Annotated in this window: 196 protein-coding genes, 5 tRNA genes, 2 pseudogenes and 2 riboswitches (2 of these 205 cut by a window edge); of the genes and pseudogenes, 119 read left to right on the forward strand and 84 right to left on the reverse strand. The window is 73.3% G+C overall.

Annotation, left to right across the window (positions count from 1 at the left end):
- The 9 genes from C593_RS0105595 to C593_RS0105635 form a co-directional block, all read left to right on the forward strand.
- A protein-coding gene (locus C593_RS0105595; protein WP_018846314.1) for a LysR family transcriptional regulator crosses the window boundary here: on the forward strand, positions 1-806 show its 3' portion. The gene continues 157 nt to the left of window position 1, outside the view; 806 of the gene's 963 nt are visible here — the last part of the coding sequence; its start codon lies off the left edge, out of view; the stop codon is at positions 804-806.
- A gap of 300 nt (positions 807-1,106) precedes the next feature.
- Positions 1,107-2,480: an MFS transporter gene (locus C593_RS28915; RefSeq protein WP_018846315.1), complete on the forward strand. Its 1,374-nt coding sequence runs from the start codon at positions 1,107-1,109 to the stop codon at positions 2,478-2,480.
- A gap of 195 nt (positions 2,481-2,675) precedes the next feature.
- Positions 2,676-3,833, forward strand: coding sequence for a uroporphyrinogen-III synthase (locus C593_RS0105605; protein WP_018846316.1), 1,158 nt, complete (start codon positions 2,676-2,678; stop codon positions 3,831-3,833).
- A 212-nt stretch (positions 3,834-4,045) separates the two neighbouring features.
- The gene (locus C593_RS28920) at positions 4,046-4,738 is read left to right on the forward strand and encodes a CGNR zinc finger domain-containing protein (protein WP_018846317.1); all 693 of its coding nucleotides are present in this window, start codon (positions 4,046-4,048) and stop codon (positions 4,736-4,738) included.
- Between the two features lie 100 nt (positions 4,739-4,838).
- The gene (locus tag C593_RS0105615) at positions 4,839-5,426 is read left to right on the forward strand and encodes a sigma-70 family RNA polymerase sigma factor (protein ID WP_026277386.1); all 588 of its coding nucleotides are present in this window, start codon (positions 4,839-4,841) and stop codon (positions 5,424-5,426) included.
- Complete coding sequence (locus C593_RS0105620) at positions 5,423-6,259, forward strand: zf-HC2 domain-containing protein (RefSeq protein WP_018846319.1); 837 nt, start codon at positions 5,423-5,425, stop codon at positions 6,257-6,259. The genes C593_RS0105615 and C593_RS0105620 overlap by 4 nt, the downstream gene beginning before the upstream one ends.
- A gap of 214 nt (positions 6,260-6,473) precedes the next feature.
- A complete protein-coding gene (locus tag C593_RS0105625; RefSeq protein WP_078521213.1) occupies positions 6,474-8,927 on the forward strand; it encodes a UvrD-helicase domain-containing protein in 2,454 nt (817 codons plus the stop codon).
- A 546-nt stretch (positions 8,928-9,473) separates the two neighbouring features.
- A complete protein-coding gene (locus C593_RS0105630) occupies positions 9,474-10,907 on the forward strand; it encodes an NAD-dependent malic enzyme (protein WP_018846321.1) in 1,434 nt (477 codons plus the stop codon).
- Positions 10,908-11,231: 324 nt separating this feature from the next.
- Positions 11,232-11,513 carry an HU family DNA-binding protein gene (locus C593_RS0105635; RefSeq protein ID WP_004571953.1) on the forward strand — a complete coding sequence of 94 codons (282 nt, stop codon included), beginning with the start codon at positions 11,232-11,234 and terminating at the stop codon, positions 11,511-11,513.
- 191 nt (positions 11,514-11,704) lie between these two features.
- Here the strand turns inward: C593_RS0105635 and murA are convergent, their stop codons facing one another.
- Positions 11,705-13,045 carry a UDP-N-acetylglucosamine 1-carboxyvinyltransferase gene (gene murA, locus C593_RS0105640; RefSeq protein WP_018846322.1) on the reverse strand — a complete coding sequence of 447 codons (1,341 nt, stop codon included), beginning with the start codon at positions 13,043-13,045 and terminating at the stop codon, positions 11,705-11,707.
- Between the two features lie 291 nt (positions 13,046-13,336).
- On the opposite strand from murA, the gene C593_RS0105645 reads away from it, so the two are divergent.
- The 9 genes from C593_RS0105645 (at position 13,337) to C593_RS0105685 (ending at position 25,206) form a co-directional block, all read left to right on the forward strand.
- Positions 13,337-13,897, forward strand: coding sequence for a YqgE/AlgH family protein (locus C593_RS0105645; RefSeq protein ID WP_018846323.1), 561 nt, complete (start codon positions 13,337-13,339; stop codon positions 13,895-13,897).
- 73 nt (positions 13,898-13,970) lie between these two features.
- Positions 13,971-14,255: a DUF3039 domain-containing protein gene (locus C593_RS0105650; RefSeq protein WP_018846324.1), complete on the forward strand. Its 285-nt coding sequence runs from the start codon at positions 13,971-13,973 to the stop codon at positions 14,253-14,255.
- A gap of 420 nt (positions 14,256-14,675) precedes the next feature.
- Positions 14,676-15,974, forward strand: coding sequence for an extracellular solute-binding protein (locus C593_RS0105655; RefSeq protein WP_018846325.1), 1,299 nt, complete (start codon positions 14,676-14,678; stop codon positions 15,972-15,974).
- Positions 15,975-15,978: 4 nt separating this feature from the next.
- Entirely contained in the window at positions 15,979-16,959 is a 981-nt protein-coding gene (locus tag C593_RS0105660) for a carbohydrate ABC transporter permease (RefSeq protein ID WP_018846326.1), read from the forward strand.
- Positions 16,956-17,855: an ABC transporter permease subunit gene (locus C593_RS0105665; protein ID WP_018846327.1), complete on the forward strand. Its 900-nt coding sequence runs from the start codon at positions 16,956-16,958 to the stop codon at positions 17,853-17,855. The genes C593_RS0105660 and C593_RS0105665 overlap by 4 nt, the downstream gene beginning before the upstream one ends.
- A 9-nt stretch (positions 17,856-17,864) precedes the next feature.
- A complete protein-coding gene (locus C593_RS0105670) occupies positions 17,865-19,550 on the forward strand; it encodes a beta-N-acetylhexosaminidase (RefSeq protein WP_018846328.1) in 1,686 nt (561 codons plus the stop codon).
- Positions 19,551-19,844: 294 nt separating this feature from the next.
- Positions 19,845-20,741: an FAD binding domain-containing protein gene (locus C593_RS0105675; RefSeq protein ID WP_026277388.1), complete on the forward strand. Its 897-nt coding sequence runs from the start codon at positions 19,845-19,847 to the stop codon at positions 20,739-20,741.
- Positions 20,738-22,885 carry a 2Fe-2S iron-sulfur cluster-binding protein gene (locus tag C593_RS28925; RefSeq protein ID WP_018846330.1) on the forward strand — a complete coding sequence of 716 codons (2,148 nt, stop codon included), beginning with the start codon at positions 20,738-20,740 and terminating at the stop codon, positions 22,883-22,885. The genes C593_RS0105675 and C593_RS28925 overlap by 4 nt, the downstream gene beginning before the upstream one ends.
- Positions 22,882-25,206, forward strand: coding sequence for a molybdopterin cofactor-binding domain-containing protein (locus C593_RS0105685; RefSeq protein WP_018846331.1), 2,325 nt, complete (start codon positions 22,882-22,884; stop codon positions 25,204-25,206). Before C593_RS28925 ends, C593_RS0105685 begins: the two co-directional genes overlap by 4 nt.
- A gap of 10 nt (positions 25,207-25,216) precedes the next feature.
- Here C593_RS0105685 and C593_RS0105690 read toward each other — a convergent pair whose 3' ends face one another.
- Genes C593_RS0105690 through C593_RS0105700 form a run of 3 tightly spaced genes read right to left on the reverse strand, consistent with a single transcriptional unit; the run spans position 25,217 to position 28,483 of the window.
- Positions 25,217-25,729, reverse strand: coding sequence for a hypothetical protein (locus tag C593_RS0105690; RefSeq protein ID WP_018846332.1), 513 nt, complete (start codon positions 25,727-25,729; stop codon positions 25,217-25,219).
- Between the two features lie 45 nt (positions 25,730-25,774).
- Positions 25,775-28,051: a hypothetical protein gene (locus tag C593_RS0105695; protein ID WP_018846333.1), complete on the reverse strand. Its 2,277-nt coding sequence runs from the start codon at positions 28,049-28,051 to the stop codon at positions 25,775-25,777.
- Positions 28,052-28,063: 12 nt separating this feature from the next.
- Positions 28,064-28,483 carry a hypothetical protein gene (locus tag C593_RS0105700; RefSeq protein ID WP_018846334.1) on the reverse strand — a complete coding sequence of 140 codons (420 nt, stop codon included), beginning with the start codon at positions 28,481-28,483 and terminating at the stop codon, positions 28,064-28,066.
- Between the two features lie 274 nt (positions 28,484-28,757).
- Between C593_RS0105700 and C593_RS0105705 the strand changes: the two genes are divergently transcribed.
- The 4 genes from C593_RS0105705 (at position 28,758) to C593_RS0105720 (ending at position 34,288) form a co-directional block, all read left to right on the forward strand.
- Positions 28,758-30,260 (forward strand): MFS transporter, encoded by a 1,503-nt coding sequence (locus C593_RS0105705; protein ID WP_018846335.1) that lies wholly within the window; start codon positions 28,758-28,760, stop codon positions 30,258-30,260.
- 134 nt (positions 30,261-30,394) lie between these two features.
- Positions 30,395-32,179 carry a DEAD/DEAH box helicase gene (locus tag C593_RS0105710; RefSeq protein ID WP_026277389.1) on the forward strand — a complete coding sequence of 595 codons (1,785 nt, stop codon included), beginning with the start codon at positions 30,395-30,397 and terminating at the stop codon, positions 32,177-32,179.
- 475 nt (positions 32,180-32,654) lie between these two features.
- Positions 32,655-33,296, forward strand: coding sequence for a helix-turn-helix domain-containing protein (locus C593_RS0105715; RefSeq protein WP_018846337.1), 642 nt, complete (start codon positions 32,655-32,657; stop codon positions 33,294-33,296).
- A gap of 203 nt (positions 33,297-33,499) precedes the next feature.
- Positions 33,500-34,288 (forward strand): S16 family serine protease, encoded by a 789-nt coding sequence (locus tag C593_RS0105720; protein WP_018846338.1) that lies wholly within the window; start codon positions 33,500-33,502, stop codon positions 34,286-34,288.
- Here C593_RS0105720 and C593_RS28930 read toward each other — a convergent pair.
- From C593_RS28930 to C593_RS0105740, 4 genes are all read right to left on the reverse strand, one after another.
- Positions 34,196-35,662, reverse strand: a complete 1,467-nt coding sequence (locus C593_RS28930) for an MFS transporter (RefSeq protein ID WP_018846339.1) — start codon at positions 35,660-35,662, stop codon at positions 34,196-34,198. The genes C593_RS0105720 and C593_RS28930 overlap by 93 nt on opposite strands.
- Positions 35,659-36,051 carry a hypothetical protein gene (locus tag C593_RS28935; RefSeq protein WP_018846340.1) on the reverse strand — a complete coding sequence of 131 codons (393 nt, stop codon included), beginning with the start codon at positions 36,049-36,051 and terminating at the stop codon, positions 35,659-35,661. Before C593_RS28935 ends, C593_RS28930 begins: the two co-directional genes overlap by 4 nt.
- Positions 36,052-36,208: 157 nt before the next feature.
- Positions 36,209-36,835, reverse strand: a complete 627-nt coding sequence (locus C593_RS0105735; protein WP_018846341.1) for a winged helix-turn-helix domain-containing protein — start codon at positions 36,833-36,835, stop codon at positions 36,209-36,211.
- An 81-nt stretch (positions 36,836-36,916) separates the two neighbouring features.
- Positions 36,917-37,396 (reverse strand): Lrp/AsnC family transcriptional regulator, encoded by a 480-nt coding sequence (locus tag C593_RS0105740; RefSeq protein WP_018846342.1) that lies wholly within the window; start codon positions 37,394-37,396, stop codon positions 36,917-36,919.
- A 145-nt stretch (positions 37,397-37,541) separates the two neighbouring features.
- On the opposite strand from C593_RS0105740, the gene hppD reads away from it, so the two are divergent.
- Positions 37,542-38,687 carry a 4-hydroxyphenylpyruvate dioxygenase gene (gene hppD, locus C593_RS0105745; RefSeq protein WP_018846343.1) on the forward strand — a complete coding sequence of 382 codons (1,146 nt, stop codon included), beginning with the start codon at positions 37,542-37,544 and terminating at the stop codon, positions 38,685-38,687.
- A gap of 79 nt (positions 38,688-38,766) precedes the next feature.
- On the opposite strand, the gene C593_RS0105750 is transcribed toward hppD, so the two are convergent.
- On the reverse strand, positions 38,767-40,221 hold the full coding sequence (locus C593_RS0105750) for a tetratricopeptide repeat protein (RefSeq protein ID WP_018846344.1): 1,455 nt from the start codon (positions 40,219-40,221) through the stop codon (positions 38,767-38,769).
- A gap of 108 nt (positions 40,222-40,329) precedes the next feature.
- Between C593_RS0105750 and C593_RS0105755 the strand changes: the two genes are divergently transcribed.
- Positions 40,330-41,697 carry an FAD-linked oxidase C-terminal domain-containing protein gene (locus tag C593_RS0105755; RefSeq protein WP_018846345.1) on the forward strand — a complete coding sequence of 456 codons (1,368 nt, stop codon included), beginning with the start codon at positions 40,330-40,332 and terminating at the stop codon, positions 41,695-41,697.
- Between the two features lie 105 nt (positions 41,698-41,802).
- Here C593_RS0105755 and C593_RS0105760 read toward each other — a convergent pair whose 3' ends face one another.
- Positions 41,803-42,282: an SsgA family sporulation/cell division regulator gene (locus C593_RS0105760; protein ID WP_018846346.1), complete on the reverse strand. Its 480-nt coding sequence runs from the start codon at positions 42,280-42,282 to the stop codon at positions 41,803-41,805.
- 226 nt (positions 42,283-42,508) lie between these two features.
- On the opposite strand from C593_RS0105760, the gene C593_RS0105765 reads away from it, so the two are divergent.
- Both C593_RS0105765 and C593_RS0105770 read left to right on the forward strand, forming a co-directional pair.
- Positions 42,509-43,978 carry an RDD family protein gene (locus tag C593_RS0105765; protein ID WP_026277390.1) on the forward strand — a complete coding sequence of 490 codons (1,470 nt, stop codon included), beginning with the start codon at positions 42,509-42,511 and terminating at the stop codon, positions 43,976-43,978.
- Between the two features lie 86 nt (positions 43,979-44,064).
- The gene (locus C593_RS0105770) at positions 44,065-44,844 is read left to right on the forward strand and encodes an RDD family protein (RefSeq protein WP_018846348.1); all 780 of its coding nucleotides are present in this window, start codon (positions 44,065-44,067) and stop codon (positions 44,842-44,844) included.
- On the opposite strand, the gene C593_RS0105775 is transcribed toward C593_RS0105770, so the two are convergent.
- Entirely contained in the window at positions 44,833-45,150 is a 318-nt protein-coding gene (locus tag C593_RS0105775) for a hypothetical protein (RefSeq protein ID WP_018846349.1), read from the reverse strand. The genes C593_RS0105770 and C593_RS0105775 overlap by 12 nt on opposite strands.
- Before the next feature lie 413 nt (positions 45,151-45,563).
- Between C593_RS0105775 and C593_RS0105780 the strand changes: the two genes are divergently transcribed.
- Both C593_RS0105780 and C593_RS0105785 read left to right on the forward strand, forming a co-directional pair.
- Positions 45,564-47,972 (forward strand): immune inhibitor A domain-containing protein, encoded by a 2,409-nt coding sequence (locus C593_RS0105780; protein ID WP_018846350.1) that lies wholly within the window; start codon positions 45,564-45,566, stop codon positions 47,970-47,972.
- A gap of 121 nt (positions 47,973-48,093) precedes the next feature.
- Positions 48,094-48,426 carry a hypothetical protein gene (locus C593_RS0105785; RefSeq protein ID WP_018846351.1) on the forward strand — a complete coding sequence of 111 codons (333 nt, stop codon included), beginning with the start codon at positions 48,094-48,096 and terminating at the stop codon, positions 48,424-48,426.
- Positions 48,427-48,591: 165 nt separating this feature from the next.
- On the opposite strand, the gene C593_RS0105790 is transcribed toward C593_RS0105785, so the two are convergent.
- Positions 48,592-49,179, reverse strand: a complete 588-nt coding sequence (locus C593_RS0105790; protein WP_018846352.1) for an isochorismatase family protein — start codon at positions 49,177-49,179, stop codon at positions 48,592-48,594.
- A gap of 244 nt (positions 49,180-49,423) precedes the next feature.
- Positions 49,424-50,752 (reverse strand): nicotinate phosphoribosyltransferase, encoded by a 1,329-nt coding sequence (locus C593_RS0105795; RefSeq protein WP_026277391.1) that lies wholly within the window; start codon positions 50,750-50,752, stop codon positions 49,424-49,426.
- Positions 50,753-50,960: 208 nt separating this feature from the next.
- Here C593_RS0105795 and clpS point away from each other — a divergent pair, with 208 nt between their 5' ends.
- The 10 genes from clpS to C593_RS0105840 all read left to right on the forward strand — a co-directional run bounded on the left by clpS (position 50,961) and on the right by C593_RS0105840 (position 59,345).
- Positions 50,961-51,272: an ATP-dependent Clp protease adapter ClpS gene (gene clpS / locus C593_RS0105800; RefSeq protein ID WP_026277392.1), complete on the forward strand. Its 312-nt coding sequence runs from the start codon at positions 50,961-50,963 to the stop codon at positions 51,270-51,272.
- Entirely contained in the window at positions 51,272-51,865 is a 594-nt protein-coding gene (locus tag C593_RS0105805) for a DUF2017 domain-containing protein (RefSeq protein WP_018846355.1), read from the forward strand. The genes clpS and C593_RS0105805 overlap by 1 nt, the downstream gene beginning before the upstream one ends.
- Before the next feature lie 329 nt (positions 51,866-52,194).
- Positions 52,195-53,634, forward strand: coding sequence for an amino acid permease (locus tag C593_RS0105810; protein WP_026277393.1), 1,440 nt, complete (start codon positions 52,195-52,197; stop codon positions 53,632-53,634).
- Between the two features lie 89 nt (positions 53,635-53,723).
- Entirely contained in the window at positions 53,724-54,152 is a 429-nt protein-coding gene (locus tag C593_RS0105815) for a M67 family metallopeptidase (protein ID WP_018846357.1), read from the forward strand.
- Positions 54,153-54,232: 80 nt separating this feature from the next.
- Positions 54,233-54,345: riboswitch (cobalamin riboswitch) on the forward strand.
- A gap of 40 nt (positions 54,346-54,385) precedes the next feature.
- Complete coding sequence (locus C593_RS0105820) at positions 54,386-55,375, forward strand: ABC transporter substrate-binding protein (RefSeq protein WP_018846358.1); 990 nt, start codon at positions 54,386-54,388, stop codon at positions 55,373-55,375.
- A gap of 595 nt (positions 55,376-55,970) precedes the next feature.
- Entirely contained in the window at positions 55,971-56,993 is a 1,023-nt protein-coding gene (locus C593_RS0105825) for an iron ABC transporter permease (protein ID WP_026277394.1), read from the forward strand.
- Positions 56,990-57,847: an ABC transporter ATP-binding protein gene (locus C593_RS0105830; protein ID WP_018846360.1), complete on the forward strand. Its 858-nt coding sequence runs from the start codon at positions 56,990-56,992 to the stop codon at positions 57,845-57,847. The genes C593_RS0105825 and C593_RS0105830 overlap by 4 nt, the downstream gene beginning before the upstream one ends.
- A 44-nt stretch (positions 57,848-57,891) precedes the next feature.
- Entirely contained in the window at positions 57,892-58,026 is a 135-nt protein-coding gene (locus C593_RS31330) for a putative leader peptide (RefSeq protein WP_359154990.1), read from the forward strand.
- A 90-nt stretch (positions 58,027-58,116) separates the two neighbouring features.
- Entirely contained in the window at positions 58,117-58,395 is a 279-nt protein-coding gene (locus C593_RS0105835) for a MoaD/ThiS family protein (RefSeq protein ID WP_018846361.1), read from the forward strand.
- A complete protein-coding gene (locus C593_RS0105840) occupies positions 58,395-59,345 on the forward strand; it encodes a cysteine synthase (protein WP_018846362.1) in 951 nt (316 codons plus the stop codon). Before C593_RS0105835 ends, C593_RS0105840 begins: the two co-directional genes overlap by 1 nt.
- A 101-nt stretch (positions 59,346-59,446) precedes the next feature.
- Here C593_RS0105840 and C593_RS0105845 read toward each other — a convergent pair whose 3' ends face one another.
- A complete protein-coding gene (locus C593_RS0105845) occupies positions 59,447-59,971 on the reverse strand; it encodes a type II toxin-antitoxin system PemK/MazF family toxin (protein WP_026277395.1) in 525 nt (174 codons plus the stop codon).
- 162 nt (positions 59,972-60,133) lie between these two features.
- Here C593_RS0105845 and C593_RS0105850 point away from each other — a divergent pair, with 162 nt between their 5' ends.
- The 3 genes from C593_RS0105850 (at position 60,134) to C593_RS0105860 (ending at position 62,976) form a co-directional block, all read left to right on the forward strand.
- Positions 60,134-60,886 carry an MBL fold metallo-hydrolase gene (locus C593_RS0105850; protein WP_018846364.1) on the forward strand — a complete coding sequence of 251 codons (753 nt, stop codon included), beginning with the start codon at positions 60,134-60,136 and terminating at the stop codon, positions 60,884-60,886.
- 88 nt (positions 60,887-60,974) lie between these two features.
- Complete coding sequence (locus C593_RS0105855) at positions 60,975-62,546, forward strand: APC family permease (RefSeq protein WP_018846365.1); 1,572 nt, start codon at positions 60,975-60,977, stop codon at positions 62,544-62,546.
- Position 62,547: 1 nt separating this feature from the next.
- A complete protein-coding gene (locus C593_RS0105860; protein ID WP_018846366.1) occupies positions 62,548-62,976 on the forward strand; it encodes a universal stress protein in 429 nt (142 codons plus the stop codon).
- A 183-nt stretch (positions 62,977-63,159) separates the two neighbouring features.
- Here C593_RS0105860 and C593_RS0105865 read toward each other — a convergent pair whose 3' ends face one another.
- Both C593_RS0105865 and C593_RS0105870 read right to left on the reverse strand, forming a co-directional pair.
- The gene (locus C593_RS0105865; protein ID WP_018846367.1) at positions 63,160-64,428 is read right to left on the reverse strand and encodes a PTS transporter subunit EIIC; all 1,269 of its coding nucleotides are present in this window, start codon (positions 64,426-64,428) and stop codon (positions 63,160-63,162) included.
- Positions 64,429-64,702: 274 nt separating this feature from the next.
- Positions 64,703-65,962, reverse strand: coding sequence for a PTS transporter subunit EIIC (locus C593_RS0105870; protein WP_018846368.1), 1,260 nt, complete (start codon positions 65,960-65,962; stop codon positions 64,703-64,705).
- Between the two features lie 165 nt (positions 65,963-66,127).
- On the opposite strand from C593_RS0105870, the gene C593_RS0105875 reads away from it, so the two are divergent.
- The 4 genes from C593_RS0105875 to rdgB all read left to right on the forward strand — a co-directional run bounded on the left by C593_RS0105875 (position 66,128) and on the right by rdgB (position 68,447).
- Positions 66,128-66,433 (forward strand): PTS glucose/sucrose transporter subunit IIB, encoded by a 306-nt coding sequence (locus C593_RS0105875; RefSeq protein WP_078521216.1) that lies wholly within the window; start codon positions 66,128-66,130, stop codon positions 66,431-66,433.
- 141 nt (positions 66,434-66,574) lie between these two features.
- The gene (gene rph / locus C593_RS0105880; protein WP_018846370.1) at positions 66,575-67,315 is read left to right on the forward strand and encodes a ribonuclease PH; all 741 of its coding nucleotides are present in this window, start codon (positions 66,575-66,577) and stop codon (positions 67,313-67,315) included.
- Between the two features lie 134 nt (positions 67,316-67,449).
- Positions 67,450-67,833 carry a hypothetical protein gene (locus tag C593_RS0105885; RefSeq protein ID WP_018846371.1) on the forward strand — a complete coding sequence of 128 codons (384 nt, stop codon included), beginning with the start codon at positions 67,450-67,452 and terminating at the stop codon, positions 67,831-67,833.
- An 11-nt stretch (positions 67,834-67,844) separates the two neighbouring features.
- Complete coding sequence (gene rdgB / locus C593_RS0105890) at positions 67,845-68,447, forward strand: RdgB/HAM1 family non-canonical purine NTP pyrophosphatase (protein ID WP_018846372.1); 603 nt, start codon at positions 67,845-67,847, stop codon at positions 68,445-68,447.
- A gap of 72 nt (positions 68,448-68,519) precedes the next feature.
- Here the strand turns inward: rdgB and C593_RS0105895 are convergent.
- The 3 genes from C593_RS0105895 to bcp form a co-directional block, all read right to left on the reverse strand.
- Positions 68,520-68,604 (reverse strand) — tRNA-Leu (locus C593_RS0105895).
- Between the two features lie 47 nt (positions 68,605-68,651).
- Positions 68,652-70,148, reverse strand: a complete 1,497-nt coding sequence (proP, locus tag C593_RS0105900) for a glycine betaine/L-proline transporter ProP (RefSeq protein ID WP_018846373.1) — start codon at positions 70,146-70,148, stop codon at positions 68,652-68,654.
- 114 nt (positions 70,149-70,262) lie between these two features.
- Positions 70,263-70,730, reverse strand: coding sequence for a thioredoxin-dependent thiol peroxidase (gene bcp, locus C593_RS0105905; RefSeq protein ID WP_018846374.1), 468 nt, complete (start codon positions 70,728-70,730; stop codon positions 70,263-70,265).
- Positions 70,731-70,863: 133 nt separating this feature from the next.
- Here bcp and C593_RS0105910 point away from each other — a divergent pair, with 133 nt between their 5' ends.
- The 3 genes from C593_RS0105910 (at position 70,864) to C593_RS0105920 (ending at position 72,160) form a co-directional block, all read left to right on the forward strand.
- Positions 70,864-71,184, forward strand: a complete 321-nt coding sequence (locus C593_RS0105910) for a DUF3618 domain-containing protein (RefSeq protein ID WP_018846375.1) — start codon at positions 70,864-70,866, stop codon at positions 71,182-71,184.
- A gap of 52 nt (positions 71,185-71,236) precedes the next feature.
- Positions 71,237-71,605, forward strand: a complete 369-nt coding sequence (locus tag C593_RS0105915) for a GroES family chaperonin (protein ID WP_018846376.1) — start codon at positions 71,237-71,239, stop codon at positions 71,603-71,605.
- Positions 71,606-71,739: 134 nt separating this feature from the next.
- A riboswitch (guanidine-III (ykkC-III) riboswitch) is annotated at positions 71,740-71,804 on the forward strand.
- 35 nt (positions 71,805-71,839) lie between these two features.
- Complete coding sequence (locus tag C593_RS0105920; protein WP_018846377.1) at positions 71,840-72,160, forward strand: DMT family transporter; 321 nt, start codon at positions 71,840-71,842, stop codon at positions 72,158-72,160.
- Positions 72,161-72,170: 10 nt separating this feature from the next.
- Here C593_RS0105920 and C593_RS0105925 read toward each other — a convergent pair whose 3' ends face one another.
- On the reverse strand, positions 72,171-74,486 hold the full coding sequence (locus tag C593_RS0105925; RefSeq protein WP_018846378.1) for a transglycosylase domain-containing protein: 2,316 nt from the start codon (positions 74,484-74,486) through the stop codon (positions 72,171-72,173).
- 208 nt (positions 74,487-74,694) lie between these two features.
- Here C593_RS0105925 and C593_RS0105930 point away from each other — a divergent pair, with 208 nt between their 5' ends.
- From C593_RS0105930 to C593_RS0105945, 4 genes are read left to right on the forward strand one after another with little or no spacing between them, the layout of a single operon-like run.
- Positions 74,695-75,495 (forward strand): ABC-2 family transporter protein, encoded by an 801-nt coding sequence (locus C593_RS0105930; RefSeq protein WP_026277396.1) that lies wholly within the window; start codon positions 74,695-74,697, stop codon positions 75,493-75,495.
- Complete coding sequence (locus tag C593_RS0105935) at positions 75,488-76,357, forward strand: ABC-2 family transporter protein (RefSeq protein ID WP_018846380.1); 870 nt, start codon at positions 75,488-75,490, stop codon at positions 76,355-76,357. Before C593_RS0105930 ends, C593_RS0105935 begins: the two co-directional genes overlap by 8 nt.
- Positions 76,358-76,396: 39 nt before the next feature.
- Positions 76,397-77,380, forward strand: a complete 984-nt coding sequence (locus C593_RS0105940) for an ATP-binding cassette domain-containing protein (protein WP_018846381.1) — start codon at positions 76,397-76,399, stop codon at positions 77,378-77,380.
- A 10-nt stretch (positions 77,381-77,390) separates the two neighbouring features.
- Complete coding sequence (locus tag C593_RS0105945) at positions 77,391-78,125, forward strand: DUF1707 domain-containing protein (protein ID WP_018846382.1); 735 nt, start codon at positions 77,391-77,393, stop codon at positions 78,123-78,125.
- 303 nt (positions 78,126-78,428) lie between these two features.
- Here the strand turns inward: C593_RS0105945 and C593_RS0105950 are convergent, their stop codons facing one another.
- Positions 78,429-79,670 carry an SGNH/GDSL hydrolase family protein gene (locus tag C593_RS0105950; RefSeq protein WP_020610236.1) on the reverse strand — a complete coding sequence of 414 codons (1,242 nt, stop codon included), beginning with the start codon at positions 79,668-79,670 and terminating at the stop codon, positions 78,429-78,431.
- Between the two features lie 101 nt (positions 79,671-79,771).
- Between C593_RS0105950 and C593_RS0105955 the strand changes: the two genes are divergently transcribed.
- From C593_RS0105955 to C593_RS0105965, 3 genes are all read left to right on the forward strand, one after another.
- Positions 79,772-81,358, forward strand: coding sequence for a DUF445 domain-containing protein (locus C593_RS0105955; protein WP_486591079.1), 1,587 nt, complete (start codon positions 79,772-79,774; stop codon positions 81,356-81,358).
- 161 nt (positions 81,359-81,519) lie between these two features.
- Positions 81,520-82,698: a LuxR C-terminal-related transcriptional regulator gene (locus C593_RS28940; RefSeq protein ID WP_018846385.1), complete on the forward strand. Its 1,179-nt coding sequence runs from the start codon at positions 81,520-81,522 to the stop codon at positions 82,696-82,698.
- A gap of 319 nt (positions 82,699-83,017) precedes the next feature.
- Positions 83,018-83,509 (forward strand): GNAT family N-acetyltransferase, encoded by a 492-nt coding sequence (locus C593_RS0105965; protein WP_018846386.1) that lies wholly within the window; start codon positions 83,018-83,020, stop codon positions 83,507-83,509.
- A 25-nt stretch (positions 83,510-83,534) separates the two neighbouring features.
- Here C593_RS0105965 and C593_RS0105970 read toward each other — a convergent pair whose 3' ends face one another.
- Positions 83,535-83,744, reverse strand: coding sequence for a DUF397 domain-containing protein (locus tag C593_RS0105970; RefSeq protein ID WP_018846387.1), 210 nt, complete (start codon positions 83,742-83,744; stop codon positions 83,535-83,537).
- Complete coding sequence (locus C593_RS0105975) at positions 83,741-84,589, reverse strand: Scr1 family TA system antitoxin-like transcriptional regulator (protein ID WP_018846388.1); 849 nt, start codon at positions 84,587-84,589, stop codon at positions 83,741-83,743. The genes C593_RS0105970 and C593_RS0105975 overlap by 4 nt, the downstream gene beginning before the upstream one ends.
- Positions 84,590-84,783: 194 nt before the next feature.
- On the opposite strand from C593_RS0105975, the gene C593_RS0105980 reads away from it, so the two are divergent.
- The gene (locus C593_RS0105980; protein ID WP_037744989.1) at positions 84,784-85,413 is read left to right on the forward strand and encodes an ATP-binding protein; all 630 of its coding nucleotides are present in this window, start codon (positions 84,784-84,786) and stop codon (positions 85,411-85,413) included.
- Positions 85,414-85,453: 40 nt separating this feature from the next.
- Here the strand turns inward: C593_RS0105980 and C593_RS0105985 are convergent, their stop codons facing one another.
- From C593_RS0105985 to C593_RS33600, 4 genes are all read right to left on the reverse strand, one after another.
- Positions 85,454-88,600 (reverse strand): DEAD/DEAH box helicase, encoded by a 3,147-nt coding sequence (locus C593_RS0105985; protein ID WP_018846390.1) that lies wholly within the window; start codon positions 88,598-88,600, stop codon positions 85,454-85,456.
- A 173-nt stretch (positions 88,601-88,773) separates the two neighbouring features.
- On the reverse strand, positions 88,774-89,778 hold the full coding sequence (locus C593_RS0105990) for an SEC-C domain-containing protein (protein WP_018846391.1): 1,005 nt from the start codon (positions 89,776-89,778) through the stop codon (positions 88,774-88,776).
- A 170-nt stretch (positions 89,779-89,948) separates the two neighbouring features.
- Positions 89,949-90,680, reverse strand: coding sequence for a hypothetical protein (locus C593_RS30900; RefSeq protein ID WP_051093626.1), 732 nt, complete (start codon positions 90,678-90,680; stop codon positions 89,949-89,951).
- Positions 90,677-91,195 (reverse strand): SigE family RNA polymerase sigma factor, encoded by a 519-nt coding sequence (locus tag C593_RS33600; RefSeq protein ID WP_051093635.1) that lies wholly within the window; start codon positions 91,193-91,195, stop codon positions 90,677-90,679. The genes C593_RS30900 and C593_RS33600 overlap by 4 nt, the downstream gene beginning before the upstream one ends.
- A gap of 538 nt (positions 91,196-91,733) precedes the next feature.
- Between C593_RS33600 and C593_RS0106005 the strand changes: the two genes are divergently transcribed.
- The 3 genes from C593_RS0106005 to C593_RS0106015 all read left to right on the forward strand — a co-directional run bounded on the left by C593_RS0106005 (position 91,734) and on the right by C593_RS0106015 (position 94,308).
- Complete coding sequence (locus tag C593_RS0106005; RefSeq protein WP_018846393.1) at positions 91,734-92,051, forward strand: DUF6412 domain-containing protein; 318 nt, start codon at positions 91,734-91,736, stop codon at positions 92,049-92,051.
- A gap of 505 nt (positions 92,052-92,556) precedes the next feature.
- A complete protein-coding gene (locus C593_RS0106010; protein ID WP_018846394.1) occupies positions 92,557-93,297 on the forward strand; it encodes a YidC/Oxa1 family membrane protein insertase in 741 nt (246 codons plus the stop codon).
- Between the two features lie 150 nt (positions 93,298-93,447).
- The gene (locus C593_RS0106015) at positions 93,448-94,308 is read left to right on the forward strand and encodes a fumarylacetoacetate hydrolase family protein (protein ID WP_018846395.1); all 861 of its coding nucleotides are present in this window, start codon (positions 93,448-93,450) and stop codon (positions 94,306-94,308) included.
- A gap of 256 nt (positions 94,309-94,564) precedes the next feature.
- Here the strand turns inward: C593_RS0106015 and C593_RS0106020 are convergent, their stop codons facing one another.
- Positions 94,565-95,134, reverse strand: coding sequence for a heme-degrading domain-containing protein (locus C593_RS0106020; protein ID WP_018846396.1), 570 nt, complete (start codon positions 95,132-95,134; stop codon positions 94,565-94,567).
- Entirely contained in the window at positions 95,131-96,219 is a 1,089-nt protein-coding gene (locus C593_RS0106025; RefSeq protein WP_026277399.1) for a Gfo/Idh/MocA family oxidoreductase, read from the reverse strand. The genes C593_RS0106020 and C593_RS0106025 overlap by 4 nt, the downstream gene beginning before the upstream one ends.
- A 56-nt stretch (positions 96,220-96,275) precedes the next feature.
- Between C593_RS0106025 and C593_RS0106030 the strand changes: the two genes are divergently transcribed.
- The 5 genes from C593_RS0106030 (at position 96,276) to C593_RS0106050 (ending at position 101,387) form a co-directional block, all read left to right on the forward strand.
- Positions 96,276-97,535: an ROK family transcriptional regulator gene (locus C593_RS0106030; RefSeq protein WP_018846398.1), complete on the forward strand. Its 1,260-nt coding sequence runs from the start codon at positions 96,276-96,278 to the stop codon at positions 97,533-97,535.
- 510 nt (positions 97,536-98,045) lie between these two features.
- Positions 98,046-98,945, forward strand: a complete 900-nt coding sequence (locus tag C593_RS0106035; protein WP_018846399.1) for a hypothetical protein — start codon at positions 98,046-98,048, stop codon at positions 98,943-98,945.
- 137 nt (positions 98,946-99,082) lie between these two features.
- Entirely contained in the window at positions 99,083-99,862 is a 780-nt protein-coding gene (locus C593_RS0106040) for an HAD-IIA family hydrolase (RefSeq protein ID WP_018846400.1), read from the forward strand.
- A 147-nt stretch (positions 99,863-100,009) separates the two neighbouring features.
- Complete coding sequence (locus C593_RS0106045; RefSeq protein WP_026277400.1) at positions 100,010-100,627, forward strand: hypothetical protein; 618 nt, start codon at positions 100,010-100,012, stop codon at positions 100,625-100,627.
- Positions 100,628-100,718: 91 nt separating this feature from the next.
- On the forward strand, positions 100,719-101,387 hold the full coding sequence (locus C593_RS0106050) for a class F sortase (RefSeq protein ID WP_018846402.1): 669 nt from the start codon (positions 100,719-100,721) through the stop codon (positions 101,385-101,387).
- A gap of 81 nt (positions 101,388-101,468) precedes the next feature.
- Here the strand turns inward: C593_RS0106050 and C593_RS0106055 are convergent.
- Positions 101,469-101,542 (reverse strand) — tRNA-Lys (locus tag C593_RS0106055).
- A gap of 201 nt (positions 101,543-101,743) precedes the next feature.
- On the opposite strand from C593_RS0106055, the gene C593_RS0106060 reads away from it, so the two are divergent.
- From C593_RS0106060 to C593_RS0106070, 3 genes are all read left to right on the forward strand, one after another.
- Positions 101,744-103,033: a peptidoglycan-binding protein gene (locus C593_RS0106060; RefSeq protein ID WP_018846403.1), complete on the forward strand. Its 1,290-nt coding sequence runs from the start codon at positions 101,744-101,746 to the stop codon at positions 103,031-103,033.
- 201 nt (positions 103,034-103,234) lie between these two features.
- Positions 103,235-104,464 (forward strand): SPFH domain-containing protein, encoded by a 1,230-nt coding sequence (locus C593_RS0106065; protein WP_018846404.1) that lies wholly within the window; start codon positions 103,235-103,237, stop codon positions 104,462-104,464.
- A 117-nt stretch (positions 104,465-104,581) separates the two neighbouring features.
- Complete coding sequence (locus tag C593_RS0106070; RefSeq protein ID WP_026277402.1) at positions 104,582-105,169, forward strand: lytic polysaccharide monooxygenase; 588 nt, start codon at positions 104,582-104,584, stop codon at positions 105,167-105,169.
- 218 nt (positions 105,170-105,387) lie between these two features.
- On the opposite strand, the gene C593_RS0106075 is transcribed toward C593_RS0106070, so the two are convergent.
- From C593_RS0106075 to ehuB, 6 genes are all read right to left on the reverse strand, one after another.
- Positions 105,388-105,461 (reverse strand) — tRNA-Lys (locus tag C593_RS0106075).
- 107 nt (positions 105,462-105,568) lie between these two features.
- Complete coding sequence (locus tag C593_RS0106080) at positions 105,569-106,327, reverse strand: IclR family transcriptional regulator domain-containing protein (RefSeq protein WP_018846406.1); 759 nt, start codon at positions 106,325-106,327, stop codon at positions 105,569-105,571.
- 165 nt (positions 106,328-106,492) lie between these two features.
- Positions 106,493-107,272 carry an amino acid ABC transporter ATP-binding protein gene (locus C593_RS0106085; protein ID WP_018846407.1) on the reverse strand — a complete coding sequence of 260 codons (780 nt, stop codon included), beginning with the start codon at positions 107,270-107,272 and terminating at the stop codon, positions 106,493-106,495.
- The gene (gene ehuD / locus C593_RS0106090; protein ID WP_018846408.1) at positions 107,262-107,912 is read right to left on the reverse strand and encodes an ectoine/hydroxyectoine ABC transporter permease subunit EhuD; all 651 of its coding nucleotides are present in this window, start codon (positions 107,910-107,912) and stop codon (positions 107,262-107,264) included. The genes C593_RS0106085 and ehuD overlap by 11 nt, the downstream gene beginning before the upstream one ends.
- The gene (gene ehuC / locus C593_RS0106095; protein ID WP_018846409.1) at positions 107,909-108,649 is read right to left on the reverse strand and encodes an ectoine/hydroxyectoine ABC transporter permease subunit EhuC; all 741 of its coding nucleotides are present in this window, start codon (positions 108,647-108,649) and stop codon (positions 107,909-107,911) included. Before ehuC ends, ehuD begins: the two co-directional genes overlap by 4 nt.
- The gene (gene ehuB, locus C593_RS0106100; protein ID WP_018846410.1) at positions 108,646-109,503 is read right to left on the reverse strand and encodes an ectoine/hydroxyectoine ABC transporter substrate-binding protein EhuB; all 858 of its coding nucleotides are present in this window, start codon (positions 109,501-109,503) and stop codon (positions 108,646-108,648) included. Before ehuB ends, ehuC begins: the two co-directional genes overlap by 4 nt.
- 69 nt (positions 109,504-109,572) lie before the next feature.
- Here ehuB and C593_RS0106105 point away from each other — a divergent pair, with 69 nt between their 5' ends.
- Positions 109,573-110,067: a DUF3830 family protein gene (locus tag C593_RS0106105; RefSeq protein ID WP_018846411.1), complete on the forward strand. Its 495-nt coding sequence runs from the start codon at positions 109,573-109,575 to the stop codon at positions 110,065-110,067.
- Between the two features lie 38 nt (positions 110,068-110,105).
- Here C593_RS0106105 and C593_RS0106110 read toward each other — a convergent pair whose 3' ends face one another.
- Together C593_RS0106110 and C593_RS0106115 are read right to left on the reverse strand one after the other, a co-directional pair.
- Positions 110,106-111,515 (reverse strand): amidase, encoded by a 1,410-nt coding sequence (locus C593_RS0106110; RefSeq protein ID WP_018846412.1) that lies wholly within the window; start codon positions 111,513-111,515, stop codon positions 110,106-110,108.
- Positions 111,496-112,458 carry a D-2-hydroxyacid dehydrogenase gene (locus C593_RS0106115; protein ID WP_018846413.1) on the reverse strand — a complete coding sequence of 321 codons (963 nt, stop codon included), beginning with the start codon at positions 112,456-112,458 and terminating at the stop codon, positions 111,496-111,498. Before C593_RS0106115 ends, C593_RS0106110 begins: the two co-directional genes overlap by 20 nt.
- 164 nt (positions 112,459-112,622) lie before the next feature.
- On the opposite strand from C593_RS0106115, the gene C593_RS0106120 reads away from it, so the two are divergent.
- From C593_RS0106120 to C593_RS0106135, 4 genes are all read left to right on the forward strand, one after another.
- The gene (locus tag C593_RS0106120) at positions 112,623-113,399 is read left to right on the forward strand and encodes an aspartate racemase/maleate isomerase family protein (RefSeq protein ID WP_037744998.1); all 777 of its coding nucleotides are present in this window, start codon (positions 112,623-112,625) and stop codon (positions 113,397-113,399) included.
- A complete protein-coding gene (locus tag C593_RS0106125) occupies positions 113,396-114,115 on the forward strand; it encodes an aspartate racemase/maleate isomerase family protein (protein WP_018846415.1) in 720 nt (239 codons plus the stop codon). The genes C593_RS0106120 and C593_RS0106125 overlap by 4 nt, the downstream gene beginning before the upstream one ends.
- Before the next feature lie 211 nt (positions 114,116-114,326).
- A complete protein-coding gene (locus C593_RS0106130; protein ID WP_051093636.1) occupies positions 114,327-115,463 on the forward strand; it encodes an LLM class flavin-dependent oxidoreductase in 1,137 nt (378 codons plus the stop codon).
- Positions 115,464-115,717: 254 nt separating this feature from the next.
- Positions 115,718-117,418 (forward strand): glycosyl hydrolase family 18 protein, encoded by a 1,701-nt coding sequence (locus tag C593_RS0106135; protein ID WP_486591080.1) that lies wholly within the window; start codon positions 115,718-115,720, stop codon positions 117,416-117,418.
- Positions 117,419-117,567: 149 nt separating this feature from the next.
- Here C593_RS0106135 and C593_RS0106140 read toward each other — a convergent pair whose 3' ends face one another.
- Positions 117,568-119,391 carry an EAL domain-containing protein gene (locus tag C593_RS0106140; protein ID WP_018846418.1) on the reverse strand — a complete coding sequence of 608 codons (1,824 nt, stop codon included), beginning with the start codon at positions 119,389-119,391 and terminating at the stop codon, positions 117,568-117,570.
- A 389-nt stretch (positions 119,392-119,780) separates the two neighbouring features.
- On the opposite strand from C593_RS0106140, the gene C593_RS0106145 reads away from it, so the two are divergent.
- Positions 119,781-121,076: a M6 family metalloprotease domain-containing protein gene (locus C593_RS0106145; protein WP_026277404.1), complete on the forward strand. Its 1,296-nt coding sequence runs from the start codon at positions 119,781-119,783 to the stop codon at positions 121,074-121,076.
- A 104-nt stretch (positions 121,077-121,180) separates the two neighbouring features.
- On the opposite strand, the gene C593_RS0106150 is transcribed toward C593_RS0106145, so the two are convergent.
- The 7 genes from C593_RS0106150 to C593_RS0106180 all read right to left on the reverse strand — a co-directional run bounded on the left by C593_RS0106150 (position 121,181) and on the right by C593_RS0106180 (position 127,675).
- Positions 121,181-121,254 (reverse strand) — tRNA-Lys (locus tag C593_RS0106150).
- Positions 121,245-121,874 carry a bifunctional DNA primase/polymerase gene (locus tag C593_RS31340; RefSeq protein WP_026277405.1) on the reverse strand — a complete coding sequence of 210 codons (630 nt, stop codon included), beginning with the start codon at positions 121,872-121,874 and terminating at the stop codon, positions 121,245-121,247. Before C593_RS31340 ends, C593_RS0106150 begins: the two co-directional genes overlap by 10 nt.
- A 199-nt stretch (positions 121,875-122,073) precedes the next feature.
- Complete coding sequence (locus C593_RS0106160) at positions 122,074-122,424, reverse strand: hypothetical protein (RefSeq protein ID WP_018846420.1); 351 nt, start codon at positions 122,422-122,424, stop codon at positions 122,074-122,076.
- Positions 122,425-122,555: 131 nt separating this feature from the next.
- Positions 122,556-123,932 (reverse strand): AAA domain-containing protein, encoded by a 1,377-nt coding sequence (locus tag C593_RS0106165; RefSeq protein ID WP_018846421.1) that lies wholly within the window; start codon positions 123,930-123,932, stop codon positions 122,556-122,558.
- Positions 123,933-123,946: 14 nt separating this feature from the next.
- Positions 123,947-125,536: a hypothetical protein gene (locus tag C593_RS0106170; protein ID WP_018846422.1), complete on the reverse strand. Its 1,590-nt coding sequence runs from the start codon at positions 125,534-125,536 to the stop codon at positions 123,947-123,949.
- Entirely contained in the window at positions 125,527-126,711 is a 1,185-nt protein-coding gene (locus C593_RS0106175; RefSeq protein ID WP_018846423.1) for a hypothetical protein, read from the reverse strand. The genes C593_RS0106170 and C593_RS0106175 overlap by 10 nt, the downstream gene beginning before the upstream one ends.
- Positions 126,641-127,675 carry a phosphatase PAP2 family protein gene (locus C593_RS0106180; RefSeq protein ID WP_018846424.1) on the reverse strand — a complete coding sequence of 345 codons (1,035 nt, stop codon included), beginning with the start codon at positions 127,673-127,675 and terminating at the stop codon, positions 126,641-126,643. The genes C593_RS0106175 and C593_RS0106180 overlap by 71 nt, the downstream gene beginning before the upstream one ends.
- A 185-nt stretch (positions 127,676-127,860) precedes the next feature.
- Between C593_RS0106180 and C593_RS0106185 the strand changes: the two genes are divergently transcribed.
- Positions 127,861-128,457 carry a histidine phosphatase family protein gene (locus C593_RS0106185; RefSeq protein WP_018846425.1) on the forward strand — a complete coding sequence of 199 codons (597 nt, stop codon included), beginning with the start codon at positions 127,861-127,863 and terminating at the stop codon, positions 128,455-128,457.
- Between the two features lie 68 nt (positions 128,458-128,525).
- On the opposite strand, the gene C593_RS0106190 is transcribed toward C593_RS0106185, so the two are convergent.
- The gene (locus tag C593_RS0106190) at positions 128,526-129,935 is read right to left on the reverse strand and encodes an NsdA family TPR-like regulatory protein (protein WP_018846426.1); all 1,410 of its coding nucleotides are present in this window, start codon (positions 129,933-129,935) and stop codon (positions 128,526-128,528) included.
- 307 nt (positions 129,936-130,242) lie between these two features.
- On the opposite strand from C593_RS0106190, the gene C593_RS0106195 reads away from it, so the two are divergent.
- Both C593_RS0106195 and C593_RS0106200 read left to right on the forward strand, forming a co-directional pair.
- Positions 130,243-130,641 (forward strand): hypothetical protein, encoded by a 399-nt coding sequence (locus C593_RS0106195; RefSeq protein WP_026277407.1) that lies wholly within the window; start codon positions 130,243-130,245, stop codon positions 130,639-130,641.
- Positions 130,642-130,740: 99 nt separating this feature from the next.
- On the forward strand, positions 130,741-131,598 hold the full coding sequence (locus C593_RS0106200) for a fused MFS/spermidine synthase (RefSeq protein ID WP_018846428.1): 858 nt from the start codon (positions 130,741-130,743) through the stop codon (positions 131,596-131,598).
- Between the two features lie 24 nt (positions 131,599-131,622).
- On the opposite strand, the gene C593_RS0106205 is transcribed toward C593_RS0106200, so the two are convergent.
- Positions 131,623-132,147 (reverse strand): hypothetical protein, encoded by a 525-nt coding sequence (locus tag C593_RS0106205; RefSeq protein ID WP_026277408.1) that lies wholly within the window; start codon positions 132,145-132,147, stop codon positions 131,623-131,625.
- A gap of 119 nt (positions 132,148-132,266) precedes the next feature.
- On the opposite strand from C593_RS0106205, the gene C593_RS0106210 reads away from it, so the two are divergent.
- Together C593_RS0106210 and C593_RS0106215 are read left to right on the forward strand one after the other, a co-directional pair.
- Positions 132,267-133,004, forward strand: coding sequence for a response regulator transcription factor (locus C593_RS0106210; protein ID WP_018846431.1), 738 nt, complete (start codon positions 132,267-132,269; stop codon positions 133,002-133,004).
- Positions 133,001-134,413 carry a sensor histidine kinase gene (locus C593_RS0106215; protein WP_026277409.1) on the forward strand — a complete coding sequence of 471 codons (1,413 nt, stop codon included), beginning with the start codon at positions 133,001-133,003 and terminating at the stop codon, positions 134,411-134,413. The genes C593_RS0106210 and C593_RS0106215 overlap by 4 nt, the downstream gene beginning before the upstream one ends.
- A 459-nt stretch (positions 134,414-134,872) precedes the next feature.
- Here the strand turns inward: C593_RS0106215 and C593_RS0106220 are convergent.
- The 4 genes from C593_RS0106220 to C593_RS0106235 form a co-directional block, all read right to left on the reverse strand.
- Positions 134,873-134,945 (reverse strand) — tRNA-His (locus C593_RS0106220).
- Positions 134,946-135,066: 121 nt separating this feature from the next.
- Positions 135,067-135,675, reverse strand: coding sequence for an oligoribonuclease (gene orn, locus C593_RS0106225; RefSeq protein ID WP_026277410.1), 609 nt, complete (start codon positions 135,673-135,675; stop codon positions 135,067-135,069).
- A 106-nt stretch (positions 135,676-135,781) separates the two neighbouring features.
- A complete protein-coding gene (locus tag C593_RS0106230; protein ID WP_018846434.1) occupies positions 135,782-136,969 on the reverse strand; it encodes a helix-turn-helix domain-containing protein in 1,188 nt (395 codons plus the stop codon).
- 384 nt (positions 136,970-137,353) lie between these two features.
- Positions 137,354-137,623 (reverse strand): hypothetical protein, encoded by a 270-nt coding sequence (locus tag C593_RS0106235; protein ID WP_018846435.1) that lies wholly within the window; start codon positions 137,621-137,623, stop codon positions 137,354-137,356.
- A 324-nt stretch (positions 137,624-137,947) separates the two neighbouring features.
- On the opposite strand from C593_RS0106235, the gene C593_RS0106240 reads away from it, so the two are divergent.
- Together C593_RS0106240 and C593_RS0106245 are read left to right on the forward strand one after the other, a co-directional pair.
- Positions 137,948-138,469 (forward strand): universal stress protein, encoded by a 522-nt coding sequence (locus C593_RS0106240; RefSeq protein ID WP_018846436.1) that lies wholly within the window; start codon positions 137,948-137,950, stop codon positions 138,467-138,469.
- A gap of 190 nt (positions 138,470-138,659) precedes the next feature.
- The gene (locus C593_RS0106245) at positions 138,660-139,232 is read left to right on the forward strand and encodes a GPR1/FUN34/YaaH family transporter (RefSeq protein WP_018846437.1); all 573 of its coding nucleotides are present in this window, start codon (positions 138,660-138,662) and stop codon (positions 139,230-139,232) included.
- A gap of 195 nt (positions 139,233-139,427) precedes the next feature.
- Here C593_RS0106245 and glmS read toward each other — a convergent pair whose 3' ends face one another.
- The 3 genes from glmS to C593_RS0106260 form a co-directional block, all read right to left on the reverse strand.
- On the reverse strand, positions 139,428-141,245 hold the full coding sequence (glmS, locus tag C593_RS0106250; protein ID WP_018846438.1) for a glutamine--fructose-6-phosphate transaminase (isomerizing): 1,818 nt from the start codon (positions 141,243-141,245) through the stop codon (positions 139,428-139,430).
- A gap of 86 nt (positions 141,246-141,331) precedes the next feature.
- Complete coding sequence (locus tag C593_RS0106255; RefSeq protein ID WP_018846439.1) at positions 141,332-141,610, reverse strand: hypothetical protein; 279 nt, start codon at positions 141,608-141,610, stop codon at positions 141,332-141,334.
- A 66-nt stretch (positions 141,611-141,676) separates the two neighbouring features.
- A complete protein-coding gene (locus C593_RS0106260; RefSeq protein WP_018846440.1) occupies positions 141,677-142,600 on the reverse strand; it encodes a DUF4429 domain-containing protein in 924 nt (307 codons plus the stop codon).
- Positions 142,601-142,900: 300 nt separating this feature from the next.
- On the opposite strand from C593_RS0106260, the gene C593_RS0106265 reads away from it, so the two are divergent.
- Positions 142,901-144,568, forward strand: coding sequence for a family 20 glycosylhydrolase (locus C593_RS0106265; protein WP_018846441.1), 1,668 nt, complete (start codon positions 142,901-142,903; stop codon positions 144,566-144,568).
- A gap of 81 nt (positions 144,569-144,649) precedes the next feature.
- Here the strand turns inward: C593_RS0106265 and C593_RS0106270 are convergent, their stop codons facing one another.
- The 10 genes from C593_RS0106270 to C593_RS0106315 all read right to left on the reverse strand — a co-directional run bounded on the left by C593_RS0106270 (position 144,650) and on the right by C593_RS0106315 (position 158,013).
- The gene (locus C593_RS0106270; protein WP_018846442.1) at positions 144,650-146,467 is read right to left on the reverse strand and encodes an IucA/IucC family protein; all 1,818 of its coding nucleotides are present in this window, start codon (positions 146,465-146,467) and stop codon (positions 144,650-144,652) included.
- Positions 146,464-147,051, reverse strand: a complete 588-nt coding sequence (locus tag C593_RS0106275) for a GNAT family N-acetyltransferase (protein ID WP_018846443.1) — start codon at positions 147,049-147,051, stop codon at positions 146,464-146,466. The genes C593_RS0106270 and C593_RS0106275 overlap by 4 nt, the downstream gene beginning before the upstream one ends.
- On the reverse strand, positions 147,048-148,352 hold the full coding sequence (locus C593_RS0106280; protein ID WP_018846444.1) for a lysine N(6)-hydroxylase/L-ornithine N(5)-oxygenase family protein: 1,305 nt from the start codon (positions 148,350-148,352) through the stop codon (positions 147,048-147,050). The genes C593_RS0106275 and C593_RS0106280 overlap by 4 nt, the downstream gene beginning before the upstream one ends.
- Positions 148,336-149,778: a pyridoxal phosphate-dependent decarboxylase family protein gene (locus C593_RS0106285; RefSeq protein WP_018846445.1), complete on the reverse strand. Its 1,443-nt coding sequence runs from the start codon at positions 149,776-149,778 to the stop codon at positions 148,336-148,338. Before C593_RS0106285 ends, C593_RS0106280 begins: the two co-directional genes overlap by 17 nt.
- A gap of 260 nt (positions 149,779-150,038) precedes the next feature.
- Entirely contained in the window at positions 150,039-150,875 is an 837-nt protein-coding gene (locus C593_RS0106290) for a siderophore-interacting protein (protein ID WP_018846446.1), read from the reverse strand.
- A gap of 89 nt (positions 150,876-150,964) precedes the next feature.
- Positions 150,965-152,002, reverse strand: coding sequence for an ABC transporter substrate-binding protein (locus tag C593_RS0106295; protein WP_018846447.1), 1,038 nt, complete (start codon positions 152,000-152,002; stop codon positions 150,965-150,967).
- Positions 152,003-152,252: 250 nt separating this feature from the next.
- Positions 152,253-153,413: an acyl-CoA dehydrogenase family protein gene (locus C593_RS0106300; protein ID WP_018846448.1), complete on the reverse strand. Its 1,161-nt coding sequence runs from the start codon at positions 153,411-153,413 to the stop codon at positions 152,253-152,255.
- Between the two features lie 7 nt (positions 153,414-153,420).
- Entirely contained in the window at positions 153,421-154,350 is a 930-nt protein-coding gene (locus C593_RS0106305) for a hydroxymethylglutaryl-CoA lyase (RefSeq protein ID WP_051093637.1), read from the reverse strand.
- Between the two features lie 26 nt (positions 154,351-154,376).
- Positions 154,377-156,377, reverse strand: coding sequence for an acetyl-CoA carboxylase biotin carboxylase subunit (locus tag C593_RS0106310; protein ID WP_051093638.1), 2,001 nt, complete (start codon positions 156,375-156,377; stop codon positions 154,377-154,379).
- Between the two features lie 19 nt (positions 156,378-156,396).
- The gene (locus C593_RS0106315) at positions 156,397-158,013 is read right to left on the reverse strand and encodes a carboxyl transferase domain-containing protein (RefSeq protein ID WP_026277412.1); all 1,617 of its coding nucleotides are present in this window, start codon (positions 158,011-158,013) and stop codon (positions 156,397-156,399) included.
- 88 nt (positions 158,014-158,101) lie between these two features.
- On the opposite strand from C593_RS0106315, the gene C593_RS0106320 reads away from it, so the two are divergent.
- From C593_RS0106320 to C593_RS0106340, 5 genes are all read left to right on the forward strand, one after another.
- A complete protein-coding gene (locus C593_RS0106320; protein WP_018846452.1) occupies positions 158,102-158,695 on the forward strand; it encodes an SACE_7040 family transcriptional regulator in 594 nt (197 codons plus the stop codon).
- A 105-nt stretch (positions 158,696-158,800) separates the two neighbouring features.
- On the forward strand, positions 158,801-159,589 hold the full coding sequence (locus C593_RS0106325) for a phosphatase (RefSeq protein WP_018846453.1): 789 nt from the start codon (positions 158,801-158,803) through the stop codon (positions 159,587-159,589).
- 838 nt (positions 159,590-160,427) lie between these two features.
- On the forward strand, positions 160,428-161,105 hold the full coding sequence (locus C593_RS0106330; protein WP_037744896.1) for a response regulator: 678 nt from the start codon (positions 160,428-160,430) through the stop codon (positions 161,103-161,105).
- Positions 161,102-162,280, forward strand: coding sequence for a histidine kinase (locus C593_RS0106335; RefSeq protein ID WP_018846455.1), 1,179 nt, complete (start codon positions 161,102-161,104; stop codon positions 162,278-162,280). The genes C593_RS0106330 and C593_RS0106335 overlap by 4 nt, the downstream gene beginning before the upstream one ends.
- Before the next feature lie 172 nt (positions 162,281-162,452).
- The gene (locus C593_RS0106340) at positions 162,453-162,794 is read left to right on the forward strand and encodes a helix-turn-helix domain-containing protein (RefSeq protein ID WP_018846456.1); all 342 of its coding nucleotides are present in this window, start codon (positions 162,453-162,455) and stop codon (positions 162,792-162,794) included.
- Between the two features lie 172 nt (positions 162,795-162,966).
- Here C593_RS0106340 and tesB read toward each other — a convergent pair whose 3' ends face one another.
- On the reverse strand, positions 162,967-163,839 hold the full coding sequence (gene tesB / locus C593_RS0106345; protein WP_018846457.1) for an acyl-CoA thioesterase II: 873 nt from the start codon (positions 163,837-163,839) through the stop codon (positions 162,967-162,969).
- Positions 163,840-163,884: 45 nt separating this feature from the next.
- Positions 163,885-165,042 (reverse strand): acyl-CoA dehydrogenase family protein, encoded by a 1,158-nt coding sequence (locus C593_RS0106350; protein WP_018846458.1) that lies wholly within the window; start codon positions 165,040-165,042, stop codon positions 163,885-163,887.
- Between the two features lie 396 nt (positions 165,043-165,438).
- On the opposite strand from C593_RS0106350, the gene C593_RS31345 reads away from it, so the two are divergent.
- From C593_RS31345 to C593_RS30905, 5 genes are all read left to right on the forward strand, one after another.
- Positions 165,439-165,795 carry an AAA family ATPase gene (locus C593_RS31345; RefSeq protein ID WP_486591081.1) on the forward strand — a complete coding sequence of 119 codons (357 nt, stop codon included), beginning with the start codon at positions 165,439-165,441 and terminating at the stop codon, positions 165,793-165,795.
- A gap of 164 nt (positions 165,796-165,959) precedes the next feature.
- Positions 165,960-166,385 carry a hypothetical protein gene (locus C593_RS0106355; RefSeq protein WP_018846459.1) on the forward strand — a complete coding sequence of 142 codons (426 nt, stop codon included), beginning with the start codon at positions 165,960-165,962 and terminating at the stop codon, positions 166,383-166,385.
- Positions 166,386-166,404: 19 nt separating this feature from the next.
- Positions 166,405-168,750 (forward strand): hypothetical protein, encoded by a 2,346-nt coding sequence (locus C593_RS0106360; RefSeq protein WP_018846460.1) that lies wholly within the window; start codon positions 166,405-166,407, stop codon positions 168,748-168,750.
- A gap of 23 nt (positions 168,751-168,773) precedes the next feature.
- Complete coding sequence (locus tag C593_RS28955) at positions 168,774-169,451, forward strand: hypothetical protein (RefSeq protein WP_018846461.1); 678 nt, start codon at positions 168,774-168,776, stop codon at positions 169,449-169,451.
- A 196-nt stretch (positions 169,452-169,647) separates the two neighbouring features.
- Positions 169,648-170,115 (forward strand): hypothetical protein, encoded by a 468-nt coding sequence (locus tag C593_RS30905; RefSeq protein WP_158686801.1) that lies wholly within the window; start codon positions 169,648-169,650, stop codon positions 170,113-170,115.
- Between the two features lie 86 nt (positions 170,116-170,201).
- Here the strand turns inward: C593_RS30905 and C593_RS28965 are convergent, their stop codons facing one another.
- Both C593_RS28965 and C593_RS0106380 read right to left on the reverse strand, forming a co-directional pair.
- The gene (locus tag C593_RS28965; RefSeq protein ID WP_037744899.1) at positions 170,202-170,432 is read right to left on the reverse strand and encodes a DUF397 domain-containing protein; all 231 of its coding nucleotides are present in this window, start codon (positions 170,430-170,432) and stop codon (positions 170,202-170,204) included.
- Entirely contained in the window at positions 170,425-171,219 is a 795-nt protein-coding gene (locus C593_RS0106380) for a Scr1 family TA system antitoxin-like transcriptional regulator (RefSeq protein WP_018846464.1), read from the reverse strand. Before C593_RS0106380 ends, C593_RS28965 begins: the two co-directional genes overlap by 8 nt.
- Before the next feature lie 221 nt (positions 171,220-171,440).
- Here C593_RS0106380 and C593_RS0106385 point away from each other — a divergent pair, with 221 nt between their 5' ends.
- Complete coding sequence (locus C593_RS0106385; protein ID WP_026277415.1) at positions 171,441-171,767, forward strand: hypothetical protein; 327 nt, start codon at positions 171,441-171,443, stop codon at positions 171,765-171,767.
- The gene (locus tag C593_RS0106390; RefSeq protein WP_018846466.1) at positions 171,764-172,057 is read left to right on the forward strand and encodes a hypothetical protein; all 294 of its coding nucleotides are present in this window, start codon (positions 171,764-171,766) and stop codon (positions 172,055-172,057) included. Before C593_RS0106385 ends, C593_RS0106390 begins: the two co-directional genes overlap by 4 nt.
- Before the next feature lie 22 nt (positions 172,058-172,079).
- Here C593_RS0106390 and C593_RS0106395 read toward each other — a convergent pair whose 3' ends face one another.
- The gene (locus C593_RS0106395) at positions 172,080-173,624 is read right to left on the reverse strand and encodes a PucR family transcriptional regulator (RefSeq protein ID WP_018846467.1); all 1,545 of its coding nucleotides are present in this window, start codon (positions 173,622-173,624) and stop codon (positions 172,080-172,082) included.
- 182 nt (positions 173,625-173,806) lie between these two features.
- On the opposite strand from C593_RS0106395, the gene C593_RS0106400 reads away from it, so the two are divergent.
- The 3 genes from C593_RS0106400 to C593_RS0106410 all read left to right on the forward strand — a co-directional run bounded on the left by C593_RS0106400 (position 173,807) and on the right by C593_RS0106410 (position 178,270).
- Positions 173,807-175,387, forward strand: a complete 1,581-nt coding sequence (locus C593_RS0106400) for a sodium:solute symporter family protein (protein WP_018846468.1) — start codon at positions 173,807-173,809, stop codon at positions 175,385-175,387.
- 190 nt (positions 175,388-175,577) lie between these two features.
- The gene (speB, locus tag C593_RS0106405; RefSeq protein ID WP_018846469.1) at positions 175,578-176,591 is read left to right on the forward strand and encodes an agmatinase; all 1,014 of its coding nucleotides are present in this window, start codon (positions 175,578-175,580) and stop codon (positions 176,589-176,591) included.
- Complete coding sequence (locus C593_RS0106410) at positions 176,588-178,270, forward strand: thiamine pyrophosphate-binding protein (protein WP_018846470.1); 1,683 nt, start codon at positions 176,588-176,590, stop codon at positions 178,268-178,270. The genes speB and C593_RS0106410 overlap by 4 nt, the downstream gene beginning before the upstream one ends.
- Positions 178,271-178,426: 156 nt before the next feature.
- Here the strand turns inward: C593_RS0106410 and C593_RS33605 are convergent.
- Positions 178,427-178,609 (reverse strand): annotated as a pseudogene (locus C593_RS33605) (DUF4259 domain-containing protein); the annotation flags it as partial.
- A 108-nt stretch (positions 178,610-178,717) separates the two neighbouring features.
- Here C593_RS33605 and C593_RS0106415 point away from each other — a divergent pair.
- The gene (locus C593_RS0106415; RefSeq protein ID WP_018846471.1) at positions 178,718-179,704 is read left to right on the forward strand and encodes an aminoglycoside phosphotransferase family protein; all 987 of its coding nucleotides are present in this window, start codon (positions 178,718-178,720) and stop codon (positions 179,702-179,704) included.
- Between the two features lie 251 nt (positions 179,705-179,955).
- Here C593_RS0106415 and C593_RS0106420 read toward each other — a convergent pair whose 3' ends face one another.
- Positions 179,956-180,978: a hypothetical protein gene (locus tag C593_RS0106420; RefSeq protein ID WP_018846472.1), complete on the reverse strand. Its 1,023-nt coding sequence runs from the start codon at positions 180,976-180,978 to the stop codon at positions 179,956-179,958.
- 533 nt (positions 180,979-181,511) lie between these two features.
- Here C593_RS0106420 and C593_RS0106425 point away from each other — a divergent pair.
- The 4 genes from C593_RS0106425 (at position 181,512) to C593_RS0106440 (ending at position 188,683) form a co-directional block, all read left to right on the forward strand.
- Entirely contained in the window at positions 181,512-185,357 is a 3,846-nt protein-coding gene (locus tag C593_RS0106425; RefSeq protein ID WP_026277416.1) for an ABC transporter ATP-binding protein, read from the forward strand.
- 182 nt (positions 185,358-185,539) lie between these two features.
- The gene (locus C593_RS0106430; protein WP_018846474.1) at positions 185,540-186,406 is read left to right on the forward strand and encodes an RNA polymerase sigma factor SigF; all 867 of its coding nucleotides are present in this window, start codon (positions 185,540-185,542) and stop codon (positions 186,404-186,406) included.
- A 298-nt stretch (positions 186,407-186,704) separates the two neighbouring features.
- Positions 186,705-187,118 (forward strand): hypothetical protein, encoded by a 414-nt coding sequence (locus tag C593_RS0106435; RefSeq protein WP_018846475.1) that lies wholly within the window; start codon positions 186,705-186,707, stop codon positions 187,116-187,118.
- A gap of 137 nt (positions 187,119-187,255) precedes the next feature.
- Positions 187,256-188,683 carry a S28 family serine protease gene (locus tag C593_RS0106440; RefSeq protein ID WP_018846476.1) on the forward strand — a complete coding sequence of 476 codons (1,428 nt, stop codon included), beginning with the start codon at positions 187,256-187,258 and terminating at the stop codon, positions 188,681-188,683.
- A 190-nt stretch (positions 188,684-188,873) separates the two neighbouring features.
- Here the strand turns inward: C593_RS0106440 and C593_RS0106445 are convergent, their stop codons facing one another.
- The 3 genes from C593_RS0106445 to C593_RS0106455 all read right to left on the reverse strand — a co-directional run bounded on the left by C593_RS0106445 (position 188,874) and on the right by C593_RS0106455 (position 192,733).
- On the reverse strand, positions 188,874-190,700 hold the full coding sequence (locus C593_RS0106445; protein ID WP_018846477.1) for a glycoside hydrolase family 3 protein: 1,827 nt from the start codon (positions 190,698-190,700) through the stop codon (positions 188,874-188,876).
- Between the two features lie 214 nt (positions 190,701-190,914).
- Positions 190,915-191,577 (reverse strand): response regulator transcription factor, encoded by a 663-nt coding sequence (locus tag C593_RS0106450; protein ID WP_018846478.1) that lies wholly within the window; start codon positions 191,575-191,577, stop codon positions 190,915-190,917.
- Complete coding sequence (locus C593_RS0106455) at positions 191,552-192,733, reverse strand: histidine kinase (RefSeq protein ID WP_018846479.1); 1,182 nt, start codon at positions 192,731-192,733, stop codon at positions 191,552-191,554. Before C593_RS0106455 ends, C593_RS0106450 begins: the two co-directional genes overlap by 26 nt.
- A 175-nt stretch (positions 192,734-192,908) precedes the next feature.
- Between C593_RS0106455 and C593_RS0106460 the strand changes: the two genes are divergently transcribed.
- A complete protein-coding gene (locus tag C593_RS0106460; protein WP_018846480.1) occupies positions 192,909-195,179 on the forward strand; it encodes an MMPL family transporter in 2,271 nt (756 codons plus the stop codon).
- A 154-nt stretch (positions 195,180-195,333) separates the two neighbouring features.
- Here C593_RS0106460 and C593_RS0106465 read toward each other — a convergent pair whose 3' ends face one another.
- Positions 195,334-196,245, reverse strand: a complete 912-nt coding sequence (locus tag C593_RS0106465) for a LysR family transcriptional regulator (protein ID WP_018846481.1) — start codon at positions 196,243-196,245, stop codon at positions 195,334-195,336.
- A gap of 227 nt (positions 196,246-196,472) precedes the next feature.
- Here C593_RS0106465 and C593_RS28970 point away from each other — a divergent pair, with 227 nt between their 5' ends.
- Complete coding sequence (locus C593_RS28970; RefSeq protein WP_051093639.1) at positions 196,473-197,363, forward strand: EamA family transporter; 891 nt, start codon at positions 196,473-196,475, stop codon at positions 197,361-197,363.
- Positions 197,364-197,376: 13 nt separating this feature from the next.
- Here C593_RS28970 and C593_RS0106475 read toward each other — a convergent pair whose 3' ends face one another.
- Positions 197,377-198,156, reverse strand: a complete 780-nt coding sequence (locus tag C593_RS0106475; protein WP_018846483.1) for a sugar phosphate isomerase/epimerase family protein — start codon at positions 198,154-198,156, stop codon at positions 197,377-197,379.
- A gap of 312 nt (positions 198,157-198,468) precedes the next feature.
- Positions 198,469-199,551 (reverse strand): LacI family DNA-binding transcriptional regulator, encoded by a 1,083-nt coding sequence (locus C593_RS0106480; protein ID WP_018846484.1) that lies wholly within the window; start codon positions 199,549-199,551, stop codon positions 198,469-198,471.
- 105 nt (positions 199,552-199,656) lie between these two features.
- On the opposite strand from C593_RS0106480, the gene C593_RS33610 reads away from it, so the two are divergent.
- The 5 genes from C593_RS33610 (at position 199,657) to C593_RS0106505 (ending at position 203,741) form a co-directional block, all read left to right on the forward strand.
- Positions 199,657-199,860: a hypothetical protein gene (locus tag C593_RS33610; protein ID WP_078521222.1), complete on the forward strand. Its 204-nt coding sequence runs from the start codon at positions 199,657-199,659 to the stop codon at positions 199,858-199,860.
- A 152-nt stretch (positions 199,861-200,012) separates the two neighbouring features.
- A complete protein-coding gene (locus tag C593_RS0106490; RefSeq protein ID WP_018846486.1) occupies positions 200,013-201,335 on the forward strand; it encodes a phytase in 1,323 nt (440 codons plus the stop codon).
- Positions 201,336-201,510: 175 nt separating this feature from the next.
- Positions 201,511-202,200 (forward strand): hypothetical protein, encoded by a 690-nt coding sequence (locus tag C593_RS0106495; RefSeq protein WP_018846487.1) that lies wholly within the window; start codon positions 201,511-201,513, stop codon positions 202,198-202,200.
- A 159-nt stretch (positions 202,201-202,359) separates the two neighbouring features.
- Positions 202,360-202,926: a SigE family RNA polymerase sigma factor gene (locus tag C593_RS0106500; RefSeq protein ID WP_018846488.1), complete on the forward strand. Its 567-nt coding sequence runs from the start codon at positions 202,360-202,362 to the stop codon at positions 202,924-202,926.
- Complete coding sequence (locus tag C593_RS0106505; protein ID WP_026277418.1) at positions 202,923-203,741, forward strand: hypothetical protein; 819 nt, start codon at positions 202,923-202,925, stop codon at positions 203,739-203,741. Before C593_RS0106500 ends, C593_RS0106505 begins: the two co-directional genes overlap by 4 nt.
- An 82-nt stretch (positions 203,742-203,823) precedes the next feature.
- Here the strand turns inward: C593_RS0106505 and C593_RS0106510 are convergent, their stop codons facing one another.
- Positions 203,824-204,075 (reverse strand): DUF5133 domain-containing protein, encoded by a 252-nt coding sequence (locus C593_RS0106510; protein WP_018846489.1) that lies wholly within the window; start codon positions 204,073-204,075, stop codon positions 203,824-203,826.
- A gap of 207 nt (positions 204,076-204,282) precedes the next feature.
- Between C593_RS0106510 and recD2 the strand changes: the two genes are divergently transcribed.
- Positions 204,283-206,532, forward strand: a complete 2,250-nt coding sequence (gene recD2, locus C593_RS0106515) for an SF1B family DNA helicase RecD2 (RefSeq protein ID WP_018846490.1) — start codon at positions 204,283-204,285, stop codon at positions 206,530-206,532.
- Positions 206,533-206,798: 266 nt separating this feature from the next.
- Positions 206,799-208,088, forward strand: a complete 1,290-nt coding sequence (locus C593_RS0106520) for a citrate synthase (protein ID WP_018846491.1) — start codon at positions 206,799-206,801, stop codon at positions 208,086-208,088.
- 364 nt (positions 208,089-208,452) lie between these two features.
- Here C593_RS0106520 and C593_RS0106525 read toward each other — a convergent pair whose 3' ends face one another.
- The 4 genes from C593_RS0106525 to C593_RS0106540 all read right to left on the reverse strand — a co-directional run bounded on the left by C593_RS0106525 (position 208,453) and on the right by C593_RS0106540 (position 212,747).
- A complete protein-coding gene (locus tag C593_RS0106525) occupies positions 208,453-210,690 on the reverse strand; it encodes a heavy metal translocating P-type ATPase (protein ID WP_018846492.1) in 2,238 nt (745 codons plus the stop codon).
- 97 nt (positions 210,691-210,787) lie between these two features.
- The gene (locus tag C593_RS0106530; protein WP_018846493.1) at positions 210,788-211,105 is read right to left on the reverse strand and encodes a heavy-metal-associated domain-containing protein; all 318 of its coding nucleotides are present in this window, start codon (positions 211,103-211,105) and stop codon (positions 210,788-210,790) included.
- Between the two features lie 316 nt (positions 211,106-211,421).
- A complete protein-coding gene (locus tag C593_RS0106535; RefSeq protein ID WP_018846494.1) occupies positions 211,422-211,619 on the reverse strand; it encodes a helix-turn-helix transcriptional regulator in 198 nt (65 codons plus the stop codon).
- A gap of 216 nt (positions 211,620-211,835) precedes the next feature.
- Entirely contained in the window at positions 211,836-212,747 is a 912-nt protein-coding gene (locus C593_RS0106540; RefSeq protein WP_018846495.1) for a sugar phosphate isomerase/epimerase family protein, read from the reverse strand.
- A gap of 156 nt (positions 212,748-212,903) precedes the next feature.
- Here C593_RS0106540 and iolC point away from each other — a divergent pair, with 156 nt between their 5' ends.
- From iolC to mmsA, 5 genes and pseudogenes are all read left to right on the forward strand, one after another.
- Positions 212,904-214,025, forward strand: a complete 1,122-nt coding sequence (iolC, locus tag C593_RS0106545) for a 5-dehydro-2-deoxygluconokinase (RefSeq protein WP_018846496.1) — start codon at positions 212,904-212,906, stop codon at positions 214,023-214,025.
- Between the two features lie 47 nt (positions 214,026-214,072).
- Positions 214,073-214,384 (forward strand): annotated as a pseudogene (locus C593_RS0106550) (Cgl0159 family (beta/alpha)8-fold protein); the annotation flags it as partial.
- A gap of 17 nt (positions 214,385-214,401) precedes the next feature.
- Positions 214,402-215,274: a 5-deoxy-glucuronate isomerase gene (gene iolB / locus C593_RS0106555; protein WP_018846498.1), complete on the forward strand. Its 873-nt coding sequence runs from the start codon at positions 214,402-214,404 to the stop codon at positions 215,272-215,274.
- A 25-nt stretch (positions 215,275-215,299) separates the two neighbouring features.
- On the forward strand, positions 215,300-217,234 hold the full coding sequence (gene iolD / locus C593_RS0106560) for a 3D-(3,5/4)-trihydroxycyclohexane-1,2-dione acylhydrolase (decyclizing) (RefSeq protein WP_018846499.1): 1,935 nt from the start codon (positions 215,300-215,302) through the stop codon (positions 217,232-217,234).
- A 31-nt stretch (positions 217,235-217,265) separates the two neighbouring features.
- On the forward strand, positions 217,266-218,768 hold the full coding sequence (gene mmsA / locus C593_RS0106565) for a CoA-acylating methylmalonate-semialdehyde dehydrogenase (protein WP_018846500.1): 1,503 nt from the start codon (positions 217,266-217,268) through the stop codon (positions 218,766-218,768).
- 92 nt (positions 218,769-218,860) lie between these two features.
- On the opposite strand, the gene C593_RS0106570 is transcribed toward mmsA, so the two are convergent.
- A complete protein-coding gene (locus tag C593_RS0106570) occupies positions 218,861-220,051 on the reverse strand; it encodes a S8 family peptidase (RefSeq protein ID WP_020610242.1) in 1,191 nt (396 codons plus the stop codon).
- 345 nt (positions 220,052-220,396) lie between these two features.
- Between C593_RS0106570 and C593_RS33615 the strand changes: the two genes are divergently transcribed.
- The 4 genes from C593_RS33615 to C593_RS0106590 form a co-directional block, all read left to right on the forward strand.
- Positions 220,397-223,633, forward strand: coding sequence for an alpha/beta fold hydrolase (locus C593_RS33615; RefSeq protein WP_018846502.1), 3,237 nt, complete (start codon positions 220,397-220,399; stop codon positions 223,631-223,633).
- Positions 223,630-224,565 carry an ABC transporter permease gene (locus C593_RS0106580; RefSeq protein ID WP_018846503.1) on the forward strand — a complete coding sequence of 312 codons (936 nt, stop codon included), beginning with the start codon at positions 223,630-223,632 and terminating at the stop codon, positions 224,563-224,565. Before C593_RS33615 ends, C593_RS0106580 begins: the two co-directional genes overlap by 4 nt.
- Before the next feature lie 146 nt (positions 224,566-224,711).
- A complete protein-coding gene (locus C593_RS0106585) occupies positions 224,712-226,358 on the forward strand; it encodes a YfbK domain-containing protein (protein WP_051093628.1) in 1,647 nt (548 codons plus the stop codon).
- Between the two features lie 207 nt (positions 226,359-226,565).
- On the forward strand, positions 226,566-226,934 hold the 5' portion of the coding sequence (locus C593_RS0106590) for an anthrone oxygenase family protein (protein ID WP_018846505.1). Its footprint extends 105 nt past the window's final position; 369 of the gene's 474 nt are visible here — the first part of the coding sequence; its start codon is at positions 226,566-226,568; the stop codon falls past the right edge of the window.

A 226,934-nucleotide genomic window follows, 5' to 3' on the forward strand; every position in this document is an offset into this window, starting at 1 on the left:
TACGGACCACCCGTCAGGTCGCCCTGACCCCGGACGGCGACCGCCTGCTCCCGTACGCGCGGCGGGTGCTGGCCGCCCAGGACGATCTCCTCGCCGCGGCCGACGGGAGCGCCCGGCCCCTGCTCGTCGACCTCAACTCGCCCGGCCTGATCTCCGGCCGGGTCCTGGACCGGGCGCGCGAACTGGCCCCCGACTGCGAGCTGATGGCCCGCTACGAGAGCGGGCTGTCCGGCGCGGCGGCGGAGATCCTCGCCGGGCGGATCGACGTCTCCTTCGGCCGGATCGCCGGGCTCGCCCCCGAGGTGCGCGCCCTGCTCGGCCATCAGCCCGTCCGGCTGGAGCCGATGGCGGTGCTGCTGCCCGAGGACCATCCCCTCGCCGCGCGGGAGACCGTGCCGCTGGGCGCGCTCGCGGGCGAGCGGGTCTACGCCGGGGCGGGCAATCCGCGCACCCGGGAGTGGACCGAGTACGCGGTGCTGCTCTTCGCGGGCCGCGGTATCGAGCTGTCGCCGCCCTCGCCGATGGCGGTCGGCGCCGAGGAGTTCCGGCGGATCATGGCCCGGAGCCGGCATCCGGTGCTGGCCGTCGTGGACTTCCCGCCAATGCCGGGGGCCGTGCTGCGCCCGCTGAGCGACCCGGTGCCGCTGTCGCCGGTGTCCCTGGTCTGGCGGAAGGGGCTGCGCCACCCGGCGCTGGACGCGCTGCGGGCCGCCGCGGGTGAGCTGGCGGCGGCGGAGGGCTGGCTCGCGGAGCCGCCGGGCGCGTGGCTGCCGGACACCGACCGGGCGGTGATGGCGGGCACATGACGGGCGGGGCCCGCCGGGCGCGGGGGCGGGTGCGTAGTCCTGGCCCGGGGGGGTGCGCGCGGGTGCGTGGCCCTGGCACGGGTGCGCCGGCCGGGCGGGGCCTCACCAGCGGGCCACCGCCGGCCACCGCCGCCGCCCCGCCGCCGCCGGGTCTTCACCGCCGTGCCCTCACGGCCGGGCCCCGCCGCCCGTGAGAGCAACGTTCCGCACCGGTCACCTGTGGCCACCGGGGCCGAAACGCGCCGTGCCTAGCGTCCCTCCCACGACAGGACACACAGGTGCAGCAGGTGGAGGCGCGCGATGGCAGGCCGTTGGATCGAGCACTGGGACCCCGAGGACGAGGCGTTCTGGGAGGCGAAGGGGGAGCGGATCGCCCGCCGCAACCTCGCCTTCTCCGTACTGAGCGAGCACATCGGCTTCTCGATCTGGAGCCTCTGGTCCGTGATGGTCCTGTTCATGGGGCCCGAGTACGGCATCGACCCCGCCGGGAAGTTCTTCCTCATCGCCACCGCCACCCTGGTCGGCGCGGTGATCCGGGTGCCGTACACCTTCGCCGTCGCCCGCTTCGGCGGCCGGAACTGGACCGTCTTCAGCGCCCTGCTGCTCCTGCTGCCCACCGTGGCGGCCTGGACCGTGATGGAACCCGGCACCTCCTACGCCACGTTCCTGCTGGTCGCCGCGCTCACCGGGGTCGGCGGCGGCAACTTCGCCTCCTCCATGACCAACATCAACGCCTTCTTCCCGCTGCGGAAGAAGGGCTGGGCCCTCGGCCTCAACGCGGGCGGCGGCAACATCGGCGTCCCCGTCATCCAGCTCGTCGCCCTGCTGGTCATCGGCACGGCGGGGGCCGCGCACCCCCGGCTGGTGCTGGGCGTGTACCTGCCGCTGATCGTCGTCGCCGCGCTCTGCTCGGCGCTGTGGATGGACAACCTCGCCCCCGTCCGCAACGACACCGGTGCCGCCAAGGAGGCCATCCGGGACGGGCACACGTGGATCATGGCGCTGCTCTACATCGGCACCTTCGGCTCGTTCATCGGCTACAGCTTCGCCTTCGGCCTCGTCCTCCAGACCCAGTTCGGCCGGACACCGCTCCAGGCCGCCTCGCTCACCTTCGTCGGCCCGCTGCTCGGCTCCCTGATCCGGCCCGTCGGCGGGCTGCTCGCCGACCGCTTCGGCGGCGCCCGGATCACCCTCGGGAACTTCCTCGCGATGGCCGCCGCCACCGGTGTGGTGATCGCCGCCTCGCTGGCCCAGTCGCTGCCCGTCTTCCTCGTCGGCTTCATCGCCCTGTTCGTGCTGACCGGCCTCGGCAACGGCTCGACGTACAAGATGATCCCCGGCATCTTCCAGAACAAGGCGCTGGCACGGGGGATGACGGGGGAGGCGGCCGCCGCGTACGGGCGCCGGCTCTCCGGGGCCGCGATGGGGTTCATCGGGGCGATCGGCGCGGTCGGGGGCCTCGCCATCAACCTCGCGTTCCGGCAGTCGTTCCTCACCGCGGGCACCGGGACGGCCGCCTTTGTCTCCTTCCTCGTCTTCTACGCCCTCTGCTCCGCGGTGACCTGGGCGGTATACCTTCGGCGGCCGGCCGCCGAAGGCGCCGGAGCCCCGGCGGGGACCGAGGACGAGCCGCTCGGCGCGCCGGAGGCGGAGCCCGCCTACGCCCGGGTCTGACCGGGACGCGCACGGGCGCAGCCGGCGGGCAGCCCGCCCGCCCCGCCGCGTAACAACCAGGAAATACCGCCGATCCGGGCCCGTCACGCACCTTTGACAGGCTCGGCGGCCAGTTCAGCGCACCACGGGGCCGGCCGGCCCGCCGACGGACCGGCCGGCCCCGAGGGCGATCCGGGTGGAGTACCTCCAGTGGGGATGACCGAGATGCACGACCACGGCCAACCGCACGGCCCGCTCGCGGGCTTCACCGTCGGCGTCACCGCCGCCCGGCGGGCCGACGAGCTCGGCGCGCTGCTCAGGCGGCGCGGCGCGGCGGTGCTGCACGCGCCCGCGCTGCGCATCGTGCCGCTCGCGGACGACACCGAACTCCTCGCCGCCACCAAGGCGATCATCGACCGGGTGCCGGACGTCGTCGTCGCGACCACCGCGATCGGCTTCCGCGGCTGGGTGGAGGCGGCGGACGGCTGGGGGGTGGGCGAGGACCTGCTGGACCGGCTGCGGGAGGTCCGACTCCTCGCCCGGGGGCCCAAGGTGAAGGGCGCGATCCGGGCCGCGGGCCTGACCGAGGAGTGGTCGCCGGCCTCCGAGTCGATGGCCGAGGTCCTGGACCGGCTGCTGGAGGAAGGCGTGGCCGGGCGGCGGATCGCCCTCCAGCTGCACGGCGAACCGCTGCCCGGCTTCGTGGAGTCCCTGCGCGCCGGGGGCGCGGAGGTCGTCCTCGTCCCCGTCTACCGCTGGATGCCGCCGGAGGACATCAGCCCGCTGGACCGGCTGCTGGACCAGGTGCTCGGACGGGCCCTGGACGCGGTGACCTTCACCAGTGCCCCGGCCGCCGCGTCCCTGCTCTCCCGGGCCGAGTCGCAGGGGAAACTGGCGGAACTGGTGCGCGTGTTCGACCACCAGGTGCTCGCCGCGTGCGTGGGGCCGGTCACCGCGCTGCCGCTCCAGGCCGCGGGAGTGAACACGGTCCAGCCGGAACGCTTCCGCCTCGGCCCGCTCGTCCAGCTGCTCGGCGCGGAACTGCCCGCCCGGGCGCGGGCGCTGCCGGTCGCGGGCCGGCGGGTGGAGATCCGCGGTCACGCGGTCCTGGTCGACGAGGAGCTGCGGCCGGTGCCCCCGGCCGGGATGGCGCTGCTGCGCGCCCTCTCCGAGCGTCCCGGCTGGGTCGTCTCCCGGGCCGAGCTGCTGCGGGCGCTGCCCGGTTCCGGCCGCGACGAGCACGCCGTCGAGACCGCGATGGCCCGGCTGCGGACGGCGCTGGGCGCGCCCAAGCTCGTCCAGACGGTGGTCAAGCGCGGCTACCGGCTGGCCCTGGACCCCGCGGCGGACGCCAAGTACGACGCGAGCGCCTGAGCAGCCGTCAGGCCGGCGCGGACGCTTCACGCGGTGGTCTCACGCGGTGGTCTCACGCGGTGGTCACGCGGGCCGGCCCGGCCCGCGTGTACATGGCCGTGCATGGCCGTGCATGGCCGTACATGGCCGTACGAGGGGTTCCGGGGGTGGCGCGGGGCGGGCACCCTGGAGGGGAGACCCGGCGGCGACCCGACTCAGGCGGTGACAGGAACATGACGGCCGGTACCGGTGAGCGCGGTGAGGGCGGCACCCCGCCCGCGAAGTCCGGCGCACGGTGGCGGTTCGACTCCGGACGCGTCTGCCTGGACCTCCTCGCCACCGCGCCGAACCCGCCCCCGCCGCCTCCCTCCGCGGCCGCCCCGGGTGCCCCGCACGCCCCTGAACCCCTCGCCGAACCCAGTGCGTTGGCGCTCTGGCTGCTCGGCGCCGGGCTGGTGCCCCCCGGCACCCGGCTGCCCGCCCTCGCGCCGGACTGGACCGGCGCCTTCGTCGAACTGCGCAGCTCCGTGGACCAGTTGGTGACCGCCGCTCTCGAAGGTCGCTGTGTGGCGAGCGCCCTGGAGACCGTCAACGCCCTCGCCCAGGGCCCGCCGCCCCGCATCCGCGCCGTGCCCGACGGACACGGCACCCTCGTCCGGGCGTTGAGCGCCGAGCCCACCCGGGAGACCCTGCTCGCCGCCGTCGCGCGGGACGCCGTGGAACTGCTCACCGACCCCGACTGCCGGGCCCGGCTGCGCCGTTGTGCCGGGGAGGGGTGCGCACGGGTGTACCTGGACACCTCGCGCGGGCGGCGGCGCCGCTGGTGCTCCAGCGAGGTGTGCGGCAACCGCGAGCGGGTGGCCCGCCACCGGCGCCGCACGACCGCCCTTCCGGCGGCCGGCGCCCCCTCCCGTAAAAGATCTTGAACTTTCCCGTGCTCGCGTTGAGTGATCCCCCGGCCGGACCCGTAGATGAGGGCAACAAGCAGTCAGCCGTCCAGATCAGGGTCTCGACCGGGAGGTTCAGGTGCGCAAGGATGCCGCCGTGGCCGATGACCGTCCGCAACGGGCCCGCCATCGCGCGGAACAGCCACGCGTCGACACCTCCGTCCCCGACGAGGAGTTGATGCGTGCGCTCTACCGCGAACACGCCGGACCGTTGCTCGCCTACGTACTCCGTCTCGTCGCCGGCGACCGCCAGCGCGCGGAGGACGTCGTGCAGGAGACGCTCATCCGTGCCTGGAAGAACGCCGGCCGGCTCAATCAGGCCACCGGCTCTGTCCGACCCTGGCTGGTGACGGTCGCCCGGCGCATCGTCATCGACGGCCACCGCAGCCGGCAGGCCCGGCCGCAGGAGGTCGACCCGTCGCCGCTCGAGGTCATGCCCGCGGAGGACGAGATCGACAAGGCGTTGTGGCTGATGACGCTCTCGGATGCGCTCGACGATTTGACGCCCGCACACCGGGAAGTACTGGTCGAGACGTATTTCAAGGGGCGTACGGTCAATGAGGCGGCCGAAACGCTCGGCATACCCAGCGGGACCGTGCGGTCCCGCGTGTTCTACGCACTGCGTTCCATGAAGCTCGCACTGGAGGAGAGGGGGGTATCGGCATGAACGGGTACGAGCGGTACGAATCCTATGAACAGGAGTCCGTGCACGACGCGGTCGGTGCGTATGTGCTCGGCGTGCTCGACGAGTCGGACGCCTCCGCCTTCGAGGCGCATCTGGCGGGCTGCGACATCTGCGCCCACCGCCTGGACGAGTTCTCCGGCATGGAGCCGATGCTGGCGATGCTGGCCGACGCCCCCGCCCCGGCGCCGCCGCAGAACCTCTACGGCCTCCCGGGCGCGGCCGACTTCCCGCCCCCGCGTCCCGCGCCCGTGGTGCCCACCTCACCGAGCCCCCGGGTACTCGGCGGCCTGCTGAACGAGGTGGCGGCCAAGCGAGCCGCCAAGCGCCGCCGCGGGATGTACGTGATCGCCGCCGCGGCGGCCCTGATCATCGCCGGTCCCGCCGTCGCGGTCGTCGCCACCTCGGACGACGGGGGCGGCACCACCCGGGCCGCCGACGCGCACCCGACCAGCCCGGCCGAGGACGCCTTCTTCCACCACATGGACGAGAAGGTGCAGGCCACCGACGCGACGACGAAGGTCAGCGCGGTCGTCGGCCTGGAGAAGAAGGGCTGGGGCACCCACACGGTCCTGGAACTGAAGAACGTCCGGGGCCCGCTGAAGTGCAGTCTGGTCGCCGTCTCCAAGACGGGCGAGGAGGAGGTCGTCACCTCCTGGGCGGTCCCCAAGTGGGGGTACGGCATCCCCGACAGCCCCGAGAAGTCGGCGAAGAACCCGCTGTACGTGCACGGCGGCTCCGCCATGAACCGCGAGGACATCGACCGCTTCGAGGTCCGCACCTTCGACGGGCAGCGACTGGTGGAGGTCGACGCGTAGCCACCCCGGACCCGGGACCGGCCGCGTGCGCGGGCCGGGACACACCGCTGTCCCGGCCCGTCGTGGTCTCCCGGCCCGGGCCCCCGCGCGTGTCGCGGCTTCCCGGCCCGGGGCCCCGGGCAGGTGTCGCGGCTTCCCGGCCCGGTACAGGTGCAATGTCCACCCCCGTCGCGTACGGTTGACGGCTGCCCAGTGCACGTCAGAAGGGGGCCCGGTGGCCGCGCAGGATGCCGCTGATTCCGTTGTCGACCAGGAGACCGCTCCGCCGGTCCCGTCCGCCGCCGATTCGGTGCGCGACCGGGAGATCGCCGGGGAACAGGTCCACCTGGACCGGGTCTACCGGCGGCTGGAGGAGAAGATCCACGAGGCGGAGTTCCTGATGAACGACGCCGCCCGGCGGGGACAGGTCGGCACCCCCGGCGCGCTCGCCGAGCGGGACGCGCAGGTCTTCCGCGCGGGCATCCACCTCAACCGCCTCAACAACGAGTTCGAGGACTTCCTCTTCGGCCGGATCGACCTGCTCGACGGCAAGGACGGCGTCAAGGGCCCGGACGGCGCCTACACCTCCGTCGAACCCGCCGACGACGCCCTGCGCCCGGACGGCACCGCCGACATCGGGGAGACCCTGCACATCGGCCGGATCGGCGTCCTGGACTCCGACTACGCCCCGCTGGTCATCGACTGGCGCGCCCCGGCCGCCGCGCCCTTCTACCGGTCCACCCCGGTCGACCCCGGCCGGGTGGTGCGCCGGCGCGTGATCCGCTCCCGCGGGCGCAAGGTCCTCGGCGTCGAGGACGACCTGATGCGCCCGGAGCTGACCGCGTACCTCGGCGGAGAGCCGCTGCCCGTGATCGGCGACGGCGCCCTGATGGCCGCCCTCGGGCAGGCCCGCAGCCATTCCATGCGGGACATCGTCGCCTCCATCCAGGCTGAGCAGGACCTGGTCATCCGGGCCCCCGCCGCCTCCGTGACCCTGGTGGAGGGCGGGCCGGGCACCGGCAAGACCGCCGTGGCCCTGCACCGGGCCGCCTACCTCCTCTACAAGGACCGGCGGCGCTACGCGGGCGGCATCCTGATCGTCTCCCCGACCCCGCTGCTGGTCGCCTACACCGAGGGCGTGCTGCCCTCCCTGGGCGAGGAGGGCCAGGTCGCGATCCGGGCCCTCGGCTCCCTGGTGGACGGCGCGGAGGCCACCGCGTACGACGAACCGGCCGTGGCCCGGATCAAGGGCTCGTCCCGGATGGTCAAGGTGCTGCGCAAGGCCGCGCGCGGGGCCCTGGAGCTGCCCGGCGCCGCGCCGGGGGAGGCGGACGGGCCGGGGGAGGCGGACGGGCAGCTCGCCTTCGGCGAGGAGGGCACCGGGCCGGCCGGGAGCCTCGAACGGCTGCGGGTGGTCGCCTTCGGTCGCCGCCTGGAGCTGGAGGCGGAGGAACTGCGGCGCATCCGGAACACCGCCCTCGGCGGCACCACCCCGGTCAACCTGCTCCGCCCCCGCGCCCGCCGACTGCTGCTGGACGCCCTGTACGCCAAGTCCGGGGCGGCCGGCCGGCACACCGATCCCGAGCTGGCGGCCGAACTGCGGTCCTCCTTCGACGAGGACGTCACCTCCGAGGACGCCTTCACCGGCTTCCTGGACGCCTGGTGGCCGGAACTCACCCCGCGCGGGGTGCTGGCGGCCATGGCGGACGAGCGCCGGCTCGGCCGCTGGGCCCGCCGTGTCCTCAACCCCGGCGAGGTGCGCAGACTCGCCCGCTCCCTGCGCCGCGACGCCCTCTCCGTGCACGACGTGGCCCTGCTGGACGAGCTGGCCACCCTGCTGGGCACCCCGGCCCGCCCGCGCCGCCGCAAGCGGGACCTGGACCCGCTGGACCAGCTCACCGGGCTGGAGGAGCTGATGCCCCAGCGCGAGGAGTCCCAGCGCGAGCGCGCCGAACGGCTGGCGGCGGAGCGCACCGAGTACGCGCACGTCATCGTCGACGAGGCCCAGGACCTCACCCCCATGCAGTGGCGGATGGTCGGCCGCCGGGGTCGCCACGCCACCTGGACGGTCGTCGGCGACCCGGCCCAGTCGTCCTGGTCCGCGCCGGACGAGGCCGCCGAGGCCCGGGAGGAGGCGCTGGGCACCCGTCCCCGCCGCCGCTTCGAGCTGACGGTCAACTACCGCAACCCGGCCGAGGTCGCCGAGCTGGCGGCCAAGGTCCTCGCCCTCGCCATGCCCGGGATGGAGTCCCCGAAGGCGGTCCGTTCCACCGGGCTGCGGCCGCGGTTCGCCGTGGTGCCGGAGGGAGCCGGGGACGGGCGGGGCGGCGGGGACGGGCGGGGCGGCGCCGTGGGCCTCGGGGGCACCGTCCGGGCCGAGGCGGAGCGGCTGCTGGCCGAGGTGGACGGCACGGTGGGCGTGGTCGTCGCGATGAGGCGCCGGGAACAGGCCGCGCGCTGGCTGTCCGGGCTGGGGGAGCGGGTCGTCGCGCTCGGCTCGCTGGAGGCCAAGGGACTGGAGTACGACGCGACCGTGGTCGTCTCCCCGGCCGAGATCGCCGACGAGTCGCCGGCCGGCCTGCGGGTGCTGTACGTGGCGCTCACCCGGGCCACCCAGCAGCTCACCGTGGTCGCGGACCGCCGCGACCAGCCGGACCGGGAGGGCGTGCCGGACCTGCTGAGGGACTGAACGGCCCGCCGCCCTTCTCCGGCCCCGCCGGGAGCCCGCCTTCCGGGCCCCTCGGGAGCGCGCCATCCGGGCCGTTGCGGCGGCCCCCGGAGCGGGCGCGGCCCTCTCCCGCGGCGGCCTCCGGAGCGGGCGCGGCCCTCGTCGGAGCCCCTGCGGGTCCTACCGGCGAGCCCGCGCGGGTCCCCTCCGGCGAGTCAACCCACCGGAGGGGAATCACTTCTGCGGGTGGTGCGTTAGCCTGGGTGTGGCACCGGCCCGATCCAAGCCCCCGGGCCCAACCTTCGTCGCTTCGAGCGACCACTTGCCGCGAGGCGAGCATGGCGGGTCGGTGCCATTCGACGTTCCGGACAGAGGTCCGGGTCACCCCGGTGACCCGGACCTCTTCTGTTTCCCGGCAACTTCTCGTATGGTGGAAAACAGTTTCCGAAAACTCTATGACCGCATTACCTGCTACTCGCAGGTAGGTGTCACCATCGGAGGGCGCCGCCCGGCTCTGATCCCGGCGCCGCGTAGCAACGAAGCTAGGGAAAGCAGAGGAACCCGGTCATGGCAACGGCGCCCAGCGTCTCGTACTCGATGACGGTCCGGCTGGAGGTGCCCGCGAGCGGAACCGCGGTCTCCCAGCTCACCACCGCCGTGGAATCCTCCGGCGGGTCCGTGACCGGCCTCGACGTGACCGCCTCCGGTCACGAGAAGCTGCGCATCGACGTCACCATCGCGGCCTCCTCCACCTCGCACGCGGACGAGATCGTGGAGGGCCTGCGCGGCATCGAGGGCGTCGTCCTCGGCAAGGTCTCCGACCGTACGTTCCTGATGCACCTCGGCGGCAAGATCGAGATGGCGTCCAAGCACCCCATCCGCAACCGCGACGACCTCTCCATGGTCTACACCCCCGGTGTGGCGCGGGTCTGCATGGCCATCGCCGAGAACCCCGAGGACGCCCGCCGCCTCACCATCAAGCGCAACTCCGTCGCGGTGGTGACGGACGGCTCGGCCGTCCTCGGCCTCGGCAACATCGGCCCCAAGGCGGCCCTGCCCGTGATGGAGGGCAAGGCGGCCCTGTTCAAGCGCTTCGCCGGCATCGACGCCTGGCCGATCTGCCTGGACACCCAGGACACCGACGCCATCGTGGAGATCGTCAAGGCCATCGCCCCCGGCTTCGCGGGCATCAACCTGGAGGACATCTCCGCGCCCCGCTGCTTCGAGATCGAGGCCCGGCTGCGTGAGGCGCTGGACATCCCCGTCTTCCACGACGACCAGCACGGCACCGCCATCGTGGTGCTCGCCGCGCTCACCAACGCCCTGCGGGTGGTGGGCAAGTCGGTCTCCGACGTGCGCGTGGTGATGTCCGGCGCGGGAGCGGCCGGCACCGCGATCCTCAAGCTGCTGCTCGCCGCGGGCGTCAAGCACGCGGTCGTCGCCGACATCCACGGCGTGGTGCACGCGGAGCGCGAGGACCTGCGCGACGCGGCCCCCGACTCGCCGCTGCGCTGGATCGCGGACAACACCAACCCCGAGGGGGTCACCGGTACCCTCAAGCAGGCGGTGGCCGGCGCGGACGTGTTCATCGGCGTCTCCGCCCCCAACCTCCTCGGCGCGGACGACGTGGCCGCGATGGCCGACGGCGCCATCGTGTTCGCGCTCGCGAACCCGGACCCGGAGGTCGATCCGGCAATCGCGCGCCAGACGGCGGCAGTTGTGGCCACCGGCCGCTCCGACTTCCCCAACCAGATCAACAACGTGCTGGTGTTCCCGGGTGTGTTCCGCGGTCTGCTGGACGCGCAGTCCCGCACCGTCAACACCACGATGATGCTCGCCGCGGCGGCGGCCCTGGCGAACGTCGTCACCGACGACGAGCTGAACCCGAACTACATCATTCCGTCCGTCTTCAACGACAAGGTGGCGGGCGCGGTCGCGGGCGCCGTCCGGGAGGCCGCGAAGGCCGCCGGGACGGCTGTGACGGCCCCCACGTCCGTCTGACATACGGCGCGTCGCGGTTCATGGCACCCCAAAACCCCCTCTAGGGTGGCGGTTCATGAACCCCCGACCGCTCCAAGGAGTCCCGGCACAGTCGACGCAACGTCATCACGACGGGACTGTGGCGCTTTTCGTGTGACTCAGGAGAGTGCCGGATTGGCGTTCCCGCCGGTGGTGGGGGCAGGATGCCTATTCGGGCGCGAGGGTCTGACAGCGGACCCGGGTCCGGGGACTGTCCGAGGGCCCTGGCAGCATCGGCTTAGCTGTGCCAGTGCGGCCCTGCCGCGTGGCACGCCTCAACAGCAAGAAGAACACGGGAGTAACAACATGAACCGCAGTGAGCTGGTGGCCGCGCTGGCCGACCGCGCCGAGGTGACCCGCAAGGACGCCGACGCCGTTCTGGCCGCTCTCGCCGAGACCGTTGGCGAGGTCGTCGCCAAGGGCGACGAGAAGGTCACCATCCCCGGCTTCCTGACCTTCGAGCGCACCCACCGTGCCGCTCGCACCGCGCGCAACCCGCAGACCGGCGACCCGATCCAGATCCCGGCCGGCTACAGCGTGAAGGTCTCCGCGGGCTCCAAGCTCAAGGAAGCCGCCAAGGGCAAGTAAGGCCGCCAGGCCGACGAGCGAGGGCGGGCACCGGGTTCATCCGGTGCCCGCCCTCGCGTGCGTCCCCGGGCCGCCGAGGCCCCCCGGTCGGCCCGTCCCGCCGAAGAGGCCCCGGCGGGCCCGGGGACGCGCCGAGGCCCCCGCAGGAAGTCTGCGGGGGCCTCGGCGGGGGCTTCCGGGGCGCGGGCGGGTCAGACGACCGCGCCGCCCGGGAGCTCCACCTTCGCGCCGAGCTTCTCCAGCTTCTCCATGAAGTTCTCGTAGCCGCGGTTGATCAGGTCGATGCCGTGCACCCGGGAGGTGCCCTGCGCCGCCAGGGCCGCGATCAGGTACGAGAAGCCGCCGCGCAGGTCGGGGATGACCAGGTCCGCGCCCTGGAGCTTGGTCGGGCCGGAAACGACCGCCGAGTGCAGGAAGTTGCGCTGCCCGAAGCGGCAGTCGGAGCCGCCCAGGCACTCCCGGTAGAGCTGGATGTGCGCACCCATCTGGTTGAGCGCCGAGGTGAAGCCGAGCCGGGACTCGTACACCGTCTCGTGCACGATCGACAGACCGGTCGCCTGGGTGAGCGCCACCACCAGGGGCTGCTGCCAGTCCGTCTGGAAGCCGGGGTGGACGTCCGTCTCCAGCGCGATGGACTCCAGGCGCCCGCCCGGGTGCCAGAAGCGGATGCCCTCGTCGTCGATCTCGAAGGCGCCGCCGACCTTCCGGTAGGTGTTGAGGAAGGTCATCATCGAGCGCTGCTGCGCTCCGCGGACGTAGATGTCGCCCTCGGTGGCCAGCGCTGCGGACGCCCAGGAGGCGGCCTCCAGACGGTCCGGGAGGGCCCGGTGGGTGTAGCCGCCGAGCTTGTCGACACCGGTGATCCGGATGGTCCGGTCGGTGTCCATGGAGATGATCGCGCCCATCTTCTGCAGCACGCAGATGAGGTCCTCGATCTCCGGCTCGACCGCCGCGTTGGTCAGCTCGGTGACGCCCTCCGCCAGCACGGCCGTCAGCAGCACCTGCTCGGTGGAGCCGACGGACGGGTACGGCAGGCGGATCTTGGTGCCGCGCAGGCGCTGCGGGGCCTCCAGGTACTGGCCGTCCGCGCGCTTCTCGATCGTCGCGCCGAACTGCCGCAGCACGTCGAAGTGGAAGTCGATCGGCCGGCCGCCGATGTCGCAGCCGCCGAGGCCCGGGATGAACGCGTGGCCGAGCCGGTGCAGCAGCGGGCCGCAGAACAGGATCGGGATGCGCGAGGAGCCGGCGTGGGCGTCGATGTCGGCGACGTTGGCGCTCTCGACGTGCGTCGGGTCGAGGACCAGCTCGCCCGGCTCCTCGCCGGGGCGCACGGTTACGCCGTGGAGCTGGAGCAGCCCCCGGACGACCCGCACGTCGCGGATGTCGGGCACATTGCGCAGCCGGCTCGGGCCGCTGCCGAGCAGTGCGGCGACCATCGCCTTGGGCACGAGGTTCTTCGCGCCGCGGACGCGGATCTCGCCCTCGAGCGGGGTGCCGCCGTGGACAAGGAGTACATCGTCTGTGCCGGTCATGAATCTCGCGTTCCGGAGGGGTCCCCACCCAGTGGTGCGGAGGGGAGGTCGGACGGGTGGCCAGAGAAAAGGGTAAGGGGCGAAAGGCCCTGCCCTGTATGGGCGAGGGGCCCCCGGGGACGTAATGAATTCGGCACAACACGTACCGTCGGCGGTCTCTCGCGCACGGTCACCGGCGCCCGCCGCCCCCGTGGTGCCGGTGGCGCGCGCCGGGCACGCCGCGACCTGCGGGCGGGCGCGCATCGTCGCTACTGCCCCCGCGGACGGCGAATATGCGGGATCATGTCTCGCATGACCGAGGTGTCCTCGCTCACAGGGCGGCTGCTCGTCGCCACTCCCGCCCTCGCGGACCCGAACTTCGACCGCGCGGTCGTCCTGCTGCTCGACCACGACGACGAGGGGTCCCTCGGCGTCGTCCTCAACCGGCCCACCCCGGTCGGCGTGGTGGACATCCTGGAGGCGTGGGCCGCCCTCGCGGGGGAGCCCGGGGTGGTCTTCCAGGGCGGCCCGGTCTCCCTGGACTCCGCGCTCGGCGTCGCGGTGATCCCCGGGGACGAGGGGCCGCTCGGGTGGCGGCGCGTCCACGGCGCGATCGGCCTGGTGGACCTGGAGGCCCCGCCGGAGCTGCTGGGCTCCGCCCTCGGCTCGCTGCGGATCTTCGCCGGGTACGCGGGCTGGGGGCCCGGCCAGCTGGAGACCGAGCTGGAGGACGGGGCCTGGTACGTGGTCGACTCCGAGCCCGGGGACGTCTCCTCGCCCCGCCCGGAGGGCCTGTGGCGGGCGGTGCTGCGGCGGCAGCGGAGCGAGCTGGCGATGTTCGCGACGTATCCGGACGACCCCAGTCTGAACTGAGTCCGCCGACCCGGGGGCCCCGCTCCCGGAGGGCGCTCCCGTACGGCTCCCCGCGTGGGTACCCTTGGAGCCCATGAGCACTCTTGAGCCCGAGCGCGGGACAGGCACCGGGACCCTCGTAGAACCGACGCCGCAGACGTCGCACGGCGACGGCGACCACGAGCGCTTCGCCCATTACGTCCAGAAGGACAAGATCATGGCGAGTGCCCTCGACGGCACTCCCGTCGTCGCCCTGTGCGGGAAGGTCTGGGTGCCGGGGCGCGACCCGAAGAAGTACCCGGTCTGTCCGATGTGCAAGGAGATCTACGACTCGATGGGCTCCGGCGGGGGCAAGGGCAAGGACGGCGACAAGAAGTAGTCCCCGCACCGCCACCCGGCCGGCTCGGCTCCACGGCCCCCGGAGCGCGCTTCACGGCGCGCCCCGGGGGCCGTTCGTGTGCCCGGCGCCCGTAGGAGGTGTCCGGCGGATCTTGGCCGGGGCCACGACGCCTGGCACGGCACCTCGCCGCGTTGCCAAAATGCCTGAATAGCTCCGCTATGAAGGCATCCCGGCGCCTTGCGATGCACCGCACCAGACGCCGCGTCCTGACCGGCCCTGATCCGCCGGACACCTCCTGGCGGCGCTCCTGCCGGCGCGCGTTGCACGGGCTGCTCCCGCCGGTCACAGAGTGGTTGAGACCTCTTGTCCGGCCGGGCGGCCCGCTCTAGCCTCCTGCGTGTTGTGCAGTACGAAACGCTCGTTGCGCATGTTGCAACGTTTCTTCGTAGGGGTCCACGCATGAAGCTCATCGCCAAACTCGCCGCCCCCGTCGCGGCACTCGCCCTGGCCGGCCTCACGGCCTGCGCCCCCCAGACGTCCGACAACAGCGCCGGGCGGGACGACACGAGCGGCACCCTGCGCGTCTGGCTCTTCCAGGAGGTCAACAACAAGCCCAAGGAGAAGGTCGTCGACGAGGCGGTGGCCGCCTTCGAGAAGGCCAACGACGGCGCCCGCGTGCAGATCGAGTACATACCCGTCGAGACTCGCGCCCAGCGCATCAAGGCCGCGTTCAACGACCCGCGGAGCGCCCCGGACCTCATCGAGTACGGCAACACCGACACCGCCGGCTACGTCAAGGACGGCGGACTCGCCGACGTCACCGCCGAGTTCGACGCCTGGGACCAGGCCCGCGACACCGACCCCACCGCCCGGCAGTCCGTCACCGTCGACGGCAAGGTCTACGGCGCCCCCTTCTTCGTCGGCGTACGCGCCCTCTACTACCGCACCGACGTCTTCGGCGAACTGGGCATCGAGCCGCCGCGCACCCAGGACGAACTGGTCGCCACCGCCAAGAAGATCCGCAAGGCCAAGCCGGAGCTGTACGGCCTCGCCGTCGGCGGCGCCTACACCTACGGCGCGCTGCCGTTCATCTGGGCGAAGGGCGGCGAACTCGCCGAGGAGAAGGGCGGGAAGCACACCGCCGCCATCGACAGCCCCGCCGCCCGCGCGGGCATCGAGACCTACACCTCCCTCTTCGGCGACGACAACTGCCCCGCCGCCAAGTGCGCCTCCATGGGCGGCAACGCGACCGTCACCGCCTTCGCCTCCGGCAAGGCGGCCATGGCCATCGGCGGCGACTTCAGCCACCAGGCCGTCGAGGCGGGCTCCGTGAAGGGCAAGTACGCCGTCGTCCCGCTGCCCGGCGCGAAGGAAGGCGAGATCGCCCCCGCCTTCGCCGGCGGCAACAACCTCGGCGTGCTGCGCAGCACCGGCCACCGGACTCTCGCCGTCGACCTGCTGAAGCGGCTGGCCGGCAAGGAGACCCAGGGCAAGCTGTTCGACGCGATGGGCTTCCTGCCCACCTACACGGACGTCCGCGAGCAGGCCGCGAAGAAGCGGCCGTTCGTCGGGCCGTTCATCGAGACCCTGGGCGCGGGGGCCAGGTTCGTGCCCGCCTCGCCCGCCTGGGGCCGCATCGACGCCTCCCTCGTGCTGCCCACGATGTTCCAGGAGATCGTCAGCGGCAAGAAGGACGTGGCGGCGGCGGCCGGCGACGCGGCCGACAAGATGGACGCCGCCTTCGCCGAAGCGGGCTGAGCCCATGGCGCACGACACCACGGCCGCCGCCGCGGCCCCCGCGGCGGCGGTCACCAAGAGCCCGCTCCGCGGCCCCGCGCGGCGGCGCGCCCCGGCCGGGCGGCGGTCCGGCCGGGGGCGCTGGACCCCCTGGCTCTATCTCGCCCCCGCCCTGGTGGTCCTCGCCGGACTGCTGGTCTACCCGATCTACCAGCTCGGCCTGATCTCCTTCCTGGAGTACACCCAGGCCCAGGTCAGCGGCGGCGAACCGACCACCTTCCAGGGGCTGGGCAACTACCGCACCCTCTTCGCCGACAGCCAGTTCTGGCAGGTGCTGCTGGCGACCGTGGTCTTCGCGGCCGCCTGCGTCGTCGCCACCCTCGCGGTCGGCTGCTCGCTCGCCGTCCTGCTCACCCGCGTCCGCGCCCTGCCCCGGCTGGCCCTGATGCTGGCCGCGCTCGGCGCCTGGGCGACCCCGGCGATCACCGGTTCCACGGTGTGGGTGTTCCTCTTCGACCCCGATTTCGGACCGGTCAACAAGGTCCTGGGGCTGGGCGACTTCTCCTGGACGTACGGGCGAATGAGCGCCTTCGCCCTCGTCCTCTTCGAAGTCGTCTGGTGTTCCTTCCCGTTCGTCATGGTGACCGTCTACGCGGGCATCAAGGCGATTCCCGGGGAAGTGCTGGAGGCGGCCTCGCTGGACGGGGCCTCGCAGTGGCGCATCTGGCGTTCCGTCACCGCGCCGATGCTCCGGCCCATTCTCGTGGTGGTGACGATCCAGTCCATCATCTGGGACTTCAAGGTCTTCACCCAGATCTACGTCATGACGAACGGCGGCGGAATCGCCGGACAGAACCTGGTCCTCAACGTGTACGCGTACCAGAAGGCGTTCGCCTCCTCGCAGTACAGCCTCGGTTCGGCCATCGGCGTGGTGATGCTGCTGATTCTGCTCGCGGTGACCCTGGTGTACCTGCGGCTGCTGCGACGCCAGGGAGAAGAGATATGAGCACCGCCCCCGAGCCGCCCGCCCCCGCGCGCCCGGCTCCCGCCGCCGCGGGCCTCGCCCGCCGGCTGCGCGTCCGCCGCCCCTGGCGGCTCGCCGCCGAGGCCGCCGCCCTGCTGACCGCCCTGGTCGTGGCCTTCCCGCTGTACTGGATGGTCCTCTCCGCCTTCAAGCCGGCCGGGGAGATCCAGTCCGCCGAGCCCCGGCCGTGGACCCTCGCGCCCACCCTCGACTCCTTCCGCCGGGTCTTCCAGCAGGAGGAATTCGGGCGCTATTTCCTCAACAGCACGGTGGTCGCGGTGAGTGTGGTCCTCGCCTCCGCCCTGATCGCCTTTCTCGCGGCCACGGCGGTCACCCGGTTCCGGTTCCGCTTCCGCACCACCCTGCTCATCATGTTCCTCGTCGCGCAGATGGTCCCGATCGAGGCGCTGACCATTCCGCTGTTCTTCCTCATGCGCGACGCGGGCCAGCTCAACACCCTCGGTTCGCTGATCCTTCCGCACATCGCCTTCTCACTGCCGTTCGCGATCTGGATGCTCCGCGGATTCGTGAAAGCGGTCCCCGAGGCACTGGAGGAGGCCGCGTACATCGACGGCGCGAGCCGCACCCGGTTCCTGTGGCAGATCCTCTTCCCGCTGGTGTTCCCGGGACTCGTGGCGACGAGTGTGTTCTCGTTCATCTCCACCTGGAACGACTTCCTGTTCGCCAAGTCGTTCATCATCAGCGACACCTCCCAGTCGACGCTGCCGATGGCCCTGCTCGTCTTCTTCAAGCCGGACGAGAACGACTGGGGAGGCATCATGGCGGGCTCCACCGTGATGACCGTGCCCGTGCTCGTCTTCTTCGTACTCGTACAGCGCCGCCTGGTCTCCGGCCTCGGCGGCGCGGTGAAGGACTGAGGACCCCTTATGCCCGAACCCATTCCCGGCCCCCTTCCCGCCCCCGCCCCCGTCACCACCACCGGCGCGTCCCCCGACGCCGGTCTCGTGCCCGCGCCCGTGCGCCTCGGGGCCGCCGGCGCGGGCACGTTCACGCCCGACGAGCGCACCACCCTGCACACCGGACCCGGCACCGAGCGGACCGGACACTGGCTGCGCGCCTCCGTCGGCCCGGCCCTGGGGCTGCCGCTCGCCCCCGGACCGGCCGGCGCGCCCAACGCGCTCACCCTCCTCACCGACGACCGCCTCGCCCCCGAGGCGTACCGGCTCGGCATCCGCGCCGACGGCGTCGAGATCCGCGGCGGCGGGCCCGCCGGCGTCTTCTGGGGCGCCCAGACCCTGCGCCAACTCCTGGGCCCGGCGGCCTTCCGGCGCGCCCGGATCGACCCCGGGGCCGTCAGCGGTCTCGCGGAGCGGACCGTCGAGGACGCGCCGCGCTTCGGCTGGCGCGGGCTGATGCTGGACGTGGCCCGCCACTTCATGCCGAAGGAGGACGTGCTCCGCCAACTCGACCTGATGGCCGCGCACAAGCTCAACGTCCTCCATCTCCACCTCACCGACGACCAGGGCTGGCGCGTCGAGATCACCCGCTACCCGAGGCTGACCGAGGTCGGCTCCTGGCGCCCGCGCACCAAGCACGGGCACCGCCTGTCCGACCTGTGGAGCGACACCCCGCACGGGGGCTTCTACACCCGCGACGACCTTCGCGAGATCGTCGCCTACGCCGCCGGCCGGCACATCACCGTCGTCCCCGAGATCGACATCCCCGGCCACTCGCAGGCCGCCATCGCCGCCTACCCCGAACTCGGCAACACGGACGTGGTGGACACCACGGCGCTCGGCGTCTGGGACGACTGGGGCGTCAGCCGGAACGTCCTCGCCCCGACCGAGGGCACCCTGCGCTTCTACGAGGGCGTGCTGGAGGAGCTGCTGGAGCTCTTCCCCTCGCAGTTCGTGCACATCGGCGGCGACGAGTGCCCCAAGGACCAGTGGCGCGCCTCGGCCGCCGCGCAGGCCCGGATGAAGGAACTCGGCCTCCCCGACGAGGACGCCCTGCAGGCGTGGTTCATCCGGCACTTCGACCGCTGGCTCGCCGACCGCGGCCGCCGGCTCATCGGCTGGGACGAGATCCTGGAGGGCGGCCTCGCCCCCGGCGCGGCCGTCTCCTCCTGGCGCGGCTACCGGGGCGGGATCGCGGCCGCCGAGGCGGGTCACGACGTGGTCATGTGCCCGGAGCAGCACGTGTACCTGGACTACCGGCAGGCGTCCGGCGAGGACGAGCCGATGCCGATCGCGTACGTCCGCACCCTGGAGGACGTCTACCGCTTCGAACCCGTTCCACCGGGGCTGCCGGCACAGGCGGCGGCCCATGTGCTGGGCACCCAGGCGAACGTGTGGACCGAGGTGATGCCGGACCGCTCGCGCGTGGACTACCAGGTCTTCCCGCGGCTGGCCGCGTTCGCGGAGGTCGCCTGGTCACCCCTCCCGCCGCCCGCAGAACGGGACTTCGGGGCCTTCGAGGAGCGGATGAACGCCCATTACGCGAGGCTGGACGCGCTCGGTGTCGGCTACCGGCCGCCGGGCGGCCCGCACCCGTGGCAGCGCCGCCCGGGCGTCAAGGGGCGGCCGCTGGAAGGGCTGCCGCCGGAGGGCTGACGGGCGGGCCCGCCCCGCCCGGTGGGCCCCCGCCCGGTCGGCCGGACCCTTCCCGGCCCGCCAAACCCTTCCCGGTGGTCCGGGGCGCCCGGACCCCTTCCCGGTGAACCGCCGTCCCCGCGTGCGATATTCAGCCAACAGCCGTCAATCGGACTTTTGTCGCAGAGGGCCCCTTCGCGGACCCTCTCGGCGGGCGGCCCGGAAGATGTGCCAGAGTTGCCACGTCCGGCCTGTGAGCACGTACGGTACGGCAACACAGGCGGGATGGCCTGGACACCGGGAAGGGGCGACTGGGTGACCACGCACGCACCGCGGACGACACAGTCGGTGACGCTGCCGGACTCGCTCGACGAGGCCGTGGCGGCGCTCACCGCCATGCCCGCCGCCGTGCCCGTCGCCGGAGGAACCGACCTGATGGCGGCCGTCAACCGGGGCCGGCTGCGCCCCGCCGGGCTCGTCGGCCTCGGCCGGATCAGCGAGATCCGCGGCTGGCGCTACCAGGACGGCCACGCCCTGCTGGGCGCCGGGCTCACCCACGCGAGGATGGGCCGCCCGGACTTCGCTGCCCTCATCCCGGCGCTCGCCGCCTCCGCGCGCGCCGCCGGTCCGCCGCAGATCCGCAACGCCGGCACCCTCGGCGGCAACATCGCCTCCGCCGCGCCCACCGGGGACACCCTGCCCGTGCTGGCCGCGCTGGAGGCCGACCTCGTCGTCGCCGGGCCGGGCGGCGCCCGCCGCGAGATCCCGGTCTCCCACCTGCTCGCGGGCCGCGAGATGCTGGGCCCCGCCGAGCTGATCGGATACGTCCGCGTCCCGCTGCTGCACGCGCCGCAGGTGTTTCTCAAGGCCACCGGGCGCACCGGCCCCGGCCGGGCCACCGCCTCGGTCGCCGTGGTGCTCGACCCGGCCCGGCGCGGGGTGCGCTGCGCGGTCGGGGCGATCGCGCCGATGCCGCTGCGGCCGCTGGAGGCGGAACGCTGGATCGCCTCGCTGATCGACTGGGACGGGGAACGCGGGCTCGCGGGCGAGGCGCTCGCGGCCTTCGGCGAGTACGTCGCCGCCGCCTGCGTCCCGGACCCGGAACCGGCGGCTCCGGGCGAGCAGCAGCAGGTGCTGCCGCCAGCCGTGCTGCACCTGCGGCGCACGGTCGCCGCGCTGGCCCGACGGGCACTGGGGAGGGCGCTGTCATGAGCAACGAGGACCACCGGCACGGCCCCCGGACCGGCGACCGGCCGGACGGGGACCGCGACGACCGCGCGGAGCGCGACGAGTACGCGGAGCGGGCCCGGCCCGGCGGGTACTCCGGGCACGACGAGTACGGCAACCGGGCCGAGTACGCCGAGGGCGCGGAGTACGGCGAGGGCGCGGAGTACGCCGAGGGCGCGGACTACGGTCAGGGCGGCGACGGGCTGCGGCTCCCCGACGGCTTCGTGCGCGACTCCGCCGGGCAGGGCCACGGGTACCGCGCCCCGGGCGGGTACGGCACGCACGGCTACGCGGGTAGCGGCCCGGCCGGCGAGGGTTACGGCCCGGAGTACGGGCAGCCGTACGGCCAGGGCCACTACCCCGGCGTGCCCGGCGCGTACGAGTCCGGCGGCCAGGACACCCAGGGCGCGGGCCAGAGCTTCGAGCCCGACTACGACGGCTGGCAGCCCACCGCGCCCGGCTCGGACTACGACGGCGAGTCGACGGCCTTCGTCCAGCTGCCGCCCGAGGGCCTGCCGGACGGCGCCCCACTGGAGGCTCCCGGACACGGCTACACCCCGCCGATGATCCTGCCGCTGAAGCCGCTCTCCCCGGCGGCGGACACCGCCCCGGGGTCGCCGGGCGGCTGGGCGGGGGGTCCCGAAACGGCTGCGCCCGGAGCCGGGCCGGCTGCCGGCGCTGACGACGGCGCGTCCGGTGGGCGGCCCGAGGCCGTGCGCCGGCCCGAGCCGGGGGAGACCCGCCCGGACCCGGCGGCCGACCCGCACGCGACCGGGCAGTGGACCTTCCCGCAGGAGACGCCCCCCACCGTCGCGCACGAGATGACCGGCCAGTGGTCCATCCCGATCGCGGAGGGGGACCTCCCGGAGGAGTCGGGCGAGTTCGCGCGCACGGACCGGGCGCGCACGGACCCGGCCCCGGGCGACCCGTCCGCCACCCTGCCCGGCGGCGCGCCCGCACCCTGGGCGACCCTCCCGGGCGGTGCGGCGGCCCCCTGGGCGGACCAGCTCCCCGCGCAGCCGGCCGACCCGGCCGGGGACGCCCCCGAGACCGCCGACGGCCCGGCCGGGAGCGCCTACGTCGCCCCGGACGCCGTCGCCCACGTCGCCCCGGACGCCGTCGCCCACGTCGCCCCGCACGCCGTCGCCCACGCCGGGGACCCGGCCGAGCCCGCGCCCGAGCCCCCCGCCGAGGACCCGGGCCCCGTCATCGAGGCGGACCTCGCCCGGGGCGCGGCCGAACCTCCGGCGCCGTCGCCCGCGCCGGAGGCGTCCGCCGGCGACCCGGGGGACCCCACCGCGGTCCGCCCGGCCGACGGCGACGGCGACGCCGCGGGCCCGCCCGCCCCGGCGCCGGCCGACCCGGAAACGCCGGCCGACCCGGAAACGCGGTCCGACCTCGCCCCGGCGACCGCGCCCGTGCACGATTCCGCCCCCGAATCCGCCCCCGAATCCGCCCCCGAATCCGCGTACGATTCCGCCCCCGAGCCCGTCGCGGCCCCCGGCGACGAGCACCCCGCCACCTCCTACGTGCTGCGGGTCAACGGCACCGACCGCCCCGTCAGCGACGCCTGGATAGGCGAGTCCCTGCTCTACGTGCTGCGCGAACGCCTCGGCCTCGCGGGCGCCAAGGACGGCTGCTCGCAGGGCGAGTGCGGTGCCTGCAACGTCCAGGTGGACGGCCGTCTCGTCGCCTCCTGCCTGGTCCCCGCCGCGACCACCGCCGGGTCCGAGGTCCGGACCGTCGAAGGCCTCGCGGACGGCGGTGAGCCCTCCGACGTCCAGCGGGCGCTCGCCGCCTGCGGGGCCGTCCAGTGCGGCTTCTGCATCCCCGGCATGGCCATGACCGTCCACGACCTGCTGGAGGGCAACCACGCCCCCACCGAGCTGGAGACCCGGCAGGCACTCTGCGGCAATCTCTGCCGCTGCTCCGGCTACCAGGGCGTGCTCGCCGCCGTCCGCGAGGTCGTCGCCGAACGCGCGGCCGGCACGGCGGGCGAGGCCGACGACTCCCCGGCGGACCCGTCCGCCGACCCGCAGGCGCGCATCCCGCACCAGGCACCCCCGGGCGCCGGGGGCGTGCAGGCCCACCCGCACGACGTCCACCCGCACGACGGAGGCATGGCGTGAGCAACGACGCGGCCACCACCACCCCGGCCTCCCTCGTCACCGACGGCGGCGGCCCCACCCCGGAACAGCCCGTCCACGGCCTGGGCGCCTCCCTCCCGGCGGCCGACGCCCGCGCCAAGACCGAGGGCGTCTTCCCCTACGCGGCCGACCTGTGGGCCGAGGGCCTGCTCTGGGCCGCCCTGCTGCGCTCGCCCCACCCGCACGCCCGCATCGTCTCCGTGGACACCTCCGCCGCCCGCGAGATGCCGGGCGTGCGCGCGGTGATCACCCACGAGGACGTGCCCGGCGACTCCGCGTACGGCCGCCGGATCGCGGACCGGCCCGTCTTCGCCTCCGAGGTGGTCCGCCACCACGGCGAGGCGATCGCCGCCGTGGCCGCCGACCACCCGGACACCGCCCGCCTCGCCGCCGCCGCCATCGCGGTCGAGTACGAGGTCCTGGAGCCGGTCACCGACCCGGAGAAGGCGTTCGAGGCGGAGCCGCTGCACCCCGACGGCAACCTCGTCCGCCATATCCCGCTGCGCTACGGCGATCCGGACGCCACCGGCGAGGTCGTCGTCGAGGGCCTGTACCGGATCGGCCGCCAGGACCCGGCGCCCATCGGTGCCGAGGCCGGGCTCGCGGTGCCGCGCCCGGACGGCGGCGTCGAGCTGTACCTCGCCTCCACCGACCCGCACGCCGACCGCGCCCTGGCCGCCGCCTGCTTCGGGCTGGAGCAGGAACGCGTCAAGGTCGTCGTCACGGGCGTCCCCGGTGCGACCGGCGACCGCGAGGACCCCGGCTTCCCGCTCGCCCTCGGGCTGCTCGCACTGCGCACGGGCTGCCCGGTCAAGCTGACCGCCACTCGCGAGGAGTCCTTCCTCGGCCACCCGCACCGGCACCCCACGCTCCTCCGCTACCGCCACCACGCGGACGCCGAGGGTCACTTGGTGAAGGTCGAGGCCCAACTCCTGCTGGACGCGGGCGCGTACGCCGACACCTCCTCCGAATCCCTGGCCGCCGCCGTCGCGTTCGCCTGCGGCCCCTACGTCGTGCCGCACGCGTTCATCGAGGGCTGGGCCGTGCGGACCAACAACCCGCCGTCCGGCCATGTGCGAGGCGAGGGCGCCATGCAGGTCTGCGCCGCGTACGAGGCGCAGATGGACAAGCTGGCGGCCCGGCTCGGCGTCGACCCGGCGGAGCTGCGGCTGCGCAATGCCCTCGCCACGGGCGACATCCTGCCCACCGGCCAGACCGTCACCTGCCCGGCCCCGGTCGCCGAACTCCTCCAGGCGGTACGGGAGTTTCCGCTCCCCTCGCTGCCCAAGGACACCCCCGAGGACGACTGGCTGCTGCCCGGCGGCCCGGAGGGCGCGGGCGAACCGGGCGCGGTGCGCCGGGGCGTCGGCTACGCGCTCGGCATGGTCCACATGCTCGGCGCGGAGGGCGCGGACGAGGTCTCCACGGCGACGGTCCGGGTGCAGGACGGGGTCGCCACGGTCATCTGCGCCGCGGTCGAGACCGGTTCGGGCTTCTCCACCCTCGCCCGCCAGATCGTCCAGGAGATCCTGGGCATCGAGGACGTGCGGGTGGCCGCGGTCGACACCGACCAGCCCCCGGCCGGCCCGGCGGCGCACGGCCGCCACACCTGGGTCTCCGGCGGCGCGGTCGAACGCGCGGCGAAGATGGTCCGCACCCAGCTCCTCCAGCCGCTGGCCCACCAGTTCGGCATGTCCACCGAACTGCTCCAGATCACGGACGGCAAGATCACCTCGTACGACGGGGTGCTCTCCACGACGGTCACCGAGGCGATGGAGGGCAAGGAGCTCTGGGCCACCGCCCAGTGCCGCCCCCACCCCACCGAGCCCCTGGACGGTGCCGGGCAGGGCGACGCCTTCGTGGGCCTCGCCTTCTGCGCGATCCGCGCCGTGGTGGACGTGGACATCGAACTCGGCTCCGTCCGGGTCGTGGAGATGGCCGTCGCCCAGGACGTCGGCCAGGTCCTCAACCCGGCCCAGCTCGCGATCCGTATCGAGGCGGGCGTCACCCAGGGCATCGGCGCGGCCCTCACGGAGAACCTCCGCACCGCCCGCGGCCTGGTCCGCCACCCGGACCTGACCGGCTACGCCCTCCCGACCGCCCTGGACGCCCCGGACATCCGCATCGTCAAGCTCGTCGAGGAACGCGACGTGGTCGCCCCCTTCGGCGCGAAGCCCGCCAGTGCGGTCCCGGTCGTCACCGCCCCGGCCGCCGTCGCCTCCGCCGTCCGCGCCGCCACCGGCCGCCCGGTCAACCGCCTCCCGATCCGCCCCCAGGCGGCGGTGGGGGCGGCGAACTCCTGAGGGGTGCGCGTCAGGCAGGGCAGTCCAGCTTGGCGCGCACGGCGTCGACGTACTGCCGGAGGAGCTTGAGCAGGAGGTCGCGGGGTTTCGCGTTCTCGGGTGCGCTCAGCGTCGTGAGCGTCAGGTCGATGTACGTGCGACTGTCGACGGCGGAACCGGATGGAGTGCAGACGAAGTAGGAAGACCCTCCGCCGTGCCAGATGATCCCCTTCTCACCCACGCTGGCCGGCCGGGCGGACTCCCGGGAAGACCAGTCGATTTCCTGTGCCGAATCACGTTTGTAGGCGGTCAAGAAGAATCCGGGCACTCCGTCGATGTCGAGCGAGCACGAAATGGACCCGTGCTCCATGAGCCGGGAGAATCGGCTCGAGTAGGTGACCGCCTTGCTTCCTCCCTGAAGCAGCGGCTTCACGTCCTCGCTGCTGAACATGTCCCAGCAGATGCGGTCCGGCAGTTCGGGGACTGCCTTCGTGCCTTCGCTCGTACAGCCGCCCATAGCGATGATCAGGCAGGTTGTGGCCACAGCGGCGGCAGGTTTCCTCGAACGCGGATGCATGGAAGGCCGTTCCTAAGGGTTCGTCGTATCGACCGCGTCGCGGCCGAGGGAGTGGGCGACCGCGGTCTTCAGTGAGGCAGATCCCTTGAGCTGACTGATCTCGCTGTCCGAGAGCCCCGCAGCCCTCCCCGCGCGATCGACCGCGTTCATGGCGTTCTCCTTGGCCGTGGCTTCAGCCTCGAAGTAGGCTTCGGCGGACTCACGCGCGCCCTTCGCGGTCATGTCCTGCTTCGCCCCCTCCACCGCGGACGCCGACACGTCCTCCTTGATCCACATGATCACGTCGCCCGCCACCGGCAGCATCTCCACGTACTTGCCGCCGACCAGGTCGATGATGCGGTTGGTCCACTTGGCGTTGTCCTCGACGCCCTTGTTGAACTCGTCCGCCTCATGGGCCTTGGTGTCGTGGATGGCCTGTGCCCGGGCCTCGGTCATCATGCCCGCGATCTCGCCGCCCGGGTGGACCGCCTGGCTCACGCCCTCGGCCCGGTCCGGGAAGCGGTCCGGGTTGTGCAGGACCTCCGAGACCAGCGCCGTCGTGAACGCCTGCTGGGCGTTGGTGATCGCGCCGTAGGCCCCCGGGTCCTGGCCGACCGCCCCGAGGAAGAACGCCATCTGCGCCTTGTCGAAGTCGGCGGCGACACCGAACGGCCGGATCTGCCCGTTGCCGTTCTCCGCCGTCGCCTGCAGGTCGGGCATGTACTCCGCGGCCATGTTCCCGAACCGTCCGACCAGACCGTGCAGCGTGCCCGTCTCCTCGCCGGCCTGCCCCGCGGCCACGAGTCCGGGGTCCTCGCCGATCTTCGCGACGATCTTCTCCATCACACCTGCCATGTCCGCACTGTGCGGTACCGAGGGCGCGTCCTCGGCCCCCGGAACGCGGCCCGTGACGGCCGCCTCCAGGGCACGGCCCAGGGCCTCCTGGCCGGTTGCCTCACCGCCCGGGCCGGTGTCGTACCAGTCGTCCTGGGGCTTCTTGTCGAGCATGTACTCGACGACGGCCTGCGCGTCCTTCCCCTTCACCACCCCGTCCGCGAGCGTGACCACGCCGTCCTTGTCGGTGTCCTCGCGAAGCGGCTCGTTGAAGAACGCCGCCGACGCCTCGGGATGACGGTTCATCGCCTCCATGAGCCCGGTCAGCGGGTTGAAGCCTCTGTTGCCGGACTCGTCCAGGTTGATGGACACACGCGGGTCGAGGGGAATGTTGTGGTTCCACACAGACGGGTTCTGCCTGTCCATGGCGACCATGTCCCGCCCGACCGAGAGCAGGAAGTCCTTGTCGTAGGTGCCCTCACGGAGGAGTGCCCCGAGGGCCTGGTACCCGTACACCTGGGGGCCCGCCAGGTAGTGCGACGTGTCCATCTCCTTGCGGCCCGCCCGCAGGAGCTGGTTGGTCCAGGCCGCGTCGAGATGGTTCGGCGTCGAGGGCTGCGTGGCCAGGCCCAGGATCGCGCCCATGTCGCCCTGGATGTTGCGGACCATGCCCGCCCGGTCGGCCCCCGCCGGGCCCAGCGAGGTCGAGTCCAAGGACATCCGCGTGTAAGCCTCCAACGTGCCCTCCGCGCCGAGCCGCCGGTAGAAGTCGGCCGAGAACTCACGGTCGTTCCGGTTGTCGTCGAGAAGGTCCTCGAGTTCCCGTAGCGCGGCCACGTTCCGCGCGGTGCCGCCTTCCCCGGTGACCTTCTTCATCAGCTCGGCCGCGCGGGAAGCCTGTTCGCCGTCGAGGGTCCGGTGCTTGGGCTTGGTGAAGTCGTGCGCGTCCGGGACGTTCGCCGCCAGGGCGCGCTTGAGCGAGGCATCGGCGTCGGAGCAGTCCTCGACGAGCCGGTCCACTCGCCGCTGCCATGCCGCGACGGCGGCCTCCGCCTTGGCGCGCTCCGCCGGTGTGGTCGGGTCCTCCGGATCGTGGCGTGCCGTTTCACTCAGCAGTACGTGGTGGACCCGGCCCTTCGCGTCCAGGCGCACTCCGGCCGCGGGGGCCTCCTCGTCCCGGATCCGGACGAGGGCGTTGCGGGCCTCGGCGAAGGACGTGTGGGCGTCGGCCAGCAGCAGACCGATGCCCTTGGCCTGCGCGGCGGCGTCGCCGAACTCCTTGGCCGTCTTGGTGATGAACGGCTTGGTGACGGCCGCGTTGACGCCCTGCCAGCGCGCCCGGTCGGACTTGGCCTTCATGCCGAGGCGGGCCTCGTCCGCCAGCTTCTCCAGCCGGGTGGCCATCTCGGCCCAGTCGTCCGCCGCCGTCTTCAGCTTGGCGACGGGCGCGTTGACGACGTCCTCGAAGGTCAGCATTCCGGGGCCGTCCTACTTGATGTACTGGCTGAGCTTCGACACGGCGGTCAGTTCACCCTCGATGTCCGCGTCGTTCCGGGCGTGCGTCTTCTTCGAGTAGTCGAGGTGGTTGGAGATCTGCGCGCAGGCGTCGAGCAGCGTCCGGAGCTGGGTGTTCCAACGGTCGTGCACGATCGTCAGCTGTGCCCCGCTGGTGAAGTTCCCGTTGGTGAGGGCGGTCGCGGCGGAGAACGTCGCCGGGCGGGCGTGGTCCCCGGCACGGCTCAGCTGTCCGTGCAGCAGGTGGGCGTCGTGGCCGACCGCTCCGAGATCGTCCTGGTTGACGGTCAGCCCCGGGCCGTCCTGCCCGCCGTTCGCCGTGCTGTTGATGCGCGTCTGCAACGATCCGGAGGTCCGCGCCCGCGCGGCCCCCCACTCCTCGTCCCACGTCATGATGTGTCTCCCCGTTCCCCGTAGCCCGCTGCGCCGGTGCCGCGTGCCGGCGCACGCACATGGCCGAGGGCGCCGGCGGGGATTGTAGCGGGGTTTCGCATGCGGGAACGGCTCGCAGGCGGAACCACCGTGCCTATCCGGCCACCTCCTCGCGTCGCGCGATCCGCGGCGGCGGAAACGGTGAACAGGGCGTGGGTGGCCTACGACCAAGGGACGAGGCCGGACCCGACCCGCGACAGGGTCCAACTCGGCTCATGCCCCTTACGCTGAGGGCATGGCCACCCCCGAACCGCGTGACACCCATGTCGCGCCGCCCCCGCCGCCCCCCGCCCCCGTCACCGCCGGGGGCGGTGGCGGGCGTGAGGGGGTGCTGCGGGCGCCCTACCGGGCGCTCAGCGTCGGGATCGTCTCGGTCGTCTTCCTCATCGCCTTCGAGGCCACGGCTGTCGGCACCGCCATGCCGGTGGCCGCCCGTGAGCTGCACGGCATCCCCCTCTACGCGTTCGCCTTCTCCGCCTACTTCACGACCAGCCTCTTCGGCATGGTCGTCTCCGGGCAGTGGGCCGACCGGCGGGGCCCGCTCGGGCCGCTCGCCCTCGGGATGACCGCGTGGGCCGCGGGCCTCGCGCTCTCCGGGACGGCGTCCGCGATGTGGGTCTTCGTCCTCGGGCGGGCCGTGCAGGGGCTCGGCGGCGGGCTGGTCATCGTCGCCCTGTACGTCGTCGTCAGCCGCGCCTACCCCTCGCACCTCCAGCCCGCGATCATGGCCGCGTTCGCCGCGAGCTGGGTGATCCCGTCGGTGGTCGGCCCGCTGGTGGCCGGCACGGTCGCCGAGCAACTCGGCTGGCGCTGGGTGTTCCTCGGTATCCCGGCCCTGGTCGTGGTGCCCCTCGCGCTCGCCCTGCCCGCGATCCGGCAGCGTGCCTCCGGGCCCGCCGGCCCGGGGGCGCAGGTGGCGGGGTTCGACCGGCGGCGCATCCGGCTCGCTCTCGGGATCTCGCTGGGCGCGGGACTGCTCCAGTACGCCGGGCAGGACCTGCGCTGGCTCTCCCTGCTGCCGGCCGCGGCGGGGGCCGCGCTCCTCGTGCCGTCGGTGCTCGGCGTGCTGCCGAAGGGCACCTACCGGGCGGCGCGCGGACTGCCGTCCGTCGTCCTGCTGCGCGGGGTGGCGGCCGGGTCGTTCATCGCCGCGGAGTCGTTCGTCCCGCTGATGCTGGTCACGCAGCGGGGGCTGTCGCCGACGCTGGCCGGGCTCTCCCTCGCGGCGGGCGGCGCGACCTGGGCGCTCGGCTCGTTCGCCCAGTCCCGGCCGCGCGCCGAGCCTCACCGTGAACGGCTGGCCGTCCTGGGCATGCTGCTGGTCGCCGCCGCGATCGCCACCGCGCCGACCGTCCTGATCGAGGCGGTCCCGGTGTGGATCGTCGCCGTCGCCTGGACCTACGGCTGCTTCGGCATGGGCCTGGTCATCGGCTCGACGAGCGTGCTGCTGCTGAAGCTCTCGGCCCCCGAGGAGGCGGGCGCCAACTCGGCGGCCCTCCAGATCTCCGACGCCCTCTCCAACGTCCTCCTCCTCGCGGCGGGCGGCGCCGCCTTCGCCGCCCTCGGCGGCGCGGCCCTCGGCGCCTCGGCCCACGGCCCCGCGACCACGGCCGCCACCGCCTCCCACCCGGCCGCCTTCGCCGCGGTCTTCCTCCCGATGGCGGCGGTCGCCCTGGCGGGGGCGTGGGTGGCGACCCGACTGCGGGTACCCGCGGCACCGGTGGGCACTGTGAGCTGAGTCGCACCCGTCGCGGTCACGGCGTCGCGGCTCCCGGAACGCGCCCCGCCCACCGGTAGGGTGGCCCGGTTGTCGTACAGCGCCCCGTCCCGACGTACCGCGTCCCGTCCAGCCGAGACAGTCCCCCGGAGACCGTGACTACTACCGCCTCCCACCACCTCTCACCCGCCTTCCCCGGCAGGGCCCCCTGGGGTACCGCCAACAAGCTGCGTGCCTGGCAGCAGGGGGCCATGGACCGGTACGTCCAGGAGCAGCCGCGCGACTTCCTCGCGGTCGCCACGCCCGGCGCCGGCAAGACGACCTTCGCGCTGACGCTCGCCTCGTGGCTGCTGCACCACCACGTGGTGCAGCAGATCACCGTGGTGGCGCCGACCGAGCATCTGAAGAAGCAGTGGGCCTCGGCGGCCGCCCGCATAGGGATCAAGCTGGACCCGGAGTACAGCGCGGGCCCGCTGAGCAAGGAGTACCAGGGCGTCGCGGTCACCTACGCGGGTGTCGGTGTGCGCCCCATGCTGCACCGCAACCGCTGCGAGCAGCGCAAGACCCTGGTCATCCTGGACGAGATCCACCACGCAGGTGACTCCAAGTCCTGGGGCGAGGCGTGCCTGGAGGCGTTCGAGCCGGCGACCAGGCGGCTCGCGCTGACCGGTACGCCCTTCCGGTCGGACACCAACCCGATCCCCTTCGTCACCTACGAGGAGGGCCCCGACGGCATCCGCCGCTCCTCCGCCGACTACACCTACGGATACGGCAACGCCCTCGGCGACGGCGTCGTCCGGCCGGTGATGTTCCTCAGCTACAGCGGCAACATGCGCTGGCGCACCAAGGCCGGTGACGAGGTCGCGGCCCGGCTCGGCGAGCCGATGACCAAGGACGCGGTCTCCCAGGCGTGGCGCACCGCCCTCGACCCGCGCGGCGACTGGATGCCGAACGTGCTGCGCGCCGCCGACCAGCGGCTCACCGAGGTCCGCAAGGCGATCCCCGACGCGGGTGGCCTCGTCATCGCCTCCGACCAGGACTCGGCCCGCGCGTACGCCAAGCTCATCCGCGAGATCACCGGCACGAAGGCCACGGTCGTACTCTCCGACGAGGCGGCCGCGTCGAAGAGGATCGAGGAGTTCAGCGCGAACGAGGACCGCTGGATGGTCGCCGTCCGCATGGTGTCCGAGGGCGTCGACGTGCCCCGCCTCGCGGTCGGGGTGTACGCGACGACCATCTCGACGCCCCTGTTCTTCGCCCAGGCCGTGGGCCGCTTCGTGCGCTCGCGCAGGCGCGGCGAGACGGCGTCGGTCTTCCTGCCGACCATCCCCAACCTCCTCGGCTTCGCCTCCGAGATGGAGGTCGAGCGCGACCACGCCCTCGACAAGCCGAAGAAGGACTCCGACGAGGACCCGTACGCCGAGTCCGAGAAGGAGATGGCCGAGGCCGAGAGGCAGCAGGACGAGGACACCGGCGAGCAGGACATGCTGCCCTTCGAGGCGCTGGAGTCCGACGCGGTCTTCGACCGGGTCCTGTACGACGGCGCCGAGTTCGGCATGCAGGCGCACCCGGGCAGCGAGGAGGAGCAGGACTACCTCGGCATCCCGGGGCTGCTGGAGCCGGACCAGGTGCAGTTGCTCCTCCAGAAGCGGCAGGCACGCCAGATCGCGCACAGCCGCAAGAAGCCGGACGCGGAGGCCGACCTCCTGGAACTGCCCGCCGAGCGGCGGCCGGTGGTCTCCCACAAGGAGCTGCTGGAGCTGCGCAAGCAGCTCAACACCATGGTCGGCGCGTACGTCCACCAGAGCGGCAAGCCGCACGGGGTGATCCACACCGAGCTGCGGCGGGTGTGCGGCGGACCGCCGAGCGCGGAGGCGACGGCCGGCCAGATCCGGGAAAGGATCAAGAAGGTGCAGGAGTGGGCGACCCGTATGCGGTGAATTCCCGGCAGGCGGGAATTGCCGCGGCGGGCGGTTTCGCACCGTAATGCGCACGGGGGGCGGGGAGTTCCGCGACGGAATTCCCCGCCCGGTGACGCCGGCCGGCACCCCGCGTGTCCCCTCCCGGACCGGCCGACGGGACGCTGAGACCCGGGCACGGGCACGGAATCAGCCCCGGAGTTTCCCGAGTGCGCGGAGTTCTTGGTCGCGTATTCGCGTGGGGCGACAGAATTCCCGAAGCGGGATCAATCCCGCGCCCGCAGAAGAAGATCGCCCGGATTCTGGACGAGGTCTTCCGCTGAGCGGTGCCGCTCGCTAATGTCCCCGCAATACACACGCCCCGTGGCAGCGCCGCCGCGGAGCGCAGTCGGTGTGCCATGGCCTGCCGGCGGCCTCTGGGTGCGTCGCCGAATGGGACCGGTGCCGTCACCTCCGTCGGGGGACCGCCGTCACTCACTCCTAAGGAGGGGGCGTCGTGACCGCGGAAACCTCTCAGACGCTCGACCGGGGACTGCGTGTCCTCAAGCTGCTCGCCGATACGGACCACGGGCTGACCGTCACCGAGCTCTCCAACAAGCTCGGCGTCAACCGGACCGTCGTCTACCGCCTGCTCGCCACGCTGGAGCAGCACGCGCTGGTCCGGCGCGACCTGGGCGGCCGGGCCCGCGTCGGCCTCGGCGTGCTCCGCCTCGGCCGCCAGGTGCACCCGCTGGTGCGCGAGGCCGCCATGCCGGCGCTGCGCTCCCTCGCGGAGGACATAGGGGCCACGGCCCACCTCACCCTGGTGGACGGCGCGGAGGCCCTCGCGGTCGCCGTCGTCGAGCCGACCTGGACGGACTACCACGTCGCCTACCGCGCGGGGTTCCGCCACCCGCTGGACCGGGGCGCGGCGGGCAAGGCGATCCTGGCCGCCCGGCAGAGCGTCAACGCCGAGGCGGGCTACACCCTCACCCACGGCGAGCTGGAGGCCGGCGCGTGCGGCGCGGCCGCGGCACTGGTCGGCGTCACGGGGATAGAGGGGAGCGTGGGCGTGGTCATGCTGGCGGACGCGGTTCCCGAGCGGGTCGGCCCGCGGGTGGTCGACGCGGCCCGTGAGGTGGCGGACGCCCTCCGCTGACGCCGGGCCCGCGGCCCGCCCGCCGGAAGGAGACGTCCGCCCGCCGGAAGGGAGACGTCCGCACGCCGGAGAGGAGAGGCCCGTCCGCCGAGGAGGAGATGCCCGACCGCCGGTCGGGGAGCCGTCCGGGCGCCGGGGGACAGGGGGCCGGGGGACAGGGGCGCCCGGTCCGCCGGGGGCGTGCGGCCGGATAGATTGTGGGTGTGTTCTCCAGCCTCTCGCGCCCCCGCGCCCTCGCCCTCTGCGCCCTCCCCGTCGCCGGGCTGATCGCCGTCGCCGGGTTCGCGCCGCTGCCCTTCGTCGTGGCGCAGCCGGGCATGACCGCGAACGTCCTCGGGAAGGACCAGGGCCGCGAGATCATCACGATCAAGGGCGCGCCGACCCGCCCCACCGACGGTGCCCTGCGGATGACGACCATCGTGGCGACCGGGCCCTCCGCCGACGTCGGTCTCGGTGACGTGGTCGACGCCTGGTTCCGCACCGACCGCGCGGTGCTGCCGAGGGACGCCGTCTACCCGGCGGGCAAGTCCGTCCGTGAGGTCGAGCGCACCAACGCCCGGGACATGGCCGACTCCCAGGACGACGCCACGACCGCCGCCCTCTCCTACCTCGACGAGGACCCGGCGAAGGTCGACGTCTCCCTCCACCTCGCCGACGTCGGCGGCCCCAGCGCCGGCCTGCTGTTCTCCCTCGGCATCGTCGACAAGCTCGACGGCGACGGCGCGGGCGGCAGCCTCACCGGCGGACGCAGTGTCGCGGGCACCGGCACCATCACGGCGGACGGCGCGGTCGGCCCGGTCGGCGGCGTCTCCCTGAAGACCCAGGCGGCCAAGCGGGACGGCGCCACGGTCTTCCTGGTGCCGAAGGCCGAGTGCGGCGACGCGCAGGCCGAGCTGCCCTCAGGGATGCGCCTCATCCCGGTCACCACGCTCAGCGGCGCGGTCGACTCGCTGCGGGCCCTGGAGCGCGGCGGCGAGGTCCCCGCCTGCTGAGCCCGCTGAGCCCGCGGGTCCTGCTGAGCCCGCCGTGCCCGCCGTGCCCGCCGAGCCCGCGAGGCCCGGTGCCCGGTCCGGCGCGGGTTCCGGTGCCGGACCCGGCGCCGGGGGCGAGTCCAGCTCCCGCCAGCACGGGAACACCGCCGGGGAGAGCGTCGCCAGGAAGTACAGCGCGCCGAAGACAAGCAGGGCCGTCGCCAGTCCCGCCGACTCGATGATCCGCCCGGCCGCGAGCCCGCCGAGCGGGGTGGTCATCAGCACCACCGCCGTCGAGAGGCTCATGACCCGGCTGCGCAGCTCCTCGGGGACGCGTTCGTACATCACCGTCGTCAGGATCGGGTTGAGCATCCCCGCGCCCAGCCCGCCGAGGGCCATGACGGCACCCAGCGGTACCGGGCCGTCCACCAGGGCCGCGACGGTGAACCGGGGCGCCCCGCACAGCAGGAAGGCGACCGTGAAGAGCACCCGCCGGGGGACCCGGTGGCCGACCGCCGCGTAGAGGAGGGCGCCGAGCAGCGCGCAGCCGCCGAAGAGGGCGACCAGGATGCCCAACTCCCGCGCGCCGCCCAGCTCCTCCCGTGCGTGTACCGGCAGCAGCACCGAACTCCAGCCCTGATCCAGGCCGTTGGTGAGCATCACCGTCAGCATGATCGCCAGCAGCAGCCGGTTGCGCAGGACGTACGCGTATCCCTCGCGCAGCTCGGCGCGGTACGCCCGGAACGAGACGGGGGCCTCGGCCCGCCGGGGTTCGGCCGTGGCGACACCCCGCAGCCCGTACACGACGAGCAGCGCCGAGCCGCAGAAGGTCAGCGCGTCGATCACCAGCACCGCCTCCGCGCCGATCACGGCGATGAGCACCCCGGCGAGTGCCGCACCCGCCATCCGCGCCCCGCGCGAGACCGCGTCGAAGAGGCTGGCGGCCCGGGAGAGGCTGGTCCCGGCCCGGGCGGCGAGGTCGGGGACGAGGACGTGCCGGGCGGTCTCGCCGGGGGCGTGGAACAGCCCGGTGACGGCCATCAGTGCGCACAGCATCCAGAAGCGCAGGGCGCCGGACCAGTGCAGCAGCGGGATCGCCGCGAGGGCGGCCGCGCACACCAGGTCACTGAGGACGCTGACCCGGCGGCGGCCGATCCGGTCGATCACCGGCCCGCCGGTGACGGCCGAGACCACCACCGGCAGCGTGGCGCAGAAGGCCACCAGCCCGGCCCTGCCGGGGCTGCCGGTGGTCTCCAAGGTGAACCACGGGACGCCGATCAGGGTGAGTGAATTGCCGCTGATGGACACGGCGTTGGCCGCCAGCACGGCGGCGAACGGCCCCCGCCGCCCGGCCGGGGTCCGCACCCGCGCGGTCTTTGCCGCCCGCCCGCTCATATCGGACGCTCGTCGCGGTGGACCGGCCCGGCGCCCGCGCGGTTCCGGGACGGCGAGTGAGCCGAAGGGGTGCGCGGGTGCCGCAGGGGAGGCCGCCCGCAGGACCCGGGGAACGCGCGCGGGTGCCGCGACGGAGGCCGCCCGCAGGACCCGGGGAGCGGGGGGCCGGGCACGGCCGGCCGTAAGCACTCCCCGAGGGCGGCCCGGAGGCGGACCGAGCCCTCGGAAAGGGGCAGCAGGCGCAGGCCCGTTGCGACCAGGGCCCGGCCCAGCCGGGTGCGCCACGGCTCCGGCGGGACGGCCCGTGCCCGGTCCGCCTCGGCGCGCAGTTCGTCGGCGCGGGCTCGGTGGAGCAGCAGATGGACGTCGGCGGAGTGCGGGGTGTGCATGGCGGTCGTCACCTCGTGTCACTCGGTTCGGATGGCGGGATGCGCGGGGCGGAGCGGCGGAAGGGGGAGGGGCGGCCGAAGGCATGGCGGTGCCGTGACCGCGGCGCGTACCCACGCCCGGCCCCGGCCCCGTTCCAGGGGCTCGGCGCGCTGTCGCTCAGTCCAGGGCGCGCGGCAGCAGATGGGTGTGCAGCCGCACCTGGGCCGCCCCGGCCGTGCCTTCGGGCGGCGCCGCCTCGCGGTAGCTCTCGATCAGGTCGTGGATACGCTCGTTCAGTTCCAGGGCCTGGGCGGAGGTCAGCCGCAGCGTGAAGTCGCTGAGGTCGGCGCTCCGGCGCCACTCCTCCGGCCACTCGCGCTGGACCGCGAGCCAGCTCGCGACCTCCTGGGTGTGCATGGTCGCGTGCTCGTGGAGGTAGAGGTCGGCGGCGCCGCGCACCGTCGGGTCCGGGTCGGAGTTCAGGGACTCGTCGAAGAGCATCCCCTGCTCGGCCGCCCGCCACCAGCGTTCCCGCCCCTTGCCGCGCTCCGGGGCGTCCTCCACGAAGCCGTGCGCGGCGAGCTGCCGCAGGTGGTAGCTGGTCGCGCCGCTCGACTCGCCCAGTTTCCCGGCCAGTTGGGACGCGGTGGCCGGGCCGTCCAGCCGCAGGGTGGCGAGCAGCCGCATCCGCAGCGGGTGGGCGAGCCCCCGCAGCGAACGCGGGTCGAGCGTCCGCAGGACGCGCTCCTGCTCCTGGGCGGCCCGGTGCTCCCGGGGCCCTGGCTCGTCGTTCTCCTCGTTCATGGGACGACCATAGACATGCAAAGAAGGCTTTGCAACGGTTTTTTGCAACGAGTTCTTTGCATGCCTGGGGATGTGGACCGCTCAGCCCCGCCGGGAGTCCTCCGCCGCCTGCTCCACCAACGGGATGATCCGCAGCGGCACCGGGTTCTCCATCACGATCGCGGTCGACGCGCGCACGATCCCCTCGAAGCCCACCACCCGGTCGATGACCCGCTGGAGGTCCGCGTTGGAGCGGGCGACCAGCCGGCACAGCATGTCCCCGTGCCCGGTGGTCGTGTGCAGTTCCAGCACCTCGGGGACGGTCGCGAGGTGCGCCCGCACGTCCGCGCCCTGCCCCTGCTTGATCTCCAGCGTCGCGAACGCGGTCACCGGATAGCCCAGCGCGGCCGGGTCGACATCCGGACCGAAGCCCCGGATCACCCCGCCCGACTGGAGGCGGTCCATCCGCGCCTGGACCGTCCCGCGCGCCACCCCCAGCCGCCGCGACGCCTCCAGTACCCCGATCCGGGGCTCCCGCGCGAGCAGCACGATCAGCCGGCCGTCCAGGTGATCGATCGCCATGCCGTCTCCTCCGTGTCCGACGCACCCCCGATCGGGGTGGTCATCCTGTACACAACGCCCGCCTGAAGAGGGAATCCGCTGAGCACATTGCCCAGTCGTCACGAGAACTATTGCGCACCTTGTGGAGCGGAGGGAGCCTGCTGCCATGACTGAGACCACGCATCACACCCCCGACACCGCGCGCGAGGCCGACCCGTTCCCGGTCAAGGGAATGGACGCGGTCGTCTTCGCCGTGGGCAACGCCAAGCAGGCCGCGCACTACTACTCGACGGCCTTCGGCATGAAGCTGGTCGCGTACTCCGGACCGGAGAACGGCAGCCGCGAGACCGCGAGCTACGTCCTCACCAACGGCGCGGCCCGCTTCGTCCTCACCTCGGTGATCAAGCCCTCCACCGAGTGGGGCCACTTCCTCGCGGACCATGTCGCCGCCCACGGCGACGGCGTCGTCGACCTCGCCATCGAGGTCCCCGACGCCCGCGCCGCCTACACCTACGCCGTCGAGAACGGTGCCACCGGCATCACCGAGCCGCACGAGGTCAAGGACGACCACGGGGTTGTCGTCCTCGCCGCGATCGCGACCTACGGCAAGACCCGGCACACCCTCGTCGAGCGCAAGGGCTACGACGGCCCCTACCTGCCGGGCTTCGTGCCCGCGTCCCCGATCGTCGAGCCGCCGGCCAAGCGCACCTTCCAGGCGATCGACCACTGCGTGGGCAACGTCGAACTGGGCCGGATGAACGAGTGGGTGGCGTTCTACAACAAGGTCATGGGCTTCACCAACATGAAGGAGTTCGTGGGCGACGACATCGCCACCGAGTACTCCGCCCTCATGTCCAAGGTGGTCGCCGACGGCACGCTCAAGGTCAAGTTCCCGATCAACGAGCCGGCCATCGCCAAGAAGAAGTCGCAGATCGACGAGTACCTGGAGTTCTACGGCGGAGCGGGTGTCCAGCACATCGCGCTCGCCACGAACGACATCGTCGCCACCGTCCGCTCGATGCGGGCGGCGGGTGTGCAGTTCCTCGACACCCCGGACTCGTACTACGACACCCTCGGCGAGTGGGCCGGCGAGACCCGGGTGCCGGTCGAGACCCTGCGCGAGCTGAAGATCCTGGTCGACCGCGACGAGGACGGCTATCTGCTGCAGATCTTCACCAAGCCGGTCCAGGACCGTCCGACGGTCTTCTTCGAGATGATCGAGCGCCACGGCTCGATGGGCTTCGGCAAGGGCAACTTCAAGGCCCTCTTCGAGGCGATCGAGCGCGAGCAGGCCAAGCGCGGCAACCTCTGACAGCCCCGCACAGGGGGACGGCCGCTGCGGACCGGCCTGCCGGTCCGCAGCGGCCGTCCCCTCTCCCGGGACAGACCCGTCAGGTCTCCTCCGGCCCTTCCGGTGCATCCGGCTCCTCCGGTGCATCCGGCTCCTCCAGCGGTGTCGGCCCGTCCCCCCACAGGTCCGCCGGACCGCCCGGCGCGGGTTCGCCGATGCGCTTCAGGGCCGCCCGGGCCGCGGGTGCCAGCAGCGGGGAGAACTCCGGGCTGGTGCGCAGCGCCTCCTCCACATGGCGCCGGGCCGACCCCTCCTCGCCCGCCACCCGCTCGATCTCGCCCCGGTGGTACGAGTGCAGCGCGCTGCGCAGCCCCTGACCGGTGGCGCGCTTCGCGAACGGCAGCGCGTCGTCCGCCCGGCCCGCCCGGTACAGGGCCCAGCCCATCGCGTCCGCCATGTGCACACTCCGGTGCCCGCGCCGCCATTCGCCCTGCAGGAGGCGTACCGCCACCGCCGGGTCGCCGTGGTCGGCCTCGTAGCGGGCCAGCACCAGAGCGGTGTGCACCCCGTCCGCCCGGGCCTCGTCCGCCAGCTCCCGCATCCGCGCGTACCGGTCGGCCGCCTCCCCGTCCAGACCGAGGGACTGGTCCAACTCGCCAGCCTCCAGGGCGTATCCGGGCAGCGGCGCCTTCTCCAGGACCTCCGCGTACGCGCGCCGCGCCTCGTCCGTCCGGCCCACCGCGGCGAGCGCCCGGGCCCGGCCGGCGAGGGAGCGGTGGTCTTCCGGCTCCGACTTCAGCGCCGCGTCGTAGTGGCCGATCGCCTCCGCGTACTCGCCGCGCTCCCACGCGAGTTCGCCCTGCCGGTGCCGGGCCGCCACCTTCTCCGCGCCGGTCGTGGAGTGCTCCGCCGCGTCGTACGCCAGGGCCGCCGCGTCCTCCCGCCAGCCCTTGTCCCGGTAGAGCTGGGCCTCGCGGCCCTTCACCTGCGGCCCGGAGGCCAGCTCCTGGAGGGTGTCCATCGCCCGGCTCGCGCCCGCGTGATCGCCGAGTCCGCCGAGCGCGTCGACGAGCACCGGGTACACGGCCCACTCCTTCGGCCGGAGCTTTCGCGCCTGCTCGGCCCGGTCCCGGCCCGCCCGGTAGTCGTGCCGGGCGTTCGCCAGCGCCCCGAGGGAGACCAGCGCGGCCGTGTTCCCCCGTTCGGCCGGACGCAGGGCCAGGGAACGGCCGAGCGCCCGCTCCGCCTTCGGGAACAGCCCGGTGTCACCGGCCCGGACACCGCGCTCCACATAGGCCGCCCCCAGCTCGGCCCAGGCCCGGGCGTCCTCCGGGCGGTCCCGGACCCGGTCCTCGTGGTGCGCGATCAGTGCCGCCAGATCCGCCGGCGCGGCCGGCGCCCCGGCCCCCGCGGCGGCCAGCGCCCGCGCGGCCGGGCCCCCGGGCCGGGCGTCGTCCCCCTCCCCCCAGCCGGGCGCGAGCAGGACCACCCCGGTGACCAGGGTCGCGCCGACCAGCGTGCCGACGGCAACGTTCTTGAGGGTTGTGCGTCTCATGGCGCTCACTGTGCGTCAGGGGGCAGCCCGTACGGAGAACACACCCGGCGGCACCCGGTGGAACGCAGACGGGTTCACACCGATGGCCCCCGGTGCGAGGCTGGGATCATGGACGATCTCCTGGAGCGGCTGCGCGCCGGTCTGCCGGCCGAGGCCCTCATCACCGACCCCGACGTGACCGTCTCCTACGGCAACGACATGGCGAGCTTCTGCGAGGCCGGCACCCCGGCCGTCGTGGTGCTGCCGCGCACCGTCGAACAGGTCCAGCACGTGATGCGGACCGCGACCGAACTGCGCGTCCCCGTCGTTCCGCAGGGCGCCCGCACGGGCCTGTCGGGCGCGGCGAACGCCTCCGACGGCTGCATCGTGCTCTCGCTGACCCGGATGGACCGGATCCTGGAGATCAGCCCGGTCGACCGGATCGCCGTCGTCGAGCCGGGGGTCGTCAACGCGGTGCTGTCACGCGCGGTGGAGGAGCACGGCCTGTACTACCCGCCCGACCCGTCGAGCTGGGAGACATGCACGATCGGCGGCAACATCGGCACCGCCTCCGGCGGCCTGTGCTGCGTGAAGTACGGGGTGACGGCCGAGTACGTGCTCGGGCTCACCGTCGTCCTCGCCGACGGGCGGCTGCTGACCACCGGCCGGCGCACCGCCAAGGGCGTCGCCGGCTACGACCTCACCCGGCTGTTCGTCGGCTCCGAGGGCAGCCTCGGGATCGTCGTCGAGGCCGTCCTCGCGCTGAAGCCCAAGCCGCCGGTCCAGCTCGTGCTGGCCGCCGAGTTCCCCTCCGCGGCCAGGGCCTGCGACGCCGTCTGCGCGATCATGGAGCAGGGGCACACGCCCTCGCTGCTGGAGATCATGGACCGCACCACCGTCCGCGCGGTCAACAAGCTCGGTGCGATGGGCCTCCCGGAGACCACCGAGGCACTGCTGCTCTGCGCCTTCGACACCCCGGACCCGGCCGCCGACCTGGCACTCGTCGCCGGTCTGTGCGAGGCCGCGGGGGCGAGCGAGGTCGTCCCGGCGGACTCCCCGGCCGAGTCCGAACTCCTGCTCACGGCCCGCCGGATGTCCCTGCCCGCCCTGGAGGCCGTCAAGACGGCGACCATGATCGACGACGTGTGCGTGCCGCGCTCACGGCTCGGCGAGATGATCGAGCGGACCGCCCGGATCGCCGAGAAGTACGACCTCGTCATCGGCGTCTGCGCCCACGCGGGCGACGGCAACACTCACCCCGTCGTCTGCTTCGACCACCTCGACGAGGACGAGTCGAGCCGCGCCCGCGCCTCCTTCGACGAGATCATGGCCCTCGGTCTGGAGCTGGGCGGCACGATCACCGGCGAACACGGCGTGGGCGTACTGAAGAAGGAGTGGCTCGCGCGCGAACTGGGCCCGGTCGGGCTGGAGTTGCAGCAGGGCATCCGGCGGACCTTCGACCCGTTGGGCATCCTCAACCCGGGCAAGCTCTTCTGACACCCGGGCAAGCTCTTCTGACACCCGCGCGGGCCGTCGTGGCGCCCGGGCCCCCGTCCGTGCCGTCGGCCCCGGCCCCGGCCCCGGCACCGCCCCCCGCCCGGCTCATGCCTCGCCGTCCGGGGAGTCCTCCGACCGCGCGGGGCCCCGGCGCGGCCGCTCGTCCGCCCCCGCCGGGGCCAGCAGTTCGGCCAGGGCGTCGTCGATGCCCAGCAGCTCCGCCTCCGTGCCCGGGGGGACGATCCGCAGGGTCCGTTCCAGCCACGCCGACACCGCGGTCGACGGCGCCTCCACCAGGGCGTCCCCGTCGGGTGAACTCAGCGCCATCAGGATGACGCCGCGGCCCGCCGACTTCGTCGGCCACACCCGCACGTCCCCGCCCCCGCACGGCCGGAAGACGCCCTCCACCAGCAGCTCCCGCGCGAAGGTCCAGTGCACCGGGTGCTCGGAGCCGATGTGGAAGGCGATGTGGACGGCGAAGGGGTCGGCCGCGCGGTAGGTCAGGCGGGCCGGCACGGGGATGCAGCGCTCGGGGGAGAGCACGAGGTTCAGCTCCAGCTCGCGTTCCACCACGGTGTTCTTCATCGTCGTCGTTCCTCTCGTCCGCTCTGGTGCGTGCCCGTACGCCACGGGCCTCACCGGAAGAGAGGGACTTGCCACGCAACTCTTACGCGACTTTCGGAGACAACTTTCCGTGCTCGCGAAGTGACCGGAAAGTGGCCGTTGTCGAAGGACCGGCCCGGCCGCGCTCAAGGGTCTGATAGATGTGGACCCTTGTATTGAGGACTCGAGAAGATACGGGACCACGGTGATGAGCGCCCCAACCCCGGCCACCGGTGACACCAGCCCTGCCCCTGGCTATTACCCGGACCCTTCCATCCCCGGGTACGTCCGGTACTGGAACGGCGCCTCCTGGGTGCCCGGCACCAGCCGGCCCGCGCCCGCCTCCGGCGAGGACATGCCCACGCCGCCCGCGTCGACGGCCGCCGCCCCGGGTGCCTCGCGCGCGCCCGCCCCCCGGCCCCCGGCCGCCGTCGAGGAGACCGGCCCGGTCTTCCTGGACGAGGAGCCCGGCGTCGAGCCGTCCCGTCCCGAGCCCGCGTCCGCGTGGGGGGCCGACGCCGCCCGGCAGTCCGGCTTCGGCGGCGACCTGGACAACCGCGTCTCCTGGGGCAGCCCGGCAGACCCGGCGGGGAGCGCGCCCGATCCGCGCCGCCCCGCCGACGCGCCCGCGCAGGCCGCGTCCGCCGACCCGGCCGGTCCCGCCCCCGTCGACCCGAGCGGCGGCAGGCTGCCCGGGATGCGCTCCGTGGGGCCCGACGCGCGGGCCGAGCCCCGGCCGCGCCCGGCCGCCGACGCAGACCCCGCCCCCGGCGCCGAGCCGCCCGCCGACGGCACGGTCACCATCCGCGCGGTCCGCCCCGGCGCGGAGCCCAGGGCCGAGCACACCGTCACCATCCGGCCCCAGCGCCCCGGCCCGGCGGCCACCACCGCCCCCGCCTCCCAGGCCCAGACCCCGCCGCCCGCCCCCGCGCACCCGGAGCCCGTGCCCCGGCAGCCCGCGGCCGCACAAGCCGCCCAGGCACCGGCGACCCCGGCCGCGCCGACCCCTGCCCCCGCCCCCGCGCAGACCCCCGCCCCCGTCACCGACGGCTCCGGCGGCGGAGCCGCGTCCTGGGCGCAGCAGGTCCACCAACTGGCCCAGTCCGGGCCCGCGTCCGCCGGCGCCGACCAGCCCGTCCTGCCGTGGAAGCCCCCGGTCGACGACCCCTTCCTCCGCGCCGCGCAGGCCCAGGCGAACGCCCGCCCCGCCTCCCTCGGCAAGCGGCTCGCCGCCCGGCTGATCGACACCGTGCTGCTCGGCGCGCTGGTGGGCGCCGTCGCCGTGCCCGTCGGCACCAGCGCCTGGGAGCACATCGACGGCAAGATCCAGGCGGCCCGGCTGTCCGGGGAGACCGTGACCGTCTGGCTCGTCGACGGCACCACCGCCGTGCACCTCGGCATCGTCCTCGGTGCCCTCCTGCTGCTCGGAGTGCTGTACGAGGCGCTGCCGACCGCCAAGTGGGGCCGCACGGCGGGCAAGAAGCTCTGCGGGGTGCGGGTGCTCGACATCGAGACCCATGAACCGCCCTCCTTCGGGGGCGCCCTGCGCCGCTGGCTCCTCTACGGCGTGCTCGGTCTGCTCGTCGTGGGGCTCGCGAACGTGCTGTGGTGCGTCTTCGACCGGCCGTGGCGGCAGTGCTGGCACGACAAGGCGGCGCACACCTTCGTCAGCGGCTGACTGCCCGTCACGCGCGTGTCGCCAGGGGTTCCCCCGAACGCGCGCGAGCCCTTGCGGGGCCCGGGGCACCGGGGTGCACTGCCCCCATGAGCAACGACCAGCCGCCGCCCGGCCCGCCGCCCGATGACGACCCGTTCCGCAAGAGGCCCGAGGAGCCCGGCCCGCCCGGGGGATCCGGCGGCGGCCAGTCCCCGCCGCCCGGCTCCGGCTCCCCCTACGGCGGCCCCGGCGGCACACCTCCGCCCGGCAGTGGAGACCCCTATGGCAGCGGCGGCGGCTCCCCGTACGGTCCGCCCGGCGGCGGGGGCGGGCCGGGCGGACCGTACGGCGGTCAGCCCCCGCCCTACGGCTCCGACCCTTACGGCGGCGCCTACGGGGGATCGGACCCGCTCGCCGGGATGCCCCCGCTCGCGCCGTTCGGCAAGCGCTTCGTGGCCCGTCTGATCGACATCCTGATCATCGCGATCCCGCTGGCGTTGCTCTCCCTCCTGTTCGGGGGCTGGGAGTGGTCGTCGAACGGCGACGACTGGGACGAGTTCACCGAGCAGGTCAACACGGGCCGGCAGTGGCTGTGGACGCTCGTCTCGGTGGTCGCGTACGTCGGCTACGACACCCTCATGACCAAGACGGACGGGCGGACCGTCGGCAAGCGGCTGATGAAGCTGCGCGTCGCCATGCTCAACGACGGCCGCACACCGGACACCAGCGCGGCGCTGTTGCGTGCCGCTGTGCTCTGGGTGCCCGCGCTGGTGTGCTGCTACTGCGTCTGGTGGATCGTCATCCTGATCACCGTGGCGGCCGACAAGCCGTACAAGCAGGGGCTGCACGACAAGGCGGGCAAGACCGTCGTCGTGTCAGCCGCGTAGCGAGTGCTCGCCGACCCGGGCCCCGGCGCGCGGGGCGGGCACGCGGGTGGTCGGGCCGTCGGCCGAGGGGGCGGCGGCCCGCGACCCGGGGGCGGGGGCCCGGCCGGTGGGCCGGGCGCCGCCCGCCCGGGCAGGGCGGCGCAGCGGAATCCGCAGGGCGACCACGAGTCCCAGTGCCAGGGCGGCGACGCACACGGAGACGACGGCGGCGCCGCTCTCCGCACGGGTCAGCAGAAGCAGGGCGACGGTCGTGAAGACGACGGTCGCCGAACCATAGGCGTACTGTGCGGCAGTCGGACGCGGCATCGCGGTTTCCGTCCTCGGGACAGGGGCGGGCTGGGCAACTGGACCTGGTCGCACGGTCCAGCACCCTACGGTCCTGGATGCCCGGGGGGAACGCCGGGTAAGCGTGACCTGACCCACGGTGCCGGTGCACGGGGGGCGCACGGATTCACCGCGCCCCCCGGCGGACCCGGCCGGTGCGCCTCCGGGTCACGGCCGGGGACCCGGAGCCGGCCCCGGAGCGGGGCGATGCCGGACTCGTCCGGATACCGGATCTCCCCTTCTGCATAGTGCAGTTGGCCTGTTCAAGTCAAGGTCTGTCTTTTCTTCCGCGACTCCGGTCGAATGTCGTCACTTGAGACGCGTACACCGCGCCCGCGGACGACCCCACCATCCGGTCCGCGCCTGCGACGGGACGCGGGGGAGGACACCATCAAGTGACCAGCAAGCGACGGACGTTCAGAGCGTCCGCGGTCGTCGTGGCTCTTGCGGCGACGACCGCGACGGCCTCGGCGGTCACCTTCGCCCAGGCCGACGACCGCCCGGCGGGACCGGCGGCGATCGAGCGCCACGACCCGGCCCCCCACAAGGGCCATGTCGAGCACGACCTCGACGGACCCTTCAGCAAGCAGCAGGAGATGCAGCGCCAGGCAGCCCTGGAGCAGGTCATATCCGGCGAGGCCACGGTCCAGAAGCGCGGCGGATCCAAGGTCGTCAAACTCCACGACAAGAAGTACGTGGAGCTGGGCCGGGAGAAGACCGACAAGATCTTCACCATCCTGGTCGAGTTCGGCGACAAGGTCGACAACACGACGATGCACGACCCGGACGGCGACGGCCCCGAGCCGCCCGTCAAGAAGTACGGCGGCGACCCGGGTCCGCTGCACAACCAGATCGCCAAGCCCGACCGCACGGTCGACAACTCGACGGCCTGGCAGGCGGACTACAACCGCAAGCACTTCCAGGACCTCTACTTCGGCACCGGCAAGGACAAGAACGGGAAGAAGAAGGAGTCCGTCAAGACCTACTTCGAGAAGACCTCGTCGGGCCGCTACTCGGTCGAGGGCGAGGTCTCCGACTGGGTCAAGGTCGACTACAACGAGGCCCGTTACGGCTCCAACTACTGCGGCCAGTCCAACTGCGCCAACGTGTGGGACGCGGTCCGCGACGGCGTCACGGCGTGGACGGCGGACCAGAAGGCCCAGGGCCGCACCGACGCCCAGATCAAGGCGCAGCTGGCCCAGTACGACAAGTGGGACCGCTACGACTTCGACAACGACGGCGAGTTCAACGAGCCCGACGGCTACATCGACCACTTCCAGATCGTCCACGCGGGCGAGGACGAGTCGGCCGGCGGCGGCGCCCAGGGCGAGGACGCCCTGTGGGCCCACCGCTGGTACGCCTACGGCACGGACGCCGGCAAGACCGGTCCGGCGAACAACCGGGCGGGCGGCACGCAGATCGGCGACTCGGGCATCTGGGTCGGCGACTACACCATGCAGCCGGAGAACGGCGGACTCGGCGTCTTCGCCCACGAGTACGGCCACGACCTCGGTCTGCCGGACCACTACGACACCCAGGGCGGCGAGAACTCGACCGGCTTCTGGACCCTGATGTCGTCCGGTTCCTGGCTCGGCCGCGGCAAGGACTCGATCGGCGACCTGCCCGGCGACATGACCGCCTGGGACAAGCTCCAGCTCGGCTGGCTCAACTACGAGACGGCCAAGGCGGGCAAGAAGTCCACGCACACCCTGGGCGTCGCCGCGTACAACACCAAGCGGCCGCAGGCGCTGATCGTCGAGCTGCCCAAGCGCGCCGTCACCACCACCGTCGTGAAGCCCACCGAGGGCTCCAAGCAGTGGTGGAGCGACACGGGTGACGACCTCAAGAACACCCTGACCCGCTCGGTCGACCTGACCGGCAAGTCCGCCGCCTCCCTGGAGCTGGACGGCTGGTGGGACATCGAGGCCGAGTACGACTACCTCTACACCGAGGTCTCGACGGACGGCGGCGCCACCTGGACGGCCGTGGACGGCACCGCGGACGGTAAGGCCATCCCGCGCGACGCCGGTGACAAGCCGGGCCTGACCGGCCCCAGCGAGGAGCACCGCAAGCTGGTCTACCCGCTCGACGCGTACGCGGGCAAGAAGATCGACCTGCGCTTCCGCTACCAGACGGACGGCGGTGTGGCCGGCAAGGGCTTCACGGCCGACGCGATCACCGTCAAGGCCGACGGCCAGGCGCTGTTCAGCGACAACGCCGAGGGCGACGACGCCGGCTGGACGTCCAACGGCTTCTCCCGCATCGGCGAGTCCTTCACCCAGGACTACGAGCAGTACTACATCGCGGAGAACCGCCAGTACGTCAGCTACGACACCACGCTGAAGACGGGCCCGTACAACTTCGGTTTCGCGGCGCCCAAGGACGGCTGGGTCGAGCACTACGCGTACCAGAAGGGCCTGTTGATCTGGAAGTGGGACACCTCGCAGAAGGACAACAACACCAGCGTCCACCCGGGCGAGGGTCTGCTCCTTCCGATCGACGCCCACCCGGCGCAGCTGAAGTGGGCCGACGGCTCCCTGATGCGCAACCGCATCCAGTCGTACGACTCCACCTTCAGCCTCTACCGGACCGACGCGCTGACCCTCCACAAGGCCGGCGTGAAGGTGAGGATCCCGTCGCAGAGGGGCGTCTCGGTCTTCGACGACCGCAGGGGCACCTACTGGACGGCGGACAACCCGACCGCCGGCGTCAAGGTAACTGACACCAACACCCGCATCTCGATCGTCAAGCAGCCGAAGCACGGCCAGACGATCAAGATCAAGGTCGGCCCTTCGGGTAAGTAGTCGGTAAAGCAGCAGGTCAAACCATGATCGGCCGTCGCCCTCTAGCGGGCGGCGGCCGATCGTGTTTAGGTGCGGGGGACGAAGTTCTTATTGACAGTGACTCTCGGGGGAGTGGTTCCGCATGCCCGGCGGAGGTTTCGCCAAGCTGCCAGGAGGCAGCGTCGTCGTCGCGCTCAGCCTGCCGAATCCGGTGGGGGACGGGACGACGGTCCGGTTCCTGGTCCATGCCGCCAACCGGGCGCGCGCCCTGACCAGGCTGCGCAACCTGGGGCTGCGGGCGGTCTATCTGCGGGGCAACGCGGAGCCGCCGACCCCCGACGAGATCACCGCCGTGCTGCACCACCCCGACGGCCTGCTGTGGCGGTGCGACCAGGTCCGCTCCGGCCGGCCGCCGTCCCAGGAGCTGTGGCACCCGATACGGGCCCTGCTCAGACCGGTCGCCCAGCGCGGCTGAGGCGCGGGCGCCCGGGCGCGGGTCCGCCGCGGGCCCATGGGCGCGCGACGGACCGGTTCGGCCCGCGGGAGACCGGTACAGCGCGCCGCATCGCTTCGGCGCACCGGACCGATCGGCGCACCGGATCGATTCAGCGTGCCGGACCGATCGGCGCACCGGATCGTTTCAGCGCACCACCGGCTCGCCGCTGAGCTTCACGCCCGCCGCGCGCAGCTCGTCCAGCGCGGCGTCCGTGGTCGCGCGGGCCACGCCCGCCGTGAGATCCAGCAGCACCCGGGTGGTGAAGCCCTCCCGGGCCGCGTCCAGGGCCGTGGCGCGCACACAGTGGTCGGTCGCGATGCCGACCACGTCGACCTCGGTGACCTCCCGGTCGCGCAGCCATTCCGCGAGGGTGGCGCCGTTCTCGTCGGAGCCCTCGAAGCCGCTGTAGGCGGCCGAGTACGCGCCCTTGTCGAAGACGGCGGCGACGGCGCCGGAGGCCACCGCGGGGGCGAAGTTCGGGTGGAAGCCGACGCCCTCGGTGCCGGCGACGCAGTGGCGGGGCCAGGAGTCGACGTAGTCCGGGTGGGCGGAGAAGTGGTCGCCCGGGTCGATGTGGTGGTCGCGGGTGGCGACGACGTGCCGGTAGCCGGCCTGGGCCTGGCCGATCAGCTCGGTGACGGCGGCCGCCACATCGGCGCCCCCGTCGACCGCGAGGCTGCCACCCTCGCAGAAGTCGTTCTGGACGTCCACGACGATCAGCGCGCGGTGCATGGCGGGTGTCCTTCGGTGGTTGTGGTGGTGGCGGAGGGGGAACGGGGTTCGCGGCACTACCGAGCGTAGCCACTCCGGCGGCCGTGCGGGAGGGGGTGCGCGGGCCGGTGCCCGCTCCCGCCGGGCCGGATGCTCCCTGCCTGCCCTGAGCCGGCCGGGCGTACTCGGCCGGACGGCCCGGTGACGTACGCGGCCGGACGAGCCGGTGGGGTGTACCCGGGGGATGGCCCGGGGGCGTACTCGGTCAGACGTACTCGGTCGGCAGGACGGGCTCGCCCCGGGAGAGCTGCGTCGCCGAGAGCGGGAGCGTGGCGCGGGCCGCGATGTGGCGCTCGCGCGCCGCGTCCAGCGGCTCCCGGGCGACGACCTCGCCGCCCTTGACCAGCGGGACCAGCAGCTGCCGCCCGGCCAGCTCGCGCGGGACCTCGCCGGTGCCGATGACCTCAGCCTCCGCGACGCCCTGGCCGTCGAGCCGGCGGGCGGCCCACTTGCGGCCCCCGATCGAGGTCTTCCCGCCCAGGGACTTCTTCGCCACCGGCTCCAGCGGCGCGGCCGGGTCGGCGGACCGGGCGCGGGCCACCAGCTTGTAGACCATCGAGCAGGTCGGGTGGCCGCTGCCGGTCACCAGCTGGGTGCCCACGCCATAGGAGTCGACGGGCGCGGCGGCCAGCGAGGCGATGGCGTACTCGTCCAGGTCGGAGGTGACCACGATCTTGGTGTTCACCGCGCCCAGCTCGTCGAGCTGGCGGCGCACCCGGTGGGCGACCAGGAGCAGGTCCCCGGAGTCGATCCGGACGGCTCCCAGCTCGGGCCCGGCGATCTCGACGGCCGCGCGCACGGCCTCGGCCACGTCGTAGGTGTCGACCAGCAGGGTGGTCCCGCGGCCCAGGGAGTCGACCTGGGCGCGGAAGGCGTCCCGCTCGCTGTCGTGCAGCAGGGTGAAGGCGTGGGCGCTGGTGCCGACGGTGGGAATGGCGTAGCGGAAACCGGCCGCCAGGTCGGAGGTGGAGTCGAAGCCGCCCACGTAGGCGGCGCGGGAGGCGGCGACCGCGGCCAGCTCGTGGGTCCGCCGGGCGCCCATCTCGATCAGGCGCCGTCCGCCGGCCGCCGCCGACATCCGGGAGGCCGCGGCGGCGATCGCCGAGTCGTGGTTGAGGATGGAGAGGATCACCGTCTCCAGGAGGACGCACTCGGCGAAGGAGCCCTCGACGCGCAGGATCGGGGAGCCGGGGAAGTAGACCTCGCCCTCCGGGTAGCCGTGGACGTCGCCGCGGAAGCGGTAGCCGGCCAGCCAGGTCAGGGTCGGTTCGTCGACGATGCGGTGCCCGCGCAGGAAGTCGAGGACGGGCTGGTCGAAGCGGAAGTTCTCGATCGCGTCCAGGACCCGGCCGGTACCGGCGACCACGCCGTAGCGCCGGCCCCCGGGCAGCCGCCGGGTGAAGACCTCGAAGACCGAGCGCCGCTCCGCCGTGCCGGCCCCCAGCGCCGCCTGGAGCATCGTGAACTCGTACTGGTCGGTGAAGAGCGCGGTCGACGGGACGTCCACCGGCAGCCCAAGGTCCGCAACATTCACGACGATCAACCTCGCGTTTTCGTGTCCGGCCGCCCGTCCCAGGGGCAGGACGAACGGGGTCCGCCTCCGTCCGGTGCGGCCATGGCCAGAAGCGTACACCCCATTTCGTCAATCTGACGAGATCCTCTCGGGGTCGCTCCTCCGCGAGCTGTCGGCGGCCGGGGAGGGCCCGGGGTCGTTTGTGCGACGGGGGGTCTCAGGTGGCAGCATGGGTGGAGTGACCGTGCCACTGGAGATCGAGCGGACCGAGTCGGCCGAGGAGATCGCTGCCGTCCCCGAACCGGACGTGCCCTGGGTGACCCTCGTGCACAACGACCCGGTGAACCTGATGAGCTACGTCACCTATGTGTTCCAGGCGTACTTCGGCTACCCCAAGGACAAGGCCCACAAGTTGATGATGGACGTCCATCACAAGGGGCGCGCGGTCGTCTCCAGCGGCACCCGCGAGGAGATGGAGCGCGACGTGCAGGCCATGCACGGCTACGGGCTGTGGGCCACCCTCTCCCAGGACCGGAACTGATGAGCTCTCACTTCGAGCCGCTGAAGGGCGGCGGCGCCGCCGTGGTGCTGGACGAGGTGGAGATCTCCATCCTGCGCTCCCTCGCGGTCCAGCTGCTGGAGCTGATCGGCCCCGGCGACGAGCCGGCCCGGGGTGAGGACCCGCTCGCCGCCCTGTTCGCCGAGGGCCCCAGCGAGCCCCCCGCCGACCCGGCCCTCGCCCGCCTCTTCCCGGAGGCGTACACCGGTCCCGACGCGGACGCGGCGGACGAGGAACTGCGGGCCCGCTCCGCCGAGTTCCGCCGCTTCACCGAGACCGACCTGCGCACCCGCAAGCGCGAGGACGCCCTCGCGGTGGTCCGCACTCTCGACTCCCTCACCCCCGCCGGCGACGGCGGGGCCGTGCTGGAGCTGGGCGGCGAGGACTGCCTGCACTGGCTGGGCGCCCTCAACGACCTGCGTCTGACGATCGGCACCCGGCTGGAGGTCGGCGACGAGGACGAGAACGACGCCCTCTACCGGCTGCCCGACTCCGATCCCCGCAAGCCCATGGTGATGGCCTACCTCTGGCTCGGAGCGCTCCAGGAGAGCCTGGTGGAGACCTTGATGCCGTGACCGCGTGCGCGGTCACACAGGGTGAGGGCGTGTTCGCTCAGCGGACGCTCAGATCCGGACAAAGATCCCCCCAAGCGCGCGAGGCCCTTTCGGCGCGTACGTCCCGTACGTCCTGATCCTTCTGTGTCCTGCGCCACCTTTCCCCCGGTGGATCGCCGGTGCGGGCGTGATAGATCTTCACCTCCGCTCGGGAACGCCACCCATGTCTCCCGAGGGCGCTTGAGCCGGCAGACCGCCGGTGGCACTCCATCCACATCCGGGGGGATCAGGACCTGGTCCGCGGCCGCTACGCAGCGGAGCGGATCAGCATGGAGAAAGGGCGCACCACCATGACCTCGGTGCAGGTCGACAAGAACGCCGGCGGCGAGGCCGGGAGCAACACCTCGTCCGAGGGCTACGAGCGGGGACTCGGCAGCCGTCAGGTCCAGATGATCGCCATCGGCGGCGCCATCGGCGTGGGCCTGTTCATGGGCGCCGGGGCGAACATCGCCAAGGCCGGACCCAGCATCATCCTGATGTACGCGCTCGCGGGCGTCGTCATCTTCTTCATCATGCGGGCGCTCGGCGAGCTGCTCCTCTACCGCCCGGTCTCCGGCTCCTTCGCCGAGTACGCGCGGGAGTTCCTCGGCCCGTTCTTCGGCTTCGCCACGGGCTGGACGTACTGGCTGATGTGGGTGGTCACCGGCATGGCCGAACTCACGGCCGCCGCCATCTACATGCACTTCTGGTTCCCGGAGATACCTCAGTGGGTCAGCGCGCTGGTCTTCCTGGTCGTCCTCTTCGGCGTGAACCTCATCTCCGTGAAGATCTTCGGCGAGGTCGAGTTCTGGTTCTCCATGATCAAGGTCACCGCGATCATCGGCATGATCGTGATCGGCCTCGGCGTCCTCACCCTCGGCTTCTCCGACGCCGGTGACACCGCCGCCGCCTCCAACCTCTGGGCCCACGACGGCATCTTCCCGAACGGCATCGGCTCCAGCCTGATGACCCTTCAGGGCGTCATGTTCGCCTACCTCGCCGTCGAGCTCGTCGGCGTCACCGCGGGCGAGTCCGAGAACCCCGAGAAGACCCTGCCCAAGGCCATCAACACGCTGCCCTGGCGCATCATCATCTTCTACGTCGGCGCCCTCACGGTGATCCTCTCCGTCGTCGAGTGGACCGAGTTCTCCGCGGGCGAGAGCCCCTTCGTCCACGCCTTCGAGAAGATCGGCATCCCGCTCGCCGCCGGCATCGTCAACTTCGTGGTGCTCACCGCGGCCCTGTCGTCCTGCAACTCCGGTATGTACTCCACCGGCCGGATGCTGCGCGACCTGGCCTCCAACAACGAGGCCCCGCAGGCCTTCGGCAAGCTCAACAGCCGCCGCACCCCGGCCGTCGGCATCGGCGTCTCGGTCAGCCTCATGGGCCTCGGCGTGGTCCTCAACTACGTCGTCCCGGAGAAGGCGTTCGGCTACGTGGTCTCCGTCGCCACCGCGGCCGGTATCTGGACCTGGATGATGATCCTCGTCAGCCACATCCGCTACCGCTCCGCCGTGGACGCCGGCCGGCTGCGCGCCTCCTCCTTCCCGGCCCCGGGCGGCGCGCTGTCCAGCTGGGTGGCGCTGATCTTCCTGGCCGGTGTGACCTGCATGATCGCCTACGACGAGGACGCCCGGGTCTGCCTGTACGTGGCCGCCTTCTGGGCCGTGTGCCTGGTCGTCGGCCGGCGGGTCCTGCGGAAGGGCAACCCGCGGACCGCCGAGCGCGAGACCTCGACGAGCGGCGGCTGACCCGCGGGCGCGGCCCGCGTCCCACCGGTCGTCTCAGTGGGCGGTCTCCGGATCTCGTGTCCGGAGGCCGCCCGCTTATTCTGTCGCCCATGCTGACCATCACCCGAGCCCTGTTCGACCGGATCGTGGCCCACGCCCGCGAGGACCACCCCGACGAGGCGTGCGGAGTCGTCGCGGGGCCGGAGGGCTCCGGGCGTCCCGAGCGCTTCATCCCCATGCTGAACGCGGCCCGGTCGCCCACGTTCTACGAGTTCGACTCGGCCGATCTCCTCAAGCTCTACCGCGAGATGGACGACAACGACGAGGAGCCGGTGGTCATCTACCACTCCCACACGGCCACCGAGGCGTACCCCTCGCGCACGGACGTCTCCTACGCCAACGAGCCCGGCGCCCACTACGTCCTGGTCTCCACCGCGGACACCGACGACGCGGGCCCCTTCCAGTTCCGCTCGTTCCGCATCGTGGACGGTGTGATCACGGAGGAGGACGTCGAGGTCGTGGAGGCGTACCCGGCCTGACGGGCCGCGGACGGGCCCCGACCGGGGGCGGTGCCGGGGCGGATCGGGACCGGCGGCATACTGAGCCCGATCATCCGATCAACGACACCAGGGCGGCAGGGTCCAGGAAGCCGGTGCGACACCGGCACGGTCCCGCCACTGTGACCAGGCCCCGAGCCTGGAAGTCAGGAACTGACCTGCCGCCTGCTCCGACCGGCCAGGGGACGTGGACATCCCCGGAGGAGGCCCCCGCCATGCCCAGGCACCCGTACGCCCTGACGGCCGCCGCCGTCACCGCCCTGCTGGTCCCGCTGACCGGCTGCGGCGCCGGCACCACCGAGGCGAAGCCCGACCGCAAGGCGGCGGCCGGCTTCCCCTACACGGTCGACAACTGCGGCACCAGGACGACCTTCGACGCCCCGCCGGAGCGCGTCGTCACCATGAACCAGCACGTCACCGAGGTGATGCTCGCCCTCGGGCTGGAGAAGTCCCTGGTCGGCACCGCCTACCTCGACGACGCCGTGCTGCCCGCGTACAAGAAGGCGTACGACAGTGTCCCGGTGATCGCCAAGGAGTACCCCTCCAAGGAGAAGCTCCTCGCCGCGAACCCGGACTTCGTCTACGGGGGTTACGCGAGCGCCTTCGACGCCAAGGACGGGCTCAGCCGTGACGACCTCGCGAGGTCGGGCGTCGACAGCCGCCTCAACATCGAGAACTGCACCGACCGCCCGGCCACGATGGACGACGTCTACCGCGAGATCGACGAGGTCGGCCGCACCTTCGGGGTCGCGGACCGGGCGAAGTCGTGGAACGAGGAGGCCCGGAAGCGGGTCGCCGCCACCGCGGCGAAGCTGAAGGGCACGGAGCCGGTCTCGGTCTTCGTCTACGACAGCGGCGACAAGACGGCGTTCACCGCCGGCGGCAAGGGCATCGGCAACGAGATGATCACCAGGGCCGGCGGACGGAACGTCTTCGCCGACCTGGACAAGGCCTTCGGCGACGCGAGCTGGGAGCAGGTCGTGGCCCGCAAGCCGGAGGTCGTCGTGATCTACGACTACGGGTCCACGACCGTGGAGCAGAAGAAGAAGCGCCTCCTGGACGACCCGGCCCTCGCGGACGTCCCGGCGATCCGCGACAAGCGCTTCGCGGTGCTGCCGCTGTCCGACGCGGTCCTCGGCGTCCGCGCCCCGGACGCGGTCGCGCGCCTCGCCGACCAGCTCCACCCGGCCGGGCCGAAGGACTGACCCGGTGCGCCGTTCCCCGCACCGCGTCCCCCAGCCGGCCGCCGACCGGGGGACCCCGCCGGGCGAGGGGGCGGCCGAGCCGGCCGCCCCGGGTCCGGCCCCCGACCCCAGCTCTGTCCCCGGCCGGAAGGCGACCCCGCCGGTGTCGCCGGAGGCCGGGCGGGTGCCCCCGCCGGAGGCCGGGCGGACGACCTCTCCGGGCGACCGAGTCCCCCCGCCGGAGGGCCGGGCGACCTCGCCGGACGCGGGGGCGGCCGAGCCGAGCGCCCCCGCCCCCGGCCGGAAGGCGACCCCGCCGGTGTCGCCGGAGGCCGGGCGGGCAACCTCGCCGGACGGCCGGGCGACCTCGCCGGACGACGAGCCGGCCGCCCCCGGTCCGGCCCCCGACCCCAGCTCCGTCCCCGGCCGGAAGGCGACCCCGCCGGTGTCGCCGGAGGCCGGGCGGACGACCTCTCCGGGCGACCGAGTCCCCCCGCCGGAGGGCCGGGCGACCTCGCCGGACGAGGGGGCGGCCGAGCCGGCCGCCCCCAGCCCCGGTCCGGCCCCCGGCCGGAAGGCGGCGACCCCGCGTGGGGCCCGGCCGCGGCGGGGCGGCGTGAGCGCCGGGCGGGCGCGGGTCGCGGTCGTCGTCGGCGGGCTGCTCGTCGCGCTCGCCGTGGCCGTGGTCGCGGGGCTGGGCCTCGGGTCCGTCCCGATTCCGCCCGGGGAGGTGCTGGCCGTGCTCACCGGGCAGGCCGAACGCAGCCCGACCCGCACGATCCTGCTGGACGTCCGGCTGCCCCGGGTGCTGCTCGGCGCGATCGTCGGGGCCGGGCTCGCCGTCGTCGGCACCGTCCTCCAGGCGCTGGTGCGCAACCGGCTCGCGGACCCGTTCCTCCTCGGGATCTCCTCCGGCGCCTCCACCGGCGCGGTCACCGTCCTGGTCCTCGGCATCGGCGGCGGCCTCACCACGGCCGTCGCCATGCCGGCCGGCGCCTTCGCTGGGGCGCTCGCCGCGACCGTCGCGGTGTGGTTCCTCGCCCGCCGGGGCGGGACCATGACCGGGGGCCGGCTGGTGCTCGCGGGCGTCACCGTCTCGTACATCCTCACCGCGCTCACCACCCTGGTCCTCATCGCCTCCGGGCGGCCCGAACACTTCCGGGAGGCGCTGTTCTGGAGCCTCGGGGGGCTCGGCAGCGCCCGCTGGGACGGCATCCTCATGCCGGGGGCCGTCCTCGCCGCCGGGCTCGTGGTTCTCGTCGCCCTGGCCCGGCCGCTGGACCTGATGCTCGCGGGGGAGGAGGGCGCGACCCTGCTCGGCCTGGACACCTCGCGCTTCCGGGCCGCCGTCTTCGTCCTGGTGTCCCTGGTCACCGCCGTGATGGTGGCCGTCAGCGGCGCCGTCGGCTTCATCGGCCTGATGGTCCCGCACGCCGCCAGGCTGCTGGTGGGCGCCGGGCACCGTGCCCTCCTGCCCGTCGCCGCGCTCGGCGGGGCCGTCGCCCTCGTCGTCGCCGACCTCGCCGCCCGGACCGTCGCCGCCCCGCAGGACGTCCCGGTCGGCGTACTGACCGCACTCACCGGCGGGCCGCTCTTCCTGTGGCTGATGCGCCGCCGAGGCGAAGGAGCCACCGTATGAGACCCGGGCCCCCGCCCAGCGCCCCCGCCGCGACCCCCGCCGCCCGCCTCACCGTCGAAGAGCTGTCCCACCGCGCGGACGGCGGACGCGCGGTGGGCGGCCGACTCCTCGTCGACGGCGTCTCGTTCACCGTCGAGCCCGGCGAGACCCTCGGTCTGGTCGGCCCCAACGGCAGCGGCAAGACCACCCTGCTCCGCTGCGTCTACGGCACCCTGCGTCCCACCGGCGGCCGGGCCCTCCTCGACGGGGAGGACCTGCACACCATGGGCACCAAGGCGCGGGCCCGCCGCCTCGCCACCGTCCCCCAGGACGGCCACACCGACTTCGAACTGACGGTCCGTGAGATCGTGGCCATGGGCCGCGCCCCGCACAAGCGTTTCTGGGAGCCGGAGAACGCCGGTGACACGGCCGCCGTCGACGCCGCCCTCGACCTGGTCCGGATCACCGGCCTCGCCGACCGCCTCTTCCCGACCCTCTCCGGCGGTGAGCGCCAGCGCGCCCTGGTCGCCCGCGCCGTCGTCCAGCGGCCCGCCCTGGTGGTGCTCGACGAGCCCACCAACCATCTCGACATCCGGTACCAGCTCGACGTCCTCTCCCTGGTGCGCGGCCTCGGCACCACCGCCCTGCTCGCCCTGCACGACCTCAACATCGCCGCCTACTACTGCGACCGGCTCCTCGTGCTGAACGGCGGCCGAGCCGTCGCCGCCGGGACTCCCGCCGAGGTGCTGACCACCGAGATGCTGGCCGAGGTCTACGGTGTGGACGCGGAGGTCGCGGTGCACCCGCGCACCGGCGCACCCTCGGTCACCTACCTCCCGCGACCGCATGGTGAGCGGAGAGTGTCCATCATCTGAGATCACACTCCGGATCCCGGACAGGGAATCGATACGATGACCGCATGGTTGTCCCAGACGTGAGCGACAAGACGCCGAGCACCCTGCTGCTCGTTGCGCGGCTGCACGTCGATCTGTGCCGCCTCGCCAGCGCTATCTGTACGGCGCGCGCCCCCCGTCCGGGCGCCTGCGCCGCCTGACGCGCGGACGCACCCCAGCCTCAGCAGCACCCCCTCGCGCGGGGTACCGGCCGCGCGCCCAACGCACCCCTTCCGACAGGAGACCGCACCATGGCCATCGAGGTCCGCATCCCGACCATCCTCCGCAGCTACACCGACGGCGCCAAGGCCGTCGAGGGCAACGGCGACACCCTCGCCGAGCTGTTCGCCGACCTCGAGTCCCGCCACACCGGCATCCAGGAGCGCATCGTCGACGGGGGCCAGCTCCGCCGCTTCGTCAACGTCTACCTCAACGACGAGGACGTCCGCTTCCTGGACGGCATCTCCACCCAGCTCTCCGACGGCGACAACGTGACGATCCTCCCGGCCGTCGCCGGCGGCATGCGCTGATGCGGTACGACTCCCCGCTCGCGGCCGTCGGCAACACGCCGCTGGTCCGCCTGCCGCGGCTGTCCCCCTCCGAGGAGGTCCGGATCTGGGCCAAGCTGGAGGACCGCAACCCCACCGGCTCCGTCAAGGACCGGCCCGCCCTGCACATGGTCGAGCAGGCGGAGAAGGACGGCCGGCTCACCCCCGGCTGCACGATCCTCGAACCCACCAGCGGCAACACCGGCATCTCACTGGCGATGGCGGCCCGGCTCAAGGGCTACCGCATCGTCTGCGTCATGCCGGAGAACACCTCCCAGGAGCGTCGGGACCTGCTCGCCATGTGGGGCGCCGAGATCATCTCGTCCCCCGCCGCGGGCGGCTCCAACACCGCGGTGCGGGTGGCGAAGGAACTGGCCGCGGAGAACCCGTCCTGGGTGATGCTCTACCAGTACGGCAACCCGGACAACGCGGGCGCCCACTACGCCACCACCGGCCCCGAGATCCTGGCCGACCTGCCCTCCGTCACCCACTTCGTGGCGGGCCTCGGCACCACCGGCACCCTGATGGGCGCGGGCCGCTATCTGCGCGAGCACAAGCCGGACGTGCAGATCGTCGCCGCCGAACCGCGCTACGACGACCTGGTGTACGGGCTGCGCAACCTCGACGAGGGCTTCGTCCCCGAGCTGTACGACGCCTCCGTCCTCACCACCCGCTTCTCCGTCGGCTCGGCGGACGCGGTCACCCGCACCCGTGAACTCCTCCAGCAGGAGGGCATCTTCGCGGGCGTCTCGACCGGCGCGGCCCTGCACGCGGCCATCGGCGTCGGCCGCAAGGCGGTGAAGGCGGGGGAGTCCGCGGACATCGTGTTCGTCGTCGCCGACGGCGGCTGGAAGTACCTCTCCACCGGGGTCTACACGGCGGCCACCACCGAGGAAGCGATCGAGACCCTCCAGGGCCAGCTCTGGGCCTGACGCCAGCTGCGTGACGCGACGCCGCGTGACGTGACGCGACGACCCGGCCCCGCCCGGCCGGGTCCCCGCATCGTGGGCCCGGTCGTGGCGCGCCGGCGGGCTCAGGCGGCCAGGTGACGCACCCGCGCCCACACCGCCGGGTCCGCCCTCCCCACCCGGCGCCGGAACCCTCGCACCGGGACCTCGCGCAGCTCGTCCGTCTCCAGGAAGCTCGCGCGCCCCCGTGCGTCCCCGACCGAGCCCGCCGGCAGCGCGATCACCCCCGGCCGCTCCTCGTGGTGCCTGCTGGTGATCTTCGCGACCAGCGCGGTCCCGCCGCGCACCGAGAGGACCAGGCACGGCCGGTCCTTGGAGCCGGGGCCGTCCTCGTAGGGCACGTCCGCCCACCAGATCTCGCCCGCCCGGGGCGCACGTTCCGGCCCGCCGCGTTCCGGGCCGCCGGGCCGTCCGGGCCGGGGACCGGCCGGGGGCCGGGGACGGACCCCGCCCCGGGCGCGCTCACCCGGCCGCGCCGGGGGCCTGCGCCGCCGCGCCGGGCGTCCGCTCCGCCCGAAGGCGTCCGACAGGGCCACGACCAGCGCGAGCACCACGACCGCGCCCACGGCGAGCCACCACCACGAGTCCATGGTCCAGACGGTACCCTCGCCCGTCCGGCCCTGTCCGGACACGGAGGTGAGTTCCCCCACAACAGAGCGTCGCTGAGGAGCGACAGGCCCAGGGCGGCCTTACGCTCGACGAACCGCACGACCTTCCCCCAGCCCTCCTTCGCCAACGGAGGTTCACGCTCCATGAAGCTCACCGTCGTCGGTTGCTCGGGGTCGTTCCCGTCCGCGGATTCGGCCTGTTCGAGCTACCTCGTAGAGGCCGACGGCTTCCGGCTGCTCCTCGACATGGGCAACGGCGCCCTGGGCGAGCTGCAGCGCCACTGCGGTCTCTACGACCTCGACGCCATCTTCCTCAGCCATCTCCACGCGGACCACTGCATCGACATGTGCGGGTACTTCGTGGCCCGTTACTACCGCCACGACGGCGGCCGCTGCCCCGCGATCCCGGTCTACGGGCCCGAGGGCACCGAGCAGCGGCTGACCACCGCCTACGCGGACACCCCGTCGCCCTCCTCGATGAGCGAGGTCTTCGACTTCCACACCCTGAAGCCGGGGAGTTTCGAGATCGGGCCGTTCCAGGTCCGCACCGAGCGCATGGCCCACCCCGTCGAGACGTACGGCATCCGGGTCGAGCACGGCGGCCGCTCCCTCACGTACTCCGGGGACACCGGCGTCAGCGCCGCGCTCGACGAACTGGCCGCCGGGACGGACCTCTACCTGTGCGAGGCCTCCTTCGTGCACGGCAAGGAGAGCATCCCGGACCTGCACCTCAACGGCCGGGAGGCGGGCGCCTCCGCCGCCGCGGCCGGGGCCGGTCGGCTGGTGCTGACCCACATCCCGCCGTGGACGGACGGCGAGCGCAACCTCGCCGACGCCCGCGAGGTCTACGCGGGCCCCTCCGAGATCGCCGTCCCCGGCGCCGTCTACGAGGTCTGAGCGGCCCGGCCGCTGCCACCGGGCCGGGCGGACCGCCCGGTGGCAGAATTGGCCCCGACCGCATCACCGCCCGGCCTGCGAGGGGGCCATGGCAGAAGATCTCGCGGACACCGGCCCGCCGAAGGAACCCGAACCCGGCACCCGCCGCCCCGAACTGAAGCACGGCGCGATCGGCTTCTTCGACGCGCTCGTCATCGGCATCAACTCGACGTCCCCGGCCTACTCCCTGGCCGCCGTCATCGGCCCCATCGTGGCCCTCGTCGCCGTCTACGCCCCCGGCGTGGTCCTGGCCTCGTTCGTCCCGATGCTGCTGATCGCCTCCGCCTTCTTCTACCTCAACCGCGTCGACCAGGACTGCGGCACCACCTTCTCCTGGGTCACCCGCGCGATGGGGCCCTGGGCCGGGTGGCTCGGCGGCTGGGCGATCATGATGACCGGTGTGCTGGTGGTCGGCTCCCTCGCCGACGTGGCCGTCGGCTTCGGACTGCTGACCGTGGGCCTGGACAGCTGGGCCGAGAACGACCTGGTCCGCCAGCTGCTCACCGTGCTGCTGATCCTGGTCATGACGGCGATCTGCGTGATCGGCACCGAGGCCTCCGCCCGGGTCCAGAACGCCCTGATCGTCGCCCAGATCATCTGCCTGCTGATCTTCGCCGCGGTCGCCCTCTACCGGGTCTACGCGGGCACCGGCTCGCTGGACGCGGTCACGCCGGACATCGACTGGCTGAATCCGTTCGGCGCCGGCGGGGCCGCGCTCACCGGAGGGCTGCTGCTGGGCGTGTTCATGTACTGGGGCTGGGAGTCGGCGGTCAACCTCACCGAGGAGGTCAAGGACTCCGCGAGCGCGCCGGGCCGGGCCGGCGTCTGGTCCACGGTCGTGCTGGTCGTGACCTACCTGTCCGTGGGCATCGCGGTCGTCGCCTACGCGGGGCCCGCCTTCCTCGCCGAGAACGCGGCCGAGGAGGAGTTCATCTTCGCCGTCCTCGCCAACGAGGCCATGGGCGGCTGGGACTGGATCGTCCTGCTCGCGGTGTCCACCTCCGCGCTCGCCTCCACCCAGACCACCATCATCCCGGCCTCCCGTACCGCCCTGTCGATGGCCCGGCGCGGCGCCCTGCCCGGCACGCTGGCGCGCATCCACCCGCGCTTCCGCACCCCCGACGTGAGCACCTGGGGCGTCGCCGTCGTCGCGATCCTCTGGTACCTCGTCGTCAACCAGATCAGCGAGAACGCCCTCTTCGACTCGCTGACCGCCCTCTCGCTGCTCATCGCCTTCTACTACGCGCTCACGGGGGTGGCCTGCGCCGTCTACTACCGCCGCCATCTGACCGAGAGCGTGAAGAACTTCCTGCTCATCGGCCTCGGCCCGCTGGTCGGCGCCGGGCTGCTGGCCTGGCTGCTGGTGGAGTCGGTCGCCGACATGGCCGACCCGGCGAATTCGTACAGCGGGGTGTCCTGGTTCGGCCTCGGGCCGCCGCTGGTCATCGGCATCGTGATCACGGTGGTGGGCCTCCTGGTGATGGTCGCGCAGCGGTTCGCGGGCGGCCCGTTCTGGCGCGAGCGCCCCTCGGTGGCCGACCCGGACCTGGTCCACGGCGGGAGCGGACCGCCGTCCGCACCGCCGTCCGCGCCGCCGTCCGCGCCGCCGGGGAGGTCCTGACATGTCGGTGGTCCTCGGCTACGACGAGTCCCCGGGCGCGCTGCGGGCACTGCGGGTCGCGATCGAGGTGGCCGCAGCCTTCGGCGAACCCCTGGTGCTGGTGTACGGGGCGGCCGCGCCCGGCGGCGGGATCGGCGAGGAGTACGGCGCCCACTCCGACGCGGTCCGCCAGGCGGGCCGCGTCGCCCTGACGCACGCGGTGGAGGCGGCAGACGAGGCGGGCGTCCCGACCACCGTGGAGATCCTGGACGAACGCCCGGCCCAGGCCCTGCTGGACGCGGCGGCCCGGCACGGCGGCCGGGTGATCGTGGTCGGCAGCTACGGGGAGAGCCCGATGCGGGGCGCCCTCCTCGGGTCGACCCCGCACAAGCTGCTGCACCTGTCGACCGTTCCGGTCCTCTGCGTCCCGGGCGAGGAGACGACCCTCTGACGCGGCCCCGCCCGCTTCCCGACCGCCCCTCGCCCGCTTCCCGACCGTCCCGACCGTCCCGACCGTCCCGTGCCCGGGACACCACGGATTGCGGACATGACCGGAGCCCCGGCCCTGAGGACAAGGGCGGGGGCTCCGGATGCGGGGTGCCGGTCCGTGGGGCCGGACCGGCGGGGCGTGGGGCTACTTGGCCTCGGCCTTCTGGAGCTCGGCCAGCTCCTCGTCGGACTCGCGGCCCGGCGTCGGCAGGTTGAACTTGGTGATCGCGAAGCGGAAGACCACGTAGTAGACCGCCGCGAAGACCAGGCCGACCAGGGCGAGGCCCCAGGGGTTGGACGCGATGCCCAGGTTGAGGAAGAAGTCGACCGCGCCGGCGGAGAAGCCGAAGCCGTCCTTCATGCCCAGGGACCAGGTGAGCGCCATGGAGACACCGGTCAGCACCGCGTGGATCGCGTACAGCACCGGGGCGATGAACATGAAGGTGAACTCGATCGGCTCGGTGACACCGGTGACGAAGGAGGTCAGCGCGAGGGAGAACATCATGCCGCCGACGACCTTGCGGCGCTCGGGACGGGCGCAGTGCACGATCGCGAGGCAGGCCGCCGGGAGGGCGAACATCATGATCGGGAAGAAGCCGGTCATGAACTGTCCGGCGGTCGGGTCACCGGCGAGGAAGCGGGCGATGTCGCCGCTCTTGCCCTCGTAGGTGCCGGCCTGGAACCACGGGAAGGAGTTGAGCAGGTGGTGCATGCCGACCGGGATCAGGGCACGGTTGGCGACACCGAAGATGCCGGCGCCGACCGCGCCGGACTCGACCAGGCTCTCACCGAACCAGTGCAGGCCCGCGCCGAGCCACGGCCAGATCAGACCGAAGAGGATGCCGGTGAGCAGACCGGCGAACGCGGAGAGGATCGGGACCAGCCGGCGGCCGCCGAAGAAGCCCGCCCAGTCGGGCAGCTTGGTGCGGTAGAAGCGCTGGTAGAGCAGCGCCACGATGATGCCCATGACCACGCCGCCGAGGACCTTGGCGTCCACGGCCTGCTCCACCATGACGATCTTGCCGTCGACGATGGCTTCCTTCTTCGGCAGGCTGCTGTCGGTGAAGGTGCCGAGGACGCTCTTGAAGACCAGGTAGCCGGCCACGGCGGCCAGCGCGGTCGAGCCGTCCGACTTCTTGGCGAAGCCGATCGCGATGCCGACGGCGAACAGCAGCGCCATGTTGTCGAGCAGCGCGCCGCCGCCGGCCGCCATATACCCGGCGATCTTGGTGATGAAGGTCGGGAACGACTCCTTGCCCAGCATGTCGGGCTGACCGAAGCGCACCAGCAGCGCGGCCGCGGGCAGCACGGCGACCGGCAGCATCAGGCTGCGGCCGATGCGCTGCATGACCGCCATCGCGCCGGCGCCCGTCTTCTTCTTGTCCGCCCCGGGGGCGGCGCTTGCCGTGGACATCAACTTCCTCCATGGGACAAGACGTCGCCGAGCGGAACACGGGGGAGGGCGGCGTCTCAAAAGGGGGACGCGGCCGGGTGTGGTCTGGACCGCGTGGTCTACACCTTTGAGTGGTGTAGACCTGTTGTAGCACGGTGAACGTTAGATAAGGAACCTGCGAATTTCCCGCCCGGGATAACAATCAGGTCAACCACGCGAGGGCCCCCGGACCCCGCTGGGTCCGGGGGCCTCGGGGGCCGCGCGTTCTGCCTGGTGGGAGGGGTGCGGCGGCGCGCTACCTGGTCTGCTCGCGCTCCACCTCCTTCTCCACCTCCTCGGGTTCACGCCCAGGAGTCGGAATATTGAAGACAGTGATCAGAACTCTGAAGAGCACGTAGTAGACGACCGCGAAGCAGGCGCCGATCGGGATGATGAGCCACGGTTTTGTGTCCAGGTGCCAGTTGACGACGTAGTCGATGAGGCCCGCCGAGAAGCTGAAGCCCGCCTTCACGCCCAGCGCCCAGGTGATCGCCATCGACGCGCCCGTCAGCAGCGCGTGCAGACCGTACAGCAGCGGCGCGGCGAACATGAAGGAGAACTCGATCGGCTCGGTCACGCCCGTCACGAACGAGGTCAGGCCCACCGAGACCATCAGACCGGCGACCCTCTTGCGGTGCTCGGGCCGGGCGCAGTGGGTGATCGCGAGGGCGGCGGCCGGCAGGCCGAACATCATGATCGGGAAGAAGCCCGACATGAACAGGCCGGCGTCCGGGTCGCCCGCGAAGAACCGGGTGAGGTCGCCCTGCACCACCGTGCCGTCGTCGTCCTCGTACTCGCCCGCCTGGAACCAGAAGAAGGTGTTGAGGAACTGGTGCATGCCGATCGGGATGAGCAGCCGGTTGGCGACGCCGAAGATACCGGCGCCCCAGGCGCCCAGGCCGATCAGCTGGCGCGCGAAGGTGGTCAGCCCGTCACCCACCGGCTCCCACAGCAGGCCGAAGAGGACGCCGAGCGCACAGCAGACGAAGGCCATGATGATCGGCACCAGCCGCCGGCCGTTGAAGAAGCCCAGCCACTCGACCAGCTTGGTGCGGTGGTAGCGCTGCCAGATCACGGCGGTCAGCAGGCCGATCAGGATGCCGCCCAGGACGCCCGGGTTCTGCGGGACCCCGTCGGGCAGCTCCTCGGTCACCGAGCCGTCGATCGGGAACGCCTTGAGGACGTTGAAGTAGACGAGGAAGCCCGCCACCGCGGCCAGTGCCGTCGAGCCGTCCGCCTTCTTCGCGAAGCCGATGGCCACACCGATGCAGAAGAGCAGGGGCAGACCGAGGGCCCCGTCCAGGATGCCGGTGCCGCCCTTGATCAGGACGTTCGCGGTCTTCTCCCAGAACGGGCCGTCGAGGTACGCGGCGAAGAGATTGCCCAGGCTGACGAGGAGGCCGGCGGCCGGCAGTACGGCGACCGGGAGCTGGAGGCTGCGGCCCACCTTCTGGAGCCCCTGGAAGAGGGTGCTCCACCCGCTGCGCCGCGGTGTCGCCGTGCTCTCGGTGCTCATGGGCGTCCTCCCGGAACAGGCTCTGTTTGGCAGGTGTTTGCAGACTGGTGTAGACCAGTCGGCAGGCGGTTCCGGCACCCGCCCCATGGCAGACGCGGGGCGGAGCGCTGGTGATCGTCATCATTGGGGACGAGACGGCGACCCGCCCGTGAGGATGGGCCAACCGTGCGTTACCGTGACAAACCGGATCATTCATGGGCCGGACAGCGCACCGCGCAGAACCTCAGGGAGAAAGACATGGCCAGCAAGGCTGAGAAGATCGTCGCCGGTCTCGGCGGCATCGACAACATCGAGGAGATCGAGGGCTGCATCACCCGTCTCCGCACCGAGGTCGTCGACCCCGACAAGGTCGACGAGGCCGCCCTCAAGGCCGCCGGCGCCCACGGCGTCGTCAAGATGGGCACCGCGATCCAGGTCGTCATCGGCACCGACGCCGACCCGATCGCCGCCGACATCGAAGACATGATGTGAGCCGCGGCCCGAGCCGCAGCCACCCGACCTGAGGCGGCCCGCGACGGCACCGCCCGCGCGGCGCGCGACCGTACCGCCCGAGGGGTCCGATCCGATCATCCGGAACGGGCCCCTCACCCGTCTGCCGATAGGCTCGCCCCCATGTCACGCATCGACGGCCGCACCCCCGAACAGCTCCGCCCCGTCACCATCGACCGCGGATGGAGCAAGCACGCCGAGGGCTCCGTCCTCATCTCCTTCGGCGACACCAAGGTCTTCTGCACCGCCTCCTTCACCGAGGGCGTCCCCCGCTGGCGCAAGGGGAGCGGCGAGGGCTGGGTCACCTCCGAGTACTCGATGCTGCCCCGCTCCACCAACACCCGCGGCGACCGCGAGTCCGTCCGCGGCAAGATCGGCGGCCGCACCCACGAGATCAGCCGGCTGATCGGCCGCTCGCTGCGCGCCGTCATCGACTACAAGGCCCTCGGCGAGAACACCGTCGTCCTCGACTGCGACGTCCTCCAGGCCGACGGCGGCACCCGCACCGCCGCGATCACCGGCGCCTACGTGGCCCTCGCGGACGCCGTCTCCTGGGCCCAGGGCAAGAAGCTGATCAAGGCCGGCCGGCAGCCCCTCACCGGGACCGTGGCCGCCGTCTCCGTCGGCATCGTCGACGGCGTCCCCCTCCTCGACCTCTGCTACGAGGAGGACGTGCGCGCCGAGACCGACATGAACGTCGTCTGCACCGGCGACGGGCGGTTCGTCGAGATCCAGGGCACCGCCGAGGCCGAGCCCTTCGACCGCAAGGAGCTCAACGCCCTCCTCGACCTCGCCACCGGCGGCTGCGCCGACCTCGCCGCCCTCCAGCGGGCCGCCCTCGACACCACGGCCCCCACCGCCTGACCGGCGGCACCCGCCGGGGGACCGGCCCGCGGTGGCGCCCGTCACGGCAACCACCCGGCCCCCCGGCGGCGTCCCTACCGGTAACGGGCGCCCGGGCCGAACCGCGCGCCCGTCCGTCACCGGGGAGGACCTCCATGCCTGCGCGCCGCCGCACCGCCGCCACCGTCGCCGCCGTCGCCCTGCTCGTGCCCGCAGCCGTCGGCTGCAGCGCGCTCGACACGGCACTCGACTGCGTCCGGACCGCCGACGCCATCGCCACCAGCGTCGACAACCTCCAGAGGGCCGCCTCCAGCGCCACCGAGGACCCCACCCAGGCCGAGGAAGCACTCGACGCCATCGACCGCGAGCTGGGCAACCTGGGCGACACCACCGACAACGCCGACCTCAGCAAGGCCGTCGACGACCTCGGCACCGGCGTCGAGAACGTCCGCGCGTCCATCGAGGCCGGCGACGCCACCCCCGACCTCGCCCCCGTGACCGACGCGGCGGCCGAGATCACCAAGGTCTGCACCCCGTAGATACTGGGGGCATGACGCGCCTGATCCTCGCCACCCGCAACGCCGGGAAGATCACCGAACTGAGGGCCATCCTCGCCGACGCGGGCCTCCCCCACGACCTCGTCGGCGCGGAGGCCTTCCCCGACGTCCCGGACGTCAAGGAGACCGGCGTCACCTTCGCCGAGAACGCCCTCCTCAAGGCCCACGCCCTCGCGCAGGCCACCGGCCTGCCCGCCGTCGCCGACGACTCCGGCCTCTGCGTCGACGTCCTCGGCGGCGCCCCCGGCATCTTCTCCGCCCGCTGGGCCGGCCGGCACGGCGACGACCGGGCCAACCTGGACCTGCTCCTCGCCCAGCTCCTCGACATCGACGTCCCGCACCGCGGCGCGCACTTCGCCTGCGCCGCCGCCCTCGCCCTGCCCGACGGCACCGAACGCGTCGTCGAGGGCCGCCTCACCGGCACCCTGCGCCGCGCCCCGCACGGCACCAACGGCTTCGGCTACGACCCGATCCTCCAGCCGGACGGCGAGAGCCGGACCTGCGCCGAGCTGAGCCCCGAGGAGAAGAACGCCATCAGCCACCGCGGCAAGGCCTTCCGCGCGCTGGTCCCGGTGGTCCGCGAACTGCTGGGCTGAGGCCGGCCGGACTCCGTACGACGAGGGCCGGGCCGCGCGTGCTGCGCGGCCCGGCCCTCGTGCATCCCGTCGTACGGCCTGTGGGACTCGAACCCACACGGGCGAAAGCCCACTGGGACCTAAACCCAGCCTGTCTGACCAGTTCCAGCAAGGCCGCGGGCGATGATTCATCGTAGCGGGCGGCCCTTGGCCCGGCGGAGGGTGTCAGAACTTCGGATCGGGGGCCGTCGCGATCACCATCTCGGCGGCCTCCTCCTTGGTGCTCACCGACGGGGGCGAGCCGTCCAGCGGCTTCTGCGCGGTCTCCTTCATACACGCGACGGCGATCACACCGACCAGTGCCGCGGCCATCGCGTAGTAGGCCGGCATCAGAGCGGAGCCGGTCAGGCTGATCAGCGCGGTGATCACCAGCGGGGTCGTGCCGCCGAAGAGGGAGGCGGAGAGGTTGTAGCCCACGGACAGCGAGCCGTAGCGCACATGCGTCGGGAAGAGGGCCGGCAGGGCCGCCGACATGGTGCCCAGCATGCAGACCAGGGACAGGCCGAGCATCGCCATCCCGACGATGATCGCCGCCATGCTGCCCTGCCCGATCAGCAGGAACGCGGGCAGGGACAGCACCAGGAAGCCCAGCATGCCGGCCATCAGCAGCGGCTTGCGGCCGAAACGGTCACTCAGCCTCCCGACCTGGTTGATGACGCACATCAGGGCGACCATCACCCCGAGCAGCACCATCAGCCCGTGGGTCTCGCTGTAGCCGAGCTCGTCCGAGAGATAGGTCGGCATGTACGACAGCAGCATGTAGTCGGTGACGTTGTACGCGCCGACCAGGGCGATGCAGAGGATCAGGGTGGGCCAGTACTCGCGGAAGATCCTCGCCAGGTCCCCCTTCGCGGAGGTCTCCACGGTGTCCGCGGCCTCGGAGGCGTGTGCGGACTCCTCCTCCAGCTTCTGGAAGGCGGGCGTCTCGTCCAGGCGCAACCGCAGATAGAGGCCGACCAGGCCGAGCGGCCCCGCGACCAGGAACGGGATCCGCCAGCCCCAGTCCTCCATGGTCGCGCTGCCCAGGAGCGCGGTCAGCGCGGTGACCAGGCCGGCCGCGCCGACGTAGCCGGCCAGGGTGCCGAACTCCAGGAAGCTGCCGAAGAAGCCGCGCCGTTTGTCGGGGGCGTACTCGGCGATGAAGGTGGACGCCCCGCCGTACTCGCCGCCGGTGGAGAAGCCCTGAACCAGACGGAAGAGGATCAGCAGGGCGGGGGCCCAGAAGCCGATCGAGGCGTACGAGGGGATCAGCCCGATGGCGAAGGTGCCCACCGCCATCAGGATCATCGTCAGGGCGAGCACCTTCTTGCGGCCGATCCGGTCGCCCATCGGCCCGAAGAACATCCCGCCGAGCGGACGCACCAGGAAGGCGACCGCGAAGGTCGCGAAGGAGGACAGCAACTGGGCGGTGTCGTTGCCGGACGGGAAGAAGACACGACCGATGGTGACGGCCAGGTAGCTGTAGATCCCGAAGTCGAACCACTCCATGGCGTTGCCCAGCGAGGCGGCCTTCACGGCCCGCTTGACCGCGGCCTCGTCGGTGACGGTGATGTCCGTCCGCCTGAGCTTGGGGTTCTTCCGCTGTTTGATCGTGCGGAAAAGGATGGGGTGGCGTTTGACCGCCGCGGGGTCCGGGGTCGGCCCCTGGCCGGGCTCCGCCATGATCGTGTCCTTTCCTGGGTGGTCCTGCCAGGGGATACGTCTGACCGATCGTGGCGAAAGCAAACCGCGACCCCGTTCGAGCGAGGTCGCGGTCACAGGGCGGGCCCCGGCGGTTCAGATGCCCAGGTCCTTGATGATCTTGGCGACGTGGCCGGTGGCCTTGACGTTGTAGAGGGCGCGCTCGACCTTGCCGTCCTCGTCGACGACGACGGTGGAGCGGATCACGCCGGTCACCGTCTTGCCGTAGAGCTTCTTCTCGCCGAAGGCGCCGTACGCGGTCAGTACCTCCTTGGACGGGTCGCCGACCAGGGTGACCTTGAGGTTCTCCTGCTCGCGGAACGTCGCCAGCTTCTCCGGCTTGTCGGGGGAGACGCCGATGACGTCGTAGCCGGCCGAGGCGAGGACCTCAAGGTTGTCGGTGAAGTCGCACGCCTGCTTGGTGCAGCCGGGGGTGAGCGCCGCCGGGTAGAAGTACACGATCACCTTGCGGCCCTTGTGGTCGGCGAGGGAGACCTCGTTGCCGTCGGCGTCGGGCAGGGTGAAGGCGGGGGCGGTGTCGCCGGGCTGGAGGCGCTCGCTCATGGTTCTCCTCGGGTCACGCGGGTGAGTACGCCGTCGAGCGTAATGGGGGTGCCGTGGGGTGCGGTGGCGCGAGTGCTGACAGACTGTCGATGCAGGACCACACAGGCGGACCCGGAGACGGAAGGCGGCGGCGGTGTCGGATACCAGGACCCCAGCGCAGATCGAGGCGGACATCGTGCGCCGGCGCGAGCAGCTCGCCGAGATGCTCGACGAGATCGGTGTGCGGGTGCACCCGAAGACGGTGATCGGCGACGCGAAGGCGAAGGTCGTGTCGACCGTGGACGCGACGGCGGGGCGCGCGTTCGTCGCGGTGAACCGCACGATGTCGGACGTGAAGGGGAAGTTCGTCTCGGACGACGGCGCGCCGAGGCTGGAGCGCGTGGTGCCGGTGGCGCTGGTCGCCGTCGGCCTGGTGGGGCTGCTGGCGATGTCGGCGCGCCGCCGCCGGGGCTGACCCGGCCGACCCCTGGGCGTCCGGCGGTCGCCGGGGCGGGTAATTTTGTCGCGTGAGCGCCAACAGTCATGAGCAGCGGACCCAGCACGCCACCCAGCACGACAAGCTTCCGATCCGGATGCTGCACGACCGTGTGCTGGTGCGGACCGACATCCCCGAGGGGGAGCGCCGGTCCAGCGGCGGCATCGTGATCCCGGCGACGGCGGCCGTGGGCCGGCGTCTGGCCTGGGCCGAGGTCGTCGCCGTCGGCCAGAACGTGCGCACGGTGGAGCTGGGCGACCGGGTGCTGTACGACCCGGAGGACCGGGCCGAGGTCGAGGTGCGCGGGGTGGCGTATGTGCTGATGCGCGAGCGGGATCTGCACGCGGTGGCGGCCGACCGCTTCCAGGGGTCGGAGGACTCCACCGGGCTGTATCTCTGAGACGTCGCTTCGCGAGGCTGAGGCTTCCCTCCGCGAGGCTGAGGCTTCCCTCCGCGAGGCGTGCCGAAGGGCCGGTGACCAGGTCACCGGCCCTTCGGCACGTCCGGGGCCCTTCGCCGCGTCCGCCCCCGGCCGCTTGCTACCGTGGGGGGACCCCGACGAGACGCGCCGTACCGGGTTTCCGCAAAGACGACGCACCTGAGTACGTGTCCCCGCGTTTCGGAAGGTGTCGTCATGGCCTGGGTTCTGCTGGTGGTCGCCGGTCTGCTGGAGGTCGGCTGGTCGATCGGGATGAAGTTCACGGACGGGTTCACCCGGCTCTGGCCCAGTGTGTTCACCGGTCTGGGGATCGTCGCGAGCATGGTGCTGCTGTCGCAGGCGGCGAAGTCCCTCCCCATCGGGACGGCCTACGGGGTGTGGGTCGGGATCGGTGCGGCGGGGGCCGCGGTCGTGGGCATGGTCGTCCTGGGTGAGCCGGTGACGGCGGCCCGGATCTTCTTCGTGTGCCTGCTGCTGGTGGCGGTCGTCGGCCTGAAGGCGACCTCCGGGCACTGAGCCCGGCCGGCTATCCGTGCGGGGCCGGCGCGGGGTCTGCCGGAGCGCCCGGCGCGGGGTCTGCCGGGGCGCCCGGCGTCGGGGGCGCGGGCGCACGGGTGGCCGGGCCGCTCGGGGCCGCCGGGGGTGCGGACGCCGGAGCCGGCGCCGGGGGGACGAGGGGGGCGACGGCTACGGGGGAGGGCCGCGAGCCCGCCGCCGGTCCGCCCGCCTGCTCGTCCCACGGCTGCTCCCGCACCTCGCCGGTCTCCCCCTCGGTCTCGCCGTCGCCGTCGCCCTCGCCCTCGCCGGGCGGGGGCTCCTCCTCGCGGATCTCCTCGGTGACCCGCAGATCGAAGTCGCTGACCTCGCTGCCTTCGAGGACGGCCGCCGTGTAGTCGGCCCAGATCTCGGCGGGCACCCCGCCGCCGTTGATCCGGGCCGCGCCGAGGGCGCCGTACAGCGGGGTCTGCGCGCCCGTCTTCGGGTTCTGGCCCATCACGGCGACCACGGTGACGAGGTCGGGGGTGTAGCCCGCGAACCAGGCGGCCCGGTCCTCCTCGGCGGTGCCGGTCTTGCCGGCGGCCGGGCGGCCGACCGCGCCGGCGGCGGCGCCGGTGCCGCCCTCCACCACGTTGCGCAGCACCGCGGTCGTGGTGTCGGCGGCCTCCCGGGAGACGGCCCGCCGGGTCGTGCGGTCGGGGAGGGCCACCTCGGTCCCGTTGCGGGTCAGCGACTCCACGATGGTGTGCGGGGTGCGCCGGCCGTGCGCCGCGAGGGTCGCGTACGCCTCGGCCATGTCGACCACGCTGGCGGTGGCGGGGCCGAGGGCGATCGAGGGGGAGGCGGTGAGGTCCGGGGTGGCGGCGGGCAGGCCGAGGGCGATGGCGGTGCGGCGGACCTCGTCGGGGCCGACGTCGACGGCCATCTGCGCGTAGACGGCGTTGACCGAATCGTCGGTGGCACGGCTGACGCTGAGCGGGCCGTAGGAGACGTCGTCCTCGTTCTCGGGGGTGTAGGCGGCGCCGGGCCAGCCCTGGACCGGGCGGGCGGAGGTGCCGTCGTACACGGTGTTGGGGGTGATCGGGCGGCCGTCCTGGGTGGTGGCGGAGTGCTCGACGGCGGCGGCGAAGACGAAGGGCTTGAACGTCGAGCCCACCTGGTAGTCGCGGCGGGTGGCGTTGTTGACGTACTGGCGGGTGTAGTCGACGCCGCCGTACATGGCGACCACCTTCCCGGTGGCCGGGTCGATGGAGGCGCCGCCGACGCGGACGTTGCGGTCGGCCTCGTTGCCCTCGTCGAGCCGGGAGGTGACGCGTTCGCCGACGGCCTCGGCGAAGGCGTCCTGCATACCGGGGTCGAGGGTGGTGGTGATCCGGTAGCCGCCGGCGGCCAGCGACTTCTCGTCCACGGTCCCGGTGCGGGCGAGGTACTCCTCGACGGCCTGCACGATGTAGCCGCGCTGGCCGGAGAGTCCGGGGGAGCGGCCGGCCTGCTGCGGGGCGGGGAAGCGCATGCCCGCGCGCTCGGCGGGGGTGAGCCAGCCCTCCTTGACCATGCCGTCGAGGACGTAGTTCCAGCGGGCGAGGGCGGCGCCCCGGTTCTGCGGGTGGGTGGTGATGTCGTACTGGCTGGGGGCGTTGAGCAGGGAGGCGAGGTAGGCGCCCTCGGCGGTGCCGAGGTCGGCCGCGTCCTTGCCGTAGTAGGCGTGGGCGGCGGCCTGGATGCCGTAGGCGTTGCGGCCGAAGTAGCTGGTGTTGAGGTAGCCGCGCAGGATCTCGTCCTTGCTCTGCTCGCGGCCGAGCTTCACCGCGATGAAGAACTCCTTCACCTTGCGGGTGACGGTCTGCTCCTGGGCGAGGTAGTAGTTCTTGACGTACTGCTGGGTGATGGTCGAACCGGACTGGCGGCCCTTGCCGGTGACGGTGTTCCAGCCCGCGCGGACCATCGCCAGGGGGTCGATCGCGGGCGCGGAGTAGAAGTCCCGGTCCTCGGCGGCGAGGACGGCCCGCCGGACGGTGAGCGGGACCTCGGTGAGCCGGACGTTCTCGCGGTTGACGTCCCCGTCGCGGGCGATCTGGGTGCCGTCGCGGTAGAGGTAGACATTGGTCTGCGCGGTCGCGGAGGCGTTGGCCGCCGGGATGTCGACGAGCAGATAGCCGGCGGTCAGCCCGCCGGCGGTCAGGAGTGCGACGAGCAGCGCCGCGCCGAGGACCATGCGCCAGGTGGGGATGACGCGGCGCCAGCCGGTGCGTCTGCGGCGGGCCTTGGCAGCCTCGGGGCCGGTGGCTCCGGCGACGGTGGCGTCCCGGGGGGTCCAGCGCTCCTGCTGTGACTCGTCACTCATGTCCCCATAGTGCACTTTTGTCCGTCTTATCCCTTTGATCTGGGCGCGTCGTCCCGGGGCGTTGATCCGGGCCGTCGCCCGGGCGCGGGGGCGCGGCGGAGGCCGGAAAAGCGCTCGCGGGGGCCGGGCGGACCTGGCTAGGGTCGTGCGCTTTGGTACCGGCCGGCAGGGCCGGGCGCCCGGGCGGACGAAGGGGGTGCGGGCTGTGGTGCGGCTCTATGCGGTCGTCGCAGCGGGTGGGTTCCGCCGCTATGCCACCTATCGTGTGGCCACGGCCGCGGGGGTGTTCACCAACACCGTCTTCGGCTTCATCGTGGCGTACACCTATATGGCCCTGTGGGACGCCCGGCCCGGACTCGGGGGATACGACCAGTCCCAGGCCCTCACCTATGTATGGCTCGGCCAGGCCCTGCTGATGACCTGCGCCATGATGGGCGGCGGCTTCGAGGACGAACTCGTCGAGCGCATCCGCACCGGTGACATCGCGGTCGACCTCTACCGCCCCGCCGACCTCCAACTGTGGTGGCTGGCGGGCGACCTGGGGCGGGCCGCGTTCCATCTCCTCGGCCGGGGCATCGTGCCGATGGCCGTGGGTGCCCTCGCCTTCGACCTGGCGCTGCCCGCCTCCCCGTTCTCCTGGCTCGCCTTCCTCCTCGCCGTCGCGCTGGGGGTCGTGGTGAGCTTCGCGTTCCGCTTCCTGGTCGCCCTCTCCGCTTTCTGGCTGCTGGACGGGGCGGGGGTGCTCCAGATCTGCTGGCTCGCCACCATGTTCTTCTCCGGGATGCTGCTGCCGCTGAACGTCTTCCCCGGCGCCCTCGGCGAGGTCGCCCGCGCGCTGCCCTGGTCCTCGCTGCTCCAGATCCCGGCGGACGTCTTCCTCGGCCGGCACACCGGCTGGGACCTGGCCGGTGCCTACGCCTTCCAGGCCGGCTGGGCCCTGGCCCTGCTCGCGGCCGGCCGGGCCCTCCAGACGGCCGCGACCCGCCGGGTGGTGGTCCAGGGTGGCTGAGACGGTGAGCCGGGAACCGGCCGCGCGGGGCGCCCGGGCCCCGGGGGAGGAGCCCCGGGCGCTCGGCGCGCTGCGGGCGTACGGGCTGATCGTCGCGATGTGGGTGCGCTCCACGATGACCTACCGGCTGTCGTTCGCCATGACGGCGCTCGGCAACCTCACCGGGACCGCCTTCGACTTCGTGACGATCCTGCTGATGTTCTCGCACGTCGACGCCCTCGGCGGCTGGTCGCTGCCCGAGATCGCCTTCCTGTACGGGACGACCAGCACCGCCTTCGGGCTGGCGGACCTGCTGCTCGGCTCCATGGAACGGCTCGGCCGGCGGGTCCGCGACGGCACCCTGGACACCCTGCTGGTCCGGCCCGCCCCGGTGCTCGCCCAGGTCGCCGCCGACCGGTTCGCGCTGCGCCGGCTCGGCCGGATCGCCCAGGGGCTGCTCGTCCTCGGCTGGTCGCTCCTCGCCCTGGACGTCGAGTGGACCCTCACCCGGGCGGCGGCGGTGCCGTTCATGGTGGTCTGCGGGACCGCCGTCTACGGGGCGGTCTTCGTCCTGGGCGCGGCGTTCCAGTTCTGGGCGCAGGACGCCACCCAGGTGCAGAACTCGTTCACCTACGGAGGCAACACCCTCCTCCAGTACCCGCCCTCGATCTTCGGCAAGGACCTGGTGCGCGGGGTGACCTTCGTCGTGCCGCTCGCCTTCGTCAACTGGGTGCCGTCGGTCTACGTCCTGGGCCGGGAGTACCCCGTCGGCATCCCCGGCTGGTTCGCGCTGCTGCCGCCCGTGGTCGCCGCGCTCTGCCTGGCGCTCGCCGGGCTGGCCTGGCGGCGGGGGCTCCGCTCGTACCGCAGCACCGGCAACTGACACGATCCCGGACACGGAAGGAAGGAGAGTCCCGCACCCATGGACGGCAGCGGCGGCTTCATCGAACTCGACGGCGTGGCGAAGAATTTCGAGGTCCGACGCCGGGCGGGCCGGTTCCGGCGCGAGCGGCACACCGTGCGCGCGGTCGACGGGATCTCGTTCACCGTGCCGCGCGGCGAGATGGTCGGCTACATCGGCCCGAACGGCGCCGGGAAGTCCACCACCATCAAGATGCTCACCGGCATCCTCACCCCCAGCGCCGGGCGGCTGCGCGTCGCCGGGGTCGATCCGGCCCGTGAACGCACCCGCCTGGCCCGGCGCATCGGCGTCGTCTTCGGCCAGCGCACCACCCTGTGGTGGGACCTGCCGCTGCGCGACTCCTACCGCCTGATGCACCGCATGTACCGGATCCCCGACGCGGTCTTCCGGGCCAACCTGGAGCGCTGCGTCGAACTGCTGGACCTGGCCGGGCTGCTGGAGGTCCCGGTCCGCCAGCTCTCCCTCGGCCAGCGGATGCGGGGCGACATCGCCGCCGCCCTGCTGCACGACCCCGAGGTCCTGTACCTGGACGAGCCGACGATCGGACTGGACGTCGTCTCCAAGGCGAAGGTGCGCGGCTTCCTGCGCGACCTCAACGCCGAACGCGGCACCACCGTGCTGCTGACCACCCACGACCTGACCGACATCGAGCAACTCTGCAAGCGGGTCATGGTCATCGACCACGGCCGCCTGATGTACGACGGCGCTCTCGCCGGGCTGCACGAGGTCGGCGAGAGCGAACGGACCCTCGTGGTGGACCTGGAACGCGAACTGCCGCCCATCGAACTCGCCGGGGCGCGCACGATCCGCACCGAGGGCCCCCGGCAGTGGCTCGCCTTCCCCGCCGCCCGCTCCGCCGCGCCCCTCGTGGCCGCCCTGGCCGAGGCGTACCCGCTGGTCGATCTCTCCGTACGGGAACCGGACATCGAGGCGGTGATCGCGAAGATGTACGCGGACCGTCCGGCCGGCTCGGACAGGCCTTAGGCTGGTCGGCATGACGAGCGAACTCCCCGAGATGAGAGCGTCCGACTCCGAACGGGAGAGGGTCGCCGAGCGGCTGCGCGACGCGGTCGCCGAGGGGCGTCTGGACATGGACGAGTTCGAACAGCGCCTGGACGCCACGTACCGGGCGCGCACACACGGTGAACTCGCGCCCCTGGTGCAGGATCTGCCCGCCCCCGGCGCGGCCGCCGGGCCCGCCGTCGCCGACCCGGCCGCCGCGCCCGCCCGCACCAACTGGCGGGAGCGCATCGGCGTGCCCGCGACCTCCCGGAACGCGTTCGCGTTCTGGGGTGGGTTCAGCCGGCGCGGAAGCTGGACGATCGGCCGTGGGTTCAACGCGGTCGTGCTGATGGCGGGCGGCGAACTTGACCTGCGCGAGGCCCGGTTCGAGGCCGAGGAGACGGTCATCACCTGCGTCGCCGTCATGGGCGGGGTGTCGGTGGTCGTGCCGCCGGACCTGAACGTCGAGGTCACCGGCATCGGCCTGATGGGCGGCTTCGCCGAGGAGGGCACCGTCGACCGGGCCCCCGCCCCGGACGCACCGCGCGTCGTGGTCCGGGGACTCGCCGTGATGGGCGGGGTGGCCGTGGAGCGCAAGCGCACCCGTGCGGAGAAGCAGCGCCTGAAGACGGAGCGCGCGGAGCGGCTCCGGCTGGAGAAGGAGCAGGAGCGCGAGGAGAGGGAGCGGGCGCGGCTGGAGAAGCGGCTGCGCAAGGACCTGGACTGAGGCCGGAGCGCGGCGAGCCGGTCGCGCGCCGCGGGGGTGCGCCGCGGTGGTGCGCCGCGGGGGTGCGCCGCGGGGGTGCGCCGCGGGGGTGCGCCGCGGGGGTGCGCCGCGGGGGTGCCGTGCTCGCGCCGCGAGTCGGTCGCGCGCCGCGGGGGTGCGCTGTGGTGGTGCCGCGCTCGCCTTGAGAGTCGGTCGCGCTGTGCTCGCGCCGCGTTCTCGTGGAGTGCGCGGAGGGCCCGGGGACGGTTGGCGGCCGTTCCCGGGCCCTCGTGCGTGCGCCCTCTCGCGGGCGCGGGAGGGGCGTCAGAGCGTCCGCAGGCTCACCGTCTCCGCCATCCGCGCGTACCCCGCGTCGCTCGGGTGCAGATGGTCACCGGAGTCGTACAGCGGGTACAGCCGCTGCGGCGCGTACGGGTCGCGCAGGGCCCGGTCGAAGTCGACGACCGCGTCGAAGATGCCGCCCGCGCGGATCGCCTCGTTGATCTCCACCCGGGCCGACTGCACGGCCGGGGTGCAGAACCGGTGCCCGCCGCACGGCAGCACCGTCGCGCCCACCACCCGCAGGCCCTCCGCCCGGGCCCGCGCGGCGAGTTCCCGGTAGCCGGCGACCACCTCGGCCGCCGGCGGCGTGTACCGGTCGCGCAGCAGGTCGTTGATGCCGACGGCGACGACGACCGTGCGCACTCCGGACCGGTCCAGCACGTCCCGCCGGAGGCGGTCGAGGGTGCTGGGGCCGCGGCCCTCGGTGAGCAGCCGATTGCCGCTGATGCCCTGGTTGAGCACGCCGTAGCGGCCGCCGAGGCGGTCGGCCAGGACGTCCGGCCAGCGCAGGTTGGCGTCGAGCGTGGAGGAGACTCCGTCGGTGATCGAGTCGCCGACCGTGACCACCGCGCCCTGCGCCTGTGAGGTGAGCACGTCGACGGCGGTGACGTGGTGCCAGGAGGTGGTCCGCCCCGTGTAGGCCTCCCCGGTCTCGTCGCCGGTCCGTTCGCCGTCGGCGGTGTACGAGGTCTGGCGCGCCTGCGGGTGCATGGTCGCCGGGCCGCCGGGCGCGGGGGTGTGGACGCTGATCAGCAGATCGCCGTCGTAGGGGATGCGCAGCGCGACCGGGTCGCTGACCAGGTGCCCGCCGGGGGCGATGGTCACGGTGTGTGCTCCGTCGAACACGACCGGGCGCACGGTGCCGGGCACCGCCGCCGCGCCGCCCGCCCGGACGGCGAGGGAGACGGCGGAGATGTGCAGGGGCACGGTGCCGTAGAGGTTGGAGAGGGTGACGCGAGCGGCGGTACCGCCGATGCTCGTGTGCACGACGTTGCGCACGGAGCGACCGTCCCGGCCGCTGGGGGAGCCGAGCGGGGTGCCGGCCGGAGCCGCGACCACCGGGCTCGCCGCCCAGGTGCCGATCCAGACGGGAGCGGCTGCCGGAGGTGTACGCAGGGCCGGCCGGTCCTTCGCGGCGCCGACCCCGAGGTAGATACCGCCACATATCGCGACAATGGCGGCCATGAGGGCTGCGAGACTCGCATACCCCTGACGCTTGTTCATGCACACATCATCCTGTACGTCCCGGGAACTCGGCGCGCCGCCCGGGAGTCCACGAGTCAGGGACAATGCGTACGGTACGTACGCGCGAACGGGTGGAGCGCATGGAACGCACAGAACCGGATGAGCCGGACGCGACGGGTCGCACTTCGGGCGCGGGGCCGGGCGGGGTCACGCCGCCCGCCGGGGATGCGCCGGAGCGGGGCGGCGAGACCCGTGCGGCCCGTGCGGTCGGACCGGACGGCGGGGGACCGGCCCCGGGAGCCGGGGAGGACCGGGCCGCGGGCCGGGCGCGCCCGGCGGGTCCGGCCGGGGCGCCGGACTACGGTGCCGTGCCGGACACCTCCGCGCGGGCGCTCGCGGCCGGGAAGACGGCCGCCGGGCCCGGCGGGGTGCTCGCGGCCCCCGCGCCCGGCGGCGGGCTGCCCGGGTTCGCGTACACCGCCGCCGACGAGGAGAAGCGCCGCGGCGTGCGCCGGATGAAGGCCACGGCCACCGGCCTGCTCCTCTTCGTCGCCGTCGTCTACGCCCTCGCCACCTGGGCCGAGAAGTCCGGCGCCGGCGCCTGGGCCGGATACGTCGCCGCCGCCGCCGAGGCCGGCATGGTCGGCGCCCTCGCCGACTGGTTCGCCGTCACCGCGCTGTTCCGCCACCCCCTCGGCATCCCCATCCCGCACACCGCGATCATCCCCAACAAGAAGGACCAGCTCGGCGCGTCCCTCGGCGCGTTCGTGGGCGAGAACTTCCTCTCCGAGGGCGTCGTGCGGACCCGTCTGCGCTCCCTCGGTATCAGCCGTCGCCTCGGGAGCTGGCTCGCCGACCCCGCGCACGCGGACCGCGTCACCGCCGAGCTGTCGACGGCGCTGCGCGGCGCGCTCACCGTGCTGCGGGACTCCGACGTCCAGGCGGTCGTCGGCGAGGCCATCACGCGTCGCGCCGAGGCCGCCGAGATCGCGCCGGGGGTCGGCAAGACCCTGCAGAAGGTCGTCGCCGACGGCGCCCACCACCGTGCCGTCGACCTGATCTGCGCCCGCGCCCACGACTGGCTGGTGCTGCACGCCGACTCCGTGATGACCGCCGTCGAGGGCGGCGCCCCCGGCTGGACCCCCCGCTTCGTGGACCGCCGGGTCGGCGAGCGCGTCTACCGCGAACTGCTGCGCTTCGTCACCGAGATGCGCGACATGCCGGGCCACCCGGCCCGCGGCGCGATCGACCGCTTCCTCGCCGACTTCGCGTCCGACCTCCAGTCCGACACCGAGACCCGGGACCGCGTCGAGCGCCTCAAGTCCGAGCTGCTGTCCCGCTCCGAGGTGCAGGACGTCATCGCCTCGGCGTGGTCCTCGGTCCGCGGCATGATCATCTCGGCCGCCGAGGACGACCGCAGCGAACTCCGGCTGCGCGCACGGGCCTCGCTCCTGTCGCTGGGCGCGAAGCTCGCCTCGGACGAACGCCTCCAGGCCAAGGTGGACGGCTGGGTCGAGGACGCGGCGGTGTACGTGGTGACGACCTACCGCGGCGAGATCACCTCGCTGATCTCGGACACGATCGCCGGCTGGGACGCGGAGCAGACCTCCCGCAAGATCGAGGCGAACATCGGGCGGGACCTCCAGTTCATCCGGATCAACGGCACGGTGGTCGGCGCGCTGGCGGGCCTGTTGATCCACACGGTGGCGCACGCGCTCGGCGGCTGACGGCCGGGCCGGGCCTGGCCCGGCCGGGCGGCGGGTCGGGCCTGGCCTAGCGGGGTCGGGCCGGGTCGGCGGCGGGTCACCGCCGTGGCCGGCTCGCCGAACACCTCACCGGACGCGGTCTCGCCGAGCGCTACATCTTCGGTCTGCGCGCCTGGGACGCGATGGTCCGCGGCGAGAGCGCCAAGATCGCGCTCGACTACGCGGAGAAGGCCCTCGGCGACGGCCTGAGCTGGACGGACGAGCAGTGGGGCTTCGAGGTGCCCGTCCTCGTCGCGCTCACCTTCATGTACTGCGACCAGCCGGGGCGCGCCGAGGACCTCTTCCAGCAGGGCATCCGCGAATGCGAGACCAAGGGCTGGCGCGGCGCGCACCTGTCCTTCGGCTACACCCTCCTCGGGTACATCCGCTACCGCCGCGGGCGCCTCGACGACGCAGAGACCCTGGTGCGCGCGGGACTGCGGATCGCGGACCGGGTCGGGCACATGGTGCCCGCGCAGTACTTCGCCATCGGCATCCTCGTCGAGATCCTGCTCGCCCGGGGCCGTACGGCGGAGGCGCAGGAGCTGGCCGCCGCGTACAACTACGGCGACGTGGTGCCGAGCGCGGTGGTCTACCCGGACGCCGAGACCGTCCACAGCGAGCTGCTGCTCGCCCTCGGCCGGCGGCGCGAGGCCGAACAGCGGCTGGCCCGGGTGGGGCTGCGGCTGGAGGCACGCGGGATGCGGAACCCGACGTGGTGCCCGTGGCGGCTGCATCTGGCCCGTGCGACGGACGATCCGGAACGCGCCCTCGAACTGGCCAGGGAGGGGCTGGAGCTGGCCCGCAGGTTCGGCACCGAGTCGGCGATCGGGCAGGCTCTGCACGCGACGGCCTCGATCAGCGCGGGCACGCGCAGGCTCGACCTGCTGGCGGAGGCCGTGGCGCACTTCGAGCGCTCCCCGGCCGGGTACGAACTGGCCTGCGCCCTGGTGGACCACGGCGTCGCCCTCCGCCGGGCCGGGCTCCGCCAGGAGGCGGGCGAGCGGCTGCACCGCGGCCTGGAGGAGGCCGTCCGGTGCGGGGCCGACGGGCTGGCGGCCCGGGCCCGCGCGGAGCTGGACGCGACCGGGCTGCTGCCGCTCCAACTGCGCACGGCGGCGACGCAGTCGCTCACCGCGCAGGAGCGGTCGGTGGCGGAGTGGGCCGCCGCGGGCTGGTCCAGCGACCGGATCGCGGAGGAACTGGACACGTCCGCGGCCGCGGTGGACCGCCTGCTCTCCGACATCTACCGCAAGGTCGGCTCCGACCGCGCGGGCCTGTCCCGCCTCCTGGGCGGCCAGGGACCGGGGCTCATGGGGTGACCCGGCTCCGGCCGGCCGCGCCCCCGCGCGTGCGGTGCCGGGTCCGTGCGGTGCCGGTCCCGCCCGGCGGACCGCCCGGGAGCCGGTCGCGCGCGTCGAGCAGCGCGCCGGGGGCGGGACCGTTCCCTGCCGTACGGTCCCGCCCCGGCGCACCTCGGGGCCCTGGCCGGAGACACCGGGCCGGCCTCGGCCCCATGGGGAGGTACCGGTATGTACGGACGCGGGGGGTGCGGTGTTCATTCGGCCCCGAAACCCTTCCACCGGCGTCCGAGGGGTGAATTCGCTACCCCGTCCCGCCCGCCCCCATCACAATCCGGCCATGGACATTCGCACCGCGCACTCTGCGGACCTGCCCGGCTTCCTCGCGCTCGCCGCCGAGGTCGAGCACTGGTTCGGCCCGATGGTCGAGGACCCCGGCTTCCGCGACGCCGTCCTGCACCACATCGCCACCTCGACGGCCCTCGCCGCAACGGCCCCCGCTGATCCGGACGCGGGACAACGCCTCCTGGGCGGACTCCTGTTCGGTCCCGGTGACGCGGTCCGCCGGACCCACCACGTCCACTGGCTCGTCGTCTCCGCCCGCGCCCACGGCACCGGCGTGGGCCGCGCCCTGCTGACGGAGGCCCTGACCCGCCACGTACGCGCCCCGGCGACGGTCGAGGTCGTCACCTTCGGCCCGGACCACCCCGGAGCCGTCACGAGCGGCGCCCGCGTCTTCTACGAACGCCTCGGCTTCGCCCCCGCCGAGCCGACCACCCCGGGCCCGGAGGGCGGCTCCCGCCAGGTCTTCCGGCTGCACGTCCCGGCGTGACGCCGGGGCCGACGCCCCTGCGCCTTCAACTCTGCGGCTGCGCGCTGATCCGGGCGACGAACACCCCCCACGCCGCGCTGGAGAACATGAGCCTGCCACCCTTCGGAAGTTTGCTGTCCCGGACCAGGACGGCCGATGCCCACCGAGCCGTCTCGACGCACTCGCCTCCGGACCCGTTGCTGTAGCTGCTCTTGAACCAGTGCAGGTGGTCGGCCGGGTGGGGGGCCTTGTTCATGAGTACGAATCCTCCAGAACGCGCTTGATCAGTTCGACCGATCGCGGCGGGCTCGAAGCGACGGCCCGTAGATTGTCGTACGCGCGGGTGTACTCGTCCACGTCGCTCGGGGCCTCCAGGTAGATGGCGTCGGTGAGGCCGTCGCGATAGACCACGTCAGGATCTTCCTGCTCGGGGAAGCCGAGGATCGTGAAGGCTCCCGTTGCGGGGTAGGTGCCCGCGTCGAAGGGAAGCACCTGCAGCGTCACGTTCTTGCTGGACGCGACGTCGAGCATGCGCGTCAACTGATGCTTCATCAGCTTCCGGTCCCCCACGACGTGGTGCAGCACGCTCTCGTGCACGATGCACCAGAGGCTCGGGCCCTCGGCCGTGGCGAGTCTGCTCTGCCGTTCCATGCGGACGTGGACGGCTCGCTCGACGGCCTCAGCGGCGAGTTGGTTCGTCGCGCGGTGCAGTTCCGCCGCGTACTCCGGTGTCTGCATCAGCCCAGGGACGAACTCGCACTGGTACTGCCGGAGGCTCGACGCGTCCTGCTCCAGGCCGATGTAGACCGAGAACCACTGCGGCACGCCGGCTCCATGCGCATGCCACCAGCCCCTGATCTTCGAGTCCTTGGCGAGTGACTTCAGAAACTCCCGTAGCTCGTCGGTGGTCTCGTAGAAGCGGCAGAGCGCGTCCACGTCAGAGGGCTGGACGCGGCCGCTACCCGTCTCCATGCGGTTCACCTTCGAACCACTCCAGTCAAGCTCCTCGCCCACCTGGTTGCAGGTGAGCTTGTGTTCTTCGCGCAGCTTCTTGAGCTCGATCGCCAGACGGCGACGACGGGCGGTGGGCGAGCCGGCCAAATCAACACCTCGTTTGAGTAGAGGAGTTCAGTTTCCCCCGGCGGGTCCTACAGGCCAATCACTCGATCCAGCGAATCCCGCCGTGCACATTGCATGGAGATTATTGCTCCTGCCATGCTCCGGAGGGCCGCACGGTGAGTGAGTCTCATGTGGCTTTCGGTCACGAGGGTGAGGGGTTGTCGTCAGTGCAGTGCATGCGTCGCAAACCGCTTCAGCTGCTGTTCACGGCTGAACCACAAGAAGTCGCAGGTCTTCGGCATGTCACTCGTCTCCATCTGGAGGCATGGGGGTTACCCGACACCGTCCAGGCCGCGCAGATCTGTGTGAGCGAGCTGAGTACGAACGTGATCAAGCACGTCGGCGTCGGCACGCCCGCCACGCTCGCGCTCTCGATGTCCGGCACGAGACTTCGAATCGAGGTCCACGACCCGGATTGCCTCTCACTGCCCGCGTTCCGTGCCTCCGGGAAGGACGATGAGAGGGGGCGCGGTCTCGCGTTGGTGGAGGCCGTCTCGGAGTCCTGGGGCGTGCTTCTGCGGGGAGAGTCGAAAGTCACCTGGTGTGAGCTCGGTACGAGGCTGGACGTGCCGGGCGGGCATGTGGAAACGCCGGCTGTGCAGCGAGCCGGTGTGCTGCTCGGTCTTTACGGGCGTGTGGCCCGAGGGCAGTTAGCTGGAGGCAGTCGATTGGGCGTGGCGATCGCCGAGGAAGCCGCGGTGGACATGGTTGCGGACTTGATGGCGTGGCTGCGGGCACATGGCCTCGACGTGGATGCTGTCCTCGACCGTGCCGAGATGCATTGCCGGGCGGAGTTCGGCAGCTGAGCTTCGGCTCGCAGATATGCCGCGGCCCTCAGCGGACGAGTCAGCCCGCCGCGATCGTCGAGTAGGTCCAGACGTCCGCTGGCATCTCGTGGTGGAGGTTCCAGGTGATGGCCATCGGCTTGCTCCCCTTGTGTGCGATGTAGTCGGCGGGGCCCAGGAGTATCCAGGGCTGCGGGCCGCCGATATCGGTCTTCTTGTAGCGTCGTGCGAACAGGAGGACGTGGGTGCCGAGCTCCTTGTGGGTTCGGTACCGCACACCGGTGGGGGAGGTTTCGGAGGTCTGGTTCTGAGACTCCCAGTGGAACCGGCGGTCGCTCAGTGCGTAGTCGTGATAGCGGGTCTGTGGGGAGAAATCCTTCTCGTCCTTGTCGAGAGTGATCAGCAGGGCATCGACCTTGACGTTCTCGCACCACTTCACCCCCTCACGGAAGTGGCCCGGCAGAAAGCCGCCAATCGACGCCTGCCCCAAGGCGGGCAGGATCTCCTCACGGCTGTAGGTGGCGTGGACCGTCAGGGGAAGGTCCGCCAACTCGCCAAGGAGGGGCACCGGAACGTGGTCGGTGCGATCGAGGTTGTACGCGAGGACCTGGCGCAGCTCGTCCCGGAAGGCGGGCTGCGCGCGCAGGGCGTCCAACCCGGCCTGGTAGCTGGCAAAGCCACCAAGGGGCCAGAGGGAAAAGAAGAGCATGCGGGCGTACGCCTGCCCGCGCGCATCCAGATCCGCGTACGCGGGTGCGTCGTCCGACAACAGCAGGGTGTAGGCGGTGACGCGGTGCGGATCGTCCACATGGAGGAAGGCCGAGGCGCGTTTGAGTAGCGTGGCTTCGCCCTCGGGTGCGGTGGCGGGCAGAAGGTCTGCTCTGCGCAGCAGACCGGTCCAGGAGTTTCCGGTGCCGCGGTAGAGCTCCTTGAGTTCGCGTCCGCTTTCCCGGAGGTAGCCGGAGAGCCGTGGTTCGGCGTACTGCTTTACCTCGCGGGCCAGTTGGATGACGTTCACGCCGATCTGGCTGCGGATGTTGCCGATGATCAGATCTTTGGCCTTGCGCTCAAGGATGATCTGGCAGCCGGAGGGAAGCTGTGGGAAGTCGTGCTCGATATGGTCCAGGAGCCGGTTGCGCGTGAGGTTCGTCAGGGCGCGGAACTGCTCCTCGAAGCGGAACTCGGTGCGGTGCTGGCCGATGAAGTCCAACACGGTGAGGACGGCCTTGTCCTCGCTGCGTCGCAGCCCGCGCCCGAGCTGCTGGAGGAAGACGGTGGCGCTGGACGTCGGACGCAGCAGAAGCAGCGTGTCGACGTCCGGTACGTCCAAGCCCTCGTTGAAGAGGTCGACCGAGAAGATCACCTGGAGCTTTCCGGATCGGAGATCGTCCAACGCGGCTTTGCGGCGGTCTCGGGAAGTCTCACCCGACAATGCCACGGCTGCGAAACCGGCGGTCCGGAAGAATTCGGCCATGAATTCGGCATGGGCCACGGATACGCAGAAGCCGAGCGCCCGCATGGAGCCGGGGTCGGTCACCTTGTCCTGCACGGCTCGCACCACGAGACGGGCCCGTGCCTTGTTGCCGGTGAACAGCTCGCTCAACGCTGCCGAGTCGTAGGTGCCGCGCCGCCAGGTGACGGCGCTCATGTCCGTGGTGTCGGTGATCCCGAAATAGTGGAAAGGGCTGAGGAGTTCGTTCTCCAGGGCCTCCCACAGCCTCATCTCCGCTGCGATGCGCCCTTCGAAGAACTCGTCTTGGACGTTTCGGCCGTCCATACGTTCGGGGGTGGCCGTCAGACCGAGGAGTTCCACGGGCGTGAAGTGGTCGATGATCCGGCGGTACGTGGGTGAGACACCGTGGTGGAACTCATCGATCACGATGACATCGAAGTGGTCCGGCGTCATCTGCTCCAGGGTACGGGCGTTGAGGGACTGCACACTGGCGAAGACGTGGTTCCAGTCCGTGGGAACCGTCCCACTGTGGAGCTCCTGACCGAAGTTGGCGTCGATCAGAACGTCTTGGTACGTGCGCAGCGACTGGCGAAGAATCTCCCGCCGGTGGGCGACGAAGAGCAGCCGGAGCTTCCTCCCGTGCTGCCGGGCCAGCCTCTTGTAGTCGAGCGCCGCCATCACGGTCTTGCCCGTGCCCGTCGCGGCGACGAGGAGGTTTCGATGCCGGTCGTGCACCGTGCGCTCGACCTCCAGCCGTTCCAGCATGTCCCGCTGGTACGGGTGGGGGCGCACTTCTAGACCGGAGAGGGTGATGGGCCGGCTGCCGTCAGGCCGGGTGGCACCGGAGCCCTGACCGGCTTGCCGCAGGGCGTCGTCCAGTCGGGAGCCGTCGCGGTCCGGGTCGTAGCTCTCGAAGGCGGAATCGCTCCAGTAGGAGTCGAAGGTGGCCTCGAACTTGCGCAGCACCTCCGGTGTGGCGATGGACGACAGGCGCACGTTCCACTCAAGGCCTTCGAGGAGTGCGGCCTTCGACAGGTTGGAGCTGCCGACGTAGGCCGTGTCATAGCCGCTATGACGTCGGAACAGCCATGCCTTGGCGTGCAGCCGGGTGGAACGCAGCTCGTAGTTGACCTTCACCTCAGCGCCGTACTTCTGCACGAGCCTGTCCAGCGCCCTGCGCTCGGTGGCCCCGATGTAGGTCGTCGTAATGACCCGCATGGGCACGCCCCGCGCGCGAGCGGCCTCCAACGACTGCTCTATGACCCGCAGACCGTGCCACTTCACGAACGCGCACAGGAGATCGACTCGGTCCGCGGTGGCCAGTTCGGCCCGCAGTTCGAAGCCGAAGCTGGGATCACCGGGTGAGTTGGTGATGAGTGCCGCGTCGGAGAGCGGAGTCGCGGGGCGGAGCGAGTAGACGCCTTCGGCCTGCTTTTCCGCGATGGCGAGGAGTTGCCGCGGCCCGTCGGCGACCAGGTCCACCCACTCGCGGGCACCGTCGATGGTGCTCATGGACTCCAGGATGTGGTTGGCGGCATGCACGCGTTCCGCCGCAGGAAGGCGCTCCAGCACACGCCTGGTCGTCTCTGCGACATGGCGTGCCATGACATGCGGTCCCGACTCGGCCCCTACCGCGTCATCGACGGCTCGCCAGCGCTCACCGTCGAGCTGCTGGAGCTGCTTCTCCACGCGTAGCGTGATCAACTGCTCATACAGGCCGGTCACCGGCTCGTGGGCCTTGATGGGACCTGACATCGCCTTCCCTCCCCGTTCACTTCGTGTCAGTGATATCAGGCGTCACCGACAGGTCGGGCAGGGTTGTCGACGAAGGACTGGGGCGCGGCGCTGCCGCGGGTGAACGCGTCGCAGGCAGTCAGGGTGAGCGCCAGGGCACGGAGCAGAGCCGCACCACAGGGTCGCCGCCCCCCTCACCCCCCGTGGCACTCCCGGTACGCCACCCCCGACCCGCACCAGCACCCCGCCGTGCGGGACGGGGGCCAGGCCGTGGCGCGGCCGCGGGCGGCGAGGGTGGTGGCGTACTGGGGGAGGAGGGAGGTGTTCGTCGGGGAGGACGCCTCCGAGGCGGCGAAGGCCTCGTAGGAGGGGACCGTCGCCGTGACGATGCCCAGGTTCTGGGTGCCCGTCGAGGCCAGGTCGCGCAGGGCGGACTCGATGTCCGCGAGGTGTGCTTCGTGGGACGGGTACTCGGCCGCGAGGTCCGGGTACGCCTCCAGGAGCTCCGCCAGCTCCGGGGCCGGCCAGTGCAGGACCGCCACCGGGAACGGGCGGGAGAGCGCCGAGCGGTACGAGCCCAGCTCCGCGCGCAGCCGCGCGATCTCCGCCTTCAGCTCGACCGGGTTGTCCGAGCCCAGGGCCCACAGGCGCTTCGGGTCGTGGAGTTCGTCGAGGCTGAAGTCCGGGGTGTGGGTGGCGTGCACCCGGTCCGCCAGGGCGTCGTGGTCGTCGTGCGCCAGGCCCAGCAGCCGGCGCACCCGGTGCCGGCCCGCGAGGAGGGACTGCGCCGCGTAGGGGACCTCGTCGTCCGCCGGCAGCAGCAGCGCGAGTGCCTCGTTGAAGCACTCGTGCGACGCCTCCAGCTCGTCGTGGGACTCCAGCGTCTCCGCGATGATCTCCCACGGCCCCGCCTGCGCCGGGGCCGCGATGCGGATGCCCGCGATCAGGGCGCGGGCCTCGGCCTCGTGGCCGTACTCCCAGAGGTTGGCCGCCTGGAGCGCCTTGATGAGCTGCGGGTGCTCCGGCTCTGCCGCGAGCAGGCGGTCGTAGAGGCCGGACGCGCGACCGCGGTCGCCGGCCAGTTCCAGATGGGCCGCGGCCTGGAGCAGCAGGTGTTCCTCGTCCTCCGGGTACTGCTCCGCGGTGCGCAGCAGGCGCTCGGCTTCGGCGTGGTGGTCGGCAGGAGTGTCGGGGCGCATGGACCACACGGTACTGCCGTGGGGGCGGGTGCAGGGGAGCCCCGGTACGGGTGAGTGCCCTCGACCGGGAGTGGGTGGTGGTGAGTTGGGCCACAGCGCCCGGGGCGAGGGCGGCGGTGCGGCGTCCGGGACCGCGGCCGCGCGGACCCCCACGGCCCGCCGCACGGTCGTCAGGGCCCCGGCGACCCCGGCGGCCGTGGCGGCCCCGGCGGTCCCGGCAGCGACGCCAGCGTCCGCCCCTCCGCGTCCGACAGGGTGACACCGCCGAGGAACCCCTCCGTCGTGTACGACTCCGGCCCCGCCCACGCGTACCAGACGCCCCAACCGGGGGCGCCGGGCAGCGTGAGCAGGCCGGCGGTGATCGGCCCGGCGGCGGTCGCGACGGCGACGCGGGCGGCCCGGTCGGTGCCGTAGTAGACCCCGGACAGGAAGGTGCCCGTCGCGTCGCCCTCCGTCTGGAGGCTCACGCCGGGGCCGGCCCGGTCGATGTTTCCGTCGACGACGCTGCGGAACTGGGGCTCCTCCCCGGGCAGCACCCAGTGCTTGCCCTGCGCGGTCAGCCACAGTTCGACCCCGCCGGGCCCCTCGACCCGCTCGCCCTGCGCCACGACCCGCACCGGGGACCGCGGCGGCGGGGGCGGTGAAGGGGAGCGGGGCGGGGTGGGAGGCGGACTGCTCACGGCCGGGGGGACGACGACGTGGTCCGGGGGCGCGGACCGCTGGACGGCCGTCACCACGAACGGGGCGATCAGCAGCGCGGCGCCCGACGCGGCCAGCCCGGCCACCCGCCGCCGCCTGCGCGCGCGGGCGGCCCGGGCGATGGCGGCCAGCGGGACGGGGGAGGGGGCCAGATCGTGCACGGCGTCGGCCAGCACCGTCGGCAGACCGCTGTCGGAAGTCATCGGTGGGCTCCGGAGGGGGAGGCGCCGTTTCCGGTCGTGCCGTTGGTGCCGGTCACGCCGTCGGCGAGGATCGGGTGGGCGCGCAGGGTCCGGAGGGCGCGCCGGGTGTGGGTCTTGACGGTGCCCACCGAGCAGTTGAGGACAGCGGCGACGTCCGGCTCCCGCATGTCCTCCCAGAACCGCAGCACGACCACGGCCCGCTGCCGCGCGGGGAGGGACGCCAGCGCCTCCAGGACCGCCGCGCGCCGCTCGGTGGTCTCCGAGTGGTCGGCCTGCACCCGGTGTGCGGACTCCGGCAGGAACGGCGTCAGCAGATGCGCGACGCGCCGCCGCCGGACGCGGCTGATGTTGTTGTTGACCAGCGCCCGGCGCACATAGAGGTCGATCTCCTCGCGCGGGACCCGGCGGAAGTGCGACCAGACCTTGGCGAGGGTCGTCTGCACCAGGTCCTCGGCCTCGTGGAAGTCCCCGGTGAGCAGGGTGGCGGTACGCACCAGCCGCGGCCAGGCCGCCATCGCGAACTCGGCGAACTCGGCGTCACGGCCGTGGCCCCGGCCTTGGATCGGACCGGGATCGTGGGACGGGTCGATGTCGCGGCCGGGGCCGGTGCCGGGGTCGTGGGAGGGGGCGGAGTCGCGGCCGGGGCCGGGGTCGTGGCAGCGGACGGGGTCGCGGCTGCGGTGGCGGTCCCGGTCCTGCGTCACGGGGTGGGGATTCCTTCGGCTTGTGGCGGCGGGCGCGGTGGACGGGGCGGGGCAGCGGACGGCGGGGGCGCCGCGGGCACGCGCTCCACGGGCCCGACCACCCGTACCCCCGTGGCCGGGTGGGCGGGCGCCGCGGCACGGCGGAGGGCACCCCCCAACTCCCCCAACGCCGGTAAGCGGGCGGCTGGATGACATGTTCGCGAGAATTTTTCGACGGGCCGCTGCCGCGGGGGCGGCGGGGCGCCGGGCGGCCGGTTCCGGGGAACCGGAGGCGCGGGTTGTTCGTGTACAACTGTGGGGAGGCTCCGACCGGGGCCGTCGTCCATCGAGCGGCAGGAGGGCGTGGGACATGATCCGCAGCGCACCGCGCCTGTTCCGGCTCGCCGGGCTGTTCTTCTTCCTTCTCGTCGGGCTCGTGCTCGTCGACGGGGACGGGTTGGGCGCCGCCGTGGCGCTCGCCGCCACCGCGACGGCCGCCGCCGGCTCCGCGCTCGTCGTCTGCGCGGTGATCAGCGCGCGCTGTGCGCCGGTCGTCCCGCGCACCCGCGTCCGCACCGCCCTGCGTGACCGTGAGCAGCGCACCGCCTTTCTGCCCCAGCGCGACCCCGACGCCCGGGGCCGCCGACGCCCCCGGGCGCCGGGCCGTCGTCTCGCGACGGCTGCGTAGGGGGCGCGTTCCGCGCCGTGTGAGGGCCGGTCCTGGTGGCCGGCCTGGGGGCCGGTCACCAGGACTGAGGGCCGATGGACGCCCGCGTCGGTCACCCGGCCCGCCCGTCCGGACCTGTGCCGGTGGACGCTGAACGTCCGGCCGCCTCGGATCCGGCCCCGGCCCGCCCGGGCGCCGATCCGGACCGGTCCGCCCCGTGCGTCCCCCGGGACCGGGACGTCCCCCGGACCCGGCCCGCCCGGACCCGCGCGCCCACGGCCCCGGCCCACCCGAATCCGGCCCATCCGGAACCGTCGGGCCCGGATCCGTCGGGCCCGGATCCGTCGGGCCCGGATCCACCGGGCCCCCGGGACCGGGCGCGGCCCGAGTGCCGCCACGCCCCCACCGTCGTCGCCGCCGACTCCGCACCCCGCCGTACCGCGGCGCGCCCCCGTGGCCATCCGCCCGCCCGCGCGCGCCGTCCCGGCCTCTCCCCGGCACGACGAGACCCCCGGAGGGCTCACCCATGTCCGTATTCGCCACGCTGGTCGAACGCCTCGCCGAACTGCTCCAGCCCCTGTTCGCCGCCTCGGCCACCGCCGCCGCGATCATCGTCTTCACCGCGCTCGTGCGCCTCGCCGTCCACCCGCTGTCCCGGGCCGCCGCGCGCGGCGCCAAGGCGCGGACCCGGCTCGCCCCGCAGGTCGCCGCGCTGCGCAAGAAGCACGGCAAGGACCCCGAGCGCCTCAAGCAGGCCACCCTGGAGCTCTACGCGAAGGAGAGGACCAGCCCGCTCTCCGGCTGCCTCCCCTCGCTGCTCCAGCTCCCCGCGTTCTTCCTGATGTACCACCTGTTCTCGAACGCACGGATCGGCGGCGAGCCCAACTCCCTGCTCGGTCACAGCCTCTTCGCCGCCCCGCTCGGCGGGCGCTGGACGGACGCGCTCGCCGACGGCGGGGTGTTCGGCGGGGCCGGGCTCGTCTACCTGGGGCTCTTCGTGATCGTCGCGGCGGTGGCGACCTTCAACTACCGGCGCACCAGGAGCCAGATGGCCGCCGCGCCCGTCGCGGACGGGGAGCGGGTGCCGGGCATGGGGGCGATGCTCAAGGTCATGCCGCTGATGTCGTTCGCAACGCTCGTCACCGTGGCCGTGGTGCCGCTGGCCGCCGCGTTGTACGTGGTCACCAGCACGACGTGGAGCGCCGTGGAGCGGGTCTTCCTGTACCGGGACATGCCGGCCGCGGGCGCGCTCACCCCGGCCGGGTGACGGACCGGACCTGGCCGCCTGGGTGCCCGGTCCACGGTGTGAACAGGGTCTTGCGTGTCCGTGGCAACTCTTGGAGGATCGACCAAGTCTCCGCGTCTCGACGGCCGCACCTGTCGGTCCGGGGTCGATGTCGACCGGGAGAGACCCACGATGAAGCTGCTGCGTGTCGGTACGGCCGGCGCCGAGCGCCCCGCCCTCCTCGCCGAGGACGGAACCACCCTGTACGACCTGTCCGGGTTCGTCCCGGACATCGACGGCGCACTCCTCGCCGACGACGCCGCCCTCGCCCGGATCCGGGCCGCGGCCGCCGCCGGGGAGCTGCCCGTCCTCGACGCCACCGGACTCCGCGTGGGCCCGCCGCTGGCCCGCGTCGGAAAGGTGGTCTGCATCGGGCTGAACTACCACGACCACGCCGCCGAGACCGGGGCCGAGCCGCCCGCCGAGCCGGTCGTCTTCCTCAAGGCGTCCGACACGGTGGTCGGCCCGGAGGACACGGTGCTGATCCCGCGCGGCAGCCGCAAGACGGACTGGGAGGTGGAGCTGGCGGTCGTCGTCGGCCGCACGGCGCGCTACCTCAGGGACGACGAGGATCCCCTCGCGTACGTCGCCGGGTACGCCGTTTCGCACGACGTGTCCGAGCGCGAGTTCCAGATCGAGCGCGGCGGCACCTGGGACAAGGGCAAGAACTGCGAGACCTTCAACCCGCTCGGCCCCTGGCTGGTGACCGCCGACGAGGTGCCCGACCCGGGGGCGCTGGGGCTGCGGCTCTGGGTCAACGGGGAGCTGCGCCAGAACGGGTCCACGGCGGACCAGATCTTCCCGGTCGCCGAGGTGGTCCGCTACCTCAGCCGGTTCATGACCCTGCACCCCGGTGACGTGATCAACACCGGCACCCCGGCGGGCGTCGCGATGGGCCAGCCGGAGCCCAAACCGTATCTGCGGGCGGGTGACGTGGTCGAGCTGGAGGTGGACGGGCTCGGTCGCCAGCGCCAGGAGCTCAAGGACGCGTAGCCCGGGCCCGGGGCGAGCAGCCACGCGCACGGCGCACCACGCGCAGAACGCACCACGACGCGCAGAACGCGCCACGCGCAGAACGCACCACGTGCGTGACGCGCTCACGCGCAGGGCGCGCCACGCGTGAGTAAGACGCCACGCGTGAGTAGAGGCGCGGCCCGGCACGCGGGGGACGTGCCGGACCGCGCCGGTCCGGGGGGCCGGGCCGGCCCGGGAGAGGGCCGCGCCGGTCCGGGGGAGGAGACCGCGGGGGTCAGGACGGCGCGCCCGCCACCCCGCTCGACCCGTCCGCGTGCGCCGCGAACCGCTCCAGCGCGTCGACCACCAGTGCGTGGTCCTCGGCCTGCGGCAGGCCGGAGACCGTCACCGAGCCGACCAGGCCGACCCCCTCGACGTTGATCGGGAACGAGCCGCCGTGCGCCGCGTACACGTCCGGGTCGAGCCGGGAGGACTCCTCGAAGGTGGTGCCCTTGGCGCGGTGCCGGGCCCCGACGAGGTACGAGCTGACGCCGTACCGCTCGACGACCCGGCGCTTGCGGTCGATCCACGCGTCGTTGTCGGCGCTGGCGCCGCTCAGCGCGAAGTGGAAGAGCTGCTGCCGGCCCCGGCGGATGTCGATCGCGACCGGCGCCTCGCGCAGCCGGGCCATCTCCACCAGCAGACTGCCCAGCTTCCAGGCGTCCTCGTTCGTGAACCCGCCGAGGGTGAGACGGCGTTCCTGCTCGGCGATCTCCTCCACGGACAGATGCTCCGACGGCGGCTTCGGCTGCGACGGCCGCGGCTCCGAGGGCTGCGGCTGCGGGCTGGCGGTGGTGCCGGTCATGCGCTGATCTCCACGGTCACGCCGTCCCTGGCGGAGCGGCGGGCGGCTTCCAGGACGTCGAGGGCGGCGGCCGCCTCCTCGGCGGTCGCCGGGACCGGGCCCTCGCCGCGGACGGCCCCGGCGACCGCCGCGTAGTACGCGGGGTAGTCGCCCGGCTTCGTCGGGACGAGAGCGCCCCCACCGGTGACCGGGGACTCCCCGGACCCGATGCGGCCCCACATCGACTTGGGCTCCTCGCCCCAGGAAACACCCTCTGCCGGGCGCTTGCCCTCCCGCAGATCGGCCTCCTGGGGGTCGAGTCCGTACTTCACGTACCCCGCCTTGGAGCCGAGCACGCGGAAACGCGGGCCGAGCTGCGCGGTCGTCGCGCTCACGTACAGGTGGGAGCGGACGCCGTTGGTGTGGGTGACGGCGATGAAGGTGTCGTCGTCCGCCTCGGCGCCCGGGCGGCGCACATCGGACTCCGCGTAGACCAGCGCGGCCGGGCCGAAGAGGGAGAGCGCCTGGTCGACGACATGGCTGCCCAGGTCGTAGAGGAGGCCGCCGATCTCGGCGGGGTCGCCGGACTCGCGCCACCCGCCCTTGGGCTGCGGGCGCCAGCGCTCGAAGCGGGACTCGAACCGGAGCACATCCCCGAGGGCGCCCTCCGCGAGCAGATGGCGCAGGGTGAGGAAGTCGTTGTCCCAGCGGCGGTTCTGGAAGACGGAGAGCGCGAGGCCCCGCTCCTTCGCCAGCTCGGCGAGGGCACGCGCCTCGGCCGCCGTGCCGGCCACCGGCTTGTCCACGACCACCGGCAGTCCGGCTTCGAGGGCGGCGGTGGCGATCGGGACATGGGTCTTGTTGGGGGAGGCGACGACGACGAGGTCCAGCTCGTCCGCCCGCTCCCACAGCTCCTCCGGCGAGGCGGCGAAGCGGACGCCCTCCCCGAGGGCCGTCCGCGCCCCGGCCCGGCGCTCCTCGCGGGAGGTGACCACGGTGTCGACGACCAGGCCGTCGGTGGAGGCGATCAGCGGGGCGTGGAACACGGAGCCCGCGAGGCCGTAGCCCACGAGTCCGACGCGGAGGGGGGTGCCGGAGCCAGTCATGGGCCCCACTTAAGCAACGCTGTTGCCAAAGTGCAAGCGTCCCGGAGAATGGGGGTGTGACCACCCACCGGCCCCCGGCCCCCCACCGTCCCAGCGCCCCGGGCCCCACGCGCGGACCCCGCACCGGACAGCCCGCGGGCGTCAACCTCCCGGCCCTGCGCAGCCACAACGCGGCGCTCGTCCTCGACCTGCTGCGCACCGCGGGCGAGGACGGGATCAGCCGGATCGAACTGGCCGAGGGCACCGGGCTGACCCCGCAGGCCGTCAGCAAGATCACCGGTCGGCTGCGGGAGGAGGGCATGGCGGCGGAGGCGGGCCGGCGCGCCTCCACCGGGGGCAAGCCGCGCACGGTGCTGCGGCTGGTCCCGTCGGCGGGGCACGCGGTGGGGCTGCACCTGGACCGTGACGAGCTGCGGGCCGTCCTCCTCGACCTCGCGGGCACGCTCGTCGCGGACCGCCGGGCCCCGCTCGACCTCGGCGCGGGGGCGGACCGGGTCCTGACGACGGCCTCGGCGGAGGTCACCGCCCTGCTGGCCCCGGCGGGCGGGGCGGGCGGCAAGGACCGGGCGGACGCGGAGGGCGGGTCGGGCCGCCCGGCCGCGTCGGCCGAGCCGGGCGCGGTGATGCGGCCCGGTGCCGAAGGGCTGCGGGTGCTCGGCGTCGGGGTGGCGATGCCCGGGCCGCTCGACCACCACGCCGGGATGCCGGGCCGCGTCACCGGCTTCCCCGCGTGGGCCGGGTACCCCGTGCGGGACGCGCTCGCCCGCCGCCTCGCCCTCCCCGTCGTCCTCGACAAGGACACCAACGCCGCCGCCCTCGGCCTCGCCCTGCGCGGTCCGGGCGACTCCTTCGCGTACCTCCACCTCGGCACCGGGCTCGGGGCGGGGCTCGTGCTCGGCGGCGAGCTGTACCGGGGCGCTCGCACCGGCGCGGGCGAGTTCGGGCACCAGGTCGTGCAGCTCGACGGGCCCCTGTGCGGGTGCGGCGGGCGCGGCTGTATCGAGGCGCTCTGCCTGGCCGCCGTCGCGGGCGGCGACCTCGTGGGCGCGGCCCGGGTGCTCGGGACCGGGGCGGCCAATCTCGTCGGACTGCTCGACATCGACCGCGTGCTGCTCGGCGGGCGCACGGTCGCCGCCGCCGAGGACGTCTTCGTGCGCGGGGTCGGCGAGGTGGTGGCGGCGCGCGGTGGCGGGGTGCCGGTCGAGGCGGCGCCCGGCGGCGCGGACACCGTCGCGGAGGGGGCGGCCCATCTGGTGCTCGCCCCGGTCTTCGGACGCGCCTCGGCCCCGGCGGCCTCCACCCCGCCCCCGGCCTGACCCGCTCCGACCCGCCGGACCCGACCGGCCGACCCCGACGGGCCCCCGCCCGACCCGCTCCGGCCGACTCTGACCGACTGACCGACCGGCCGGCTCCGACCGACGGGCCCCGGCTGACCCGTACCCGCCCCGACCGACCGGCCCGAAGGGCCCCGCCCGCGCCCTGCCGCCACGCCCCCCGCCGCCACGCCCCCCGCCGCCGCGCGCCCCGGCGCCACGCCCCCCGCCGCCGCGCGCCCTGCCGCCGCGCGCCCTGCCGCCGCGCGCCCTGCCGCCACGCCCCCCGCCGCCGCGCGCCCTGCCGCCATGCGCCCTGCCGCCACGCCCCCCGCCGCCACGCCCCCCGCCGCCATGCGCCCCGGCGCCGAATACGCCGACACGGGGGGCGTTGCGCCGCTGTTCGGCGGTACACCGCACACCCCCGGCGGGCGCCCCGGGCAACGATGGCAGGGCCCCGGGCCACCGGCCCGCGGCCCTGCCCGGCGACCGTGAGCAAGCAAAGGCCACTCCATGCGACTGCGCACCGCCCTCGCCCTCCCGGCCGGTACGGCCACGGCCGCCGCGCTGGCCGCCGCCCTGCTGGCGGGCCCCGCCACCGCCGACGACACCCCGGCCGCCGCGCCGGCCGCCGAACCGCCCGCCGCGCGGGAGCAGGACGACGCGGTGCCCGCCGACCGCCAGCCGACCTGCGGAAAGTCCACCGATCCCGGCTTCCCCATCGATACCCGGATCCAGGGCGGCCCCCGTACCGTGCAAGCCGGTTCGGGCTTCCAGGGCTGGCGTATCGACCTCACCAACACCACCCGCGAGCTGTGCCACCGCATCCACCCGGTGGTCGTCCTGACCGGGGCGCCGCTCGCGCCCGACCGCGTCGCCCTCGAGTTCCGGGACGTGGACGCCGGGCGCTGGCGCCCGGTGACCCTGGAGCGGACCAGCAAGGACGAGCTGGTCGGCGCGTTCGACGACGGCTTCCGGGGCTTCGTCGTCCCGGGCGGCGGGACCGTGGCCGTGCCCGTCCGGTTCTCCCTCGCGGCCGGCACCGCCCCCGGCGATGTCACCGTCAACGCGGCGGTCGTCCAGCGCCGCGGGGACGACGGCGACTGGGTCGGGGCGTCCGGCGACTACCACCTCACCGTGACCGAGGGGACCGCCCGGCCCTCCGCCCCCGCCGGGTCGCCGGACCCGGACCCGGACGCGGACCCCGGGACCAGTACGGACCCCGACCCCGGCACCGCGCAGCCCTCCGGTACGCCCGAGGCCTCCCCGCCCCCCTGGCTGCCCGAGCAGCTCGCCTCGACCGGCGCCGGCACGGGCGTACGCGTCCTCGCGGCCACGGCGACCCTCGCGCTCGGCACCGGCATCGCCCTGCTCCTCCTCCGCCGCCGGGTCGGCCCGCGCTCCCGCCGCTGACCAGCGGCCCGTCGCACGGATCAGGCCATGCGGGCCCTGCCTGATCCGGACGAAGGGCGCTTAGGCTGTGGGCGTCGCCACAGCGCCGTCGCGGCGCCCACCCGCATGTACGACACGCACGGCAGGAGTCCGCCCGCATGGCAGAGCGCAAGCCGATCGAATCCTGGCTGACCGACATGGACGGCGTCCTCATCCACGAGGGCGTCCCCATCCCCGGAGCCGACGCCTTCATCAGGAAGCTGCGGGAGACCGGCAAGCCCTTCCTCGTGCTCACCAACAACTCCATCTACACCGCCCGTGACCTGCACGCCCGCCTCTCCCGCATGGGTCTGGACGTGCCCGTGGAGAACATCTGGACCTCGGCCCTGGCGACCGCCCAGTTCCTGGACGACCAGCGCCCCGGCGGCACCGCCTACGTCATCGGCGAGGCGGGTCTGACCACGGCCCTGCACGACATCGGGTACGTGCTCACCGACCACGAGCCGGACTACGTGGTCCTCGGCGAGACCCGCACCTACAGCTTCGAGTCCCTGACGAAGGCCATCCGCCTGATCAACAACGGCGCGCGGTTCATCTGCACCAACCCCGACGAGACCGGCCCGTCGACCGAGGGGCCGCTCCCCGCGACGGGCAGTGTGGCCGCGCTGATCACCAAGGCGACCGGCAAGGACCCGTACTTCGCGGGCAAGCCCAACCCGCTGATGATGCGCACCGGCCTGAACGCCATCGGGGCGCACTCCGAGACCAGCGCCATGATCGGCGACCGGATGGACACGGATGTGCTCGCGGGGCTGGAGGCCGGGATGGAGACCTTCCTGGTCCTGACCGGGCTCACCGCGCCGGGGGACGTGGACCGCTATCCGTTCCGTCCGTCCACCGTCGTCGACTCCATCGCGGACCTGGTCGACCGCGTCTGACGGACGGCCGCCCCGGCCCCCGGTGACCCTGCGTGACCTGCGCCTTCGTAAGGGCGCAGGTCAGCGGGGTGCCGACGGAGGGGGACCGGTACTGCGGATGCGGAAACGCGCCGGACGCGTGACTCTGGCCGTATCAGGAGGTTCACGATGCGTGCAGGTTCACTTGCTCTCCGTTCCGTGGGTGCGGCCGCCGTCCTCGTGCTGGCACCCGCCGTGACCGCGACCGCGGCCACCGTCGCCCACGACTCCGCGGCATCCCCGGGCTCCGCAGGGGCGACGGCCCGGCTGACCCCCGCCGAGGCGGCGCCCGGCGGTACGGTCCGGGTCGGCGCCACCGGCTGCTCCGGCGCCTCGGCGCTCGCGAGATCCGAGGCGTTCATGGGCGACGCGGAACTGCGCACCGTCACCGACCGGCCTGCCCTCGTGGGCACGGCACGCGTACGGCCCGACGCCGGGCCGGGTGCCTACGGCGTCCGCATCCTCTGTGACGGGCGGGATCACGGAGAGACCGGCCGCCTCCTGGTGCGGGCGATGCCCGTCGGCGGGGCGGAGAAGGTGGCCCGGACGGTGCACGCCTCACCGGTCGCTCCCGTGCGCGCGGGCGGTGGCGGGACCGCGGCCATCGCGATGCCGGTCGCCGCGGTCGACCCCGAGGACACCGGACCGAGCGCCACACAGACCGTCGTCGGCCTGGTCCTCGCCGGGGCCGCGGCCGTCGCCTTCGCGGTGCGCAGCGCGCGGCGGCGCCGTACGGACTCCGACTGAGATGGCCGCGCGGATACGCCCGGAGGGCGCGGCTGCGGGGCCGGGTAGGGCATCGGGGGTGGACGTCCGATCGGGAGGGGGTGCGGCCGGGGTGCGGCGGGCGGTGATCGGCGTGGTCTGGGCCGTCCTCGTCCTGGTGCTCTGGCTGTGGGGCGGCGGCGCCCCCGGAGGCGCGGCGGGCATGTCCGCGCCGACGACCGGCGACATGGCGGCGGTCGGCCGTCCGCCCGGGGTTCCGATGCCGGCCGCCCGCGCACCCCTCGACGTCTCCACGCCCCGCCGGCTCGACGTCCCGGCCCTCGGCGTCTCGGCCCCCGTCGTCGTGCGCGGTCTCGACGAGCGGGGTGCGATCGACCCGCCTCCCTACACGGCGGGCGGGAGTGTCGGCTGGTACGGGGGCGGGGCGCGGCCGGGGGAGCCGGGTGCGGCGATCATCGTCGGTCATGTCGACACCGAGACCCGTCCGGCCGTCTTCTACCACCTCAGCACCCTCCGTCCGGGCGAGCGGGTCAGGGTGACGGGGGAGAACGGCGAGACCACCGAGTTCACCGTCGACGATGTGCGCGTCGTCGGGCCGGAGCGCTTCGACGCCCGCCAGGTGTACGGCCCCCGGGTGGCCGGCCGCCCGGAGCTGCGCCTGATCACCTGCGGCGGGACCTTCGACCGGTCGACCGGCGGATACACGGCGAACGTGGTCGTCTCCGCGTACCTCACGGGAACGGGTCCGGGGCCGGGTCCCGGTCCGGCCCCGGGCTCCTGACCCGCGGACCGTACTCGCGGACGTACCCGCTGACGTACGACGAAGGCCCTCCCACGCGTGTGGGAGGGCCTTCGTTTCGCGTGCGCCGCCAGGGACTCGAACCCCGGACCCGCTGATTAAGAGTCAGCTGCTCTAACCAACTGAGCTAGCGGCGCCTGCTGACCTGGAGAACTCTACCCGACCGGGGAGAGTGCTCCGCACATCCCGCGTGGCCCCGCCGCCGCGCCCAGCCGGGCTGGATCGTTGTTTTTACCCTTTCGTACGTCAAAATGCGTTTTGTCCATCCGGTTGGGACACTGACGCACGTGACACACCGTCAGAGGATCTTTCCGATTGCGAATGGGGAGGCGACGCGTATGGCCGTGCCGGTCTTCGAGGAGTACGAGCCCGCCGGTGACTGCGACTGCGCCGGATGCGTCGAGCGGCGACGCGCCCTGGCCACCGGAGGTCACCCCTCCGCGCACGGCTGCCGGCGCGCGCTGGTGCTGATGACCACGGCCGGGGTGGTCCTGGGCGGAGGCGGCGGTGCCGCCGCCTCCGCCCAGGCGCCCGGTGGCCCCGCCCGCGCGGTCGCCCCGTCCGCCGACCCCCTCCCGCCGACCGAGCAGGGGACCACCGGTCCGCTGCACGGCTCCACCACGAAGCCCGCCAACCAGGCCAACCAGGTGGCGCTGAAGGCCACCACCCGTACCGAGATCATCAACCGGGCCAAGAAGTGGGTCTCGGCCAAAGTGCCGTACAGCATGACCAAGTACTGGTCCGACGGCTACCGCCAGGACTGCTCCGGCTATGTCTCGATGGCCTGGAGCCTCGCGGGCAACGAGTGGACCGGCAGCCTCGCCAAGTTCGGCGACCGGATCCAGCGCGAGGACCTCCAGCCCGGCGACATCCTCCTCTTCCACAACCCGGCCGACCCCGGGGCGGGTTCGCACGTCACGATCTTCGGCGGCTGGACCGACTACACGCACACCTACTACGTGGCGTACGAGCAGACCAAGCCCCACACCCGCAAGCAGTCCACCCCCATGGCCTACTGGAACAACTCCGCCAGCTATGTGGCCTACCGCTACAAGGGCCTCTCCAGCGGGACGGCCAGCGGCGGCGAGAGCACGGCGGCGCCCTTCCCCGGCACCTCAGCCTTCGGGCCCGGCAAGAAGAACGCCCATGTCACCCGGCTCGGCGAACTCCTGGTCCAGCGCGGCGGCAAGCGCTTCTACGAGGAGGGCCCGGGCCCGGAGTGGACGACGGCGGACCTCCGCGCCACCCAGGCGTTCCAGCTGGCGCAGGGCTGGCGGGGTGCCGAGGCCGACGGCTATCCGGGCCCCCACACCTGGCGGCTGCTGGTGAACGGCCAGGGCAAGGACATCCCGCCCGCCGTGACGGCCGGCCCGTCCGCCCAGCCGCCCGCCTTCCCGGGCCGGGACCACTTCCGGCCGGGCCGCACCAACGCCCATGTGACCCAGCTCGGGAAGCAACTCGTCAAGCGGGGCTACGGAAAGCACTACGCCGAGGGCCCCGGGCCGCAGTGGACCGAGGCGGACCGGCGCAACGTCCAGGCGTTCCAGCGGGCCCAGGGCTGGCGGGGTGCGGAGGCCGACGGCTACCCCGGCCCGCATACCTGGCGCCTGCTCTTCGCGGCCCGGTAAGGCGGCCGCGAGCAGCGAACCACATCGCAGGAAGAGCCCGCCGGCAAGCAGCCACGGCGGACAGCCGCCCACGGCAGGCGGGCACTCCCGGCAAGCACCCACCAGCGGCGAACAGCCACCCCGGCAAGCAGGCGACGAACGCAAGCAGGCAACGAAGGCAAGCAGGCAACGAAGGCAAGCAGGCAACGAAGGCGAGGCGGCATGAACACCACGACGTCGGACCCGGAGGGCCCCGTCCCGCCCGAGACCCCGCGGCGCAGCCCGGTCATCGCGAGCGAGACCACGACCGAGATCCCGGTGCACCTCCTGTTCCGGGACGACAGCGGGCCGCTGGCCCTGCCGTCCGGTCTGCGCCCCGCGGTGATCTCGCGGAGGAAGGGCACCGGGGAGCAGCCCAAGGTGGGCGCATCGGGCCGGCCGGCCGGGGACGGCGGCACGGGGACCGGGCACGGCCCCGGCCCCGGGCGGGACGCCGGCGGCCGGGCGCCGCTGCCGGCGGCGGCCGACCCGGCCGTACCGGCCGTCGACCCCCGGCTGACCGAGCGTCCGGGCCCGGTGCTCCCCGGCTGGACCGGGCTGGTCGCCGGGGGCTGCGCCCTCGCCGGGACCGGTGCGCTGCTGTGGGGGGCGGGGGCCGTGCCGGACGCCGTCGGGCGGATCCTCGGCGTCACCCCGCCCCCGTACCAGGGCATCGGCATCGGGGTGTGGTGCCTGCTGACCCTCGGCGTGCTGCTGGTCCTCTTCGGCTTCGGTGGGCTCGGGCGCGGCCGGGTCGGCCATGCCTGGGTGCTCACCCTGTGCGGCGACTACCGGGGCAGTGTCCGGCGCACCGGGCTGGTGTGGGTGAGCCCGCTGGTGCTGCGCCGGCGGATCGACGTGCGGCTCCGGCACTGGCGCAGCGAGCCGATGCCCGTGCACGACGCGGAGGGCACCGCGCTGCGGGCGGTCGTCCTGGTGGTGTGGCGGGTGTCGGACACCGTCCGGGCCGTGCTCGGCGTGGAGAACCACGAGGCGTACCTCGCGGAGCAGGTCGAGGCGGCGACGGCCCGGGTGCTGTCGAAGCTGCCCGCCGACAGCTTCGGCGAGGCCGTTCCCACCCTGCGGGACGCGGGCACGGTCGGGGCCGAGCTGACGAAGGTGCTGGCGGAGCAGTGCGCGCCGGTGGGCATCGAGGTCTTCTCCGCGCAGCCGGTCGCTGTCGACTACGCGCCGGAGATCGCGGACGCCGTGCTGCGGCGGCGGATCGCGGCCATCGACGCCCGGCACCGTGACGCGGTCCTCACCTCGGTCGTGGACGCGGTCGAGGACACGGTGGGCCGGCTGACCGACCGCGGTCTGGTCGAGCTGGCGGACTATGAGCGCAAGGCCCTCGTCAAGGACCTCACCGTTGCCTTCTACACCGGCCGGGCCGGGGGCGCAGAGGCTCCGTGATTGGTCTGGACACGTCCAACAGGCTTCCCTACATTGAGACTTGGTCTAGACCTGAACCTTCGCTGTCGCACGCGTGCACCACCCATGAACTCCCCCACGTTCGCAACGGAGCCAAGCATGCGAAAAAAGATAGGTGCGGCCGTCGTGGGCCTCGCCGTGGCGGGCACCACGGTGCTCGCCGGCGGCAGTGCCAGCAGCCACGGCTACACCGACTCACCCATCAGCCGCCAGAAACTCTGCGCCAACGGCACGGTCAGCAACTGCGGCAACATCCAGTGGGAGCCGCAGAGCGTCGAGGGGCTCAAGGGCTTCCCGGCGGCCGGACCCGCCGACGGCAGGATCTGCGCCGGCGGCAACGGCCAGTTCGCGCAGCTCGACGACCCGCGCGGCGGAGCCTGGCCCACCACCAAGGTGAACTCGGGCCAGAACTACACCTTCCGCTGGCAGTTCACCGCACGTCACCGCACCACCGACTTCAAGTACTTCATCACCAAGAACGGCTGGAACCCCAGCCAGCCGCTGACCAGGGCCGCGCTGGAGTCGCAGCCGTTCCTGACCATCCCCTACGGCGGCCAGCAGCCGCCGGCCACGCTGTCCCACTCCGGCAACCTTCCCCAGAAGTCGGGCCGCCATCTGATCCTGGCGGTGTGGACGGTGCACGACACCGCCAACGCCTTCTACGCCTGCTCCGACGTGCAGTTCTGATCCCCCGCGTCGGCTGAGGCGTCTCGGCGCGCGGCGCGCCCTCCGGACCACCGCCGGGTCCGGAGGGCGCGCCGTCCGCGCGTCGGGCGGCATCTTTCGGTCTTCGGGGTCTCGCCCGGGAAGGCCCCGGCCGGCCTCCCGGCGGGGGCCTGACCCCCTGATCCCCGGTCGACCGGAACGCGGAAGGCCCCTCGCTCCCGCGAGGGGCCTTCCGTCTGTGCGCCGCCAGGGACTCGAACCCCGGACCCGCTGATTAAGAGTCAGCTGCTCTAACCAACTGAGCTAGCGGCGCCTGACTCGCGGCCTGCCGTTGCGGGCGGGCCGACACGTCAATAGTACCTGGTCCCGGGGGGTGCTCCGCACCGGTTTCCGGCCCCCGGCCCCGGCAGGGCGGAGCCTTCAGATCGCCAGGGAGAGCACCACCGGGGCCGCTCTGCGGTTGAGGGTCTCCGCCGCCTTGCGGAGGCGGTGGGCGTGCTCGATCGGCAGCGAGAGCGCCAGGCAGCCCACCGCCGATCCGGCCGTCAGCGGGACCGCCGCGCAGACCGTGCCCACCGCGTACTCCTGGAGGTCCAGGACGGGGACGGTCGGCGGCTGGGAGTCCAGCTTGGAGAAGAGCAGGCGCTCGCTGGTGATGGTGCGGGAGGTGAGCCGGGCGATCTTGTGGCGCGAGAGGTGGTCGCGGCGGCCGTTCACGTCGAGCTGGGTGAGCAGGCACTTGCCGACCGCGCTGGCGTGGGCGGCCGAGCGGAAGTCGACCCACTCGTTGACCTTGGGCGTCAGCGGGCCGTCGGCGAACTGGGTGATCTTGACCTCGCCGTCGATGTACCGGCTGATGTAGACCGCGGCGCCGACCGAGTCCCGCAGTTCCACCAGGGTGTCCTGGAGCTTCGTCTGCAGGGCCTCCTTGCGCGTCGCGCCCGAGCCGAGGAGGACGAGGGAGTCGCCCGTCACATACGCGCCGTCGGCGGTCTGCTCCACGTATCCCTCGCGGCGCAGCATGGCGAGCATGGGGGCGAGGTGGCCGGACGGGAGCCCGGTCTCGCGGGCGATCTGGACGTCGGTGACACCGCCACCGTGTCTGGAGACCGTCTCCAGGACTCGCAGGACGTAGTGCACCGAATGGAACGGCGCGGTCGGCTCGGGCTTCAGCGCCACGGTTTCCCCCTACCAGGTTGTGACCGCATGCTTGTTACCACGATAGCCGCCAAGGGGCCCTTGCAGGCGGGCTGTTGGCGGAAATGGTGGGCGCCCCGGCCGTACGGGCTGGGGCGCATCACCTTGGCATATGCCCGAGTCATGGGATTCGGGCGGATTACGTGGTCAGAGCACCGCTCCGAGGAACTCGCGCGTACGTTCGTGCTCGGGATCGGAGAAGATCTTCTCCGGCGGACCGGACTCGATGACCTTCCCGGAATCGAACATCAGGACCTCGTCGGAGATGTCCCGGGCGAAGCTCATCTCGTGGGTCACGATCACCATCGTGATGTCCGTGGTGCGCGCGATGTCCCGCAGGAGATCCAGCACCCCGGCGACCAGTTCCGGGTCCAGAGCCGAGGTGACCTCGTCCAGCAGCAGCACCCGGGGCCGCATCGCGAGGGCCCGGGCGATGGCGACGCGCTGCTGCTGCCCGCCGGAGAGCTGGGTCGGCCTGGCGTCCGCCCGGTCGCCGAGGCCCACCAGGTCCAGCAGCTCCCGGGCGCGGGTCTCGGCCTCCTCCTTGGACAGGCCCAGCACCCGCACCGGGGCCTCGGTGATGTTGCGCAGCACGGTCATGTTCGGGAACAGGTTGAACTGCTGGAAGACCATGCCGATCTTCTTCCGGGCCTCCCGCCGCTCCTTCTCGGCCGCCGGGAAGAGCTTCGACCCGTTGACGGTGATGGTGCCCTCGTCCGGGGACTCCAGGGTCATCAGCAGCCGCAGGATCGTCGTCTTGCCGGAGCCGGACGGGCCGATCAGGGTCACATGCCTGCCCGGCTTCACCGAGAAGCACAGATCGTCGAGGACGGTGTTGTCGCCGAATCTCTTCGTGACGCCCTCGAACCGGATCAGCTCTTCCGGGGCGCCGGCGGCCGGCGTTTCGGAGGTGGTGTCAGCGGACAAGGCGGCGCTCCAGGGTTCGGACCAGCAGGGATGCCGGGTAGGCGATCAGGATGAAGGCGATGCCGATCACAGTGAGCGGCTCGGTGTACTGGAAGGTCGAGGCGCTCTCCAGCCGGGACTGCTGGAGCAGCTCCAGCACGCCGATCGCGGCCAGCAGCGGGGTGTCCTTCAGCATGGCGATGACGTAGTTGCCCAGCGCCGGGGTGATCCGGCGGATCGCCTGCGGCAGGATCACCGCCGTCCAGGTGCGGTGGGCCGGCAGGCTCAGGGCCGTCGCCGCCTCCCACTGGCCCGGCGGGACCGCCTCGATGCCCGCCCGGTAGACCTGGGCGGTGTAGGTCGAGTAGTGCAGACCGATCGCGATGATGCCGGTGGTCAGGGCCGAGAACTGGACGCCCCACTCCGGAAGCACGAAGTAGAGGAAGAAGAGCTGCACCAGCAGCGGGGTGGTGCGGACGAACTCGGTGAACGCGTTCACCGGCCACCGCACGAAACGGCTCGGCGCCCGGAAGGCGAGCGCCCACACCAGGCCGAGGGTGAAGGAGATCAGCGAACCGAGCACCAGGATCTGCAGGGTGAGCAGCACCCCGTCCCAGAAACGCGGCATGAAGTCCGCCACCGCGGACCAGTCCCAGGTCATCGGGACGCACCCCCCGCCACCTCGGTACCGGCGATCTTCGACTCGGCCCGGCGGGAGAACAGCCCGCCCAGCAGACCGGGTTCGGGTTCGATGCCGATGTTCCGCTTGCTCCGGCGCTCCAGCGCCTTCATGGAACGGGTCACCAGCAGGGCGAGCACGAAGTAGATCACCAGGACGATCGTGTAGACCTGCGCGCTCTCCTGCGTGGCCAGCCGCACCAGGTACGCGGCGAAGGACACGTCGCCCACGCCGAGGAGCGACACCAGGGCGGTGCCCTTGAGGAGTTCCACCAGCAGATTGCAGAAGGGCGGCATCATCTCGGGCACCGCCTGCGGCAGCAGGATCAGCCGCATCCGCTGCCAGGGCGTGAGGCTGAGGGCGACGCCCGCCTCACGCTGCGCGGGGGCGACCGAGTTCAGGGCGCCGCGTACGATCTCCGCGCCGTAGGCGCCGTAGGAGAGGCCGAGCGCGAGGACGGCGGCCCACATCGGGACCAGCTGCCAGCCCATCAGCGGCGGCACCACGAAGAACAGCCAGAACATCAGCACCAGGGCCGACGTACCGCGGAAGACCTCCGTGTAGAAGCCCGCCAGGAAGCGGACGGTGCGGGAGCGGTGGGTGCGGGCCATGCCGACGGTGAAGGCCACGAAGGCGGCGAGGGCGGCGCTGTAGACCAGCAGCTGCACCGTGATCCATATGCCGGGGAGTACCCAGTTCTGCCAGAGTCCGGCTGTCATTTCCGGCACAGCTCCTCGGCGGTCAGGGTGGTCATCTCGGACTCCGTGAAGCCGAAGGGCTTCAGGATCCGGAACAACTCGCCGCTCTTCTTCATCTTGTGGATCTCGGTGTTGAAGGCGTCCCGCAGCTCGGTGTCGGTCGGGCGGAACGCGAAACCGCCGCCGTCGATCTGCTTCTTGCCGTCCACCACGGCGGCGAAGGGCTCGGTGGCCTCCGCCTTGCGGCTCTTGCGGACGACCTCACGGGTGGTCAGGGCGGTGCCCGCGAAGACGTCCACGCGCCCGGACTCGACGGCGTTCAGCCCGGCCACCTGGTCCTGGAGGATCACGATCTCCTTCTCCGGGATGCCCGCGGCGATCGCGTACCCGATCTCCGCGTAGCCCGTGCCGGTCGCCAGCGTCGCTTTGGCGCGGACCACGTCCTCGTAGGAGGTGAGGTTCTTCGGGTTGCCCTTGCGGACGATGAAGGAGTCGAGCATCTGGTACTCGGGGTCCGAGAAGATGACCTGGGCGCAGCGCTCCTTGTTGATGTACATCCCGGCCGAGACGACGTCGAACTGCTGGGAGTTCAGGCCGGGTATCAGGGAGGCGAAGTCGGTGGCCACCGGTTGCACCCGGTCGACGCCCAGCCGCTTGAAGACGACCCGGGCCAGCTCCGGGGCCTCGCCCGTGAACTCGCCCTGCTCGTCCACATAGCCGTAGGGCACCTCCCCGGCGATGCCCAGGCGCACGGTGCCCTGGGATTTCAGCCGGGCGAGCGCGTCGCCGGAGGGCACCCGCGAACAGCCCGAGACGCCGGCGACGCTGAGCGCCCCGGCGGCCGCGGTGCCGAACAGCAGAGTGCGTCTGCTCATCGGTCCTGCTTGTCTTGTTCGAGCCATGGGCGCGCGGCTACCCGAGCGGTCCGGGGGTATGCGTAGGGGATGGCCGATCGATACCTGACCGTGTCCCTGGACAAGCGCGGCGTCCGCTGCACCGCCCGGCTGCTGACCGAGAAGGCGCCCCTGACCTGCGACGCCGTCTGGGACGCGCTGCCGCTGTCCGCCGATGTCTACCATGCGAAGTACGCCCGGAACGAGATCTATGCCCTGTTCCCGGCCTTCGCTCCTGCGGAGCCCCCGCTGGAGAACCCGACGGTCACCCCCATCCCGGGCGACCTGTGCTACTTCACCTTCACCGACACCCAGTTGGGCACCGCCTCCTACGGCTACGGCGAGCGCGCCGGCATCGTCCCGGTGACGGTGGACCTGGCCCTCTTCTACGAGCGCAACAACCTCCTCCTCAACGCGGACACCGGCTGGGTGCCGGGGATCGTGTGGGGCCAGGTGGTGGAGGGGCTGCCGGAGATGGCCGCCGCCTGCCAGGACCTGTGGCGCACGGGCGCGGCGGGGGAGACCCTCTCCTTCCGCCGCGCCTGAACCCCTGCTCCGGGCGGCGCCCGGACCGCCCCGCCGCCTCAGCCGGCCGGCTCGGGCGGGGCGGGGACGCCCGCCGCGCCCGCCGTGTAGAGGGCGTGCGCGGCGCGCAGGACCAGCGCGTCCGCGTGCCGGGCCGCGACGAGTTGGGCGGCGACGGGCAGCCCGTCCGCGTCCAGCCCGCAGGGCACCGAGGCCGCCGGCTGCTGGGTGAGGTTGAACGGGTAGGTGAACGGGGTCCACCCCGTCCAGCGCCGCAGCCCCGACCCGGCCGGGGTCTCCCGGCCCGCCTCGAAGGCGGTGAGGGGCAGGGCCGGGGTGACCAGCAGGTCGTACGCGGTGTGGAAGCGGCCCATCCGCCGGCCCAGGGCCATCCGCGTGTCCACCGCGGCCAGGTACTCCAGCGCGCTGCGCCGCGCGCCCTCCGCGCAGATCTCGCGCAGCCCCGGGTCCAGCAGCTCCCGCTGCCGCGGGCCCAGGTGCTGCACCAGCCGGGCCGCCCCGGAGAACCAGAGGGTGTGGAACGCCTCGACCGGGTCGGCGAGATCCGGGTCCGCCTCCTCCACGTACGCCCCGAGGCCCGCCAGCGTCTCCGCCAGCCGGCGCACCGCCGCCGCGACGGCCGGGCGGACCGCGACCTGCCCGCCGAGGGTGGGGGAGTAGGCGACGCGCAGCCCCTTCACCCCGTCCGCCAGACCGGAGCGCACGCTGCCGGCCGGGGCGGACTGGGACCAGTCCCGCCAGTCCGGCCCGCTCATCGCGTCCAGCATCAGCGCCGCGTCCGCCGCGTCCCGGGTCATCGGGCCGACGTGCGCCAGGGTCCCGAAGGGGCTGGAGGGGTACATCGGCACCCGGCCGTACGTCGGCTTCAGGCCGAAGATCCCGCAGAACGCGGCCGGGATGCGGATGGAGCCGCCGCCGTCCGTGCCGATGGAGAGCGGCCCCGCGCCGAGGGCCACGGCCGCCGCTCCGCCGCCGCTGGACCCGCCGCTGGTGCGGGAGAGGTCGTACGGGTTGCGGGTGACGCCGTGGAGCGGGGAGTCCGTGACGCCCTTCCAGCCGAACTCCGGGGTCGTGGTCCGGGCGACGAACACCGCGCCGTGGGCGCGGAGTCCGGCGACCGAGGGGGCGTCCTCGGGCCAGGGGCCCTCCGGCCGGACCGTCCGCGAGCCGCGCAGCGCCGGGACGCCGCGCTGGAGGAGCAGGTCCTTCACGGTGACCGGCACGCCGTCCAGCAGACCCCGCGGCTCCCCTCTGCGCCACCGCGCGGCCGAGTCCTCCGCCTCGGCGAGGGCTCCCTCCGCGTCGACGTGCGTGAAGGCGTTGACGTGCGGCTGGATGGCGTCCACCCGTTCCAGCGCCGCGCGGGTCGCGTCGACGGGGGAGAAGTCGCCCGTGCGGTAGCCGGCCAGGAGCCGGTGTGCGGTGAGGTCAGTCAGGCGAGTGGTCATGCATGGGGACGTACCCACGTTTCTTGTCGACCACGTTCGGCAGGGGCTTTCCGGCCGCCCACAGCTCGTACATCGCGACGAACTGCTCGCCGAGCCGGTCGCGCCAGCCGACCGTGTCCCCGCTCATGTGGGGCGACACGATCAGGCCCGGCACCGCCCACAGCGGGCTGTCCGGGGCGAGGGGTTCGCTCTCGAAGACATCGAGGGCGGCGGCCTCGATCACCCGGTCGCGCAGGGCGGCGGCGAGGTCGGCCTCCACGACCAGCGGCCCGCGCCCCACGTTGACGAAGCGGGCGGAGGGCTGCATCAGCGCCAGGCGCCGGGCGTCGAACATGCCCCGGGTGGTCTCCGTGAGCGGGGCCGCGCACACCACCCAGTCGGCGCGGGCGATCAGCGGGTCCAGGTCCTCCTCGCCGTGCACCCCGCGCCGGGCGGTGCGGCCGGTGACGGCGGTGGTGACGCCGAGGGCGCGCAGCACGGCGGCGATCTCCCGGCCGATCGGGCCCGCGCCGACCACGACCGCCCGGGTGCCCGCCACCGCCCGGGTCTCGCGGTGGTGCCAGCGGTGCTCGCGCTGCCGGTCCAGGGTGCGCGGGAGGTCCTTGGCCATCGCGAGGACCAGGGCGGCGACGTACTCGGCGATGGGCCGCTCGAAGATCCCGCGCGCGTTGGTGACGACGGTGCCGGAATCGGCCAGTTCCGGACAGAGCAGCCGGTCCACCCCGGCGCTCGGAGTGTGCACCCAGCGGGGCCGCGGGCCGTCCCCGGGCCAGGCGCGGCGGACCGCTTCCGAGGTGAAGTCCCATACCAACAGCACGTCTGCGGAGGGGAGTTCGGCGGCGAGGGAGTCCTCGTCGGCCCAGCGGACCCGCGCCCTGCCGGTGAGGGCGCCCAGACGCGGCGGGGGGTCGGCCGAGAGCACGAGAAGTGTCGGTTCGGACATCGCCCGGCAGCCACCTCGAAACGTCTGGGATGTATGGATTGACCCACGCTCGCACCCGAACCTACCGTCGTCAACAAGACGCCGGGCAGGCCCGGACCGCCTGCCCCGCAGGGCCGGTCCGCTCCCGTGTGCCCGGCGCCGTCGTGCCCGAAAGGCAGGCCGCGATGGACGTCTCCTTCATCGGCGGACCCCAGCCGCAGCGCGGTCTGGGCGTGGTCGCCCCCTTCGACTTCGCCTTGGACCGGGAGCTCTGGCGCTGGGTCCCGGACGACGTCTCGCTCCATGTGACGCGCACGCCCTTCGTGCCCGTCGACGTCTGCCTGGACCTCGCCCGCATGGTCAGTGAGCACGCGACGTTGCGGGACGCGGTGCGCGCCCTCGGCGCCTGCGAGCCCCGGGTGGTCGCCTACGCGTGCACCTCCGGCAGTTTTGTCGGCGGCCTCGCCGGGGAACGCGCCATGTGCGAGGTGATGAGTGCGGCCGGCGGCATCCCGTCGCTGACCACGTCCGGCGCCCTGCTCGACGCGCTGCGGGAGCTGGGCGCCCGGCGGATAGCCGTGCTCACGCCCTACACGGAGTCGGTGACCCGGTCGCTGGAGGAGTATCTGTCGGAGGCGGGCGTGACGGTGACGGGCCGCGAGTTCCTCGGCCTCACCCGGCACATCTGGAAGGTGTCGTACCGCGAGGTGGTGGACATGGCCCGCAGGGTCTCGGCCGCCTCGGCGGACGCGCTGTTCATCAGCTGCACCAACCTGCCCACCTACGACGTGATCCCCCAGCTGGAGGCCGAGCTGAGGATGCCGGTCGTCTCCGCCAACCAGGTCACGATGTGGTCGGCCCTGCGCGCCGTCGGCGCCCGCGCGGTCGGCCCCTATCAGGCTCTGCTGATGGACGCCGCGGCGAGACCGGCCGAGCCGGAAGGACAGGAGGGCGTGACATGACGACCGTGGGACTGCTGTACCCGGGACATTCCGCCGAGGACGACTACCCCCGCGTCGAGGCGCTGCTGACCGGGGTCAACGTCCCCGTGGTGCACACCGACATCGGCGAGGACGCCCACCGCGTGGACGCGCTGGTGGAGATGGGCTCGCCCGCCCGGCTCGCCGCCGGGGTCGAGGAGCTGCGCCTGTCGGGCGCGGAGTCCGTGGTGTGGGCGTGCACCAGCGGCTCGTTCGTGCACGGCTGGGAGGGGGCCCGGGAGCAGACCCGGGCCCTGGCGCTGGCGGCCGGGCTGCCGGCGTCCAGCACCTCGTTCGCCTTCGTACGGGCGACGGGCGAGGTGGGCGCGGCCAGGGTGGCGGTGGCCGCGACCTACCCGGCGGATGTGACCGAGCTGTTCGCCCGCTTCCTCGGGGACGCGGGCATCGAGGTCGTCGGTACGCACGCGGGCGGGATCGTGACGGCGGCCGAGGTGGCGACCTGGGGGCCGGACGAGGTGCTGGCCCTGGTTCGCGCGGCGGACCGGCCCGAGGCGGAGGCGGTCCTGGTGCCGGACACCGCGCTGCACACGGTGGCGCTGCTGCCGGAGCTGGAGAAGGCGGTGGGCAAGCCGGTGCTCACGGCGAACCAGGTCACGGTCTGGGAGGGCCTGCGGCTGGCGGACCGGCACGGCGTCCGGTCGGACGAGCTGGGCGCCCTCTTCGCCCGCAAGGACTGAGCGTGGTCCGGGCCTTCGGAGACCGCCCGGCCCCGGTGCCGGGCCGGGCTCCCGGGCCCGGGAGCCCGGCTCCGGGAATAAGCGGAGACAGCCTCCTGTTGTGCGTCGGAGTACCTTCCCCGCACTCAGGAGGACCCCGGTGGACCCGGTCACCCCAGCCGACGAGACCGACGGCACGCCCGCGCCCGGACCGGCCGCCCGGACCGACGGCATCCGCGCCGACGCGGCCGGCACCGCGCCCGTGCCCCTCTCCGTCCTCGACCTCGTCACGGTCGGCGCGGGCCGCACCGCCTCCGACGCGCTGCGCACCAGCGTCGCCCTCGCCCGCCTCGCCGAGCGCCGCGGCTACCACCGCCACTGGGTGGCCGAGCACCACTCCATGCCCGGGGTCGCCTCCTCGTCCCCCGCCGTGATCCTCGCCCATCTCGCCGCCCACACGGAGAGGATCCGGCTCGGCTCGGGCGGGGTGATGCTGCCCAACCACGCGCCCCTGGTGATCGCCGAGCAGTTCGGCACCCTGGAGGCCCTGGCCCCGGGCCGGATCGACCTGGGCCTCGGCCGCGCGCCCGGTACGGACGGGGCCACGGCCGCCGCCCTGCGCCGCACCGGCACCCTGAGCGAGGGCGCCGACGACTTCCCGCAGCAGCTCGCCGAGCTGACCCGCTTCCTCGACGACGACTTCCCCGACGGCCACCCCTACGCGCGCATCCACGCCGTCCCCGGGCCCGTCCAGGCGACCTCCCCCGGCGGCGTCCAGTCGCCGCACCGGCCGCCGGTGTGGCTGCTCGGCTCGTCCGGGTTCAGTGCGCGGCTCGCCGGGACGCTCGGGCTGCCGTTCGCCTTCGCCCACCACTTCTCGGCGGCCAACACCCTGCCCGCGCTGGAGCTCTACCGGGACAGCTTCCGCCCCTCCGCCGTGCTGGACGCCCCCTATGCGCTGATCGGCGTCGCCGCCCTGGCCGCCGAGGACGAGCGGGAGGCCCGCCGGCAGGTGCTCACGGGCGCGCTGTCGATGCTGCGGCTGCGCACCGGCCGGCCCGGTCTCGTCCCGACGCCCGAGGAGGCCGAGGCGTACCCGTTCTCGCCCATGGAGCGGGAGTTCGCCGACAGCTGGCTCGGCAACATCGTGCACGGCACCCCCGACGCGGTCCGCGCCGGGCTCGACGCCCTCCAGCGGCGCACCGGCGCCGACGAGCTGATGATCACGGCCAACGCGCACGGCGGCGACGTCCGCCTGCGCAGCTACGAGTTGATCGCGGACGCCTACGGTCTGCCCGCCGGCCCGGCCCCCGCCGCCGCCTCGGCCGGCGCACCCGTCGCCGGCCCGGCTCCGGTCGCGGCCGGGTAAAACCTGGGTTTCGCGCACGGAGTGGTTCATGACTCAACCGCTCGGCGGGAAGCCCCTTAACGGACCCTTAAACCGCTCGTCACCCCGGTGGCGAGCGGTCTTCTTCTGTCATCTCACCGCTCTGACAAGGGGTTTCACCGCGAAAGTGGTCTAGTCCTCATTTGGTTCGGACCATTGACGCGGGGTCTGCCGGATCGCTATCACTACTGCAGCCCAGCTTCACCGTCCCATCCGCACATCCCCGGAGGCTGCACGTGCGCTCCCGCAGACCCTTGATCGCGGCACTGACCACCGCCGCGCTCGCCGCCGGCGCCCTGGCCGGAATCGCCGGACTCGGCACCGCCCAGGCATCCGGCAGCGCCGCGCCCGCCGCCGCCTCCGCGGGCGGAGTCAAGATCGCCTACTACGACCAGTGGAGCATCTACGGCAACGCCTTCTACCCCAAGCACCTGGACACCCGGGGCATCGCCGGCAAGCTGGACGTCATCAACTACTCGTTCGGCAACATCCACCCGACCGACCTGACCTGTTTCATGGCCAACAAGGCGGCGGGGGACGACAACAACCCCAACGCCGGTGACGGCGCGGGCGACTCCTACGCCGACTACCAGCGCACCTTCAGCGCGGCGGACAGCGTCGACGGCGTGGCCGACACCTGGAACCAGCCGATCGTGGGCGTCTTCAACCAGTTCAAGGAGCTGAAGGCGAAGTACCCCCACCTGAAGATCAACATCTCCCTCGGCGGCTGGACGTACTCCAAGTACTTCCACGACGCGGCCAAGACCGACGCGAGCCGCAAGAAGCTCGTCTCCTCCTGCATCAAGCAGTACATCAAGGGCGACCTGCCCGTGGAGGGCGGCTTCGGCGGCCCCGGCACCGCCGCCGGGATCTTCGACGGCATCGACATCGACTGGGAGTACCCGGGCTCGGACGGGGGCCACCTCGGCAACCACTACGGCCCCGAGGACAAGCAGAACTTCACCCTCCTCCTCGCCGAGTTCCGCAAGCAGCTCGACCAGGAGGGCGCCGCCAACGGCGGCAAGAAGTACCTGCTGACCGCGGCCCTCCCGGCCGGCCAGGACAAGATCAAGCACATCGAGACCGACAAGATCGGCGCGTACCTCGACTACGCGAACATCATGACGTACGACATGCACGGCGCCTGGGACGGCGACGGGCCCGCGTACCACCAGTCCCCGCTGTACTCACCGGCCTCGGACCCGACCGACCCGATCGCCCCGGGGACCCAGAAGTACTCGATCGACAACGCCATCGACTCCTACATCGACGGCAACCCGGCCTACGGCGTCACCGGCGGCTTCCCCGCGGGCAAGCTGACCCTCGGCTACGAGTTCTACTACCGCGGCTGGAAGGGCGTCCCGGCGGCGAACAACGGTCTCGGCGGCAGCGCCACCGGCGGTTCGGCGGCCCGCCCGCTGAGCCAGCAGGCCGGTATCGCGCACTACAAGGAGCTCGGCGGCATCGTCGACAACCCGGCCACCACCTTCTGGGACGACCAGGCCAAGGCCTCGTACTTCTACAAGAACGGCGAGTTCTTCACCGGTCTCGACAAGAAGGCGATCCAGGCGCGGGTCGCCTACGCCAAGGAGCGCGGCCTCGGCGGCGCGATGATGTACTCGCTGCTCGGCCTGGACGAGAACACCACGCTGCTCAACGAGATCGTGGCCGCGACCGGCGGCACCACCCAGCCCCCGGTCACCACCCCGCCCACGACCACCCCGCCGACCACCACCCCGCCCACGACCACCCCGCCGACGACCGAGCCCCCGGCCGGAAGCTGCTCCGCCGCCGCGTGGGTGAAGGAGACCGCCTACTCCGGCAACGCCCAGGTCTCCCACAAGGGCCGCACCTGGAAGGCCAAGTGGTGGACGCAGGGCGAGGAGCCGGGAACCACGGGCGAGTGGGGCGTCTGGCAGGACCTGGGAGCCTGCTGACCCCCGCCCCGCCCCGGGCCTGAACTACCCCGTCCCCCCCCAGGCCCCCCACAGGCCGCCGCCCCCGACCGGTAACCAACCCGGCCGGGGGCGGCCGGCGTCGCGGCGCGGCGGGCGCCCGGTGGTCCGGGCCGCCCGGCCCCGCCGGCTCAGCCCGCGGCGGCCGCCTGCCGGGGGCGCTCGGCCAGCATCTCGGTGATCCGCTCAGGAGCCACCGCCCGCGAGTACAGCCAGCCCTGCCCGGTGTCGCAGCCGATCCGCCGCAGCCGGGACGCCTGGCCGGAGGTCTCCACGCACTCCGCCGTCACCGTGAGCCCCAGCCGGTGCGCCAGCTCCACCAGGGCCTCCACGATGGTCTCGTCGGCCGGGTTGGCGTGTGCCTCGTCCTGGAAGCCGCGTACGAAGGTCCCGTCGAGCTTCAGCGCGGAGACCGGCAATCGGCTGAGGTAGGCGAGGTTGGAGTAACCCGTCCCGAAGTCGTCGATGGCGATGCGCACGCCCATGTCGCTGAGCGCCCGCAGTGCCTGGAGCGGCCGTCCGGCCGAGCCCATCACGGCGGACTCGGTCAGCTCCAGTTGCAGCAGCCGCGGCGGGAGCCCGGTCTCGGCGAGGATCTCGGCGACGTCCGCCACCAGGTCCGAGTCCCACACCTGCCGCACCGCCACGTTGACGGAGACGAACAGCGGCTCCACGTCCGGGTGGTCGAGCTGCCAGCGCCGCGCCTGTCGGCAGGCCGTGCGCAGCACCCACCGTCCGAGCTGCACGATCGAGCCGTCCTCCTCGGCGATCTGGACGAACCGATTCGGCGTGAGCAGGCCGAAGCGCGGGTGGTTCCAGCGCACCAGCGCCTCGACGCCGAGCGTCGCGCCGTCCGCCAGGCCGACCAGCGGCTGGTACTCCAGCGCGAACTCCCCTCGTTCGACGGCCGGGCGGAGGGTGGAGGCCAGCGCCTGGCGGGTCATCCGGTTGGCGTTGCGCTCGGGGTCGAACAGGGTCCAGCGGGCCCGCCCGTCCTCCTTCGCCCAGTACAGGGTGGTGTCCGCCGCCTGCATCAGCGCGGTGGCCGTGGTCCCGGCCGCCGCCCGTTCCACCACCCCGATCGAGGCTGACACCGACAGCCGGTGCCCGGCGAGGTCGAAGGGCTGCTGGAGTGCCGCGAGGACGCACCGGGCCAGGTCGGCGAGTTGCTCTGTGCCGGTGGAGTCCTCCACCAGGATCGCGAACTCGTCCCCGCCGAGCCGGGCGACGAGATGGCCGCAGCCGAGGTCCGCCCCGCCGTCCGCGCAGGCCGTCAGCCGGGAGGCGACGGCGGCGAGCAGCCGGTCGCCCACCCGGTGGCCGAGGGTGTCGTTGACCGCCTTGAACCCGTCCAGGTCCAAGTAGCACAGGCCGACCCGGCCCGTGGAGCCGTGGTCGTAGGGCCCGGCCTCCAGGGCGGCGGTGAGGCGCTCGAAGAACAGGGTCCGGTTGGGCAGCCGGGTCACCGGGTCGTGCAGTTGCAGATGGCGCAGCCGGGCGTGGAGTTCGCGCCGGTCACTGATGTCGGCGACGGAGAGCAGGACGTCACCCGTCTCGGGTACGGGGGAGACGGTGACCTCGGCCCACAGGGCGCGCCCGTCGGGGTGCTTGAGGCGCCGGGTGCAGCGGAAGCGCGAGCGGCGGCCGCGCAGCACCTCGCGGTAGGCGTGCCAGGTGCGGGCGTCGGAGGAGAGGTCGATGAGGTCGGCGGCGTGCCGGGCGCTCAGGTCTGCCGGGAGGCCGCCCAGCAGGGCTGCCAGGGCGTCGTTGGCCCGGACGATCACCCCCTCGGGGTCCACCACGGCCATCGCGAGCTGCGCCGCGTTGAACGCGGCACGGTAGTCCCGCAGTTCGGTGTGGCCCGGGCCCGTTCCGTGACGTTCCGTAACCGCCGGCCGGGTGCTTTCCGGGACTTCGACGCCCGCGGGCCCTTGCCCTTCGGAGGTACCGCTCACCGCTCACTCCCGCATGCAGTGTGTCGTACAGGGTCGTTCACAACCGGTCGGCAGAGGGGCCGCCCGTGGCATTCGGCGAAGTAATCCCGGGGAATTCGGGGAAAGTGTGCCGATCATAGAGGCTGCCGAGCCGGCCGGTCGGCCGAGCGGGTGCCCCCGGAGGACGCAGCCGATCATGGTCGATCGTTTCTGCGCGGGTCATGAGCGGGCTCTGACGTGAGCTGACCGAATGTGACGTTCCGTGGGCCGTCGGAGTGTCGCGGGGATCTCGACCCTGCATCGACCCGGTGTCGGCCCGGTCACCCGGGTGGGGCACCGGAACAGGGCACACCGCCGCAAAACATCACAGGGTGGGTGAGGCATCCCGCATTCCGGAGCCGGAGGTCCACGTGGAGGGTCAGCGCGCGCCCCAGGGAACACCCGGGAGAGTGGAACGGTCCCGCTCGCGCAGCGCCGCCGCGGCCGTCACCTCCCTGCTGGCCTTCGCGGCGACCTCGCTCGTCGCGGGCCCCGCCGTGGCCTCCCCCTCCGCCGGGCCCTGCGCCCTGCCGCGCACCGGCGCCCACCACTCCCTGGGCCTGGACACCTGGAACACCGCCTACCCGAAGCCGGTCTCCTCGCTCGACGCGGTCATGGTCTTCCTGTCGTTCCCGGACTCCATGCCGCTGAGCACCCCCGCCGAGCTGGTCGCCGACCACTTCCCGGCGACCGCCGACTTCTTCCGGAACGCCTCCTACGGCGCCTTCGACCTGCGCGTCGACGCGCGCACCGAGTGGCTCGAGATGCCGCGGGCGTCCGTCCGCTACGACATAAGGCGCGACTGGGACCCGGACCGGCGCCGCGACTACCTCCGGGACGCGATCCGGGCCGCCGACGACCGGGTGGACTTCTCCCGCTACGACATCGTCTACCTGGTCGCCGACCCCGACGCGCCGGGCGTCGACTCGGACGCGACCAAGGTGGTCAACTTCGACCGGCCGCTGGAGGTCGACGGCACGGAGATCCGCCGGGTCGTCACCGTCTTCGAGCGCCACCCGCCCGACCGCAACGTCCTCGCCCACGAGACCGGGCACGTCTTCGACCTGCCGGACCTCTACCACCGGCCGATGGACGGCAACGGCGACTGGGACACGCACGTCGGCGACTGGGACGTCATGGGCAGCCAGTTCGGACTCGCCCCGGACCTCTTCGGCTGGCACAAGTGGAAGCTCGGCTGGCTCGGCCCCTCCGAGGTCCGCTGCGTCAACGGCGGCGCCCCGGAGCGGGTCGCCGCCGGGTCGCCCGGCAGTGGCGCCCTGGTGACGCTGGAACCCCTCTCCGCCCCGCCCGTGCACGGCGCTGGCCTGGGGACCCGGCTTGCGGTCGTGCGCACCGGGCCGGACAGCGTCCTCGCGATCGAGGCGCGCACCGCGGCCGGCAACGACGCGTACACCTGCACGGAGGGTGTCCTGCTCTACCGGGTGGAGGGCGACGCGGCCTCCGGCGGCGGGCCGGTGGAGGTGGTGGACACCCACCCGGAGACCGAGGCGTGCGCGGAGCAGTCGGTGTACCCGCCGCTCGCCGACGCGCCGCTGCGGGAGGGGGAGACCTTCACGACGCGGGACCCGGACGGCGGCCGGACCCGGATCGAGGTGATGGACCGGACGCCGGCGGGGGCGTGGAACGTCCGGATCACCACGGAGTGACCGGCGGTCCGGGTGCCGATGGGCCCCTGCGCCGGCGGTTCCTGCGCCGGCCGTCCGGAACGCGAGAAGGCCCCTCGCTCTCGCGAGGGGCCTTCTGCCGTCTGTGCGCCGCCAGGGACTCGAACCCCGGACCCGCTGATTAAGAGTCAGCTGCTCTAACCAACTGAGCTAGCGGCGCCTGCTGACGTCGTAGACCTTAGCACCCTGATCGCCGGGAGGAAAAATCGATACCCGCACGCCCGTCCGGGCGGTTGTGCGGGCGGCCCGGACGCAGGCCCAGAGCAGTACCTCGGGACCCGGGAGCCAGGGATGCCGGGTGTCCGGCGCCACCAGCCAGCGCGGCGCCGAGGAGCTCTCGGCGGGGGTCAGGGGCGGCACGGTCACCGCGTCACCGGTCCCGTGGCAGATCAGCGGCGGCACCGCGTCGCCCCACTCTTCCCAGTGCAGCAGGGCGGGGAGGCGCCGGGCCGAGCCGGGCGTGGCGAAGAGCATCATCCGGCCCCGGTGCATGGCGACCGGGCCGGAGCCCGGCCCCTCGCCCCAGAGCCGGTCGAGCATCCGCCGCCCGAAGGCCGCGGGCACGTTCACCACGTCGAACACCGTGCCGCAGGGCAGGACGACGGGCCGGGCCGGCTCGTCCTCCCACCGGGCCAGTGCCGATCGCGGAAAGGTCTCCGCGGAGGCGAGCCACGCGGCACCCTGCGGGGTGACCTCGGTGACGTGGTCGCGGCCGTCCTCCCGGGGCAGGGTGAAGACGTCCGTGCCGGCAGTGTCCCGGTCTCGCAGCCATACGCTCATACCGTCCAGGTGTACCCGGGGTGACGAAACCGTTCCGCAGAGTTGGCGGAACCGGGGACAGGGGGGCATGTGGGGGAGTATCGTGCCGCGCCCACGTTTGCTCGGCATATGCGGGGCGGGGTGCGGAGGTGCGCGGACCGCCGGCCATGTGTATCCGGCCCCGGCCGCGTGATCCCCGGGCCGGGCTCGGACGGGTGGGTCAGCCGCCCGTGGAGTCGCCGCCGGCGAGGAGTCCGCGGCCGAACTCGATCATCTTGCGCGCGTAGTCCTCGGTCCAGCCCGCCCGCTCACCGATGTCGGCGGGGGTGAGCCGGTCGAAGCGCCGGGGGTCGGCGAGCTGGGCCGCCGCGAGCGCCTGGTACTCCACGGCCCGGTCGGTCGCCGCCCGGAACGCCAGCGTCAGCTCCGTGGAGCGGGCCAGCAGCTCCACCGGGTCCTCGATCGACTCCAGGTCGAAGAAGTGCTCGGGATCGGCGGCGGCCTCCGAGGGCTCGAAGAGCAGCGGGGCCGGCCGCAGCCTGCGCTCGGTCGTCCGCTCGGGTTCCGCCATGTGCGCACTCCTCCTCGTACCGGCTGCCCTACCGGCTCCCGTACCGGCCGGGACCGGTCGTACCAAGGGCCCGGACTTCCGGGCCGTCTTCCATTGTCCCGCGCGGCGCAAGAGGGCCCGCGTGGGATGCGTCACGGACGCCAGGCGACCCGGTGCTCACCCAGGTGGGCCAGGACCGCGTGGTTCGCCTCCCAGCCGTCCGGGAACTTGATCGAGACGCCGAGCTGCACCGGCTCGGTCGACGGATGCTCGTCCAGCAGCCCCGTCACCCCCTGCCGGCACACCACGATGCACGCGTGCCGGTGACGGGAGGCGAGCACGCACAGCCGGCCGGTCTCCAGATGGAACGCCGTCGCGTCCGGCCGGCCGGACAGCGGGTGGAGGACCACCGTCACGTCGTACTCGCGGCCCTGGAGGCGGTTGGCCGTGTCCACGGTCACCCCGGTGACGCCCAGCCCGTCGAGGGCCGCGCGGACCGCCGCCGCCTGGTCCCGGTGGGCGGTGCCGACCGCGATCCGGCCCGCGGTCAGCGGCGCCGGGTCCGGCGAGCGCTCCGAGACGGTGGCGCCGCCCCGCTCCAGCAGCCGCCGCACCACCAGCGCGACCGCGCCCACCGCCTCCGGGTCCGTGCGCGGGGTGTGCCGGGCGGGCAGCTCCAGCAGGCCCCAGCCGGACGCGGCGGCCTCGTCGATCACCCGGTCCGGCCCGGAGCCGTCGGACGCCACCCCGAAGGTGAGCCGCCGCTCGCCGTGCCCCGTACCGCTGCGGAACGGGGTGTACGGGTAGAACGCGTCCGACACCAGCGGGGCGGCCGAGGCCGGCAGCCGCCAGGAGACCGGCAGCCGGTGCTGCGGCAGGTCCGGGTTGTGCGCGAGAAGGGTGGACACCGCGCTGGCCGACGGGTCGTACGACAGGCCGGCCCACTGCTCGGCGCCGACCACCGCGAACGGGTCGAGCTGGCCCGGGTCCCCTACGAACAGGGCCCGCTCGAAGAGACCCGCCACGGCGAGCAGCGCGTCGGAGCGCATCTGGTACGCCTCGTCGACGATCGCGTGCCCCCACGGCTCCACGCCCTGCACATGGGCCCACTTGGCGGCCGTCGAGACCACCACGTCCAGTCCGGCGAGGTCGGCCGCCTTCGCGGAGGTGCGCACCTGGTCCAGGGCGTCGAGGGCCTTGTCATAGGGGTCCAAGTCGCTGGAGTGCAGCCGGCCCACCGGCAGCTCCGGGGCCTTCTCGGCGATCCGCAGGACCAGATCGTCCACCTGCGCGTTGGTCTGGGCGACGATCATCAACGGGCGTCCGGCGGCGGCCAGTTCCAGGGCGGCGCGCACCACCAGGGTCGACTTGCCCGCGCCGGGCGGGGAGTCGACGACCACACCGCGCGCCGTCCCGTGCAGGGTGTCCCGCAGGATCGCGGCGGTCGCGCGGCCCGCCTCCGCGCCCGGGTCGAACCCGGCGGGCGGGCTCGTCGCGGGTGCCGGCGGGGCGGCGGGGCCGGGCGTCACAGGGGCTCCTCCGGTCACAGCAGGTCCTCCGGGGTGACGGGGTCGGGGCGTTCGGCGAGATCGGTGCCCGGCGGGCCGCCGTGGGTCCACGGCGTCTCCTCCGGGTCGGGCAGCCTGGGGCCACCGCGCTGCTCGTGCTCGAACAGGGTCCAGGCGATCCGGTCGCCCTTGGCCGGGACGGACCCCTCGGCGGGCTCCTTGCCCCGGCCCATCCGGTCGGTGATCCGCAGCACGAGGACGCCGCCCGCCTCGGCACGCACGAACTCGGCGGTCTGCGGCTTGCCGCCGAGGGAACGGAACACCTTGGTCCGCTCCCCCAGATGCGGCTGGTCCTCCGTGCGCACGGTGACCAGCGGGCGGGGGCTCGGCCGCTTCGACTCCGACCAGGCCATCTCCACGTCGAGCACCTCGGAGGCGAACGCCTCGCCCGCCAGCCGGAACGAGGCGAGCACCAGCGGGTCGTCCAGGGCCTCCTGGGCGTCGAGCTGGGCCTGCGCGGTCTCCCGGGCGGCCAGCTTCTGCGCGGCGGTGACCGCGTCGTCCCGCCGGGGCTGGGGCGGCTCGCCCGCGCGGACCCGGTCCCGGTGGGCGGTGAACGACCAGCGGTCCCGCGTCCAGCGGTCGGCCACCCGGGAGCCCTCCGGCAGGGCGCGGACCAGCTCCAGGGTCCGCCACACCGCGTCCCACGTCGGGCGGGTCACCCCGGCGACCAGACGGCGGATCTCCCGTTCGGCGCGGTGCAGTTCGGCGAGTTTCGCGTCCGCGCTCGCGCCGTCCTCGGCCGCCTCCAGCAGCCGGCGCGCCCGGTCGAACCGCTCCGTCGCGGGCGCGAGGAGGCGGTTGTCGAAGGCGGGGTCGGTGGCCGGTCCGGCGGGCGGGCAGAGCAACTGCCCCTCCCCGTCCCGGGCGAGTTCGGCCCGGAGCGCCGCCTCGGCCCCGGTCTCGCCCCCGGGCGGGTCGACCCAGGAGAGCAGGGCGCCGAGGTGCTGGTCCTCCAGGGAGGACTGGCCCGTCGCCCAGTGCCGGTTGAGCAGGTCCGTGGCGGCGAGCAGCAGCGAAGAGCCGGGCACCCGGGCGCGCTCGCCGTAGTGCGTGAGCCAGCGGCCCAGCAGCGGGACCCGCGGGGGCGCGGGGTAGGGGGTGTCCGGATCCTGTTCTGCGGTGCGGCGGAAGCGGGTGGAACGCCCGAGCAGGCGCAGGTACTCGACACCGGCCCGGCCGGGGACCACGATCTGCGGCGCGTCCGCACAGAGGTCGACCTCGACCTTGACCTTCCTGCCCGTCTCCGGGTCGGTCTCGGACCGCTCGGCCGGCTCCACGTCGTCCGCGTAGGCGTCCAGGTGGGGAAGGACGGCCTCCGCGAGCTCGGTGAGGAACTGTGCGCGCAGCTCGCGGTCGCGCGGCTGGGCGACGACGAGCAGCCGCGGCTCGGCCGGGTCGGTCCCGACGAGCGCGCCGAGGGGCGCGCCCGCCTCGCCCGCGGTGGTCAGCGGCACGAGCACCAGCGGCCGCTCGGACACCCACCGGTGCCGCACGGTCGTCAACGGCTGCGCCCGCCCGGACTCGACGGCCTCCAGCCGGGCGAGGGTGGCGATCAGCGACACATCGCCTCCCCGGCGGGGGCCGTCGAGTCCCGCCGGGCCGCCGGGACGCCCGCGGCGGCGAGGGACTCGGCGCGCAGGGCCGCGGCGCGGCGGAGGGCGGCGACGGCCGGGTCGCGGGGGTCGCCCGCCTCGCCGCGGGCGGCGGACAGGACCTCGCCGATGGTGGTCAGACCGCCCAGTTCGCCCCGCACCGAGCGGCCCAGCGCCTCCACCGCTCCGGCGAGGCGGGCGCGGTCGCGGCAGTGGAAGGCCAGCTCGCAGGCTGCCAGGCAGTCGGGGGCGTACGCGTGGGGGACCTGCTCGACGGCCTCGGTCAGCTCCTCCCGGGTGCGCTCCCGGACGTCGAAGGTCACGCCCTCCGGGACCGTCGCGGCGATCTCGTCGAGCCGGGTCAGCCGGGCCAGCTGGCGGCGGGTGACGGCGAGTTGCCTGCGGACGTCGACCACGGAGGCGGTCGGCATGTTGGTGAAGTCCTTCGGGCAGACCAGCAGCACGTGGTGGGCCACGGACGCGCCCTCCGTCACGGCGGCCACCCGCTCCAGGGCGAGCACGTACACCGCGGCCTGCCGGGCGGCCGCGCCCACCTTGGCCGCGTCCGCCGAGGCGTCGATCATCGGGAAGGACTTGATCTCGACGACCGTCCAGCGCCCGTCGGGGTGGACGACCACCGCGTCCGGTTCCAGATAGGCGGGCGAGCCCGCGACCTCCAGCGCCAGCATCGGGTGGTCCAGCAGCGTGTACGCCCCCGACCCGGCCCCCGCCTCGGTCGCCTCGCGCAGCGCGAGAGCGGTCCGGGCGGCTCGGCCCCGGGGTCCCGACGCGGTCAGCTCGGGGAGGCGGACCTCCCCCGGGTCCTCCAACCCGAGCAGCCGCATCAGCTCCCGGCCGCCGTCGCCCTTGACCCGGGCCTCGAAGGCGTTGCCCCGCATGAACGCGAACTGGGACTGGCCCCGGTCGGAAGGCGAGCCCAGGGCCGCGGCGAGCGCCGTCTTGTCCACCCCGGCGCCGTCGAGCAGTGCTCTGCGCCGGCACCCGGGGTTCGCGGCGAGGGCCGCGAGGGCGCGGGCGTCCAGCGGATGCGGCTGCGCGGCCGGGCCGCGCAGCTCAGCGAGCCGCTGCCTGAGGGCTGTCGTCGGCGCCTGCGGAGGAGGTGCGCTGTCCGGGGATTCGCTCACCCGCGGAAGTCTCGCATCCGCCACCGACAACGCGGGCGGGTTCCGGTGCGGGGCCACCTCCGCCGGACGGCGCGGTACCGCCCCCGGCGGACCCCCCGGGGCGCGGAGCGGGGGCCGGACCAGGGGGCGCGGGGGCTGCGGCGCCCGTGCCGGGATGCGAACCCGCGCCGGGGTGTGCGCCCGCGTGGCCGGCGCGACGCGCGCCCCGGCGCGCGCGGACCGCCGTGCCCGCCCGGTCCGCGAAGCGCAGCGCGTACGGGGTGAGGAGCAGGCCGAGGCCCATCACCGCCGCCCCGGCGACCGCGTCCAGGAAGTAGTGGTTGGCGGTGCCCATCACCACGACCGTGGTGACCAGCGGATACGCCACGCCGAGGGCGCGGACCGCCGGGGAGCGCCCGTGGCGCCAGAGCAGCACCCCGCACCACAGCGCCCAGCCGACGTGCAGGCTCGGCATCGCCGCGTACTGGTTGGTCATCCCGCCCAGCCCGCGCGGGGCGCTCGCCTCGCCGCCCCACCAGCCGTAGGAGCTGTACTGGGCCATGGTGTCGACGAAGCCGTGGGAGGCGTCCAGCAGCCGGGGCGGGCAGGTCGGCATGAGCGTGAAGCCGGCCAGGCCGAGCAGGGTGGAGACCATCAGCCATGTGCGGGCGGCCCGGTAGCGCGCCGGGCGGCGGCGGAAGAGAAAGACCAGGACCGCCGGTGTGACCAGGTAGTGCAGGGTCGCGTAGAGGAAGTCGGCGGGTATGCCGATGGCGGGCACCTCGGTGAAGAGACGATTCAGCGGGTGCTCGGCGTTGAGCAGGAGTGCCTTCTCGGCCCGGAGTATCGCGAGTCCGTGGCCGACCGCCGTGGACACGTCGCCCCGGGCCAGCAGCCGGCCCGCCGAGTACGCCGCGTAGACCACGCCGAGCAGCACCAGTTCGGTCCACCAGCGGGGCCGGTCGTGCTGTCCGGGCTGCGGCATCCTGTCGGTCTCCGTCTCGGCTCGGCGTACCCGTCCTGGATCGCTCGTGGTCACATGCGGTCGTGTGCTGTCGCTCTTGGTCGTCGTGGTGAGGACGCCGAGACCGTCCCGGAGGTTGCGTCCAGGTGCCGTGCGCGATGATGGAGGGGAAACGCGCACCGCACCGCACACCAGGAGACGCCCCCATGGCACCGCGGATACTGCTCGCCCGGCACGGTCAGACCGAGTGGTCGCTGAACGGCAGGCACACCGGCCGCACCGACATCCCGCTGCTGGAGGAGGGCCGGCGCGGCGCGAAACTGCTGGGCGAGCGGCTGCACCGCGCCCCGTGGTCCGGGCTGGACGGCGTGGAGATCCGCACCAGCCCCCTGGCCCGCGCCAGTGAGACCTGCGAACTCGCGGGCTTCGGCGACCGCGCCGAGCCCTGGGACGCCCTGATGGAGGTCGACTACGGCGACTACGAGGGCCTGACCCCGGCCGAGATCCACGAGCGGCAGCCGGGATGGGTGCTCTGGAAGGACGGCGCGCCCGGGGGCGAGAGCCTGGCGCAGGTGTCCGCGCGCGCCGACGAGGTGGTGGCGTGGGCTCGAGGCGCCGACCGGGACGTGCTGGTCTTCGCCCACGGGCACATCCTGCGCTCGATCTGCGCGCGCTGGCTGGGGGAGGACGTCTCCTTCGGCGCGCGGATGCGGCTCGACCCGACGAGTCTGTCGGTGCTGTCCTGGGCGTACGGAGACCCGGCCGTGGAGCGCTGGAACGACACGGCGCACCTGGAGGGCTGAGGCCGGACCGGCCGCCCGGGCCCCGTCCCGGCCGGCTCGGGCGGGCTGCGCGGCCGGTCCCGGCCGGCTCAGGCGAGCTGCGCGGTCGTCGCCTCGTACCGCTCCAGGAACCCGCCGACGCCCGGCGCGGCCCGGTGCGGGCGCAGCACCTCCGCCGTGCCCGCGAGCATGCCGAGGACCCGGGTGGAGCGGACGTCCGCCAGCAGCGCCAGTACCTGGTCACCGGCGGCCGCCGCCTCGTCCGGCACGCCCGCACGCGCCAGGTCGGCGGCGAGTTCGGCGCGGTAGAGGGCCAGGTTGCGGGTGAAGCGGTGGTCCTGGAGGGCCGCCGCCCGCCGGGCGTGGCCCGCGGCCCGCGCCCACTGGCCGAGGGCCGACCAGCACTGCGCCTGGAGCGCCTCCAGTTCCGGCTCGGCGAAGAAGGACATCCACTCCGGGTCGTCCTCGGCCGGGCCCCGCGCGAAGTGGTCGTGCGCCCGCGCGAGGGACCGTTCGCAGCCCGCGCGGTCCCCGAGCCCGGCCCAGCCGCCCGCCTCCCGCAACGACAGCAGGGACAGCAGCCGGGCCGACCCCACCTGCCGTGCCGCCTGCTGCCCGGCCTGCGCGGTGCGCACCGCCTCCCGGTGCCGGCCCGCGTCCCGGGCGAGGAAGGAGGTGTTGCAGAAGGCGTGGGCCTCCAGGGCGGCGTCGCCCGCGACCCGGGCCGTGGCCAGCGCCTCCGCGTAGTGGGAGCGGGCGTCGCCGAGGCGGCCGGAGTCATGGGCGAGCCAGCCGACCGAGATGGCCAGTTCGCCCGCCCCCGCGTGCAGCCGGTCGGCTGTCGCCCCCCGGGTCGCGACCCCGGAGTCGAGCAGGGCGTACGCCGCGCGCAGCGGCTGGGCGGCGCGCCGGTAGAGCCCGTCGGCCCCGTGCCGGTCGTCCAGCAGGCGGATGTGCCGGACGGCCTCCTCCACCGCCTCGGCCTCCCCGGCGCCGACCCGGCGGCGCTGGGAGGGCACGGAGTCGCCTCCGAGCCCGAGGGACGCGGCCGCCACGGCGGCGGATCCGCTGGTCATGAACGCGCGACGCAGCACGTCGCTCTCCTCGTCACTGTCACTGTCACGGTCGGTGCGGCACGCACCGCCGTCTGGCGGGAACAGGCAGCACGGAGGCGGCCCGTCCGCCTCCCGGGGGCGCGGCGCCGCCGGTCTGCCCCGGCCGCGCACGGCCTCCCGCGGGCTGAACCCCAGGTCGGTCAGCGTGCGACCGGGGAACATGTGCAGGAACACGCGCTCGTACGCGTAGTTGGGGCAGCGGATCTCGCCGGCCTCCACACGTCCGATGTAGCGGGCGTCGCACGAGACCTGTTCCCCGATCTCCCGGGCGGCCCTGCGGACCGCCGTGGCGAACTCGCCGGGCGAGCGGGTCCCGCGCAGCTTGCGGAAGACCCGGTTGGGGCGGGCGGGACGGGCCCGTGATCCCTGAGACGACGACTCCATGGCCGAGCCCTCTCTTGGTGCAGCCGTGTTACGGCGGGGCAAGAACGTACCTGCTGCGGCGAGGCACTGACACGGAGATTTGACCCCAAACGGGATGACTCGGCGGTGATCTGCCATGAACTGCCACCCTTTGCGGCGGCGTGCCGCCGTAGCCCTTGACGCGTACGGGCGTTGAACCGTAGGGAGACGCGGTACACGTCCCCCTACGGGACTCTGCGAGGAGGCGATCCCCGTGTCGGAGGTCGACAGGGAGACCGGTGCGACACCGCCGGCCACGGCGGGCCAGGCGCCCACGGCGGACTGCAGCATGTCACCGGGCGCGGTCCGCGCGGCACTGCCGGCGCCGTGCGACCTGGTGACCGTGCCCGCGCGCCAGGGCCTGGAAGCGGTGGACATCCTGCGGCGGGCCGCGGCCGCGTCCGGGGTCGGGCCGGTGCTGCACGACGGACCGTGCGACACCCTGGGCTTCCTCGTCCCGCCGGGCACCGCCGACGGCTGGGACGTGCCCGGCAGCGCCTGCACCCGCACCAACGGGCGCGGGCTGCGCATCCCGGAGACGCTGCCGCCGGTGCCGGGCTCGGGCTGGCTGCTGCCCCCGACGGACCCCGCCGACCCGGCCGCGACGGCGGTCACGGACCCGGCCGTGCTCCGGCAGGCCCTGGGCGAGGCGGCCCGGCTCATCGAGGCCGCGGACAACTGCCGCTGAGCGCCCCTCCGGGGGCGCGGTCCGCCCGGTCCCGGCGCGAGGCCACCCGGGCCGCGGGGGGCGGAGGCCCGCGGCGGGCCGGGCGGGGATAATGGCCGGATGGGACGGCGCAGGCGGAGGGAGCGGGGCGAGGTCGTCGCCGAGCAGGTGGGCGGCGGGGTCGCGGAGCTCGTCGCGGACCCCGAGCGGCCCCGCGCCTGGTCCCTGCTGATCGACGGCGCCCCGCAGTCCCACGTCGACCTCGACGACCCGGCCCACCTCTCCTTCGCGTACCAGCGGCGACTCGGCCATGTCGTGGACCTCGCGGGGCCGCCCGGACGGCCGCTCCAGGTCGTGCACCTCGGCGGCGGCGCGTTCACCCTGGCCCGCTACACGGCGGCGACGCGGCCCCGCTCCACACAACAGGTGGTCGAGGTGGACGAGGCGCTGGTGCGGCTGGTCCGCGAACGGCTGCCGCTGGAGCCCGGCGCCCGCGTCCGGGTGCGCACCGCCGACGCCCGGGCCGGGCTGGGCCGGGTCCCGGACGGCTGGGCGGACCTGGTGATCGCCGACGTGTTCGCCGGCGCCCGCACCCCGGCCCATCTGACCAGTACCGAGTTCCTCGGCGAGGTCCGCCGCGCGCTGCGGCCCGGCGGGACGTACACCGCCAACCTCACCGACGGCCCGCCGCTGTCCCATCTGCGCGGCCAGGTCGCCACCGCCGCCGCGGTCTTCCCGGAACTCGCCCTCGCCGCCGACCCGGCGGTGCTGCGGGGCCGCCGCTTCGGCAACGCCGTGCTGCTGGCCTCGGACGTCCCGCTGCCGGTGGCGGAACTGACCCGCCGCATCGCGGGGGACCCCTTCGCGGGCCGTGTCGAACACGGGCGCTCCCTGGCCGACTTCACCGGCGGCGCCGCCCCGGTGACGGACGCGAGCGCCAAGGACTCGCCCGCGCCGCCCGCCGAGGTCTTCGCCTGAGGGACGGAACGGCCCGGGGCACGCTCAGCGTTCGTCGAACTGCACCATCGGCGGATGCCCGTTCCAGGTGCAGAACACCGAGACCTCCCGGCCCTCCTGGGTGAACGTGACCCGGATCCAGGTCGGTTGCTTCCACACCTGCATCTGCCAGCCCGCGTCCGGGGTCGCGGACACCAGCTCCGCCGAGTCGTCCCCGATGTCGAACACCACCCGGCCGCCGTCGACCGTGTAGCCCTTCACGCTTCCCGGCTCCGGGGACGGACTCGGCTTCGGCGCGGGCGGTTCGGGCTTCTCGGAGGCGGGCTTGCGGCTGGGGGCCGGAGAGGGCGGGGTGCGGCTCGGCGAGGCCGAGGGGCTGGGCGCCGGCGGCGATGACGACGCCCGCGGCGGCTCCGGCGGCGTCGAGGAGTTCTGCGCCGTGATGGGCAGGGCGCGCGGACGGTCGTAAGCGGTTCCGGCCATGACGGTGTGGACGCCCCACCAGGACAGCGTCACGGCCGCGCCGGTGGACAGCGACCACGCCAGCCCCTGCACGAGTCCTCTGCTCACCGGGACATGGTGCACCATGTCCCGGGCCCCTGTCCCGCTTCCGCTTCGAACCGTCCGCACCGCGGGGGCGACGCGACTTCCCGGGGTCCGTGTCCTCCGGATGGCGTACGGTGCCGCCCATGGCAAGTGTGCTCGTGGTCGAGGACGACCAGTTCGTGCGCTCCGCCCTCATCAGGCATCTCACCGACGCCTCGCACACCGTGCGGAGCGTCGGCACGGCCCTGGAGGCGCTGCGTGAGGTCGCCCATTTCCGGTTCGACGTGGTGGTCCTGGACCTCGGGCTGCCCGACCTGGACGGGGCCGAGGCCCTCAAGATGCTCCGCGGCATCACCGATGTCCCCGTGATCATCGCGACCGCGCGGGACGACGAGACCGAGATCGTCCGCCTCCTCAACGACGGCGCCGACGACTATCTGACCAAGCCCTTCTCCGTGGAGCACCTCTCCGCGCGGATGGCCGCCGTGCTGCGCCGCGCCCGGGCCGGGTCCGGGGAGGCACCGCCCAGCCGGCTGATCCGGGTCGGCGGCCTGACGATCGACCCGCTGCGCCGCCAGGCCGAACTGGACGGCGCCGCGCTCGACCTCACCCGCCGCGAGTTCGACCTCCTCGCCTTCCTCGCGGGCCGCCCCGGAGTGGTCGTCCCGCGCAAGGAACTCCTCGCCGAGGTGTGGCAGCAGAGCTACGGCGACGACCAGACCATCGACGTCCATCTGAGCTGGCTCCGCCGCAAGCTGGGCGAGACCGCGGCCCGCCCGCGCTATCTGCACACCCTGCGGGGCGTCGGCGTGAAACTGGAGCCCCCGCAGGGCGCGCCCGAGCAGCCGCCCGGACAGGCGTGGGAGGGGCCCCGCGCATGAGATGGGCCCTGGTCAAGGTGTCGCTCGCGGTGACCGTGATGGTCGTGCTCGCCTTCGCCCTGCCGCTCGGGTTGGTCATCAAGGAGATGGCCCGGGACCGCGCCTTCTCCAACGCCGAACGGCAGGCGGCGGCCATCGGACCGACGCTGACGGTCACCACCGAGCGCAAGATGCTGGAACGCGCCGTGGAGTCGACGCCCGCCGGGGCGGCCGGCCGGATGGCCGTGCACATCCCCTCGTCCGGCGAACCGGGCAGTGTGCCGCTGGAGATCGGCAAGCGACGGGCCGCGGTCCGGGACCTGGCCACGGTCCGGCGCCTGGGCCGGGCCTCCATCAGCGAGGTGACGGACGGGTCGGCGCTGCTCCAGCCCACGGCCATCGGCACCGGCCAGATCGCCGTCATCGAGATCTTCGTGCCCGAGGGCGAGGTCTCCAACGGGGTGGACACCGCCTGGCTCGTCCTCGCCGGGGTCGGTGTCGCCCTGATCCTGGGGTCCGTGGCCGTCGCCGACCGGCTCGGCGTGCGGATGGTGCGGCCCGCGCAGAGGCTCGCGGGCGCCGCGCACGACCTGGGGGAGGGCCGGCTGGGGGCGCGCGTCCCCGAGGAGGGCCCGCCCGAACTGCGGTCCGCCGCCGTCGCGTTCAACTCCATGGCCGACCAGGTCGTCCAGCTCCTCGCCAACGAGCGCGAGCTGGCCGCGGACCTCTCGCACCGGCTGCGCACCCCGCTGACCGTCCTCCGGCTGAACGCGGCCTCCCTCGGGGACAGCGCCGCCGCCGAGCAGACCCGGGCGGCCGTCGCCCAGCTGGAACGCGAGGTCGACACCATCATCCGCACGGCCCGGGACGCCAAGCCCCAGACCTCGGCGACCGGGCCGGGCGCGGGCTGCGACGCGTCCGAAGTGGTGCGCGAGCGGATGGGGTTCTGGTCCGCGCTGGCCGAGGACGAGGGGCGCACGGTCCGGCTGGCAGGGGTGGAGCGTCCGGTCCGTATCCCCGTCGCCCGCCCCGAACTGGCGGCCGCCCTGGACGCGTTGCTCGGCAATGTCTTCCGGCACACCCCCGAGGGCACGGCCTTCTCGGTGGACGTCCACAACAGCGAGGACGCCGTCATCGTGCTCGTCTCGGACGCGGGCCCCGGAATCGCCGACCCGGCCGCCGCGCTCGCACGGGGCAACAGCGGCGCGCGGGACGGCTCGACGGGCCTCGGCCTGGACATCGTGCGCCGGGTCGCCGAGTCGACCGGCGGCGATGTGCGCATCGGGCGTTCGGTCCTCGGCGGCACCGAGGTCCGCGTCTGGATCGGCTTCGACCCGCGCGAGTCCGGCCGGGGGGAGAGCGGCGGGGTGCGGCGCGGGCGGGAGCGGGGGCGCGAACGGGGTGGCCGCCGCCGGGCCGCGCTGCGCTGAACCGGGCCGCGGCCCGGAGCCGCCGCCGGGCTGCGCGGGGCCGCGTCCGGGCTGTGGCGGATCCCGCGCCGGAGGGGTGCGTGCCGGGCGGTGCCGGATCCCGCGCCGGAGGGGTGCGTGCCGGGCGGTGCCGGGTTAATCGGGTCCCATGCCCTCCTCAAGGGCGCCTTAAGAAACCCCTCCGGCGCCCCGGACCGGCCCTCGGCCGTGGCCCGGCGCGCTAGCGTGCTGTTCGCACCGCCGCGCGGACCGGTGTCACGCAGGCGTCCGCCGCCTGCCGCCGCCCCCCCCCGGCGCGTCCCGGCCCCACGGGATGCGCCGCCGCCCCCACCAGCGCCCCGGCCGGGCTACCCCCCACCCGGCCGGGGCGCCCCCTGTGCCGGTCCGGGCTCGCGCGGGCACGGCCCGGAACGCGTCTGAGGCCGGTCCGCGCGATGCGGACCGGCCTCAGACGATCAGGGTGAGTGACGGGACTCGAACCCGCGGCATCCTGGACCACAACCAGGTGCTCTACCAGCTGAGCTACACCCACCATGACCGGTCGTTTCTCCGACCGGCCGAGAAAAAGTGTACAGGGTCCCGGAGGGTGCTCGCGCCAGGGTTTCCGCGGGGCTCGCCGGGGCCGCCGGATCGGCCCCGGCGAGCCCCGCGGATCAGGCGGGCTCGGCCGGCAGGACGTGCTTGGCCGCGATCGTCCGCACGGTCTCCGTGTCCGGGCCGGGCTGCGGCACGAAGACCGCCTCGCGGTAGTAGCGCAGCTCCGCGATGGACTCGCGGATGTCGGCGAGGGCCCGGTGGTTGCCGCTCTTCTCGGGACTGTTGAAGTACGCCCTCGGGTACCAGCGGCGCGCCAGCTCCTTGACGGAGGAGACGTCGACGATGCGGTAGTGGAGGTGGCCCTCCAGGGCGGGCATGTCCCGGGCGAGGAAGCCCCGGTCGGTGCCGACAGAGTTCCCGCACAGCGGAGCCTTGCCGGGCTCCTTGACGTGTTCGCGGATGTACGCGAGGACGCGGGCCTCGGCGTCCTCCAGCGTGGTGCCGCCGGCGAGCTCGTCGAGGAGTCCGGAGGAGGTGTGCATCTGGCGCACGACCTCGGGCATCGTCTCCAGGGCCGCGTCCGGCGGGCGGATCACGATGTCCACACCGTCGCCGAGCACGTTCAGTTCCGAGTCGGTGACCAGCGCGGCCACCTCGATGAGTGCGTCGTCCGTCAGCGAGAGCCCGGTCATCTCGCAGTCGATCCACACCATGCGATCGTTCATGCGCCTACCTTAGGGGGCTTGCGCGGGAACGGGTGTGCGCGGGAGCGGACGTGCTGCGGGCCGGGGTCGGTACCGACCCCGGCCCGCAGCACGCGGTACGGACGCGTCAGGACAGGCTCCGCTGGCCCGGCAGCCCGGCCCTGGCGTAGACGTCCTGGCCCGGGCGGCCCTGCTCGGGGACGCCCGCGGGCAGCCCGGCCGGGTGGCCGCCCCGCCGCACGCCCGGCGCGGCCTGCGCCGGTACGACCGCCTCGGCCGCCCCCGCCTGGGCGGGATCGCTCTGCGGCCGGCGGGCGCGGTAGGCCGCCCGGTAGGCCGCCGGCGAGGAGCCGAGCTGACGGCGGAAGTGGCCGCGCAGCGCCACGGGCGAGCGGAAGCCGCAGCGGCCCGCGACCTCGTCCACCGAGTAGTCCGACGTCTCCAGCAGCCGCTGCGCCTGGAGCACCCGCTGGGTGATCAGCCACTGGAGCGGGGCCGAGCCGGTCAGCGAGCGGAAGCGGCGGTCGAAGGTGCGGCGGCTCATGTAGGCGCGTGCCGCCAGCGTCTCCACGTCGAACTGCTCGTGGAGGTGCTCCAGCGCCCAGGACACGACCTCGGCCAGCGGGTCCGAGCCGATCTCCTCGGGTAAAGACCTGTCGAGGTAGCGCTCCTGACCGCCGGTGCGACGGGGCGGGACGACGAGCCTGCGGGCGAGTGCGCCGGCGGCCTCGGTGCCGTGGTCGGTGCGCACGATGTGCAGGCAGAGGTCGATTCCGGCCGCGGTACCCGCCGAGGTGAGCACGTCGCCGTCGTCCACGAACAGCTCGCGCGGGTCGACGTGGACGGACGGATAGCGCTTGGCCAGTGTCGGCGCGTACATCCAGTGGGTGGTCGCGGGCCGGCCGTCGAGGAGGCCGGCGGCGGCGAGCACGAACGCCCCCGTGCACAGCCCCACGATCCGGGCGCCCTCCTCGTGTGCCCGGCGCAACGCGTCCAGCGCCTCGGGCGGCGGCGGCGAGGTGATCGAGCGCCAGGCCGGCACCACGACGGTGCCCGCTCTGCTGATCGCCTCCAGGCCGTACGGTGCGGTGAGTTCCAGACCTCCTGTGGTCCGCAGGGGTCCGTCCTCGCCACCGCACACGAGCAGGCGGTAGCGGGGCACTCCGGCGTCCTGGCGGTCGATTCCGAACACCGAGAGCGGAATGGAACTCTCGAATATGGGGCCGCCGCTGAACAACAGCACGGCGACGACTTCCCGGCGCCTGCGGCCGGAAAGCTTCCGTGCCGCCTCCGGTGCGGCGGAGTCCTGACTCATGACGCTAAGCCCCCCTCGAAGTGCGCGTCTCCCCGTTCGTTCCGGGCCTTTCGCTCCTGCACTTTTCCCCTCGGTTCTGCACGAGTCCCCCGGCCTTCGATACTCATGATCGAATCTACTGTGTCGCGTCGTGACGGCGTGGCAAGTTCGGCATGCCCCGCTATGTCGACTTGGCAACTTGGCGCGATGCATTCGATCACGAAGCGTTCCACTCGCGGGGCCCGCAGGGAAGTGGCGGCGTCGGGCATGGCCCGTCCCCATAGGGTGCGAGAGCGGGCCCACGTGCGTTCTTCCCTGGCGGCAAGGGGGTTGACGGGCCATTTCGGCAACGGAGGGCCCACCCGGTGAAGTTGGCTGAAAACCGATGGTTGTGGGGAGGGGGTGTCAGGCGCCCGGCGTACCCCGGCGGGCCCGGTGCGCGCCCCTGTGGACGTGGGCGCACGCCGGGACCCGCGCCGCCCGCGCCGCCGCACGCCGGGCCTGCCGCTCGGAGTGGCGCAGCAGCACCCGGCAGGCGCAGGTGACGGCGGCCAGCCCGAGGGCGGCGGCCGCCGCGCCGCCCACCGAGGAGCCGTACACCACGAGCACCACGGGCACGAGCAGGCAGCTGAAGGCGGCCCAGCGGACGACCTCCTCGGACGGGCGTGCGGTCACTCGATGCTCCCGGGGGTGGGGTGCGGGGTGTGCTGCGGCCGGACCGGGCCCGGCGGACTGGCCAACGACCGCCGTGTGCGACCGGTCACTGTGCGCTACGCCGGGAAGCTGCATCGGCCATCCGGCATTGCCATCACGGGACCGCTCGGGCATGCTCCCTGGGACGCCGCGCTTGAGGCGGCCGCGCTGTGGGCAGGAGAGGAGTGTCGCCGTACCCTTGGGGGTATGGGCCGGGAAAGGCGATTTCCCGGACGCTGCTCCCGGTACCACCGCCGACCACGCACCTTCATCCCTCCCACGAGGACGTTCTTCGCCGAGACACCGATGGCCGGTCACGAATTCCCCGAACCCGCGGACCGCAAGCAGGTCGCCGACTCCCTGTCGGACCTCCAGGCGGCCGAAGAGTCATGCCGCTCCTGCGATCCCGCCTTCCAGCACGGGGTCGTCGTCGGCTTCGACGGGTCGACCTCCAGTGAACGGGCCCTCGCCTACGCCATCGGCATGGCCAGCCGCTCCGGTTCCGGCCTGATCATCGTGCATGTCGCGAACCGCCTCCCGACCACGGTCTGGGCGGGCTGCGAACCCCCGGTCTTCGTGGACGTCCCCGACCACCGCACCGAGGTCCTCGGCCTGGAGCTGGCCTGCGCCGACTATCTGTCCGAGGTCCCCTGGATCCTCGTCGAGCGCGGCGGCGACATCTGCCACGAGCTGGAGGAGGTCGGCCGCGAGTACTCGGCCGACGCCATCGTGGTGGGCTCCACGCACGGCCTCGTCGGACGGCTCTTCGGATCGGTCGCGGGCCGGCTGGCCAAGCGCGCGCAGCGCCCGGTCGTCGTGATCCCCTGACGCCCCCGGGCGCCCCGCGGCCTGCCGCCGCCTCAACTTCCCCTCCGTGCACCGGAGATGGGAAAACCTACCCGTCCGTAACAGGTGGATTGTGTCCTTGTGAAGGGTACATATCAGCCGATGGGTTTCGGCCGGGACATCCGGCCCACAGGGCGCAGAACAACTGCACAGGACTGGAAGGGAGCCCGCCGTGGACAACGACGTCTCTGCGGGAAGCGCTGGTTCCACCTCTACTCTCGGCACTCTCGTACTCGGGCTGACACTGCTGGCGTTCGGCGTCGGCGGCACCGGCCTGATCGACAACGTGGGCGCGGCCGATGCCGCCGCCCTCGCCACCTGGGTGGGCGGCGTCGCGCTGTTCGTCCTCGGACTGTTCGCCTTCCACGCGGGCGACGGCGGCTCGGGCACCGCGTTCGCCGGTCTCGGCGCCTTCTGGTTCACCTGGGGCACCGGTGTCGGCGGCGGTGCCTCGGCCGAGGCGGCGGGTCTGTTCCTGCTGCTCTGGGCACTGCTGGCGCTGAGTCTGACGGCCGCGGCCGCGGGCGGTGGGCTGCTCGCCCAGGGCGTGTACGGGCTGCTGACGGTCTCGCTGCTGCTGGGCGGCATCGCCGCCTTCGCCGACAGCGGCGGGCTCGCCGAGGCGGCCGGCTGGGTCGCGGCGGTCGCCGGTCTCGCCGCCTGGTACGGGGCGACGGCGTCGCTCGCCAAGTGGCCCACGTTCAGCGGGCGTGCTGCCGGCCGGGGAGTGACGGCCACCGGCTGAGGCGGCTCCGGGGCCGGTGTCCGGGTGGCGCCGCACCGGCCGTGGAAAGAGAGAACGCCCCCTGCGTGCACGGTGGCACGCGCAGGGGGCGTTCTCGCGCGTCTCGAGCGGGGGCCCTGGAGCGGTCCTTCGCGCGGTCTCTGGCGCGGAAGGCCGTGACGCGGGAGCTCCTCGCGCGGTGGGCGCGGGTGCCCGCTACTCCACCGTCACGGACTTGGCCAGGTTCCGGGGCTTGTCGATGTCCCGGCCGAGGGCCAACGCGGTGTGGTAAGCGAGCAGTTGCAGCGGGATGCCCATGAGGATCGGGTCCAGCTCGTCCTCGTTCTTCGGCACCACGATGGTGTGGTCGGCCTTCTCCTGCTCGCGGTGGGCGACCGCCAGGATCCGGCCGGAGCGGGCCTTGATCTCCTCCAGGGCCGCGCGGTTCTTCTCCAGCAGCTCGTCGTCCGGCACGATCGCGACGGTCGGCAGCGCGGGCTCGATCAGCGCGAGCGGGCCGTGCTTCAGCTCGGAGGCCGGGTACGCCTCCGCGTGGATGTAGGAGATCTCCTTCAGCTTCAGGGACGCCTCCAGCGCCACCGGGTAGCCGCGCACCCGGCCGATGAACATCATCGACCTGGCGTCCGCGTACTGGACGGCCAGCTTCTTGATCTCGTCCTCGGTCTCCAGGATCTCGCTGATCTGGCCGGGCAGCCGGCGCAGACCGTCGATGATCCGCTTGCCGTCCGCCACCGACAGGTCCCGGATGCGCCCGAGGTGCAGGGCGATCAGCGCGAAGGCGACCACGGTGTTGGTGAAGCACTTCGTGGAGACGACGCAGACCTCGGGGCCCGCGTGCACATAGGTGCCGCCGTCCGCCTCCCGGGCGATCGCCGAGCCGACCACGTTCACGACGCCGAGGACCCGGCCGCCCTTGCGCTTCAGCTCCTGCACCGCGGCGAGGACGTCATAGGTCTCGCCGGACTGGGAGACCGCGATGTACAGGGTGTCGGGGTCCACGACCGGGTTGCGGTAGCGGAACTCGGAGGCGGGTTCGGCGTCGGCGGGGATCCGGGCCAGGGACTCGATGAGCCCGGCGCCGATCAGACCCGCGTGGTACGAGGTGCCGCAGCCGAGGATCTTCACCCGGCGGATGCCTCGGGCCTCGCGGGCGTCCAGGTTCAGCCCGCCGAGGTGGACGGTGCTGAACCGGTCGTCGATCCGGCCGCGCAGCACGCGGTCCACCGCGTCCGGCTGCTCGCTGATCTCCTTGTGCATGTACGTGTCGTGGCCGCCCATGTCGTACGACTCGGCCTCCCACTCCACCGTGGTGGGCGTGGCCGTGGTCCTCGACCCCTCGGTGGTGTACGTGCGGAAGTCGTCCGTCTTGAGGGTGGCCATCTCGCCGTCGTCCAGGGTGACGACCTGGCGGGTGTGCGCGACCAGGGCCGCGACGTCGGAGGCGACGAACATCTCCTTGTCGCCGATGCCGAGGACGACCGGGGAGCCGTTGCGGGCCACCACGATCCGGTCGGCGAAGCCGGCGTGCATCACGGCGATGCCGTAGGTGCCCTCGACCAGGCGGAGCGCCTCGCGGACCTTCTCCTCCAGGGTCTCGGCCGGGGAGCGCGCGATCAGGTGGGTGAGGACCTCGGTGTCGGTCTCCGAGGCGAAGACGACGCCGTCGGCCTCCAGCTTGGCGCGCAGCTCGGAGGCGTTGTCGATGATGCCGTTGTGGACGACGGCGACCTGGTTGTCGTGGGAGAGGTGCGGGTGCGCGTTCTCGTCGCTCGGGGCGCCGTGGGTGGCCCAGCGGGTGTGCGCGATGCCGGTCGTGCCGGCGAAGCGCTTGGGGACGCGGGCCTCCAGGTCGCGGACCCGGCCCTTGGCCTTGACCACCTTCAGGGTGGCCGCCTTCGGGCTGTTGATCACCACTCCCGCCGAGTCGTAGCCCCGGTACTCCAGCCGCTGCAACCCCTCCAGCAGCAGCGGAGCCACATCACGCCTGCCGATGTAACCGACGATTCCGCACATACGTCCTAGCCCCTCCGTGGTTCGGTGTGTGCTCGTGGCCCGGGCCGGTACGGCCGGCGGGCCGGGCGCCCGGCGCCGGGTTCCGGTCAGCCGTAGACGATGCGGCGCAGCTGACGGAGTGAGAGCTCCGGCGGCGCCACGGCCCGGTGCGGCAGTTCGGCCGCGATCCGTTCGAAGATCTCGGCGTTCACCGCGCCGCCCGACTGCAGTTCGCGATGGCGGCGGCGGACGAACTCCTCGGTCGTCTCGTCGAAGTACGCCAGCACGTCCAGCACTACCCGGGCCGCCTCACCACGCGGGAGCGCGGTACTGCGGACCAGATGGTCGACGAGGTCGTCGTGGGACGCCGGGCGGTGTTCGAGCACCCGTAGATAGTGAGGGGCGGGGGAGGGGTTTCGCAAGAATCCTGCCCGATTCCGGGCAGGATCGGGTCACATTCTGCGGATCACGGCCTGCTTCGCCGCCGTGAACTCCTCCTCGGTGAGGATTCCGGCCGCGTGCAGCTCGCCCAGTTCCCGCAGCCGGCGCAGCAGCGCGTCGTGGTCGTCCCCGGCGGCGGGCGCATCGGCAGGCGCGGAGGGCGCGGGCGCCGCAGCGGGGGCGGAGGCGGCGGGGGACAGGATCTTCGGCGGGGCGGCGTCGTCCCCGGCGGCCCGGGGGTGCGGCATCCGCGCCACCACGGCCGCCGCTACCAGTGCCATCAGGGGGTCGTTGCGGAAGCCCCACAGCTCCACCGCGTACGGGTCGTACTTGGGCTCCGGCCGGCTCGGCGGCGTCGAGGCGTCGGAGAAGCGCAGGCAGCCGTTCTCCAGGCCCGCCGACGGCAGCCACTCCACCCGGGTCACGTCCTTCAGCAGCAGGGTGCGCGCCCCGCCCGAGCGCTTGGCCTCCTCGGCCTGCCACCTCCACTCCAGCCGGACGCGCTCGCCGTCGAAGGAGACCGTCCCGTCACCCGCCGACACCGTGATCGGCACGCCCGGCCCCGGCAGCAGATAGGAGTCGACGGGCCCCTGCGCGACCTGGTCGAGCAGCAGGGCGTTGCGCACCTCGTCCACGAAGTACTCGGCCACCCCCGAGCGGTCCGCCTCGACGCTCAGCCGGTACGGGTCGGAGCCGTCGTCCAGGGTGCCGCCGGTGATCTGGAGGAGGGGGTCGGCGCCGTCGCGCAGCCGCAACCGCAGGCGCCCCGCCTTCCGGCCCGGCTCGAAGGAGACGCCGGCCACGGCCCGCAGGGGGACGCCGATCTCGCCGCATGCGCGGCGGAGCCGGCTCACACTCTTGTCACTGCCGGGCACGATGCGGATCGTGTCGCCGTCGAAGGTCCAGGTCCCGTCTTTCTGGATGATTTCTGCCACGCCGGGATTCTCCCACCCCGGCCGGGGCGCGGACCGGGGGCGACCGGACCGGGCCGGGGGCGAGCGGACCGGACCGGGCCGGGGGCCGGCGGCGCGCACCGGTCGGGGGCGGCGGCGCGCACCGGGCGCAAGTGGTCTACACCTTGACCGCGGTTGGGGCGCGCGATACGCATGAAGCGGGCCGGGCGCACCTGGTGTGCGTCCCGCGCCCGAAGTGCGTCTCGCGCCCGACAGCGCGTCCCGCGCCCCCGTCATTCCGTCCGGAAGCACTGCGCACAGCCCCCGTCGAAGGGACCCCCTGTGAGTCAGCCCCGACCGGTCATCCGCCGCCCGCGCGGCCATCGCCCCCGTCTCTCCCGTCTGCTCGGCTCGCTGCTGCTGGTCACCGCAGCCGCGGCGGCCTCCGGTGCCACCCCGTCCGTCGCCGCCCCAGCGCCCGGCGGACCCGTGGCCGCCGCCGAACCCGTGGTCCGCCCGCTGGGCGCGATCGTCCCCGTCCCCGCCTCCGTCCGGCCGGGCGGCGCGCCCTTCGCGCTGACCGAGCGGACCCGTATCCGCACCGACGGCTCCCGGGCCGCGCGGACCGTGGCCGAACAGCTCGCCGCCGTCCTGCGGCCCTCCACCGGCTATCGGCTGCCCCTGACCGAACGCCCCTCTCCCGGCGCCGTCCACCTCCGCCTGGACCCGCGCGCACGGGCCCTCGGCGCCGAGGGCTACCGGCTGACGTCCTCGCCGCGCGGGCTCACCGTGACCGCCCGCACGGCCGCCGGACTCCACTTCGGCGCCCAGACCCTGCGCCAGCAACTGCCCTCCCGGGTGGAGCGGGACACCCGGCAGTCCGGTCCCTGGCGGGTGGCCGGCGGCACCGTCACCGACACCCCGCGCTTCGCCCACCGGGGCGCGATGCTCGACATCGCCCGGCACTTCCTCACCACCGGCCAGGTCGAGCGGTACATCGACCATCTCGCCCTCTACAAGATCAACACCCTGCATCTGCACCTCTCCGACGACCAGGGCTGGCGCATCGCGATCGACTCCTGGCCCCGGCTCGCGACCTACGGCGGCTCCACGCAGGTCGGCGGCGGCCCGGGCGGCTACTGGACCAAGGCCCAGTACCGCGACCTGGTCCGGTACGCGGCCGCCCGCCACATCGAGGTGGTGCCGGAGATCGACATGCCCGGCCACACCAACGCGGCCCTCGCCTCCTACGCCGAGCTGAACTGCGACGGCGTCGCCCCGCCCCTCTACACGGGCATCGAGGTCGGCTTCAGCTCGCTGTGCGTGGGCAAGGAGATCACCTACGACTTCGTGGACGACGTGATCCGCGAGATCGCGGCGCTCACCCCCGGCCGGTACCTCCACATCGGCGGTGACGAAGCCCACTCCACAAGCGACGAGGACTTCGTCGCCTTCATGGCCCGGGCCCAGCGGACGGTCGCGAAGTACGGCAAGACCGTGATGGGCTGGCACCAGCTCGCCGGGGCGAACCCGGCGCGCGGGTCGCTCGTCCAGTACTGGGGGCTGGACCGGACACCCGCCGCGGAGAAGGAGAAGGTCGCCGCGGCGGCCCGGAACGGCTGCCGGATCGTGCTCTCCCCGGCGGACCGGATCTATCTGGACATGAAGTACGACAAGAACACCGAGCTGGGGCTGACCTGGGCGGGATACGTCGAGGTCCAGCGCTCCTACGACTGGGACCCGGGCTCCCATCTGCCGGGCGTGCCCGAGACCGCGGTCGCGGGGGTCGAGGCGCCCCTGTGGACGGAGACCGTCTCGACCGACGCGCACATCGACACGATGGCGTTCCCGCGGCTGCCCGGGGTGGCGGAGCTGGGCTGGTCCCCGGCGGCCACGCACGACTGGGCGGACTACCGGGTACGGCTCGCGGCGCAGGGGCCCCGGATGGAGGCGCTGGGCATCGGCTTCCACCGCTCGCCCCAGGTGCCCTGGCCGGCGCCGGCCGGGTGAGCGGCCCGTTTCCCGGAAAGACACCGGGGCCCGGCGGGAGGGACCGTGTCCCACCGGGCCCCGGCAGTCGGGAGGCCCCGGTCAGGCGGCGAACCGCGCGATCGGATTGGTGAGCGTGCCGACGAACTGGAGCGCGGCGGACGGGTCGGACAGGTCGACCATCTGCTGGTTGTTGCGCAGCTGGAGGCGGTTCAGGCAGGAGAGCGTGAACTCCTCGGCGAACATGTCGTACTGCGCGAACTTGTCCGCGAGCTGCGGCATCGACTCCTGGTAGCCGCGCACGCACTCGGCGACCGTCCGCCAGAACGCGTCCTCGCCGAGGACACCCTCGGAGGCGAGGGCCGCGCCGAGGAAGCGCAGGAAGCAGTCGAAGACGTCCGTGAAGACGGAGAGGATCTTCTGGTCGTCCGGCACGTCCACCCGGATGCGCTCCACTGCGGGCGGCAGCACCGCGTCGGGGTCCATGACCGCGATCTCCTCGGCGATGTCCTTGAAGACCGCCCGCTCGACCGCGCCGTCCGGGCCGAGGACCAGGATCACGTTCTCCCCGTGGGGCATGAACACCAGGTCGTACGCGTAGAAGGTGTGCAGCACCGGGAGCAGGTACGCGTCCAGGTAGCGGCGCAGCCAGGCCTCGGGCGTCAGGGAGGACCCGGCGATCAGGGCGGCCGCGAAGGAGGCCCCCTCGTCGTCGGCGTGCAGCAGGGAGGCCATGGTGGCCAGGCGCTGCCCGTCGGCCAGGGTCGGCACCGGGCTCTCCCGCCACAGGGCGGCGAGCATCTTCCGGTAGGGCGAATAGCGGTCGGTGGCGGCCTCGTACTCCAGGTGCCGGTAGCCGACCGCCGCCCGCTCGCGGATGATCGAGAAGCGGGCCGCGGTGAGCACCCCGTCGCTCGCGATCAGGTTGGCGAGCCAGTCGTTGATGGCGGGTGTGGCCTCCATGTAGGCGGCCGACAGCCCGCGCATGAAGCCCATGTTGAGGACCGACATGGCGGTCTTCACATAGTGCTTGGCCGGGTCGCTGGTGTTGAAGAAGGTGCGGATCGACTGCTGGGCCAGGTAGGCGTCCTCGCCGGTGCCCAGGTAGACCAGCCGCTGCTGGGCGATCTCGGCCGCGAAGGTGACGGAGAGCTTGTTCCACCACTGCCAGGGGTGGACCGGCATCAGCAGGTAGTCGGCGAAGTCGAGGCCCTGGTCCGCCAGGGTCTTGGCGAAGCCGTCCACCGCCGTGTCGCCCAGCTCGGCGCGGACGAAGGTCTCGTAGTCGATGCCCGCGCCGGCCGTGAAGGCGGCCCGGTCGCGGCGGGCGGCGAGCCACACCAGGTGGATCGGGGCGGCCGCCTCGGGCGCGTAGGCGTGGTACTCGTCGATACCGAAACCGAGCCGGCCGTTGTTGGCGACGAAGCAGGGGTGGCCCTCGGTCATCCCGGTCTCGATCGCCTGGAAGTCCGCCTGCGCCAGCTCGGCGGCGGAGAGCCGGGGCTTGGTGGACTTGAACGCCGTGCCGGAGAGGGTGGAGGAGATCTCCTCCAGGTAGACCGGCAGGATCGCGTCGCTCAGCCCGAGGGAGCCGCGCAGTTCGATCACGAACTGGAGCGCGTCCAGGGGGAGTTCCTCGGCGCCCCGGTGGCGGGTGATGGAGTCGGCCGCCACCTGCCAGTGGTCCAGGGCGTAGCGCTCGGCACGGAAGCGGTAGACGGTCGAGCCGTCGTCGCTGGTGACCCGCCAGCCGGTGCCGGTGCCCTCGGCTGCGGTGCCCTCGGCGGCGGTGTCCGGCTCGGGGGTCAGCAGACGCTCGTGGGCGAACTCGGCGAGGCCCTTGCGGATCAGCAGCCGGTTGGCGCGGGCCCAGCGCTCGGGGGTGAGGTGGGCGACGGGGTTCTGGGCGGTGGGGTTCACGCGGCGGCTCCCGTGGTGGTTCCGGTGGCCTTCTCGAACTGCTCCCGGGTGCAGAAGCTCAGCAGCGCTTCCTTCTCCGGCTTGACGATCTTCTCCACGGCCTCGAAGCCGACGGCCTCGTTCAGCCGGTGCACGGCGGTGTTGGACACGTCCGGCTCCACGACGACACGCCGGACGGCCGGGTCGGCGAACAGCTCCCGCATCACGGCGGTGATCACCGCGCGGGTGAAGCCGTGCACGGGGGTGTCGGTCGGCGCGACGAGGAAGTGCATGCCGACGTCGCCCGGCTCGGGCTCGTAGAGGCCGACCAGCTCGACGTGGCGGGGGTCGTAGCTCTCCATCAGGAAGGCGGGCTCGCCGTCGTGCAGGCCGATGAAGGCGTGGTGGTGCTCGTGCGCGGCGATGCGCATGTACTCGTGCTCGACGTCCTCCGGCCGGGCGTCCTGCATCATCCAGTACGCGGCCTTGGGGTGGGTGACCCAGCCGTGCAGCAGACCGGCGTCGGCCTGCGGGTCGAGCGGGCGGAAGGTCAGGCTCCCGACGCCGGGGCCGGTGCTGCCGTTGGTGGTGTCGGGGGTGCTCATACGGAGAACTCCTGGAACGCGATGCTCTTCTCGACGGGGTAGTACTCGGTGCCGAGCAGCTCGCGGATGATGTACGCGTTGCGGTAGGCGCCCATGCCCAGGTCGGGCGAGGTGATCGAGTGGGTGTGCACGCCCGCGTTCTGGAGGAAGATCTCCCGGCCGGCGGTGTCGATCGTGTAGTTGCGGGCCACGTCGAAGCGGCCCTGCCCGTCGAGGCGGATGCGGTTGGCGACCGGCTTCAGGAACTCGGGGGTGACGTACTTGTAACCGGTGGCCAGCACCAGGCCCTCGGTCTCCAGCGTGTAGTCCTTGCCCTGCTCCTGCTGGCGCAGTCCGAGGGTGTAGGTGCCGTTCTCGTAACCGACCGACTCCAGCGAGGAGTTGGTGAGCAGCCGAGTGGGGACCGGGCCGGAGACGTTCTTCTGGTACAGCAGGTCGAAGATCGCGTCGACCAGCTCGGAGTCGATCCCCTTGAAGAGGCCCTTCTGCTGGGACTCGAGTCTGTAGCGGGTCTCCTCCGGCAGCGCGTGGAAGTAGTCGATGTACTCCGGGGAGGTCATCTCCAGGGTCAGCTTGGTGTACTCCAGCGGGAAGAACCGCGGGGAGCGGGTGACCCAGTTGAGCCGGTAGCCGTGGACGTCGATCTCGGCGAGCAGGTCGTAGTAGATCTCCGCCGCGCTCTGACCGCTGCCGACGACGGTGATGGAACGCTTCTGCTGGAGGGCTTCCCGGTGCTCCATGTACCGGGAGTTGTGCAGCAGGTCGCCGCCCACCCCCCGGCAGGACTCGGGCAGGTACGGCGGGGTGCCGGTGCCCAGCACGATCCGGCGGGCGGTGTACGTCTCGCCGCCCTCGGTGCGCACGGCGTAGACCTCGCCGGCGGTGTCGTACTCCACGGCGGTGACGGTGGTGGAGAAGCGGACGTTGCCCAGCTTGGCGGCGGCCCAGCGGCAGTAGTCGTTGTACTCGACGCGCAGCGGGTAGAAGTTCTCGCGGATGTAGAACGAGTACAGCCGGCCCTTCTCCTTCAGGTAGTTCAGGAAGGAGTACGGCGAGGTCGGGTCCGCGAGGGTGACCAGGTCGGACATGAAGGGCGTCTGGAGGTGGGCGCCGTCCAGGAACATGCCCGAGTGCCACTCGAAGTCCGGCTTGGACTCCAGGAAGAGGGCGTCGAGTTCGCCGATCGGCTCGGTGAGGCAGGCGAGGCCGAGGTTGAAGGGACCGAGCCCGATCCCGATGACGTCGTACGTCGCGCGGGGGCGCTCGGCGTGCGGCTGCCGGGTGTCAGGAAGCGTGGACAAGGTTCTCTCCAAGGAACTGCTCGGCGTGGCCGGCTATCAGGTCGAGGACGGCGGCGATGTCGGCGGTCGTCGTCTCTGGGTTGAGCAGGGTGAACTTCAGGTACTGGCGGCCGTTGACCTTGGTGCCCGCCACGACCGCCTCGCCCGAGGCGAACAGGGCCTTGCGGGCGTGCAGGTTGGCCCGGTCGATCAGGGTGGGGCTGGTGACGGACTCCGGGATGTAGCGGTAGACCAGGGTGGACAGCTGGGGCTGGACGACCACGTCGTAGCGCGGGTCGGCGGCCAGCAGCTCCCAGCCGGCGGCGGCCAGGTCGCAGACCTCGTCGAAGAGCTGCCCGATGCCGTCGGCGCCCATCACACGCAGGGTCATCCACAGCTTGAGCGCGTCGAAACGGCGGGTGGTCTGGAGGGACTTGTCGACCTGGTTGGGGATCCGCTCCTCCAGCGTGCGGCGGGGGTTGAGGTACTCCGCGTGGTAGGTGGCGTGCCGCAGGGTGGACCGGTCGCGGACCAGGAAGGCGGAGGAACTCACAGGCTGGAAGAAGGACTTGTGGTAGTCGACGGTGACCGAGTCGGCCTGCTCGATGCCGTTCAGCAGGTGCCGGCGGGTCGGGGAGGCGAGCAGTCCGCAGCCGTAGGCCGCGTCCACGTGCATCCACGCGCCGTAGTCGCGGGCGAGGGCGGCGATCTCGGGCATCGGGTCGATGGATCCGAAGTCGGTGGTTCCGGCGGTCGCGACGATCGCCATGGGGACCAGACCCTCGCTGACGCAGCCCATGAGTTCGGTCTCCAGGGCGACCGTCTGCATGCGCTTGGTGCGGTCGGTGGGGATCGAGACCACGGCGTCGGCGGAGAGGCCGAGCAGGGTGGCGGACTTCTGGACGCTGAAGTGGCTGCACTCGGAAGTGAAGATGCGCAGCTTCGAGAGGTCGTCCGTCGCGGCCTCCTGGCGCGCGAGCAGCAGCGCCTGGAGGTTGGACTGGGTGCCGCCCGAGGTGAACACGCCGTCGGCGGCGGGGCCGAGGCCGATGCGGGAGCAGGTCCAGTCGATGAGCTTGCGCTCGATCAGGGTGCCGCCCGCGCTCTGGTCCCAGGTGTCCAGGGAGGAGTTGACGGCGGAGAGCACGGCCTCGCCGAGCACGGCCGGGATGACGACCGGGCAGTTGAGGTGGGCGAGGTAGCGGGGGGAGTGGAAGTAGACGGCGTCGCGGAGGTAGACGTCCTCCAGCTCGTCGAGTGCGGCGGCGGTGTCGCCGAGCGGCTTGTCGAGGTCGACCGCCGCCACGACGGGAGCGAGCTCGTCGGGGGTGACTCCGGTGAACGGCCGCTGGGTCGCGGCGAGTTTGGCCGCCACCCGCTCGACGCCCTCGGTCACGGAGCGACGGTAGTGCTCCGCGGTCGTGTCATTGAGCAGGTGCGTGCGCATGCAGTGCCCTTCCGGGGGTGAGGGGACGGTGCCGTTCCTCCGGGCAGGCGGGGCGGGGAAGAGGAACGAGGCGTTGAACTTAGGTAAGCCTAACCTCGGTTGGGTCGGGCTTCGCGCCTCTGATCGTCCTCACGCTGTGGGGTTGTTCACACCGCGCGGGTGATCAGGGGTGCGGGGGCGGACGCGGACGCGGAGGTGCCGCGCGGTCGGTCCGTGTCGGACGGTCGGTCCGTGTCGGACGGTCGGTCCGTGCCGCGCGGTCAGTCCGGGTCGGGCGTCTCGCGCAGGCCGTCCTCGCTCACGCCGCGCTTCCAGTAGCCGACGAAGGTGACCCGCCTGCGGTCGATGCCGCGCTCGTTCACCAGATGGCGCCGCAGCGCCTTCACGCTCCCGGACTCCCCCGCGATCCACGCGTACGGGACGCCGTCGGGCAGTTCGGCGGCGGACACGGCCTCGACCGCGGCGGGGGCGTCCGCGTCGCGGACCAGCCAGGTGACCTCCGCGTCGGCCGCCGTGGCGAGTTCCAGCCGGTCGCCCGCGTGCGGGACCTCCAGCCACACCCTGGCGGGCATGCCGGCGGGGAGCCATTCGAGGATCGCGGCGGCCGCCGGGAGGGCCGTCTCGTCGCCCCAGATCAGCACCCACTCGGTGCCCTCCGGGGGACGGCAGCGCACCGCCGTGTTGTCGGCGACGGCCGGGCCCAGCACGGTGACCCGGTCCCCGGCCCGGGCGGCGAGGGCCCAGCGGCAGGCGGGGCCGCCGTCCTCGTGCACGGCGAAGTCGATGTCGACCTCCCCGGCCTCGGCCCGCTGCTCCCGCAGGGTGTACGAACGCATGACCGCGCGCTCCTCGTGGGGGAGCGCGCGCCAGGCGCCGAGGACCGCGTACATGTCCCCCGCCTCGCGCGGAACGACCGGGGTCTGCTGGCCGGGGTGCGGCAGGAAGAGGGAGAGGGACTGGTCACGGCCGCCGGCCGCGAAGTCCTTCAACTCCTCGCCGGTGAAGGTGACCCGCACGAGCGACGGCCCGAGCCGCCTCGTCCGGTCGACGGTGAGGTCGAAGAAGCGGAACGGTGCGGTCTCGGTCTGTGTCGACATGATGTCGGGAAACCTCGGCGGTCGTCCGGTCGGGGGGCGGTCTCCGCGCCGGCCGGTCCGCACGGGCGGGGCCGGCCGGCGCGGAGGGGTCAGGAGACCTTCTTGGAGTTCTCGATCGCCTTGGCCAGGTCCTCCAGGAGGGGGGCGCACTTGGCGTACGAGTAGATCGGCTCGGTGACGCGCGGGAAGACCTGGCCGGCCTTGACGGCGGGCAGCTTCGCCCAGGTGGGCTTGGCCTTCTTCAGGTCGGCGTCCTGGAGGGTGCCGGTCCGGTTGTCCAGGATGATGATGTCGGCCTCGTACTTGTCGGCGTTCTCCCAGGACAGCTCCTCGAAGAAGCCCTGCGCGTTGGGCTTGGGCTCGACGAACTTCACGCCCAGCTCCTGGAAGTAGAGCGTGTCGGCGCTCGTCTTCGGCACGGAGACGTAGAAGAGGTCCTGCGAACCGGAGCCGATGAGGACCTTGAGGTCGGGCTTGGACTTCGCGGCCTGGCGCAGACGCTCGGCGGCGGCCTCGAAGCGGGCCTTCGCGTCGGTGACCTTCTTGTCCTTGAGGTCGGCGCCGAGGGACTCGGCCAGCTCGGCACGGCGGGCGAGCGCCTTCGGCATGGTGGTCTCGGCGGCCCACAGGGCGACGCTCGGGGCCAGCTTCAGGATCTTGTCCTTGGACTGGTCCGGCACGTACCAGAGGGCGTCCTTCTGCCACATGTCGGTGATCAGCAGCTCGGGGGAGAGCGCCGCGTACTTCTCGACGTTGAACTCGCCCCAGACATTGCCCAGGATCTCGACCTTGTTGACGTCCATGTCGCCGGCCTGGACGTCGGGCTTGCCGTCGGCGGTCTTGGTCGGGCCGAACACGCCCTTGACCTCGATGCCGTAGTCGTACAGGGCGGCGGCGGTGCCGGTGAACGCGACGATGTTCTTCGGGACGGACTTCTGCTCGGCGGTCGTGCCGCGGTCGTCCTTGAACGACCAGGGGCCGGACGCCTTGCCCGTCTCCTTGCCCGAGTCGCCGCTCTTGGCGTCGTCGCCGCTGCCGCAGGCGGCGAGCGCGGCTCCGAGCCCGAGGGCGCCACCGGCGGCGAGAAGGCCGCGGCGGGTGAGGTGGGATGCTCGGGCGTTGGACATGGTGGAGTCGCTTTCGTACGTGCCGATTCGGCCACACTGGTGAGGTTCGTGGGTAGGTTAGCCTAACCTCATCCTCGGTCATAGGGCGGGGCGGGGCGTACGGAAGTGATCTCCCCCACGGGCAAGCGAAGGCGCGCGGAAGCGGCGGCCCGGCCCCGGCCGGGGCGCACCCCGACGCGGAACGGGCCCGCCCCGACCCGGCCTTGCGGCCGGAACCGGAACGGGCCCGAGCGGAGCGGGGGCCGGGCCGTCAGCCCGGGAGGCCCAGCTCGCGGGCGATCAGCATGCGCTGGACCTCGCTGGTGCCCTCGCCGATCTCCAGGATCTTGGAGTCGCGCCACATCCGGGCGACCGGGTACTCGTTCATGAAGCCGTAGCCGCCGTGGATCTGGGTGGCCTCGCGGGCGTTGTCCACCGCGACCGTCGACGAGTACAGCTTGGCGAGGGCGGCCTCCTTCTTGAAGGGCTCGCCGAGGACCAGCCGGGAGGCCGCGTCCCGCCAGCCGACGCGGGCCATGTGCGCCCGCATCTCCATGTCCGCGATCTTGAACTGTATGGCCTGGTTCTCGCCGATCGGCCGCCCGAACGCCTGCCGCTCGCGCGCGTACTTCACGGACTCGTCCACACAGCCCTGGGCCAGACCGGTCGCCAGCGCCGAGATCGCGATACGGCCCTCGTCGAGGATGCGCAGGAACTGGGCGTACCCGCGGCCCTCCTCGCCCAGCAGATTGGCCACCGGGACCCGGACGTCGTCGAAGGACAGCTCCCGGGTGTCCGAGGCGTTCCAGCCGACCTTGGAGTAGGGGGCGGCGACCGTGAAGCCGGGGGTGCCGGAGGGGACGATGATCGAGGAGATCAGCGGCTTCCCCTCGGAGGTACGGCCGGTGACCGCCGTGACCGTGACCAGGCCGGTGATGTCGGTGCCGGAGTTGGTGATGAAGCACTTGGAGCCGTTGATCACCCACTCGTCGCCGTCGCGCACGGCGGTGGTGCGCGTGCCGCCCGCGTCCGAGCCGGCGCCCGGCTCGGTCAGCCCGAACGCGCCCAGCAGCTCGCCCGAGCAGAGCCGGGGCAGCCACTCGCGCTTGTGCTCCTCGGTGCCGAAGCGGTACACCGGCATCGCGCCGAGGGAGACGCCCGCCTCCAGGGTGATGGCCACCGAGGAGTCGACCCGGGCCAGTTCCTCCAGGGCGATCCCGAGGGCCAGGTAGTCGCCGCCCATGCCCCCGTACTCCTCGGGGAACGGCAGCCCGAACAGGCCCATGCGGCCCATCTCCCGCACGATCTCGTACGGGAACTCATGGCGCTCGTAGAAGTCGCCGATCTTGGGCGCGATCACATCGTGGGCGAACTCCTCGACCGTGCGTCGGAGTTCCTCGTGCTCGGCGGAGAGCCGGTGGTCCAGGGACATGGGGTGGTCACTCCTTGTGGGAGAGGGCGCGGACGGTACGGGACGGGCTGGGACGGCCCAGTTGTTCGGCCATCCACGCGCTTGTGGCGGTGAGGCGGCCGAGATCGACCCCGGTCTCGATGCCGAGGCCGTCGAGCATCCACACCAGGTCCTCGGTGGCCAGGTTCCCGGTGGCGCTCCTGGCATAGGGGCAGCCGCCCAGCCCGCCCGCCGAGGCGTCGACGACGCCGACGCCGTGCCGGAGGGCGGCCAGGGTGTTGGCGAGGGCCTGCCCGTAGGTGTCGTGGAAGTGGACGGCGAGCCGTTCGACCGGAACCCCGCCGTCCGTGAGGGCGGTGAGCAGGGCGCCGACATGGCCCGGGGTGGCCACCCCGATGGTGTCGCCGAGGCTCAGCTCGTCACAGCCCATCTCCACCAGACGGCGGCAGACCGCGACGACCTGCTCGACGGGGACCGGGCCCTCCCAGGGGTCGCCGAAGCACATCGACACATAGCCGCGCACCCGCAGACCGTGCTCGACGGCCCTTATGACGACCGGCCGGAACATCGCCAGGGACTCCTCGACCGTGCGGTTGAGGTTGGCCTTGGCGAAGGACTCGGTGGCGCTGGCGAACACGGCGACCTCGCGGACCCCGAGCCCGAGCGCGCGGTCCAGACCGCGGTCGTTGGGGACGAGGACGGGCAGGCGGACGCCCGCCAGGCCGTCCATGCCGTCGAGCAGCGGCACCAGCTGCTCCGCGTCGGCCAGTTGGGGCACCCACTTCGGGTGCACGAAGCTGGTCGTCTCGACGGTGCGCAGCCCGGCCCCGGCCAGCCGGCGGACGAACTCCGCCTTGACCTCGGTGGGGACGACCGTCTTCTCGTTCTGGAGGCCGTCCCGGGGGCCGACCTCGTGGATGCGGACCCGTGCGGGCAGTCCCGGCTCGGGGAAGGGCATCGGCAGTCCGGTCACCGGCAGCTGGGTCACTGCCCCTCCCCTGCGGTCGCACCGGCGGCGGCCGCGCGGGCCGCGGTCCCGTCGGCTCCGTCGGCTTCGTCGGGGGCGACCACGGCGAGGATCTGGTCCATCGCCACCGTGGTGCCCGGGTGCACGTCCAGCTCGGTGACCGTGCCCGCGTGCGGGGCGGAGATGACGTGCTCCATCTTCATCGCCTCCACCACCAGCAGGCTCTGACCGGCCGCCACCCGGTCGCCCACGGCGACCTTGACCACCGTGACCGTGCCGGGCATCGGCGCCGCCAGGGTGTCCGCCCCGGCGTGCGCGGCGCCGCTGAGGGACGCCTCCACCGGGTCGTGGTCCCTCACCTGCCAGGAGTCGCCGTCCCGGCCGAGCCAGTCCCCGGCCCGGTGGAAGGTGTGGGTGACGCCGTCGAGGACGACCGACACCCGCGCCTCCTCGACCCGGTGCCCGGCGGCGGGCGCGGGGCGGGTGACGGGTTCGAGTCCCGTCACCCGCAGCGGGAACGCGAGGGGCACGGGCTGCCCGCCGAGCCGCCAGCCGTTCGGCACCGAGAACGGGTCCGTCCAGCCGCCCGGGCCCGGCTCCGGTGCCAGGGCCTCGGCCCGTACGGCCGCCGCCGCCTCGTACACCTCGTCCGGCACGCCCGGAGGGATCAGGGACTCCGCCTCGCGCTCGACGAGCCCGGTGTCCATCTCGCCCGAGACCACCGCCGGGTGCGCCAGCAGCCGGCGCAGGAACCCGGCGTTGGTCGGCACGCCGAGGGTCACCGTCTCCGCGAGCGCGGCCCGCAGCTTCCGCAGCGCCGTGGGCCGGTCGGGGCCGTAGGCGATGACCTTGGAGAGCATCGGGTCGTAGAGGCTGCCGACCTCCGAGCCCTCGCTGAGGCCCGAGTCGGTGCGCACGCCGTCGCCCTGCGGCTCGCGCAGGCGCAGCACCGTGCCGCCGGAGGGAAGGAAGCCGCGGGACGGGTCCTCGGCGCAGATCCGGGCCTCCACCGCGTGGCCGGTGAGCGTGATGTCCCCCTGGGCGAAGGGCAGTTGCTCGCCCGCCGCGACCCGGAGCTGCCACTCCACCAGGTCCAGGCCGGTGATCAGCTCGGTGACCGGGTGCTCCACCTGGAGACGGGTGTTCATCTCCATGAAGTAGTACTGGGAGGGGTCGGTGCCGGGGACGATGAACTCCACCGTGCCCGCGCCCCGGTAGCCGCAGGAGCGGGCCGCCTGCACGGCCGCCTCGCCCATCGCCGCGCGGGTCGCCTCGTCCAGCAGGACGGAGGGGGCCTCCTCGATGATCTTCTGATGGCGGCGCTGGAGGGAGCACTCGCGCTCGCCGAGGTGGACCACGTGGCCGTGGCCGTCGGCCAGGACCTGGATCTCGATGTGCCGGGGGCGGTCGATCCAGCGCTCCACCAGCAGGGTGTCGTCGCCGAAGGAGGCCCGGGCCTCGCGCCGGGCCGCGGCGATCTCGTCCATCAGGGCGGACTCGACGCGGGTGAGGCGCATGCCCTTGCCGCCGCCGCCCGCGGAGGGTTTCAGCAGCACCGGCATGCCGATCTCCCGGGCCGCGTCAGCCAGTTGGGCGTCGCTCAGTCCGCTGCCCGAGGAGCCGGGGACGACCGGGACACCGGCGGCCCGGACGGTCTCCTTGGCGCGGATCTTGTCGCCCATCAGGGAGATCGCGGAGGCGGGCGGGCCGATGAAGACCAGGCCGGCCTTCCCGCAGGCCTCGGCGAAGCCCGCGTTCTCCGCGAGGAAGCCGTAGCCCGGGTGGACGGCCTGGGCGCCGCTGCGGGCGGCGGCCTCCAGCAGCCGCTCCACGGAGAGATAGCTCTCGGCGGCCGGGGGCGGTCCCAGGCGCACGGCCGTGTCCGCCTCGCGGACATGGCGGGCGCCGGCGTCCGCGTCGCTGAAGACGGCGACCGAGCGCACGCCGAGCCGGCGCAGGGTCCGGATCACCCGGACCGCGATCTCGCCCCGGTTGGCGACCAGAACGGTGTCGAACATCGTCATCGTGGACAGTTCCTCACATCCGGAAGACGCCGAACCGGGGTTCTCCCAGCGGGGCGTTGGCGCAGGCGGTCAGGGCGAGACCCAGGACCTGACGGGTGTCCTGGGGGTCGATCACCCCGTCGTCCCACAGACGGGCGGTGGCGTAGTAGGCGTTGCCCTGGGTCTCGTACTGGGCGCGGACGGGGGCCTTGAACGCCTCTTCCTCCTCGGCGCTCCACTCCTCGCCGCGTCCCTCGATCTGGTCGCGCTTGACGGTGGCGAGGACGGAGGCGGCCTGCTCGCCGCCCATCACGGAGATCTTGGCGTTCGGCCACATCCACAGGAAGCGGGGGGAGTAGGCCCGGCCGCACATCGAGTAGTTGCCCGCGCCGTACGAACCGCCGACGACCACGGTCAGCTTGGGGACGCGGGTGCAGGCGACCGCGGTGACCATCTTGGCGCCGTGCTTGGCGATGCCCCCGGCCTCGTAGTCCTTGCCGACCATGAAGCCGGAGATGTTCTGGAGGAAGAGCAGCGGGATGCCGCGCTGGTCGCACAGCTCGATGAAGTGCGCGCCCTTCTGGGCGGACTCGGCGAAGAGGATGCCGTTGTTGGCGACGATGCCGACAGGGTGGCCGTGGATCCGGGCGAAGCCGGTGACCAGGGTGGTCCCGAACTCGGCCTTGAACTCCTGGAACCGGGAGCCGTCCGTGATCCGGGCGATGATCTCCCGGGCGTCGTACGGGGTGCGGGAGTCGACGGGGACCGCGCCGTACAGCCCGGCCGGGTCCGCCTTGGGGTCCTCGGCGGGCTCCACCGACCACGGCAGCGGGCCGCGCGCGGGGAGGGTGGCGACGATGTTCCGCACGATGCGCAGGGCGTGGGCGTCGTCCTCGGCGAGGTGGTCGGTGACGCCGGAGACCCGGGAGTGGACCTCGCCGCCGCCCAGTTCCTCGGCGGTGACGACCTCGCCGGTGGCCGCCTTCACCAGCGGGGGGCCGCCGAGGAAGATCGTGCCCTGGTTCCGCACGATGACCGCCTCGTCGCTCATCGCCGGGACGTACGCGCCGCCGGCCGTGCAGGAACCGAGGACGGCCGCGATCTGGGGGATGCCCGCGCCGGACATCCGCGCCTGGTTGTAGAAGATCCGGCCGAAGTGCTCGCGGTCCGGGAAGACGTCGTCCTGCATGGGGAGGAACGCGCCGCCGGAGTCGACCAGGTACAGGCAGGGGAGGCGGTTCTCCAGGGCGACCTCCTGGGCGCGGAGGTGCTTCTTCACCGTCATCGGGTAGTACGTGCCGCCCTTGACGGTGGCGTCGTTCGCCACGACGACGCACTCGCGCCCGCTGACCCGGCCGATCCCGGCGATCACCCCGGCGGCCGGGGCCGCGCCGCCGTACATCCCCTCGGCGGCGAGCGGGGCCAGCTCCAGGAAGGGCGAGCCGGGGTCGAGGAGGGCGTCCACCCGGTCCCGCGGCAGCAGCTTGCCGCGCGCGGTGTGCCGGGCGCGGGCCTTCTCGCCGCCGCCGAGACGGGCCGCGGCGAGGCGGGCGCGCAGTTCCTCGCCCAGCTCGCGGTGGGCCGCCTCGTTGGTCCGCCAGGCCTCGGACGCCGGATCGGCGGCGCTCGCCAGCACTGGTGCCTGCTGCATCGATCGAGCTCCCTTGCTCGGTTAATGAGCGTTAACGTGTGACGTCCAGGTTAACGACCGCTAACCGCGCTGTCTAGAATGAATGTTCATGAGCACCAGGACCTCGGCCCCGACGCGCCGTGAGCAGATCCTCCGGGAGGCCGCCCGCCTCTTCGCCGAGCGCGGCTTCCACGGCGTGGGCGTCGACGAGATAGGCGCCGCCGTGGGCATCAGCGGCCCGGGCCTGTACCGGCACTTCCCCGGCAAGGACGCGATGCTGGCCGAGCTGCTGGTGGGCATCAGCGAACGCCTCCTGGACGGCGGCCGGCGCCGCGTGGACGAGTCCGGCGGCGACCCCGCGTACCTGCTAGCCGCCCTGATCGACGGCCACATCGACTTCGCGATCGACGACCGTCCGCTCATCACCCTGCACGACCGCGAGCTGGACCGCCTGCGGGACGGCGACCGGCGGCGGGTCCGCCGGCTCCAGCGCCAGTACGTGGAACTGTGGGTCGCGGTCGTGCGGGAACTGCACCCGTCGGTGGCCGAGTCCGAGGCCCGCACCGCCGTCCACGCGGTCTTCGGCCTGCTCAACTCCACCCCCCACCTCGGCGTCAACGGCGGCGGCCCCCTCGGCCGCCCCGCCGCCGAGACCCTGCTGCGCCGCCTGGCACACGGGGCGTTCGCGGCGCTGGGGGACTGAGGGGGCGATGCCGGTCCGGGCGGGGCCGCACGTACCAGCGGGTGATCACGTACCAGCGGGTGATATGGCCCGCACGCTCCGCTCATCGGACGGCACAATGGGGCCATGCCGATACCCAGCCGTGCCGCCCTCGTCGACCACCTCGTCCGCACCCGTATCGCCGGAGACGTGGCCACGCCGCGCGACAACAACCTCTCGCACTACCGCAAGCTCGCCAACGGCGACCGGCACTACTGGCTCGGCCTGGAGCTCGGTGACCGGTGGACCGACGAGCAGGACGTGCTCGCGGTGATGGCCGAGCGCTGCGGGGTCAACGACGACCCGGCGCACCGGCAGGGGCAGGACACCATCGACCCGGAGCTGACCGTCGGCGGTCTGGAGCGCATGGCCGCCCGGCTGCGGAAGGCCGCCGCCGGGCAGGAGCGCGTCCTCTTCGCGACCGGGCACCCCGGCGGGATGCTCGACGTCCACCGGCAGACCGCCGCCGCGCTGCGGGCCGCCGGCTGCGAGATCGTGCGCATCCCGGGCGGGCTCACCGCCGACGAGGGCATGGTCTACCAGGTCGCCGACGTGGCCGTCCTGGAACGTGGTGCCACCCTGTGGCACACCCACTCGCCCGCCCCGATGGCCGCCGTCCTCGACGGCCTCGCGCGCGAGGGGCGCCCGCTGCCGGACCTGGTCGTCGCCGACCACGGCTGGGCGGGGTGCGCGGGGCAGCGCGGGCTGGACTCCGTCGGCTACGCGGACTGCAACGACCCGGCACTGTTCATCGGCGAGTCCGAGGGCACCCTCCAGGTCACCGTCCCCCTCGACGACCATGTCACCGACCCGCGCTCCTACGAGCCGATGACGGCGTACCTGCTGAACGAGGCGGGGCTGGAGGTACCGGTCTGACGGGGGCACGGGGGCACGGGGGCACGGGGGCACGGGGGCACGGGGGCGGCGGCGCGGGGGCACCTGCCGCGTGGCCCGCGGCTCCTTCCGGGACTGCCGGGGCTGCTGTGGCTACCGGGACTGCCGGGACTGCTGTGGCTGCCCGGACTACCCCGGACGTGAGGTGCCCGCGTGGCCCATGGGGGAGGCCACGCGGGCACGGTCTCGCTCCGCGGCGTCCCGCTCGCGGAAGTCTGCTCAGTCGCGCGTCACCCGCGCGTCAGTCGCGCCAGCTGCCCCGCACCAGGCAGTACGCGCCGCCGATCAGGGTCAGGAACATCGCGCCGCGCACCCCGAGGCCGACGGCGTAGCGGCTCCCGGTGCCGAAGCCGTCCGCCCAGCAGCAGTCCGGCGGCGACGACGAGCACGGCCCCGCAGGCGATCCACAGCATGCGCTCGCCGCGCGGGGCGCGCGCCCACCGTGCGGTCCGCCGGGCCGCGTCGAGCGGCGCATCGACGCTCGACGGTTCCTCCTCGGCCTGCGGGCCTGCGCTCACCGGATCCGTTCCCTTCCCTGCCGGTTCCTTGCGGTTCCCTCGGTACCTTCGGGTTCCCCGGGCCGGGGCCCTCGGGGCCGGCGGCCGGTCACGGGCCGGTCGCACCGGGGGTCCGGAGTGCGCGTGTTCCCGGGGCCGCCTGGTCGAGAGGCCCCGGGGCGATCCCTGCGGACGCTCGTGGCGGCCTCGGGGTGTGATGCCGGCCTCGCCGGGAGCCCGGCCCGGCCGCCGTGACACCGCCTAGGATCAGCACCCAGGCTCCCAGCCGAAGCCGCTCCCGCCTTCCGACCACAGGACGACCTTTGCCCTACGACTCGAGGCCGGTGCGGGTCCTCGTCGTCGACGACGAGGAACTCGTCCGCACCGCGCTCACCAGCATCCTCGGCCGCGCCGACGGGATCGCCGTCGCGGGCGCCGTCGACGGCCCCGACGCCGTGGACGCGGTACGCGCCGCCGCGCCCGACCTGGTGCTGCTGGACGTCGACATGCCGTCCGCGCACGGCCTGGACGACGTCCTGCCGGCGCTGCGGGCACTGCCCGCGCCACCCGCCGTCGCGATGCTCACCGCTCTCGACACCGCCGACCACCTGGAACGGGCGCTGCGGGGCGGGGCCTGCGGGTTCCTGCTGAAGACCATGGAGCCGCGGGCGTTCACCGACGCGGTGCGGCTGCTCGCGGCGGGCGGGGTGGTCTGCACCCCGCCGGGCAGCGCGGCCGTTCTCGCCGCGTGGACCGCCCGGACCCCGCCGGCTCCCGCCCCGGTCCCCGGCGACGGGCCCGACCCGCTGGACGTCCTCACCGACCGGGAACGCGAGGTGCTGACCCTGATCGCCGCGGGCCTGCCCAACGCGGACATCGCCGGCTGCCTCGGCATGGGCGTGACCACGGTCAAGACCCACATCGGCGCGATGAAGCGCAAGCTCGGTGTGGGCAGCCGGGTGGCCCTGGCGGCGACCCTGCACAGGGCGGGGGCGTCGTGAGCGCGGGGCCGGGCGCCCCGGGCGGCGGCGCCCGAGGGCGGCGCTCCCTCGGCTCGCGTCTTCGCCGCCCCTTCCACCCACCCCTCCGCGCGGCGCTGCGCCACGGGCTCGGCGACGTCTGGCGGGTCTGCGCCGTCGAGGCGCTGGTCCTCGTCGCCGCCGTGGCCGAGGTGCTGGCGACCCGGACCGCCCTGCCCGGCCTGATGCTGCCCGGGGCGCTCGTCGCCGCCGGGGTGCTGCCGCTGCGCCGGCGCTTCCCGCGCGCCGTGATGCTGGTGGCGCTGCCGACGCTGGCCACCGGGGTGCTCTGGCTCCCGGCGATGGCCGCGCTGCACGCCGTCGCGGTGTCCCGGCGCCGCCGGGAGGTCGTGCCGGCGGCCGTCGCCGTCGCCGTCGTCTCGTTCGTGCCGTGGCGGGGCCTCGGCGGCTACCCGTGGACCCTGCCGGACGTCACCCTCGGCCTGCTGCTCTCCGGGCTGCTCGCCGTCGCGCCCGCGGCCCTGGGCCGCCTGGCCCGCGCGCGCCGGGAACTCGCCGCGCGCCTCGGTGAACTGGCCCTCTCCCGCGACCGCGAGCGCCGCTACGCGGCCGAGCAGGCGGCCCTGCGGGAGCGCGAGCGGCTGGCCCGGGACGTCCACGACACCGCCGCCCACCACCTCAGCCTGATCAGTCTGCGCTCCGCGACGCTGGCCGCGACCGCGGAGTCGGCGGAGTTCCGGGCGCAGGCCGAGGCGCTGGGCGAGCTCAGCCGGCGGGCCGCGGCCGACCTGAGCGAAACGGTTCGGCACGCGGGCCCGGGCCTCGCCCGGCTCCCGCAGCTCCTCCAGGCCGCGGGCGCGGTCGCCGTCCGCCTGGACCTGGGCGCCTGCCCCCAGGACGTGGAACGCACCGCCTACCGCGTCGTCCAGGAGGGCCTGACCAACGCCCGCCGCCACGCCCCGGGCGCCCGCGTCGAGGTCGACGTCCACCGTGCCGCGGGCGCTCTCCGCCTCTCCGTCCGCAACGGCCCCGCCCCCCTCGCCGTCCCCGCCCCCGCCCCCGAACCGGGCGGCGGCCACGGCCTCCCGGGCCTCCGCGCCCGCACCACCGCCCTCGGCGGCACCTTCACGGCCACACCCACCCCGGACGGCGGCTTCGCCGTCGAGGCGACGGTGCCGCTGGGGGCGGCGGGCTGAGGGGGCGTCGAGCGGGGCAGCGCGTCAAGCACGGGTGCGGCGGTCACCCGTCCGCGGGATTCGTCCGGGGGAGGGCACCCGGGGCCCGCGCGCACGAATACGTTGCCGTGCACGGATACGGCCGTCCCCGGCACACCGGGGTCTGCCGAAGGGGCGACGAGGGGACGATCGGGTGGCCGGTCACGTGCGGTGGACGACGGTCCGGGAGAGCACCCCGGCACGCGGGATCAGCGAGAGCCAGGACGTGCAGAGGCGCCGGGAGGAGATCCGGCTCTCGTTCGATCTCGGGCAGGCCGTGTACGACCGGCGGGCCGAGCTCGGGATCTCGCAGACCGAGCTGGCGCGGCGGGCCGGGATGACACAGCCGCAGGTCTCCAAGCTGGAGCTGGGCGGCACCATGCCGACGCTGCCGCTCCTCGCCCGGCTCGCGCGGGCGCTCGACGCCTCGTTGAACCTGGAGCTGGACGGGGAGTCGTCGAAGGTCGTCTTCACGGCGCACACCCCGGCCGCCTGAGCGGTCACGGCCCGGCGGGCGGGGCCGGGGGCGCCGGGGTCGGGTCGAGGTACACGCGGCGGACGAAGGGGGAGCGGGCGCGGAGGCGGCGGGCGGTATGACCGCGGTGACCGTGTCCGCGAGGGGACCCACCGGACCGCGTGCGCGCCAGGGAGGGGGCGCATCCGGCGGCTCACCGCGGGACGCGTACCACGCCCTCCTGGATCACCGAGATCGCCAGCCGCCCGTCCCGCGTCCAGATCCGGGCCTGGCCCAGCCCCCGCCCGCCGGAGGCGGACGGCGACTCCTGGTCGTACAGCAGCCACTCGTCCGCCCGGAACGGCCGGTGGAACCACATCGCGTGGTCCAGGGACGCGCCGACCACGTCCCCGACCGCCCAGCCGCCGCGTCCGTGTGCGAGGAGGACCGAGTCGAGGAGGGTCATGTCGGAGACGTACGTCGCCATGCAGACGTGCAGCAGCGGGTCGTCGGCGAGCTTGCCGTTCACCCGGAACCACACCTGGGAGCGCGGCTCGCGGGGCCGGCCGACCGTGCCGTACGGGGGCTCGTCCACGTACCGCAGGTCGACGGCGGCCCGGGCCTGAAGGAAGCGGTCGACCACGCCCTCGTCCACGAAGCGGTCCGCGTAGCGCGGCAGGGACTCGGCCGCCGTCGGCAGGGTCTCCGGGTCCGGGGCGGCGGGGACGGCGGCCTGGTGCTCCAGCCCGTCCTCCTCGGTCTGGAAGGACGCCGAGAGGTGGAAGACCGGCTGCCCGTGCTGCACCGCGACGACCCGGCGGGTGGTGAAGGAGCGCCCGTCGCGGATGCGGTCCACCGTGTAGACGATGGGTGCGCCGGGGTCGCCCATGCGCAGGAAGTAGGAGTGCAGCGAGTGCGCCGTGCGGTCGTCCGGCACGGTCCGGCCGGCGGCCACCAGCGCCTGCGCCGCGACCTGGCCGCCGAAGACCCGGGGGACCACGGCGGACCGGGAGCGGCCCCGGAAGATGTTCTGCTCGACCCGCTCCAGATCGAGCAGGTCGAGCAGATCGTCGAGCGCTTGCGTCACGGTTTCCCGTTCCCCGGCTTGTCCGCTGTCAGCGGGCCGGCGTCCCTACAGGCCCATGTCCTTGGCGATGATCATCTTCATGACCTCGCTGGTGCCGCCGTAGATGCGGTTGACGCGGTTGTCCGCGTACAGGCGGGCGATCGGGTACTCGTTCATGAAGCCGTAGCCGCCGTGGAGCTGGAGGCAGCGGTCGATCACGCGGTGCGCGACCTCGGTGCAGAACAGCTTCGCGGAGGCGGCCTCGGCGGCGGTCAGCTCGCCCGCGTCCAGGGCCTCCAGGGCGCGGTCGGCGACGGCCTCGGCCGCGTCCACCTCGGCCTGGCAGGCGGCCAGCTCGAACTTGGTGTTCTGGAAGGAGGCGACCGTCTTGCCGAAGACCGTGCGGTCCTGGACGTACTCCTTGGCGAACCGGACGGCCGCCTTGGCCTGCGCGTACGAGCCGAAGGCGATGCCCCAGCGCTCGGAGGGCAGGTTGGAGCCGAGGTAGTAGAAGCCCTTGTTCTCCTCGCCGAGCAGGTCCTCGACCGGGACCTTGACGTCGACGAAGGCCAGCTCGGCGGTGTCGGAGGTGCGCAGGCCCAGCTTGTCCAGCTTGCGGCCGATGGAGTAGCCCTCCGCCTTGGTGTCCACGGCGAAGAGGGAGATGCCGTGGCGGCGGTCCTCGGCGGTCGGCGCGGCGGTGCGGGCGCACACGATCACGCGGTCGGCGTGCACACCGCCGGTGATGAAGGTCTTGGAGCCGTTGAGGACGTAGTGGGTGCCGTCCTCGGAGAGCTTGGCGGTGGTCTTCATACCCGCGAGGTCCGAGCCGGTGCCCGGCTCGGTCATCGCCAGCGCCCACATCTCCTCGCCGGAGACGAACTTCGGCAGGTAGCGCTTCTTCTGCTCGTCGGTCGCGAGGGACTTGATGTAGGGGAGCGCGAGCAGCACGTGCACGCCGGACCCGCCGAACTGGACGCCCGCGCGGGCGGTCTCCTCGTACAGCACGGCCTCGAACTTGTGCGTCTCCAGACCGGCGCCGCCGAACTCCTCCGGCACGTTGATCCCGAAGATCCCCAGCTCGCCGAGCTTGTAGTAGAAGTCGCGCGGCGCCTGGCCCGCGGCGAACCACTCGTCGTAGACGGGGACGACCTCGGCCTCGATGAAGGCGCGGATGGTGTCGCGGAACGCCTCGTGGTCCTCGTTGAAAACGGTACGGCGCACGGTCGACGCCTCCTTCGCGATGCCGGTACGGGAAGTCACGGAGAGCCCGCCCCGGGCCGGGGCCACGGGTACGACGCATGTCTAAGCGCTTGCTCAGAGCCAAGTTACCCGGCGGTTGTCCTCCGTGTCCAGAGTGATGCGGGGCACGTGGGGCCGCGAGCGGGGGCGCGCCCTGCGCCGGCCGGGACGGCAGCGGGTCCCGGGGCGGGGTGGCCCGCGTCGAGGGCGGGCGTGGCCCGGGTCGTGGGGGCGGAGCCGGCCCGCGGGGTACCTGGGATGGACCGTGACAGCGGCCTCGTCACGCCGGACGGGTCACAGCACCGTCCGCGCGGACCAGTGAAGCGGCGGTGCGGTGTCCGCCGTGGCGGCTAGGCTCACCGGCGGAGAGGGGTCGGCATGCTGCTGAGATTGCGCACGGCCAATGTGCGGTCACTGCGCGACGAGCAGGAGCTGACGTTCGTCGTGTCCGGGGACGAGCCGAGCGCCGCCGCGCGGCACCTCGAACTGGCGGGAGGCGGGATCGGCGTCCTTCCTCTGGTGGGCATCTTCGGCGCGAACGCCTCGGGCAAGTCCAACGTCCTCGCCGCGATGACCGACATGAGCCGTGCCGTGCAGGACTCCTATGCCCGCTGGGCAGAAGTGGGCGCAGAAGATCAACGCCCAGCATCCCGACCATGTGGCGAAGGACCAGCGAGACCCGTAGACGGACGTGTACGAATTCGTCGAGCAGGGGCTGAGAGTCCCGGCTACTGACAGGAATCGGCCCGTCGTGCCCGCGGTTCGTCCGGCTGGTGGTAACCGTCGTGTTCTCGCCAGCAGTTGACGCCGCATGACCTCGACGGCAAGGGCAGCAGCACCGCTACCGTGGGGCCGTTGAGGCACGTGTGCGCGAAGGTGTCGGTCAGTACGGGGGATGCATGTCGTTCGACGAGGAATGGGCCGAGCTGCGCGCGGCGGCAGCCGAGCGGAACGCCATGCGGCTCAACGGCGTCCCGGCCGAGGGCGGCGGGAGCGGGGCGCCCGATCTGGTGGTCAGGCGTGACGATCTCGGGCGCATCGGTGGGGACGCCTACGATCTGCGCGTCAGGCTCGCCAAGGACGGCGACCACGCCCGGCCCAGGACCTTCGAAGCGGCGATAGCCCTGACCAACGGCGAGTTCGCCTGCGGCTCCGCACTGCTCAAGGTGCACGACCGCTGGAACACCCACCTGAAGACGCTGCTCGACGCGTGTGCGCGGATCTCCGACCACCTGGACTACACGAAGGCTCTCCACTCCAAGGACGACGTGAAGATCGAGGGTGCTGTCACCTCTGTCTCCAAGCTCACGGAATACATGAAGTAGCGGCCGGGGGAGCTCACGCATGCTGAAGTACGAGGACATCGTCAACGCCCCGTTGGGCAGGCTGAAGGCGGCGGCCGACGACTGGTCCGAGATGACGACGAAGCTGGACCGGCTGGCACAGGACGCCGCGGACGGCATGAAGACCCGGGCGGACAAGGCCGCGTGGGAGGGTGTCAACGCCGGGGTGACCAAGGCGTTCGTCGCCAAGACGGCCAAGGAGTTCAGGGACGCCGCCGCCGAGGCCAAGGGCGTGAAGCAGATCCTCGAAGAGGGCTACGCGGCGCTGAAGAAGGCCAAGGACGACCTGGAGACCATCCGCGACCACGACGGTCCGGCGGCGGGTGTGCACGTGGACGCGAAGGGCAAGGTCACCGCGCGTCATCCGGTCGCGGACATGCCGTCCTCCGAGCGCGCCCACGATCCGGACTACCCGGCGATGGCCGAGCGGGAGAGGACCGCCATCGCCACCTGGCAGGCGAAGATCGACCTCATCGTCGACAACTGCAACGACACGGACGTGGCGCTCAGGAACGTCCTCGAGGCCAACGTCACCGACGGCAAGGACTTCAGCGCCCCGCAGTACTCGAAGCTGGACCAGGAGGAGGCCGCGCGGGCCGCCGCACTCGCAGCCAAGGGCCGGGACATCTCGCACACCGAACTCCAGGCGCTCAACGAGCTGCTGAAGGACAACGGCACGTCCGTGGAGTTCGCGAGGAACTTCTACGACAAGCTCGGCCCCGAGAAGTCCCTCGGTTTCTTCGGCCAGCTCTCCACGGACACCCACGAGTACGGCAGACTCGACAAGGAGCGCCTCAAGGACGTGCAGGAGCTCCAGCGGAACCTGGGGCTGAACCTGGCAACCGCCTCCCACGACAAGGCGTTCACCGCGGAGTGGGGTCCGGAACTGCGCAAGCTGGGCACCGAGCGCATCCCCCTGGGCAAGCACGACTACAGCGGGCCGCTCGGCTACCAGTTGCTGGGCGGCATCATGCGGTACGGGAACTACGACGCGAAGTTCCTCAACCCGATCGCCGAGCATGTGGCCCAGCTCCACCAGAAGAACCCGTACCTGTTCGCCCAGACCAAGATGGTGAACGGCCCTCTCAAGGACCCGTTCAACCCCTCCGGCGTCAACGGCGCGGGTTACGACCCGACGACCGCGATGCTGGAGGCGCTCGGCAACAGCCCGGAGGCGGCGAAGAAGTTCTTCACCGACCCGCCGACCGCCTACAACGAGGACGGCACGGTCGACCACGGAGCCACGGCAGACCTCGGCAAGGCCGGTGGCACCGCGATCGACAACTACCTCGACTTCTTCAGCAACGAGAAGTGGGTGGACTTCGGCGACGTCAACTCCCTGGCCGAGGAGGAGCTGGAAGCGTCGCAGCACTACCGGCCGGACGCCCTGGGCAAGGCGCTGGAGGCTGCCGCCCTCGGCTACCCGGCTGGGCAGCCGGACGCGGGCGTGGTGCGGGACGCGGACAACGCCGCGGTCATGCAGCAGGTCATGGAGAAGTACGGCGCCGACGCCGGCCTGCTGAAGAAGCACGAGGCCCTGGCGGACAGCCTCGGGAACATGGGGGCCGGGTACATCGACGACATCAACTGGGCGTTGGCGAAGAACGATCCGGACAGCCCCTTCGCGCCCGGCGCGAACCGGGACGGCCGCATCGACTTCTCGGACAGCCAGGACGGGAACGGGCGGAGTGTCGTCCGGGGCTTCCTCAGCTCCCTCGGCCAGCATCCGGACGCCTACGCGACGGTTTCCGCCGCCGAGCAGGTCTACACCCGCAGCGTCCTCGAGACGCAGGTCGGACCGGACGGAATCAAGGAGGGGGCGGCCCGATGGGCGGTACGCACGGGTGCTGAGGTGCAGGGCATGCTCGACCAGTCGCGCGCCGACCAGGTCGAGGCCACGAACCTCAAGACACATGAGGACTACGAGAAGGCGGTCGCCAAGCGGGCCGGCTGGATCGAGTTCGGGGCGACAGTCGGGATCGCGGCGGGCGTCGCCTTCCTGCCGGCTACTGCGGCTGTCGGCACGGCGGCGGTGCTCATCCCGCTGGCGACGGACACCGCGAGCGGTGCCTTGGAACAGGGCATCGGACAGTTGGTCGGCGACATCTCCGACAATTCGGTGGACAAGAACAAGGAAAAGGTGGAGCAGCTCAACAGGGAGGAGAAGACGAAGATCTACTCCTCAGGCGAGAGTCTGGCCGAAGCCCCAATGGAGGCGTTCACGCGGCGTCATCTTGTGGACCCCGACACCAATTTCGGCGAGGACCTCAAGATTGCGATGAGAGTCGGATACGCGACAGGCAATGACCGTGAGAACCAACAGGGCAATGACCCGGAAACGGGTTGAGGCACGTGTGGCGAAGGGTGCGGATGGTGACGAGGAGCAAGGGGTCGCGCGTGCTCCTGGGTGTGGCCATGGCCGGCTCGTTGGTCCTTTTGGGCGCGACGTGTGGCGGGGGTGACGAGGGCGGTGGTGAGAAGGAGGCCGACACGACCGTCGTGGCCGAACGCCTTTGCGGTGGTGCGGCGGTGTCCGCGCGGGCGGCTGACGCCCTCGAAATGATCACCGGTGCGACGCGGTTCGAGGCTTCCGGGGAGGAGTCCACGGTTGCGGCCGCCGCTCGGGAGCTGGTCCACGCGGGGGTGTCCACCACCATCGGCGACGGGGACATCTGCAGGATCTACGCGCCGGTGGGCTCTCAGGTCGAGGAACTGCGAGTGACCTGGAACATGTCCGGCAGTGCGCTCAAGGGACCGTCCGCCGAAAAGTACACCCGGTTGCCGATGGGGGAGCGTGCCGGTGCCGCGCCCGACGGCGCTTTCGTCGCCTTCGCCTGTGGCGGCGGGGACATGCCCGGTGTCTCCCCCCGGCACCTCAGCGTCTTCGTGGAGACGGCAGGCATGCCGGTCGAGCCTGAGGGCGACCCACGGAAGCTGACTGATGCCTACGCGACTGTCGCTCACTCCTTCTCCCTCGCAATGGCGAAGGAGTTGGGTTGCCGCGATGACGGGGGTCTGGAGGTCGAACCGTCGCTCACCTCGGTGTAGACGGCGGAGCGGCCTCGCCGGTCGCGTCAGACAGGCTGCTCATGTTCGGGTCGACGGTGGGGGGCGGATGCTGAGCAATGGCAAGAGGACTGGCGAACTGGTCCGTTTGGTCGTCGCTTGTCTTCCTGTTCTGCTGGCTGCCGGGTGCGGTGGGGGAGCGGACGGTGGCGGGACGAAGAGAGACGACGGCCGTGTCGTGGCCGAACGCCTCTGTGGTGGTCAGGCTGTGTCCCCTCCAGCCGCCAAGGCCCTCGAAGTGATCACCGGAGCGGTCCGGTTCGAGGATTCCGGCGAGGAATTGACGCTCGCGCTTGCCGCACAGGAGGCGGTGCGCACGGGAGTCTCGTCCATGTTCGGACGTGGGACCGTGTGTGAGGTCTACGCGCCCTCCGGCTCCGAGGTCGAACGGCTACGCGTGTGGTGGGGGATGGCCGACAAGCCGGACGGGCCTTCTCAGGACTTCACCATCCTGCCGATGGGCGCACGGGCAGGGACCGCGTCCGACACCCTGTATGCGCATGTCCGCGACCTCGACTTGGAGGAGCCTGCGATTGACCACACGGTGTTCGTCCACGTCAAGCAGGTCGAGGCCGAACGCGCAGCGTGGCTCGCGGCTCAGGTCGGGCTGCGGGTGATCGGCGACTTGGTGGAGGCGCCGTACTGAGCCTCCGTCAAGGAAGCGGTCCGTCCATGGCATCGGCAGGGCGCGGAAGGCCCATCACGGCGGCCGAGTCCGGTGGAGGGCAGAGGTTACAGCGGCTTCGTCATGCCGGGGGTGTACTTGAGGGCCGCGACGAACGAGGTCCAGCCGGGTGCGGAGACGACGATGACGGGACCGTTCGGGACCTTGGAGTCGCGGACGGGAACGCCGCCGGGGTGGCCGTCGAGCACCTCGACGCAGCTGCCGCCTTCGGGGCCGCTGTAGGACGACTTCCGCCAGCCACCCCCAGCAGCACTGTCGCAAACAATGTGGTCAGTCACGATTCCTGAAGTCCTTTGCTGCTGCCCTCAACTGGTTCAGCGATTCCTGTAGCGGAAGAGCATCGCTCAGGGCGAGATCGTAGGCACCCTGGAGTCGTGTGACCAGTGTGGGTGAGTCGTGGACCGTGCCCACGCTGTTGCCTTCCGAGTATGCGAGGGGCGGCTGATCGTCGAACCACATGAGGCTCAACATGCCCTGGAGGAGCTGATAGGCGCCGACGTCGAACGGCAGCACATGCACCCGCACCCGCCCTGATTCCACGAGCCGGATCATGTGCGTGACCTGTTCGGCCATGATCTCCCCGGTTCCCACGACCCGGCGTAGCACCGCCTCGTCGAGCAGGGCCCACACCACAGGGGTCACTGGGTCGCGCAGCACATCCGCGCGTTGGAGGCGTGTGACGACGAGCCGGTCACATTCCGCTTCACTCAGCGGGGGGTACGACGTGCTCAGAACCGCACGCGCGTACCGCTCCGTCTGCAGGATGCCGGGGACGAAGGACAGCGCGAACTCACGGATCGCCGTCGCCTGTTGTTCGAGTGCGAGCGCCGCCTCGAAGTAGTCGGCGACCGCCACGTCCTGTTGCGGCAGGAAGCTCTGCAGGACGTCACCCGTGCCCAGCGCCCTGTCGAGCCTTCGTGCGTCGTCGTGCGACGGTATCCGGCGGCCCGCCTCGATGTGCGCGATGTGCGAACGCGTCATGATCGCGAGGTCGGCCAGCTCCTGCTGCGTCAGGCCGGCCGCCTCGCGTTGCGCCTTCAGCCACTCCCCGTAGACGTTGCTCACCGTCAACCCCTTTGCGACAAAGGCTCTGTCACCCCGGACCCCCTGGTCAGCCTACCCGTGCCGGTCTCACGCTGTGAGGGAATCGCTACCGAGCGGAGTTCCGCTCTCCGGTCGGCATCCGTCCGGGCCGGACACATGACATCCCCGTGACCGGGCGGACGGTCTCGACGGACTTCGGCGAGTGGCCGAGAAAAGCTGAACGCACAGGAGTTGACGACGTGATGCGCTGGACGAACCACCTGCTGGACCCGCTGGTGCGGCTCCTGTGGCCCCCGCCGACGGGACGGCACCGCCCACCGTGTGCCCGCTGCCCATTCGTGCGGGAAGTGTCCGACCTCGAACCAGGCCCCGCGCCCGGCCCTCCTCCCGCCCCGGAGACGTACCTCCACGGCGAGGACAGCCCGCTGGTCCGGCCGTATCTGGTTGCCCACGAGCGGCAGGCGGACGGGACCCGTCGGCAGCGGGGCCGTAGCCGTACCCTCCGGCTCGCCGTCCACGGCATCGACATCGGGCCGCGCGGCGTCCACGGGCGGGAGGTCACGGCGTGAACCCGTGCCCCGGCTCCCCTCTCCGTCTGCTGCCCTGGGACGGTGACGGTGGCAGGCCCTGCTACCTCGCCGGTGACGGCGACGGGTACGTCTCCCGCGTCGCCGACAACGTCGAGAGCGTCCAACTCGGCATGGCCGGCGACCTCCTCCGCCACGTCGAGGACATGCTGCGCGACCCCTCGGCCACCCCCGAGCAGCTCCGCTACGCCGTTGCCCGCCTTGCGGAGTCGCTGCGCGACGTGCACCGCATCGCCCGGAGCAGAGGTGCGCGGCTGCCGGCCGGCGGGTGACGGGCTACGGCCCCGGGCACCCTCACCCCCGCCGCAGTGCGAACCAGAGCTCCATGCGGACGTCGGGGTCGTCCAGGTCCGCGTCGAGGAGGGTGGCGCAGCGGGTGATGCGCTGGCGGACGGTGTTGCGGTGGATGGACAGGGCCGTGGCGGTGCGGTCCCAGTTGCCGTGGAGGGAGAGCCAGGTGCGCAGGGTCTCCCGCAGGGCGGGGGCGTCGGCGAGAGGGGCGAGGAGGCGGCGGGCGGATTCCGGGGTGAGGGGGCCGCCGGGGTCGCGGTGGCGGTGGAGGTCGCGGCGGGTGGCCGTCGCGTGGCGCAGGGCGCGGGCGGCCTGGAGGTCCGCCTCCGGGAGGGCGTCCGGTGAGGCGGGGGCGCTCGCGCCGAGGGTCCAGCCGGGCTGCGGGGCGGGGTCGCGGCCGTCCGGGAGGAGGAGGCGGACCGTGCCGTCCGCCTCCGGGGAGACGAGGGCCGTGCCCAGCGCGGCGCCCAGGGCCGCCGCCGCGAACGGGGTCCCGTCGCCGCCGTGGGCGTGGACCACCGTCCAGGGGCCCGGCCCCAGCAGCGGCGCGGTCTCGGACGGGGACGCGCCCAGGAGCAGCCGGACCAGGGCCGTGGACCGGCCGGCCGTGTCGGTCCCCCGGTGCGGCGCGGTGAGCAGGGACAGCAGGACCACGGCGACCCCCGCGAGGGTGTGGTCCCCGGCCTCGCGGGTCGGGGCGGCCAGGCCGAGGACCAGGCCCTGCCCGCCGCCGAGGGCGTAGGCGGCGAGGACGTCGGAGCCGGCCTGGTCGGTGGCCGAGGCCGGGGCGGGCCCGCCCCGGGGGGCGGCCTCCGGACCGGGCGTACCGCTCACCACGCGCGCGAGGCGCGCCAGCGCGGCCGACGCCTCGGGCGCGCGCTCCCGTCCCGCCGCGTAGAGGACCGCGCCGTCCGGGCCGAAGAGGACCGCCCGGCCCTCCAGGCGCTGTGCGAGCTGGTGCAGCACCGCCGGGACCGGGTCCGGCCGGGCCGCCGCCGCGGCCAGGCCCTGCTGGGCCTGCGTCACCCGGCGCAGTTCACGGTGCCGCGCCTCGGCCATCAGCCGCCACACCGCCCGCGCCACGGCCGTGAACGTCGTTTGGGGCGGGACCTCCAGCAGCGGCAGTCCGTGCCGGTCGCACGCGGCGACCAGCTCCGGCGGGACGGCGTCGTGCACCGGGGCGACGCCGAAGCCGAGGGCCGCCGCCCCCGCCTCGACGATCCGCGCGACGTACCGGTCGGGGTCGGTGAGCAGCACGCCCGCGCTGAGCAGCAGCTCGCCGCCGAGGAGGTAGGGGTACGGGTCGGCCATCTCGGAGGTGTGCACCATCCGGATCACCGGGGCCGCCGGGCCCGCCGCGGGGACCGGGCCCCCGCCGGCCGCCGCGGGACCGCCCGCCGCGGGACCGCCCGCCGGGCCGCCCCCGCCCGGCAACGGCGCCCCCACGGCCGGGGGGCCCGCGAGCTGCCGCAGGCCGAGCTCCGGGTCGGCGAGCAGGGTGACCAGCGGAATCGGCGTCGTGGGCGGGGCCGTACCCGGATCGGACATGGACGTTTCCTCCACCCGGAGAGTCGAGAGTGGAGGAAACGTACACTTCATCGGCGCTTTCCGGCCACCTACCGTCAGTGCTCGGCGCGCGACCGGCGACCGGGTCGGGCGGGGCGGGATCGCCCCGGCCCGTGTGAGGGACGCGAGGAACCTGTCCGGGGGACGGAACGGAAGGAAAGCCGATGGCTGTCGACTACGCAGTGATCGTCGTCTATCTGGCCGCCATGCTCGGCATGGGCTGGTGGGGCATGCGGCGCGCCAAGTCCAAGAGCGAGTTCCTCGTCGCCGGCCGCCGGCTCGGCCCGGCGATGTACTCCGGCACCATGGCCGCCATCGTCCTCGGCGGCGCGTCCACCATCGGCGGCGTGGGCCTCGGCTACAAGTACGGGCTCTCCGGCGCGTGGATGGTCCTCACCATCGGCCTCGGGCTGCTCGCGCTGAGCATCTTCTTCTCCGCCCGGATCGCCCGGCTGAAGGTCTACACCGTCTCCGAGATGCTCGACCTGCGCTACGGCGGCCGGGCCGGGCTGATCACCGGTGTGGTGATGTGGGCGTACACGCTGATGCTGGCGGTCACCTCGACCATCGCCTACGCCACGATCTTCGACGTCCTCTTCGACGTGAACCGCACCCTCTCCATCGTCCTCGGCGGCGCGGTCGTGGTCGCCTACTCGACGCTCGGCGGCATGTGGTCGATCACCCTCACCGACATGGTGCAGTTCGTCGTCAAGACGGTCGGTGTACTGCTGCTCCTGCTGCCCATCGCGGTGGTGAAGGCGGGCGGCTTCGCCGAGATGAAGGCACAGCTGCCCACCGAGTACTTCGCCCCGCTCGGCATCGGCGGCGAGACGATCTTCACCTATGTCCTGATCTACACCTTCGGCATGCTGATCGGGCAGGACATCTGGCAGCGGGTGTTCACCGCGCGCAGCGACCGGACGGCCCGCTGGGGCGGCACCGTCGCCGGCACCTACTGCCTCGCCTACGCCCTGGCGGGCGCGGTGATCGGCACCGCGGCCAAGGTCCTCTACCCCGACCTGGCCAACGCCGACGACGCCTTCGCCACCATCGTCATGGACGAACTCCCGACCGGTGTGCGCGGTCTGGTCCTCGCCGCCGCGCTGGCGGCCGTGATGTCGACCTCCTCGGGCGCGTTGATCGCCTGCGCCACCGTCGCCAACAACGACATCTGGTCCCGGCTGCGCGGGCTCGCCCGCCCCGGCGGCAGCGGCCCCTCCGGTTCCGGCTCCGGTTCCGGTGGCTCCGGTTCCGGGGGCGGCGAGCCGCATGACGAGGTGAAGGGGAACCGGGCGTTCATCCTCCTGATGGGCCTGGCCGTCATCTGCGTCGCCGTCGCCCTCAACGACGTGGTCGAGGCGCTGACCGTCGCCTACAACCTCCTCGTCGGCGGACTGCTGGTGCCGATCCTCGGCGGGCTGCTGTGGAAGCGCGGCACCGTGCAGGGCGCGCTCGCGGCCGTGGCGGTCGGCGGGCTCTCGGTCGTCGGCCTGATGGCGTCGTACGGGATCCTCGCCAACGAGCCCATCTACTACGGCCTGATCGCCTCGCTGGTCACCTATGTGGCCGTGAGCCTCGCGACCCGGCCGACCGACCCGGAGGTCCTCGCCCACTGGCGGGAGCGCCTCGCGGGGCGGGGCGGCCCGGACGAGGGCGGCCCGGACGGGAACGGCGTGAACGGAACCGGGGCGAACGGGGCCGCCGCGGAGCCCCCGGCGGCCGAAGCAGCCGCCGGGCCCCGCTAAAGTCGACGATAAGCACACATTCATTCGATAGCGGTCATCGTGGCGAAGGCCCGTGACCGGGAGCGCGGACAGCGCGACGACGGTGACAGCGCGACTCCGCTGACCACGCGACGACGCAGAGAACGCGACGACAGTGACAGCGCGACGACAGTGACAGCGCGACGAGGCGCAGGAAAGAAGGAACCCCCAGATGAGCAGCACCGAGCAGCCGCGCGGCCCGATCGACTCCTCCCGCATCCCGCGGTACGCAGGGCCCGCCACGTTCGCCCGGCTGCCCCGCCTCGACGAGGTCGGCCGCGCCGATGTCGCCGTGGTCGGCGTCCCCTTCGACTCCGGTGTCTCCTACCGGCCCGGCGCCCGCTTCGGCGGCAACGCCATCCGTGAGGCGTCCCGCCTGCTGCGCCCCTACAACCCGGCGCAGGACGCCTCCCCCTTCGCGCTCGCCCAGGTCGCCGACGCGGGCGACATCGCGGCCAACCCGTTCAACATCAACGAGGCCGTGGAGACGGTCGAGGCCGCCGCCGACGACATCCTGGGCACCGGCGCCCGGATGATGACCCTCGGCGGCGACCACACCATCGCGCTGCCCCTGCTGCGGTCCGTGGCCAAGAAGCACGGCCCCGTCGCGCTGCTCCACTTCGACGCGCACCTCGACACCTGGGACACCTACTTCGGTGCCGAGTACACCCACGGCACCCCGTTCCGCCGGGCCGTCGAGGAGGGCATCCTCGACACCTCCGCCCTCTCCCACGTCGGCACCCGCGGCCCCCTCTACGGCAAGCAGGACCTGACCGACGACGAGAAGATGGGCTTCGGCATCGTCACCTCCGCCGACGTCTACCGGCGCGGCGCGGACGAGGTCGCCGACCAGCTCCGCCAGCGCATCGGCGACCGGCCGCTCTACATCTCCATCGACATCGACTGCCTCGACCCGGCGCACGCTCCCGGCACCGGCACCCCCGAGGCGGGCGGTATGACCTCCCGCGAGCTGCTGGAGATCCTGCGCGGCCTCGCCTCCTGCAACCTGGTCTCCGCCGACGTGGTCGAGGTCGCCCCGGCCTACGACCACGCCGAGATCACCGCCGTCGCCGCCTCCCACACGGCCTACGAGCTGACCACGATCATGTCCCGGCAGATCGCCGCCGCCCGGGACGCGGCCTCGGCCGCCGGCCGGGAGGCCGGGGCGGGGGAGGGCCCCAAGTGACCCACGACCACGACCTGGTGCTGCGGCCGAGCGCCGCGCAGACCGAGGCCGCCCTCAACCCGCCGCCCGGCCGCAACGGCGGCGACCTGGTCGTCGAGACCCTGGCGGGGCTCGGCGCGACCACCGTCTTCGGGCTTCCCGGGCAGCACGCGCTGGGCATGTTCGACGCCCTGCGCCGCTCCTCGCTGCGCTACGTCGGCCTGCGGGTGGAGAACAACGCGGGCTTCGCCGCCGACGCCTACGGGCGGATCACCGGCGAGGCCGCCCCGCTGCTGCTGTCCACCGGGCCCGGCGCGCTGATGTCCCTGGCCGCGCTCCAGGAGGCGGCCGCCGCCTCCGCGCCGGTGCTCGCCATCGGCAGCCAGGTGCCCGTCGCCGGGCTGGGCGGCGGACGCCACGGCTATCTGCACGAACTCCGCGACCAGCAGGCCTCGTTCCGGGACATCGTGAAGTCCGTGCACACCGTGCGCACCGCCTCCCAGATCCCCTCCGCGATCGCGGCGGCGTGGGAGTCGGCCCTGACCGCCCCGCACGGGCCCGTCTGGGTGGAGATCCCGCAGGACGTGCTCCTCGCGGAGACGATCCTGCCGGTCGTCACCGCTGTGGACGCCACCCCCGAGGATCTGGCGCCCCGGCCCGAACTCACCGCCGTCGCCGCCGATCTGCTGTCCCGGGCCCGCCGGCCGGTGATCGTCGCGGGCGGCGGAGTGGTGCGCGCCGACGCCTCCGGGAAGCTGCGCGCGCTCGCCGAGAAGATCGACGCGCCGGTGGTGACCACCTTCGGCGGCAAGGGCGCCTTCCCCTGGGAGCACCCGCTGTCCCTGCGGTCCTGGCTGGAGGACCGGCACACCACCGACTACCTGGAGGCGGCCGACGTCCTGCTGGTGGTCGGCTCCGGGCTCGGCGAACTCTCCTCGAACTACCACACCTTCGCGCCCCGCGGCCGGGTGATCCAGATCGAGGCGGACCTCGGCAAGCTGGAGTCCAACCACCCCGGCCTCGGCATCCACGCCGACGCGCGCCTCGGACTCCAGGCGCTGCTGGAGACCGTGAACGAGCGCCGCGACCCGACGGCGGCCGGTTCGGTGCGCGAGGTCCTGGACGCCGTCCGGGCACGGATCGACGCCCAGGAACTCACCCTGGAGCAGCGGATCCTGGCCTCGGTGCGCGCCGCCCTGCCCGATGACGCGCCCAGCTTCTGGGACATGACGATCCTGGCCTACTGGGCCTGGTCCGCGTTCGACGCCCGCCGGCCGAACACCATGCACTCGGCCCAGGGCGCGGGTGGTCTCGGCTACGCGTTTCCGGCGGCGCTCGGGGCGGCGGCGGCCGACCCGAGCCGGCCGGTCCTCGCCGTGTCGGGCGACGGCGGAGCGATGTACTCCCTCGCCGAGCTGGCGACCGCCCGCCAGTACGACCTGCCCGTCACCTGGCTGATCGTCGACGACGGCGGCTACGGCATCCTGCGCGAGTACATGTCGGACGCCTTCGGTGAGGCGACCGGCACGGAGCTGGTCCGGCCGGACTTCACGGCCCTCGCCGAGTCCTTCGGCGTCCCGGCGGTGCGTACGGGCCCGGAGACGCTGGCCGAGGACCTGTCCAAGGCCCTCGCGCAGCCGGGCCCGTCCGTGGTCGTCCTCCCGGCGCTGCTGCGGATGTTCGCCCCGACACACGTCTGACACCTGCGACGCGGCGGGCCCGGCCGGTCCGTTCGGGGCGGCCGGGCCCGCCGGGGCCGGCTTGCTCCGGGTGCTCCGGGTGCTCCGGGTGGACCGGGCCGGGACGCACCCCCGTGTCGTCCCGGCCCGGTCGGCCCCGGCCCCCGGTCTGTGTCCCCGGACCGCCCGCCCGCGCAGCTCCTCGGGCAGCGCCGGAACCGGCTCGTCCGGCCCGTACGAGGTGGTCACCGGAGCCCCGCCCGGGCACTGCGCGGCGACCAGCGCGGCGGCGGCCACCGCCTCGGCGGCCTGGTCGGCGGCGGTGTCGTTGTCGAGGTGCCCGGTGTCCCGGGTGCCCATGGCGGATTTCCCCCGTCGTGCTTTGCGCACCTCGGTGCGCGCGGTGTGATCACAGCTTGGCGGCGACCCCACTGAGAACATCGGACTCACTCGTCTAAGGTCGGTGCGGTGATCGAGATCCCGGCCGGGCTGGCCGAGTCCCAGGCGAGGTACAACGGCGAGGCGGGGCGGGCGTTCATCGCCGCGCTCCCGGGCAGGGCGGAGGAGTTCACGGACCGCTGGGGGCTTCGCCCGGCAGGCCCGCCGATGCACGGCGTGGCGTCGCTGGTGCTTCCCGTGACGCGCACCTCGGACGGTGTGCGGGCGGCGTTGAAGCTGCAGCTCCTGGACGAGGAGAGCGAGGGGGAACCGGCCGCGCTGCGGGCGTGGGCCGGCGAGGGGTCCGTATGCCTGCTGGAGCATGACGCGGGTACGGGGGCGATGCTTCTGGAGTGGGCGGGGGCGGGCGCGAGGGCCGGGGCCGGCGCCGGGGTGGCTGTGGGGGCCGGGGGCGCGCCCGGCGCGGGGAGCGCCGGGGACTCCGGCGAACCGGTGCACCTGTCGCGGCTGGGTGAGGACGAACCCCGGGAGGCCGTACGGATTCTGGCCGGGCTGCTGCGACGGCTGTCCGCGGTGCCCGCGCCGGACGGGCTGCGACGGCTCGGCGACGTCGCGGCGGACATGCTGGCGGCCACCCCGGCGGCGGTCGAGCGGCTCGGCGAGGACGACGCCCGGCTCCTGAAGGACTGTGCCGCCGCCGTACGGGAGGTGCTGGGCGAGCCGGGGGACCGGCTGCTGCACTGGGACCTGCACTACGACAACGTCCTGGCCGCCGAGCGTGAGCCGTGGCTGGCGATCGACCCGAAGCCGCTCGCGGGTGACCCGGGCTTCGAGCTGCTTCCCGCCCTGACGGACCTGTGGGACCCGGACCCCGCCGTGACCCGCTGGCGCTTCGACCTGCTGACCGGGCAGCTGGGGCTCGACCGTGACCGGGCACGGGCCTGGCCGCTCGGGCGGGTACTGCAGAACGGGCTGTGGGACGTGGAGGACGGCGAGCCCGGGCTCGACCCGGACCAGGTGTCCATAGCGCGGACGCTGCTTGCCCGCCGTGGCTGAACCGACCTGCACGTCCGCCCCGAGTCGCGCGGCGGCGGCCACGGCACGGCACTGGTCACGGAACTGACCCGCATCTGTGTCGAGCCGGGGTGCGAGCACCTGGAGTGGTCGGTCCTGGGCTGGAACGCCCTGTCGATCGCCTTCGACGAGTCCCTGGGCGCCCGCCCGCCAGGACGAGTGGACGGCCCACCGCCTGACGGACGCCGCCCTCCACCGGCTGTGGGCGGCGTCCGGACAGCCGTGACAGGTGGTCAGCCGGGCTGGAGTTCCCAGCCGCGGTCGGTGCGGGTGATCTCGCGGAAGCCGTGGCGGTGCAGGGGGCCGGTCTCCTCCGGGGCGTCGGGATACGCGCAGGTGAGGAGGCGGTCCATCCCGCAGAGAGTGAGCCAGTCGCGGGCCCCGGCGAGCAGCCGTGTGAGGGTGTCCGCCGGGGCGTCCGGCGCGAGGTCGAGGTCCGTCAGTTCGGCCAGACCGGCGCCACGGCCGACGCGCTCGGGGCGGTCGAGCAGGGTGTCCACCTCCATGTACCCGAGGACGCGACCGCTCTCGTGGGCGGTGAACCGGGTGCCCTGCGGGCCGACGGTGCGCAGGAGGGCTCTGTGCGCCGAGCCGGCCGCCCGTGCCTCCGCCCCGGGGAGCGCGCGCACCTCGGCGAGCAGCAGGGCCTCCGTGGTGCCGGTGTGGACGAAACCCGCGCGCCGCAGCGCGGCGCGGACGTGCGGCCAGGAGGCCGGGATGCCGTACACCCCGGGGCAGGGCAGCGTTCCGTCGGCGTGGACCGAACGGGCCTGCCACCGGGCGGCGGTCGCCAGGCAGGCGGACAGCAGCCGGTCGGCCGCGAGCGAGGCCGTGGAGTCGGAGGAGTGGACGGTGCGGGCGTCGAGAGGGGATCCGCCTGCCGCGTCGGCGCTGTCGGTCGGGGCGGTGGTGCCGGTTCCGTCGGTTCCGGCGGCCGGGTCGTCGTCGGGGAGGTGGACGGCCCACTGGAGGGCCGCGGTGCCCCGGTGGTCGGGGCCCACGTCCGGCTCGTCGCGGTAGCGGTGCAGGTGCGCCGCCGCGACGACACGGCCCCGGTCCTCGGCGACGAGCGTGACGCGCTCGGCGACCCAGGGGTCGACGACGTACTCGTCGGGACGGCTTTCGAGGCTGCTGAGGAGGGTGCTGACCGAGACGCTGATCCCGGGCAGTACGGCGGCGACGTGACGGTTCACCAGGTCGGTGAGCTGGTCGCGGTCACGGCGGCGGAAGGCACGCACGGCAAGGAAGGTGGACATGGCGAATCCTCTGTGGAGAACGGTGAGGGAGGGCCGCCATGCGGTGCGGCACGGGACTGACGTTACATGACCGAGGTGGGTGTGTGCCTCCGCTGTCCGCGGTGCCCGCCGTGCCCGCGGTCGGTGGTTCCCGCTCCCGCCCCCGTTCCTGTTCCTGTTCCTGTTCCAGTTCGTGGTTCTGGTTCTGTGCTCTGTTTCTGTCTCCACCGTTCAGGGGAGCAGGACCACCTTGCCCGTCGTGCCCGGGCCTCGCAGGGCCCCGCCCCGTGCCCGGGCCACATCCTGCCCCGGGCTCCATCCCGCCCCCAGGCCCCCTCCGCGGCCCCGGGTCGCGCCCCGTGCCCCGTCCCGCAGGGCCCCGCCCCGGCCTAGGACCACGGTCCCGGTCGGCCGGGACCTCGGACCGGGATTTGTTGCGGAGGGATGAAATCCGCTTCTCCCCGCGTTGGTGCCTCTCGGAAGATCAGGCCGGTCGGCCGGTTCGACAGCGCAGGTCCGGAGGGGTCCGGGCCGAGGACGGGGAGGCTCGCGTGGTGGCGGAGGCAGAGCAGGAGACGGCGCGAGGGTGGGCCCGGCGCCTGTCGGGATACGCGTGGCGCTACCGGCGCAACGTACTGCTCGCCCTGGGCTCCTCCCTCGCCGGGATGGCCGTGATGGCCCTCGTCCCCCTGATCACCAAGGTCGTCATCGACGACGTCATCGGGGGCGACGGCAGCCGGTCCCTCGCCGTGTGGACCGGTCTGCTGGTCGCCGCCGCCCTCGTCATCTACGTCCTCACCTACATCCGCCGCTACTACGGCGGCCGTCTCGCCCTCGACGTCCAGCACGACCTGCGGACCGAGATGTACGGCACGATCACCCGGCTCGACGGGCGCCGCCAGGACGAGCTGTCCACCGGCCAGGTCGTCGGCCGCGCCACCAGCGACCTCCAGCTCATCCAGGGCCTGCTCTTCATGCTGCCGATGACCATCGGCAACTTCCTGCTCTTCGCGATCTCCCTGGTGATCATGGCGTGGCTGTCACTGCCGCTGACCGCCGTCGCCGTCGCCGTGGCCCCCGCCCTCTGGTTCATCGCCAAGCGCAGCCGCGCCCGCCTCCACCCGGCCACCTGGTACGCGCAGAACCGTGCCGCCGCCGTGGCCGGGGTCGTCGACGGCGCCGTCAGCGGGGTGCGGGTCGTCAAGGGCTTCGGGCAGGAGGAGCAGGAGACCGGGAAGCTGCGCGAGGCGAGCCGGAAGCTGTTCGCCGGGCGGCTGCGCACCATCCGGCTGAACTCCGTCTACACCCCCGCCCTCCAGGCCGTGCCCGCCCTCGGCCAGGTCGCCATGCTCGCCCTCGGCGGCTGGCTGGCCACCCGCGGCGAGATCACCCTCGGCACCTTCGTCGCCTTCTCCACCTACCTCGCCCAGCTCGTCGGACCGGTCCGGATGCTGGCCGTGGTCCTCACCGTCGGACAGCAGGCACGGGCCGGCGTCGAACGGGTGCTGGAGCTGATCGACACCGAGCCGAGCCTGCGCGACGGCACCCGGGAACTGCCCGCCGACGCCCCCGCGAGCGTCGAGTTCGACAACGTGTCCTTCTCCTACGCCGACGGCCGGCCCGTCCTGGACGGCTTCTCGCTGGAGATCGCCCCCGGCGAGACCGTCGCCGTGGTCGGCGCCTCGGGCAGCGGCAAGTCCACCGTCTCCCTGCTGCTGCCCCGCTTCTACGACGTGACCCGCGGCGCGGTCCTCGTCGGCGGCCACGACGTGCGCGAGCTGACCCTCGACTCGCTGCGCGCCGCGATCGGCCTCGTCCCCGAGGACAGCTTCCTCTTCTCCGACACCGTCCGCGCCAACATCGCCTACGGCCGCCCCGGCGCCACCCAGGAGGAGATCGAGCAGGCCGCCCAAGCCGCCCAGGCCGACCGCTTCATCGCCGAACTCCCCGAGGGCTACGACACCAAGGTCGGCGAACACGGCCTCACCCTCTCCGGCGGCCAGCGCCAGCGCGTCGCCCTCGCCCGCGCCATCCTCACCGACCCCCGGCTGCTCCTCCTCGACGACGCCACCTCGGCCGTCGACGCCCGCGTCGAGCACGAGATCCACGAGGCGCTGCGCCAGGTCATGGCGGGCCGCACCACACTCCTCATCGCGCACCGCCGCTCCACCCTCGGCCTCGCCGACCGGATCGCCGTCCTCGACCGGGGCCGGCTCGCCGACATCGGCACCCACGAGGAGCTGGAGCGCCGCTCCGCCCTCTACCGCCGGCTGCTGACCGACCCCGACGAACTGGGCGGCGTCTCGCCCGGCCACGTCCTGCGCGAGACCCCCGAACCGGCCGAGGACCACACCGTGCGGGCCGAGCTGGACGCGGAGTTCGACGCCGAGCGCGGTATCACCCCGCGTCTGTGGGTGCGCGACGAACGCGCCGCCGAGTGGGCGGTGGCGGGGGAGGACTCCGGCGCCACGCCCGAACTGCTCGCCCAGCTCGAGGCCCTGCCCCCGGCGACCGGCACCCCCGACATCGACGAGGCCCGCGCGGTCCGCCCCGAACCGGCCGACACCGGCGCCGGCGAGGGCGGCCGGCTGCGCGCGGTGCTGCGCGGCTTCGGCCGGCCCCTGCTGCTGAGCCTGCTGCTGGTGGCGGTCGACGCGGGCATGGGCCTGGCGCTGCCGGTGCTGATCCGGCACGGCATCGACGAGGGTGTGGAACAGCTCGCCCTCGGGGCGGTGTGGGCGGCCTCCCTGCTGGGTCTGGCCGCCGTGCTGGTGCAGTGGGCCGCCCAGATCGGCGAGACCCGGATGACCGGGCGGACCGGCGAACGGGTGCTGTACTCGCTGCGCCTGAAGATCTTCGCGCAGCTCCAGCGCCTGGGCCTGGACTACTACGAGCGCGAGCTGACCGGCCGGATCATGACCCGGATGACGACGGACGTCGACGCGCTGTCCACCTTCCTCCAGACCGGGCTGGTCACCGCGTTCGTCTCCGTCGTCACCTTCTTCGGCATCATGGTCGCCCTGCTGGTCATCGACGTGCAGCTGGCGCTGGTGGTGTTCGCGACCCTGCCGGTGCTGATCGTCGGCACCTGGTTCTTCCGCAAGCAGAGCGTGAAGGCGTACGAGCTGGCCCGCGAGCGCGTGAGCGCCGTCAACGCCGACCTCCAGGAGTCCGTCTCCGGGCTGCGGATCGTGCAGGCGTTCCGCCGCGAGGCCGACGGCGTCGCCCACTACACGGCCGGCAGCGACAGCTACCGCCGGGCCCGGGTGCGCGGCCAGTGGCTGATCTCGGTCTACTTCCCCTTCGTACAGCTCCTCTCCTCGGTCGCCGCGGCGGCGGTGCTGATCGTCGGCGGGGCGCGGATCGAGGCGGGCACCCTCACCACGGGCGCCCTGGTCGCCTACCTCCTCTACATCGAGCTGTTCTTCGCGCCCGTGCAGCAGCTGTCCCAGGTCTTCGACGGCTATCAGCAGGCCGCGGTCTCGCTGGGCCGGGTGCACGAGCTGCTGCGCGAGCCGACCTCCACCGCCGAGGCCGAGCGGCCGCGCGAGGTGGCCCGGCTGCGCGGTGACATCGCCTTCGAGGACGTGTCCTTCGTCTACGGCGGCGGAACTCCCGCCGTGGACGACGGACTCGGCGCCCCCGGCGAAGGACACGGCGCCACCGGCGAAGGAAACGGCGGCACCGGCGGTGGCGAGGCCGCGCTGCGCGGGATCGACCTGCGGATCCCGGCCGGGCAGACGGTCGCCTTCGTCGGCGAGACGGGCGCGGGCAAGTCCACCCTGGTCAAGCTGGTCGCCCGGTTCTACGACCCGACCAGCGGCCGGGTCACCGCCGACGGCACCGACCTGCGCCGGCTGGACCTCACGGCCTACCGGCACCGGCTCGGCGTGGTCCCTCAGGAGGCGTACCTCTTCGCCGGCACCGTCCGGGACGCCATCGCATACGGGCGCCCGGGCGCGAGCGACGCCGAGGTGGAGGCCGCCGCCCGCGCGGTCGGCGCCCACGACATGATCGCCACCCTCGACGGCGGCTACCTCCACGAGGTCGCCGAGCGCGGACGCAACCTCTCCGCCGGCCAGCGCCAGCTCATCGCCCTGGCCCGGGCCGAACTCGTCGACCCCGACGTGCTGCTGCTCGACGAGGCGACCGCCGCGCTGGACCTGGCGACGGAGGCCCAGGTCAACCAGGCCACCGACCGGCTGGCGGGCCGGCGCACCACGCTGGTCGTCGCGCACCGGCTCACCACGGCGGCCCGCGCCGACCGGGTCGTCGTGATGGACCACGGTCGCGTCGCCGAGGACGGCACACACGACGAACTCCTGGCCCGTGGCGGGCAGTACGCCGCGCTGTGGCGGACCTTCCTGGGGACGGGGGAGGACGAGCCCGTGTCCGTCTGACGGCCCGACAGCGCCCCGCCCCGCGGCCCGAGAGCCCGACGGCGGGAGGGCGGGAGGGCGGGGCGGCCGCGCGGCGGACGCGGTCGCGAGGGCCTCGCGGAAAGATTCGCGAATTCGTGTGCATGTCCTTCCGGAGCGGGGGTAAGCGGGCCATCGTAAGAACGAGAGCCGGGGAGGGACTCATGACCAGCACGACGGCGTCGATCCAGGAGCAGGCCGGAGCCAGGACGGCGGTGTGCCCCGACGAGCGGGCGCCCGAGGTCGCGTGGGAGGTCAGCCCGGCGGACGCCCGCGAGCTGTCCCGGCACTTCTTCGCCCGGCTCGCCGCGCTGGAGGAGGGCACGCACGAGTACCAGTACGTGCGCAACACCCTCATCGAGATGAACCTCTCCCTCGTTAAGTACGCCGCCGGACGCTTCCGGCACCGGGGCGCCGAGGAGATGGAGGACATCGTCCAGGTCGGCACCATCGGCCTGATCAAGGCGATCGACCGTTTCGAGCTGACCCGCGAGGTCGAGTTCGCCTCCTTCGCCGTCCCGTACATCGTGGGCGAGATCAAGCGTTTCTTCCGTGACACCACCTGGGCCGTGCACGTCCCGCGCCGGCTCCAGGAGGCGCGCGTCGAACTGGCCAAGGCGCAGGAGGAACTGCACAACCGCCTCGGTCGGCTGCCCACGGTCCGCGAGCTGTCCGAGCTGATGAGCCTCTCCGAGGAGGAGGTCATCGAGGCCCGGAAGGCGGCCAACGCCTACACCGCGGGCTCGATCGACGTGCCCGTCGCCGCCGACCGCAACACCGGCCGGGAGGCGACCCTCGCGGACGTCATGGGTGACGAGGAGCCCGCCCTCGAACTCTTCGAGAACCTGCACGCACTGGCCCCGCTCGTTGCCGAACTGGACGAGCGCGAGCGCCGGCTGCTGCATCTGCGCTTCGTCGAGGAGAAGACCCAGTCGGAGATCGGCAAGGAGCTGGGCGTCTCCCAGATGCATGTCTCCCGCCTGCTCACCCGGGTCGTGGGACGGCTGCGCGAGGGTCTGACGGCCGACTGACGGGCGCGGCCACCCGGCCCGGGGGCCGTGTCACCCCGCCCCGCCACCCGGGCCACGCCACCCCCCCGGGCCGTGCCACCGCGCCCCGCCACCCCCCGGGCCGTGCCACCGCGCCCCGCCACCCCCCGGGCCGTGCCACCGCGCCCCGCCACCCCCCGGGCCGTGCCACCGCGCCCCGCCATCCGCCCGCCCCGCCCTCTCGCAACCATCCGGCCGCCCCGTGCGTCGTACGCATGTACGGGGCAGTGTCGACGATCGGTGTCGACGGCCGGACGTGTCGACGACAGGGGGAGTAGTTGTGTTCGACGGGGCGGGACACCGGCGCGGAAGCCGAACGGCCCGGGCACTCGCCCGCGGGCTCGCCGTCCTGACGGCGGCCTCCGCGCTCGCCGTCGTCGGCCCGGGCCCCGGCGCCGCGCAGGCCGCCGCCCCCTGCCCGGGCCGGCTCGCCACGTCAGCCCCGTTCACCACGGGCGAGCTGCGCGTCTACCAGAACGGCGGCCAGGTCTGCGCCGTCACCGTCGCCCGGAACCCCGGCGCCCGGCGCGCCATGAAGGTCTCCCTCCAGCCGCGCGGCGGCCGGGCCGTCGTCGACCAGGGCCGCTTCACCCGGCAGGCCGGGCCGGTCACCGTGCAGCCGCGGGGCCGGTGCGTCCGGGCCTCCGGCACCGTCGCCGGCGTCTCGCGTTCCACCGGCTGGATCCTCTGCTGACCCAGGTCCCGGCTGCCCGTCCGCCGCCGGGGCCGCAGGGCCGTAAGGAGCAACGAGGTCTGGCGCCCATGGTGTTGGCCCCGCTAGGTTCACCCGCGACCGCTTGATCCCACAGGGGTTCTCTCAGGGGAGGGTGAATGCGCAAGACGCTCAGATGGCTGCTGTCGCTTGTGGTGCTCATAGGCACCGTGAGCGCGGCCGGGGCCACGGCGGGTGCGGCCACAGCCGCCGAGCCGACGACCGCCACGGACATCAAGGACCGGATCCTGGCGATTCCGGGGATGAGCCTGATCGAGGAGAAGCCGTACACCGGCTACCGGTACTTCGTCCTCACCTACCAGCAGCCGGTCGACCACCGGCAGCCGCGCAAGGGCACCTTCGCCCAGCGCATCACCGTACTGCACAAGGACACCTCGCGCCCGACCGTCTTCCACACCTCCGGCTACCACGTCTCCACGACGCCGCGCCGCAGCGAGCCGACCGCGATCGTCGACGGCAACCAGGTCTCCCTGGAGTACCGGTTCTTCACCCCCTCGCGCCCCCAGCCGGCCGACTGGTCGAAGCTCGACATCTGGCAGGCCGCCAGCGACCAGCACCGGGTGTTCACCGCGCTGAAGAAGATCTACCACAAGAAGTGGATCTCCACGGGCGGTTCCAAGGGCGGGATGACCGCGACCTACTACGAGCGCTTCTACCCGCGTGACATGGACGGCGTCGTCGCGTACGTCGCGCCGAACGACGTGGTGAACAACGAGGACCGGGCGTACGACCGCTTCTTCGAGAAGGTCGGCACCAAGGAGTGCCGCGACCGGCTGAACGCGGTCCAGCGCGAGGCCCTGCTGCGCCGCGCGCCGCTGACCGCCCTGTACGAGACCTACGCGGCCGAGGGCGGCTACACCTTCACCACCGTCGGCAGCCTCGACCGGGCCTTCGAGGCGGTCGTCCTCGACTACACCTGGGCGTTCTGGCAGTACAGCCTGCTCTCGGACTGCGCCGCGATCCCTTCCGCGAAGACCGCGAGCGACCAGGAGCTGTTCGACACCATCGACGCGATCTCCGGCTTCTCCGCCTACGCGGACCAGGGGCTCGCCAACTACACGCCCTACTACTACCAGGCGGGCACCGAGCTGGGCTCCCCGGACATCAAGCAGCCGCACCTGAAGGGGCTGAGCCGCTACGGCTACCAGCCGCCGCGGAACTTCGTGCCGCGTGACATCCCGATGCGGTTCAAGCCGCACGCGATGCGCGACATCGACACCTGGGTGCGGCACAACGCCACCCGCATGATGTTCGTGTACGGCGAGAACGACCCGTGGGGCGCGGAGCCGTTCCGCGTCGGCCGGGGCACGCACGACTCGTACGTGTACACCGCGCCGGGCGCCAACCACGGGGCGAACGTGGCCGGTCTCGTCGAGGACGAGCGGGCGAGGGCGACCGCCGCGATCCAGCGGTGGGCGGGCGTCGCCCCGGCCGCCGTCCAGGCGGACCCGGCGAAGGCCCGGCCGCTGGCGAAGGCCGACGCCAGGCTCGACAAGAGGGACATGGAGCGCACCCTGCGCCCGTGACCCGTCGGACGTGAGGGGCCGGGTCCGCGGTACGGCGGACCCGGCCCCTTCGCGTGCGGGCGCCCGGTGCCTTCGCCTGCGGGGCATCCGGTGCCGTGGTGCCGTGCGGTGGCACTCCGGTGCCGTGCCGGTGGCCCTCCGATACCGCGCGGGCCGCCACCCGGTGCCGTGCGGTGGCCCTCCGGTGCCGCTACCGGTACGAGAGCCCGTGGCCGACCGGGTACAGCGTCCGCGACGGGTCGTCCGCGTACCGCACCGGCACCGGCAGCCGTCCCTGCGGCCGGGCCGCCCCCGCGATCACCCGGGCCGCGGCGCGCACCTCCACGTCCGTCCAGGAGTAGGTGGCCAGGGACGCGGCGACGCCGTCGAGCCGGGCGACGTCGTACGGGTTGCGGATCGCGACCGCGACGACCGGGACGCCGGTCGCCACCAGCCGTGCCACCAGGGTGCGTTGGGAGCTGCTCGCCGTCACGTTGTAGGTGGCGACCACGATCGCGTCCCTGCCCGCCGCCGCGGCGACGGCCGCGTCGATCTGCGCGGCGGTCGGGGCCGTGCCGGTGGACAGCGCGTGCGCCCGGAAGCCCAGCGAGGTCAGCTCCCGCGCGAGCACGGTCGTGGGCGGACCGGTGGTGCCGGTGGGGGAGGCCGGGTCGGCGCCTACCACCAGCAGGTCGGGGCTGCGGCGGCGGCGCAGCGGGAGCACCCGGTCCGGGTTGGCCAGCAGGGTCGTCGTTCCCTCGGCGATCCGGTCGGCGGCGGCCAGGTGACTGAGTTTGCCGACGGTGCGGTCCACCGTCCGGGCGTCCGTGAACGGGTCGTGGAACAGGCCGAGGCGGTCCTTCAGCCGCAAGATGCGCAGGATCGATTCCTCGATGCGGGCGACGCTCAGCTCCCCGCTCGCGACCGCGTCCCGCACCCCGTTCCACGCGACGGCCAGGTCCGGCGGGTTGAGGAGCTGGTCCACGCCCGCGAGCAGGGCGAGGACGGGCACCCGGTCGTCGCCGTACTTGTCCCGGACGCCCTCCATGTTGAGCGCGTCGGTGACGACGACCCCGTCGTAGCCCAGCTCCTCGCGGAGGATGCCGGTCAGGATGGGGCGGGAGAGCGTGGCCGGGTCGTTGCTCGGGTCGAGGGCGGGGAACTGGATGTGCGCCGTCATGATCGAGTCGATCCCGGCGGCGATCGCCGCGCGGAACGGCGGGGCGTCGATCCGTTCCCACTCCTCGCGGGTGTGGGTGATGACCGGGATGCCGGTGTGGCTGTCGACCGTGGTGTCCCCGTGGCCCGGGAAGTGCTTGGCGGTGGCGGCGATCCGGGCCGCGCGGTAGCCGCCGGTCTGCGCGGCGACCATCCGGGCGACCGCCGCCGGGTCCGCGCCGAAGGACCGCACGCCGATGACGGGGTTGGCCGGATTGACGTTGACGTCCGCGACGGGGGCGTAGTTCTGCCGGATCCCCATGGCCGCCAGCTCGTCGCCGGCGATCCGGGCGGCGGCACGCGCGTCGCCCCGGGAGCCGCCCGCGCCGAGGGCCATGGCCCCGGGCAGCAGGGTCGCGGGCCGGCCGACCCGGGCGACGATGCCGTGCTCCTGGTCGGTGGAGATCAGCAGGGGGACGGGGGTGGGCCGGTCGAGGCCCGCGCGCTGGATGCCGTTGGACAGGGCGGCGATCTGCTGCGGGTCGCGTGTGTTGTGCGCCCACGCGAAGTAGATGATGCCGCCGACGTGGTAACGCTCGATCAGCTCGGCTGCGGTGCGGACGCCGATCTCGGCGAGGTTGGCGTCGATGTCGGCCTGGTCGGGCTCGGTGGCCGAGTGCCCGTACACCCGCATCACGAAGAGCTGGCCGATCTTCTCCTCCAGACTCATCCGGGAGATCAGCCGGCGCAGCCGGTCGTGCCGCTCCTGCCGGGCCGGCCCGGCGGCCGCCGCCTGCGGCCCGCCGACGAGCGCGCCCGCCGCGGCGGTGGCGGCACTCGCCGCGAGAAGAGTGCGTCTGGGGATGCTCCGGTCCTGCACTGGTGCTCCTTCCGGCCTTGCTCGACAGGGGTGTGGCACAAGGGAGTTGAAGGAAACTTCCAACGAGTCACGGATATCCGGAAAGTAACTGCCAGGTCAAGGGTCCCGCAAGGAATCGACGGCGCGGCGCGCGGGAACTCCGCCGAGTGGCGGGGGTGGGGGGCCCGGCGCGGCCCGGCCCGGCCGGCTCATGGGGCACGGCCCGGCACCCGGCTCAGGTCCCGGGGAGGATACGGCGCGTCTCGTAGGCCCACATCGCGATCTCGACCCGGTTGCGGGCGCCGAGTTTGGCCATCAGGCTGGCCAGATGCGTCTTCACCGTGCTGAGGCTGATGTGCAGCGCGTCGGCGATCTCGGTGTTGGTCAGCCCGCGGGCGACGGCGACGAGCACCTGCTCCTCGCGGGCGGTGACGGGGGAGACCGGCTGGGCCACGGGCCGGCCGGCGGGCAGGTCCGCGAACGTCCGGAGCAGACGGACGGTGACGCTGGGCGCGATGAGCGCCTCACCGTCGGACGCCGACCGTACGGCCTGGGCCAGAAGGTCCGGTCCGGTGTCCTTGAGGAGGAATCCGCGGGCGCCGGCACGCAGTGCGCCGTAGACGTACTCGTCGAGGTCGAACGTGGTGATGACGACCACGGCCGGCGGGTCGGCGACGCCCGGGCCGGCGACCTGCCGGGTGGCCTCCAGCCCGTCGACCACGGGCATGCGGATGTCGAACAGGCAGACGTCGGGGCGTAGTTCGCGGGCCAGACGTACCGCTTCCCGCCCGTCGGCGGCCTCGCCGACCACCTCGATGCCGGGCTGGGCGTTCAGCATGATCCGCAGCCCGGTGCGGATGATCGTCTGGTCGTCAGCGACGAGGACGCGAATGGACACCGTTCTCGCTCCTCGTTCTCGGTGTTCTCGGCAGTTCGGCTTCGACCCGCCAGCCCCGTTCGGTACCCGGGCCGGCTCGCAGTGTGCCGCCGAGCAGGGCCGCGCGCTCGCGCAGTCCGGTGAGTCCGTATCCGTCGCGGCCCCGGCCGGTACGCCGGCCGTTGTCGCGCACGCTCACCCGTACCGTATGCCGTTGCGCGGTGACCCGGACGACGAGTTCGGTCGCGTCGACCGCGTGGCGCAGCGCGTTGGTCACCGACTCCTGCACGATCCGGTAGACGGCCGCGTCCACGGCCGGGGGCAGCGCGTCCAGTTCGCCGTCCAGCTCCAGGTCGACGCCGAGGCGACCGGCCGGGGTGCGCACCAGGCGCTCCAGATCCGCGACTCCGGCGGGAAGCGCCGGCTCGGCACCGACCCCGCGGTCGCGCAGCGCGGCGACCATGGCGCGCATCTCCTCCAGGGTGCGCGCCCCCTCCTCCTCGACCCCCTCCAGCGCCTCGACGGCGGCGGACGGGTCGGTGTCCGCGACCACCCGGCCCGCCTGGGCGATGATCACCATGGCCGACACGTGATGGGCCACGGTGTCGTGCAGTTCCCGGGCGAGCTGCTCGCGCTCGCGGGAGCGCACCTGGTCCAGCAGGCGCTCGCGAGCGGTCACCCGGAACCGCACGGCGGCCCCGGCCACGGCGGGCAGCAGCAGGAAGACGAAGCCCGCGGCCCTTTCGACGACGGGGGCTTCGTCCGTGACGGTCACCAGGGCGCCGGCCGCGAGGACGAGCGCCCCGCCGAGCACGATCTCCCGTCCCGATCCCCACCGGAACAGCGCGTACACCAGCACGAGCACGACCATGCCCGTGGCCAGGCCGAACGGCGCGCGCGGTGCGGCGACGAGCGAGGCCGCCTGAAGCAGGACCACCGAGCCGAACGCCAGCTCGACCATCGCCAGTGGGCGGGTCCGGCGCCACAAGGACAGCACGCACAGCCACACGGTGAACACCACCGCCACCGGCCGCCAGACGACGTCCTCCCGCAGAGTGGCCTCCAGCCCCACACAGGTGAGGCCGGCGGCGAGCAGCGCCCAGTCCCGCCACACCCGGGCGGGGGCGCCGGGGGGCCGGGGTTCGGTCCACAGGGCTCGCAGGTCGTCTCGGAGCACGGTTCCAAGACTAGGGACCGCGGCGCGGCGCGCATCGGCCGAAAGGACGGGCCCTCTCCCCGCCCCGGGGCCGACGGATCCGCGGCTCGCGGACCGATGCCGCCGGGCGCCGTAGCGGCGAGCCTCGGGACCGGCGGCCGTACAAGGACGGCCGACGAGGTGGTTGGAGGACCCGATGCTCTCGAAAGCCCTGTTGCGCCTGGGCGGGGGCGCCGCCCGCCATCCCTGGCGGGTGATCGCGGTATGGCTGATCGCCGCCACGCTCGCCGTCCTCGCCGCCGTCGCCTTCGGCGGGCGGAGCGCCGACTCGATGACCGCTCCGGGGCTGGACTCCCAGCGGGCCGCGGAACTGATCGAGCGGGCGGGCACCGGCCAGGAGGGGATGACCGCCCACGTGGTCGTCACCCCCCTCGACGACGGTGCGACGTTCTTCGACGACGACGGTGCGCGCACCGCTCTGACGCGGCTGCGGGCCGAGGTGACGCGGCTGCCGCACGTGCTCGGCACGAGCGACCCGGCGGCGGCGCTCGTCGGGGGCGGGGACACCGCCGTGCGCGGCGGCCTCGTCTCGGCCGACGGGCGGGTCGCGGTCGTCCGGGTGCAGTACCCCGACCAGAGCCTGCTGTCGGCCGGGGACCTCGACGCCCTCGTCGGTCTCGGCGACCGGCTGCGCGCCGAGCTGCCGCTGCGCATCGAGATGGGCGGGAACCTCTTCTACGCCTTCTCCGGTGCCGAGGGCGGCGCGAGTGAGCTGATCGGCCTCCTCGCCGCGGCCGCGATCCTGTTCCTGGCGTTCGGTTCGCTGGTCGCCGCCGCGCTGCCGATCGGCATGGCGGTCTTCGGGCTGGCCGTCGGGGTCGCCGTGATGACGATCCTGGCGGGCGTGACGGACGTCCCCACCTTCGCACCGGTCCTGGGCAGCATGGTCGGGCTCGGAGTGGGCATCGACTACGCGCTGTTCGTCCTGGCCAGGCACCGGGAGTACCTCGCGTGCGGGTTCGATCCGCAGGCGGCGGCCGGACGGGCGGTGGCGACGGCGGGGCGGCCGGTGGTCTTCGCCGGCGGCACCGTCGTCGTGTCGATCCTCGGCCTGGCGGTCGCGAACGTGCCGTTCATGACGGTGGGCGGGATCGCCGTCTCGGTCGTCGTCCTGACGATGGTCCTCGCGTCGGTGACGCTGCTGCCGGCCTTCCTCGGGGCGGCGGGCCCGCGCCTGGCCCGGCCCGGCCGGATCGGCCGGGCTCTGCGGGCCGGGCGGCCGGGCCGCCTCGGCCGGCGGCGCCACCCGGCGGCGGGCGCCGCCGGCGCCGCCGGGTGGCGGCGCTGGATCGGGCACGTCTGCCGGCACCCGGTGCCGTACGCGGTCGGCGCGGCGGTGCTGCTGCTGACCGCGACGCTGCCCGTGCTCGGCCTGCGCGCCGGCCTGCCCGACGACGGCTCACAGCCCCAGAGCCGTACCGAGCGCCGGGCCTACGACCTCGTCGCCGAGGGGTTCGGCCCGGGCACCAACGGCCCCCTCGTCATCGCGGCGGACCCCGCCGGTGATCCGGGAGTGGTGGACCGACTCGCCGCGGCGGTCGCGGCGGATCCGGGCATCGCGTCCGTCGCGCCGACGCGCGTCGACCGGGCCACCGGCATCGCGACCCTCGTCGTGTTCCCGACCACCAGCCCCCAGGACGAGGACACGGCCGACACCATCGCCCGGCTGCGCACCAGCGTGCTGCCCACGGCGGTCGGGGACGGCCCGGCCTCGGCCCACGTCGGCGGCGCCACCGCGAGCCTGTCCGACGTGGGCCAACGCACGAGCCAGCGCCTGCCGGTGTTCGTCGCCGCCGTACTGGGGCTCTCGTTCCTCCTGCTGATGCTGGTCTTCCGCTCGATCGTCGTACCGCTCAAGGCCGTACTGCTGAATCTGCTGAGCATCGGCGCGGCCTACGGCATCATGGTCGCGGTCTTCCAGTGGGGCTGGGGAGGCGCACTCATCGGGCTGGAAACGACGGTTCCGATCGTCTCGTTCATCCCGATGTTCCTCTTCGCCATCCTGTTCGGCCTGTCGATGGACTACGAGGTGTTCCTCCTCTCCCGCGTACGCGAGGAGTACCTGCGCACCGGCGACAACGGCACGGCGACCGTCGAGGGCGTCTCGGGCACCGCCCGCGTCATCACCTCGGCCGCCCTCATCATGGTGGCGGTCTTCCTGTCCTTCGCCGTCACCGAGGACCCCTCCACCAAGATGTTCGGGTTCGGCCTGGCCACCGCGATCCTCATCGACGCCACGGTCGTACGCATGGTGCTGGTACCGGCGACCATGACACTCCTCGGCCGGACCAACTGGTGGCTGCCCAAGTGGCTCGACCGGCTGCTCCCCCGCGGCCCGGCCGGCACCGACGACACCCACGCCGAATCCACGGGTGCGGCCCCTCGTCCACGGCTCGCCGGCCGTTGACCCGACTCCCGCCCGCCCCTGGCGTCCGGCGCCCGCGACGCCATCGGGATCAGTGCGGGGCGCGGCCGGCGGGCAGGTCCGCACTGCGATGCCGCGGCCGGGCGGCCCGCCCCGGCAGCGGCTCCGGCCGATCGGGCGGGTGGCGCCCCGCTCGTCAGGCGCGGTCCGCGACCTGCGGCCAGAGGGCGCGCAGGGTGCGAACCGTCTCGGTGATGGCGGGGCGGCGGGCGGCGCCCGCGCGCCAGAGGGCGCGGAGGCGGCGGCTGGGGACGGGGTCCAGGCGGACGACGCGGACGCCGGCCGGGACCGGTCCGCGGCCGAGGCGGGGGACCAGGGCGATGCCGAGGCCCGCCGCGACGAGGGCGACCTGGGTGTGGTTCTCCTCGACCCGGTGCACGATCCGCGGCTCGCGGCCCGCCGCGCGCATGGTCCGCACCAGCCAGTCGTGGCAGACCGTGCCCGGCGGCTGGGAGATCCAGCGCTCGTCCCCGAGGTCTTCCCGGCGCACGGACTCCGCCCCGGCCAGCCGGTGGTCCGCCGGGACCAGTACGTCGCACAGGTCGTCGCCGATGTCCGCGTGGTCGACGCCCGGCGGGGGCGGCACCGGGGCGATGTCCCAGTCGTGCGCCACGGCCAGGTCGACCGCGCCCCGGGCCACCAGGTCCACCGACAGATGCGGGTCGATCTCCTGGAGCCGGGCGTCCAGCTCCGGGTGGCGGCGGGCCAGGTCTGCCAGGACGAGGGGCATCAGGCCGCGGGAGGCGCTCGCGAAGCAGGCGATGTCCAGCCGGCCCGCCGGACGCCCGCGCCGCTCCTCCAGGCGCACCTCGGCCTGCTCGATGACCGCCATCAACTCCTGTGCGGTCCGCGCCAGTTGGCGTGCCTCGTCGGTCAGCCGGATGCCGCGCCCCCGGCGCTCCAGGAGGGTGGTGCGGGTCTCCCGTTCCAGCTTGGCGATCTGCTGGGAGACGGCGGACGGGGTGTAGCCGAGGGCGGCGGCCGCCGCACCGACCGTGCCGTGGACGGAGACGGCGTGCAGGGCGCGCAGCCTGGCGAGGTCGAGCACGGCGGGTCCCTTCTGGCCGGGCCCTCCCGGCGGTGCGCACTCCGGCGGCGCCGGGCTCACGTAAGCAGTGCTTCATCCAACCATGAAGAAACGCGCGCTGGTGCTACATGGTTCCCACGCGTGATGCTCGGTGCATGCCACGCGTAACCGCCCCCGGGGCCGGCCCCGCCCTGCCCACTCACATCGTCCCGCCCGCGTCCGCCGTCCCCACCCCTGACGCCCGGTCCCTGCCGCCCGCGCACATCGCCCTCGCCGCGCTCGTCGCCGCCGTCTGGGGCCTGAACTTCGTCGTCATCGAGATCGGTCTCGGGCACTTCCCGCCGCTGCTCTTCTCCGCCCTGCGCTTCCTGGCCGCCGCCCTCCCCGCCGTCTTCCTCGTCGGCCGTCCCAAGGTCGCCTGGAAGTGGATCGTGGGCGTCGGACTCGCCCTCGGGGTCGCCAAGTTCGGGCTGCTCTTCACCGGGATGGACCGGGGCGCGCCCGCGGGGCTCTCCTCGCTGGTCCTCCAGGTGCAGGCGGTCTTCACCGCCGTGTTCGCCTTCGCCCTCCTCGGCGAACGCCCGGGCCGCAGACGGGTCACGGGGATGGCCGTCGCCGTCGCGGGGATCGTGGTGGCCGCCGTCGACGAGGGGTCCTCCGGGCCGCTGCTGGGCTTCCTCCTGGTCGTCGCGGCGGCCGCGAGCTGGGGCGTCTCCAACATCCTGACCCGCCGGGCCGCGCCCGGAGACGCCCTCAACTTCATGGTGTGGGTCAGCGTCGTCCCCGTCCTGCCCCTGCTGCTGCTCTCGCTGCTCCTGGAGGGCCCGGAGCAGGACCTCGCGGCCCTGCGCTCACTGGACTGGGCGGGCGTCGGCGCGATCGTCTACGTCGCCTGGGTCGCCACCGTGTTCGGCTTCGGCGCGTGGGGCTTCCTGATGCGCCACCACCCGGCCTCCTCGGTCGCGCCGTTCTCCCTCCTGGTGCCGGTCTTCGGCATGTCCTCCGCCGCGCTCTTCCTGGGGGAGGGGATCAGTCCGCTGCGCTGGTGCGCGGCGGTACTCCTGGTCGGCGGGGTGGCCCTGACCTCCCTGCCGCGGCTGCCCCGGCGGGGGCGGGGCAGGCGGCGCGGGCGCGGGTAGCGCGCCGCGGTGTTCAGCGCGGCAGGGCGAGGAGGTGGTGGCGGCCGGCCGCGAGGAGGTCCGGGAGGTCTGCAGCCTCCTCGTACCAGCGCTTCTCGTACTCCCAGCAGACCCAGCCCGCCGGGTCGGTCGCGGACAGTGCCCCGGCGAGCGGCAGGACGCCCGTGCCGAGCGGCAGCGGGGTCAGGTCCTCCCGGGAGGCGACGTCCTTGACCTGCACATAACCCAGGTACGGGGCGAGGGACGCGTACGAGACGGCCGGGTCCTCGCCGCCGAGCCAGGTGTGCAGCACGTCCCACACGGCGCCCACATGCTTGTGTCCGACGGTGCCGACGATGCGGGAGACGTCGGCGGCGGTGCGGTGCGAGTCGTGCGTCTCCAGCAGGACGGTGACGCCGAGCCCGGCCGCGGTCTCGGCCGCCGTGCCGAGGCGGCGGGCGGCGGCCGCGTCCGCGTCGGCGGGGCCGGCGTCCTGCCCGCCGGGGAACACGCGTACGTACGGGGCGCCGAGGTCGGCCGCGAGCCGGATCAGCCGGTCCAGCTCGGCGAGCACCGGGCCGTCCTCGCCGGGTCCGGCGACGCGCGTGTACCCGGCGAGGGCGAGGATCTCGACCCCGGCCTGCTCGAACTCCCGGGCCACGGCCTGCCGTTCGGCTGTGGTGAGGTCCAGGTGCACGGGCTCCTCGGGGTGCGTGCGCAGCTCCACCCCCTGGTAGCCACTCGCGGCGGCGAGCGCGGCGACCTCGGCGACGGGCATGCCGGGAACGCCGAGGGTGGAGAAGGCGAGTTTCATGGCGGGCCTTTCTTCTTTGGCGCGGTGGGGCGTCGTTGGCGCGGTGGGGCGTCCGGGCCGCTCCCGGGTCCCGCCCGTCCGTCCGGCTACCCGGTCCTGCCGCCCCGACAACCCCACGGGGGGTACCGCGCGGGGTCGGGGGTGTCGGGGTGCTGGGGGTGGCGGGGTGGCGTGCGGCTGCCGGGCACGGCCTGCCGTCCCGGGTGGCGCCCCGGCCCCGGCCGCGCCGGCCCCGGCCGCGCCGGGCCCGGTCGCCAAGGTCCGGTCGCCAAGGCCCGGTCCGGCGCGGCGGCCCGGCACCGGCCTACCCGGTCACACGCGCTCCGCGCGCCCCGGCGCCCCCGTCGACCCCCGCACCATCAGTTCCGCCGGGATCGACGCGATCCCGCCCGGTGGGGGAGCTTCGTTGCCCATGGCCAGGCGTCCCGCTCGCGCGCCCGCGGCGAAGAGGGGGAGGCGGACCGTGGTCAGGGCCGGGACCGCGTCGACCGAGAAGGGGAGATCGTCGAAACCCGCCACCGACACATCGTCCGGAACCCGCAGGCCCCGGTCGCGCAGCGCCGCGCACGCGCCCAGTGCCACCGTGTCGTTCGCGGCCGCCACGGCCGTCAACGACGGTTCCCGCCGCAGGAGTTCAAGCGTCGCCTCGTAGCCGGAGCGCCGGTCGTAGGAGCCGTGCACGGTCAGCCGATCCTGCTCCGCCGCGCCGCCGTCCAGGCCGGCCGCCTTGAGGGCCGCCCGGTGGCCCTCCAGCCGGTGCCGGGTGGTGGTGCGATCCACCGGTCCGGCGATGTAACCGATCCGCCGGTGGCCCAGCCCGATCAGGTGCTCGGTGAGCCGCCGTCCGCCGCCCCGGTTGTCGAAGGCGAGCGCGGCCAGCACCGCGTCCGAGCCCGGCAGCGTCGGCCGGCCGCACAGCACGATCCGGCTGCCCGCGTCCGCGAGCCGCGTCAGCTTCGCGGCCATCGCCGCGCTGTGCCCAGGGTCCTCCACCGCGCCGCCCGTCAGCACCACGGCCGCCGCCCGCTGGCGCTGGAGCAGGGTGAGATAGGTGAGTTCGCGTTCCGGAGAGCCGCCCGTGTTGCACACCACCGCCAGCTTCTCGCCGCCCGCACGCCCCGCCCCCTCCTGCCCGCCGATCTCGGTCTGCGCCGCTCCGGCCATGATCCCGAAGAAGGGGTCCGCGATGTCGTTGACGAGGATGCCGATTAGGTCGGAGGTGGCGGCCGCCAGTGAACTCGCCGGGCCGTTGAGGACGTAGTCCAGCTCGTCGACCGCCCGCAGCACCCGCTCCCGCGTCGACGCCGCGACCGGGTAGTTGCCGTTCAGCACGCGCGAGACGGTCGCCGGGGACACCCGGGCGCGCGCCGCCACATCGGCGAGGGTGACCGTCATCGAGCCGCCTGGGTGACCGTCATCGCGTTCCTCCGCGTGAGATGGGGCGCGGCCCCTTGTCCGGGCCGCTGTCGGCAGGCTAGCTTCATACCGTCTAGAAAGCGCTTGCTGCGCTCCCCCGGAGGAACTCGGGGGACCTGGACCGGCCCCGTCGAGGTGGAGCTCTTCGACGACGGGTTGTGGGCGCGGGACGGGGTGGCGGTGCCGGCGGAGACGGCCCGGCGGTTCGCGGCGGTGGTGGGCGGCGATGAGACGGGGCCGGGCGGCGGGGAGACGGGGCCGGGCGGCGGGGAGACGGGGCCGGGCTGACCGGCCGGTCCCCGGCGGGGGCGGGTCCGCGCGCACCCATCGTTCACCGGTGGCACACACCGCCCTGGCCCGCCGTGCGCGCGGCGGCCACCCGGCGGCGTCACCCTCACGCTCGGCACCTGACGCGTACCCGACAGTTAGGACCCCCCGTCATGAGGCTCCGCCTCCCGCGCCCCGCCACGACCACGACCACGGCCGCGCTCGCCCTCGCCACCGCCCTGGTCGCCCTGGCCGCCGCGCCCGCCGCCCCCGTCGGCGCCACCCCGGCGGCCGCCGTTCCGCTCCCGGCCGCCCCGCTCCCGGCCGTCCAGCCGCGCGCCGAGACGCCACCCCTGTACGACGACGAGGCCGGGGGCAACGCGGACGCCGACGACCCCGCGATCTGGCGCAACCCCGCCGACCCGGCCCGCAGTCTGGTGATCGCGACGGCCAAGGAGGGCGGCCTGCGCGTCTACGACCTGGAAGCCCGCCTCGTCCAGTCCCTCCCCGCACCGCCGCCCCCCCGGCCCGGGGACGCCCCCGGCCGCTTCAACAACGTCGACCTGGTCCACGGACTGCGCCTGCCCACCGGGCCCGCGGACCTGGCGGTCACCACCGACCGGGGCCACGACCGCCTCCGCGTCCACCGCGTCTCCCCGGGCCGGACCGCCGCCCCGCTCCGGGACGTCACCGACCCGGCCGCGCCCCGCGTCTTCTCCTCCGGGCAGGCCGAGGTGAACGAGCAGCGCACCGCCTACGGCCTCGCCACCTGGACCGACCCCCGCTCGGGCCGGGCGTACGCGGTCGTCAGCCGGCGCGAACGCACCGAACTCGCCCTGCTGGAACTGCTGCCCACCCGCTCCGGCACGGTCACCTACCGCAAGGTCCGCACCCTGCGTCTGCCCGCCTCCTTCCGCCTCCCGGGCGGCACCACCTGGACACCCTGCGCCGAACCGGGCGCCCTCCCGCAGGTCGAGGGCATGGTCGTCGACCCGGACACCGGCACGCTCTACGCGGCCCAGGAGGACGTCGGCATCTGGCGGCTCCCCGCCGACCTCACCGGAACGCCCCGGCTGACCGACCGCGTACGCGAGTTCGGCGTCCCGGGCGTCTACGACGAGGAGGCCGACGAGTGCGTGCCCGGCGCCGACCCGGGCCACGGCGGTACCCGGCTCTCGGCCGACGTGGAGGGCCTGACCCTGGTCACCGGCCGCGACGGCACGCGCCATCTGCTGGTCTCCAGCCAGGGCGACGACACCTTCGCCCTGTACCGCCGGGGCGTCTACGCGGCCGGGTTCCGGGTGACCGCGGGCCGCGGCACCGACGGCGCCGAGGAGAGCGACGGCGCCGCCGCCCTCAACGCCCCGCTCGGCCCGGAGTATCCGCACGGCCTCCTCGTCGTCCACGACGGCCACGAGGACGACCCCGGCGGCCGCGAGGCCACCGACTTCACGTTCGTCGACCTGGGAGAGGTCCTCCGCCGCACCTCCCTGTGACGCGCACGCACCGCGTGCGGCGTCCGCTCCGTGTGACGCGCACCCCATGGCGTGAAAGCGCCCGCGCCGCGGTGTCCGTAATTCCGTCCCGGGCTTGTCATAGGGATCCGGTGCCGGGGTCGTCTGAGAGGTGAGAACAACCTTTCGGCACGTACACGACGACGGAGGTCGGTTGATGCGCAGGACGACGGCGGGGGCGAACGCGAGGACGGCGCGGACGGCGAGGGCGCGCGGGCTGACGGCGGCCGCCGCGGTGGCGGTGCTGCTCGCGGCCGGCGCCGGGACGGCGGTCGCCCTCGGGGAGCGGTCCGGCGGCGGGAGCGGACCCGCGCCCGCGGCCGCCCCGGCACCGGAGGCCGCAGCCCCCGCACCGGAGGCCGCCGCTCCGGAGCGGGCGGCGGCCGTTTCCGGGCCGCGGGTGGTGCGGCCCTACGAGCCCGTGGCGATCGGCGGCGGCGCGGTGACGGGCCTGCTCCCCGAGGGGCGCCAGAACTACGTGGTGGCCTGGCAGGACTTCGAGGAGAGCGTCGAGCGGGCCAAGGGGTACACGGGGGACGACATCCGCCCGGGCAGCCTCAGCGGCGGGCAGTACAGCGACGGTGACGACGTCCTGTTCACCGGAGCCTGGCGCCTGGACACCGCCCCGGCGCGCGTCACCGTCCGGGTCGGCGCGGGCGAGGAGCGCGAGGCCGGGATGCTGACCCTGCCGGGCGAGCCGGGCTGGGGGACGTACCACCTCTACGCGACCGGGTCCGGCACGCCCCGACAGACCACGGTGGTGACCGCGTACGCCGGCGACGGCACGGTGCTGGCCGATCTGGCGTACGAGCCCTTCCCGTCGGCCGGCCCGGCTGCCGGGAACTGACCCTCAGGGCTCCGGGGCCCCGAGGCTCCGAGGCCCGGCACCCCGGCCCAGGCCCCGGCCCCGGGCTCCGAGCGCCCCCCAGGCGCCGGTGCCCGGGTCCGGGGCGTACCGTCCGGGGACACGGCTCCGTGTCCCCGGACGTCGAACACGAGGACACGAGTGAAGACGAGCGCGGAGGCGGACTTCCGGGATTTCGTGGCCGCCCGGTGGCCGCGGATGCTCCGGACCGCCCATCTGCTGACGGGGCACCACCACGACGCGGAGGATCTCGTGCAGGCGGCCCTGGCGAAGGCGTACGTGAAGTGGGACCGCGTACGGCGGGCCGAGGACCCCGATTCCTATGTCTGGCGGATCATGATCAACACCCACCGGGACCGGCTGCGGCGTGTCCGGCTGCGCGAGTGGCTGACCACGCGCATCCCGGAGGCCGCCGCCCCGGACCGCGCCGACGCCGTCACGGAGCGGGGCGCGGTGCTGGACGCGCTCGCCCAACTGACCCCGAGACAGCGGGCGGTGGTCGTGCTGCGCTATCTGGAGGACCGCAGCGAGAGCGAGGTGGCCGTCCTGCTGGGCACGGGTGTGGGCACCGTCCGTACCCATGTGGCCCGCGCCCTGGGCAAGTTGCGCGAGCACCCGGGCATCGCCCCGGCCCCGACGGCGACCGTGGACGCGGGGCGTCCGGCGGGTGCGGGGCGTCCGGCGCGGACGGGAGGGCGGACGCGGTGAACGACGCGTACGAGCACGGGGCCGGGCCCGCGAGCCGGGCCCTCGGCGAGGCGCTGCGGGCCGAGGCCGGCACGGTGCCCCAGGGCCCCGCGCCGGTCGACGAGGTGGTGCGCCGGGGGCGTGCGGCGCGCACGCGCCGGCGCGCGCTTGGGGCCGCCGCGCTGGCCGGGGCCGGCGGTGCGCTGCTGGGTGTCCTGGTCCTGCTGCCGGTGGCCCGGGAGGCCGCGCCCGGCCCGGAGCCCGCACCGGCGCCCCCGGCGAGCGCGCCGGAGGTGCCGGCTCCACCGCACCGGGGCCTGCGCACGGTCGCCCCGTACGAGCGCGTCCCGATCGGCCGGGGCTGGTCGTTGGCGCTGCTGCCGGAGGGGGCGCAGAACCATGTGCTGGGGCGGGGCGACCTCGGCGCGAGCCTGGCGGCGGCCCGCGGTGCCGTGGGCGACAACATTCCGCCGGAGAGCCTCAGCGGCGGCGCCCAGGGGGAGGACAGGTCCCCGACCGTGCTCTACACGGGGGCGTTCCGCAGCGGGACCCTCCCGGCGCGGATCACGGTCCGCACGGAGGCGGGCACCGTGCACCCGGCCGGGATGCTGCGGCTGCCGGGGGACCCGGGCTGGGGCGTCTACCACGTCTTCGCGGACGGGGCGGCGGGCGCGAGCGGTTCGGGAGGCTCCGGGTCCGGGTCCGGCACTGGCACCGGGTCCGGCACCCGCTCCGGGTCCGGCACCGGCGGCTGGACGGTCACGGCATACCGCGCGGACGGCACCGTCCTGCTGGAGCGGCACTTCAACCGGCCCTCGGGCTCCCCGGGGGACTGACTCGGCCCCGGCACGGCGGAGGGGGCCACCCGTGTGTCCCGTGGGGTGGCCCCCTCAGTCGTGCCGGGCGGCCCGGCCCTCGTCAGGCGACGAGGGTGACGTCGTCCGGTGGCGGTGCCTTTGCCGCCACGGGTGCCGCGGGCGCCGCGGCGAGCAGGGCGTCCGCCCGCTCCAGCGCGTCCCCGATCGTGGTGGTGCCCGTCAGCACACACAGGGTGTAGACGACGTCGTCCAGCGCCCGGCGTTCGGCGTCGCCCGTCGTTCCGGCGATCCTCAGCTCCGCGTAGCGCGCCAGCAGCCCGCGCACGACTCTCGGATCCGGCGTCAGCACCATGCCCCTCCCCATGCCTCGGTGAGTCTCCCGGTGGTGACGACCGTATGCCCGGTCCGGAGGCCCGCATGCCGTACGTTTTCCGCCAAATCCCCGCTCCAGGGCGTGCTTCGTCCGAAAACATCCCCTGTCGTGGCCCGCGCGCGGGGTCCCGGGCCGGGTTGTCCACAGGCGGCCCGCGGTGTCCGTGCCGGGCGATACCGTCGGTCCATGTCCACTCCGGCTACCCGCCCGGCGAGCGCGCCGGGCTTCACCCCGGCCGTGCTCGAAGGCGTCCTGGAACGCATCACCTACGCCAACGAGGAGAACGGCTACACCGTCGCGCGCGTCGACACCGGCCGCGGGGCGGGGGAGCTGCTGACCGTCGTCGGGTCCCTGCTCGGGGCGCAGGTCGGGGAGTCGCTGCGGATGGAGGGGCGTTGGGGCTCCCACCCCCAGTACGGCCGGCAGTTCACCGTGGAGAACTACACCACCGTCCTGCCCGCGACCGTCCAGGGCATCCGCCGCTATCTGGGCTCCGGCCTGATCAAGGGCATCGGGCCCCGGATCGCCGAGCGGATCGTGGACCACTTCGGCACGGACACCCTCGACGTCATCGAGCGGGAGCCCGCCCGGCTGATCGAGGTGCCCGGCCTCGGCCCGAAGCGGACCCGGCTGATCGGCGCGGCCTGGGAGGAACAGAAGGCGATCAAGGAGGTCATGGTCTTCCTCCAGGGCGTCGGCGTCTCCACCTCCATCGCCGTGCGGATCTACAAGAAGTACGGGGACGCCTCGATCTCGGTGGTGAAGAACCAGCCCTACCGCCTGGCCGCCGACGTCTGGGGCATCGGCTTCCTCACCGCCGACCGGATCGCCAGGGCCGTGGGCATACCCCACGACAGCCCCGAGCGCGTCAAGGCCGGTATGCAGTACGCCCTGTCGCAGTCCACCGACCAGGGCCACTGCTTCCTGCCCGAGGAGCAGCTCATCGCCGACTCCGTGAAGCTGCTCCAGGTCGACACCGGTCTCGTCATCGAGTGCCTCGCCGAACTCGCCGCGGACGAGGAGGGCGTGGTGCGCGAGCAGGTCCCCGGGCCGGACGGCGGGGAGCCGGTCACCGCCGTGTACCTGGTGCCCTTCCACCGCGCCGAGCTGTCCCTCGCGGGCCGGCTGCGCCGGCTGCTGCGGGCCGAGGAGGACCGGATGCCGGCCTTCCGGGAGGTGGACTGGGACAGGGCGCTGGCGTGGCTGGCGCGGCGCACCGGGGCGGAGCTGGCGCCCGAGCAGGAGGCCGCCGTCCGGCTCGCCCTCACCAGCAGGGTGGCGGTGCTGACCGGCGGTCCGGGCTGCGGCAAGTCGTTCACGGTCCGCTCGATCGTGGAGCTGGCGCGGGCGAAGAAGGCCAAGGTGCAGCTCGCCGCCCCCACGGGCCGGGCGGCCAAGCGGCTCGCCGAGCTGACGGGCGCCGAGGCGTCCACCGTCCACCGGCTGCTGGAGCTGAAACCCGGCGGGGACGCGGCCTACGACGCGGACCGGCCGCTCGACGCGGACCTGGTGGTCGTCGACGAGGCGTCCATGCTCGACCTCCTCCTCGCCAACAAGCTGATCAAGGCCGTAGCCCCGGGCGCCCATCTGCTGCTCGTCGGGGATGTGGACCAGCTGCCCAGCGTCGGCGCGGGCGAGGTCCTGCGCGATCTGCTCGCGCCCGGCGGACCGGTGCCCAGTGTGCGGCTGACCCGGATCTTCCGGCAGGCCCAGGAGTCGGGCGTGGTGACCAACGCGCACCGCATCAACTCCGGCCACCAGCCGGTCACCAAGGGGCTGAAGGACTTCTTCCTCTTCGTCGAGGAGGACACCGAGGAGGCCGGCCGGCTCACCGTGGACGTGGCGGCCCGGCGGCTCCCCGCGAAGTTCGGGCTCGACCCGCGGCGGGACGTCCAGGTCCTCGCCCCGATGCACCGCGGCCCCGCGGGCGCCGGCGTGCTCAACGGGCTCCTCCAGCAGGCGGTCACCCCGGCCCGCCCGGAGCTGCCGGAGAAGCGGTTCGGCGGCCGGGTCTTCCGCGTGGGCGACAAGGTCACCCAGATCCGCAACAACTACGAGAAGGGCCGCAACGGCGTCTTCAACGGCACGGTCGGCGTCGTCACCTCGCTCAGCACCGACGACCAGCGCCTGACCGTCCTGACCGACGAGGACGAGGAGGTGCCCTACGACTTCGACGAGCTGGACGAGCTGGCCCACGCCTACGCGGTCACCATCCACCGCTCCCAGGGCAGCGAGTACCCGGCCGTGGTGATCCCGGTCACCACAGGTGCGTGGATGATGCTCCAGCGCAATCTGCTCTACACGGCCGTCACCCGGGCCAAGCGGCTGGTCGTCCTGGTCGGCTCCCGGAAGGCGATCGGCCAGGCCGTGCGCACGGTCTCGGCCGGCCGCCGCTTCACGGCCCTCGACCACCGCCTCGGCGCCGGGGCGGGCTGAGGCCGGTCCGCCCCGCCCTGACCGCCCGCCCCGGGAAACGCCTGGGGCGGGCGGTTCGGGCGGTGCGCGACGTGGGAAACACCACCCCGACCCCACCCCGGCTTTCAGAACCCGGGCGAAGGGGGCAAGATGAGCAGGTTGGCGGCACTGAGTGCCGCCGATGGGCCCAATGGTCGACCCCGAGTGCACTCTCCTGAGCCAAATGGGGGATGGTAGAGACAGTCAGGGCACCTCGAAGAAGAGGCACTACGTCGGTGAGGGATGACGTGAGCGACAACTCTGTAGTACTGCGGTACGCGGACGGTGAATACACCTACCCGGTGGTCGAGAGCACCGTCGGTGACAAGGGCTTCGACATCGGGAAGCTCCGAGCCCAGACCGGTCTGGTGACCCTGGACAGCGGATACGGCAACACCGCCGCCTATAAATCCGCGATCACCTACCTGGACGGCGAGCAGGGCATCCTGCGCTACCGCGGCTACCCGATCGAGCAGCTCGCCGAGCGCTCCACCTTCCTCGAGGTGGCCTCGCTGCTCATCAACGGCGAGCTTCCCACCGTCGACGAGCTGGCGACCTTCCAGAACGAGATCACCCAGCACACCCTGCTGCACGAGGACGTCAAGCGCTTCTTCCAGGGCTTCCCGCGCGACGCCCACCCGATGGCCATGCTGTCCTCGGTGGTCAGCGCGCTGTCCACGTTCTACCAGGACAGCCACAACCCGTTCGACGAGCAGCAGCGCCACCTGTCGACGATCCGGCTGATGGCCAAGCTCCCGACGATCGCGGCCTACGCCTACAAGAAGTCGATCGGCCACCCCTTCGTCTACCCGCGCAACGACCTGGGCTATGTGGAGAACTTCCTCCGCATGACCTTCTCGGTCCCCGCGCAGGAGTACGAGCTCGACCCGGTCGTCGTCTCCGCCCTCGACAAGCTGCTCATCCTGCACGCGGACCACGAGCAGAACTGCTCCACCTCCACCGTGCGCCTGGTCGGCTCCTCGCAGGCGAACATGTTCGCCTCCATCTCCGCCGGCATCAGCGCCCTGTGGGGCCCCCTGCACGGCGGCGCCAACCAGTCCGTGCTGGAGATGCTGGAGGGCATCCAGGCGGACGGCGGCAACGTCGACTCCTTCATCAACAAGGTGAAGAACAAGGAGGACGGCGTCCGCCTGATGGGCTTCGGCCACCGGGTGTACAAGTCCTTCGACCCCCGCGCGAAGATCATCAAGGCGGCGGCGCACGACGTCCTCTCGGCCCTCGGCAAGTCCGACGAGCTGCTGGACATCGCGCTGAAGCTGGAGGAGCACGCGCTCTCGGACGACTACTTCGTCCAGCGCAACCTCTACCCGAACGTGGACTTCTACACGGGTCTCATCTACCGCGCGATGGGCTTCCCGACCGAGATGTTCACCGTGCTCTTCGCCCTCGGCCGCCTCCCGGGCTGGATCGCCCAGTGGCACGAGATGATCAAGGAGCCCGGTTCGCGCATCGGCCGTCCGCGCCAGATCTACACCGGTGAGGTCCTTCGCGACTTCGTCCCGGTCGAGGCCCGCTGAGCCGTACGGAACGAAGAAGCGCCCCGCCGCCGATCCCCCCACGGGTCGGAGACGGGGCGCTTCCCATATCCCCGGAGCGGATTCCCCCCACGGGATCCGGCCGGGCGTCTGCGAAGCCGCAGCCGCTCGCGCGACTGCCACTCCCTCGCGATCTGCCGGGGTACGCACGCTCGGGAGGGCCGCTCAAAGCTCCCCGGGTACGTGCCCCGGCCAACGCTTGCCTGGAACGTCCCCCAAGACATTCCATGAACGTCCCCCAAGACGTTCTGGCATCGCCCACTTAGACTCGCGAGAAGCCTGAATGGTTACCCCCAAATATCTGTGATCTAGGTCTCGATGTGAAGGTCCTGTGACCTATTTGTAGTCACGAGAAGCTCCGGAGCCGCAGGCTGTTGGACACGACAAACACGGACGAAAAGGCCATCGCCAAACCCGCGATCATGGGGTTGAGCAGGCCGAACGCGGCCAGTGGCAGTGCGGCGACGTTGTATCCAAAGGCCCAGTAAAGATTCCCCTTGACCGTGGCCAGAGTCCGACGTGCGAGACGGATCGCGTCCCCGGCGGCCCGCAGGTCGCCCCGGACGAGGGTCAGGTCGCCCGCCTCCACGGCCGCGTCGGTGCCCGTGCCCATCGCCAGACCGAGGTCCGCGCAGGCCAGGGCGGCCGCGTCGTTCACCCCGTCGCCGACCATCGCCACGGTCCGGCCCTCGGCCTGCAGCCGGGCCACCGTCCGGGCCTTCTCCTCGGGCAGGACCTCCGCGTACACCTCGTCGATGCCCACCTCGGCGGCCACCGCCTCGCCGACCGCGCGGCTGTCGCCGGTCAGCAGGACCGGGTGCAGGCCGAGGGCGCGCAGCTCCCGTACCGCCTCGGCGCTGGTCGCCCGCACGGCGTCGGCGACCGTCAGCACGCCGAGGGCCTTGCCGTCGGCCGCGGCGAACACGGCGGTGCGGTCCGCGCCGGCCGCTCCGGCGAGGGCGTCCGGCACCTCCACGCCCTGGTCCCGCAGCAGCCGGGCGCTGCCCACCAGGACCTCCCGCCCCTCGACCGTGCCCCGGATCCCGAGCCCCGGCAGGTCCACGACCTCCGAGGCGGCCGGCGGCGGGCCCGTGCGCTCCGCCGCGCCCGCCGCCACGGCCCGGGCGACCGGGTGCTCCGAGGCGTGCTCCAGGGCGCCCGCGAGGCGCAGCAGCTCCGCCTCCGCGACCCCCTGGGCGGGGACGACCTCCCGCAGGGTCATCCGGCCGGAGGTGACCGTGCCGGTCTTGTCCAGGACCACGGTGTCCACCCGGCGGGTGGACTCCAGCACCTCCGGGCCGCGCACCAGGATGCCGAGCTGGGCGCCCCGGCCGGTGCCGACCATCAGGGCCGTCGGCGTGGCCAGCCCGAGGGCGCACGGACAGGCGATGATCAGCACGGCCACGGCCGCCGTGAACGCCGCCGTCACATCGTCGGTCGCCAGCATCCAGACCACCAGGGTGGTCAGCGCGATCACCAGCACCACGGGCACGAACACGGCGGACACCCGGTCCGCGAGGCGCTGCACGCGGGCCTTGCCGTTCTGCGCCTCCTCGACGAGCCGGGCCATCCGGGCGAGCTGGGTCTCGGCGCCGACCCGGGTGGCCGCCACGACCAGCCGACCGGAGGTGTTCAGCGTCGCGCCCGTCACCGGGTCGCCGGGGGCCACGTCCACGGGCACGGACTCGCCGGTCAGCATCGAGGCGTCCACGGCGGAGGAGCCCTCCAGGACCCTGCCGTCCGTCGCGATCTTCTCCCCGGGGCGCACGACGAAGCGGTCGCCCACGATGAGGGCGGCGGCCGGCATCCGCACCTCCCGGCCGTCGCGCAGCACGGACACGTCCCGGGCGCCCAGCTCCATCAGGGCCCGCAACGCGGCACCATCCCGGCGCTTGGCGCGGGCCTCCAGCCAGCGGCCCAGCAGGATGAAGGTCACAACCCCCGCGGCCACTTCGAGGTAGATGGCCGAGGAGCCGTCCGCGCGCCCGACGGTGAAGGTGAAGGGGTGGCGCATGCCCGGCACGCCGGCGTCCCCGAGGAACAGGGCCCACAGGGACCAGCCGAAGGCCGCCAGGGTGCCGAGGGAGACCAGGGTGTCCATGGAGACCGCCCCGTGGCGCAGATTGGTCCAGGCGGCCCGGTGGAACGGCAGGCCGCCCCAGACGACGACGGGGGCGGCGAGGGTGAGCGAGAGCCACTGCCAGTTGTCGAACTGGAGGGGTTCGGCCATCGCCGTCGCGACCACGGGCGCGGCGAGGACGGCGGAGACGACGAGTCGCTGCCGCAGGGCGTCCTGCTCCCGGGGCGCTGCCCCGGCGGGGCCGGCTTCACCGGCGGGCATGTCCGCGGCGGGTTCCGGAGCGGGCGGCGGGGGCGGCTCCTCGGCCGTGTAGCCGGTCCGCACCACGGTGGCGACCAGGTCCGCGACGGGCATCGAGGCCGGGTAGGTGACCCGGGCCTTCTCGGTCGCGTAGTTGACGGTGGCGGTCACGCCGTCCATGCGGTTGAGCTTCTTCTCGACGCGGGCCGCGCACGAGGCGCAGGTCATCCCGCCGATGGTGAGCTCGACCTGGGCTGTTTCCACGGTCGGGACTCCAGGTGTACGAGGGGCCGGGCTGTACGCGACCAGTATCGTCCCGGTCGTGCGCTGCCCGGCCCCCGGCCGTCCCCCGTGGCAACGATCAGGCCAGGCCGGCCAGTTCGTAGCCCGCCTCGTCGACGGCCTCGCGCACCGCGGCCTCGTCGAGCGGGGCCTTGGAGACCACGGTCACCAGGCCGGTGGCGGCCTCGGCCCGCACGGAGGCCACGCCGGCGAGCGCGGAGATCTCGCTGCCGACCGCGCCCTCGCAGTGCCCGCAGGTCATGCCGGTGACGCGGTAGACCGTGGTGACCTGGCCGGTCCCCGCGTCCGTGCCGTCGTCGTGGCCGCCGCCGTCCGCCGAGCAGCAGGAGCCGGTCGTCCCGGCGGCCTCGGTGTCGGTCTTCGCCTCGGTGGTCATGGCGTTCTCCTCATCAGCGCGACGTACGGTGCGGGTGTGGCGGGGCGCGACGCGGTCCCCGGGCGGGTCCGCGGTGGCCCATGGTACGCACCCTATACCCCTAGGGGGTATAAAGGCGAACGCCGGGCGCAGGGGCCTCGGGCTCCTCGCCGAGGTGCGGGTCGGGGGAGCGGAGCATCGCGCTCTTCTGCTCGGCGGCGTACGTGACCCGCTCCCCGCCCCCGAGCGCCGGGGTCCGAGCCCGGACGGCAGTCGAGGGCCCCGCGACCGCCGTGGCGGTCGCGGGGCCCTCGGGGGGAGCGCCGCTCCCCGGAGGTCACTCCCGACGGCCCCTGTTGCCCGGCCTGTTGGCCACCCAGGCGCGGATGGTGTCCGCGCGCCAGTAGGGCTTGCCGCCCTCCACGTGGTCGGGGGGAGGGAGCAGCCCGTGCTTGCGATAGGAGCGGACGGTGTCCGGCTGCACCCGGATGTGGGCGGCGATGTCCTTGTAGGACCACAGGTTTCGGTCCGTCATATGTGCGTGGCACCTCCTTGCGCGCGCAGCAGCGGCGGTCGGGATGCCGTCGGGGGAGCTGCCGCGCGGACGCTGGCGATCACTGAGCCTGTGCCCGCTGAACGAGGCCGGACGGCTGCGGGGGCCATGCTGTCGACCGCCTGTGACGGAAGACCCGCGTAACGGAGACATGTGTGATGAGGCCGGGACAACGGTGACGGAAGTGCCGCATCAGCCTCAGAGGCCGCAGGAGCGCAGGAATCCGCGCGTCCGTTCGGCGATCGGATAGGGCCGGTCGGGCGGGCAGGGGTACATGTCCTGCTCGACGATGGCGAACAGGTCCACGTCCAGGGCGGCGGCCGCGGCGAGGACCGGCTCCAGGGCCGGGACCCCGGCCGGCGGCTCGCACATCACGCCCCGGGCGACCGCCGGTCCGAAGGGCAGCTGCTCGGCGGCCACTTCGGCGAGGACCGCCGGGTCGACCTGCTTCAGGTGGAGGTATCCGATCCGTTCGCCGTAGCGCTTGACAAGGTCCACGCTGTCGCCGCCGCAGTAGGCGTAGTGCCCGGTGTCCAGGCACAGGGAGACCAGGCCCGGATCGGTGGCGTCGAGGAAACGGGTGACGTTCTCCTCGGTGTCGATATGGGTGTCCGCGTGCGGATGGACGACGATCCGCAGGCCGAAGCGCTCCCGCACCTCATGCCCCAGGCGCTCGGTCTGGGCGGTCAGTTCGCGCCACTGCGCGGGAGTGAGAGCCGAGTCCTCCAGCACCCGGCCGGTCTTGTCGTCCCGCCAGAAGGAGGGGATGACCACCAGGTGCTCCGCGCCCATGGCCCGGGTGAGTCCGGCGACGGCGGCCACGTGCGCCCAGGTCGCGTCCCATACGGCGGGCCCGTGGTGGAGGCCGGTGAAGACGGTCCCCGCGGAGACCTTCAGCCCGCGGCGTGACGTTTCCTCAGCGAGTACGGCGGGGTCGCTCGGCAGATAGCCGTAGGGGCCGAGTTCGATCCACTCGTAGCCGGCACGGGCCACCTCGTCGAGAAAGCGCCGCCAGGGGACCTGTTGGGGATCGTCGGGGAACCACACCCCCCAGGAATCGGGGGCCGAGCCGACCCGGATGCGGTTCTGGGCGGGTACGGGGGAGGTCATGCCGTTCACCATCCCGGCCGCCGGAGAAGGGTGTCAAGGCTTGGTCAGAATGTCCGGACAAAATATTGACAGGGTTCGCCGGGGCGGGCTAGACAGGCCCTGGACCCGGGTGCGCCTCGGGGGCGGTGGGCGCCGCCCCCTGACGAAGGGACACGTATGCCTGAGCCGTACGCCCCGCCGCGGTACGACGTGATCACCATGGGCCGGATCGGGGTGGACCTGTATCCGCTGCGCACCGGGGTGCCGCTGGCCGAGGTCGACACCTTCGGGAAGTTCCTCGGGGGCTCGCCCGCCAACGTCGCCGTCGCCGCAGCCCGGCTCGGCCGGCGGACGGCCCTGATCACCCGCACCGGCCAGGACCCCTTCGGAGAGTATCTGCACGGCGCCCTGCGGGAGTTCGGGGTCGACGACCGCTGGGTGACCTCGGTGGAGGAGTACCCCACCCCGGTCACCTTCTGCGAGATCTTCCCCCCGGACGACTTCCCCCTCTACTTCTACCGGCTGCCCAGGGCCCCCGATCTGGAGATCCGGGAGAGCGAACTCGAACGCGAGCCGATCCGCACCGCGCGTGTCTTCTGGATGACGGGGACGGGCCTGTGCGCCGAGCCCAGCCGGACGGCCACCCTCGCGGCGCTCGCCCACCGCGGCACAGCCGGCACCACCGTCTTCGACCTGGACTGGCGCCCCGCGTTCTGGCCCGACCCGGGCGCGGCCCGGGCCCACTACGCCCAGGCCCTCGCGCACGCGACCGTCGCCGTCGGCAACGCGGAGGAGTGCGCGATCGCCACCGGGGAGAGCGAACCGCACGCGGCGGCAGAGGCGTTGCTCGCGGCGGGCGTGGAACTCGCCGTCGTCAAGCAGGGCCCCAAGGGGGTGCTCGCCGCCGACCGCGACGGCACCCGCGTCCAGGTCCCGCCCGTGCCCGTGGAGGTGGTCAACGGCCTCGGCGCGGGCGACGCGTTCGGCGGGGCGCTCTGCCACGGACTGCTCGCGGGCTGGGAGCTGGAGCGGGTGGTGCGCTTCGCCAACGCGGCGGGGGCGGTGGTCGCGGCACGCCTCGCGTGCTCGTCGGCGATGCCGTACGAGGCGGAGGTGGAGCAGGTCCTCGCGGGCGGCCCCGTCCCACCGGACCCGAGCCGCCCCGGCGGGCCGGACGGCGCGGGGCCGGCCACGCCCGCGCCTCCGCCCGGGGACGCGCCCCCGCACCCGCCGGGCGGCACCGCCCCGCCCTCCGCGCCCGGCGGTACCGCCCGGCACGCGGAGGGTGACGCCCCGTGAGCCGGGTGGACGCCGGGGAGCCGGCCGGGATCCGGGCCCGGCACCCCGAGGCCGTCTCCCGCTCCCTGGCCGTCGCCTCCGGGCTCGGCGGCACCTCCGCGTACACCTGGCTCAAGGTGCCCGCCACCGAGGACCCCGGCGATATGCGGGCGGAGCTGGAGACCTCCACCCTCCCCGCCGTCCTCCCCGCCGTCCTCCTCGGCGGCGACACCGGCCCGGACCCGGACCGTGCCTTCGGCCAGTGGCGCGACGCCCCGCGGCTGCCCACCGTCCAGGGCCTGGTCGCGGGCCGCTCCCTGCTCCGTCCGGCGGACGGCGATGTGGCCGGCGCGGTCGACACGGCCGTGGGACTGCTGTGACGGGGTACCCAGGGGACATGAGCGACGACGACCGCCGAAGCCGGCTCCACCTCCCCGCGGGCAGTACCGCGGGCGGCGCGTACACCGTGGACATCGGGCCCGAGCGGGCCGGCTGGGAGCGGTCCGCCCTGCGGGTGCTGGACCTGCCGGCCGGCGGCTCGCACACCTTCGACACGGGCGACAGCGAATGGGTCGTGCTCCCGCTGAGCGGGGCCTGTACGGTGCAGACGCACGACGGGCCCACGCACGGCGAGACATTCCGCGAGACCTGCCACGAGAGGTTCCAACTGCACGGCCGGGACAGCGTGTTCGGCTCGGTGAGCGACTTCGCCTATGTGCCGCGGGACGCCCGCGTCCAGATCGCCTCCGGTGCGGGAGGCCGCTTCGCCCTGGCAGGAGCGAGGTGCGAGCGTCGACTCCCCGCTCGCTACGGCCCCGCGCCGGAGGTACCGGTCGAGGCCCGCGGCAGCGGCGTCCAGGCCCGCGAGGTGCGCAACTTCGCCGCGGCCGGTGTCTTCGCCTGCGACCGCCTGATCGCCGTGGAGGTGGTCACCCCCGGCGGCAACTGGTCCTCCTACCCGCCGCACAAGCACGACGAGCACCTGCCCGGCGAGGAGAGCGTCCTGGAGGAGATCTACTACTACGAGATCGACGGCGGCGGCCTCGGCTACCAGCGGGTCTCCCCGTCCCGCCCCGGCGGCGCCGATCTGCTGGCCGAGGTCCGCGGCGGGGACGCGGTCCTCGTCCCCGACGGCTGGCACGGCCCGTCCGTCGCCCAGCCCGGCCACCCCATGTACTACCTCAACGTGATGGCGGGACCCGGCGAACGCGAGTGGCTGATCCGCTTCCACCCCGACCACCTGACCGGACGGACGAAGGGCTACCGATGACGACCGGGGACACCCGATGACTCCCATGACACCCGTGACGCGGGCGGCGGGGACCGTCCGGCTCACCACCGCGCAGGCCCTGGTGCGCTTCCTCGCCGCCCAGTACACCGAACGGGACGGCCGCCGGCAGCGCCTGATCGCCGCCACCTGGGGCATCTTCGGCCACGGCAACGTCGCGGGCCTCGGCCAGGCCCTCCTGGAGTCGGGCGCCGCGGCCGACAGCCCCTGGGACGCCCCCCGACCGGGCGCGATGCCCTTCGTCCAGGGCCGCAACGAACAGGCCATGGTCCACGCGGCCGTCGGCTTCGCCCGCCAGGCCCGCCGCCTCGCCACTCACGCCGTGACCACCTCCATCGGCCCCGGCGCCACCAACCTCGTCACCGGCGCCGCCCTCGCCACGATCAACCGGCTGCCCGTGCTGCTCCTCCCCGGCGACGTGTTCGCCACCCGCCCCGCCGACCCCGTCCTCCAGCAGCTCGAAGCCGCCGGCGCGGGCGACGTGTCCGTCAACGACGCGCTGCGGCCCGTCTCCCGCTGGTTCGACCGGGTCACCCGCCCCGAGGCCCTGGTCCCGGCCGCCCTCCAGGCGATGCGCGTCCTCACCGACCCCGCCGGCACCGGGGCCGTGACCCTCGCCCTCCCGCAGGACGTGCAGGCCGAGGCGTACGACTGGCCCGCCGGGTTCCTCGCCGAGCGGGTCTGGCCCGTGCGCAGGCCCCGGCCCGACGCGGACGCCCTCGCCGAGGCCGCCCGCGCGGTCCGGGCCGCACGCCGCCCGCTGCTCGTCGCCGGCGGCGGCATCCGGCACAGCGAGGCCGAGGCGGCGCTGCGCGCCCTCGTGGACGCCACCGGCATCCCCGTAGCCGCCACCCAGGCGGGCAAGGGCGCCCTCCCGTACGACCACCCGTGCGACCTGGGCGGCATCGGGCACACCGGCACCGCCCCGGCGGACGAGCTGGCGCGCACCGCGGACCTGGTGATCGGCGTCGGCACCCGCTGGACCGACTTCACCACCGCCTCGTCCACCCTCTTCGCCGGCCCCGGCGTCCGCTTCGTCAACATCAACGTCACCGGCTCCGACGCGCACAAGATGGCCGGGCTGGCCGTCGTCGCCGACGCCCGGGCCGCGCTGGAGGAGCTGACCGCCGCCCTCGCCGGGCACACCGTCGACCCCGCCCACCGGGCCGCGTACACGGCCGCCAAGGAGGAGTGGGAGAAGCGGGTCACGATCGCGCTCGCCGCGCCCCAGCCGGACGCGGCCCCCACCCAGACCCAGGTCCTCGGCTTGCTGGACGAGCTGGTCACGGGCGAGGACATCCTGATCAACGCGGCCGGCTCCCTCCCCGGCGACCTGCACAAACTCTGGCGCACCCGGTCCGCCGACCAGTACCACGTCGAGTACGGCTACTCCTGTATGGGCTATGAGATCCCGGCCGCGATCGGCACCGCGATGGCCGCCCCGGGCCGCCCGGTGTGGGCGCTGGTCGGCGACGGCACCTATCTGATGAACCCGACCGAGCTGGTCACCGCCGTCCAGGAGGGCGTCCCGGTCCGCGTGGTGATCCTCGACAACCACGGGTACGCCTCGATCGGCGCCCTCTCCGAGACGGTCGGCGGGGAGGGGTTCGGCACCGCCTACCGGGAGCGCGGCCGCCCCGGCGGACCCTTCGACGGCCCGCCGCTGCCGCTGGACCTGGCCGCCAACGCGGCCTCCCTCGGCATGCACACGATCCGCGCCCGGACCGTGCGTGACCTGCGGGAAGCCCTCGCCGAGGCCCGCGCCGCCGACCGGCCCACATGTGTCTACGTCGAGACCGAAACGCCCGACACTGTGTCGGGCCCGCCCGCGGCACAGGCGTGGTGGGATGTTCCGGTGGCCGAGACCGCGACCCGCCCGTCGGCGGTCACGGCGCGCGAGGAGTACGACCGGAACGTCGCGGCCCGACGCCGCCACCTCTGATCTCCGAGGGACTCGAAGGAGCTTTTTCGCCATGACGAAGACCGTCAACCACTGGATCGGTGGCAAGACCGTCGAGGGCGCGTCCGGGAACTGGGGTCCGGTCACCGACCCGGCCACCGGCGCGGAGACCACGCGGGTCGCGCTCGCCTCGGCCGCCGAGGTCGACGCGGCCGTGGCCGCCGCCAAGGAGGCCTACGCGACCTGGGGCACCTCCTCCCTCGCCCAGCGCACCGCGGTCCTGTTCCGCTACCGGGCCCTGCTCGACGCCCGCCGGGACGACATCGCGGCCCTGATCACCGCCGAGCACGGCAAGGTCCACTCCGACGCCCTCGGCGAGGTCGCGCGCGGTCTGGAGATCGTGGAGCTGGCCTGCGGGATCACCACCCAGCTCAAGGGCGAGCTGTCCACCCAGGTGTCCAGCCGGGTCGACGTCGCCGCGATCCGCCAGCCGCTCGGTGTCGTCGCGGGCATCACGCCGTTCAACTTCCCGGCGATGGTGCCGATGTGGATGTTCCCGCTGGCCATCGCCTGCGGCAACACCTTCGTCCTCAAGCCCAGCGAGAAGGACCCGTCCGCCGCCAACCTGCTCGCCGAACTGGCCGCCGAGGCGGGCCTGCCCGACGGCGTCCTCAACGTGGTCCACGGGGACAAGGTGGCCGTGGACGCGCTCCTCGCGCACCCGGACGTGGCGGCCGTCTCCTTCGTGGGCTCCACCCCGATCGCCCGCTACATCCACACCACCGCCTCGGCCAACGGCAAGCGTGTGCAGGCCCTCGGCGGCGCGAAGAACCACATGCTGGTCCTCCCCGACGCCGACCTGGACGCGGCCGCCGACGCCGCCGTCTCCGCCGCGTACGGCTCGGCCGGCGAGCGCTGCATGGCCATCTCGGCGGTCGTCGCGGTGGGCGCGGTCGGTGACGAGCTGGTGGCGAAGATCCGCGAGCGCGCCGAGAAGATCGTGATCGGCCCCGGCACCGACCCGGTCTCCGAGATGGGCCCGCTGATCACCAGGGCGCACCGCGACAAGGTCGCCTCCTACGTCACGGGCGCCGCCGCCCAGGGCGCCGAGGTCGTCCTCGACGGCACCGGCCACACCGTCGAGGGCTACGAGGACGGCCACTGGATCGGCCTCTCCCTCCTCGACAAGGTGTCCACCGACTCCGACGCCTACCGCGACGAGATCTTCGGCCCGGTGCTGTGCGTGCTGCGCGCCGAGACCTACGAGGAGGGCGTGGCCCTCATCAACGCCTCCCCGTTCGGCAACGGCACCGCGATCTTCACCCGCGACGGCGGCGCGGCCCGCCGCTTCCAGCTGGAGATCCAGGCCGGCATGGTCGGCGTGAACGTGCCGATCCCGGTGCCGGTGGGCTACCACTCCTTCGGCGGCTGGAAGGACTCCCTCTTCGGCGACCACCACATCTACGGGAACGACGGCGTCCACTTCTACACCCGCGGCAAGGTCGTCACCACCCGCTGGCCGGACCCGGCGGATGCGCCCTCGGGCGTGGACCTGGGCTTCCCCCGCAACCACTGACCCCCGCAAGGCCGTTGCCCACGCGCCACCGCCCCGGGGTGGGGCGGTGGCGCGCCGCCGTCTCGGGCCCGCTGTCGTGAGATGACGGAAAATCAGAAGCGGGAGTACAGCAGCTTGTTCGGGGAGCCGGTGCGCGGGTCCGTGACCTTGCCGTTCGTCGCGTTGCCGACGATGGCGTCGCGGACCTGGGCCGGAGTGGCGGTCGGGTTGGCGGCCAGGTGGAGGGCGGCCACGCCCGCGGTGTGCGGAGCGGCCATGGAGGTGCCCGAGACGGTGCTGGTGGCCGTGTCGTTGTCCTTCCAGGCCGAGGTGACGTTCACACCGGGCGCGAAGACGTCCAGGCAGGTGCCGAAGTTGGAGAAGGAGGCCCGGCGGTCCGCGCTGTCCGTGGCGCCGACCGTGATCGCCTCGGGGACGCGGGCGGGTGAGTAGTTGCAGGCGTTCGCCGGCCAGCCCAGGATCGGTATGCCGTTGCCGGCCGCGACGGAGTAGCTGACGCCGGAGGCGATGGACCGCTTGACCGCGTTGTCCAGCGAGGTGTTGGCCCCGCCGCCGAGGCTCATGTTGGCGACGGCCGGCTTCTTCGCGTTGGCGGTCACCCAGTCGACGCCCGCGATGACGGCCGCGTTGGTGCCGGAGCCGTTGCAGTCGAGGACGCGGACCGCGATCAGGTTCACGCCCTTGGCGACACCGTAGGTCTTGCCGCCGACCGTGCCGGCGACATGGGTCCCGTGGCCCTGGCAGTCCTGCCCGTTCCGCCCGTCGCCCACGGTGTCCGTGCCGACGCTCGCCCGCCCGCCGAACTCGCTGTGGGAGGTGCGGATTCCGGTGTCGATGATGTAGGCGTTCACCCCGGCCGCCGGGGTGTCGTAGGTGTATGTGGTCGACAGCGGCAGATCGCGCTGGTCGATCCGGTCCAGGCCCCAGGTGGCGTTGGGCTGGGTGTCGTTGACGCGGACGATGGCGTTCTGCTCGACGTACGCCACGCGCGGATCGGCGGCCAGCGCCTTGGCCCGGGCCGGGGACATGGTGGCGGAGAAGCCCTGGAGCACGGTGCGGTAGGTGTGGCGGGCGGTGACTCCGAGGTCGGCGGCCCGGGTGGTGCCGTCCTTCAGGACGACGATCCAGCTGTTCTCGACGGCGGTGGCAGTGGGGGCGAGACGAAGGTCGCCGGCACTCGCGCTGTGCGCGGTGGGGGATGCGGCGAACTGGAGACCGGCCGCGAGGGCGACGGCGGGAACCAGTGTCCCGAGGCGGCGGACTGCTGCTCTCATCTCGTGCACCTGACCTTTCTTTGACCGTTCACGGACAAGGACGGCGTGCATCGTGCCAGGCGGAGCGGTTGCGTCGACCAGGGTCTCGTGATGTGACCTGTGCCACAAGATGAGTTCATGACAAAAACTGGCCTGCGGGGGTCTCAGCAACTCCGCTTTATCTGTGGGGAGTTGAGGTCTCCCGGACCGGTCCGGGAGCTGTGCAGCTGGGATGCCCGTGCCGTGAAGATCCGTTCGCCCCGTCCCGTACCGCGGTTGGTGTAGGCGGCGGCCGGTGTGTACTACCTGAGGAGGCCGTTCGGCTCCCCCCATCGGCAGCCGAGGGCCCCCGGGGATTCCGCTTAGGGTTCAGGCATGCAGATCCGACTTCCCCGGCCCGCCGCCCGGGGCCGCTGGCTCGCGGGCGTCGCGGCTTTCGCCGTCCTCGCGGGCGCGGGCACCTGGACCGCCGTCGCCGACGACTCCGACCCCGAGGTGCAGCGCGAGGACCGGGTCCACGACATGCCCGGCGCGAAGATCGACACCTCGTACTTCACCACCGGGGGCGACGCCCGCCGCCCCGCCGTCCTCATCGGCCACGGCTTCGGCGGCAGCAAGGACGATGTGCGCGCGCAGGCGGAGCAGCTCGCCCGCGACGGGTACGCGGTGCTGACCTGGTCCGCGCGCGGCTTCGGGAACTCCACCGGGCGGATCGGGCTGAACGACCCCGACCACGAGGTCAAGGACGTCTCCCGGCTGATCGACTGGCTCGCGGAGCGGCCCGAGGTCCGCCTCGACGGCGACGGCGACCCCCGGGTGGGGATCACCGGCTCCTCCTACGGCGGCGCGATCTCGCTGCTCGGGGCGGGGTACGACCGGCGGGTGGACGCGATCGCACCGCAGATCACGTACTGGAACCTCGCGGACGCGCTGTTCCCGGACGGGGTCTTCAAGAAGCTCTGGGCGGGGATCTTCTTCTCCACGGGTTCGGTGGCGGGCGGCGGCCTGCCGGGCGTCAACCCGCCCGGGGGTGAGCGGCCCGGCGGCGAGGCGCCGGCCGGCGAGCCGCCGTCGGGCGAACGCGCGGACGGCGCCGACGGCGCCGCGCGCTCGGGCGGCCGGGACGGTGGGGACGCGCAGGCGTCCGCCCCGGACCGGGCCGCCGGCACGGACGCGGCCGGCTCCGGAGCCGCCTCCCGCCCGGCGGCGGAGGGCGAAGCCGGTGCGGCCGGTGGCGGCAGCGCCGACCGGGCCGCCGGCACGGACACCGCCCGCCCGGACCGGGCCGCGGCGGCGAGTGACGACGCCCCCGCGCGCGACGACGCCCGCGCCGACGACAAGGCCCCCGCGCGCGACGACGCCCCCGCCGGCCCCGACGGCAACCGTGCCGCGGGCACCGCCACTCCCGCCAGCCCCGACGACGCCCGCGCCGACGACAAGGCCCCCGCGCGCGACGACGCCCCCGCCGGCCCCGACGGCAACCGTGCCGCGGGCACCGCCACTCCCGCCAGCCCCGACGACGCCCGCGCCGACGACAAGGCCCCCGCGCGCGACGACGCCCCCGCCGGCGACCGCGCCGCCACTCCCGCCAACCCCGCCGGCTGCGGCCGCTTCGCGCCCGAGCTGTGCGCGATGTACGAGCGCGTCGCCGTCGCCGGGCAGCCCGACGCGGCGGCGCGGAAGCTGCTGGAGGCGCGCAGCCCCTCCGCCGTCGGCGACCGGATCGACGTCCCGACCCTGATCGTCCAGGGCCAGTCCGACTCCCTCTTCCCGCTCTCCCACGCCGACGCCATCGCCACGGCCGTCGCCCGCAACGGCGGCCCCGTCGCCGTCGACTGGATCGCGGGCGGGCACGACGGCGGCGACCGGGAGACCGCCCGTGTCGAGGGCCGGATCGGCGCCTGGTTCGACCGCCACCTCAAGGGCGACGAGAGCGCGGACACCGGCCCCGCCTTCCGCGTCAGCCGCACCGGCGGAGTCGACTCCACCGACGGGCAGGCCACCCTGCGCGGCGCGAGCGCCGACCGCTACCCGGGGCTCTCCGCCGGCCCCCGCGAGTTCCCCCTCGCCGGCCGTGAGCAGACCTTCAGCAACCCGGCCGGCGCCACCCCGCCCGCCATCTCCGCCGTCCCCGGCCTCAGCGGCGGCGCGGGCGCGCTCTCCTCGCTCGGCGTCGGCCTCTCCCTCGACTTCCCCGGCCAGTACGCGGCCTTCACCTCCGGCCCCGTCGACCGGGCCGTCCGCGTCACCGGCTCGCCGCGCGTCACCGCCACCGTCGGCTCGGACACCGGCGACGCCGTGCTCTTCGCCAAGGTCTACGACGTGGGCCCGGACGGGCGGCAGCAGGTGCTGCCCTCCCAACTCGTCGCCCCCGTACGCGTCGAGGACGCCGGCGAGGGCCGGAAGGTCACCCTGACCCTCCCGGCCGTCGACCACGAGATCGACGCCGGGCACCGGCTGCGGCTCGTGCTCTCCGCGACCGACCTCGGCTACGCCTCGCCCGCCGAGCCCGCCGCGTACACCGTCTCCCTGGACGGCCCGCTGGCCGTGCCCACCGCGCCCGCCGTGACCACCCGGGCCACCGGCTTCGCCTCCTGGGTGTGGGCCCTGCCGCTGGGCGGCGCGCTCCTCGCCGCCGTCCTGCTGGTCACCGCGCGCCGCCGGGCCGCCGCCCCCGCGCCCGACCCGGAGCGGGCGGACGTCCCGCTGGAGATCACCGGCCTGACCAAGCGCTACGCCGGGTCCTCGGACCGGTACGCGGTCCGGGACCTCTCCTTCCGGGTCGAGAAGGGCCAGGTCCTCGGCCTCCTCGGGCCGAACGGCGCGGGCAAGACCACCACCCTGCGGATGCTGATGGGCCTCATCCGGCCCGACGAGGGCGAGATCCGCGTCTTCGGCCACGCGATCCGGCCGGGCGCGCCCGTGCTCTCCCGGGTCGGCGCGTTCGTCGAGGGTGCGGGCTTCCTGCCGCACCTGTCCGGGCGGGAGAACCTGGAGCTGTACTGGCGGGCCACCGGCCGCCCCGCCGAGGACGCGCACCTGGCGGAGGCACTGGAGATCGCCGGCCTCGGCGACGCCCTCGCCCGCGCCGTGCGCACCTACTCCCAGGGCATGCGGCAACGGCTCGCCATCGCGCAGGCCATGCTCGGTCTGCCGGACCTGCTGATCCTCGACGAGCCGACGAACGGACTCGACCCGCCGCAGATCCGCGAGATGCGGGACGTGATGATCCGGTACGCGGCCGGGGGCCGGACCGTCATCGTCTCCAGCCACCTCCTCTCGGAGGTCGAGCAGTCCTGCACGCACCTGGTGGTCATGGACCGCGGACGGCTGGTCCAGGCCGGGCCGGTCGCCGAGATCACCGGCGAGAGCGACACCCTGCTGGTCACCGTCGACGGCGAGCTGCCCGACCCGGTGGTCGAGAAGTTCGCCGCGCTGCCGGGCATCGGCTCGGTCGCGCGGGTGGACGAGGGGCTGCTGGTGCGACTGGACGGCACGAGCGCCACCGCGATGATCGCCGAACTGGTCCGGCTCGACGTCCCGGTCACGGGCGTCGGCCCGCACCGCCGCCTGGAGGACGCGTTCCTCACCCTGATCGGAGGCTCCGCATGAGCACGCCCGCAGTCCGGTCCGCCGACGCGGACACCGGCGGCGCCGACGGCCCTTCCGGGGCCGGGAGCGCCCCCGGCGCCGGGGCGGCGACCGCCGCCGGCTACCGGCCCGGGCACACCCTGCCGCTGCGGGTCGAGGCCGTCCGGCAGCTCAAGCGGCGCCGCACGCAGGTCATGGCGGGCATCCTGACCGCCCTGCCGTTCATCCTGATCGCCGCGTTCGCCATCGGCGGCAGCCCCGACGAGGACGGCGGCGGCAGCCGGATCAACCTGATGGACACGGCGACGGCGTCCGGCGCGAACTTCGCCGCCACCTGCCTGTTCGTCTCGGCCGGCTTCCTGCTGGTGATCCCGGTGGCGCTGTTCCACGGCGACACCGTCGCCTCGGAGGCGAGCTGGTCCTCACTGCGCTACCTGCTGGCCGCGCCCGTCCCCCGTACCCGCCTGCTCTGGTCCAAGCTCGCGGTCGCGCTCTCCTTCAGCGCGGCGGCCATGGTCCTGCTCCCCCTGGTCGGCCTGGCGGCGGGCACCGTCGCCTACGGCTGGGGCCCGCTGAAGCTGCCCACCGGCGGTTCGCTGGCGGCCGCGGACTCGCTGGGGCGGCTCGCGGTGGTCGTCGCCTTCGTCTTCGTCTCCCAACTGGTCACCGCGGGGCTCGCGTTCTGGCTGTCCACCAAGACCGACGCACCACTCGGCGCGGTCGGCGGCGCGGTCGGCCTCACCATCGTGGGCAATGTCCTCGACGCGGTGACCGCCCTCGGCGACTGGCGCGAAGTCCTCCCCGCCCACTGGCAGTTCGCCTGGATCGACGCCCTCCAGCCGCAACTGGAGTGGTCCGGGATGGTCAAGGGCGCGTCGGTGTCGGTGACGTACGCGCTGGTGCTGTTCGCGCTGGCGTTCCGGAACTTCTCGCGCAAGGACATCGTGTCGTAGGGCGCGCGACGCGGCGAAGAGTTCGTACCGGGGCCTGTCCCCACCCCGTTGCCGCATCGAGACGCTTCCGCAACCCTCTCGACGGCTCCGTCCGGCGTTCTCGCACGTCACATTCACCAGTGCCGACTACGCGAGGGGGATGCGGGATGACGTTCCGTGGGGAGACGCACAGCGGGCGGGGAAGCAGGGCAGGGCGGGCCGCGGTGGCGGTGGTGCTGGCGGCGGGGGCGGCGCTGACGGCGGCCTGCTCCGGGGCCGGGTCCGGCAGTTCGGACGCCGCGGGGAACCGCGAGGCGGCCCCCGTGGTACCCGACGGGGGGAACGGCGCGCCCGCCACCGGGGCGCCGGACGGGGCGGCCCGGGAGGACGCCGCGCCGGAGAAGGAGCGCGAGAAGGCGCCGCCCGCCGACTACCTGTCCACCTTCGCGCTCGACGTGGACACCGCCTCGTACCACTACACGCGGCGGGTGCTGAAGGACGGCGGGACGCCCCGGCCGGACCAGGTGCGGCCGGAGGAGTTCGTCAACAGCTTCCGCCAGGACTACCCGAGGCCGAAGGGCAACGGTTTCTCCGTGACGGTCGACGGGGCACGGCCGGGCGGTGGGACGGAGGCCGCGTCCGAGGGCGAGATCAAGGACGGCGGGAGCGGCGACGAACCCCACGGCTCGGCTGCCGCCGGCGACTCCTGGTCCCTGGTCCGGGTCGGACTGGCCACGGCCCCCGCCCCCGACCCGCGTGAACGCCCGCCCGCCGCGCTCACCTTCGTGGTCGACGTCTCCGGCTCGATGGGGGAGCCGGGACGGCTCGACCTCGTGCAGAAGTCCCTCGGCACGCTCACCGACCAGCTCCGCGACGACGACTCGATCGCCGTGGTCACCTTCAGCGGCGAGGCCGAGACCGTGCTGCCGATGACCCGGCTCAAGGGCAACCGCGACCGCGTGCACGGCCTCGTCGAGGACCTGGCCCCCGGCTCGTCCACCAACGTGGAGGACGGGGTCACCACCGGCTACGACACCGCCGTCGAGGGCCACCGCAAGGGCGCCACCAACCGGGTCGTGCTGCTCTCCGACGCGCTCGCCAACACCGGCTCCACCGAGGCGGACACCATCCTGGAGCGGATCGAGGACGCCCGCCGGGAGCACGGCATCACCCTCTTCGGCGTCGGTGTGGGCAGCGACTACGGGGACGCGCTGATGGAACGCCTCGCGGACAGGGGGGACGGGCACACCACCTATGTCTCCACCCCCGAGGACGCCCGCAAGGTCTTCGTCGACCAGCTCCCCGCGCACATCGAGCTGAAGGCGCGGGACGCCAAGGCGCAGGTCGCCTTCGACCCGGCGACCGTCCGGCAGTTCAAGCTCATCGGATACGAGAACCGGGCCGTCGCCGACGAGGACTTCCGGAACGACCGCGTGGACGGCGGCGAGGTCGGACCCGGGCACACGGTGACCGCCCTGTACGCGGTGCGGCTGCGGGAGGGCGCGCGCGGGCACGTCGCCACGGCCACGGTCCGCTGGCTGGACCCGAAGACCCGCGCGCCGCACGAGGAGTCGGGCTCGGTGGAGACCGGTGAGGTGGACGGGAAGCTGTGGGGCGGGGCGTCGGAGCGATTCCAGGTGACCGCGGTGGCCGCGTACTTCGCCGAGTCCCTGCGCGGTGGGACGCTCCCGGGCGCACCGGGGCTGGAGACCCTGGAGCGCCGGGCCCGGTCGCTGGCCGCCGCGACGGAGGACGAGGCGGTGGCGGACCTGGCCGACGCGATCGGGCAGGCGTCCCGCCGGACGGCGGACTGACGCTGGCCGGACTGACGCTGGCCGGACTGTCGCGCACCGGACCGTCGGTGGCGGGCGCGGCAGGTGGCGGTGGGCGGCCCGTGGCGGTGGGCGGCCCGTGGCGCGGGGGCTCCGCGCCACGCACGCGCCACGGGCCCGGGACCTGCCCGCCGCCGCGCCGGTCGACCCGGGCAGCGGGCGGGTCTCCGGCGCGTCATGATGTGGCGCATGCCGACCCTGCTGCTCGCCCTCGCCGTCGTCTCCACCGGCCTCTACGCCGGCTTCATGCTGATCTTCCTGACCGGTGTGATGCCCGGCCTCGCCCGGCTGACCGACGAGCAGTTCGTGCCCGCGATGCGGCGCCTCAACGAGACCGTCCCGCGCGGGGTGTTCCTCCTCGTCTTCGGGGCGGTGGTGGTCTTCCCGGCCGCCGCGCTCTTCGTCCCCGAGGACGGGCGGGGCGCGGCGGACCGCTGGCTGGTCGCCGCCGCCCTGGTGTGCGCGGTGCTGAACCATGTCGTCACCATCACCGGCAACATCCCCCTCAACAACGCCCTGGCTGCCTCAAAGCACGCGTCCCCGCCGGTCCCGGACCGG

The organism is Streptomyces sp. CNT372 (genome assembly GCF_000377145.1).

Excerpts from the sequence above, each read along its gene's own strand:
- C593_RS0106120 (WP_037744998.1), top strand. The coding sequence starts at position 112,623 with ATGGACGTCTCCTTCATCGGCGGACCCCAGCCGCAGCGCGGTCTGGGC.
- C593_RS0106310 (WP_051093638.1), bottom strand. The coding sequence starts at position 156,377 with ATGTTCGACACCGTTCTGGTCGCCAACCGGGGCGAGATCGCGGTCCGG.
- C593_RS0106325 (WP_018846453.1), top strand. The coding sequence starts at position 158,801 with ATGCCGATACCCAGCCGTGCCGCCCTCGTCGACCACCTCGTCCGCACC.
- C593_RS0105850 (WP_018846364.1), top strand. The coding sequence starts at position 60,134 with ATGAAGCTCACCGTCGTCGGTTGCTCGGGGTCGTTCCCGTCCGCGGAT.
- C593_RS0106420 (WP_018846472.1), bottom strand. The coding sequence starts at position 180,978 with ATGTCCACCTTCCTTGCCGTGCGTGCCTTCCGCCGCCGTGACCGCGAC.
- C593_RS28925 (WP_018846330.1), top strand. The coding sequence starts at position 20,738 with ATGAGCAACGAGGACCACCGGCACGGCCCCCGGACCGGCGACCGGCCG.
- C593_RS0105945 (WP_018846382.1), top strand. The coding sequence starts at position 77,391 with ATGACGAGCGAACTCCCCGAGATGAGAGCGTCCGACTCCGAACGGGAG.
- C593_RS0105855 (WP_018846365.1), top strand. The coding sequence starts at position 60,975 with ATGGCAGAAGATCTCGCGGACACCGGCCCGCCGAAGGAACCCGAACCC.
- C593_RS0106490 (WP_018846486.1), top strand. The coding sequence starts at position 200,013 with ATGAGGCTCCGCCTCCCGCGCCCCGCCACGACCACGACCACGGCCGCG.
- C593_RS0106475 (WP_018846483.1), bottom strand. The coding sequence starts at position 198,156 with ATGAAACTCGCCTTCTCCACCCTCGGCGTTCCCGGCATGCCCGTCGCC.
- C593_RS0105650 (WP_018846324.1), top strand. The coding sequence starts at position 13,971 with ATGAGCACTCTTGAGCCCGAGCGCGGGACAGGCACCGGGACCCTCGTA.
- C593_RS0106430 (WP_018846474.1), top strand. The coding sequence starts at position 185,540 with ATGACCAGCACGACGGCGTCGATCCAGGAGCAGGCCGGAGCCAGGACG.
- C593_RS0106160 (WP_018846420.1), bottom strand. The coding sequence starts at position 122,424 with ATGGCGGAACCCGAGCGGACGACCGAGCGCAGGCTGCGGCCGGCCCCG.
- iolC (WP_018846496.1), top strand. The coding sequence starts at position 212,904 with ATGCCTGAGCCGTACGCCCCGCCGCGGTACGACGTGATCACCATGGGC.
- C593_RS0105670 (WP_018846328.1), top strand. The coding sequence starts at position 17,865 with ATGCCCGAACCCATTCCCGGCCCCCTTCCCGCCCCCGCCCCCGTCACC.
- C593_RS0105980 (WP_037744989.1), top strand. The coding sequence starts at position 84,784 with ATGCGTCGCAAACCGCTTCAGCTGCTGTTCACGGCTGAACCACAAGAA.
- C593_RS0105955 (WP_486591079.1), top strand. The coding sequence starts at position 79,772 with ATGGAACGCACAGAACCGGATGAGCCGGACGCGACGGGTCGCACTTCG.
- C593_RS0106040 (WP_018846400.1), top strand. The coding sequence starts at position 99,083 with ATGGCAGAGCGCAAGCCGATCGAATCCTGGCTGACCGACATGGACGGC.
- C593_RS0105790 (WP_018846352.1), bottom strand. The coding sequence starts at position 49,179 with ATGCACCGCGCGCTGATCGTCGTGGACGTCCAGAACGACTTCTGCGAG.
- C593_RS0105840 (WP_018846362.1), top strand. The coding sequence starts at position 58,395 with ATGCGGTACGACTCCCCGCTCGCGGCCGTCGGCAACACGCCGCTGGTC.
- C593_RS0105815 (WP_018846357.1), top strand. The coding sequence starts at position 53,724 with ATGCTGACCATCACCCGAGCCCTGTTCGACCGGATCGTGGCCCACGCC.
- C593_RS33615 (WP_018846502.1), top strand. The coding sequence starts at position 220,397 with ATGCAGATCCGACTTCCCCGGCCCGCCGCCCGGGGCCGCTGGCTCGCG.
- C593_RS0105635 (WP_004571953.1), top strand. The coding sequence starts at position 11,232 with ATGAACCGCAGTGAGCTGGTGGCCGCGCTGGCCGACCGCGCCGAGGTG.
- C593_RS0105845 (WP_026277395.1), bottom strand. The coding sequence starts at position 59,971 with ATGGACTCGTGGTGGTGGCTCGCCGTGGGCGCGGTCGTGGTGCTCGCG.
- C593_RS0105830 (WP_018846360.1), top strand. The coding sequence starts at position 56,990 with ATGAGACCCGGGCCCCCGCCCAGCGCCCCCGCCGCGACCCCCGCCGCC.
- C593_RS0106385 (WP_026277415.1), top strand. The coding sequence starts at position 171,441 with ATGCGCTGGACGAACCACCTGCTGGACCCGCTGGTGCGGCTCCTGTGG.
- C593_RS0105865 (WP_018846367.1), bottom strand. The coding sequence starts at position 64,428 with ATGTCCACGGCAAGCGCCGCCCCCGGGGCGGACAAGAAGAAGACGGGC.
- C593_RS0106180 (WP_018846424.1), bottom strand. The coding sequence starts at position 127,675 with ATGCCGCAGCCCGGACAGCACGACCGGCCCCGCTGGTGGACCGAACTG.
- C593_RS0106045 (WP_026277400.1), top strand. The coding sequence starts at position 100,010 with ATGCGTGCAGGTTCACTTGCTCTCCGTTCCGTGGGTGCGGCCGCCGTC.
- C593_RS0106530 (WP_018846493.1), bottom strand. The coding sequence starts at position 211,105 with ATGACCACCGAGGCGAAGACCGACACCGAGGCCGCCGGGACGACCGGC.
- C593_RS0105950 (WP_020610236.1), bottom strand. The coding sequence starts at position 79,670 with ATGAACAAGCGTCAGGGGTATGCGAGTCTCGCAGCCCTCATGGCCGCC.
- speB (WP_018846469.1), top strand. The coding sequence starts at position 175,578 with ATGAGCAGCACCGAGCAGCCGCGCGGCCCGATCGACTCCTCCCGCATC.
- C593_RS31345 (WP_486591081.1), top strand. The coding sequence starts at position 165,439 with ATGCTGCTGAGATTGCGCACGGCCAATGTGCGGTCACTGCGCGACGAG.
- C593_RS0106070 (WP_026277402.1), top strand. The coding sequence starts at position 104,582 with ATGCGAAAAAAGATAGGTGCGGCCGTCGTGGGCCTCGCCGTGGCGGGC.
- C593_RS0106315 (WP_026277412.1), bottom strand. The coding sequence starts at position 158,013 with ATGCAGCAGGCACCAGTGCTGGCGAGCGCCGCCGATCCGGCGTCCGAG.
- C593_RS0105760 (WP_018846346.1), bottom strand. The coding sequence starts at position 42,282 with ATGAAGAACACCGTGGTGGAACGCGAGCTGGAGCTGAACCTCGTGCTC.
- C593_RS0106285 (WP_018846445.1), bottom strand. The coding sequence starts at position 149,778 with ATGCGCACGCACCTGCTCAATGACACGACCGCGGAGCACTACCGTCGC.
- C593_RS0106065 (WP_018846404.1), top strand. The coding sequence starts at position 103,235 with ATGAACACCACGACGTCGGACCCGGAGGGCCCCGTCCCGCCCGAGACC.
- C593_RS0106020 (WP_018846396.1), bottom strand. The coding sequence starts at position 95,134 with ATGACCGGCACCACCGCCAGCCCGCAGCCGCAGCCCTCGGAGCCGCGG.
- C593_RS0105750 (WP_018846344.1), bottom strand. The coding sequence starts at position 40,221 with ATGAGACGCACAACCCTCAAGAACGTTGCCGTCGGCACGCTGGTCGGC.
- C593_RS0105735 (WP_018846341.1), bottom strand. The coding sequence starts at position 36,835 with ATGAACGAGGAGAACGACGAGCCAGGGCCCCGGGAGCACCGGGCCGCC.
- C593_RS0105740 (WP_018846342.1), bottom strand. The coding sequence starts at position 37,396 with ATGGCGATCGATCACCTGGACGGCCGGCTGATCGTGCTGCTCGCGCGG.
- C593_RS0105665 (WP_018846327.1), top strand. The coding sequence starts at position 16,956 with ATGAGCACCGCCCCCGAGCCGCCCGCCCCCGCGCGCCCGGCTCCCGCC.
- C593_RS31330 (WP_359154990.1), top strand. The coding sequence starts at position 57,892 with ATGGTTGTCCCAGACGTGAGCGACAAGACGCCGAGCACCCTGCTGCTC.
- C593_RS0106290 (WP_018846446.1), bottom strand. The coding sequence starts at position 150,875 with ATGTCGACACAGACCGAGACCGCACCGTTCCGCTTCTTCGACCTCACC.
- C593_RS0105775 (WP_018846349.1), bottom strand. The coding sequence starts at position 45,150 with ATGCCGCGTCCGACTGCCGCACAGTACGCCTATGGTTCGGCGACCGTC.
- C593_RS28940 (WP_018846385.1), top strand. The coding sequence starts at position 81,520 with ATGGTCCGCGGCGAGAGCGCCAAGATCGCGCTCGACTACGCGGAGAAG.
- C593_RS30900 (WP_051093626.1), bottom strand. The coding sequence starts at position 90,680 with ATGACTTCCGACAGCGGTCTGCCGACGGTGCTGGCCGACGCCGTGCAC.
- C593_RS0106510 (WP_018846489.1), bottom strand. The coding sequence starts at position 204,075 with ATGGTGCTGACGCCGGATCCGAGAGTCGTGCGCGGGCTGCTGGCGCGC.
- C593_RS0106215 (WP_026277409.1), top strand. The coding sequence starts at position 133,001 with ATGAGATGGGCCCTGGTCAAGGTGTCGCTCGCGGTGACCGTGATGGTC.
- C593_RS0106185 (WP_018846425.1), top strand. The coding sequence starts at position 127,861 with ATGGCACCGCGGATACTGCTCGCCCGGCACGGTCAGACCGAGTGGTCG.
- C593_RS0106320 (WP_018846452.1), top strand. The coding sequence starts at position 158,102 with ATGAGCACCAGGACCTCGGCCCCGACGCGCCGTGAGCAGATCCTCCGG.
- C593_RS0105870 (WP_018846368.1), bottom strand. The coding sequence starts at position 65,962 with ATGAGCACCGAGAGCACGGCGACACCGCGGCGCAGCGGGTGGAGCACC.
- C593_RS0106495 (WP_018846487.1), top strand. The coding sequence starts at position 201,511 with ATGCGCAGGACGACGGCGGGGGCGAACGCGAGGACGGCGCGGACGGCG.
- C593_RS0106010 (WP_018846394.1), top strand. The coding sequence starts at position 92,557 with ATGTCCGTATTCGCCACGCTGGTCGAACGCCTCGCCGAACTGCTCCAG.
- C593_RS28915 (WP_018846315.1), top strand. The coding sequence starts at position 1,107 with ATGGCAGGCCGTTGGATCGAGCACTGGGACCCCGAGGACGAGGCGTTC.
- iolD (WP_018846499.1), top strand. The coding sequence starts at position 215,300 with ATGACACCCGTGACGCGGGCGGCGGGGACCGTCCGGCTCACCACCGCG.
- C593_RS0106240 (WP_018846436.1), top strand. The coding sequence starts at position 137,948 with ATGGCCGGTCACGAATTCCCCGAACCCGCGGACCGCAAGCAGGTCGCC.
- C593_RS0105970 (WP_018846387.1), bottom strand. The coding sequence starts at position 83,744 with ATGAACAAGGCCCCCCACCCGGCCGACCACCTGCACTGGTTCAAGAGC.
- C593_RS0105990 (WP_018846391.1), bottom strand. The coding sequence starts at position 89,778 with ATGCGCCCCGACACTCCTGCCGACCACCACGCCGAAGCCGAGCGCCTG.
- bcp (WP_018846374.1), bottom strand. The coding sequence starts at position 70,730 with ATGAGCGAGCGCCTCCAGCCCGGCGACACCGCCCCCGCCTTCACCCTG.
- C593_RS28930 (WP_018846339.1), bottom strand. The coding sequence starts at position 35,662 with ATGAGCGGGCGGGCGGCAAAGACCGCGCGGGTGCGGACCCCGGCCGGG.
- C593_RS0106585 (WP_051093628.1), top strand. The coding sequence starts at position 224,712 with ATGACGTTCCGTGGGGAGACGCACAGCGGGCGGGGAAGCAGGGCAGGG.
- C593_RS0105660 (WP_018846326.1), top strand. The coding sequence starts at position 15,979 with ATGGCGCACGACACCACGGCCGCCGCCGCGGCCCCCGCGGCGGCGGTC.
- ehuC (WP_018846409.1), bottom strand. The coding sequence starts at position 108,649 with ATGACAGCCGGACTCTGGCAGAACTGGGTACTCCCCGGCATATGGATC.
- C593_RS0105965 (WP_018846386.1), top strand. The coding sequence starts at position 83,018 with ATGGACATTCGCACCGCGCACTCTGCGGACCTGCCCGGCTTCCTCGCG.
- C593_RS28955 (WP_018846461.1), top strand. The coding sequence starts at position 168,774 with ATGGTGACGAGGAGCAAGGGGTCGCGCGTGCTCCTGGGTGTGGCCATG.
- C593_RS0105820 (WP_018846358.1), top strand. The coding sequence starts at position 54,386 with ATGCCCAGGCACCCGTACGCCCTGACGGCCGCCGCCGTCACCGCCCTG.
- ehuD (WP_018846408.1), bottom strand. The coding sequence starts at position 107,912 with ATGACCTGGGACTGGTCCGCGGTGGCGGACTTCATGCCGCGTTTCTGG.
- C593_RS33600 (WP_051093635.1), bottom strand. The coding sequence starts at position 91,195 with ATGGCGGCCTGGCCGCGGCTGGTGCGTACCGCCACCCTGCTCACCGGG.
- C593_RS0106210 (WP_018846431.1), top strand. The coding sequence starts at position 132,267 with ATGGCAAGTGTGCTCGTGGTCGAGGACGACCAGTTCGTGCGCTCCGCC.
- C593_RS0106015 (WP_018846395.1), top strand. The coding sequence starts at position 93,448 with ATGAAGCTGCTGCGTGTCGGTACGGCCGGCGCCGAGCGCCCCGCCCTC.
- C593_RS0105785 (WP_018846351.1), top strand. The coding sequence starts at position 48,094 with ATGCCCGGCGGAGGTTTCGCCAAGCTGCCAGGAGGCAGCGTCGTCGTC.
- C593_RS0106540 (WP_018846495.1), bottom strand. The coding sequence starts at position 212,747 with ATGACCTCCCCCGTACCCGCCCAGAACCGCATCCGGGTCGGCTCGGCC.
- C593_RS0106190 (WP_018846426.1), bottom strand. The coding sequence starts at position 129,935 with ATGGAGTCGTCGTCTCAGGGATCACGGGCCCGTCCCGCCCGCCCCAAC.
- orn (WP_026277410.1), bottom strand. The coding sequence starts at position 135,675 with ATGAACGATCGCATGGTGTGGATCGACTGCGAGATGACCGGGCTCTCG.
- C593_RS0105770 (WP_018846348.1), top strand. The coding sequence starts at position 44,065 with ATGAGCAACGACCAGCCGCCGCCCGGCCCGCCGCCCGATGACGACCCG.
- clpS (WP_026277392.1), top strand. The coding sequence starts at position 50,961 with ATGGGTGGAGTGACCGTGCCACTGGAGATCGAGCGGACCGAGTCGGCC.
- C593_RS0105700 (WP_018846334.1), bottom strand. The coding sequence starts at position 28,483 with ATGACGTGGGACGAGGAGTGGGGGGCCGCGCGGGCGCGGACCTCCGGA.
- C593_RS0106230 (WP_018846434.1), bottom strand. The coding sequence starts at position 136,969 with ATGAGTCAGGACTCCGCCGCACCGGAGGCGGCACGGAAGCTTTCCGGC.
- C593_RS0106480 (WP_018846484.1), bottom strand. The coding sequence starts at position 199,551 with ATGACGGTCACCCTCGCCGATGTGGCGGCGCGCGCCCGGGTGTCCCCG.
- C593_RS0105810 (WP_026277393.1), top strand. The coding sequence starts at position 52,195 with ATGACCTCGGTGCAGGTCGACAAGAACGCCGGCGGCGAGGCCGGGAGC.
- C593_RS0105755 (WP_018846345.1), top strand. The coding sequence starts at position 40,330 with ATGGACGATCTCCTGGAGCGGCTGCGCGCCGGTCTGCCGGCCGAGGCC.
- C593_RS0105925 (WP_018846378.1), bottom strand. The coding sequence starts at position 74,486 with ATGAGTGACGAGTCACAGCAGGAGCGCTGGACCCCCCGGGACGCCACC.
- C593_RS0105985 (WP_018846390.1), bottom strand. The coding sequence starts at position 88,600 with ATGTCAGGTCCCATCAAGGCCCACGAGCCGGTGACCGGCCTGTATGAG.
- C593_RS0105920 (WP_018846377.1), top strand. The coding sequence starts at position 71,840 with ATGGCCTGGGTTCTGCTGGTGGTCGCCGGTCTGCTGGAGGTCGGCTGG.
- C593_RS31340 (WP_026277405.1), bottom strand. The coding sequence starts at position 121,874 with ATGAGCGTATGGCTGCGAGACCGGGACACTGCCGGCACGGACGTCTTC.
- hppD (WP_018846343.1), top strand. The coding sequence starts at position 37,542 with ATGACTGAGACCACGCATCACACCCCCGACACCGCGCGCGAGGCCGAC.
- C593_RS0106360 (WP_018846460.1), top strand. The coding sequence starts at position 166,405 with ATGCTGAAGTACGAGGACATCGTCAACGCCCCGTTGGGCAGGCTGAAG.
- C593_RS0106300 (WP_018846448.1), bottom strand. The coding sequence starts at position 153,413 with ATGTCCCTGGACCACCGGCTCTCCGCCGAGCACGAGGAACTCCGACGC.
- C593_RS0106115 (WP_018846413.1), bottom strand. The coding sequence starts at position 112,458 with ATGTCCGAACCGACACTTCTCGTGCTCTCGGCCGACCCCCCGCCGCGT.
- recD2 (WP_018846490.1), top strand. The coding sequence starts at position 204,283 with ATGTCCACTCCGGCTACCCGCCCGGCGAGCGCGCCGGGCTTCACCCCG.
- C593_RS0106295 (WP_018846447.1), bottom strand. The coding sequence starts at position 152,002 with ATGTCCAACGCCCGAGCATCCCACCTCACCCGCCGCGGCCTTCTCGCC.
- C593_RS0106025 (WP_026277399.1), bottom strand. The coding sequence starts at position 96,219 with ATGACTGGCTCCGGCACCCCCCTCCGCGTCGGACTCGTGGGCTACGGC.
- C593_RS0106395 (WP_018846467.1), bottom strand. The coding sequence starts at position 173,624 with ATGTCCGATCCGGGTACGGCCCCGCCCACGACGCCGATTCCGCTGGTC.
- C593_RS0106060 (WP_018846403.1), top strand. The coding sequence starts at position 101,744 with ATGGCCGTGCCGGTCTTCGAGGAGTACGAGCCCGCCGGTGACTGCGAC.
- C593_RS0105860 (WP_018846366.1), top strand. The coding sequence starts at position 62,548 with ATGTCGGTGGTCCTCGGCTACGACGAGTCCCCGGGCGCGCTGCGGGCA.
- C593_RS0106355 (WP_018846459.1), top strand. The coding sequence starts at position 165,960 with ATGTCGTTCGACGAGGAATGGGCCGAGCTGCGCGCGGCGGCAGCCGAG.
- C593_RS0105805 (WP_018846355.1), top strand. The coding sequence starts at position 51,272 with ATGAGCTCTCACTTCGAGCCGCTGAAGGGCGGCGGCGCCGCCGTGGTG.
- rdgB (WP_018846372.1), top strand. The coding sequence starts at position 67,845 with ATGACGCGCCTGATCCTCGCCACCCGCAACGCCGGGAAGATCACCGAA.
- C593_RS0106580 (WP_018846503.1), top strand. The coding sequence starts at position 223,630 with ATGAGCACGCCCGCAGTCCGGTCCGCCGACGCGGACACCGGCGGCGCC.
- murA (WP_018846322.1), bottom strand. The coding sequence starts at position 13,045 with ATGACCGGCACAGACGATGTACTCCTTGTCCACGGCGGCACCCCGCTC.
- C593_RS0106200 (WP_018846428.1), top strand. The coding sequence starts at position 130,741 with ATGGGACGGCGCAGGCGGAGGGAGCGGGGCGAGGTCGTCGCCGAGCAG.
- C593_RS0105630 (WP_018846321.1), top strand. The coding sequence starts at position 9,474 with ATGGCAACGGCGCCCAGCGTCTCGTACTCGATGACGGTCCGGCTGGAG.
- C593_RS0105835 (WP_018846361.1), top strand. The coding sequence starts at position 58,117 with ATGGCCATCGAGGTCCGCATCCCGACCATCCTCCGCAGCTACACCGAC.
- C593_RS0105765 (WP_026277390.1), top strand. The coding sequence starts at position 42,509 with ATGAGCGCCCCAACCCCGGCCACCGGTGACACCAGCCCTGCCCCTGGC.
- C593_RS0105655 (WP_018846325.1), top strand. The coding sequence starts at position 14,676 with ATGAAGCTCATCGCCAAACTCGCCGCCCCCGTCGCGGCACTCGCCCTG.
- C593_RS0105705 (WP_018846335.1), top strand. The coding sequence starts at position 28,758 with ATGGCCACCCCCGAACCGCGTGACACCCATGTCGCGCCGCCCCCGCCG.
- proP (WP_018846373.1), bottom strand. The coding sequence starts at position 70,148 with ATGGCGGAGCCCGGCCAGGGGCCGACCCCGGACCCCGCGGCGGTCAAA.
- C593_RS0106305 (WP_051093637.1), bottom strand. The coding sequence starts at position 154,350 with ATGCCCTTCCCCGAGCCGGGACTGCCCGCACGGGTCCGCATCCACGAG.
- C593_RS0106440 (WP_018846476.1), top strand. The coding sequence starts at position 187,256 with ATGCGCAAGACGCTCAGATGGCTGCTGTCGCTTGTGGTGCTCATAGGC.
- C593_RS0106535 (WP_018846494.1), bottom strand. The coding sequence starts at position 211,619 with ATGACGGACCGAAACCTGTGGTCCTACAAGGACATCGCCGCCCACATC.
- C593_RS28920 (WP_018846317.1), top strand. The coding sequence starts at position 4,046 with ATGACGGCCGGTACCGGTGAGCGCGGTGAGGGCGGCACCCCGCCCGCG.
- mmsA (WP_018846500.1), top strand. The coding sequence starts at position 217,266 with ATGACGAAGACCGTCAACCACTGGATCGGTGGCAAGACCGTCGAGGGC.
- C593_RS0106110 (WP_018846412.1), bottom strand. The coding sequence starts at position 111,515 with ATGACCACTCGCCTGACTGACCTCACCGCACACCGGCTCCTGGCCGGC.
- C593_RS0106195 (WP_026277407.1), top strand. The coding sequence starts at position 130,243 with ATGTCACCGGGCGCGGTCCGCGCGGCACTGCCGGCGCCGTGCGACCTG.
- C593_RS0106005 (WP_018846393.1), top strand. The coding sequence starts at position 91,734 with ATGATCCGCAGCGCACCGCGCCTGTTCCGGCTCGCCGGGCTGTTCTTC.
- glmS (WP_018846438.1), bottom strand. The coding sequence starts at position 141,245 with ATGTGCGGAATCGTCGGTTACATCGGCAGGCGTGATGTGGCTCCGCTG.
- ehuB (WP_018846410.1), bottom strand. The coding sequence starts at position 109,503 with ATGAGCAGACGCACTCTGCTGTTCGGCACCGCGGCCGCCGGGGCGCTC.
- C593_RS0105885 (WP_018846371.1), top strand. The coding sequence starts at position 67,450 with ATGCCTGCGCGCCGCCGCACCGCCGCCACCGTCGCCGCCGTCGCCCTG.
- iolB (WP_018846498.1), top strand. The coding sequence starts at position 214,402 with ATGAGCGACGACGACCGCCGAAGCCGGCTCCACCTCCCCGCGGGCAGT.
- rph (WP_018846370.1), top strand. The coding sequence starts at position 66,575 with ATGTCACGCATCGACGGCCGCACCCCCGAACAGCTCCGCCCCGTCACC.
- C593_RS0105620 (WP_018846319.1), top strand. The coding sequence starts at position 5,423 with ATGAACGGGTACGAGCGGTACGAATCCTATGAACAGGAGTCCGTGCAC.
- C593_RS0106105 (WP_018846411.1), top strand. The coding sequence starts at position 109,573 with ATGGCCGATCGATACCTGACCGTGTCCCTGGACAAGCGCGGCGTCCGC.
- C593_RS0106460 (WP_018846480.1), top strand. The coding sequence starts at position 192,909 with ATGCTCTCGAAAGCCCTGTTGCGCCTGGGCGGGGGCGCCGCCCGCCAT.
- C593_RS0105605 (WP_018846316.1), top strand. The coding sequence starts at position 2,676 with ATGACCGAGATGCACGACCACGGCCAACCGCACGGCCCGCTCGCGGGC.
- C593_RS28935 (WP_018846340.1), bottom strand. The coding sequence starts at position 36,051 with ATGCACACCCCGCACTCCGCCGACGTCCATCTGCTGCTCCACCGAGCC.
- C593_RS0105645 (WP_018846323.1), top strand. The coding sequence starts at position 13,337 with ATGACCGAGGTGTCCTCGCTCACAGGGCGGCTGCTCGTCGCCACTCCC.
- C593_RS0106275 (WP_018846443.1), bottom strand. The coding sequence starts at position 147,051 with ATGAGCACCCCCGACACCACCAACGGCAGCACCGGCCCCGGCGTCGGG.
- C593_RS0105940 (WP_018846381.1), top strand. The coding sequence starts at position 76,397 with ATGGACGGCAGCGGCGGCTTCATCGAACTCGACGGCGTGGCGAAGAAT.
- C593_RS0106400 (WP_018846468.1), top strand. The coding sequence starts at position 173,807 with ATGGCTGTCGACTACGCAGTGATCGTCGTCTATCTGGCCGCCATGCTC.
- C593_RS0106125 (WP_018846415.1), top strand. The coding sequence starts at position 113,396 with ATGACGACCGTGGGACTGCTGTACCCGGGACATTCCGCCGAGGACGAC.
- C593_RS0105695 (WP_018846333.1), bottom strand. The coding sequence starts at position 28,051 with ATGCTGACCTTCGAGGACGTCGTCAACGCGCCCGTCGCCAAGCTGAAG.
- C593_RS0106035 (WP_018846399.1), top strand. The coding sequence starts at position 98,046 with ATGCGACTGCGCACCGCCCTCGCCCTCCCGGCCGGTACGGCCACGGCC.